The organism is Arthrobacter sp. L77 (assembly GCF_000816565.1).
In the GTDB taxonomy this organism is placed as follows: domain Bacteria; phylum Actinomycetota; class Actinomycetes; order Actinomycetales; family Micrococcaceae; genus Arthrobacter_D; species Arthrobacter_D antioxidans.
On record NZ_JWSU01000001.1, the window covers coordinates 56,517 to 281,671 of the forward strand.

Genomic DNA, 225,155 nt, shown 5'->3' on the forward strand with positions numbered 1-225,155 from the left:
GGTCCTCAACCGCATCGCGGACCGCATGGAGGAGAACCTCGAGATGCTCGCGGTGGCGGAGACCTGGGACAACGGCAAGCCCGTCCGGGAGACCCTCGCCGCGGACATGCCGCTCGCGGTCGACCATTTCCGGTACTTCGCCGCCGCCATCCGCGCCCAGGAGGGCAACCTGTCCCAGCTGGACGAGGACATGACGGCCTACCACTTCCGCGAGCCGCTCGGTGTCGTCGGGCAGATCATCCCCTGGAACTTCCCGATCCTCATGGCGACGTGGAAGCTCGCGCCCGCCATCGCCGCAGGCAACGCCGTCGTGCTCAAGCCCGCGGAGCAGACGCCGTCGTCGATCCTCGTCCTCATGGAACTGATCAGCGACATCCTGCCCGCGGGCGTCATCAACGTCGTGAACGGATTCGGCGTGGAGGCCGGCAAGCCGCTCGCCTCGAGCAAGCGCATCCGCAAGATCGCGTTCACCGGTGAGACGACCACGGGCCGGTTGATCAGCCAGTACGCGAGCCAGAACCTGATCCCGGTCACGCTCGAGCTCGGCGGCAAGAGCCCGAACATCTTCTTCTCGGACGTCGCGGACAGCAACGACGCGTTCTACGACAAGGCACTCGAGGGCTTCGCACTCTTCGCGCTGAACCAGGGCGAGGTCTGCACCTGCCCGTCCCGCGCACTCGTGCAGGGCTCCATCTACGACTCGTTCATGGCCGATGCCATCGCCCGCGTGGAGAAGATGGTGCAGGGCAACCCGCTGGACACCGACACGCAGGTGGGGGCCCAGGCCTCGAACGACCAGCTCGAGAAGATCCTGTCCTACATGGACATCGGCCGGCAGGAGGGCGCCAAGGTCCTCACCGGCGGCGAGCGGAACATCCTCGGCGGCGACCTGGCCGAGGGCTACTACGTGAAGCCCACCGTGTTCGAGGGGACCAACAGCATGCGGGTGTTCCAGGAGGAGATCTTCGGCCCCGTGGTCTCGGTGACCCGGTTCAACGACTACGCGGAGGCCCTCGAGATCGCCAACGACACCCTCTACGGGCTCGGCGCGGGCGTCTGGTCGCGGAACGGCAACGTGGCCTACCGTGCGGGGCGCGAGATCCAGGCGGGGCGCGTCTGGGTGAACAACTACCACGCCTACCCGGCCGGTGCGGCGTTCGGCGGCTACAAGTCCTCGGGCATCGGCCGCGAGAACCATGCCATGATGTTGGATCACTACCAGCAGACCAAGAACCTGCTGGTCAGCTACTCCGAGTCCAAGCTCGGGTTCTTCTAGGAGATGCCATGACCGTCGAGGCCTCGGTGACCATCCCGGGCGACACCGTCTCGCGGGTGGCGCTCACCGACGCCGCCGTCGAACTGCTGGACAAACTGTGGCTCATCCACGGGCCACTGATGTTCCACCAGTCCGGTGGGTGCTGCGACGGCTCGTCGCCGATGTGCTATCCGGCGGGTGAGTTCATCACGGCGGAGGCCGACGTGCTGCTCGGCGTCCTGGACATCTCGGAGGGGTTCCCCGCGGAATCCGGGGGCGGTGAGCCACGGCTCATCGATTTCTGGATGTCACGGGAGCAGTTCGAGTACTGGCGCCATACGCACCTGACGGTCGACGTCGTCCAGGGCCGGGGGAGCGGCTTCTCCGTGGAGGCGCCGGAGGGCAAGAGGTTCCTCATCCGCTCCCGGCTGATGGACTAGGGATCATGGAAGGGCCCGGCGCACGTCATGCGCCGGGCCCTTTCCATGCGCGGCCGAAGCCCTGTGTCAGGGGTGGCCGTGATGGGCGGGGTCCACGGCGAGGACGATGCCGAGGAGGTCCGTGAGGGCGTGCCCGAGCTTCGGGTCCACGAGTTCGTAGCGCGAGCGCCGCCCCTCGGGGACCGACACCACGAGGCCGCACCCCCGCAGGCAGGAGAGGTGGTTGGACAGGCTCTGGCGACTGACGCCGAGCAGTCCCGCCAGTTCGGTGGGGTAGGCCGGCGCATCCCGCAGGGCCACGAGGATCCGCACGCGGGTCGGATCGGACAGGGCCGTGCCCACGCGTTCCAGGACCGACGTCGAGGTCAGGGTCTGCAGCATCAGTGCGTCAGCTCCGTCTCGTGGTGCATGTGGCCCAGCGGCTCGATCTGGAAGGTGCAGTGGTCGATGCTGACGTCGAAGTGCTTGCCGACGCACTCCTGGAGCTGGTCGAGCACGGCGTGCGCCGAGCCGTCCCGGTAGCAGTCGTCGTCCACGACGATGTGCGCGGTGAGGACCGGCAGGCCCGTGGCGATCTGGGTGATGTGCAGGTCGTGGACGTCGCGGACGTGCGGCAGGCGCGCGATGTGGCCGCGGACCTCCTCGAGGTCGATGCCGGCGGGGGTGGATTCGAGCAGGACGTCGATGGTCTCGCGCAGCAGCTTCAGGGTCCGCGGGATGATCAGTGCGCCGATGAGCATGGCCACGACGGCGTCCGCGCGCATCCACCCCGTCAGGGTGATGACCACGGCGGCCGCGATGACGGCCACCGATCCGAGGGCATCGTTGAGCACCTCGAGGAACGCCGCCCTCAGGTTGAAGCTGGCGGTCCGGTGCCTTGCCAGCAGCCCGAGCGCAGCGAGGTTGCCCGCCAGACCGATCACGCCGAAGACGATCATCTCCGGGGCTGCGACGTCGGTCGGCGTGATGAGGCGCCGCACGCCCTCGAACAGGACGTACGCTCCGACGGCGAGCAGGAACGCGGCCTGCAGCAGCGCCGCGATGACCTCCGCCCGGCGGAAGCCCCACGAGCGCCGCGCCGACGCCGGCCGGACCGAGAGCGTGGCGGCCCCGAGCGCCATGGCCAGGCCTGCGGCGTCGGTCAGGACGTGCACGGAGTCGAAGAGAAGGGCGAGGCTCCCGGTCCAGAACGCCCCGATGATCTGGAACACGAAGACCCCGAGGGTGATGGCGAACGCGCCCGCCAGCGGACCGCGCCGGTCGGCGCCCGCCGGTGCGTGGTGGGAACCCATACCCCGATAGTACATCCGTCCGTGAACCCTGGGGGGCCGGACCGGTCACCGGCAGGGCCGGCAGGAATCGGCTACCGGTCCACGCCGGACATGTCCTCGTAGCGGTCGCCGACCGGGGCCGCGACGCCGTCCAGCTGTGCGAGCTGGTCCTCGGAGAGTGTCAGGGCGTCGGCCGCGACGTTCTCCTCCAGGTAGCGCACCTGCTTGGTCCCGGGGATCGGGGCGATGTCCGTGCCCTGCGCGAGGAGCCAGGCGAGGGCCACCTGGCCGGGCGTCGCCCCGAGCTGCCGGGCGACGTCGTCCACCTGCTCCACGATGCGGATGTTGGCCTGCAGGTTCTCGCCTGCGAAGCGCGGGTTGTTGCGGCGGAAGTCGGACTCGTCGAGCTGGTCGACCGAGCGGATGGTCCCGGTCAGGAAGCCGCGGCCGAGCGGCGAGTACGGGACGAAGCCGATCCCGAGCTCGCGGACGAGCGGGAGGATCTCACGCTCCGGATCCCTGCTCCACAGCGAGTACTCGGTCTGGAGCGCCGTCACCGGGTGCACGGCGTGTGCCCTGCGGATCGTGGCGGGCGCCGCCTCGGACAGCCCGATGTGCCGGATCTTGCCCTCCTCCACGAGGGAGGCCAGGGCGCCCATGGTGTCCTCCACCGGCACCGAGGGGTCCATGCGGTGCTGGTAGTAGAGGTCGATGTGGTCGGTGTCCAGCCGCCGCAGCGACCCCTCGACCGCGAGGCGCACGTTCTCCGGGCTGCCGTCGAGCCCCATGGCGTCGCCCGCCGTGTGGCGGATGGTGCCGAACTTCGTGGCCAGCACGACGTCGTCGCGCCTGGTCCGGAACGCCCGGCCGAGCAGTTCCTCATTGGTGTACGGGCCGTACATCTCGGCGGTGTCGAAGAAGGTGACGCCGAGGTCGAGTGCACGGTGCAGCGTGGCCGTCGCGCCGGCGTCGTCCTTCCCGCTGCCGGTGTAGAAGGCCGACATGCCCATGCAGCCGAGGCCGAGCCGGGAGACGTCGAGGCCCGAGCCGCGGGAACCGAGGGTGATGGTCTGCATGGGAGCCGCCTTCGCAGGGAAGAATGGGGGAGGAAGATGATGCCTCGGCCAGAGTACGCCCGGCAGGACCCCGGGGGCAGGGCCGCGCGCCAACACTTTGTTGCACGGTGTGCAAGAATTCGCATACCCTTGGACCGTGCTGGAGACGACCGACAACGCAGTGCCCGTGGGCCGCCGCGAGCAGAACAAGATCGACACCCGGCGGGCGATCGCGGATGCCGCTTTCGACCTCGCGCTGACCGTGGGGCCGGGCTCGTTCACGGTGGACCAGATCGTCGGGCGTGCCGGGGTCTCCCGCCGCACGTTCTTCAACTACTTCCACAGCGCCGAGGACGCCCTGACCGTGCGCACGGACGGATTCCTCGAACTGGCGCTGGAGGTCTTCGGCCGGATGCCGCAGGACGAGCCCCTCTTCGACTCCATCATCCGCGCCTTCACCGAGACCACGCGCATGGAGGGTCTCTCGCAGCACGGTGCGCTCTTCCGCATGGCGGACACCAACCCGGACCTCCTGCGAGCGCAGCTGCACTCGTGGGAACGCGCCGAGGCGCGGATCGTGGAGGGACTGCGCCTGCGCCTCGGGGCGGACGCCTCCGAGCTCTACCTCACCGCCCTCGTGGGGAGCGTGCTGTCCTGCACCAAGGCGGCGATGCGCGACTGGGCGGCCCTGGCCACCGACTCCGCCGGCGACCCCGGGCAGGAGCTCGAGGGGCGCATCCTCGCAGCGCTCACCATGCTCCGCGACGGGTTCTCCCCTCGCGCCGTCGATCCCGTCCCCGTCACCCGGACCTGAATCCCTGCCCTTCCTCCCCTCCCGTCCCCTTCCCGCTAGGACTCCCCCATGGCTTTTCTCCTCTACCGGCTCGGTTCCTTCGCGTTCCGGAGGCGGTGGTGGGTCGTCTCCGCATGGCTCGCCATCATGCTGGCGGTCGGCGCCGCCGCCGTCGCCTTCTCCGGGACGCTCACCAACAACTTCACCATCCCCGGCACCGAGTCGCAGCGGATCTCCGACCGGCTGCGGGAGGAGCTGCCGGAGGCGGTCGGCGGCACCGGCACCGTGGTGTTCACCTCCGACGACGGCGCCGCCTTCTCACCCGAGCAGCGTGAGGGCGTGCAGTCGGCCCTGGCCGACATCGCGGCGCTCGACGGCGTCCGCGGCGTCATCGATCCCTTCGACGTCGCGGACCAGGTGGCGTCCGGCGGTGAGGAGCTCGAGGCCGGCCGTGCGGAACTCGACGCCAGCGAGCAGCAGCTGAGCGCGGGCGAGGACCAGCTCGCGCAGGGCCAGCAGCAGCTCGACCAGCAGCGTGCACAGTTCGAGCAGGCGCGGGAGCAGCTTCCCGCCGCCCAGGCCGCGGCCACCGCGCAGCAGCTCGAGCAGGGCCAGGCCACGCTGGATGCGAGCCGCGCCGAACTGGAGTCCGGGCGGGAGCAGCTCGAGTCCGGGCGTACGGAACTCGAGCTCGCCCAGCGGCAGCTCGAGGCCACCTCCGGGGTGAGGCTGGTGTCCGAGGACGGCTCCACCGGCGTCGCCAGCGTGCAGTTCGACCAGCAGATCAATGCTGTCTCGCCGGAACTGCGCGAAACGGTGCAGGAGACTGCGGCCGAGGCGGAGTCGGCAGGAGTGACGGTCGAGTACAGCAAGGAGATCGTCGAGGACGTCTCCGGGATCGTCGGGGCGACGGAGATCGTCGGGCTGGCTGTCGCCGCCATCGTCCTCGTCCTGATGCTCGGCACCCTCGTCGCCGCCGGGCTGCCGCTGCTCATGGCCATCGTCGGCGTGGGCGTGGGCGTGGGGATCACCTTCGCCCTGTCGGGGATCGTCGAGATGAACAGCATCTCCCCGGTCCTCGCCCTCATGCTCGGACTCGCCGTCGGGATCGACTACTGCCTGTTCATCGTGAACCGGCACCGGACGCAGCTGCTGCACGGCATGGACCTGCAGGAGTCGATCGCACGAGCCACCGGCACCGCAGGCAACGCGGTGCTCTTCGCGGGCATCACCGTGATCGTGGCCCTCGCCGCGCTCGCCGTACCGGGTCTGCCGTTCCTGACCGTCATGGGTCTCTCCGCGGCCGGCACGGTGGCGGTGTCCGTCCTCGTGGCGCTCACCCTCACCCCGGCGCTCCTCGCCCTGATGGGGCGTCGCGTGATCTCGAAGCGCCGCTGGGCCAAGGACGCCGGCCACAGGCACGCCGCCGCCACCTCCCCGGACACCGACGACAGCACGGCCCTTGCCGACCAGCGAGCCGCGAAGGGCGCGGGCTGGGGTGGATTCGTGACACGGAAGCCCGTCCTGACGGTCATCGCCGGAGTGGTCCTGCTCGGCGTCATCGCCATCCCCGCCGCGCAGCTGCGCGTCGGCCTGCCCGACGGCGGCACGGAACCGGCCGATTCCACGGCGTTCCAGGCCTACAGCACCATCGGTGACAAGTTCGGGGCGGGCACCAACGGCCCGCTGATCGTCGTCGGGTCCCTCCCCGAGACCGCCGACGAGGCGGAGCTCACCACGCTCCGGCTGGACGTCAACGACCGCCTGCTGGACGTGCCCGGCGTCGCGGCATCCGTGCCCGCGACGGTGAGCGAGAACGGCCGTACCGCGATCTTCCAGGTCATCCCCGAGGAAGGACCGGCCAGCGAGGGCACCGAGAACCTGGTCCGCGACCTCCGCGCCGCGACCGGCGAGTTCGAGGACCGGACGGGCGTCGCGATCGCCGTGACCGGTCAGACCGCGGCGAACATCGACGTCTCCGCCAAGCTCATGGAGGCGCTGCCGGTGTACCTCGCCATCGTGGTGGGGCTGTCCCTGATCCTGCTCCTGCTGGTGTTCCGTTCCATCCTCGTCCCCGTCATCGCGACCGCAGGGTTCCTGCTCTCGCTGCTCGCCAGCTTCGGCGCGACGGTCGCCATCTACCAGTGGGGCTGGCTCGGCGACGTCTTCGGGGTCACGAACCCGGGCCCGATCCTCAGCTTCCTGCCCATCATCCTGATCGGGGTGCTCTTCGGCCTCGCGATGGACTACCAGATGTTCCTCGTGTCCGGTATGCGGGAGGCGTACGTCCACGGGGACGATCCGAAGGCCGCGGTGCGCATCGGCTTCAGCCATGGTGCACGGGTGGTCACGGCCGCCGCGATCATCATGGTCTCCGTATTCGCGGGATTCGTGTTCTCGCACCTGGCCATGGTGCGCCCCATCGGCTTCGGCCTCGCCTTCGGGGTGCTCCTCGACGCCTTCGTGGTCCGCATGACCCTCGTCCCGGCCGCCATGTACCTGCTGGGCCGGCACGCCTGGTGGCTCCCGGCATGGCTCGAGAGGATCCTCCCCGACGTCGACGTCGAAGGAGCCCGGCTCCTGCGCGACGAGAAGAAGGACAGCGTCCCGGTTCCCGTGTGACATCGGGAGTCGGCGTCGCGCGGACGCGCAGCAGGGAGGAGGCGGGGGCGTGCGCCGTCCCCGCCCGGGGTCCTCAGGCGCCGAGGTAGCGTCCGGGCTTGTGGTTGAGCGCCACGACGAGGTTCAGCACCACGGCGCCGACGGCCGAGAGCAGCACGCTCGCCGGCTCGACGACGGCGAAGGAGGCAAGGATGACGGTCGTGTCGAGAGCCATCTGCACGTACCCGGCACGCCAGCCGAGCCGTTCCTGGAGGATCAGCGCGAGGATGTTGAAGCCGCCGAGGCTCGCGCGGTGGCGGAAGAGGATCAGCAGCCCCACGCCGGCCAGCAGGTTGCCGCCGAGCGCCGCGTAGAGGGGGTGCAGGGTCAGCCCGCCGAGCGCCACCGGGTGCAGGGCGGCCAGGGCCGCGACGAGCGCCACGGCCACCATGGTGCGCAGCGTGAAGTCCCAGCCCTTCTTCCATACGGCGAGCGCGAAGAACGGGACGTTGACCACGAAGAACAGGACTCCGAAGGACAGCCCGCCCGCATAGCTGAGGAGCATGGCGAGGCCTGCTGTCCCGCCGGTGACGGCGCCGCTCGTGGTGAGCAGGAAGAGGCCGAGGGACACCGTGAAGGTACCCGTGACCATCCCCAGGATGTCCTCGGCCACCGAGTGCCTGACGATGACGTCGGCGCCGGCCGGGGCAGGGGCTGTCGTGGTGTCCATGGCGGCAAGCTATCACCGGCCGGTGCTGCCTCATGCACGGGGGGCCGCCGATGTGAACAAGGGCACAGGGACGGCGCCCCCGACGCCGGCTCCGCGGACGCCCCGATCGCTTTCCCACTCGCCCCCGATCTCCGGTACGGTTGAAAAATAAGCTGGCTTACGGACGCGCCCTGATGGATGCGCCCTGCGCCGGATCAGAGGTGCGGCGTCGCCGCGACGAGGAGGTGGACGTGCTCGATTACGTAGGCAGCAGGCTCGAGCAGATCCTGTTCGCCAGCTGGCAGCACTTCTCACTCGTGGTCCAGTGCCTCGTGATCGCGACGATTCTCGCCATCGCCGTCGCGGCGCTCGTCTACCGCAGTCCAGCCCTAACTTCCGTCGCGAACAGCGTCACCGCGATCGGCCTGACCATCCCGTCCTTCGCCCTCATCGGCCTCCTGATCGCCCCGTTCGGCTTCGGGGTCGCGCCGGCCGTGATCGTGGTGGTGTTCTTCGCCGTCCTGCCGATCCTGCGCAACGCCGTCGTCGGCCTGACCAGCGTGGACCGTTCGATCGTCGAATCCGCCCGGGGCGTCGGGCTGAGCCGCTTCCAGACCTTCCGCCGCATCGAGCTGCCCATGGCGTGGCCCGTCATCCTGGCAGGTGTGCGGGTCTCGGCGCAGATGGTCATGGGCATCGCCGCGATCACCGCATACGTCCTCGGGCCCGGCCTCGGCGGGTTCATCTTCACCGGCCTGGCCCGGCTCGGCGGCGCCAACGCCCTCGAATCCGTCGCCACCGGGATCATCGCCGTGGTCATCCTGGCCATGGTGCTCGATCTCCTTCTGGTCGGCCTCGGCCGGCTCACAATCCCGCGAGGTATCCGTGTCTGACAGCATTCCCGCCACCCCTGCGTCCGCGGCCCCCTCGGCCGAGATCACCGGCGCGAGCATCCTGCTGGACAAGGTCAGCAAGCGGTATCCCGGCCAGGCCAAGGCGGCCGTCGACGGACTCACCATGGAGATCCCGGCCGGCAAGATCGTCATGCTGGTGGGTCCCTCGGGCTGCGGCAAGACCACCACCCTGAAGATGATCAACCGCCTGATCGAGCCGTCCGAGGGGCGGATCGTGCTCGACGGCGACGACGTCACGGCGATCGACGGCGACGCCCTGCGCCGCCGCATCGGCTACGTCATCCAGGCGGGCGGCCTGTTCCCGCACATGACCGTCGCGACGAACATCGCGATCGTACCGAAGATGCTCGGCTGGGGCAAGGAACGCGTGGCCGCCCGCGTGGACGAACTCCTGGAACTCGTCTCCCTCGACCCTGAGCAGTACCGCGACAGGTTCCCCCGGGAGCTCTCCGGCGGGCAGCAGCAGCGCGTGGGAGTCGCCCGGGCGCTCGCCGCGGATCCGCCCGTGCTGCTCATGGACGAGCCGTTCGGCGCCGTGGACCCGATCACCCGGGTGCGCCTGCAGGACGAGCTCATCAGCATCCAGAAGGAGCTGCAGAAGACGATCGTCTGCGTCACCCACGACTTCGACGAAGCGGTGAAGCTCGGGGACTGGATCGCCATCTTCACGGAGGGCGCGCAGCTGGTGCAGTACGACACCCCGGCGCGCATCCTGGCCGAGCCCGCCAACGAGTTCGTGGAGAACTTCATCGGCGCAGGTGCCGGGCTCAAGCAGCTGACCCTGACGCGCGTCAACGAGGTGGCCCTGCAGTCCGCCGTGACCGCGTCACCCGGTGATCTCGCCTCCGACGTCCTCTCGCGCCTGGACCAGCAGGGCGACGACCACGCCGTCATCATCGACGGCCGGAACCGGCCGCTGCAGTGGCTGTCGCGGAGGCAGCTCGCCCGGCTGGAGCGGATCGGCGGGGACAGCGATCCGCGTCTCCCGGTCATCGGCGAGCGTGCCACCCTGAACGACGCCCTCGACATCATGCTCGTCTCGAGCGTCGGCGCGGCGCTCGTCACCGGTGGCCGTGACAGCTTCCGCGGCGTCGTCGACGTGGAGACCATCATGGTCGCGATGAGCCAGGCCCACGCCCATGCGCGTACCTCCCACGCCGAGGGCAAGCCGGTCGGCATCAACACCGGCGCGCTCACCACACAGCCGGGAACCGGCGTCGAGCCCGAACCCCTGCACCCGGCCGTCAGGGGTGGCTCAGGTGAGTAGTCGATCGGGCGCTCCCGCCGACGCGGCTGTCCAGGGCCCGACGTCGGGTGCCGGCACCTCCCTCGTCCCGCGCGGGGCCGCCGATCCCCTCACCGTCAGCACGGGCCGCGGCTGGCGCCCGCTGCTCCTGCAGCTCGCAGGCATCCTCCTGGCAGGGGGTGCCCTGGCCCTCTGGCTCACGACGGCGGAGCTCACCGCGACGGAACAGATCACCCTCAACCCGACCTCCCTCCTCATCTACACGCGGGAGCACCTGGCGCTGACGCTGCTGTCCGCCGCGATCGTGCTCGTGCTCGCCGTCCCGCTCGGCATCCTGCTGACCCGGAAGCCGTTCCGGCGGCTGGCCGGGGGCGTCCTCGCGGTCGTCAACATCGGCCAGTCCGCGCCCGCCATCGGACTCGTGGTGCTGCTCGCCGCGTGGCTCGGCTTCGGTTTCCGCGCAGCCGTGACGGCGCTCGTGGTCTACGCGCTCCTCCCGGTCCTCCGGAACACGATGGTCGGCATCGGCCAGGTCGACGACCGGCTGGTCGAGGCCGGCCGGGGGATGGGCATGAGCGCCGCGGCGGTCCTCTTCCGTGTGGAACTGCCCCTCGCGGTGCCCATCATGCTCGCGGGTATCCGCACGGCACTGGTGCTGCTCGTGGGCACGGCCGCGCTCTCCACCTTCATCAACGGCGGAGGGCTCGGCATCCTCATCAGCACCGGTGTCAATCTCAACCTGACGCGCCTCCTCGTGGCCGGCGCCGTGAGCGTCGCCCTTCTCGCACTACTCGTGGACTGGGTGGGGCGCGTCGTCGAACTCCTCGCCCGTCCGAAGGGACTCGCATGAGCCGCCATCCCGGCCTCCGCCGACACCGTCTCCGCACGGGCGTCGCGCTGACCGGTGCCGCCGCCGTCGGCCTCCTCCTGGCCGGGTGCGGACTGCAGCCCGCCACGTCCTACGTCCCCGCCGCCGGCCCCGGCTCCATCCAGCCCATCGAGGGCGCCGACGGCGCACCGCTCACCGTGACGTCCAAGAACTTCACGGAGCAGCTGATCCTCGGGAAGATCTCGGTCCTGGCGGCGCAGGCCGCGGGCTTCGACGTCACGGACCTGACGAATGCGCCAGGGTCGCAGCCGCCCCGCGACCTGATCCTCTCGGGTGAGGCAGACCTGACGTGGGAGTACACCGGGACGGCCTGGCTCGCCTTCCTGGGCGAGGAGGCGGGCATCCCCGACCAGCAGGAGCAGTGGGCAGCGGTCCGTGACGCCGACATCGCCAACGGGCTCGTCTGGGGCGGCCCGGCGCCGCTGAACAACACCTATGCCATGGCCGTGCGGACCGAGGCCATCCCGGAGCTGGGCGGCATCACCACGATGTCAGGGCTCACCCAATTGCCGCCCGAGCAGCGGACGTTCTGCGTGGAGGCGGAGTTCAACTCCCGGGCCGACGGGATGACGCCCATGCTGGAGCACTACGGCCTCGAGCGCGGAGCGGCGACCGGCGTCCCCGACGCGAACATCGGCATCTACGACACGGGGGCCATCTACGGGGCGACCGACACCGGGGCCTGCAACTTCGGTGAGGTCTTCGCCACGGACGGTCGCATCGAGGCCCTGGATTTGACCCTCCTCGAGGACGATCTCGGGTTCTTCCCGGCCTACAACGCCGCGCCCGTGTACTACGCGGAGACCCTCGAGGAGTTCCCCGAACTCCAGGAGGTGTTCGACGCCATCACCCCGACCCTCACGGACGAGGCGCTGCGCGTCATGAACCTGCGCGTCGACGTCGAGGGTGAGGAACCCGCCGACGTCGCCTTCGACTTCATGGTGGACAACGGCTTCATCTCCAGGCCCTAGCGGGCCGGAGCCGGGACCGGCCGTCGCACCGATCAGGGACAGCCAGGCGCGGGCCTCCCCGCTCTCCGTGAAGTAGCGGGTCCGGCTGCGCGACTGGGCGATGAACGCCGCGAGCACCCGGTCCACGGGGTCGCTGCCCGTCAGCCCGATCGGCCCCGCATGATGGTAGGCGACGAGCATCTTGCGCGCGGGCGGGGTGATGTGCCGGACGAGGTTGAGGTGCACGAGCACCGGGGAGGCGTGCCAGCGCGGGAAGTGCGTGATCGTGTTCGCGAGGACGTCGAGTTCTCCCGGCCCGATCCCGATGCCGGGCCGCCAGAGGACCTCCAGGATCCCTTCGTCGTGGATGATCGTGAAGTCCTCCACGGTGGCGCCTCCCTCGGTCGGCGCCCGCCGGTGCAGGCACTGTGCTGTGCAGTCTCCCACCGCGGGGGCATCCTCGCCTAACCGGCGTGCGGGGAGTGGGCGGCAACCCGCCACTCCTCGATCTCCGCCAGCAGCTCCCCGCGCCGTTGCTCCCCGAGGAACGCCGACCGCACCGAGTTCGCCGCGAGCCGCGCGCGGTCGTCGAGGCCCAGCCCGAAGGCGTCCACCACTGCCGCCAGGTTGTCGTCGAGGTAGCCGCCGAAGTACGCCGGATCATCCGAGTGCACCGAGACGTTCAGGCCGCGCACGAGCATGTGCGGCAGGGGATGATCGTCGATGGCGTCGACGGCCCGCAGCCGCACGTTCGAGAGCGGGCATACCGTCAGCGGTACCTGCTCGAGGACGAGCCGTTCAACGAGCGCCTCGTCCTCGAGGCAGCGGATCCCGTGATCGATCCGGTCCACCGCCAGGACGTCGAGCGCCTCCCACAGGTAGGCGGGCGGGCCCTCCTCACCCGCATGCGCGACGCACTTCAGGCCGGCGTCCCGGGCCACGTCGTACACCTCCCGGAAGAGCGACGGCGGGTAGCCAGCCTCCGCCGAGTCCAGGCCGATCCCGATGATCGGGGCGTCCATCGCGAGGAGGTCGCGCAGCACCACGAGCGCCTCCGCCGCGGGACGGTCCCGCAGGAACGCGGCGATCAGGGACGTGCTGATGCCGACGTCGGCCTCGCTCGTGGACAGGGCGGCCGCCACACCGTCGACGCACGTCGCGAGGGAGACGCCGCGGGCCAGGTGCGCCTGCGGATCCATCATGATCTCCGCGTGGCGGACGCCGGCCGCGGCCGCCCGGCGCAGGTACGCCCGGGTCATGTCCGTGAAGTCCTCCTCCGTGCGCAGCACGTCCATGTTCGCGTAGTAGAGGTCAAGGAAGGACTGCAGATCGGTGAACGCGTACCGCGCGGCGAGGTCCGCGGGGTCGGCATAGGGGAGGGTGATCCCGTTGCGCTCCGCGAGCGCGAAGATGAGCTCCGGTTCGAGGGTCCCCTCGATGTGCAGGTGCAGTTCGGCGCAGGGCAGTGGCAGCATGACCCCAGCCTAGGAGGGACGGACGGCGGGCCGCCAGACGGCAGGGTGCTCGGACGGCCGGGGCGATCAGCATGGGTCGGGAGTCGTGGGGGTGCCGCGGTGCCGCAGCTGCCGCGGTCAGCGCCCGGCCGGCTCCCGGACGCTCCAGCTGGCGAGGAAGGGCAGCTTCTGCGCCGTCTCGGAGTCCGGCTGCGCCGTGTAGACGACGAGCACCTGGTCGGAGGCACGGGGCGGCGTGACCGTCTCGATGTCGAAGGAGAGGTCTCCGACGATCGGATGGAGGATCCGCTTGGCCGCGGACGCGTAGTCCTGGACGCGGTGATCGGCCCACCATCGGGCCGCGTCGGCATCCTGGGAGCAGAGCTCGTCGATCAGGGCGACCAGCCGACGGTCATCTGGATGCCGGCCCAGCTCGCCCCGCAGGGCCGCCACGGACGCCGCCGCGAAGTGCTCCCAGTTCACGATGCGCTCACGCGCCAGCGGGTCGAAGAACATGAACCGCGGGAAGGACGACGACGGCCGCAGGCCGGTGAGCACGGAGGTGAGGAGCGTGTTGGTGGCCAGTACGTCACCGCGCCGCCCGAGGACCAGCGCCGGCATGTGGTCCAGCACGGTCATCAGGCGCAGCAGGCCGGGGTCGGCCTGCTGGACCGCGGCGGTCGACGGCTTCGGGCGGTTCGAGGGGGCGGCCAGCGCGAACAGGTGGGCCCGTTCGACGTCGTCGAGCCGGAGCGCCGTCGCGAGGGAGTCGAGGACGCCGCGGGAGATGTTCGCCTGCCGTCCCTGTTCCAGCCTGCTGTAGTAGTCGGGACTCACGCCCGCCAGGACGGCGAGCTCCTCCTTCCGCAGGCCGGGCACGCGCCGCGGCCCGGGAAAGGCGCGCAGTCCGACGTCGGCGGGCGTCAGGCTGTCGCGGCGGGAGCGGAGGAACGCTCCGAGCTGGGTGCGGTCGGCGGGCATCCTCCCACTGTAGGAGGTGGTCCCGCCCGCATCGTGGTCCTGCCGTGCCCCGGTTCGCCGCGGCCTGGTCCCCCCGCCGCCCACCGCGTAGAACTGGGAGCATGACAACCGGACCGGTACCGACCGCCCCGCCCGTGCTCCCCGATGACGGAACCCCGCCGACGGGGCCGGGCTGATGCCCGCGCCCGTGCCCTTCGGGGCGGACAGCACGGCCCTGGAGGTGGTCGAGGGCCTCGACCTCCGCGGCCGCGCCGCCGTCGTCACCGGCGGCTCCTCGGGCATCGGCGTGGAGACCGCGCGGGCGCTGGCCCATGCGGGTGCCGCGGTGACCCTGGCCGTCAGGGATCCCGAGGCCGGCCGGCGCACGGTCGCGGACATCCGCCGCAGCAGTCCCGGCGCCACCGTGGACGTCAGGAGCCTGGATCTCGCGGACCCGGGCTCGGTGGGCCGCTTCACCGACGACTGGAGCGGACCGCTGCACCTGCTCGTCACCAACGCCGGGGTCATGATGACGCCGGAGCTGCGGACGCCCCGGGGGTGGGAGCTGCAGTTCGCCACGAACCACCTGGGGCATTTCGCCCTCGCCACGGGACTCCGTGCCGCACTCGCGGCGGCCGAGGGTGCGCGCATCGTGTCCGTGAGCTCGAGCGGCCACGGGAACTCCGACATCGTCTACGACGACCTGTTCTTCGAGCGCCGCCCGTACGATGCGGGGCTCGCCTACGGGCAGTCGAAGACCGCGAACGTGCTCTTCGCGGTCGAGGCGACGCGGCGCTGGGCGGACGACGGCGTCACCGCGAACGCCGTCATGCCGGGTGGGGTGTGGACCGGGCTCCAGCGGCACTGGGACCCCGCGGCGCTCGCCGCGACGAAGGCGCAGGTCGCGGCGCTCGGCCTCACCGTCAAGACGCCCGCGCAGGGCGCCGCCACCTCGGTGTTCGCCGCGGTGTCGCCGCTGCTCGAGGGAGTCGGCGGGCTCTACCTCGAGGACTGCCGTGCAGCGGAGGTCGTGCCGGCGATCGTCGACGGGCTCCACGGTGTCCGGGACTACGCGCTGGACCCGGTCAGTGCCCGGAGGCTGTGGGAGGTCTCGCTCGGCCTCCTGGCCGGTTCGTGACCCCGGGAACACGAAGGAGGGCGGACCCGTGCGGGTCCGCCCTCCTCGGGTCCTGCCGGAGCGCCTAGTAGAGCGCGGCTTCCGACTCGGTGGCCGGCGTCTCGCCGCTGCCGAGGTTCGCAGCGAGCTTCGCGCCGAGCTCGGCGTCGACGTTGGTCCAGTACTGGACGGCCCGGGCACGGATCTCGTCACTCTGCACGCCGCCCACGGCACCGGTGATGGTCTCGAGGAAGCGCGCACGCTGGGCGTCGTCGAACACCTCGCGGTAGAGCGTCCCGGCCTGGCCGAAGTCGTCGTCCTCGGCGTGCAGCGAGTGCGCCGCGTACACGAGGTCGCCGTCGTTCTCCCAGCCGCCGTGGGCGCCGTACTGCGCCGGATCGGCGGCGGGTCCGCCCACCGAGTTCGGTGCGTAGACCGGGGTGGAGGCCGCGTTGAAGTGGTAGCGCGCCGCGCCGTCCTTCGAGTAGTTGCGGACCTCGTTCTTCGGCATGTTCACGGGCAGCTGCGCGTGGTTGGTGCCCACACGGTAGCGGTGCGCATCCGCGTAGGAGAAGATGCGCGCCTGCAGCATGCGGTCCGGGCTCGCGGCGATGCCGGGCACGAAGTTCGACGGCGCGAACGTGGCCTGCTCGATCTGCGCGAAGTAGTTCTCCGGGTTGCGGTTCAGCGTGAGCCTGCCGACCGGGATCAGCGGGTAATCGGCCTGCGGCCACACCTTCGTGAGGTCGAACGGGTTGAAGCGGTACGTCTTCGCGTCGTCGTACGGCATGATCTGGACCTTCAGGTCCCAGCTCGGGTGGTTGCCCTTCGCGATGTTCTCCGAGAGGTCCCGCAGGTGGTGGTCGGCGTCGGACCCGGCGAGCGCCTCGGCCTCGTCGACCGTCAGCACCTCATGGCCCTGGTTGGACTTGAAGTGGTACTTGACCCAGAACTTCTCGTTGAGCTCGTTGATCCACATGAAGGTGTGCGAGCCGTAGCCGTTCATGGTGCGCCACGAGTTCGGCAGGCCACGATCGCCCATCAGCCAGGTCACCTGGTGCGCGGATTCGGGGCTGAGGGTCCAGAAGTCCCACTGCATGTCGGCGTCGCGGAGGTTGGTGCCGGGCAGGCGCTTCTGCGAGTGGATGAAGTCGGGGAACTTGATGCCGTCGCGGATGAAGAACACCGGGGTGTTGTTGCCCACGAGGTCGTAGTTGCCCTCGGAGGTGTAGAACTTCAGGGCGAAGCCGCGAGGGTCCCGCCAGGTGTCGGGGGAGCCCTGCTCGCCGGCCACGGAGGAGAAGCGCAGGAGCGTCTCCGTCGTCGTGCCCTTCTGGAAGAGCGCGGCGCGCGTGTACATGCTGACGTCCTCGGTGGTCTCGAAGACACCGAACGCTCCGCCGCCCTTGGCGTGGACCACGCGCTCGGGGACGCGCTCGCGGTTGAACTGCGCCAGCTTCTCGATGAGGTAGTGGTCGGTGAGCGGGATGACGCCGTCGCGGCCGAGGGCGGACGAGTTGCTGTCGTCGATGACGGGCGCGCCGGACTGCGTGGTGCTGAAGTTCGCGGACATAGTGCTCCTATTCCTGGTGGTGGGACTGGTGGTGGTGTGGGGCTGCCGGGCGGCAGTCGTCGCAGAGTCCCTGATAGAGGACCTCTGCGACCTGGATGGTCATCCGGGAGGCGCCGGGCGACCACTCGGGGGTGAGGCAGGGCGCATGCCCGACCGCGCAGTCGACGTCCTCGATCCGCCCGCAGCCGGTACAGACGGCGTGGTGGTGGTTGTCGTCCACGCGGGTCTCGTAGCGGGCGGGGGAGTGCGGTGTCTCGATGCGGCGCAGCAGGCCGACGGCGGTGAGATCGGCCAGGATCACGTACACGGACTGCACGGTGATCTGGGGCAGCTCGGCGCGGACCGCACCGGCGGCGTCGTCCGCGGTGGCGTGCGGCGACTGCTCGACGGCGGCGAGGACGGCGAGGCGCTGGCGCGTCACGCGCCGCTGGTGCGCGTGCAGGGCAGCGGACCACCGGGCCTCGCGGGTCGCGCCTCTCGTCTCCATCATTGCTTCAGTGAACCAGTAAATCTGACTTTGTCATAATAGGGTGCCCCGAACTTCTCCACCACGCGGCCCGTGCAGTCGGTATCGTTGATAGGATGAACCTTTTTGTGCGCGGCTGGGCCTGGGCGCTGGACTACGCCTACGTGGGCTTCTGGCAGGCACACGGCTTCCTGCTGCGGGCCGATCCCGCGCGCTACCGGACGCCGCCCGCGGGGGCGCCGGCCGGCAAGGCGCCCATCCTGCTCCTTCCCGGCATCTACGAGACCTGGCAGTTCATGCGGCCCATCGCCCACCACCTGCACCGGGCAGGGCACGCGGTGCACGTGGTGCAGACGCTGGGGTACAACCGCGGCACGGTGGAGGACATGGCGCACCTCGCCGCCGCCCACCTGGAGGAGCACGATCTCACCGACGTCGTCCTCGTCGCGCACAGCAAGGGTGGCCTGATCGGCAAGTTCCTCCTGACGATGTCGAGCGTGGCTCCGCGTGTCGACCGCCTCGTGGCGGTGAACACCCCGTTCTCCGGATCCATCTACGCCGCCTTCTTCCTGCTGCCCAGCATCAGGGCGTTCTCGCCGTACAACCGCACGGTGCGGATGCTCCGGACACACCTCTCCCTGAACGCTCGCATCACCTCGATCTACGGGCGGTTCGATCCGCACATCCCGGGCGGCAGCTTCGTGGAGGGGGCCCGCAACGTGCAGCTCGAGACGATGGGCCACTTCCGGCCCATCGCCGACCGCCGCGTCCTGCGGGAGATCGATCGGGCGATCGCGGCGGGGGCCACCGGCACCGCCTGAGCAATACCTCCTCGACGCGCCGCAACCGTTGCCGGAGCGAATCAATCCGCCGCTAGACTTCACCCGTGCCCAGACTCCTCGCCGACATCACCCCGCTGAAGGAGAGCCCGGCATTCCGGAGGCTCTACATCGGCACGGCGCTCTCGGCGATCGGTACGCAGCTCACCATCGTGGCCGTCAGCCTGCAGATCTACTCCCTCACGCAGTCCACCCTCAGCGTGGGTCTGCTCAGCCTGTTCGCCCTCGTGCCCCTGGTGGTGGCGGGCCTCTACGGCGGTGCGATCGCCGACGCTCAGGACCGCCGCACGGTCGCGCTGCTCTCGGGGCTGGCGCTGTGGGCCACCACGGCGGCCATCGCGCTGCAGGCGTGGATCGGGGTGGACAGCGTGGGGCTGCTCTACGCCCTGATCGCCATCCAGTCCGGTGCCGCGGGCATCAACCAGCCCACGCGGAGCTCCATCATCCCGCGGCTCGTGCGACCGGCGCTGCTGCCCGCGGCCAACGCCCTGAGCATGATCACCTTCGGCCTGGCCTTCACGGTGGGTCCGCTGCTCGCGGGAGTCCTCGTGGCGCAGGTGGGCTACGCCTGGACGTACACGGTCGACGTCGTCACCTTCACCTTCGCGCTGTGGGCCCTCTACCGGCTCCCGTCGCTGCCGCCCGAGGGTCCCACGCGGCGGGCCGGCCTCGCGACCGTGCTCGAGGGGTTCCGCTTCCTCGGTACGCGGCCGAACATCCGCATGACCTTCATCCTCGACCTCATCGCCATGATCACGGCGCAACCGCGGGCGCTGCTGCCGGCCGTCGGCGCGGTGCTCATCGGAGGGGGCGAGCTGACCGTGGGCATCCTGCTGGCCTCCGGCGCTTTCGGCTCGGTGCTCGCCGGGCTGTTCTCCGGCCCGCTCGGGCACATCCACAGGCAGGGTCAGGCGGTCATCTGGTCGATCGTCGGATGGGGTGCGTCCGTGGCCGGCTTCGGGCTCGTCGTCGTCATGGCCACCGCGACCGGTCAGCCCGCGGCGGGCGAGGGCGAGATCTCCGTGTGGGTCCTCCCCGCGGCCGCCTGCCTCGTGCTCGCCGGCATCGCCGATTCCATCAGCAGTGTCTTCCGCAACACGATCCTCCAGTCGGCGACGCCGGACGCGATGCGCGGGCGCCTCCAGGGTGTGTTCATCGTCGTCGTCGCCGGCGGGCCGCGCCTCGGCGACATGGTGGCCGGCGGTCAGGCGGCGTGGCTGGGGGAGGGCTGGACCGCCGTCGCCGGGGGGATCGCGTGTGCCGTCCTGGTGCTCGCCGTCGCCCGCTGGCAGCCCCGCTTCGCGCAGTACGACGCGCGCCATCCCCAGCCCTGACCGCCCGCCTCCTCCCTGCCGGCCCGCAGCGCCGGCCCGTACGATGAACGGAACAGGCCACCCACCACCCGCGTTGTACTGATGTTCGCCCCGGCCCCACAGCGCAAGGAGAGAGCAGTGCACAACCATTTCAACGGTGCCAAGACGGCGTTGCTGTTCGGCGCCCTGATGGGGATCTTCCTCCTCTTCGGTGCGGTCATCGCCGGCGCGACCGGCAGCTCCATGTTCATCTGGCTGTTCGCCCTCCTCGGCGTCGGGTCGGTCGCCTACAGCTACTGGAACAGCGACAAGATCGCCATCCGCAGCATGCGCGCCGTCGAGGTCACGGAGCAGCAGGCGCCGGCCATGTACCGGATCGTCCGGGAGCTCAGCACGCGGGCCGACAAGCCCATGCCGCGGCTCTACGTCTCGCCGACCATGGCGCCCAACGCCTTCGCGACCGGCCGCAACCCGGAGAACGCCGCGGTGTGCTGCACGCAGGGCATCCTGCAGTTGCTGAACGAGCGTGAACTGCGCGGCGTCCTGGGGCACGAGCTCATGCACGTCTACAACCGCGACATCCTCACCGGGTCCATCGCGGCCGCGGTGGCCGGCGTCATCACGTCCGTGGCGCAGATGTTCGCCTTCGCGGGCATCATGGGCGGCAACCGCAACCAGGGCGGCAACCCCATCGGCGCGCTGCTCCTCGCCTTCCTCGCGCCGCTGGCCGCGGGGCTCATCCAGACCGCGATCGGCCGCACCCGCGAGTACGACGCCGACGAGGACGGCGCCGCCCTGACCGACGACCCGCTGGCCCTCGCCTCGGCCCTGCGCAAACTCGAGAGCGGCACGCAGCGGGCCCCGATGCCGCAGGACCAGCGCCTCGTCAACACCTCCCACCTGATGATCGCCAATCCGTTCAAGGGGGCCGGCGTGGGCAGGCTGTTCGCGACCCACCCGCCGATGGACCAGCGCATCGCCCGCCTCGAGGGCATGGCAGGCCGACCGCTCAGCCGGTAGGACCACGACGGACGACGGCGGCCCCACCTTCCGCAGGTGGGGCCGCCGTCGTCGTCGGTGCTGGTCGCGCTCCGGTCAGCGCATGTTCACGAACTGGAGGTCCGCCTCGTCGAAGTTCTTGAGCAGGGCCATGGTGGCCTGCAGGTCATCGCGCGACTTCGAGCTGACGCGCAGCTCGTCGCCCTGGATCTGCGACTTGACGCCCTTGGGGCCCTCGTCGCGGATCAGCTTGTTGATCTTCTTCGCGAGGTCCTGGGCAATGCCCTCCTTGATGGAGGTCTCGAGGCGGTACTCCTTGCCCGAGGGGAACGGCTCGCCGGTGTCGAGGGACTTCAGGGAGATGCCGCGCTTGATCATCTTGGACTGCAGGACGTCGAGCACCGCGAGGACGCGCTCCTCCGAGTTCGCCTTCATGAGGATCTTCTCGCCGCTGAAGTCCACCTCCGCGCCGACCCCCTTGAAGTCGTACCGCTGGGCGATCTCCTTCTGCGCCTGGTTCAGCGCGTTGGCGACCTCCTGCTTGTCCACTTTGCTTACGACGTCGAACGTGGATTCACTCGCCACGATGCCTCCTCGGGGTGGTTGGGTTCCTTGCCCTCAAGCCTATCCGGAACCCCTGCGCTTCACAGCGGGCGCTCAGGTGTCACCGGGTGCAGGCACACGGTCGGCTGGCACCGTGGTGACGAGCAGCCGCACCCAGGGAGGACCGCCATGACAGGGACAACACGCCGCCGCTACCGCGTCCGGCTCCGCCGGGCCGTCGCCGGGTCCTTCCTCGCGGCGGCCTCGGCGGCGTCGCTGACCGGGCTGGGTGCGGCCCCGGCGCTCGCCGTCCCGCCGGCGGTGATCGCCCCCGCAGGCAGCACGGACAGTACGGGCAGCGATGCACCCGATGTCCTCCCGGACGTGGAGTCGGCGTCGGTGGGCTTTCCGTCGGCGGCCGTGGTCGCGGCGACCCCGCAGGAGCGCCTGGCGGGAGTCCGTGCGGACCTCGACAGGGCCGTCCTGCTGCACCTGGTCACGCAGGAGCAGGCCACCGGTTTCTACGCGCAGATCGAGCGCCGGGTGGCCGCGGGCCTGTAGCGTCCCGGGCCGATTCGTCTCCGGGGCGGTTTGTGGGTAAAGTTGTCTTGCCCGCGCTTGCTGCGGGCGGTCTTCCTGTGAAGACGTTCGGCAGATTACCCGAGCGGCCAAAGGGGGCTGACTGTAAATCAGCTGGCAACGCCTACGGGGGTTCGAATCCCTCATCTGCCACAGCAAGGAAGGGCCCGCTCCATCGGAGCGGGCCCTTCGCCGTTAACGGCCAGGGAGCAGGCGCCGCACCCTCTCCCGGGAAGCTCCCAGCACGGATCGGCGGGCAGGGCAATCCCCCCGGGTGGGCCCGACGAATTCCCTGTGCACATGCCTACAGTTGGAGTTCGACGGCGGGGGACCAGGATCAGCAGCACCACACGGACTCGGATCGGATGGCTGGACAGCCTCCGAGGCGTCGCCATCCTCCTCGTCGTCCTGCTCCACGCGGGCGAGGCCCTCAGGATGGCCGTCGGCCCGACGCCCGGGTTCGACCACGTCAATCTCTTCCTCGAACCCTTCCGCATGCCCGTGCTCATGTTCCTCTCGGGCATCCTGCTGCCGCGGTCGGTGGCCAAGCCGGCACGCGCCTACTTCGCCGGCAAGGTCTCCCTGGTCGCGTGGCCGTACCTCCTGTGGTCGCTGATCATCCTGGCCGCGACCGGCGGCCTCGGCGTGCGCGCCGTCGCGCAGATCCTCTATCTCTCGCCGACCTATCTCTGGTACCTGTGGTTCATCCTCGTCTTCTACGCCGCGGCCTACCCCCTGCGCCGCATCCCCCCGGTGGCGGTCGCCGGCGCGAGCCTCGCCGCGTCGGTCGTGATGCCCGACGGCGGTCGTCTCGAGACGATGACGTTCCTCGCGGCGTTCTTCTTCTTCGGCGCCTGGTGCGCCCGCCATGCTGGGATGGTCGAACGGGCCATCGGCAGGCCCTGGGTCCTGGCCCTGGCAGCCGCCGCGGCGGTCACGGTGGGCATCCTCAACCTGGACGGCAGGGACGTGCTCTACCGGGGGGAATTCGCCTGGGGCGTGGTGGGTGCGCTCGGCGTCGTGTGCTGGCTCTTCCCGCGGCTCGGCGACCACCGCGCGACGGCGGCCCTCGAGTTCGTCGGGCGCCACTCGATCGTCTTCTACGTGGTGCATCTCGGGCCCATCATGGGCACCCTCGCCCTCGCGGACGCAGCCGGAGTGGCGGGGACGTGGCTGCTGCCGGTGCTCCTGGTGGTGGGTGTGGGTGCGCCGCTGGGTCTGGCATGGATGTATTCGACGAGGAAGCACGCCTCGGTGAACCTGCTGTTCGAGCTGCCGGCGCTCAAGCGCCGCCCGGTGGCGACGGTGGCCGACGCGCGCCGGTCGGGGGCCTGAGCCCCGCTCCCGACCGGGTCAGGACGGTCGTGAGCAGGAGGTCCTTCGCGGGCCCGGTGACGTCCCACGAGTACCGCACCGTGTCGGGTGACGGCACGGCGAAGTCCACCCGGTACGTGTCCGGGGTGCAGGGGTGCTCGTCGCGTGCATGGCCGCGGCTGAGGTCCAGGCGGCACAGCACCCGCCCGTCCGGGAAGGTGACCACCATCCCGGTGCCGCCGTCGCCGGCGTCGATGCGGTACGAGCGCGAGGCCGGGCCGCGGAAGTGGGGCAAGCTGACCGTGCCCTGCTCGTCCCAGCGCAGGCCGCCGCCGTCGGCCGTGAAGGTCGTGGTGCCGGTGAAGGTGCCCGTGACGCCGCCGGCCCGGTCCAGCAGGGTCCGCTCCGTCGCCCAGGCGCCCATGAGGAAGCCGATCGGATCGTGGACGGGGACCGGCCCGGCGGGCACCGCAGCCGTCGGCGCATCGTGCTGCATGGGTCCTCCTCCGTGTCGGCTCCGACCACGCTAACGCGGCACGGGCGACCCGTGCACCTTGCTCCTGACCCCTCCTGAATGTTAGGCTACCTAACTATGAGCCCCGACACCCCGGATCCGCAGCTGCTGGACCTCGCGCAGTCCTTCCGTACAACGCTGCGCCACACCGTCTTCCTGAGCCGCTCGATGGACATCGACGGAGACCTCACCGCCATGCAGATGAGCACCCTCAGTATGGCGGCGGCGACCCCGCTCCGGGTGAGCCGGATCGCCGCGAATCTCGGCATCCGGGTGCCCTCGGCGACCGAGCAGATCATCAAGCTCGAACAGGCCGGGCTCGTCAGCCGCCGGCCGGACCCGACCGACTCGCGTGCCGTCCTGGTGCAGCTCACCGATCAGGGGCGCGCCACCTGGGAGGAGGCCAGCCGGCGCCGCAACGCGCGCATCGCAGCCCTGCTCGAGCGGCTCGACGACGGGGAGAGGGCCACGCTCGCCGCCGCCCTGCCGATCATCCAGAAGATCAACCACACCCTCGAATAGGCGGGGTCCTACCGCCTCAGCCGGCGAGGATCGAGGCAGTCCCCTCGTCCTCCACGCCGCCGTAGTAGCGGTCCAGCACGGCCTGGAACCACGGTTCCTGGGGCGCGGCCCGGTTGAAAAGCGTCATGGAGGACTGCAGCTTGCGGGCGTCGATCCCGCCGAGCACCGCCACGGGGTCGCTGCCGTCCAGGGTGAGGAGGGCCTGGGTGCTCTCCATCAGCCGGGGTCCGAGCACGGGATGCGACAGGTAGGCCTGTGCCTCGTCGAGCGATGCGATGGCGTACCGGACCGCCGTCGGGCTGCTCCCCAGCCCCGCGATCTGGGGGAAGACGAACCACATCCAGTGGCTCGTCTTGCGGCCCCGGTTCAGCTCGGCCAGGGCATCCGCGTAGGTGCCGTGGGCATCCTGCGCCGCGACGAATCGGGCCAGGTCATGGGGGTCCTCGGTCACTCGTGCCGCCTTCGGTCGGTGGTGGGGTTCTTCATCGGTAGCGAACACACCTGACATGACTGCCGACGGTCGCTAGCGTTGAAGGATGTCGACAATCAATATCACTGAGGCAAGCTTCCCAGAAACCATCGAGGGCAACGACATCGTGTTCGTCGACTTCTGGGCCGAATGGTGTGGCCCGTGCAAGCAGTTCGCACCGGTGTACGACGCCGTGTCGCAGCAGCACGAGGACGTCACCTTCGCGAAGGTGGACACCGAGGCCGAGCAGTCCCTCGCCGCCGCCGCGGGCATCACGTCCATCCCCACGCTCATGGCCTTCCGCGACAAGGTGCTCGTCTTCTCCCAGCCGGGCGCCCTGAACGCGACCCAGTTCGGCGAACTCGTCGACGCCGTGAAGGGCCTCGACATGAAGGCCGTGCACGAGCAGATCGCCCAGCAGCAGGCCGAGGGAACCCCGGCCGCCGACAGCCAGTAGTCGCTCAGGCAACAGAGAAGCCCCGCACTCCTTCGAGTGCGGGGCTTCGTCGTCCGTCGGTTCAGCTGTCTGATCAGGCCCGGTCAGGCCCGGTCCGAGCGCACGACCTCCACCGGCCGGGCCAGCAGGGCGCTCAGGGATTCGCCGAGGTCCTGGATGGCGGGGCCGCGCAGGTGCTGGTCGAGGAGTTCGGTGGACTCCCACTGCTCGGTGAGGACGATACGGTCCTGCTGGGCATCGGTGATCTCGTAACGGATGCACCCGGGCTCCTCCACCACCTGTTCGATGGCGATGCCGAGGGCGAGCTCCACGCGGAAGAACTCGCCGTCGAGCGGGGTGAATACTGCGGTGACGTCTACGGGCTGGCTCATCCTCCAACCCTAGCGGTGGCACGCCTGTCCTCCGCATCGTGGCGTGGCCGTCCTCCGCACACGCCGGCGCCCCGGCCGGCTCCGGGGTCAGCGCCGGCGGTGGTCCTCGGGCGAGAGTCGCGGCCCGAACGTCGGTTTGCGGAACCCGCTGGCATAGAGCGAGCGGACCACGCGCTGGCGCTGGCCCTTCCACGGCTTCAGCAGTTCGATCATGCCGGCGTCGTCGGTGCGCCGGCCGGTGAGCGCGGCGCCCACGTAGGCGGCGAGGTGGTAGTCGCCCACCGAGATGGAATCGGGGCAGCCGTGCGTCCGCTGCACCACTTCGGCCACCGTCCAGACGCCGATCCCCGACACGGACCGGAGTCCCGTACGGACGGCGTCACCGCCGGGCAGCGACGCGAGGCGTTCCAGCCCGGTCGCCACGTGGGCGGCCTTGAGGAGGGTGGACGAGCGCTGGGCGTCGACCCCGGCCTTGTGCCAGTCCCAGGACGGGACCCGGCGCCACTGCTCGGCGGTCGGCGGGAGGCGGAGCGCGGCAGGCCCGACGCCGCCGGACCCGGGAGCGGCGTCCCCGTACCGGACCAGCAGGTAGCGCCAGGCCCGTTTGGCCTCGATGCCGGTCACCCGCTGCTCGAGGACGGCCCGCGCCACGGTGTCGAGCATGCGGCCCGACGACGGCAGCCGCAACCCGGGCGTGAGGTACCGGCCCTTGCGGGCGAGGTCGGGCAGGGTGGCGCGGAACTCCGCTGCGTCGAAGACACTCCAGTCGTCGTCGGCGCCGAGCAGCCGAGGCAGGGATGCGAGCGCGCAGGCAGCCCCGGGCCCCCACGCCGTCGCCTGGACGCGGCTGTCGTTCAGCGACCCGCGCTGGCGCAGGGCCAGTGTGACCGGTCCGTCAGGGGTGCGGAACGCGAGCCAGTGATCGGGGCCCTGCACGATGAACGACGGGTCGTGCGGCCCGCACTGCAGGGTGCCGATCGTCCTGGCCAGGCTGTACGGGCCGTCGGGCACCCACTCCGCGGCCTCGGCGCCCGAGGGTACGGCGACGGGAGCGATGGTCATGGATCAATCGTCCCACGGCGCCCGGCCGGTCCGGCGTCCGGCCGGTCCCGCGGTCGCGGCGCGGTCCGGCGCGCNGTCCGGCGCGCGGCGGCGAGGCGCGTCGGGGACGCCGGGGCTGAACCGGCCGCGGCGTGGACGGCCGGTTCAGCCCGCGACGGTGCGGGCGATCGTGTCGCCGAGCGACGCCGTCGTCCCGGTCCCGCCCAGGTCCCGCGTGAGCGTATCCCCACCCGTGGCGAGCACCGACTCGATCGCGGAGAGGACGCACGCCGCGGCGTCCGCCTCCCCGAGGTGCTCGAGCATCATCGACGCGCTCCAGATCTGGCCCACCGGGTTGGCGATGCCCTGGCCCGCGATGTCGGGGGCGGAGCCGTGCACGGGTTCGAAGAGGCTGGGGAACGTGCGGTCGGGGTTGATGTTGCCGCTGGGGGCCACGCCGATGGTGCCGGTGCAGGCCGGCCCGAGGTCGGAGAGGATGTCGCCGAAGAGGTTGCTGGCCACGACCACGTCGAACCAGTCCGGGTGCAGCACGAAGTTGGCGCACAGGATGTCGATGTGGAACTTGTCCACGCGGACGTCCCCGTAGTCCGCCGCCATCGCCTCCACGCGCTCGTCCCAGTAGGGCATGGTGATCGAGATGCCGTTGCTCTTGGTCGCGGACGTCAGGTGCTTCTTCCCGCGCCGCTGCGCGAGCTCGAACGCGTACCGGAGGATCCGGTCCACGCCCGTGCGGGTCATCACCGTGTCCTGGATGACCGTCTCGCGGTCCGTCCCCTCGAACATCCGGCCGCCCACGCTCGAGTACTCACCCTCGGTGTTCTCGCGGACCACGTAGAAGTCGACGTCGCCCGGCCTCCGTCCGGCGAGGGGGCTGGTGATCCCGGGCAGCAGGCGGACCGGGCGCAGGTTCACGTACTGGTCGAAGTGGCGCCGGAACTGCAGCAGGCTGCCCCACAGGGAGACGTGGTCGGGCACCACGTCGGGCCAGCCGACCGCGCCGAAGAAGATGGCGTCGAAGGTGCGCAGTTCCTCGAACCAGCCGTCGGGGAGCATCTGCCCGTGCGCCACGTAGTACTCGGCGCTGGCGTAGTCGAACTCCACGGCGTCGACCGTGAAGCCGAACCGGTCGGCCGCCGCACGGAGGGCCCTCAGTCCCTCCGGCATGACCTCCTTGCCGATGCCGTCCCCCGCGATGACCGCGATCCTGTACGTCCTGGTCATGTCCGGGTCTCCTTCGTCGGCGCTGTGCTGTCCCTCCCACCCTAGGCTCAGGCGTCGGGCGGCCGGCGCGCCGTGCGGTACGCGGGTGTCGGAACGTCCTGCGGCGTAACGGCGGCGCGGGGGTTGGGGGAGCCAGCCGGTAGCGTTGTGGTCATGAAGTACGCCAATTCCATCGTCGACCTGATCGGCAACACCCCGCTCGTCAGGCTCAACTCCGTCACCGACGGCATCAAAGCAACCGTTCTCGCGAAGGTCGAATACCTCAACCCCGGCGGGTCGGTGAAGGACCGCATCGCGGCGAAGATCATCGACGCCGCGGAGGCCGAGGGCAAGATCAAGCCCGGCGGCACCATCGTCGAACCGACCTCCGGCAACACCGGCGTCGGTCTCGCCCTCGTCGCCCAGCAGCGCGGCTACAAGTGCGTGTTCGTCGTCCCCGACAAGGTGGGCGAGGACAAGCGCAACGTCCTGAAGGCGTACGGCGCGGAGGTGGTGGTCACGCCGACCGCCGTGGCCCCCGACAGCCCGCAGTCCTACTACGGCGTCTCCGACCGCCTGGTCCGCGAGATCCCCGGCGCGTACAAGCCGGACCAGTTCTCCAACCCCAACGGTCCGCTCAGCCACTACGAGACCACCGGGCCCGAGATCTGGAACGACACCGACGGCACCCTGACGCACTTCGTCACCGGCGTCGGCACCGGCGGCACCATCACCGGTACGGGCCGGTACCTCAAGGAGGTCTCCGCCGACCGCGAGGGCGGTCCCGTCCGCATCATCGGTGCGGACCCGGACGGTTCCATCTACTCCGGCGGCACCGGCCGCCCCTACTTCGTCGAGGGGGTCGGCGAGGACATGTGGCCGGACTCCTACGACCCCTCGGTCCCGGACGAGATCCTCGGCGTCACCGACGCCGAGAGCTTCGAGATGACCCGGCGCCTCGCGCGCGAGGAGGGCCTGCTGGTCGGCGGGTCCTGCGGCATGGCGGTGGTCGCTGCGCTGCGTGTCGCGAAGGACCTGTCGGAGGACGACGTCGTGGTGGTCCTCCTGCCCGATGGCGGCCGCGGCTATCTGGGCAAGATCTTCAACGACGACTGGATGAAGTCCTACGGCTTCATGGACAGCGGCGAGGACACGAGCGTCGGGGAGGTGCTGCGCTCCAAGAGCGGCGCCATGCCGGAGCTCGTGCACACGCACCCCGCCGAGACGGTCCGCGATGTCATCTCGATCATGGACGAGTACGGCGTGTCCAGCATCCCTGTGCTGTCCCAGGAGCCTCCGGTGAAGATGGGCGAGGTCCTGGGCTCGATCGACGAGCGGTCCCTGACGGCGAAGATCTTCCACGGCGAGGCGAAGCTGACGGACAAGATCTCGCAGCACATGGAGCCGAAGCTGCCCCTCATCGGGTCCCTCGAATCCGTGGGGACGGCCCGCGAGAGGCTCCAGGACAGCGACACGCTGATGGTGACCTTCGTCGGCGCGCCGGTGGGAATTCTGACGCGCCATGACTTGCTGACATACATGAGCAAGTAACCCCGAACTTCAGGAGCATCGTGACGCACTCTGACGCCCAGGGCTTCAACACCCGGGCCATCCACGCAGGCCAGACCCCCGATCCCACCACCGGAGCGGTGATCCCGCCCCTGTACCAGACCACCACGTTCGCACAGGACGGCATCGGCCAGCTGCGCAACGGCTACGAGTACGGCCGCGGCACCAACCCCACCCGGGACGCGCTGCAGGTGCAGATCGCGGCGCTGGAAGGGGGCAGGCACGCCTTCAGCTTCTCCTCGGGCCTCGCCGCCGAGGACGCCCTGATCCGTGCCGCGCTCCGTCCGGGTGACCACATCGTGCTGGGCAACGACGCGTACGGCGGCACCTACCGCCTGATCGACCGCGTCCTGTCCGAGTGGGGCATCACGAACACCGCCGTGGACATGGCGGACGGCGCTGCCGTCCAGGCCGCGATCGCCGCGAACAACACGAAGATGGTCTGGGTCGAGACGCCGTCGAACCCGATGATGAAGATCACCGACATCGCCGCCACGGCCCAGCTCGCGCACGAGGCCGGCGCCCTGCTCGTCGTCGACAACACGTTCGCCTCGCCGTACCTGCAGCAGCCGCTCGTGTTCGGGGCCGACGTCGTCGTGCATTCGACCACCAAGTACATCGGCGGGCACTCCGACGCCAGTGGCGGGGCCGTCGTGGTGAACGACGACGCGCTCGCCGAGAAGATCGGGTTCGTGCAGTTCGCCGTCGGTGCCGTGTCCGCACCGATGGAGGCCTGGCTGACCACGCGTGGCCTCAAGACCCTCGGCATCCGCATGGACCGCCATTCCTCGAACGCGACGGCGATCGCCCGCTGGCTGCAGGAGCAGGACGAGGTGGAGCGCGTGTTCTACCCCGGGCTGCCGGAGCACCCCGGCCATGACCTCGCCGCGGCCCAGATGAAGGACTTCGGCGGCATGATCTCCGTGACCTTCACGGGTGGGGCGGAGGCCGCGAAGAAGGTGGCCGAGTCCACGCACGTGTTCACGCTCGCGGAGTCCCTGGGCGGGATCGAGTCGCTCATGAACTACCCGAGCGACATGACGCACGCCTCGGTGAAGGGCACCGAACTGGCCGTGCCCGAGAACCTCATCCGGCTGTCGGTCGGCATCGAGGACATCGAGGACCTGCTCGGCGACCTCGAGCAGGCCATCGCAACCCTCCGCTAGCCCGCGCGGACATGCGGAAGGCCCCTTCTCCGGAAGGGGCCTTCCGCATGTCCGGGGTCTGGTCCTGCACGCTCGTCCTGCGGTGCCGCCGGTGTTACGGAGCGGCGTCCTCGGTGGCCCAGGCCTCCACGTAGAAGTCCGCGGAGCGCGAGTCCAGCAGGTCCCCGTAGGGTCCGGGCTCCATGGCCTGCGCCGAACCATCCGGGACGGTCGCGGTGAAGGCGGACACCCCGAGTCCCGCCTGCCGGTCCTTCAGGGTCAGGCCGGCCGCCTCCAGGACGGTCGGGTACAGGTTCAGCTGGTCCACGCCTGGGCGGAGCGCGCCGTCCCCGGCATCGCCCGTGGTGCCCGGTACCCAGATCCGGTTGAAGATGGTGCGGTTGGGATGGTCGTCCAGCTGCTCGTGGAAGTCGTCGCTCGCATTCATGTGCTTGAGGTGGTCGCCCATGATCACCACGGCGGTGTCCTCGAGGTAACCCTTCTCCTCCATGTACTCCACGAACCCAGCCACCTCGGTCATGGAGCAGGCGAACACGGAGGTGAGCTCGTTCTGCGTATCCACCGGGCAGTAGTCGTAGACGTGCACCGGCTCGTGGGTGTCCAGCGTCAGGACGGAGAGGTTGAACGGTTCACCGGTCGCCTCCGCCCCGGCGTGCAGCGCATCGATCTCCTCCCTGGCGCGGGCCAGGAGGCGCTGATCGCTCAGGCCCCAGTCGCTGCGGAAACTCGTCACGGGCTCACCGGCTGCGCGCCAGTGGGCGAGGTCCTTCACCGCGGAGTAGCCGTGGCTGCGGAGGAACGTCTCCTTCGCCGCGAAGGAGGCATTGGCGCCGCCCAGGAAGACGCTCGTGTACCCGTGCTCCTCCAGGACGTCGCCGAGGCAGGTCGCTCCGCCCAGATAGGAGTCGACGTCGTTGCCGAGCTCGTTGGGGGAGCCGCTGCTCCCCGCAGGGCCGCCGCCCTTCAGCGGGAAGCCGCACTGGGTCGAGGCGAGGCCGGCCATGGTCCAGCCTCCACCCCTGTACTGCTGGAGATCGTCGATGCTCCGCCAGCCGTCCGCGGCCTCCGTGGCGTCCTTCAGGGACGCGAAGGCGTCCTTCTCGAAGAGCTGATCGTCGGCGAGGGTGGCTTCGCCCGACTCCAGGTAGATCAGCACCAGGTTGCGCTTCTGCTCATCGCTGGTGACGATCGGGTCCACGTGGTACTCGCCGAGGTCGTACTCGGAATTCGCCGCCTTGATGTACTCACGCATCCCCACCGCGCTGCCGAAGGCGGTGGTGCCGCCGACGACCACCGCGGCGACCAGGACCGTGGAGACGGTGCGCCCGACCCACGAGGAGCGTCGAGGACGGGCGTCGTCACTGCGCAGGTTCTCCTGCCGGCTGCTGCGGCGGGAGTGCTGCCACAGCGCGACGCCGCCGGTGATGAGCAGGGGCAGGACGCCGACCACGAGGATACCGGTCCAGACGAGCGACCCGCCCCCGCCGTCGGTCTCCACGGAGACGAGGTTGAGGAGCATCTGGTTGACGGAGATCTCGCCCCACTGGAAACGGATGCCGACGGCGGCGAAGAGCAGCGCGAGCCCTGCCCAGAGCACGAGGTAGAGCAGGACGCGTGCCACGACGACACCGACCCGTCGGGCCACGTGAAGAATCGGGTCAGACATACGCCACCTCGCGTTCCAGATGCCCGCGTGTTCGCCGTACACCCTTGACATTGCACCCGGTCACGGGTCCAGAAAATCCTAGTATCGATACGCTACCCGTTCAACAGCAGTTCACCTGTAGGTAGCGGACCGTTCACATGGTTTTCCCAGTTTCAACGGGCCGGTGCGGCGTCCTCGCGGGGGGGCCCGTCGTCGTTCCCGGCGAGGAGGCGGCGATGCAGCAGATGCCCGGCGTGTCATCCAGGACACGGGTGCCGAACGGGAGAACCGGGAACCACGGCGGGTGGGCCGTTTGTGGCTAGCGGGACCCCGGCAGCCGGAGGCGCTTCCTGGCCTTGGGCTGCGTCAGCTGGAAGTAGTCGCTGCTCTGCGGCAGCCACATGAGCAGGACGGCGACCAGCATCGCCCCCGCGACCAGCGACAGTCCGGGCGTTCCACGGACCACGATCGGGACGCCCGCGATGATGCCGATGGTGCTCAGCAGCTCGCGGGCGCTCCTCCTGCCCCGGCGCAGCGGGACCAGGAGGAGCAGCTGCAGGACGGCGAGTGCCCCGAACAGTGCGCCGAGGCCGATGAACCCGGCGCGGTCGCCGTCCTGCACCGCGGACGACGTGATGAAGGTGCCCGCAGCGATGAGCAGCAGGACCGCGATCACGAGCCACAGCACGACGGCGGCGCGCAGGGTGAACGGCCGGGGCGGCAGGGGCTTCGCCACGGGACGTCCTAGCCCCGCGGCGCGACGGTGCCGGTGCGGGTCCCGGTGTCGTAGGAGTAGACCTCCGTGCCACCGATCCAGACCTGCAGGGCGCGCTGCATGACGTCGAGCGGGTCGCCGCTCCACAGCACCAGGTCCGCGTCCTTGCCCACGGCGAGCGAGCCGAGACGGTCGGCCAGTCCGAGGACCTTCGCCGGGTTGATCGTGATGGAGCGCAGGGCCGTCTCGCGGTCGAGGCCCTCCTTGATGGCCAGCGTCGCCTGGTGCACGAGGAAGTTGATCGGGATGACCGGGTGGTCGGTGATGATCGAGATCTCCACGCCGGCCTTCGCGAGCTTGCCCGGGTTGGCGATCGAACGCCCGCGCAGTTCCACCTTGGACTTCGTGGTGAAGAGGGGTCCGATCAGCACGGGGGTCCCGCGCTCCGCCAGGATGTCGCCGAGCAGGTGGGCCTCGGTGCCGTGGTCCAGCACGAGGTCGTACCCGAACTCGTCGGCGATCCTGATCGCGGTGGCGATGTCGTCGGCCCTGTGGGCGTGCTGGCGCCATGGGATCTCGCGCCGCAGCACCATGGCGAGCGCCTCGAGGTGCGGGTCGCGTGCGTTCTCGTCGGCCTTGCCCATGTAGTTCTGGGCCTTCATGAACGCCTCGCGGATGACGAGCGCGGTGCCGAGGCGCGTCGACGGCGTCTTGTCCTTGCCGCCGTACACACGCTTGGGGTTCTCGCCCAGCGCCGACTTCAGGCCGCTGGGGGAGCGCAGCACCATCTCCTCGAGGTACCGGCCGTGCGTGTGGAGGGCGACGGCGAGCCCGCCGATCGGGTTGCCGGACCCCGGGTTCACGTTCACGGTGGTCACACCGCCCGCGAGGGCGTCGTCGAACCCCGGGTCGAAGGGGTTGATGGCGTCGATCGCGCGGACGCCGGCGGTGTTCGGGTTGGTCATCTCATTGGTGTCGTCGCCCGCGGAGCCCTCGCCCTCCTCATGCGTCCCCAGGTGCACGTGGGCATCGACGAAGCCGGGCAGCAGCCACTTGCCGGCCGCGTCGACGACGGTCGCGCCGTCGGGCACGGAGACGGACGCGCCGAGGGCCGTGATGCGGCCGCCCTCGACGACGACGGTGCCGTCGAAGGGTTCGCCGTCGATCGGGACGACGTGCGCGTTGGTGATGGCCGTGACGGGGGCGGTGTTTCCGCTGGTGTGCGACATCGGGAGTGAGACCTTTCACAGGGGGTCGGGTGATTTCCACCCTATCGGCACGCGGGCGGCCCGCCGGGGCGTGCCTACACTGGATGAGCCGTTCGTCGGGCTTCCCGGACCGGTCCAGCACCCGATCCCTCGGAGGAGAAGAATGAGCCAGCGCAGTGCTCCAGTGTCGGCGAGGAACCGGGCGCTGGGCCTGGTGGCCGCAGTGGTGGTGTCCGGGGCACTGGCGGCCTGGGCCTTCGCCTGGGCGGACTTCATCGGCCTCGACTTCCGCGTGTACCGCATGGGCGGGCAGTCCGTGGTCGACGCCGACGGGTCGCTGTATTCGCGCTCCTTCGGCGAGGGCGAAGGATCCCTGCTCTTCACGTATCCGCCGTTCGCCGCGCTCGTCTTCACCGTCCTCACGCTGGTGACCGCGGAGACCGGGGCCGTGCTCTTCGTCGCCCTGTCCGTCCTCATCGCGGCCGCGACGTCGCTGCTCATCACCCGCTACCTCGGCGGCTTCAGAGCCGTCCGCGACGTACTCCGCCACCCGACCGCCCTGCCGCTGGCGATCGCCGGGACCGGCCTCGTGTGCCTGCTGGGGCCGTGGCGGGAGACGATGGCGTTCTCGCAGGTCAACATCGTGCTGTTCGCCATGATCGCCGCCGACCTCCTCTCGGGGCCGCACCGCCGCCTGCCGACCGGCCTGCTCACCGGCATCGCGGCCGGCATCAAGCTGACGCCGCTGGTTTTCGGCCTGTACTTCCTCGTCCGCGGCGAATGGAAGCAGCTGTTCACCATGGCGGGCGGCTTCTTCGGGACCATCGCCGTCGGGTTCCTCCTCCTGCCGGGCGAATCCATGACCTACTGGCTGCAGATGCTGCGGGACACCGGGCGCATCGGTGGCGAGGGGTACGTGGACAACCTCTCGGTCCGCGGGACCATCCTCCACTTCCTGGGCCCCGACTTCCCCTCCACCATCCCGTGGCTGATCGTCTCCCTCCTGCTCGTCGCCGCGACCGCGTACGTCATCCGCTCCTCGAGACGCCACGGTGACCGTTTCCTGCCGATCGCGATGACCTCGCTGCTCATGCTCCTCATCTCGCCGATCTCGTGGTCCCACCACTGGGTCTGGATCGTCGTCGTGCTCGCGGTCCTCGCCGGGCAGGCGGCCGGGCTCCCTCCAGCCCTGTCGGCCTACCGGACGACGGCGGCGATCCTCTTCGTCGTGACCCTCCTCGTCTTCATCTACTCGCCGAAGACGATCGGCCTGCTGTTCGGGGCCGAGGACCTCGACTCGCAGCTCACCACGGGCTGGCTCATGGCCTCCAGCGCCGGCGTGGTCTGCGCGCTCGCGATCACGGTCTTCTGGGTCCTCCTGTCCCGCGCCCGGCCGTCCCTGGATGCGTCAGCATCGGGCGGCGGGCGCGGCAGGACCGAGGCCTGGACCGCGCGCGGGGCGGACCACCCCGCACCCCCGGCCGACGACGCCGTCCCGAACCCCACGCACCACTGATGGCACCGGCGGCGCGGCGTACCCTCGCGGCCCCCGTCGGGCGCCCGCGCCTCGTCGCCGCATGCGCCGTCGCGCTGGTCCTGCCCCCGCTGCTCGAGGCGGCCGTGTTCAGGGCGGGCGGTTCCCTGCTCGCGGTCGATGTCCTCTTCCAGCTCGCCTGCGTCATCGCCGTCGCGCTGATCGGCGGCCTCTGGCCGGCCCTCCTGGGCGCGCTGTGGAGCAGCATCATCCTGAACTACACGTCCACCGAGCCGTTCGGATCCCTCGAGATCTCGGACGCCGAGAACCTCGCCACGGTGCTGATCTTCATCGCCGTCGCGGTGACCGTCTCCCTCGTGGTGGGGCTGTCCGCGCAGCGATCCCGCGAGGCGGCGCTGGCCCAGCAGGAAGCGGCGCTGCTCGGGGCACTGGCCCGCGGCGCGCTCGCGGAGGAGGACACGCTGCAGGGCTTCCTGCGGCACGTCCAGACCCAGTTCGACGTCGACGCCGTCGCCCTGTTCGGCCGGGCAGCGGCCCCGACCGACGCCTCCGGGGACCCTGACGCCACGACAAGTCCCGGCATGGAGCGGACGGCGCTGGCGGTCCGCGACGCCCCCGACCCGGAGCCGGACCAGCGCGGCGCCGCGCGGGACGGGCGCGGCGGAGCGGACGCCTGGACACCGGAGGCGGCGACCACCGTCGAGCCGGTGGACGGCGACGTCACGCTGGCCCTCTACGGCCACCAGCTGTCGGCGCGCGAGCGCGGCCTCCTCACCGCGTTCGCCGGGCAGCTGCGGTCCATGCTCCAGCGGCAGGAACTGATCAGGAGTACGCGCACCAACCGGCGGCTGATCGAGGGCAATGTCATGCGCACGGCGATCCTGCGATCGGTGTCCCACGACCTCCGCACGCCCCTGACCGGCATCAAACTGGCGGTCAGCAGCCTCCGGCACTCCGAGCTCAGCTTCACCCGGGAGGAGGAGGACGAGCTGCTCGAGACGATCGAGGACTACTCCGACCGGCTGGACGCACTCGTGAACAACCTCCTCGACATGTCGCGCATCACCGGCGACGCCGTGAACGCGCTGCTGCGCCCGCTCCGGTGGGTCGACGTCGTGGGGCCCGCCCTCGCGGGGGTCCCCGCGGACCGCGTGCACGTCGCCATCCCGCCGAACCTCCCCGCGATCGAGGCGGATCCGGGACTGCTGGAGCGCGTGCTCGCCAACATCGTGGAGAACGCGGTGAAGTACGCTCCGGGGTCGCCCATCGAGGTGACGGCGTCGGTCGGCGGGACCGGCAGGGCGCTCATCAACGGTTTCCCCGCCAGCGAGCTGCGCGTGATCGACCACGGGCGCGGCGTGTCACGGGACGACGTCGCCGCCATGTTCCGTCCGTTCCAGCGCCTCGACGACGCGCCGTCGGGTGCCGGCGTGGGGCTCGGGCTCGCGGTCGCGAAGGGTTTCACCGAGGTGATGGGCGGCGTGCTCGACGCCGAACAGACGCCGGGCGGCGGCCTGACGCTCGTGATCCGCCTGCCCATCTCGACGGGGGCGGCGGAGCTGTGACGCGCGTGCTGGTGGTCGACGACGAACCGCAGCTCCTCCGGGCGCTCGAGATCAACCTCCGCGCCTACGGCTACCAGTGCGTGACGGCCGTCGACGGCGAGACCGCGCTCGCCGCCGCCGCCGAGCACCACCCGGACATCATCGTGCTGGACCTGGGGCTGCCGGACCTCGACGGCGTGGACGTCATCCGGCGGATCCGCGGGTGGTCGCAGGTCCACATCATCGTGCTGTCGGCGCGGCACGGGTCGCAGGACAAGGTGGACGCGCTCGACGCGGGCGCCGACGACTACGTGACGAAGCCCTTCGGCCTCGACGAACTGCTGGCCCGGCTCCGCGTGGCGGCCCGGCGGTCGGCGATCGCGGCGGAGGCCCCGGTCATCGTGACCCCCGACTTCACCCTCGACGCCGGTGCGCGCCGCGTGGTCAGGGACGGCAAGGACGTCCGGCTGACGCCCACCGAGTGGAAGATCGTCGACCGGCTGATCAGTCATCCCGGCCGGCTCGTGTCGCAGCAGCAGCTGCTCCTGGACGTCTGGGGTCCGGCCTACGCGAAGGACGTGCAGTACCTCCGCGTGTACCTGGCGCAGCTGCGCAAGAAGCTCGAGCCGGACCCCGGTACGCCCCGCTACTTCCTGACGGAGAGCGGGATGGGATACCGGTTCGAGCCGTGAGCGCCGTGAGCGCCGTGTCCGCCGGTGGTCCCGGAGTGACCCGGGACGCGACCTAGGATGGTGGCCATGACCTCCGGTACCCTCCTCGCGGTATGCCGCGTCCACGGACTCCTGCCCACGAGGGACTCCACGGGCGTCACCGCGATCGACAAACGGGCCGTCGTCGGGCCCGTGGACGTCCACCCGCTGGGACTCACGGGGGACATCCAGGCCAGCCGCAAGCATCACGGCGGGCCCACGAAGGCCCTCTACGCCTACTCTCAGGAGGACGCCGACTTCTGGGCTGCGCAACTGGGGCGGGACGTCACCCCCGGCCTCTTCGGCGAGAATCTCCGCGTCGCCGGGGTCGACGCCTCCAACGCGGTCATCGGGGAACGCTGGAGCGTGGGGGAGCAGGTGGTCCTCGAGGTCACGATGCCCCGGACGCCGTGCGTGAACTTCGCGCGGTACCTCGGGGAGAAGTCCTGGGTGAAGCGCTTCAGCGAGGCCAACCGCGTGGGGACCTACTTGCGCGTGGTGGTGAAGGGCAGCATCACGGCCGGAGATGCGATCCGGATCGACAGCGTGCCGGACCACGGCGTCACGGCAGCCCAGGTCTACGCCGGCCTCGACGGGACACGCGCCCTGGCGCTCCTCGATGCCGCAGCCGGGGGAACCCTGACGCTCACCCCGCAGGTGCGCAAGGCCGCCCTGCACGCCCTGAAGGTCGCGGCGCCGGCCTGACGTGCCGAACGTCACCCGGCCGCCGTCGCCCTTCTGGCTCGGGGCGACGCGGGTGTGCCGTAGACTGGGAACATCCCCCACACCGGTATTCCCTTTATGTCCGCCCTCTCGGGCCGGATTGGTTGTGTTGGGGCTCGGAGCACAGGCTCGCGAGCAGATTCATCAGGGAGCGCCGGCTAGAAGAAACGTCACACGTCACTGCTGAGAGAGCAGAGAGAACCGTGTGACCGGAGTTCGGCGCCGGGATTGAAACAGTGCCGGATTCCTACGTTCATTCGGCACTGCGGGCTCCATCCTGCCAGGGCCGTCCGGCACCTACCTGGAGGATTATTTCCCGTGCCTGAAAACCTGTCCGAACAGATCACCGACTCCACTCCCGTCACCGACGAGACCGCGACGGCTCCCGCCGCGCCGGCCGAGGACGACGCCGCCGAGGTCCGCTTCACCGACCTGAACCTGGACCACCGCGTCCTCGCCGCCCTGACCGACGTCGGCTACGAGAAGCCCTCACCGATCCAGGCAGCGACCATCCCCGCCCTGCTCGAGGGCCGCGACGTCGTCGGCCTCGCCCAGACCGGCACCGGCAAGACCGCCGCGTTCGCCATCCCCGCGCTGTCGAAGATGGCCGAGCTCGCCGACGTCAACGGCGGCCCGAGCAAGAACACGCAGGTCCTGGTCCTCGCACCGACCCGCGAACTCGCGCTGCAGGTCGCGGAGGCCTTCACCTCCTACGCCAAGCACATGGAGGGCTTCACCGTCCTCCCCGTCTACGGCGGATCGCCCTACGGGCCCCAGCTGGCCGGGCTCCGCCGCGGCGCGCAGGTCGTCGTCGGCACCCCCGGGCGCGTCATCGACCACATCTCCAAGGGCTCGCTCGATCTGTCCAACCTCGAGTACGTGGTGCTCGACGAGGCCGACGAGATGCTGCGCATGGGCTTCGCCGAGGACGTGGAGCAGATCCTCTCCTCCACCCCGGCCGAGAAGCAGGTTGCCCTGTTCTCCGCGACGATGCCCCCGGCCATCCGCCGCATCGCCAAGAAGTACCTGAACGACCCCGCCGAGATCTCGGTCAAGGGCAAGACGACGACGGGCACCAACACGCGTCAGCGCTTCCTGCAGGTCATGGGCCCGCACAAGCTGGACGCGATGACCCGCATCCTCGAGGTGGAGGACTACGACGGCATCATCGCCTTCGTCCGCACCAAGATGGCGACCGAAGACCTGGCGGACAAGTTGCGTTCACGGGGCTTCTCGGCCGCAGCCATCAACGGAGACATCCCCCAGCAGCAGCGTGAGCGCACCGTCGAGGCGCTGCGCGACGGCAAGATCGACATCCTCGTCGCCACGGACGTCGCCGCCCGTGGCCTCGACGTGGAGCGCATCTCGCTCGTCGTGAACTACGACATCCCGCACGACACCGAGTCCTACGTGCACCGCATCGGCCGCACCGGCCGTGCAGGCCGTTCGGGCGACGCGATCCTCTTCATCACCCCCCGTGAGAAGTACCTGCTCCGTTCGATCGAGAAGGCCACGCGCCAGCCGGTCGAGCAGATGCAGCTGCCCTCCACGGAGAAGATCAACGAGCTGCGCCTGAACAAGTTCGCGGAGAAGATCACCACGACGCTGGCCACCGAGGACGTCTCGCTGTTCCGCGACCTGATCGCGAACTACGAGATCGAGCACGACGTGCCTGCCGCCGAGATCGCCGCGGCCCTCGCCATCATGGCGCAGGGCGGCCAGCCCGTCCTGGTCCAGGACATCCCGGTGGCTCCTGCCGGCCAGCGCGAGCGCGCCGACGGCCGCAAGGACGCCTTCGGGTCCCGTGGGCCGACCCGCACGCTCACCGAGGGCAACGCCACCTACCGCATCGCGGTGGGCCGTCGCCAGCGCGTGATGCCGGGCTCGATCGTCGGGGCCATCGCGAACGAGGGCGGCCTGTCCTCCTCGCAGATCGGTGGCATCGACATCCGTGCGGACCACAGCCTCGTGGAACTGCCGGCCGATCTCTCGAAGGACCAGCTGCGGGCGCTCTCCAAGACGCGCATCGGCGGCGAGCTGATCCACCTCGAGCTCGACAAGGGCCGCAAGCCCGCCGGCAACCGTGGTGCGGGCGAGTTCAAGAAGCCCTTCAAGAAGGACTACCCCAAGCGCGACGGGGACACCCGTTTCTCGGGCGACGCCAACCGCAAGCCACGCCAGGCCAAGGGCGCCGGCGCCGGGGCAGGACGCCCCAGCACGCAGTCCGAGCAGTGGTAGGGCCTCGCTGACGGACCCCATCGGACCCGTGCCCGCACGGGTCCGATGCGGAATCCGGTGTCCACCGATCGGGGTGGCCGCCGATTTCGCACCAGCGGCGGGGAACTGGTAAAGTTTCTTGCTGTTGCCCCCCTAGCTCAGTGGTAGAGCGCGTTCTTGGTAAGAACGAGGTCACCGGATCGATTCCGGTGGGGGGCTCGCAAATGAGGGGGCCCGTGACGATCATTTGATCGGTGCGGGCAGACTCATTTAGGGCGGTGTAGCTCAGCTGGTTAGAGCGCACGACTCATAATCGTGAGGTCGTGGGATCGAGTCCCACCACCGCTACAGGAGAAACCACGGAAGGCCCCGGAGCTTCGGCTCCGGGGCCTTCCGTGTGCCTGACCTCGCCGTCGACCTGCCACGTTCTCGACGCGGGCGCCGCGGGTGTCGGCCCGCGACCGGGAGGGAGCGTCCGACCCGCGGCGCCGTGTCAGTCGCCCTTGACGTTGATGATCTGACGGAGCGTGTGGCGCACGTCCACGAGCTCCCTGGCGTCCCGCATGACCACGTCGATGTCCTTGTAGGCGGCCGGGATCTCGTCGAGGAACGCCGGGGTGTCCCGGTACTCGATGCCGCGCATGGCCGCCCGGAGCTGGTCCTGGCTGAACCTCCTGCGGGCCGCGGTGCGCGAATACCCGCGGCCGGCGCCGTGGGGCGCCGAGTCCATGGCCTCCCTGCTGCCCCGGCCCGTCACCACGTAGGAGCGTGTGCCCATCGAGCCCGGAATCAGGCCGGGACGCCCCGGGTCCGCGGCGATAGCACCCTTGCGGGAGAGCCAGACGTCCTTCCCGTAGTGGGTCTCCCGCTGCGTGTAGTTGTGATGGCAGTTGATGCGCTCCCGCTCCTGCACCGGTGTGCCGACCCACTCCGTGAACCGGCGGACCAGGCGATCCATCATCTCCTCGCGGTTGAGCAGGGCGAACCTCTGCGCCCACAGCAGCTCGGCGAGGTAGCGGTCGAATTCCGGCGTGCCCTCCTCCAGGTACGCGAGATCCCGGTGGGGGAGGCTGATGGACCGCCGTGCACAGTAGTCCTGCGCGGCGCGGATGTGGCGCAGCGCGATGCGGTTGCCGACGCCCCGGGACCCGGAGTGGAGGAAGAGCCAGATGTCGTCCTGCTCGTCGAGGGACACCTCGATGAAGTGGTTGCCCGAACCGAGCGTGCCGAGCTGGAGGCGCCAGTCCCTCACGTAGCCCGCCGGGTCGAAGCCCGCGGATCGCGCGTCGTGCTCGAGGTCGTCGATGCGCGGCTGGGCCGAAGCGCCCACCCGTTTGTTGTTGTTGCCCGCCGAGAGGGGCACGGCCCGCTCGATCGCCTCGCGCAGGCGACGGCGGTCCAGGTGGGCGACGTCTCCGGCGGTGAGGTCGGTCCGCACCGCGACCATCCCGCAGCCGATGTCGACGCCGACGGCCGCCGGGATGATCGCCCCGAGTGTCGGCAGGACCGAGCCGACGGCGCAGCCCTTGCCCAGATGGGCATCGGGCATGGAGGCGAAGTGCGGGTACACGAACGGCATGGAACTGGTCATCCTGTTCTGTGCCAGGGTCGCGTCGTCGATGATGCTCGCGAAGTTGACGTAGCTGTCGCTGATCCAGTCCATCCCCCGAGGCTATCGAGGAGTCAGGCGGACCGTCCCGGCAGGTGCCCGCCCGGCCAGGACCTTGCGCCGGCCTCAGCGGACCCGTACCGCCTGGAGGACGGCGTCCCTGATGGTCACGTCACGGCCGTCCGGGGTGCGCTGGGTCCTCGGGCGGGACTCGCAGGCCCGGATGTCCCAGGCGTCGTCGAGCAGGGCGGCGATCTGCTGCGGGGTGTAGAACAGCTCGGCGTGCGGCGGCCGTCCGACTCCGGCGTGCCGGTCCGAGGGGTCGTGGGCGACGATCAGGAGGGTGCCGCCGACGCCCACGAGCGCCGCCAGCTGCTGGAAGATCCGCGAACGGTCCGGATCGGGCAGGTGCATGAACTGGATGGACACGAGGTCCTGCCCGCCCGGGAGCTCCGGCGAGGCCAGCAGGTCCACGTGCCGCCACTCGAGGCGATCGGTGATCGGCTCCCCGAGTGCCTCGGCATGGGTCCTGGCACGGGAGAGGGCCACCTCGGAGACGTCGACGCCGAGGACGGTCCATCCCCGGGAGGCGAGCCAGACGGCGTCGGCTCCCTCCCCGCAGCCGACGTCGAGCGCCCGGCCCGGCGGCAGGTCCTGTGCCGCGGAGACGAGCTGCCGGTTCGGGTCGCCGCTCCAGATCCTCGATGCATGCTGCCGGTAGCGGTCGTCCCAGAACTCCTGCGTGTACTCAACCGACACGGTGTGCCTCTTCCCGACGCTTCGACCCGGCGGGCGCGGAGGCGCCCATGGCCAGACCATCATCCAGCCCGTGGCGCCGGACACCAAGCACGCGCTCCGAGACGCCGGCCTCCGACGACGCCGAGAAGGGTCCGCGGTATCCGTCGAGGGCCCAGGCCGTCTCCTCCGCGACCAGGTCGGCGTTGATCGCCGCACCCGCCATGGTCCCCTCGGCCGCAGCGACGACGACCTGCGCGGAGAGATTCGAGACGTTGCCCGCGACGTACACCCCGGGTACCGCGGTGGAGCCCATCGGGCCGGGGACGATCGAGTGGCCCATGCCGGAGGGATGATCCTGCGGAGCGAGGCCCAGCGGTTCCACCAGGTCACCGCGGGCTTCCATCCGCGTCCCGACGGCGAGGGCATCGAGGGCGAAGACCGAACCGCTCCGCAGCGTCACCCCGGTCAGGGCACCGTCCACCTGGTCGACGGAGGTGACGGCACCGTCCACCACGCGCACCGACCGGGCGGCCAGCGTGTCCCATTCCTCGTCCGTCGGAATCACCGTGTCGTCGAGGAACAGCGTGATGTGCTCCGACCACTGCCGGAACAGGAGCGCCTGGTGGATGGACATCGGGCCGGTCCCGAGGACGCCGATGCGCTGTCCGCGGATCTCGTACCCGTGGCAGTACGGGCAATGCACGACGCCCGCACCCCACTGCTCGCGCAGGCCGGGAATCGCCGGCAGGCCGTCCGCGAGGCCCGTGGCGAGGAGCAGGCGCCGCCCGACGACGACGCCGCGTCCGTCCGCCAGCGCCACGGCGAAGCCGTCGGCGACGCGCCGGACGTGCACGGCCTCGGCGCGGACGATTGTCGCGCCGTACCTCCCGGCATCGGCGCGGCCGGCGTCGAGCAGCGCTGCGGGGCTCATGCCCTCGCGGGCGAGGAAGCCGTGGACGCCCCGGGCGGGTGCGTTGCGCGGCTGCCCGGCATCGAGGACGACGACGGAGCGGAGGGCGCGTCCCAGCGTGACGGCCGCGCTCAGGCCCGCGGGTCCGCCGCCGATGACGACGACGTCGTACCGCTCCTGCAGGGTGTGATCGGTGGGTGGCATGGTGGTTCTCCTTCTGGTGTGCGGATGCCTTCCAGCATCGGACGACTCCCGCGCGGAGTGCAAACTTCTTTGCTGATATGGCAAAATGAGGGCATGACTGCAGATCTCGACGCCGTGCTCGACGCCGTCGGCCCCCGCCTCCGTGCCCTTCGGGCGCACCGCAATCTCACACTCGGGGACGTGTCCTCGGCGTCCGGCATCTCCGTGAGCACGCTGTCGCGGCTCGAATCCGGCCGGCGGCGCCCGAACCTCGAGATCCTCCTGCCCATCGCCCAGGTGTACGGGGTGCCGCTCGACGATCTCGTGGGAGCTCCGCCGACCGGCGACCCCCGCATCCACCTGCGTCCCGTCGAGTACCACGGCGTCACCGCCATCCCCCTCACACGCCGCCCCGGCGGCATGCAGGCGTTCAAGATGGTGCTCGACGGCGATGCGCGCGGCACCGAACCGGATCCGCAGGTCCACGAGGGCTACGAATGGCTGTACATCCTCAACGGCTCCCTCCGCCTCGTCCTCGGCGACAACGACTTCGTGCTGGGAGCGGGCGAGGCCGCCGAGTTCGACACCCGCACCCCCCACTGGTTCGCCAGCGCCGACGGGCAGCCCGTCGAGCTCATCAGCCTCTTCGGTCAGCAGGGCGAGCGGATGCACGTCAGGGCCCGGCCGAAGCGGACCTAGCCCCTGCACGGTGTCCTTCAGGCGGGTCATTACTCAGCTTGCTTATGATCCGGCGTGTTCCTAGGCTGGACGTGGTACGACAGCCACGCTCTACGCAAGGGAGAACAGCATGTCCGAACACGACATTTCCGGCAAGAAGGTCGCATTCCTGCTGACGGACGGGGTGGAGCAGATCGAGCTCACGAGCCCCTGGAACGCGGTCAAGGAGGCGGGCGGAGTCCCCACCCTGGTCTCGCCGAAGACCGGGACCCTCCAGGGCTTCGACGGCATGGACAAGGGTGACACCTTCGAGGTGGACCTCGCCGTGGCCGATGCGCAGGCCGACGACTACGATGCGCTCGTCCTGCCCGGCGGCGTGGTGAACGCGGACTTCCTGCGCGTCGACAAGGACGCCCAGGCGTTCACCCGTGCGTTCTTCGAGCAGCACAAGCCCGTCGCGTCCATCTGCCACGGGCCCTGGCTGCTCATCGAGGCCGGGGTGGTGAGCGGCCGCGACCTGACGTCCTACCACACGCTCGCGACCGACCTGAAGAACGCGGGCGCCAACTGGAGCGACGAGGAGGTCGTGGTGGACCAGGGCCTGGTCACGAGCCGCACCCCGGACGACCTCGAGGCGTTCAACGACAAGCTCCTCGAGGAGATCGAGGAAGGCCCCCACGAGGGCCAGACCCCGTAACGCGGGCACGCACCCGAACACACACTGCAGGGTCCGCCGTCCGGCGGGCCCTGCAGTGTCGTCAGGGGGTCGGGGAGGTCCGGAATCGTGGACGGTCATGGCCAAGTCCTGGCCGATACGACAGGATCGGAGCATGACCGACCTCCCCTTCCCCGTCCGGCCCATGCTCGCCAAGGCCGTCGCTGCCGTCCCCGAGCCGGACAGCGTGCCCGGCGGCCTCGTGTACGAGCCCAAGTGGGACGGCTTCCGGGCGATCGCGAGGATCGCGGACGGCACCTGCGAGATCGGCAGCCGGGGTTCGAAGATGCTCACCCGGTACTTCCCGGAACTCGTCGACGCGCTGCTCGAGAATCTCCCCGAGCGCTGCGTGGTGGACGGCGAGATCGTCGTGCGAAGAGGGGCCCCCGGGGCGGAGCGGCTCGACTGGGACGCCCTGTCGCAGCGGATCCACCCGGCGGAGAGCCGGGTGCGGCTCCTGGCGGAACAGACGCCGTCGTCGTTCATCGCCTTCGACCTCCTCGCCCTGGACGGGGCCGATCTGACGGGCGTCCCCTTCGACGAGCGCCGGAAAGCCCTGGAGGGGGTCGGGGCGTCCTTCGCGGAGCCGGTCCACCTCTCGCAGGTCACGCGCGACGTCGAACTCGCGCGCCGCTGGCTCGTGGAGTTCGAAGGCGCGGGTCTCGACGGCGTCGTCGCGAAGCCGCTGGCCGCCGCATACGAACCGAACAAGCGGCGCATGCTCAAGGTGAAGCACCACCGCAGCGCGGACGCCGTGGTGCTGGGATACCGGATCCACACGTCGGGGCAGGGGGTGGGGTCGCTGCTGCTCGGTCTCCACGACGACGACGGCACGCTGCGGAACGTGGGCGGCATCTCCGCGTTCCCGGCCGCGCGTCGGCTGGAGCTGGTCGACGAGCTGGAGCAGGACGTGATGCGCGACGACGACGGCGCGGCGGAGCTGGGTGCGACCGAGCGGAGCCGGTTCGCCTCCGCGAAGGACGTCTCCTACATCCGGCTCCACCCGCGACGCGTGGTCGAGGTGCGGTACGACCAGATGGAGGGCGACCGCTTCCGCCACACCGTCCAGTTCGAACGGTGGCGGCCGGACCGGGAGGCCCGCTCCTGCACCTTCGACCAGCTCGACCTCCCGGCGGCCTACGACCTCAGCCGCGTCCTGGCGGGCGGGACCGCGTCTCCCGGGTGACCCCGGCAGCTCAGTACCGCTCCGGTTCCTCGCCCAGCTCGAAGTGGCGGCCATGGATGTAGGTGGGCGTGATCTCCACGTAGGTGTACTTCCGTGTCGGGATCCAGGGCTTGAGCGGTAGCGTGTCCGCCTCGTCCACCTCGGACTGCGCCACGATCACCCGGGCCGTGCCCTTGAGCACCACGCTCCAGGCCTCGTCGTCGTTCACCTCGTCCACCTCGAAGGCGACGCGTTCGTTGACCGTGAGTTCAGCCAGCTTCGTCCCCGGATTCGTCCGCATGAACAGTGTTCCGTTGTGCGCCACGAAGTTGAGCGGATAGATGTCCGGCTCGCCCAGCACGCTCACGGCGAGGCGACCGTACTCGGAGCGTTTCAGCATGTCCCATGCTTCGGCTTCGGACAGGACGGTTCCGGGTCGTTCGTCACTTTCCATGGCGTGATCCTCCTGGACGTCGGGGCGTCCGGGCTGGTGGACGCGGGGGTGGTGCGGCACCAGTGTCGCCGACGTCCGCTGCGGGCACCAGAGCCGGTCGGCCCTGATGCTCGGGGGTCGCTCGGCGCCGGAGTCCGCACGTCCCGCCGTCGTTGTCGGCGCCGGCCTCTACGCTGGAGCCGTGGAACCCACCTATCTCTGCAGCGGCGTCACCTGGCACGAGGCCGGTCCGGCCCTGTCGATGCACGAGGTGTCGGCGCTGCCCGGGGACTCCGGTGAGGAGGACGAGGGGCGGCACGAACTGCAGCTCACCCCCGGCACGAGACTGGCCTTCGAGATCACCGCCGAGGGGAAGTACTGCCTCGGCTTCCACCGGGTCCACGGGCGGGACGACCGCACATGGGTGCGGTGTGCCGATCAGGCGCCGTCCGAGCGCGGCTCCCAGTGCGGGCGGTGCTTCGCGCAGGACGACCTCCGTTTCGTGCACGACATCCACCGCTCCGGGATCGCCCCCGCCGGGCTGAAGCGCTACCTCGACCAGCCGCACTGGCTCTACGTGGCGACCTTCGCGGACGGCTCGACGAAGGTCGGGACGGCGTCGAACCTGCGGAAGCGGGCTCGCCTCGTGGAGCAGGGCGCCGTCGTCGCGCAGTACGTCGCACACACCCGGGACGGGCGGATCGTCCGGATCCTCGAGGACGAGGTCACGCGCACGGTCGGCCTGCCGCAGGCCGTGCGATCCGCCACCAAGGCCGCGTCCCTGTGCGCGCCGCTGCCCTCCGTGCAGCTGGAGCACGTCAACGACGGTTTCGCCCTGGCGGCCCGGGGACTGCTGGCCGGGGGTATGGGGATCGAGGGTTTCGTGGTGGTGCACGAGGAGTTCGAGCCTCCGTCGTCGTGGTCCGCCGTCCTCGGCCGGCGAGGACTGCAGCCCTACCCGTCGCCGCTCGGCCAGGGCCGGCACGGCGTCACCGTCCGCGAGGTACTCGGCCCGTCCGCGCTGGTCTCGATCGATGGCTCGGACCTCGTGTTCGTCGCGGATCTGGCCCAGCTCAAGGGTCGGCGGCTCAGGGCCGGGGACTTCAGCACGCCGGTGCCGGCTGTCCAGGAGGCGCTCTTCTGATGACCGACGGCGGGCGGCAGTAGAATCGGGGAATGCTGAATACGCCCTGGGAGACCGGCTCGGACCTGTACCGCAAGCTGGTGGTCTCCGCCCTGGTGACCACGGCGCTCGGCATCCTCATCGCCGTGGTCGGAGCCGTCACGGACCAGCGCACGCTCGTCTCCACGGGCATCCCGATCATCGTGGTCGGCATGGTGTGCCACCTCGCGGGCATGGTGGTGCGTTCGCGCGACACCCGGCGCCGCCTCAGGGACCGGCGCTGAGCCCGCACAGCCCGACGGCCGACGCCGTCCCGTTCCCGCGCCTTCAGCCAGGATCTCCCGCCCGCCCGACGCCGTTTCCATCGGAGGAACCATGACCATCGACCCAGACCTGCAGGGACGCAGCTACCCCGCAGGAGAGACCTACTCCGTGGGCCGTGAGGCGATCCGCGACTTCGCCCGGGCCGTCAAGGCGACGCACCCGGCGCACTACGACGTCGAGGCCGCGGCAGCGCTCGGGCACCGGGACCTCGTGGCCCCGCCCACTTTCGCGATCATCGTCGCCCAGCGTGCCGACGCGCAGCTCATCGCCGACCCGAGCGCGGGGATCGACTTCACCCGTGTGGTCCACGCCGACCAGCGCTTCATCCACCACCGTCCCATCCTCGCCGGCGACCAGCTGGTCGCCGAACTCCACGTGGACCAGGTGCGGGCCATGGGCGGTGGCGCGATGATCACCACGCGAGCGGAGATCTCGACCGTCGACGGCGAGCCGACGGCCACCACGACGTCCTCCCTCCTCGTCCGCGGGGAGGGCCAGTAGCCATGGCAGTATCCATCAGCACACTCGAGGTGGGCCGGCAGATCGGCTCCACCACCGTCGACATCACCCGCCAGGACCTCGTCCGGTACGCAGGAGCCTCGGGAGACCTCAACCCGATCCACTGGAACCAAGCCTTCGCCGAGGGCGTCGGACTCCCCGGCGTGATCGCCCACGGCATGTTCACCATGGGTGCCGTCGTCCAGCTGGTCACCGACTGGGCCGGCGATCCCGCCGCCGTCATCGACTACCAGACGCGCTTCACCAAGCCCGTCGTCGTCGAGGACACGACGGCGCGGCCCGGGGAACCCGGAGCCGTGGTGGAAGTGACGGGCATCGTCGGCGCGATCGACACCGAGCGGTCGACGGCGAGGATCGACCTCACCGTGACGTTCGCCGGGCAGAAGGTGCTCGTGAAGGCGCAGGCCGTGGTGAGACTGCCATGACCGTGCCCCTGACCGGCACGCTGCTGGCCGACCTCACGACGACACGTGTCGGAGGGCCCGCGCGCACCCTCGTGGAGGCCTCGACCGAACAGGAGATCGTGGAGGCCGTCCGGGCCGCCGACGCCGCGGGGGACCCGCTGCTCATCATCAGCGGCGGGTCGAACCTGCTGATCGGCGACGACGGCTTCCCCGGCACCGTCGTCCGCGTCACCTCGAGCGGTTTCACCGTCAACGACGACAACGCCACGTGCGGCGGCGTCATGGTGAAGGTGCAGGCCGGGCACGACTGGGACGACCTCGTGAAGTACACCGTCCTGCACGCGTTCACGGGCCTCGAGGCACTCTCGGGCATCCCCGGCTCCACGGGTGCGACGCCCGTCCAGAATGTCGGAGCCTACGGCTCGGATGTGTCCCACACCATCGCCACGGTGCGGACGTTCGACCGCGAGACGGACAGCATCAGGAGCTTCACCAATTTCGAGCTGCAGTTCGGTTACCGGGACTCCCTGCTCAAGCGCAGCACCGTCGACGGATCGCCGCGCTACGTGGTGCTGACGGTCGAGTTCCAGCTCGGCCTCGGACGCATGAGCACCCCTATCCGGTACGCGGAGCTGGCCCGTGCACTCGGCGTCGAGGTCGGCGCGCGTGCCTATGCCAACGACGTACGCCGTGAGGTGCTCAGGCTGCGCGCGGGGAAGGGCATGGTGCTGGACGCGCCGGACCCGGACACCTGGAGCACGGGATCGTTCTTCACCAACCCGATCGTCCCGCAGGACGCCGCGGAGCGGCTGCCGGCCGACGCCCCCCGGTATCCGTCCGGTGAGGACGGCCGCGTGAAGCTCAGTGCGGCCTGGCTCATCGATCACGCGGGGTTCTCCAAGGGGTTCGGCCTCGCGGACGACGACGGGTTCGCCGTGGCCGGCGGCCGCGCCTCGCTGTCGACGAAGCACACGCTCGCCCTGACCAACCGGGGCGGAGCCTCGGCGTCGGACCTGCTGTCCGTCGCCCGTCTCGTGCGGGACGGCGTGGAGCGCGCCTTCGGGATCCGGCTGGAGCCCGAGCCGTTGCTCATCAACTGCACCCTGTAGCTGGTTGCGGGCGGCGTAGAGGTCGGGTTGCTGCCCGTCGGCTGCGCCGTCTGCGTCCCGCAGCCCGGTAGTCGGTGGCGTCTGCCCGATGGCCGTCGGCACCGGCATGGTCAGGCTCGACGGCCCACCGGACCGGTCGATGGTCCGGCAGGCCGGCCGGCGGCTTATGGGGGCGGAGGTCGGCCCGGTACCCGGTTCGGTAATTCATCCGGCGGCCCGTGGGGCCGGATGCCCGACCGATGGTGCGGCAGGCCTGCCAGCGGCTTATGGGAGCGGAGGTCGGCCCGATGACCGGCCCGGCGACCCGTGGGGACGCCCGGGTGCGGTGCCCTGGCTGGCGGACTGTGGAGCCGGATGCCCGGCGACCCGTCCGGTAGCCGGGGTCGGCCCTCCGGCCTCGTCCGGCCGGCCAATCCACTAGTTCGGTAGGTTCGGCCGCCTGTTCACCGGGTTCCCCCAGCGCGCGGGGGAGCGGCGCGCCTGTTCGGCGGCAGCGCGGGTGAGAACGACGTCGTTCCAGCTGTCCTCGCGCTGAACGAGCTGCCGTGAGCAGACCCACTGGGCCAGGCGTGAGGCGACGCTGATCTGTGCGAGGCGATCGTGGAAGTCGGGAAGGAGCTGAGGTGCTGCGAGGAACTCCGGGAGGGCGTGCAGCACCTGCCGCGCACCCATGACCCGGACGTAGGGGTCCTCGGTGCCGAACTGGCGTTCGAGTGCCAGTAGTTCCTGCTCGGCGTCCGTCAGCCTGGTCACGGCGACGTTTTCGAGGTAGGCGCGGAGGTGGTCCTGGATCCGCTCGTACCGCAGCAGGCTCTCGGGATGCCGCGTATGGCCGCTGGCCGCGAAGAAGCGCCGGAGGACGATATCTGCGTTCACGGGATCCATGCGCCTATCCTTCCTGTGACCTCCGACCTTTTGGCCTGTCCATTTCGGCAGTGGTCGTTCCGGCGGTTCTCGTTTCTGCAACGGTGCCGATGCACAGTCGGCCCCGTGGTGCGCGGAATGTGGATAACTCGTCGTCACTTGTCCTCCACAATCACGACCCGCCCTCGAAAATAGTACGTACGTTCGATAAAATGAGGTATGGCTATAGCACCGCTCGAGAATCCCGGGGAATCGGACGTCTCCCTTGGGGTCGTGTACGCCGCGCTGGTGCAGGTGGCTGACTCGTTGACGGGCCAGGGCCGGATGCTGTCACGGAGCGAGGCGGTGCGGACGCTGGTCGATGTCGAGGACATCTCGCGGGTCGTCGATTTCCTCCAGGTGTTCGCCGCAGGTATGGCGGAGGAGAACGAGCTGGGTTCGGGCGAGCGACCTCACGCGGTCGGTTCGCTCCAGACACGAGCCGAACAGTCCCTCGACAGGCCGGGAACAGCCGGTGCAGCTGGGGTGGGGGCTCCTGGTGGGAGTGTGGCCGATGATGCAAGCGGGAGCCGATTCCGGACCTGCGCGGACTACTTGCGGTCCCGCTTGGGGATCAGCCGTGCCGAGGCGAAGCGCAGACTGGACCTGGCCCACAGCGTGTTGCCCGGTATCGCGCCCTCGGGCGCATTCGTCGAGCCGCAGTCGGCAGCCGTGAGCGCCGCGTTCGCCTCCGGCACGTTGAGCGGGCGGGCAGCGACGGTCATCTGTTCCGCAGTTGATCGCGTCCGCTGTCTTGCGGCCCCCGAGCAGCTGGCATCGATGGAGCATCATCTCACCCGGCAGGCTCTGGAGTCCGACGAGGATGTTCTCCGCGTCGTCGCGCGTCGCTGGGAGACCGTCCTGGACCAGGACGGTCGGGAACCTACCGAGAAGGTTCTGCGGAGTCGTCAGGGCGTGTTTCTCCGGGGCCGGCGCAACGGACTGCGCATTCTCGAGATCGGGGCCACCGACGAACAGTTCGAGCATCTGATCACGGCCATGAGCACCGCCACGAACCCCCGGACTCCCAACTCCGACCGCACCCCGGACGATCCTCAGTGCCTCGGCGGCACTGACGTGATGGCGGACGGCGCTGGTGGTGGTGGCGACGGTGGTGGTGGATCCGTGGCGGCGAACCGGATGGGAGGCCCTACGCGGGCGCAAAGCCTCCTCGACGGACTGGTGGGTGCGTGCCGTATCGCCCTGTCCACCTCCCTCCTGCCGGCGACCGGTGGCCACAGGCCCCAGGTCATGGTCACCATCGACTACCGCGACCTCCTCGGCGACGTCCGTGAGACCACCTGCAACCGCGAAACCAGCAGTCATGGCAGCAGACGGGGGGATACCTCGGGTCATGCCTTCCTCGTCGGCCCGAGGGATGGAAGCGGGACAGGGCGTGCCGTGTTCGCCGAGCAACTCAGTGCCCGCACCATCCGGCGGATCGCCTGCGACGCCGACCTGATCCCCCTCGTGCTCGGGGGCGACGGGCAGATCCTCGACATGGGTCGTGCGGGTAGGCTCTTCCCGCCGCACATGCGTCGCGCTTTGGTCGCCCGGGACCGGGGCTGCGCGTTCCCCGACTGCACTGTTCCGGCCACCTGGTGCGAGGCCCACCACATGACGCCCTGGTCCCGCGGGGGTACCACCAGCATCGACAACGGAGTCCTGCTGTGTGCGCACCACCACCACACCATCCATGACGGCCTCTGGACGGTCGCGTCGCACAACGGTATCCCCTGGTTCACGCCACCGCCACACTTCGGTCGACACGGAACCACCGCTCGACGCAACAGGTACTGGTATGCCCAGCCCGGGGTGGAGCACGGTGCCATCGACACGGTCCCGTCGGGAGACTAGTAGAGCAGAGGCCCGAGCGATCGGTGGAGTGTCATCGCCACCTGGCCGGCCGGACAATCACCGACAGCTCTTGCTGTCCGACATCGGCAGCTTGTCGTCGGTTCCCGGCTGGGGCGCCGTCAAGCCGTCGTCGGTTCCCGGCTGGGGCGCCGTCAAGCCGTCGTCGAATCCCCGTCAGCTCCCGGCCGGCTCCCGGCAGCTCGCCGTCGGACCGGCGTCCAGCTCGCCGTCGGATCTTCGCGAGGGAACCCGTTGATCACCGACGCACGGGAAGTCGCGTCAGAGGTTGCCGGTGGCGATCATCAGCATCCGGCGGAGTGGCTCGGCCGCTCCCCACAGCAGCTGGTCGCCCACCGTGAAGGCGCTGATGTACTCCGGGCCCATCTCGAGCTTCCGGATCCGTCCGACGGGGACCTCCAGCGAGCCGGTCGCCGCGACCGGCGTCAGACCGGCGACCGTGTCGGCCTTCGTGTTCGGGATGACGCGCACCCACTCGTTGTCCGCTGCGATGATCGACTCGATCTCGCTGACCGGCAGGTCCTGCGTCAGCTTCAGGGTCAGCGCCTGCGAGTGCGAGCGCATGGCACCCACCCGGACGCAGAGGCCGTCGAACGGGATGCGCGTCGCGGTGCCGAGGATCTTGTTGGTCTCCGCCCCGGCCTTCCATTCCTCCCGGGACACACCGTTGCCGAGGTCGCTGTCGATCCAGGGGATGACGGACCCGGCCAACGGCACACCGAACTGGCTCGCTTCGAGGCTCGGGTGCCGCTGCTTGGCGAGGATCGCACGGTCGATGTCCAGGATCGCGGAGGCGGGGTCGTCGAGATTGACGGCCACGCTGCCGTGGAGCGCCCCGAACTGGTTGAGCAGCTCCCGCATGTGGCGGGCACCGCCGCCCGAAGCCGCCTGGTAGGTCATCGACGTGCCCCACTCCACGAGACCGTTGCGGAAGAGCCCGCCCAGCCCCATGAGCATGCAGGAGACCGTGCAGTTGCCGCCGATGAAATCGCGGACGCCGCGCGCGAGTCCGGCGTCGATGGCGTCGCGGTTGATCGGGTCGAGCACGATGATGCTGTCCTGCTCCATGCGCAGCGTGGAGGCGGCATCCAGCCACAGGCCCTGCCATCCGGCGTCGCGCAGCTTGGGGTAGACCTCGGCCGTGTAGTCACCGCCCTGGGCGGTGACGATGATCGGCAGCTTGGCGAGCGTCTCGACGTCGTACGCGTCCTGCAGCACACCGGTGCCCTCCGCGAACTGCGGCGCGGCACCCCCGGCGGCCGAGGTCGAGAAGAACACGGGGTTGATCCTGGCGAAGTCGCCCTCGTCCTGGAGACGCTGCATGAGGACGGAGCCCACCATGCCACGCCAGCCCACGAAACCGACGGAGGGCAGGGCAGAGCTCTCGGGTGCTGAAGTCATGCCCTCCAGTTTAGGCGTTGCGGCCTCACCGCCGCCGCTTTGTGACCGACGCCGCTCCTGCCGAGAGGACGTCCCTCGGCGACGTCCTCACCCCGATCTGCCGCGCGACTCCCCCGGCCGGGAGGCTCGTGGGAGGAGCCTCCGTCGGACGACGACACCTGCCGGGATGATCAGCAGCCAGAGGTACATCGCCACCGCGGGCATCAGGAACGCCACCGGGATGCTCACGGCGAACACGAGCGGTACGGGGAGCAGCGCCCGCACCACGTAGCGATAGAGATCGCGGTCCACGGCACGGGCGAGGAGGCCTTCGCGCCACGCGTGGGCCCAGACGAGGTTCAGCATGGAGTAGAGGCCCGCGACCACGATGGCATAGGCCACCACGGGCCAGGGCGACGACGTCCCGCCGTACTCGCTGAGCACGGCGGTGGGCAGGGGGAGCAGCGCGACGAAGAAGAGCAGCACCAGGTTGAGGACCTGCAGCCGAAGGTCGTAGCGGACGATGACGCTGAACTTCCGGTGGTGGTTCAGCCAGGCGCTGCCGATGACGGCGAAACTGAGGGCGAAGGCGAAGAAGTGCGGCAGCTGCTGCACCAGGGCCGCTCCGACGCGGTCCGGGGGCAGGCCGTCGGGAATGTCGAGATCGAGGACGAGGAGCGTCATGGCGATGGCGAACACGGCATCGCTGAAGAAGACGGTCCTGTCGGTCGACCCACCCCTGGTGAGCACCGACCGGTAGCGGGACCTCAGGTCCTTCTGATGTGCTGGATCGGCATCGTCAGCGTGCGGCACCGTTCGAGCCTAGCGTCTCGCCCCTGCCCGGGATAGGCAGGGGAGGACGCCCGACTGCCCTGTGCTCAGGCGGCGTCCGACGGCGCTGCTGCCTCGTGTGCACCCTTCGTCCAGAGGCTGATGCGGTAGCGGGTACCTTTCACGGACTCCAGCCAGCCTGCCTCGGGGGACAGGGCCGTCAACGCCCAGTCCGTCCCCAGCAGGGGAGCCAGCGTGTCGCCCTCCGCCGCTGATTCGACCACGGTGACGAGGGCCGCGTTGGCGCGTTCCATCGCGTCGGCGTACACGCGCCCACCGCCGATGACCCAGATCTGCTCGGCACCGGGACTGGCCTGGGCGGCCTCGAAGGCGGCCTCGAGCGAATCGACGACGACGGCGCCGGGCAGGTCCACGCCGGATCCTGAGACGACGATGTTCGTGCGGTCCGGCAGCGGACGGAAGGTCGAGGGGAAGGATTCCCATGTCCGCCGGCCCATGATCACGGGGTGGCCCGTCGTCGTGGCCTTGAAATGCGCCAGGTCCTCCGGCACGTGCCAGGGGATGCCGCCGTCCTTGCCGATCACGCCGTCCTCGGTCTGCGCCCAGATCATGCCGATCACGGGACGGGACCCGACGGCGTCGGGCACGCTCAGGGTGTGGGGGGAGGGGACCGTGCTCATACGGCCACCGGCGCCTTGATGGTGGGGTGGTGCTGGTAGTCGATCACGTCGAAGTCCTCCAGGGCGTAGTCGAAGATGCTGTCCGGCTTCCGGTTCAGTGCGATGCGCGGGTACGGGTAGGGCTCCCTGGACAGCTGCTCGGCGACCTGCTCCACGTGGTTGTCGTAGACATGGACGTCACCGCCGGTCCAGATGAACTCGCCGGGCTCGAGGCCGGTCTGCTGGGCGACCATCAGGGTCAGCAGGGCGTAGGAGGCGATGTTGAACGGGACCCCGAGGAACGTGTCAGCGGACCGCTGGTACAGCTGGCAGGAGAGCCGGCCGGGACCGCCGTCCACGCCGGGGCTCACGTAGAACTGGAAGAACACGTGGCAGGGCGGCAGCGCCATGTTGTGCAGCTCGGAGACGTTCCAGGCCGAGACCAGGTGGCGGCGGGAGTCCGGGTTCGTCTTCAGCGCCTCGACCACCTGGGCGATCTGGTCGACATGGCCGCCGTCGGGCGTGGGCCATGACCGCCACTGGACGCCGTAGACGGGGCCGAGCTCGCCGGCCTCGTCCGCCCACTCGTTCCAGATGGACACGCCGCGCTCCTGCAGCCAGCGCACGTTGGAATCGCCGCGGAGGAACCAGAGCAGCTCCAGCGCCACGGACTTGAAGTGCACACGCTTGGTGGTGACGAGCGGGAAGGACTCGCTGAGATCGAAGCGCAGCTGCCGGCCGAACACGCTCCGGGTACCGGTACCCGTCCTGTCGCTCTTGGCCGCGCCGTTCGCCATGACGTCGCGCAGCAGGTCCTCGTAGGGGGTGGGGATGGGAGTGCTCACCCGGCCAGTCTAGGACGAACGGGACGTCCCGGTCGGCCGCGTCGTGCGCGGGTAGACTACCCCCGGGCCGTACAGGTGACGGCGTCGCCGCTCACCTGCTGTTCACTTCGTACCGGAAGAATCCAGCCGTGACCATACCTTCGCCCGAGACCCACACCGCCCCTGCCGCCGCGCGGTTCATGGCGTCCGGGCGGGCACCATCACCCCGCACCCTCCTCGACATCCTGCGGGCCACGGCCGCGGAACACCCCAGCGCGTCGGCGCTCGACGACGGCACCGAGGACCTCAGCTACACGGAGCTGGTGACGGCCGCCGACCGGTTCGCCGCCACCCTGCGCGCCGCCGGTGTGGGACGCGGCGACACCGTCGGGGTACGCCTCCCCTCGGGCACCAACGAGCTGTACATCGCGATCCTCGGAGTGCTCTCGGCAGGTGCCGCCTACGTGCCGGTCGATGCCGACGATCCCGACGAGCGCGCCCGCGTCGTGTTCGCGGAAGCGCGTGTCGCCGTCGTCGTCGGGCACGGCCTGTCGGTGGTCCCCGGCCCGGGCGGACACGGGGGGATCTCCGGAGACCCCACACCGGACGACGACGCCTGGATCATCTTCACCTCCGGTTCCACGGGCACGCCGAAGGGCGTCGCCGTCTCGCACCGGTCGGCAGCCGCGTTCGTCGATGCGGAGGCACGCCTGTTCCTGCAGCACGAGCCCCTCGGGCCCGCCGACCGCGTCCTGGCCGGCCTCTCCGTCGCGTTCGACGCCTCCTGCGAGGAGATGTGGCTGGCCTGGAGGCACGGTGCATGCCTCGTGCCGGCACCCCGCGCCCTCGTGCGCACGGGCGTGGACCTCGGTCCCTGGCTGATCGCCCGCGGGATCACCGCCGTGTCCACCGTGCCCACGCTGGCCGCGCTGTGGCCCGCCGACTCCCTCGAGAACGTCCGCCTCCTCATCTTCGGCGGGGAGGCATGCCCTCCGGACCTCGCGCAGCGCCTCGTCGTCCACGACCGCGAGGTCTGGAACACCTACGGCCCCACCGAGGCGACCGTCGTCGCCTGCGCCGCACGACTCGGCGGCGAGGGCCCGGTGCGTATCGGCCTGCCCCTGGACGGCTGGGACCTCGCCGTCGTCGACGAGTCCGGCCTGCCCGTGCCGGAGGGCGGCACCGGCGAGCTCATCATCGGGGGAGTGGGGCTGGCCCGCTACCTGGACCCGGCCAAGGACGCCGAGAAGTACGCACCGATGCCCTCGCTCGGATGGCGGCGCGCCTACCGCTCGGGCGATCTCGTGCAGCTGCAGGCGGCCGGACTGGTCTTCGTGGGCAGGGCCGACGACCAGGTGAAGCTCGGCGGCCGCCGCATCGAACTCGGTGAGGTGGATGCGGCTCTCCAGGCGCTGCCCGGGATCGCCGGCGCCGCCGCCGCCGTCAGGACGACGCCGTCGGGCAACCAGCTCCTCGTCGGCTACCTCGTCCCGGCCGACGGCGAGCCCGATCTCACGGCCCTGCGCGCGCTGCTCGCCGAGGAGCTGCCCGCCGCGCTCGTCCCGCTGCTGACCGTCACCGACGCCCTGCCCACGAAGACCAGCGGCAAGGTGGACCGGAACGCCCTGCCCTGGCCGCTTGCCGGCGTCGGCGACCCGGGCGAGCCCGGCAGCCTGGAGGACCTCGACCCGCGTGTCCGGTGGATCGCGGACCAGTGGGCCGCCGTCCTCGGCACCGTCCCGGCCGACGAGGACGCCGATTTCTTCCTGCACGGCGGCGGGTCCCTCGCGGCCGCCCGGCTCGTGTCGCTGATCCGCACCCGCTACCCGGTCATCACCGTCGCCGACATCTACGCCCATCCGCGGCTCGGCGCACTCGCGTCCTTCGCCGCGGAGACGGGCGACGGCGGAGAGCAGCCGCCCACCCCCGAACGTGCCGTCCGGCGCACCGCACGCAAGTCACAGGTCTTCCAGACCATCATGGGCATCCCGCTGCAGTTCCTCGCGGGCATGCGCTGGCTCACCTACGCGATGATCGCGAGCAACGTCCTCGCCGGGCTCGGAGTCCTGACATCCGCGGCGACCCTGTCCTGGTGGTGGGTGGCGCTGTCCTGGCTCGTGTTCGTCAGCCCGTTCGGGCGCATGGGCCTGTCCGTCCTCGCTGCCCGCCTCCTGCTGGGCGGCGTGGAGCCCGGCGTCTATCCGCGGTCCGGCAGGGTGCACCTGAGGCTCTGGCTCGCCGAGCAGATCTCGGACAGCGTCGGGGCGGTCGGCCTCGCGGGCGCACCCTGGGTGCAGTTCTACGCGCGGGCACTGGGCGCGCGGATCGGGCCCGACGTCGACCTCCATTCCGTCCCGCCCGTCACGGGCCTGCTCACCCTCGGAGCCGGCGCGTCCGTGGAACCGGAGGTGGACCTCTCGGGCTGGTGGATCGACGGCGACCGCATCCATATCGGCGGGATCACCGTGGGCGCCGGCGCCGTGGTCGGGGCCCGCAGCACGCTGATGCCGGGGACACGGATCGGCGCCGGCGCCGAGGTGGCCCCGGGCTCGGCGGTCCAGGGAGCCGTCCGGTCGGGGCAGCTCTTCGCGGGTTCGCCCGCCACCCGGGCGGGCAGGGCGAAGCAGGACTGGCCCGACGCCCCGCCGGCCCACTCGCGCCTGCGCACCCGACTGACCTTCGCGGCGTTCGCCGCGGCCTCGGGTGCGCTCGCGCTCATCCCGTACGCCGCCGCCGTCGTCGCCGCGCTGCCCGTCGTGGCCGCGCTGCGCGGAGCCTCGTCCCTGTCCTCCGCGTGGCCGTCCCTCGTGGGGCCGGTGGCGCTCGCCGCCGTCCTCTGGCTCGTCACCACCGCAGCCCTGGTGCTCGCCACGGTCCGGATCCTGGGCATCGGCCTGCGGGAGGGCCATTACCCCGCGCGCAGCCGCATCGGCTGGCAGATCTGGGCCACGGAGCGCACCCTCGACATGGCGCGGGACCTGCTCTTCCCGCTCTACGCGAGCCTGTTCACGCCCGTGTGGCTGCGGCTCCTCGGGGCGCGGGTGGGCCGGAACGTCGAGGCGTCCACTGTGCTCCTCATCCCGAAGATGACCACGATCGGCGAGGGCGCCTTCCTCGCGGACGACACCATGGTGGCCTCCTACGAGCTCGGCGGCGGGTACCTGCGCATCGCGCCCGCGAAGATCGGCCGGCGCGCCTTCCTCGGCAACTCGGGCATGACCTCGGCGGGCCGGCGCGTACCCAAGAACTCGCTCGTCGCGGTGCTGTCGGCCACGCCGGCGAAGGCCAAGGCCGGCAGCTCCTGGCTGGGCAGTCCACCCTCCCGGCTGCGCCGGCTCGCCGTGACGGGGGACCAGAGCCGCACGTTCCAGCCCCCCGGGCGCCTGAAGGCGGCGCGCGCCTTCTGGGAACTGTGCCGCGTGGTGCCGGTCATCCTCACCGTCACGATCGCCGCCGCGGCCCTCGTCGCCTTCGATGCGCTCGCCCTGTGGGGCGGCTACCTCGTGGCGGCCCTGCTGAGCGGCGTCGTGTTCACGGTGCTGGGGGCCGTCGCCGCCGCGAGCGCCGTCGTCGCGAAGTGGCTGCTGGTCGGGCGGATCACGGCGGGCGAGCACCCGCTGTGGAGCTCCTTCATCTGGCGCAACGAGGTGGTGGACACGTTCATCGAGAGCGTCAGCGCTCCGTGGTTCGCCCGTGCCGCCAGTGGGACGCCGTCGCTGGTCTGGTGGCTGCGGGCCCTGGGGTCGAAGATCGGGCACGGTGTCTGGTGCGAGAGCTACTGGCTGCCCGAAGCGGACCTGGTGACCTTGGGTACCGGGTCCACTGTCAACCGCGGATGCGTCGTGCAGACCCATCTCTTCCATGACAGGATCATGAGCATGGACACCGTCGAGCTCGCCGCAGGCGCAACCCTCGGTCCGCACAGCGTGATCCTGCCCGCCGCCCGGATCGACCAGGGTGGCACCGTGGGTCCGGCGTCCCTGGTGATGCGCGGCGAGACCGTCCCCGCAGGGACCTACTGGATGGGGAACCCGGTCAGCTCCTGGTCGGGTCCGGGAGACGGTGCGTGAGCACCAGTTCCGAGAGCTTTGCGCCCGACCCGTACACCCCGAGCAACGGCAGCACCTCCTATCGTGTCGACCACTACGACCTCGCCCTGGACTACCGGCTCTCGAGTAACCGCCTGTCCGGTCGTGCCGTCCTCACCGTGACCGCGCACCGGGGGCTGCACCACGTCGAACTCGACCTCGAGGGGCTCCGCACCACGAGGGTCACCTCCGACACCGCCCGCATCCGGTCCTTCAAGGACCGCGCCGGCAAGCTCGTCATCGGGTTCCGCGACCCGGTGCCGGCCGGTACCGGGTTCACGCTCGACATCCGGTACGAGGGCAACCCGCGCCCCATCACCGGCATCTGGGGCGAGATCGGGTGGGAGGAACTGACCGACGGCGTCCTCGTGGCCGGGCAGCCCACCGGGGCACCGTCGTGGTTCCCCTGCAACGACCACCCCTCGCAGAAGGCGGCCTACCGGATCGCGGTGACCACCGATGCCGGCTACCGGGCCGTCTGCAACGGCGTCCTCGTCTCCCGCGTCGACCGCGCCAGCAGGACCACCTGGACCTACGAGCAGGCCGAGCCGATGGCCACCTACCTCGCGACGGTGCAGATCGGGCGTTACGCCCTCGTGGCACTGAACGATCCTGCGGGGCCCGCCGTCGGTCTTCCCGCCCCGGGTACGCCGCGAGTGCCGGGCGCCCCCGTCCCGCTGTACGCCGCCGTGCCGCCGTCCCTCGCCCCCGCCGCCAAGGCGTCACTGGTGCGCCAGCATCAGATGATGTCCGTGTTCGAGCAGTGCTTCGGGCCATACCCCTACCCGCAGTACCTCGTGGTGGTCGCCGACGACGACCTCGAGATTCCCCTGGAGGCGCAGACGCTCTCCATCATCGGGCGCAACCACCTCGACCAGGGCTGGGAGGCGCAGCGGCTGATCGCCCATGAGCTCGCCCACCAGTGGTTCGGCAACTCGGTCACAGCGGCGCGCTGGCAGGACATCTGGCTGCACGAGGGCTTCGCCTGCTACGCCGAGTGGATCTGGTCCGAGGCCAGCGGGTCGACGACGGCGGACTCCCACGCGCGGTCCACCCACCAGCGCCTCAGCAAGGCACCCCAGGACCTCGTCCTCGCCGACCCCGGCGCCGTCGACATGTTCGACGACCGCGTCTACAAGCGCGGCGCCCTCACGCTGCATGCGCTCCGGAAGGCCGCCGGAGACGACGCCTTCTTCGCCCTGCTGCGCTCCTGGTCCAGCGAGCACCGCTTCGGGACGGCCACCACTGCGGACTTCATCGCGTTCGCGGTGCACACGCTCCCCGGTGCCGGCGTCGGGGACCTCCTGGTGCCGTGGCTGCTCTCGAAGGCGCTGCCCGCGCTGTGACGCGCGCCGTCCCACAGCCGGACGGCGGCACGCAGTCCTGGTGCTCCGGCCGGGCCTGCCCCTCCCGGGGTCGTCTGCCACGTGGGGTCGACTTGCCCTTCGTGCCCCGGTACGCCGTCCTGTGTGCCCCGACTCGCCGTCCCGGGGGCCGAGCTGCTTACCGTCGGTACACCGTCCTGTGCGAGCGCGCTGTTACCCCCCGTGCACCGTCCTTTGGGGGCGGGCTGTTAGCCCCCGTACGCCTGTCCTGTGGGGGCGCGTTATTAGCCCCCGTACACCTGTCCTGTGGGGGCGCGTTATTAGCCCCCGCGCACCGTCCTGCCGAACAGGTCGCCTCGAAAGCGGATCCGTTCCTCAGGGGTCGATGGCGACGGCGGCCACGAGGCCCAGAGGCTCCAATGCTTCGCCCCCGATCGAGGGGAGGTCGGCGACCCTCCGCTCGCGCAGGACCTCGACCGATTCCGGGCCACGATCGGCGAAGCCGGTGCCGAGAGCCTTGATCAGGGCTTCCTTGCGGGCCCACAGGACTGCGCGGGCCGTCGTCCGGTCGCCGGCCGGGAGTCCGCCGACCATGGCCCGCTCACCAAGAGTCAGGGCAACGTCGTCGAACCCCTCGAAACCCGCTGCGGCGACGGTGGTGAGGTCCACTCCGAGCCCCGGCCGGGCCCACGGGACGGCAGTATGCGATGTCGGCGTCCCGACCGCTTCGTACGCCCCGTGCGCCCCCAGCGGCTCGAGCGTCCCGACCGTCCCCCGCAGCCCGTCGGTCGCCGCCGTCCGGTTCGTCCCCTGCGGCCCCTGCGGCCCCTGTGCCCCGAGCGTCCCCGCCGTCCGCTTCGTCCCGTGCGCCCCGAACGTCGGCGGCGTCTGGGCCGTCCCGTGCAGCGCGAGCGCTCCGAGCAGGACGAACCCTCCCGCCCTGGACAGGCTGAGTGCCAGCGGTACGGGTTCCCCGTGCAGCAGGTAGGCCGGTCGGCCGTGATCGGGTACGCCGTCCGGTCCACAGACAGGGCATTCGAAGCCCGATACGAGAAGGCCCGCCCGGATCCCGAGCAGGTCAGCAGTGAGGGCACGCAGGAGGTATCGGCCCGCGACGAAGGACGCCGCCTGTTCGGCATCGACGGTCCGGGCCGCCCGCGCGCGTTCCACGTCGTCGAGGAGCCGGAGCATGGCGGTGGTGGGAGGGAGGTCGGACCCGGGACCGATCCTCCGCAGGCTCAGGACGGCGCCCGACGACGGGTCCATGGGGCCGGTGAGCGTGGCCGGAGTCCCGGGAAGTGGTGCGCGGGCAGCCGGAGTGCCCGGATCGGCGGCCGTGGCCGGAGTCCCGGTGATCGGGGTACTGGGAGGTGGAGTGCCGGGGAATCGCTTCACTCCACCATCGTCCCCGAGGGTAGGGCGGTGAGGCCATCCGGCCGGGGAATCGGCCGACGAACCGGTGTGGGAGCCGGTGTGGGGGCCGGTCGACCTAGTGGCCGGCGAACAGTTCAGCACACACGTCGTCGCGCAGGACGAACGGTCGCGGACGGTCGGGGTCGGCCGGCCGCCCGTACACGTAGTAGCCGCGGCCCTCGCCCGGGCCGCCGGCGGCGCGGTCGATGGCGTGCATGAGCTTCGGCGTGAGCGGCCCTGCTGGTCCGATCCGGTGGATCTGCTCGATCTCGTGCGGTGCGAGTGCCCGTACGAGGCGTTTCACATCGGCCATGGGAGCGTTCCTGTCGTCGGTACCGGTCGCTGCGTGAGGGTCCGACACTAGGCACTCCGGGTGAACGAGGCGTGAACAGCGGCGATCGATCCGCTGACGCTCGATGAACTGATCAATCCTCGCTGGACGGCTGGACGGCTGGACGGCTGGACGGCTGGACGGCTGGACGGCTGGACGCTGAACGCTGAACGCCGAGGAGGCAGACGGACCGCCAGGAAGTGGCGCACCGGGACCCGGCCCGGCGGCACAGCAGTCGGCCCTGATCTCAGTCGTCGTAGGCGCGGAACTGCTCCATGGACACGATGCGCCCCTGGTTGGCACTGCTCACCTGGCAGATCACTGCTTCGCCCGGCGCGAGGTGCGGGTCCTCGACGGGCAGGAGTTCGTGGAGGTGGCCCGGCATGTGGCCGCGCAGCACCGAGAGGACGAGCGGGAGTACCGGCCGGTGGGTGCAGATCGCCACGGGCCTGCGCTTGTCGAGCAGGCGCTCGATGACGGCCTTGGTGCGCGCCGGCTTCCTCTTGGCATCGTGCTCGGTCAGCGCGTCGAGGAGCTTGAGCTTCGCGCTGCGCTGCTTCACGTAGGGCGAGATCGTCTGGACGCACCGCACCCACGGGCTGCTCACCACCCGCTCGGGGGTCCAGGCCTGGAGCAGGCGGCTCACCGCGGTGGCCTGCCGCCGACCGGTCGCGGCGAGAGGTCTCTCACCCTCGGCCCTGCTCCACGACGAACGCGGCTTGGCCTTCGCATGGCGGACCACGATCAGGGGCCACGTCTGGAGATTCCGTGCCCGGTGCGCTTCGATGAGCGAATCGAGAGGCACGACGTCGGTCGGGTTGCTCAGCACGGTGCGTGCCTCCTCGGGGGACACCCACCGTACGCCGTCCACCTCGGTGCCGTCCGGCACCGGGGTGGCCCGTTCGATTCTCGCCGCCCAGTAGTACACCACTTTGTCGCCGGAGTTCACCGGGTAGTTGATCGTCGCCAGCGGGATGCCGAGCCTCACGCTCAGCCCCACTTCCTCGAAGGTCTCGCGGACGGCGCATTCGGGCGTCGTCTCTCCCGGGTCGAGCTTGCCCTTCGGCCAGGACCAGTCGTGATAGCGGGGGCGGTGGATGATCAGGACCTCGAGTGCGCCCTTCTCGATCCGCCAGCACAGCGTGCCGGCAGCGACGACCGCCGGGCCGCCGGTCGCCGTGGCGGTGGTGGCATCCTCAGTGGGTGGCGCCATCAGCGGCGCGACACTGCCCGCTGGCGGGCTCGGGACGCGAGCAGCGAGGACTGGATGTCCTCGAGCAGCGCGCCGTCGGCGTTCTTGTGGTGCCGGGTCCAGCAGCCGGTCTCGTCGAGGTGCCAGCTGGAGACCGACGGGTCCATGTACCGGTCCATGAGGTTCATCAGGTAGGAGATGTCCTCGGCCGAACTGAGCTGTACGAGTGCCTCGACGCGGCGGTCCAGGTTGCGGTGCATCATGTCCGCCGATCCGATGAACACGGCAGGCTCTCCACCGTTGGCGAAGGCGAAGACCCGCGAGTGCTCGAGGAACCGGCCCAGCACGGAGCGCACGGTGACGTTCTCGCTCAGCCCGGGGACCCCGGGCCGTACGGAGCAGATGCCACGCACGATCACGTCCACCTGGACGCCCGCCTGCGATGCGCGGTAGAGCGAGTCGATGATCGCTTCGTCGACCATGGAGTTCACCTTGATGATCACGCGTGCGGCGAGCCCGGCCTGCTTGTTCGCGATCTCCCGCTCGATGCGGTCGATCAGACCCGAGCGGACGGACCGCGGTGCCACCAGGAGGCGCTTGAAGGTGGACTTCGGGGCGTACCCGGAGAGCTGGTTGAACAGGCGGGACAGGTCCTCGCCCACCTGCTCGTTGGAGGTCAGCAGACCGAGGTCCTCGTAGTACCGGGCCGTACGCGGGTGGTAGTTGCCCGTGCCGATGTGGCAGTAGCGCCGGAGGCCGTCGATCTCCTGCCGCACCACGAGCGAGAGTTTGCAGTGGGTCTTGAGCCCCACGATGCCGTACACCACGTGCACGCCGGCCTGCTCGAGCTTGCGGGCCCAGGAGATGTTGGCCTGCTCGTCGAAGCGTGCCTTGATCTCCACGAGCGCCAGCACCTGCTTGCCCGCCTCGGCGGCGTCGATCAGGGCGTCCACGATGGGGGAGTCGCCCGATGTCCTGTACAGCGTCTGCTTGATGGCCTGGACCTTGGGGTCCGCAGCCGCCTGCTCCAGGAACGCCTGCACGGAGGTGGAGAAGGAGTCGTACGGGTGGTGCAGCAGGATGTCCCGCCGGCGCATCGCCGCGAAGACGTTCGCAGCCTTCGAGGTCTCGCTCTCGTTGAGGTAGCGGCTCGTGTGCGGGACGTGCTTGGGGAAGTGCAGGTCCCCGCGATCGATACCGGCGATCACGCTCAGGCCCCGCAGGTCCAGGGGTGCCGGGAGGTTGTAGACCTCGTCCTCCTCCACACCGAGTTCCCGCGAGAGCAGCGCCCTGATGCTGGGATTGATGTCCGTGGTGACCTCGAGGCGGACGGGCGGCCCGAACCGGCGGCGGAGCAGTTCCTTCTCGAGGGCCTGCAGCAGGTTCTCGGCGTCGTCCTCCTCCACCTCCAGGTCCTCGTTGCGCGTGACCCGGAAGAGGTGGTGCTCGAGCACCTCCATGCCGGGGAAGAGCTGGTCCAGGTGGACGGCGATGACTTCCTCGAGCGGGATGAAGCGGGCGATGCGCCCGGCGACGTTGCCCGCACGCGGCCCGTCCACGGACATGAGGCGCGGCAGCTGGTCGGGCACCTTCACACGGGCGAAGAGTTCCTTCTCGCTGACGGGGTTGCGGACCACGACGGCGAGGTTGAGGGACAGCCCGGAGATGTAGGGGAACGGGTGGGCCGGGTCGACGGCGAGCGGCGTGAGGATCGGGAAGACCTTCTCGGCGAAGATCTTGTGCAGCTCTGCGCGTGCGGCGTCGTCGAGCTCCTCCCACGTCGTGAGGTGGATCTGCTCCTGGGCGAGGGCCGGCCGGATGTGCTCGGCGAAGACGGCTGCGTGGCGCTGCTGGAGCTGGTAGCCGTCCTGCATGATCTTCTCGAGCTGCTCGATCGGGCTGAGCCCCGCAGCGGACGGTACCGCCAGGCCCGTGGCGATCCGGCGCTTGAGGCCGGCGACCCGCACCATGAAGAACTCGTCGAGGTTGGACGCGAAGATCGACAGGAAGCTGACCCGCTCCAGGAGGAACAGCTCCGGGTCCTCTGCGAGTTCGAGGACGCGCGCATTGAAGTCGAGCCAGCTGATCTCGCGGTCGAGGAACCGGTCCGCCCGGATATCGCCGGACGGCAGCAGGCTGGGAGCGAACTCCGGGATGTCGATGCGGTCCTGCGTGGCCCGGGCCGGAGCCGTCTCGGAGGACCCGTACAGTGACGCACCCCGGCGTTTGGTTCCTGAATCCATTACGTCTCCTGCAGCGTGGGCGGTCATGGCGGTGTGGACCCCGCTCCGACAGAGCCGGGGACACCTCGAAAACAACCTTACAAGGTGGGTTGCGCCACCTTGGCCGCATACATCACGTCGACATCCCAGCGCGTGAACCCGAGGGCCCGGTAGAGCGCCACCGCGGCCGTGTTGTCCGCATCGACGTAGAGCATGATGGCCTGCAGCCCCCGGGCGTGGAGGTACTCGATGCCCGCGATCGTCAGGGCCTTGCCGAGGCCCATGCCCTGCGACTCCGGCGTCACCCCGACCACATACACCTCGCCCATCGCCGGGTGGGCCCCCACCGCGGGGTGGACCTTGGTCCAGTGGAAACCGAGGAGTTCGCCGTCGCTCTCGCGCACGGCGAGCAGGAAGCCGTCGGCGTCGAACCAGTCCTCGTCCATCCGCGCGTCGAGGTCCGCGCGCGTCGTGGCGCCCTGCTCGGGATGGTGAGCGAAGGCGGCCGCGTTGGCCGCGAGCCAGGCCTCCTCGTCCTGCCCGCGGACGAAGGCGCGCAGCACGACGCCGTCGGGCAGTCGGAGGGCGGGGACGGATTCCGTGACGGCTGCGCGGGTCAGGCGCATCCTCCACAGTTCCCGCACCGGCGCGTAGTCGAAGCGCGCCGCCAGGTCCGCGGCCGCGGAATGGTTGCCGTGGGACCAGCCGCGGAGGTCGGAGATCCCCTCGGCGAGGACCGCCTGGATCAGTGCCGTCCCTGCCCCCTCCCCGCGACAGTCGGGCCGGACGACGAGCTCGAGCACGGCGCCCTCCTCCGAGCCGAGCGTGACGACGGCGACACCGGCGAGCTCGCTGTCCGGCGCGTCGGAGGTGCGGGCCGTGAAGACGAGCTGGCGCCCCCCGGCGTCGTGGGCGCGGAGGGTGAGGAGGGTCTGCTCGGAGAGCGGCGGGTTGCCGTCGGCTTCGGCGGCGGACGCGGCGAGGCGGCGTACCTCCTCGACGACGTCCGTGGGCGGGGCGCCGGCGATCCTGCCGACGGACCAGGTGGGGGCGTGCTGAGCGGCGGTCATGCGCCCAGCCTAGTCGTGCGCCGCCGACACGGTTTGGTACTCACCCACGGCGTGCTGTAGTGTCGGGAACTGCTCGAGGGGGATGCGCCAGTGGGGCGCCCGCGATACGTTCGACCCGTATGTCCTCCACTTCCACCGGCCCAGCCGGGAACACGAGAAAGCCCCTTCCATCCTCGGGTGGAAGGGGCTTTCTCGTCGGGTCAGGCGTCCTGGTTGACCGAACTGCGGTCCTCGGGCAGGCGGGTCAGCGTGAAGCGGTACCCGACGTTCCGTACGGTGCCGATGAGCTGCTCGTGGTCGGAGCCGAGCTTCGCCCGCAGCCGGCGCACATGGACGTCGACGGTCCGTGTGCCCCCGTAGTAGTCGTAGCCCCACACCTCGTGCAGGAGCTGGTCACGGGTGAACACCCGCCCGGGGTGCTGCGCGAGGTACTTGAGGAGCTCGAACTCCTTGTACGTCAGGTTCAGGGGCTCGCCCCCCACCCGTGCCGTGTAGCTGGCCTCGTCGATCACCACGCCGGACGCGTGGATCTCGGTACTCGTCTCCTCGCTGGCCGCCGTCGAACGCGCGATCACCAGCCGCAGCCGCGCCTCCACCTCCGCCGGGCCCGCCGAGTCGAGGACGACGTCGTCGGCCAGCCAGTTCGCGGCGACCGCCGCCATGCCACCCTCCGTGAGCACGAGCAGGAGGGGCGCGCTGAGGCCGGTGGCCTTGAGGAGCTGGGTGAGGGACCGCGCACCGACGAGGTCCTTGCGCGCATCGACGAGGACGACGTCGCACGGCTCCGTCTCGAGGAGCGCGGTGGGTTCGGCCGCAAGGATGTGCACCTTGTGATTGAGCAGTTCGAGCGCCGGCAGGATGTCGACGGACGAGCTGGTGGTATTGGTGAGCATCAGGATGTGCGGCATGTGTCCTCCACGGGTCGGGAATGCGCATCATCGGGCAACGGCGCCCCCTCCCGGACGGGGAGGATGGGCGGTCGAAATTTGGTCAAGTATAGCCTCCGCCCTGTGATGCACCACACGCACGGCGGCCGCCGGCAGCGCGGCTTTTCCCCGCACCAGCGCGGGTAGGGCAGTATTGCTGGGGTGAAGAGGACGAGTGTGGCCGCAGCGGCCGGAGCCGCGGCCATCGCGACCGGAGCGATCGTCGCGTCCTCCTACATCTCCGGGACGGCGGTCGCCGTTGCCGTCGGAGCCCTCTGCCTCGTGACCGCCCTCGGCTGGCCCTACATCCTGCGCGTACCGGCCAGGAAGAGCCTGTCGACCGCGATCGGACTCGCCGCGCTGCTCGCCGTCGTCCTCGCAGCAACCGTGCCCGGGCCGCTCTTCATGACCTGGTTCCCCGTCTCCGTGGCACTCGGCGTCGGTGCGGTGTTCATGATCCAGCTCCTCCGGGGGACCGGCCAGAGCCTCCGGCTCGAATCGACCCTCGGGGCGAGCGCCGGCGTCGTGGCCGTGGCCATGGGCTCGGGCTGGGTGGCCACGGACCGACTGGCCGTCAACGCCGCCGATTCCGGCATGACACTCGTGACCGGCGTCAGCATCCTCATCGCGATCGCGGTGTGCCTGCTGCCACTGCCGGACCGCCTGGTCGCCCCCGCCGCCGTCGTGCTCGCTGCGCTCGCCGGCCCGCTCGGCGCGCTGCTGTTCACCGATGTGCCGGCCCTCGCCGCCGGGGTCGTGGGACTCGCGTGCGGTGCCGTGATCGCAGGGACGCGGCGGCTGCTCGTCGCCCGGGAGGCGCCGATCGACCACATCGCAGCCATGGCGGCCGGCATGGCCCCCGTGCTCGCGACCGGAGCCGTCGTGTACTTCCTCGACACGCTGTTCCTCGCCTGAACAGGGCCTCTGCGCCCGGGCGCGGTCCGGATCGCCGGGGCCGCCCGCCCGCCGCACGTGTTCCTCCGGTGTCCTGACCGCGCGTTAGGATGAGAGGCATGTCCATCCTTGCCCTTGAAATCTTCTTCATCTCGCTGCTGGTCATTGCCGGTCTCGGCATGGCCGGTTTCGCGGCCCTCGTCATCACGCGCCTGTACAAAGGCCAGAAGTAGCCGACTGACCCCGGAGGCCCTATGTCGATCGACCTGCCCACCGACCTGACCCCCGAGCTCGTCCCGCTGTCGTGGCTCCTCGGAACCTGGGAGGGGACGGGGATGCTCGGCGAAGGGACCGCCGACTCGGAGCGCTTCTCGCAGCGTGTCGTGTTCTCGCAGAACGGCCTGCCGTACCTGCAGTACAGCGCCGAGTCCTGGCTCATCGACGAGCAGGGCGCGCAGCTGCGTCCGCTGTCGGTCGAGACCGGTTTCTGGGCGCTCGACCGCAAACTGAACGACGCCGATGTCGGCCCAGGCCTCAGCCCCGCGGACATCGTCCCGGCGCTCAAGACGGCCGACGAGGTGGAGCAGTTCCGCAATGACTCCGGCGGTTTCGACATCACGGCCACCGTGGTGCACCCCGGCGGCATCGCCGAGCTCTACTACGGGAGCATCAAGGGGCCGCAGATCCAGCTCAGCACCGACCTCGTGATGCGCGGCCAGCACTCCAAGGAGTACGCGGCGGCCACCCGGCTGTTCGGCCTGGTGGACGGCAACCTGTACTGGCGCTGGGATGTCGCGGCCCAGGGCAACTCCCTCGAAGCCCATGCGTCAGCGATCCTCAGGAAGATCTCCTGAAGCGGCTGTAGCCGTCCCGTCGGCGCCACCCCGGAATAGTCCTGCCTGGAAGGCGTTGTTGTATCACATGACCCCACGAAGCCCCCTGCTGAACCGACACGGTGCCGTCGAGGGCGGCGGAGCCGATGCCGGTGTGGCCTCCCACTACGGCGACCCGTTCCGGGAGCAGCGCCTTCTCGCTGCAGGCGAGGCCGTCGTCGACCTGTCGCAGCGCGGCGTCGTCACCGTCTCCGGACCCGACCGCCTGAGCTGGCTGAACACGCTCTCCTCCCAGCTGCTCCTCGACCTCCGGCCCGGCCGGAGCTCCGAGACGCTGCTCCTCACCGTGCAGGGCCGGATCGAGTACGCGGCCCACGTCGTCGACGATGGCACGACCACCTGGCTCATCACCGAGGGAGGGGAGGCTGCGCCGCTGGCTGCCTGGCTGGACCGCATGAAGTTCATGCTCCGCGTCGAGGTCACCGATGCCACGGATGCCTGGGCCGTGCTCGGGGCCACGAAGGCCCTGCCTGCGCAGGGCGAGAACGCCGTCGTATGGGAAGACCCCTGGCCCGCCGTCGTCCCCGGCGGATACTCCTACGCGATCGTCGACGAGCGCGAGCACCCGGGCCGTGAGCGTCCCTGGTTCGAGTACCTCGTGCCGCGCGCAGACCTGGAGGCGGCCGTGGCCGCCACGGGACTCCCGCCGGCCGGCTCGCTGGCCGCCGAGGCGCTGCGCATCGCGGCCTGGCGCCCACGGCCCGGTTTCGAGACCGACGAGAAGACAATCCCGCACGAGCTCGACCTCATGCGCACCGCCGTCCACCTCGCGAAGGGCTGCTACAAGGGTCAGGAGACGATCGCCCGCGTGCACAACCTCGGGCACCCGCCGCGCCGGCTCACCTTCCTGCACCTCGACGGCAGCCAGCACACCCTCCCGGCGGTCGGAAGCCCGGTCCTCAGCGAGGGTCGCACGGTGGGCAGGGTGACGTCCGTCGGCCACCACTACGAGATGGGCCCGATCGCCCTCGCCGTGCTCAAGCGGTCCGTCGACGCGTCCGCTGATCTGCTCGTGCAGGACGGGGACGAGGCCTACGCCGCCGGCCAGGAGGTCATCGTGGCGCCGGATGCCGGGCAGGTCGTCGGCCGCGCCTCGGGGTTCCTGAAGGGTCCGCGATGAGCGCCGACGGAGGGCAGGGCCCCACGGACGATGCCGCGGCCGCCATCGCCCTCGCACACGCCCTGTTCGACGCTGCGCGGGCGGGTGACAGCGCCACACTGGCGCGGTACCTCGACGCCGGGGTGCCCTTCACCCTGACGAACACGGCGGGTGACAGCCTGCTGATGCTGGCCGCGTACAACGGGCATCCGGCGATCGTGCGCGACCTGCTGGGGCGCGGAGCGGAAGCCGACCAGGTCAACGACCGCGGGCAGACGCCCCTCGCCGGTGCCGTCTTCAAGGGGCACAACGACGTCGTTCGACTGCTCGTGGAGGCGGGGGCGGACGCCGATGCCGGCACGCCGTCGGCCCGGGCCGCGGCCGAGATGTTCGGGCGGACCGAACTCCTGGGGCTGCTCGGCTAGTCCCGTCCCGCATCCGGATCTGCCCGGTCTGGATCTGCTGCAGCCCAGTCCCGTACCGGATCCGGGGAGATTGCGGCAGCCCGACCCCGGCCCGTACCGGATTCGGGGACTTTGCCGCCCGTCGTCGCCCTTTAGCGGCGTGTCCCGGGCCGACACGCTGTGGGCGGCGCCGAAGCCCCGGGACACGAACATCGGGGGCGATGCGTGCACCCGAACCGCCGTCCGTGCACGACCGGCTCTCGCCCCAGCCCCGGTCCTAATCCGAACCCTGGCTTCGGCCCCGACCTGGATCCGGCTCTGCCCGGTCTGGATCTGCTGCAGCGCACGACCGGCCCGAACCTGATCCGGGGAGATTGCGGCAAGTTCGGTGCGCTGTGGCGGCGTGTCCCGGTCCGACACACCGTGGGCGGCGCCGAATCCCCCCGGGACAAGAACATCTGTGGCGACGCGCACCCGAACCGCCGGCCGTGCACGACCGGCTCTGGCCCCAGCCCCGGTACTCACCCTGGCTCCGGCCTAGGCCCCTACCTGACCCGGGGACTTTGCGGCAGATCGTCGCCCTATAGCGGCGTGTCCCGAGCCGACACACTGTGGGCGGCGTCGAAGGCCCCGGGACACGAACATCGGTGGCGACGCGCACCCGAACAGCCGTCCGTGCACGACCGGCTCTGGCCCCGGCCCTAACCCCAACCCTGGCTCCGGCTCCGGCTCCGGCCCATATCGGGTCCGCCCGGCTGCCTCCACTGCAGCCCGCCCAGGCCCGTACCGGATCCGGGGACTTTGCGGCAGGTTTGGCGCACTTTAGCGGCGTGTCCCGGGCCGACACGCTGTGGGCGGCGCCGAAGCGCCCGGGACCCGTACGCCAGGCGGCGCTCAGGCGTCCAGGAGCACCGAGGTCTGAGTCCCCGCGAAGGCGAAACCGGCCCTGCGGGCGGTCCGCTGGGACGCCGTGTTGTCCGTCCGTGCGCGCCATTGCGGCACGAGCCCGGCGGCCATGGCGTCCTCGACCGCGACGGCGGCCACCCGCCCTGCATAGCCCTTGCGTCGGTCCTCGGGCGGGGTGATGACCGCGATGTGCGCCAGGATGCCCTGCCAGATGTCGTAACCGGCACCGGCCAGGGGAGTGGGTGGGGCCTCGGAGTCGCCGTCGAGCAGCACGAACGGGTGTTCCACCGCTGCGAGGCCCGCTTCGGCGACGTCGTCGGGCGGGCACCGGCGTTCGAGCTCCCGGACGAGCGAGGCCTCACCGGAGACCACGGCCGGCGGCCCCTCGAACCGCGGCAGCTCGTCACAGAAGTACAGCTGGGCCTCGCCGAGCCCGCGTCCGCCGTGGTCCCGGCTCAGCGTGAGCAGCGTCGAGTGGCTGCGCAACTCCATCCCGGACATCGTGCGTCCCGCCTCCACCGCCCAGCCGGGTCCCCCGAGCACCTCGCGGCCGAACAGGGTCACGAAGGTCAGCACCGAGGCGTCGTCGTCGACCGCGTACAGGCGGTCGGAGCCGCCGGCCAGGGCGTCGTCGTCGAGCCCGAGCAGCCGCGACCAGGCGAGCTGGATGATCGAGACCGTGCCGGGATCGAGTTCCACGGGTCAGCCGAAGAGGATGGAGGCTTCGTCGTACCGGTGCTGCGGTACCCGCTTGAGGTTGCCGAGCGCCGCATCGAAGCCCACGTGGGCGATCTCCGTGCCGTTGAGGGCCACCATGGTGCCCCACAGCTCATCCCGCACCGAGTCCACGGCAGCCATGCCGAGGCGCGTGGCCAGTACGCGGTCGAACGACGTCGGGACTCCACCACGCTGGATGTGGCCGAGGATCGTGGCGCGGGTCTCGATGCCCGTTCGGGCCTCGAGCTCCGGCGCGAGCTGGTCCGCGATCCCGCCGAGCCGCGGACGGCCGAAGGTGTCGAGGCCGCGCTCGGAGTGCGCCTGCTCCATGTGCGAGGGGACGAAGCCCTCGGCGACGACGACGAGGGGCGCACGACCGCGGGCGTTGGCCGTGGACACCCACTCGGCGATCTGCTCCACGCTGGTCTGCTGCTCGGGGATCAGGATGGCGTGGGCACCGGAGGCCATGCCGGCGTGCAGGGCGATCCACCCGACGTGGCGGCCCATGACCTCGGCGATCATGCAGCGGCTGTGGGACTCACCCGTGGTGCGCAGCCGGTCGATGGCCTCGGTGGCGATCTGCACCGCGGTGTCGAAGCCGAAGGTGTAGTCGGTGGCGTCGAGGTCGTTGTCGACCGTCTTGGGGACGCCGACGATCTTCAGGCCGAGGTCCGTGAGCCGCTTCGCCGCAGCGAGCGTGCCCTCACCGCCGATCGCGATCATCGCGTCGATGCCGAGGCGTTCCATGTTCGCCTTGACGACCTCCGCGCCGCCGTTGCCCTCGAAGGGGTTGGTGCGGGAGGTCCCGAGGATCGTGCCGCCCTGCTTGGAGATGCCGCGCACCGCATGCCGGGGGAGGTCGACGATGTTGCCCTCGACGACGCCCCGCCAGCCGTCCCGGAATCCGACGAACTCCTGGTCGTGGACCTTGATGCCCTTGAGGACAGCGCCGCGGATGACCGCGTTGAGTCCGGGGCAGTCGCCGCCGCTGGTGAGGATTCCGATCTTCATATGGCGTGGGGTTCCTTCGAGGAGGGTGTGGTTGTGCATCAGGAGCACGCCGTCGGGCCCGCCTATGATTCTAGACACACACGGGCCAGGCCCTTCACAGGCTGCGGGTGCTGGACTCCCGGCACCCGGCGGGTCGGGGACCACGTAGGCTGGGATCATCCAGCGCACGGGGGCCCGAGCCCCTGGGTGCGCGCCGTCCGTCCGAGGAGGACACCAGCAGTGCCCCAGGCAGGTTTTGCGCCAGCGGCGCTGCGCATGGTCCACATCTCCCGGCCGGTCCTCTGGATCAACACCCTCGGCACGGGCGTCGTCGGAATGTGGCTCACCGGGGCGTTCTGGGAGTGGGAGGCCGTCGCGCTCCTTCTCTGGCTGACCCTGCCGTTCAACCTGCTCATCTACGGCGTGAACGACATCTTCGACCAGGACACCGATGCCCTGAACCCGCGGAAGGGATCGCTCGAGGGTGCCCGGATCAGGGCCTCGGAGGTCCGCGCCATCTGGATCGCCGTGCTCGCCACGAACCTGCCGTTCCTCGCGTGGTTCGCGGCCACCCTCCCGACGGCGGCTCTTCTATGGATCGCGCTGTACGCCCTGGTGTTCGTCTTCTACTCCGCGCCGCCGCTGCGCTTCAAGGCTCGGCCGTACCTCGACTCCCTCAGCAACGCGGCCTACGCGTTCCCGCTCGTCTTCGTCCCCTACGCCCTCGGCGACACGCCGGTCTGGGCCGCCGCGCTCGGCCTGATGGCCTGGAGTGCGGCGAAGCACACCTACGACGCCGTCCAGGACATCGACGAGGACCGCGGGGTAGGCATCACGACGACGGCGGTGCGGCTCGGGCCCCGCGGCGTAGTCGCCTGGAGCGGTGCCTGGTGGGCGGTGTCCACGGCGTGCTTCGCAGTGGTCAACATCCCGGTTGCCGTCGTGAACACCCTGATCGCGGGCTGGCTGCTGCTGGGCCTGTACCGGGATCCCCGCCCGGAGACCGGCCACCGGCTGTACCGCTACTCGATCGCCTTCCCGTATGTCGCCGGGACCGTCGCGGGCGTCCAGCTCGTCGTCGCCCTGACGCTGGGACTCTACAGATGAGCCGGGTCGTCGTCGTCGGTGGCGGTATCGGTGGGCTGACGGCCGCCGCCCTCCTCGGTCGCGCGGGCCACAGCGTGACGCTGGTCGAGGCCTCGGACCACGTGGGCGGCAAGAGCCGCCGCGTCGAGGTCTCGGGACAGCGCATGGACACGGGGCCGTCGCTGGTCACCTTCCCGAGCGTGTGGCAGGAACTCCTGCGTCTCCTCGACGCCGTCGCCCCCGCCGGCGCGTCGCCGGCCGCGGACATCGCCGGCCTCCGCCTCGAACGGCTGCCGGACGTCGGGACCTACTACTACCGCGGCGAGGCGTGCGCCCTGCCCGTGCCGGAGGGCCACCCGTGGCATCCCGCCTGGACGCGTTTCGCGGCAGAGCACGGCGTCCTCGGGGAGGACGTGTCGCGCCTGCTGACCACGGGCCCGCTCGAGAAGGCCTCCTATCCTGCGCTGGCCAGGCTCGGAGCACTGTACGGCCGGAGGCTCACGACGCGGAGCTATCTCGACAGCCTGCCGTGGCTGCCCGACGGGCTCCGCGAGGTCATCGCCATCCACACGCTCAACGCGGGCGTCAGCCCCACCCGGACGCCCGCCCTCTACGCCAGCATGCCCGCCATCATGGCCCAGGACGGCGTCTGGATCCCCGAGGGCGGCGTCTACGAACTCGTGCTGGCGCTCCAGCGCGTCGCCGTGGACGCCGGTGTGGAGATCCGCACGGGCGAGCCCGCGCAGAACATCGGACGACGGCGGGTCACCACGGCCGCAGGCAGTTACCCGGCCGACGCCGTCGTCAGCGGTCTCGACGCGCACCGCCTGGCAGGGCTGCTGGGCGGGCGCACCGCCAGGACGCCGCGGAAGCTCACCTGCTCCGCCATCGGGATCTATGCCGTCCTGGCCAGGCCGCTCCCCGAGGGGACCGCCCGCCACGGCGTGGTCATGCCGGACGATCCGGCCGCGCTCTACGCGAGCCTGGAAGCCGGGGATGAACCCGACCAGACCATGGCCTTCGCGAACTACTATCCGGCGCACGGGGTGTACCCCAACGGGTCCGCGACCCTGGCGCTGCTCCTCACGGCACCCGCCAACGGCAGGACGTACTCGCTCGATGACCCGTTCGTGCGGCGCGAGCTCGACCGGACGACGCGCGTCCTCGGGCTGCCCGAACCCATCGAGGCCTATTTCGGCAGCCACGAGATCCTCGACCCGGGCTACTTCGGCGAGCGCGGATCGGCCGGCGGGGCGCTCTACGGGGCCGTACGTCCGGCGTGGATGAGCGGACCGTTCCACCTCCCGCCCTATTCAAATCCGCTGCGCCCGTGGCTGTGGCGCGTCGGGGCCTCCGTCCACCCCGGTGGCGGGCTGCCTGCGGTCCTCGGCGGCGCGATGATGTCCACGCAGAAACTGCTGGCCCGCCTGGGGCCCACCGCCTGACGGCTCGCGTCCGCCCGCGTCCGGTTGACGGCCTGGTTGCCGGACGGCCTGAGTGCCGGCCGCCTTAAGCCCGGGCCGCTGACGGCTGGACGTCCTGCACGGCGCCCCGCCTGATTACCGGACGGCCTGAGTGCCGGCCACCTGAAGCCCGGGCCGCCCTGGTTTCGCGGCGCTGTGGCTTCGCGGCGCCCGATGTTCCGGGTCGCCCACCGGTCCGCCTGTGGTCGCCCCGGTTGCGGAGGGCGGAGGGGTCAGGCCTGCTGTGCGGCGTCCACGGTCGTGCCGCCCGCGGCAGGCGCGGACGCCACGGCGGCGCGCGTGAGCTGCAGCCGTCGACGCGCCACGAGGACGATCAGGGCGACGGCGAGCAGCGCCGGGAACACGAGTCCCGAGAAGACGCAGACGCCGAGCCACAGGAACATGGAGACGAGCAGGCTGTCGAGCAGGCCCGGGCGGAGCGGGAGGTCGGTCAGGCGCCGCCCGCCGATCCAGGTCACCAGGGCGGAGGCGACGAGCCCGGAGATCAGCCAGCCTCCGTAGTTCGAGAGCGGGACCCCGTAGTAGGGGCCACCGCCGGGCCAGATCCAGAAGCCGAGGGACACGGCTCCGGGATCGAGGACGCCGTCGATGACCACGAGCAGCAGCCCACCGAGGAGGATCCTCCGCAGCGCGGACCCACCCCCCGAGACGACGGCCACGGCTCCGATCACCAGCGGTACGTAGGAGAGGGGCAGCAGGTACGGGACGAGGCCGAGGATCGTGGGGCCCAGCGGTTCGCCGTAGTAGAACTCGCCGTAGGGCAGGTGTGTGGCGACGCCGAAGCCCTCGATCAGGTAGCCGAAGACGGACACGGCCGCGAGGGCGGCGACGCCCCGGGCAGCACCGAGCTGGTGCACGAGCGCGATGAATGCCGGCAGGGCGATCAGGAGATTGAAGCCGTAGGACGCGTAGCTCGCACCTTCGACGTCCGGGAACCGCACCACGAAATAGCCGGAGACGAACAGGAAGGCGCAGGATGCGATGAGCAGGCGGGGGAAGCTGCGGGCAGCGGGAGTCTTCGGCACGTCATCCATCCTTGCAGGTCAGGCAGCATCAAGGGGCACCCGCCGTGAAGCGGGTGCCCCTTGATGCCGGTCCTGTCCTAGCCTCCGGCGAGGAGCCGCTCGAGGGCGATGGTGCCCTCCGTCGTGGGCAGCAGGAGCCACAGGACGAGGTAGAGCGGGAGGCCGATGAAGGGGAGCAGGAAGCTCAGCAGGATAGCGATGCGGACGTAGGTCACGCGCCACCCGTACTGCAGTGCGATGCCTGCGGCGATGCCGCCGAGGAGGCCCCCGGGAGCGCGTCTGATGGGCGAGGAGCGGAGGATGCGGTAGAAGGACTGCATGGCGTGCCTTTCGGTTCTCGGGCGTGCGGGTTCGTCGGGTTGGGTGTCCGGCTGCATTCAGTATCCCGACAGGGGGTCGTCGTGGTCCTCCCGGCCGTTCTCGGTTTGCCTGGATCGCAGGGACAGGATGCCGCCGACGACGAGCGCCAGCCCGACGCCGACGAGCAGGCCCAGTGCCACGATCACCGGGTCGACGGACAGCTCGACGACCTGGCTGACGAGGAGGAGGGAGGCGATGGCGAGGATCACCGACCCCCAGACGATGGTCGGGAGGCGGGGGTGGCGTTTCGTTCCGTTCAGCGCGGTGTTCATGGTGTGTCTCCGGTCGGGGTGGGACTGCTGTTCGAGGGGGCGTCGGTGGTCCCGGGCACGGTGACGATGCTGACGTCGCTCATCGCGCCGCGCACGTCGAGGATGATGGCGGATCCGGTGGCGTCGGGGTTCAGCGTCCCGTTCTGCAGCTGCAGCACGCCGCCCTCGCTCCGGGGTTCCGCGGACGAGCCGTCGGGCCCCTCCAGGGTCCCGCGGGTCCCGGAACTGCCGAGCGCCATCCGTGTGCGGACCTCGACCGGGACGTCGTCGGGCACCACCACGGTGACGGCGCTGGCGAGCGAGTTCACGGGGACCACGACGTCCCGGGACAGCGGGGGCAGGCTGGTGAGATCGATGGTGGACTGCGAGGCCAGGACGCTGTAGCCGCCGGCTGCGGCCGGCAGCGACACCGGGGTGGTCCTCTGCTCCTGGGCGACGATCCAGGCTCCGCCGCCGATCGTGAAGGACGCGATGAGTGCGCCGAGGACCGCCAGCGTCGCGGAGAATCCGACGAATCCGGACGTGCGCCCCCGTGCCCCCAGCCCGATCACGCCGAGGGCCAGGACGATCGAGGCCGCCGCGAGGGCGACGACGACCGGATCGGCGAGGTCCAGGGTGCCGACGTAATCGAGGGCGAGGAGGGTTGCCCCGACGACGACGGCCCCGCCCACCAGCAGCGCCGTGACGGGCCCGGGAGGCCGCGGCGGCCGGTACTTGGTGACCGGCGGTGGGCCGGCAGGGGGCCCCGTGTAGACCCCCGGATAGCCGGACCCGGACCAGGACGCGGAGCCGGGCTCGTAGGGCAGCGGCCGCGTCTGCTGCGTCCACGGATCCGCCGTCGAGTAGGCGCGGGGTTGGTACGGCAGGGGGACGGTGCGGTGGACGTCGTCGGGCGCGATGCGCTCAGTAGGATCGTCCGTGCCGTCGTCCGTGCCGTCGTCCGTGCCGTCGTCCGTGCCGTCGTCCGCTCCGTTGTCCATCCCTTCATCCGAAGCGCCGTCCGTTCCTCCGTAGCGGTCCGTGTCGGAGCCGACGGGGGAGCTGGAGCCGATGGGGGAGCCGGGGACGCCGTCATCGGGTGAGCGCTCGCCGGGACCCGCTGCGGGTCCTGCCGTGGGTCCAGCCGCAGGTCCTGCGCTGTCCGTCGGGGACTGTCCGGTGGGGCCAGGACGCCCCGGGGTACCCGGATCCGGCACCGGACCGAACGGCGGCACGGGTCCGCTGCCCGGCCCGCCGGGAGCGGACGGCCCTCCGGGATCGGAGGGCCCGCCGGGTGCGGATGGCCGGCCCGGGTCGGGTGGCCCGCCCGGGATGTCCCGTCGGGCCTGCCCGCCGGCGGAACGGTTGATGATCCAGTACACGAAGAGCGCCACGGCACCGATCCAGAACAGGGTCCACAGCAGGCCGCCCGTGCCGCCACCGCCGAGGAAGGGCAGGTTCGGGCGCCAGAGGCCGATCGCCACGAGCGCCGCGGCTCCGGTCAGACCCGAGGTCCAGGAGCCCCGGCCTGCCTGCTCCACGTGGATACGCCCGTCCGGTTCCGGGAGCAGGGCCCAGGCGAGCCCGTACAGCAGGACGCCGATGCCACCGAAGACCGCGAGGATCACGATCAGTCCGCGGACGAGGGCGATGTCCAGGCCCGTGCGGCGGGCCACGCCACCGGTGACTCCGCCGACCCAGCGGTCGGGGGACCGGGTGATGTCGAGGCCCCGCAACCAGCGGAAGAACGACGACGAGGCGGGAGGTCCCGCGGGGTGCGATGCGGCCGGTTCTTGCTGCCAGGACGGCCCGCCTGGCGGTGGTGCTGAGGTCATGTCCCCATCCTGCCGCCACACCTGCGGCGGGCACATCGGGGCCTACCCTGATTGAACCCTGAGTGTGCCCTGAATCTGCTCCGGGACCGTCCCCGAGCGGCCCTCGGCATGCTTTGATGAGGGCATGAGACCCCCGCTGCTCCGCACCTCCGACGGCGTGATCGCCGGCGTGTGCGCGGGCCTCGCGGCGCATCTGGGCATCCCCCGGTCCTGGGTCCGGGTCGGCATGGCTGTCCTGACCCTCGCCTCCGGCGCGGGAGTGTTCCTGTACGCCTGGCTCTGGATCTTCGTCCCGACGGCGTCGGACCGGGCTGCGGCGACCGGACGCCGGAGCGGCCCAGCGGCCTTCATGCACGACGTCGGCGCGACGGGTCCGCGGGACGGCATCGGGGGAGGGACGGACCGGACCGCCGGTTCCCTCGCCGGGGTGCCCGGCGGGGGGCCGGGGCCCTCCGGAGCACCTCCGTCAGGCGCGGCTCATGCGGCAGCACGGTCCGACGCCGCCGTCCCGTTCGCCGCGGAGTCCTGGCGCGACCGGACGGAGCGCGCCGGGCACCGGGAGATCCTGTTCGGCACCGCCCTGCTGGTCGCCGCGGCCGTCCTCGTGGTGCAGCTGCTCGGCGTCCCGGTGAACTGGGGTTTCCTCGTCCCGATCGCGGTCGTCGCGACGGGTGCTGCGCTCGCCTGGTCACAGCTCGACGACGTGCGGAGGGCGCGGGTGATGAACCGGGCCGGCGCCGAACGGGCGGGCGGCGCCCTGCGCCTGTTCGCCGGCATGGTCCTCGTCATCGCCGGGGTCCTCGTCGCGCTCTCCAGCAGCGGTTCGTGGACCCTGACCATGGCCACCCTCGTCGCAGTCCTCGCCGTCCTGGCGGGCGTGGGGCTGGTCCTCGCCCCCTGGGGCCTCAAGTTCTGGCGGGATCTGGAGAGCGAGCAGGCAGCCCGCGTGCGCGAGACGGAACGTGCCGAGATCGCCGCCCACCTCCACGATTCGGTGCTGCAGACCCTGGCGCTCATCCAGAACCGGGCGGACTCGGAGACGGATGTGCTGCGCCTCGCCCGGGCCCAGGAGCGTGAGCTGCGCCAGTGGCTGTTCGCCGATCCCGGGCGGGACCCCGTGAGCCTCGCCGAGCGGCTCCGGGGCATGGCCGGGGAGATCGAGGACCTCTACGGGCACCCGGTCACCGTCGTCGCCGTGGGTGACGCCCCCCTGGGACCCGCCGAGGACGCCCTCGCCCAGGCGGCACGGGAAGCCATGCTGAACGCGGCGAAGCACGCCGGCGTCGCCGTGTCGGTGTACCTCGAGGCCGGACCGGAAGCCATGGAGGTCTTCGTACGGGACCGCGGCCCGGGCTTCGATCCGGCGGCGGTACCGGCGGACCGCCTGGGCATCCGGGAATCGATCCACAGCAGGATGCAGCGCCACGGCGGGACGGCGGAACTCCGCAGCGACGCCGACGGCACCGAGGTACGGCTCCGCCTGCCGCGTTCCACCGGGATTCCCGCGTGAGGCCGCTGCCCCGCGCCGGCGCCTCCGGGCCGGCCGGCGCGGTGACGGGCGGCAGCCGCGCACGACGACGACAGGACGGACGGCCGGGGGCCGGAGGGGAGACACATGGGCAGCGTGGATGAGCCGGTGCCGGGAACCGCCTCGGTGGTGATCGTCGACGACCACGGGATCTTCCGTGCAGGGCTCCGTGCGGCCCTCGGACCCGTGATCCGGGTGCTCGGCGAGGCGGCGACGGTCGAGGAGGCGGAAGCCGTGATCGCCGCCGCACGGCCCGACGTGGTCCTCCTCGACGTGCACCTGCCGGGCGGCCGCGGCGGGGGCGGCGCCGAAGTCATCCACCGGTGTTCCCGGCTCGGCGTCCCGTCCCGCTTCCTGGCCCTCAGCGTGTCCGACTCGGCGGAGGACGTCGTGGCCGTCATCCGTGCCGGGGCCCGCGGGTACGTCACGAAGACCATCTCCGGTCCGGAGATCACCGATGCCGTGCAGCGCATCGCCTCGGGCGACGCCGTCTTCTCGCCTCGGCTCGCCGGCTTCGTCCTCGATGCGTTCGGGACGGCGTCGGTCGCCGTCGACGACGAGCTCGATCGCCTGTCCGCACGCGAACTGGAGGTCATGAGGCTGATCGCCCGCGGCTACAGCTACAAGGAGACGGCGAAGGAGCTGTTCATCTCCGTCAAGACCGTCGAGACCCATGTGTCCGCGGTCCTCCGGAAGCTGCAGCTGTCCTCCCGCCACGAGCTGACACGCTGGGCCACGGAGCGCCGCCTGCTCTGATCAGCCCACGCTCCGTGCGCCGGGGCAGGACAGCTAGCGGACCGAGCCGAGGAACTCCTGCAGCCGGTGTACGCCCGTCGCGAGGTCCTCGTCACCGAGGGCGTAGGACAACCGCAGGAAACCGCTGGGGCCGAAGGCCTCGCCGGGGACGACGGCGACCTCCACCTTCTCGAGGATCAGCGCGGCGAGCTCGGCCGACGTCGCGGGCGTGGCACCGTCGAAGCTCCTGCCGAGGAGGGCGCGGACATCCGCGTAGGCGTAGAAGGCACCGTGCGGCGTGGGGCAGTCGACGCCCTCGATGGCGTTGAGCCCCGAGACCATGGCACGGCGCCGCCGGTCGAACGCGACCTTCATCTCCTCGACCGCCGTCAGCGGTCCCGAGACGGCGGCGAGGGCGGCCATCTGGGGCACGTTGGAGACGTTCGAGGTGGCATGGGACTGCAGGTTGGTCGCCGCCTTCACGAGGTCCTTCGGCCCGATCATCCAGCCCACGCGCCACCCGGTCATCGCGTACGTCTTCGCGACGCCGTTGAGCACCACCACCCTGTCGCCGAGGGCGGGGGCCGCCGTCGCGATCGAGGTGAACGGGACGTCGTCGTACGTCAGGTGCTCGTAGATCTCGTCGGTGACGACCCACAGTCCGCGGGCCGCCGCCCACTCGCCGATCTCCCGCACGGCGTCCGGACCGTACACCGCGCCGGTGGGGTTGGACGGCGAGACGAAGAGGAGCACCTTGGTGCGCGGCGTCAGGGCCGCCGCCAGCTGGTCCACCGTCACCAGGTAGCCCTGCTCGGGGCCGGCGAAGACCTCGACGGGCACGCCGCCGGCGAGGCGGATGGCCTCGGGGTAGGTGGTCCAGTACGGGGTGGGGACGAGGACCTCGTCCCCGGGATCGAGGAGCGCGGCGAAGGATTCGTACACGGCCTGCTTGCCGCCGTTCGTCACCAGCACCTGGGAGGGATCGACGCTGTACCCGGAGTCCCGCAGGGTCTTGACGGCGATCGCCTGCTTCAGTTCCGGCAGGCCACCGGCGGGGGAGTAGCGGTGGAACCGCGGCTGGCGGGCCGCCTCGATCGCCGCTTCGACGATGTAGCCCGGCGTGGGGAAGTCCGGCTCGCCCGCGCCGAAACCGATCACGGGGCGTCCGGCCGCCTTCAGGGCCTTGGCCTTGGCGTCCACGGCGAGTGTCGCGGATTCCGCGATCGAGCCGATCCGCCGGGAGACCCGGGGGAGTGCTGCGCGGGCGGAGTCGTCGGTCGTCGCGTTCATCGGGTCCCGTTCCCTGGGGGGCAAGTGTCCTTTCCAGCTTAGGCGCTGGCCCCTCCCCGGGCCCGAACGGGGGCGCGGAGGCGCCGTAACGGGGACGCTCACGCCCGGCCCGGACAGGGGCGCGGCGGCGCCGTGACGGGGACGCTCACGCGTGCCCCGGCGGTGCCCGGACGACGCGGGACGGGACGGCGTCGAGGGGCCGGTTCGACGATCCGGCGGGGAATGCGTAGACTTGTCCCTCGGTGTTGAAACACCATGATGGTTCGTGCCCTCCCCGGGCCGTCCGGAGTGGAGCTGTACCGGTTCAAGACCAAAGGGTAGTGGCGCAATTGGTAGCGCAGCGGTCTCCAAAACCGCAGGTTGCAGGTTCGAGTCCTGTCTGCCCTGCGCGTGGCCTTCGCGGAACGACGGCGAAGGCACGGCAGAAACAGATCACGAAGTCCCGACGCAGGCATCGGTTCCGCGCGGCGGTAAACATGATCAGCTGGACGCGCCACTGGTGGTCCGGCTGGAACACCACACAGATTGATGAGGTTGACGGTGACCGATACGGCTGCGAGCAGCTCCAAGGGAAGCCCCTCCGAGAAGAAGGCTCCCGAGCGCGGGTTCTTCGGACGCATCATGCTGTTCATCCGCCAGGTCTTCGCGGAGCTCGGGAAGGTCGTCACGCCGACCCGCCGGGAACTGGTCCGATTCACCATCACCGTCCTCGTCTTCGTGATCATCATGATGCTCATCGTGACCGGACTGGACCTCGTGTTCGGGGCCGGCGCACTGTGGGTGTTCGGCGGCAGCTGACGCTGTCCCGGCACCCGCCGACGCACCGCAGTCGAAGCGTCGGATCGAGTGCAGGCAAGCAGAACAACCTTCGAAGAATGTCAGAAAGCAGGCGGCTAGGTGTCCGAGCAAGAACTCGAACGGCAGATCACTCCCGAAGATGGTCTGGAGTACGGGACGGAGGCGGAGGTGGACTCCACCGACATCGACGTACCTGCTGACGGCTCCGACGCGGTCGACGGCTCCGCCGGGACCGACTCCGACATCGAGGCCACGGCCGTCGACGCCGTCGACGAGGCTGCCGCCTCCGACGCCGATACGGCCGCCTCCGACGCCGATACGGCCGTCGACGACGACGACACGGCTGCCGACGACGACGCTGACACTGCCGCCGACGACACTGTCGACGTCGCCGCTTCCGGTGATGTCGAGGGTGACGCTGCCGAGGCGACCGACGAGGCCGCCGAGGAAGCTCCCGCCGAGGACCCCGTGGTCGCATTCAAGGCGAAACTGCGCCGCCAGGAGGGCGACTGGTTCGTCATCCACTCCTACGCCGGCTACGAGAACCGTGTGAAGGCGAACCTCGAGACCCGCATCCAGACGCTGGACATGGAAGATTACATCTTCGAGATCCAGGTCCCGATGGAAGAGGTCGTTGAGATCAAAAACACCACGCGGAAGATCGTCAACCGCGTGCGCATCCCCGGCTACGTGCTGGTCCGCATGGAACTGACCGACGAGTCCTGGGGCGCCGTGCGGCACACCCCGGGCGTCACAGGCTTCGTGGGCAACGCCCACAACCCGGTCCCGCTGAGCCTCTCCGAGGTCTTCTCGATGCTCGAGCACACGATCGTCCACACGGATGCCGTGTCCGGCAAGCCCGTCCAGCCGCAGTTCACCCCGGCCACGGTCAACTTCGAGGTCGGCGAGTCCGTCACCGTCAACGAGGGCCCCTTCGAGACCCTCCCTGCGACGATCTCCGAGATCAAGCACGAGTCGCAGCAACTCGTCGTGCTCGTCTCGATCTTCGAGCGCGAGACCCCGGTCACGCTCTCCTACAACCAGGTCACCAAGATCCAGTAAAGCTTCGGTGCCCCCGGCGTGCTTGGCCGGGAGCACCGTGAAGGCCGTCACGCCATGATGGCCACCACCCCGCAGGACGCTCCTGTCCCGCGGGATCGCAATGCAAGAGAAGGACCCTTTCATGGCCCCCAAGAAAAAGGTCACCGGCCTCATCAAGCTGCAGATCAATGCAGGCGCCGCCAACCCGGCTCCTCCCATCGGTCCTGCGCTTGGCCAGCACGGTGTCAACATCATGGAATTCTGCAAGGCGTACAACGCCGCCACGGAGTCCCAGCGCGGCAACGTCATCCCCGTGGAGATCACGGTGTACGAGGACCGCTCGTTCACCTTCGTCACGAAGACCCCGCCGGCAGCCGAACTGATCAAGAAGGCAGCCGGGGTCGCCAAGGGCTCCGGAACGCCCCACACGGTCAAGGTCGCGAAGCTGACCAACGCCCAGGTCGAAGAGATCGCCACCATGAAGATGGAAGACCTCAACGCCAACGACGTCCAGGCAGCCGCGAAGATCATCGCCGGTACCGCCCGCTCCATGGGCATCACGGTCGAGGGCTGACCACCCCCACCCCCGCCCGGTCCGGCTTCGACGGACAAGGCACACCACCATTTCACGGCACGACGGCGACGCTCCCGCGGACGACGTCGTGAGTGGCAGGGCCCAGCGCGGTCCGCAGACCACGACTGCATAAGGAGAACAAGCAGATGGCACAGCGCAGCAAAGCATACAAGGGAGCTGCCGCGAAGATCGAGGCGGACAAGCAGTACGCCCCCCTCGAAGCGGTAGTCCTGGCGAAGGAGACCAACCCCTCCACGTTCGACGCCACGGTCGAGGTGGCCTTCCGTCTCGGAGTGGACCCCCGCAAGGCGGACCAGATGGTCCGCGGCACCGTGAACCTCCCCCACGGCACCGGCAAGACCGCCCGTGTCCTGGTCTTCGCGACCGGCGAGAAGGCAGAGGCGGCCATCGCGGCTGGCGCTGACTTCGTCGGCTCCGACGACATGATCGAGAAGGTCTCCGGCGGCTGGACCGACTTCGATGCGGCCGTGGCGACCCCCGACCTCATGGGCAAGGTGGGACGCCTCGGAAAGATCCTCGGCCCCCGCAACCTGATGCCGAACCCGAAGACCGGAACGGTCACGGCCGACGTCGCGAAGGCCGTCACCGACATCAAGGGTGGCAAGATCGACTTCCGCGTGGACAAGCACTCGAACCTCCACTTCATCATCGGCAAGGTGTCCTTCGACGAGCAGAAGCTGGGCGAGAACTACGCCGCGGCGCTCGAGGAGATCCTCCGCCTCAAGCCCTCCGCCTCGAAGGGCCGCTACATCCAGAAGGCGACCGTCTCGACCACCTTCGGTCCCGGCATCTCCGTCGACCCGAACGTCACCAAGGTCTTCGCCGTCTGAGGTGTTGTTCCCCAGGAAGCCCCGCGGCATCAGCCGCGGGGCTTCTTCGTGTCCGGGGGCAATAGTGATTGAGAAGTACCAATCGCAGAGCTATGCTGGGCCGGTGAGGACAGCAACCATCGAGCAGTTGCCGATTCCCGCCACGCTCGACGCCGAGGGCGGCGACGGGTTCCGGCGGTACGCGGCCGTGAGCAACGCGGTGGAGCGCGCCGTGTGGGGGCACGACGATTTCTGCACGGCGGCGGACGAGCGACTGGTCATGCTGCAGCCGGGTCCCGATCGCGAGTACGTCCTCGGTGTCGCGCGGGACGACGGTGCCATCGTGGCCGACGCGCGCCTCGGGTTCCCGGTCAGGGACAACCTGCAGTCGGCGTTCCTGCAGATCGAGGTGCTGCCGGCGTACCGGCGGCGGGGGCTGGGTGCCGCGTTGCTCGCCTTTGCAGAGCGGGAGGTGCGGCTCAGGGGGCGCACGACGATCATGTCCTGGAGCGACGCGGCAGTCCGTGACGATCAGGAGGCCGGGGCGGTCCTCGTCCCGCCGACCGGCGCGGGGTCCTTCCCCGCCGGTGATGCGTCCGCGATCCTCGCCCTCCGTTCGGGTTTCGAGCTCGTGCAGGTGGATCGCATGAGCGTCCTGCACCTCGACCGGCTGGAGGGGGTGCAGCAGCTTGAGCGGGACGCAGGCCGGGTGGGCGCGCCCGACTACGAGGTGGTGGCCTGGGGTGGGCGCTGCCCGGACGGGTTGCTCGCGGACTACTCCCTGCTGCGGCAGAAGATGAGCACGGATCCGCCGCTCGGCGGATTCGCCCAGGAGGAGGAGCGGTGGGACGCGGGCCGCATCCGTCGGGAGGAGGAGAAGTCCTCGGAGGGCGGGACGTCGATGCTCGTCTGCGCGGCGAGGCACCGGGCCACCGGGCAGCTCGTGGGGCACACCATCCTCGAGCGCTTCGGGTCCCGGCCCTCCGTCGTCTACCAGGAGGACACACTGGTCCTCGAGGAGCACAGGGGCCACCGGCTCGGCCTGTGGCTCAAGGCGGCCAACCTCCGGCGTGTGCTCACGGAGTGGCGCGGCGCGGAGCGCATCTACACCTGGAACGCCGAGGAGAACACCTTCATGCTCGACGTGAACGTGGCACTCGGGTTCCGTCCTGCGGGCCGGACGGCGGGCTGGCAGAAGGTGCTGCCCCAGATCCGATTTGGAGAGGCCTCCGGCGTCACGTAGGCTTGGGGTACCAAAGACCGTCGGTCGGTCCGCGTCCACTTCCCCGCTGCCCACTCGTGAGCTGCGGGGAAGAAGGATCAGGATCCGAAAGTTCCCGTCAGGGACGGCCTACGCAGGTGAACGAAGCTCCTCTCCACAGCCCCTGGCCCGTGTCGAGCAAAGCCCCGTGCATCTGCGCGGGGCGTTTTTTATGGGAGCTGGAAAGCCGGCGCATATTCCCCCGGAAGGAGGGTTATGGCAACGCCAACAAAGGTTTCCGCAGTGGATGAGATCGCCACCGATTTCAAGGAATTCACCGCCGCTGTCCTGACCGAATACCGCGGGCTCACTGTTGCTCAGCTGAAGAACCTGCGTCGTGCCCTCGGCACCGACAACAAGTTCTCCGTCGTCAAGAACACCCTGACCGGCATCGCGGCGAAGGAAGCAGGCATCGACGCATTCGATGGCCAGCTCTCCGGACCCACCGCGATCGCCTTCATCAAGGGCGACGCCGTTGCTGCGGCCAAGAGCCTCACGGATTTCGCGAAAGCCAACCCGAAGCTCGTCATCAAGACCGGAATCTTCGAGGGCAAGGCACTCAACGCCTCCGAGGTCATCGCCCTGGCGGCCCTCGAGTCCCGTGAACTCCAGCTCGCCCGGGTGGCAGGTGTCCTCAAGGCACCGATGTCCTCCCTGGCACGCACTGTCGATGCCCTGCGCATCAAGCTCGAGGAGGGAAGCGACGCTGCACCTGCAGCCGATGCCGACGCTCCCGCTGCACCCGAGGAAGCCGCTGCCCCCGCAGAAGCTCCCGCCGAGGAAGCCGCAGCACCCGAAGCGAACTAGTTTCCCTTCGCCCCACACATTCCGGTGCACCGCACCACTAAAGGAAGGACGCCTCCCATGGCGAAACTGACCAACGAAGAGCTCATCGAGGCCTTCAAGGAACTGTCCATCATTGAACTCTCGGACTTCGTGAAGCTGTTCGAGGAGACCTTCGATGTCACCGCTGCTGCTGTTGCAGTCGCCGGCCCCGCCGGTGGCGGCGCCGAAGCAGTCGAAGAGGAGCAGACCGCGTTCGACGTCGTCCTCGAGGCTGCAGGCGACAAGAAGATCGCAGTGATCAAGGAAGTCCGCGCGCTCACCTCGCTGGGCCTGAAGGAAGCCAAGGACGTCGTCGACAGCGCGCCCAAGGCCGTCCTCGAAGGCGCCACCAAGGAAGCAGCAGAGAAGGCCAAGGAGGCCCTCGAGGCCGCCGGCGCCACCGTTACCCTCAAGTAACGCCTCCGGCCGGCACGTGCCGGCCGACTGCACCACGGAAAAGCCCCGCTTCTCGCGAAGCGGGGCTTTTCTCGTCTGACCGGATCCGGGACGCGTCAGCGCCAGAGGAGGAGGGCCTCGCCCTGGCCGCCGCCGCCGCAGAGGCTCACGGCCGACTTCCCGGTGCCGCGGCGGGCGAGCTCCATGGCCGCGTGCAGGGCCAGCCGGGCGCCCGAGGCCCCGATGGGGTGGCCAAGCGCGATCGCCCCGCCATGGATGTTGCACTGCTCGAGCGGGTACGCGAGGTCCTTGAGCGACTGCACGGCCACCGAGCCGAACGCCTCGTTGATCTCGATGAAGTCGAGGTCGGCCGCGGACCAGCCCGCGCGGTCGAGGGCCTGGCTGATGGCGGCCGAGGGCTGGGAATGGAGCGAGTTGTCGGGCCCCGCCACCTGGCCGGGACGGCCGACGACGGCGAGCACCGTGAGTCCGAGCTCTTCGGCGTAGGCGCGGGTGGTGACGACGAGCGCTGCCGCGCCGTCGGACAGCGGGGAGGAGTTGCCGGCCGTGATCGCGCCGTCCGGGTTGAAGGCCGGCCGCAGCTTCGCGAGCGACTCCACGCTCGTCGTCGGGCGGATGCCCTCGTCGGCCGTGAGGACGACGTCGTCGCCCTTGCGCTGCCTGACCGTCACCGGGACGATCTCCTCCGCGAGGACCCCGCTGTCCGTCGCCGCAGCGGCGCGCCGGTGCGAGGCCGCGGCGACCGCGTCCTGGGCCGTACGGTCGATCTCGAGCCGCACGTTGCCGCGTTCGGTCGAGGCGCCCATCGATTCGTCGTCGAACGCATCGGTCAGCCCGTCGTGGGCCACGGAGTCGAGGGCTTGGAGGGATCCGTAGGTCCAGCCCTGGCGGGAGCCCGGGAGCAGGTGCGGGCCGCGCGTCATGGACTCCTGCCCGCCGGCGACGACGACGCGCGCCTCGCCGCTGCGGATCAGTCGGGCGGCGTCGATCACGGCCGTGAGGCCGGAGAGGCACACCTTGTTGAGGGTGACCGCCGGGACGTTCCAGGGGATACCCGCCTTGACGGCCGACTGCCGCGCGGGGTTCTGGCCGCATCCGGACTGCACCACGTGGCCCATGATGACGGCGTCCACGGCGGAGGGATCCACCCCCGCCCGTTCCAGCGCTCCCGCGATGGCCAGGGCGCCGAGCTCGACGGCGGTGAAGGAGGCGAGCTGTCCGTTGAGGCGCCCGAGGGGTGTGCGGGCTCCGCCGACGAGCACGACGTCGTCGGGGGTTGGCGTGGGTGTCGCCATGGCGAAACTCTCTTTCGTCGTTGAAATGGTGCCGCTACCAGATTAGGGCCTGGCCCCTCCGCCCCCGACCGACCGGGTCAGTCGCGTCGGTGCGGCCCCGGTCCGTCCGCGCCCTGCGGGTAGAGCAGGGGCAGCTGCAGGGTCAGCCAGGGGCTGAACGCCCACGGGGTGGCCGTGACCGCACGCACCAGGCTCCGGGCGTCCACCCACTGGTGGTCCATGACCTCCTCGGGCAGGGGGGCCACCTCGCTGTCGGCGACGGCGGTGTAGACGGGGCAGATCTCGTTCTCCACGATCCCGCCGGCATCCACGGCCCGGTAGCGGAAGTCGGGCAGCGCGGCCCGGACGTCCCGGACGGTGAAGCCGAGTTCCTGGGCGGCGCGCCGGTGCACCGCGTCCTCGAAGTCCTCGCCCGGGGCGGGGTGCCCGCAGAAGGAGTTGGTCCACACACCGGGCCAGGCCTTCTTGCCGAGCGCACGCCGCGTCACGAGGATGCGCCCCTCGGCGTCGAACACGTGCGTGGAGAAGGCCAGGTGGAGCGGCGTGTCGAGGGTGTGGACGGTCGCCTTCTCCTGCGTCCCGAGCGGCGTGCCGTCCTCGGCGAGCAGCACGACGAGCTCGGCGTCCCGATGCGTGCCGCCGCCTCCGGCCGCCCCCTGCTGGATGGTTCCTGTCTCGCTCGCCATGGTGGCTCTCTTTTCGCTGGTTGTCCGCGCGTCCCGCCGGGCCCGGCGTCACCGCATGCCCGGCCCGCCGTCATCCGCCCCCGTGTGTCGTCAAGGGCGCACTTTCCGTTGTTTACTTTACCTATGGACATGGACACTCTGCTGGTCGAGCCCGCCGGGCTGGAACAGGTCGAGGATGCCCTCGGGCGGTTCTTCGAGGAGTCCAAGATCCGCGCCGCGAAGATCGGTCCCGGTTACCACGCCCTGTGGGAGACCCTGGAGCGGTGCACCGCGGGCGGCAAGCGCTTCCGGCCCCGCCTGGTGATGTCCGCCTACCAGATGCTCGGCGGTCGGGACCTCGACAGCGCGGCCGAACTCGGGGCGGCGTTCGAACTCCTCCACACGGCCCTGATCGTGCACGACGACGTGATCGACCGCGACTTCGTCCGTCGGGGCATCCCGAACGTGTCGGGCCGCTACCGCAGTATGGCCGAGGCTGCGGGACTGTCCCCGGACGGAGCACGCCACGTCGGCCTCTCCGCGGGGGTCATCGCCGGCGACCTCGCCCTGTCCAACGCCTACCGCCTGCTCGACCGCGTCTCCGCCGCACCCGCCACGCGACGCCGGCTGGGGGGCATCCTCGACGAAGCGGTGTTCGCCTCCGCGGCCGGGGAGTTCCTCGACGTCGAGACCTCCCTCAGCGCCGACGTGCCCCCGCTCGAGGACATCGTCCACATGGCACGCCTCAAGACCTCGGTGTACTCCTTCGAGGGACCGCTCCAGGCCGGCGCCGTCCTCGCGGGCGCCGAGGAGGAAGTGGTGGAACGGCTCGGTGACTTCGGGCGCGACGCCGGGATCGCCTACCAGATCGCCGACGACCTCCTCGGTGTGTTCGGCAGCGAGACCCGCACCGGGAAGACGAACTGGGGGGACCTGCGCGAGGGCAAGCGCACGGCGCTGCTGTCCTATGTGTCCGCACGCCCCGAATGGGAGAGCATCTCCTCGCTCGTCGGCAGCCCCGGCATGTCGGCGTCGGACGCCGACTTCGTCCGGCGGATCCTCGTCGACAGCGGGGCGAAGGACTACTCCGCCGATCTCGCCGCCCAGTACGCCTCGCGGGCCCGCACGCACCTCGAGTCCGCCGCGGTGCCGACCGCCCTGCGGTCCGCGCTCGAACCGGTCGTGACGGCCGTCGTGGACAGGGTGCACTGAGTGGGCGTCGACGATTCGCTCGCGCGCTACACCGATGCCGCGCTGAAGACCTCCGCCGAGGTCATCCGCTGCTACTCGACGTCCTTCGGCCTGGCCTCGCGGATCCTCGACCGCACCACGCGCAGCTCCATCGAGGCCGTGTACGCCCTCGTACGCGTGGCGGACGAGATCGTCGACGGCGCCGCTGCCGGGGCCGGTCTCTCCGATGCGGACGTGGAGCGCCTGCTCGACGACCTCGAGCGGGACACCGAGACGGCGATGGCCACGGGTTACAGCGCCAACCTCGTGGTGCACGCCTTCGCGGTCACGGCGAGGAGCACCGGGATCGGTGTCGAGCTCACCCGGCCCTTCTTCGCCTCGATGCGCGCCGACATCACCCAGCACGAACACACCCAGGAGTCCTTCGACCTGTACGTGTACGGCTCGGCGGAGGTCGTGGGGCTCATGTGCCTGAAGGCGTTCCTGGTGGGCCGGCCCGTCACACCCGAGGAGGACGCCGTGCTGGTGGACGGCGCGCGGCACCTGGGCGCGGCCTTCCAGAAGATCAACTTCCTGCGCGACCTCGCCGAGGACTTCACGACCCTCGGGCGCAGCTACTTCCCCGGCGTCCGGCCCGGCAACTTCACGGAGGCGGACAAGAACCGCCTCCTGGACGACATCGACGAGGACCTGCGGATCTCGGCCGCCGCGCTCCCGGGGCTGCCCCCGACGCCGCGCCGCGCCGTCGCCCTCGCGCAGGGCCTGTTCACCGATCTCGCGGCGCGCCTCCGGCGCACCCCCGCCGAGGAACTCCTGCGGGCGCGGATCCGGGTTCCCAACCCGGTGAAGTTCCGCATCATGGCGCAAGCCTTCACCGGTCGCGCGGTACCGGAACCTGCCGCGCAGGAGAGGACGGCATGACCGCACAGCAGAGCAGGCGCGCACGCGTGGGGGCGAAGGACGTCGTCGTGATCGGAGCCGGGATCGGGGGACTCGCGACGTCGGCCCTCCTGGCGCGGGAAGGCCACCGCGTCACCCTCCTGGAGAAGCGGGACGAGGTCGGCGGCCGGGCGGGCTCCTGGGAGCAGGACGGCTTCCGCTTCGACACCGGCCCGTCCTGGTACCTGATGCCCGAGGTGATCGACCACTTCTTCAAGCTGATGGGCACGAGCGCCGCCGAGCAGCTCGAGCTGGTGAAGCTCGATCCCGGCTATCGCGTCATCTTCGAGGAGGGTGGAGCCGTCGACGTCCCCGCCGACCGTGAGGCCGTCACCAAGCTCTTCGAGTCCCTGGAGGAGGGGGCCGGCGAGCAGCTCTCCCGGTACCTGGACTCCGCCGAGGACGCCTACGAGATCGCGAAGAAGCGCTTCCTCTACTCGACGTTCCAGTCCTTCCTCCCGTTCCTCCGGCCGGACGTCCTGAAGCGGCTGCCCCGCATCGGCCTGCTCCTCCTGCAGCCGCTGCAGCGGTTCGTCGAGAAGCGGTTCAAGGATCCCCGCATCCAGCAGATCCTCGGGTACCCGGCCGTGTTCCTCGGCAGCTCGCCCTTCGACGCCCCGAGCATGTACCACCTGATGAGCCACCTCGACCTCGACGACGGCGTGCTGTACCCGATGGGCGGCTTCACGACGCTCATCGACGCGATGCGCCGCGTCGCGGAGGCCGCGGGCGTCGAGATCCGCACCGGCGCCGACGTCGTCTCGATCGACACGGACGCGCGCACCCCCGGCCGGTCGCCGCTGGACCGCCAGGCGGCGACGGTGCGTGCGGTCACCTACCGCACGCCAGGCACGACGACGTCGGTCGCCGCCGACGTCGTCGTCTCGGCAGCGGACCTCCACCACACCGAGACCACCCTCCTGCCGGCGGATCTCCAGACCTACCCCGATAAGTACTGGCAGAAGCGCGTCCCCGGACCGAGCGCACTGCTGCTGTACCTGGGCGTGCGCGGCCCCCTCCCGCAGCTCGAACACCACACGCTGCTGTTCAGCACGGACTGGCGGGACAACTTCGGGCGGATCTTCGGCAAGGAGACCTCGGTGCCCTCCCCGGCGTCGCTCTATGTCTGCCGTCCCAGCGCCACGGACGACTCCGTGGCGCCCGAGGGCCACGAGAACGTGTTCGTCCTCGTGCCCATCCCGGCTGACGTGGGGATCGGCAAGGGCGGGCTGGAGCGCGGGGGAGACCAGCGGGTCGAGGACCTCGCCGACGCGGTCATCGGCCAGATCTCCGAATGGGCCGGCATCCCCGACCTCGCCGAGCGCGTCGTCGTCCGGCGCAGCTACGGTCCGCAGGACTTCGCGGACGACCTCAACGCCTGGCGAGGGACGTCCCTCGGGCCGGCGCACATCCTGAAGCAGAGTGCGTTCTTCCGCGGCTCGAACCGCAGCGCCAGGGTGGAGAACCTGTTCTATGCGGGCAGCTCCACCGTGCCGGGCATCGGGATCCCGATGTGCATGATCAGTGCCGAACTGATCGTCAAGCGGCTGCGCGGCGACGTCAGCACGGGGCCCCTGCCGGAGCCCGCCGCCGGGTAGCGGTCCAGCCGGGGGACGGAGGCCACCCCGCGCACGCCTCCCAGACGGCTTCACCACTCCATCACCACTCCATCACCACTCCGTCACCACGGCGGGCGCGGCGGGCTTGACGGAGAAGGGGGACAGGAGCTATTGGACTTTCCCCTGCCCTTCCCGTAACGTAGGTCTTTGCGTCTTCCCTCTAACCTCAGCCTTCATATAGCGGTGGGCTTTGCTCTGCTCTCGTCGTCTGACCTGGCCACATGGTTGGGACGGACGTGGGCAGACTCCGGTGAGCACTGAGATCCCCGCAGCATCCTGCGGTGGCGGTGCAGAGGCGAAAGCGCTGACAAGCCTTACGGTCTGTGGAAGGATCCCTCTTGGTCGCCCCGAGCACCTCTAATAATGCAACCGCTACCAGCCAGGTCGACGCCGACGGCGCCGCACCCAGGCTCTCATTCGCAAAGATTCACGAACCGCTTGACGTTCCCAATCTCCTCGCACTCCAGACGGACAGTTTCGACTGGCTCGTCGGCAACGAGCGCTGGAAGGCCCGCGTAGAGGAAGCGCTGGAGAAGGGGCTGCAGGGCTTCGCCACCACGTCCGGCCTCGCGGACATCTTCGAGGAGATCTCCCCGATCGAGGACTTCCAGGGCACCATGTCCCTGAGCTTCTCCGAGCCCGAGTTCGCCGACCCCAAGTACACGATGGCCGAGTGCAAGGATCGCGACGCGACCTACTCCGCCCCGCTGTACGTCAAGGCCGAGTTCATGAACAACAACACGGGCGAGATCAAGCAGCAGACCGTGTTCATGGGTGACTTCCCCCTCATGACCGACAAGGGCACCTTCGTCATCAACGGCACCGAGCGTGTCGTCGTGTCGCAGCTCGTCCGTTCGCCGGGCGCCTACTTCGAGCGCACCGCGGACAAGACCAGCGACAAGGACATCTTCAGCGCGAAGATCATCCCGTCGCGTGGTGCCTGGTTCGAGCTCGAGATCGACAAGCGCGACCAGGTCGGCGTCCGCCTCGACCGCAAGCGCAAGCAGTCCGTCACCGTGCTCCTCAAGGCGCTCGGCTGGACCGAGGGCCAGATCCTCGAGGAGTTCGGCCAGTACGACTCCATCCGCGCCACCATGGAGAAGGACGCCACGGAGACCCGCGAGGACGCCCTCCTGGACATCTACCGCAAGCTGCGCCCGGGGGAGCCCCCCACGGTCGAGGCTGCCCAGACCCTCCTGGACAACCTGTACTTCAACCCCAAGCGCTACGACCTCGCCAAGGTCGGCCGGTACAAGATCAACCGCAAGCTCGGCATCGACAAGGACCTCACGGATTCCGACGCATCGGTGCTGAACATCGACGACATCGTCGCGATGATCAAGTTCCTGGTCGCGCTGCACGCCGGCGAGAAGACCCTCGGCGGCAAGCGTGACGGCGGCGACGTCGAGCTGCGCGTCGAGGTCGACGACATCGACCACTTCGGCAACCGTCGTATCCGTGCGGTGGGCGAGCTCATCGAGAACCAGGTCCGCACGGGCCTGTCCCGCATGGAGCGCGTCGTCCGTGAGCGGATGACCACCCAGGACGTCGAGGCGATCACGCCGCAGACCCTGATCAACATCCGCCCCGTCGTCGCCGCGATCAAGGAGTTCTTCGGAACCTCCCAGCTCTCGCAGTTCATGGACCAGAACAACCCCCTCGCCGGACTGACACACAAGCGTCGCCTGTCCGCGCTGGGCCCCGGTGGTCTGTCCCGTGACCGTGCAGGCATGGAAGTCCGAGACGTCCACCCCTCGCACTACGGACGCATGTGCCCCATCGAGACCCCTGAAGGCCCGAACATCGGCCTCATCGGTTCGCTCGCCTCGTACGGCCGGATCAACGCGTTCGGCTTCATCGAGACCCCGTACCGCAAGGTCGTCGACGGCATCGTCACCGACCAGATCGACTACCTGACCGCGGACGACGAGGTGGAGCGCCTCATCGCCCAGGCGAACGCCCCCCTCGCCGCGGACAACACGTTCGTCGAGGACATGGTCCTCGTACGGACCCGCGGTGGTTCCGGCGAGCCCGTGCTCGTCGTGCCGGGCGAGGTCGAGTACATGGACGTCTCCCCGCGCCAGATGGTGTCCGTCGCGACCGCGATGATCCCGTTCCTTGAGCACGACGACGCCAACCGCGCCCTCATGGGTGCGAACATGCAGCGCCAGGCCGTGCCCCTGCTCCGTTCCGAGCGTCCCCTCGTGGGCACCGGCATGGAGAAGAACGCCGCCGTCGACGCCGGTGACGCCGTCACCGCGACGAAGGCCGGCGTCGTCAAGGAGGTGTCGGCGGACCTCGTCGGCATCCTCAACGACGACGGCACCGAGACGAACTACCCGATCATGAAGTTCGCCCGCTCCAACCAGGGCAACGCGTACAACCAGCGCGTCCTGGTCGCCGAGGGTGACCGCGTCGAGTACAACACGATCATCGCCGACGGTCCCTCCACGGATCAGGGCGAGCTCGCGCTCGGCAAGAACATGCTCGTCGCGTTCATGTCCTGGGAGGGTCACAACTTCGAGGACGCGATTATCCTGTCGCAGCGCATCGTCTCCGACGACGTCCTGACGTCCATCCACATCGAGGAGCACGAAGTCGATGCCCGCGACACCAAGCTCGGTGCCGAGGAGATCACGCGTGACATCCCCAACGTCTCCGAAGAAGTCCTCGGAGCCCTCGACGAGCGCGGCATCATCCACATCGGTGCCGAGGTCGAGGCCGGAGACATCCTCGTGGGCCGTGTCACCCCCAAGGGCGAGACGGAACTGACCCCCGAGGAGCGCCTGCTCCGCGCGATCTTCGGTGAGAAGAGCCGCGAAGTCCGCGACACCTCGCTGAAGGTCCCCCACGGCGAGTCCGGAACGGTCATCGGCGTGCGCATCTTCGACCGCGACAACGATGACGAGCTGCCCCCGGGCGTCAACCAGCTGGTCCGCGTGTACGTGGCCCAGAAGCGCAAGATCACCGACGGCGACAAGCTCGCAGGCCGCCACGGCAACAAGGGCGTCATCTCCAAGATCCTCCCGATCGAGGACATGCCGTTCCTGGAGGACGGCACGCCCGTCGACATCGTCCTGAACCCGCTGGGTGTCCCGGGCCGCATGAACGTGGGACAGGTCCTCGAGATCCACCTCGGCTGGGCAGCCAAGCAGGGCTGGAAGATCGAGGGCGAGCCCGAGTGGCTCAAGAACCTCCCGAACCTTCCCCGGGAGATCTCCACGACCACCGTCGCGACCCCCGTGTTCGACGGCGCCACCGAGGACGAGATCGTGGGCCTGCTCGGCTCCACGAACGTCACCCGTGACGGACAGCGCCTCATCGGCGAGTCCGGCAAGGCGCGACTGTTCGACGGCCGCTCCGGCGAGCCGTTCCCGGACCCGATCTCGGTCGGCTACATGTACATCCTGAAGCTCCACCACCTGGTGGACGACAAGATCCACGCGCGCTCCACCGGCCCGTACTCGATGATCACGCAGCAGCCGCTGGGTGGTAAGGCACAGTTCGGCGGCCAGCGCTTCGGTGAGATGGAAGTCTGGGCCCTCGAGGCCTACGGCGCGGCATACACGCTGCAGGAACTCCTGACCATCAAGTCGGACGACATCCACGGACGCGTCAAGGTGTACGAGGCCATCGTCAAGGGCGAGAACATCCCCGAGCCGGGCGTTCCCGAGTCCTTCAAGGTCCTGATCAAGGAAATGCAGTCGCTCTGCCTGAACGTGGAAGTCCTCTCCACCGACGGTACGACGATCGAGATGCGTGACTCGGATGAAGAAGTCTTCCGGGCCGCGGAGGAACTGGGCATCGACCTCTCACGGGCCGAGCCGAGTTCTGTCGAGGAAGTCTAGGTTGCACGACGCCGTACCGGCGTTCGAACGGGGCCAACGAAATTTCTGCGGCCGCGGGCGGCCTTGAAATATTAAAGGCCCCTTCCTCGAACACCGGTACGGCGTTCACCTGGCTTTCCGCCGCACCCCATAAGACTTCAAGAATTTAGAGAACAAAGAGAGAACAGGGACCCTATGTCCAGCGAATCCTCCTTCGGCCTCATGCGAATCGGACTTGCCACCGCGGACGAAATCCGCGGCTGGTCCTACGGCGAGGTCAAGAAGCCGGAAACCATCAACTACCGCACGCTCAAGCCCGAGAAGGACGGCCTCTTCTGCGAGAAGATCTTCGGCCCTTCCCGCGATTGGGAGTGCTACTGCGGCAAGTACAAGCGCGTGCGCTTCAAGGGCATCATCTGTGAGCGCTGCGGCGTCGAGGTGACGCGTGCCAAGGTGCGCCGTGAGCGCATGGGGCACATCGAGCTCGCCGCTCCCGTCACGCACATCTGGTACTTCAAGGGCGTGCCCTCGCGTCTGGGCTACCTCCTCGACCTGGCCCCGAAGGACCTCGAGAAGGTCATCTACTTCGCCGCCTACATGATCACCTCGGTCGACGAGGAGAACCGCCACGCCGAACTGCCGAACCTCCAGGCCGAGCACGACCTCGAGAAGAAGCAGATGACGGACCAGCGCGACTCCGACATCGCCGCGATCGCCAAGGACCTCGAGGACGAGCTCGCCCGCCTCGAGGGAGAGGGCGCCAAGGCTGCCGACAAGAAGAAGGCCCGCGACTCGGCCGACCGCCAGATGGCGAACGTCCGCAAGCGCGCCGACGCCGACATCGAGCGCCTCGTCCAGGTCTGGGAGCGTTTCAAGACCCTGAAGGTCGCCGACCTCGAGGGTGACGAAGGCCTGTACCGCGAGCTGCGCGACCGCTACGGCCTGTACTTCGAGGGCTCCATGGGCGCCGAGGCCATCAAGAAGCGCCTCGAGAACTTCGACATGCCGGCCGAGGCCGAGATGCTGCGCGACATCATCCAGAACGGCAAGGGACAGCGCAAGACGCGCGCCCTGAAGCGCCTCAAGGTGGTCAACGCGTTCCTGACGACGACGAACAGCCCGCTGGGCATGGTCCTCGACGCCGTCCCGGTGATCCCGCCGGAACTGCGCCCGATGGTGCAGCTCGACGGCGGCCGTTTCGCGACGTCCGACCTCAACGACCTGTACCGCCGCGTCATCAACCGCAACAACCGCCTGAAGCGCCTGCTGGACCTCGGGGCTCCCGAGATCATCGTGAACAACGAGAAGCGCATGCTCCAGGAAGCCGTCGACTCCCTGTTCGACAACGGTCGTCGCGGCCGCCCGGTCACCGGACCGGGCAACCGCCCCCTGAAGTCCCTCTCGGACATGCTCAAGGGCAAGCAGGGTCGTTTCCGCCAGAACCTCCTCGGCAAGCGCGTCGACTACTCGGGCCGTTCGGTCATCGTCGTCGGCCCGCAGCTGAAGCTGCACCAGTGTGGTCTGCCCAAGCAGATGGCCCTGGAGCTCTTCAAGCCGTTCGTGATGAAGCGCCTGGTGGACCTCAACCACGCGCAGAACATCAAGAGTGCCAAGCGCATGGTCGAGCGGTACCGCCCCCAGGTCTGGGACGTCCTCGAAGAGATCATCACCGAGCACCCCGTGCTGCTGAACCGTGCACCCACCCTGCACCGGCTCGGCATCCAGGCGTTCGAGCCGCAGCTCGTCGAAGGCAAGGCGCTCCAGCTGCACCCGCTGGTCTGCGGTGCGTTCAACGCCGACTTCGACGGCGACCAGATGGCAGTCCACCTGCCGCTGAGCCCCGAGGCCCAGGCCGAGGCGCGCATCCTGATGCTCTCCTCGAACAACATCCTGAAGCCGTCCGACGGCCGTCCGGTCACCCTGCCCTCGCAGGACATGATCATCGGTCTGCACCACCTCACCACCAAGCGTGAGGGAAGCGCCGGCGAAGGCCGCGTCTTCACGAGCATGGCCGAGGCCGTCATGGCGTTCGACATGGGGTCGCTCCACCTCAACTCGGTGGTCCGCATCCGCGTCGACAACTTCGTGCCCAGCGCGGACATCGCCGCTCCCGAGGGCTGGGAGCCCGGCACGCCGGCCCTGATCGAGACGTCCCTCGGCCAGGTTCTGTTCAACGAGACGCTTCCCCTGGATTACCCCTGGGTGGAGAAGGTCGCCGACAAGGGCCAGCTCTCGACGATCGTCAACGATCTCGCGGAGCGGTACCCGAAGGTGGTCACGGCGGCGACGCTGGACAACCTGAAAGACGCCGGTTTCTACTGGGCCACCCGCTCGGGCGTCACCGTCGCCATCTCGGACATCTCCGCGCCGATCAACAAGGCCGGCATCATGGAGGGCTACGAGACGCAGGCCGCCAAGGTCCAGTCGCAGTTCGACAAGGGCCTCATCGCCGACGAGGAGCGCCGCCAGGAGCTCATCGACATCTGGAACAAGGCCACCAACGAGGTCGCCGCGTCCATGCGCGCCGCCATGCCGAAGGACAACACCATCAACCGCATGGTGTCCTCCGGTGCACGAGGCAACTGGCTGCAGGTCCGCCAGATCGCGGGTATCCGTGGCCTCGTGGCCAACCCCAAGGGCGAGATCATCCCGCGTCCGATCAAGTCCTCGTACCGCGAGGGCCTGTCGGTCCTGGAGTACTTCATCGCCACGCACGGTGCCCGTAAGGGCCTCGCCGACACCGCCCTGCGTACCGCCAACTCGGGGTACCTGACGCGTCGCCTCGTCGACGTGTCGCAGGACGTCATCGTCCGCGAGGACGACTGCGGCACCGAGCGCGGGCTCAAGGTCACCATCGCCGTACCGAACGCCGACGGCGAACTGGTGCTGCACGAGGAGGTCGAGAACTCGGCGTACGCACGTACGCTGGCCACCGACGTCGTCGACTCCAAGGGCAAGGTGCTCGCTGCCGCGGGCTCCGACGTCGGAGACGTGGTCATCGGTGAACTGTTCGAGGCCGGTATCGCCGATATCAAGGTCCGTTCCGTACTCACCTGTGAGTCCAGTGTCGGCACCTGTGCCCTCTGCTACGGCCGTTCGCTCGCGACCGGCAAGACCGTGGACATCGGAGAGGCCGTCGGCATCATCGCCGCGCAGTCGATCGGTGAGCCCGGCACGCAGCTGACGATGCGTACCTTCCACACCGGTGGTGTGGCGTCGGCCGAGGACATCACCCAGGGTCTGCCCCGTATCCAGGAGCTCTTCGAGGCGCGTACCCCCAAGGGTGTCGCCCCGATCTCCGAGGTCGCCGGGCGGGTCACCATCGAGGATGCCGAGAAGCAGCTTCGCCTGGTGGTCACCCCCGACGACGGTTCCGAGGAGATCGCGTACCCGGTCCTGCGCCGTGCACGCCTCCTGGTGACCGACGGCGAGCACGTCGAGGTCGGGCAGCAGCTCGTCTTCGGTGCGGTCGACCCGAAGCAGATCCTCCGGATCCTCGGCCCCCGCAAGGCCCAGGAGTTCCTGGTGGACGAGGTCCAGCGCGTGTACCGCAGCCAGGGTGTGGGCATCCACGACAAGCACGTCGAGGTCATCGTCCGGCAGATGCTGCGCCGCGTCACCGTGATCGAGTCCGGCGAGTCGGACCTGCTCCCCGGTGAGCTGGCCGAGCGTCGCCGCTTCGAGGACGAGAACCGCCGCGTGGTGTCCGAGGGCAAGAAGCCGGCCTCGGGCCGTCCCGAGCTCATGGGTATCACCAAGGCGTCGCTCGCCACCGAGTCGTGGCTGTCGGCCGCTTCCTTCCAGGAGACCACGCGTGTCCTCACGCAGGCCGCCATGGAAGGCAAGAGCGATCCGCTGCTCGGCCTCAAGGAGAACGTCATCATCGGTAAGCTCATCCCGGCCGGTACCGGCCTGGACCGTTACACGAAGGTCACGGTCGAGCCCACCGAGGAGGCGAAGGCGAACCTCTTCACCGGTCCGAGCGCGTTCAGCGACTTCGACTACGCCGGTGTCGAGGGCGGCCTGAGCCCCGAGTTCCACGCGATCCCGCTGGACGACTACGACATGGGCAACAGCGACTTCCGCTGAGTCGACCAGCCCTGAGGAAGGCCCCGGACCCTGCGGTCCGGGGCCTTCCCGCGTCTCCGGCGCACCACCCCTACCACGCGGCGGAGGCCCTCCCGTCCAGGGGCGCGCGTGATCTCTGGTAGACTTGGGACCAATTGTTTGTGTGGCAGTGGATCGGCGTTGAGAAACGTATCTCCGTGTTGTACGTAAGTTGTACAGCGAATGCCACATTTTCGCACGCCTACAGTCGTTCTGCGGCAGCATATCCGTCGGTGGTGCGCCAAACGACCGATCATCCCGACCTCTGGACGGTGCGGCCCGAAAGGCCGTCGCAACCGCTGGGTAGGGCGTCACAGATCTCATCTTCAGACATTACGGAGAACACGAAAGTGCCTACGATTAACCAGCTGGTCCGTAAGGGCCGGACACCTAAGGTCTCCAAGACCAAGGCGCCCGCACTGAAGGGCAGCCCCATGAAGCGCGGCGTCTGCACCCGCGTCTACACCACCACCCCGAAGAAGCCGAACTCGGCTCTCCGCAAGGTCGCCCGTGTGCGCCTCAACGGTGGCATCGAAGTCACCGCCTACATCCCCGGTGTCGGTCACAACCTTCAGGAACACTCCATCGTGCTCGTGCGCGGCGGTCGTGTGAAGGACCTCCCGGGTGTCCGCTACAAGATCGTCCGTGGCGCACTGGACACCCAGGGCGTGAAGAACCGCAAGCAGGCTCGCAGCCGCTACGGCGCGAAGATGGAGAAGAAGTAATATGCCTCGTAAGGGCCCGGCCCCGAAGCGGCCGCTCGTTGTAGATCCCGTCTACGGTTCACCCCTGGTCACCCAGCTGATCAACAAGGTGCTCGTCGACGGCAAGAAGTCCACCGCAGAGCGCATCGTGTACGGCGCACTCGAGGGTGCTCGTGCGAAGTCCGGCGGCGACCCCGTCGCAGCGCTGAAGAAGGCCATGGACAACGTCAAGCCGACCCTCGAGGTCCGCTCACGCCGTGTCGGTGGCGCCACCTACCAGGTCCCCGTCGAGGTCAAGCCCGGTCGTTCGACCGCGCTGGCCCTCCGCTGGCTCGTGGGCTACTCCAAGGCCCGCCGCGAGAAGACGATGACCGAGCGCCTGCAGAACGAGATCCTGGACGCGTCCAACGGTCTCGGAGCAGCAGTCAAGCGCCGCGAGGACACGCACAAGATGGCCGAGTCGAACAAGGCCTTCGCACACTACCGCTGGTAGCAGCTCTGCCGGCCGGGTCCACACCCCGTCAGGGGCGGACCGGCCGGCGGCCCAGCAGAACTCCATTTTCGTATTAAGGGAGACACCGTGGCACAGGACGTGCTTACCGACCTCAACAAGGTCCGCAACATCGGCATCATGGCCCACATCGATGCCGGCAAGACCACTACTACCGAGCGCATCCTGTTCTACACGGGTGTCAACCACAAGATCGGTGAGACGCACGACGGCGCCTCCACCACCGACTGGATGGAACAGGAGAAGGAGCGCGGCATCACCATCACGTCCGCCGCTGTCACCTGCTTCTGGGAGAACAACCAGATCAACATCATCGACACCCCCGGGCACGTCGACTTCACCGTCGAGGTGGAGCGCTCCCTGCGCGTCCTCGACGGCGCCGTCGCCGTGTTCGACGGCAAGGAGGGCGTCGAGCCCCAGTCGGAGACCGTCTGGCGCCAGGCCGACAAGTACGAAGTGCCCCGCATCTGCTTCGTCAACAAGATGGACAAGCTGGGCGCCGACTTCTACTTCACGGTCGACACCATCATCAGCCGCCTGGGCGCCAAGCCCCTCGTGCTGCAGCTCCCCATCGGCGCCGAGAACGACTTCATCGGCGTCGTGGACCTGCTCTACATGCGTGCCCTCGTCTGGCCCGGCGACTCCAAGGGTGACGTCACCATGGGTGCGAAGTACGAGATCCAGGAGATCCCGGCCGACCTCAAGGAGAAGGCCGAGGAGTACCGCGCGGCCCTCGTCGAGACCGTCGCCGAGTCCTCCGACGAACTCATGAACAAGTACCTCGAAGGCGAAGAGATCTCCGTCGACGAGCTCAAGGCCGGCATCCGCAAGATGACGATCAACTCCGAGCTCTACCCGATCCTCTGCGGCTCCGCGTTCAAGAACCGCGGCGTGCAGCCGATGCTCGACGCCGTCATCGACTACCTGCCCTCGCCCCTCGACGTCCCCCCGATGATCGGTCACGATCCCCGGAACGAAGAGGTCGAGCTGACGCGCAAGCCGAGCACCGAGGAGCCCTTCTCGGCCCTCGCGTTCAAGGTCGCGACGCACCCGTTCTTCGGCCAGCTGACGTTCATCCGCGTGTACTCCGGGCACGTGACGGCCGGTACCCAGCTGGTGAACTCGACGAAGAGCAAGAAGGAGCGCATCGGGAAGCTGTTCCAGATGCACGCCAACAAGGAAATCCCCGTCGAGGAAGCCTCGGCAGGACACATCTACGCCGCGATCGGCCTGAAGGACACCACCACCGGTGACACCCTCTCCGACTCGGCGAACCAGATCGTGCTCGAGTCCATGAGCTTCCCGGCACCCGTGATCTCCGTGGCCATCGAGCCCAAGACCAAGGGTGACCAGGAGAAGCTGTCCACGGCCATCCAGAAGCTCTCCGCCGAGGACCCCACGTTCCAGGTCTCCCTGAACGAGGACACCGGACAGACGATCATCGCCGGCATGGGCGAGCTCCACCTGGACATCCTGGTGGACCGCATGCGCCGCGAGTTCCGTGTCGAGGCGAACGTGGGCAAGCCCCAGGTCGCCTACCGCGAGACCATCCGCAGCAAGGTCGCCAAGCACGACTACACCCACAAGAAGCAGACGGGTGGCTCCGGCCAGTTCGCGAAGATCCAGATCGCGATCGAGCCGATGGAGGTCGAGGAGGGCGTCCTGTACGCCTTCGACAACAAGGTGACCGGTGGCCGCGTGCCCCGCGAGTACATCCCGAGCGTCGACGCCGGCATCCAGGATGCGCTGAACGACGGCGTGCTCGCCGGTTACCCGGTGGTCGGCATCAAGGCGACCCTGCTCGACGGCGCCTACCACGACGTCGACTCCTCGGAGATGGCGTTCAAGATCGCCGGGCGGATGGCTTTCAAGGAAGCCGCACGCATGGCCAAGCCCGTGCTGCTCGAGCCCCTGATGGAGGTGGAGGTCCGCACCCCCGAGGAATACATGGGTGAGGTGATCGGTGACCTCAACTCCCGTCGTGGTCAGATGCAGTCCATGGAGGACGCCAGCGGCGTGAAGGTCATCACGGCCCACGTGCCCCTCTCGGGCATGTTCGGCTACATCGGTGACCTCCGGTCGAAGACCCAGGGCCGCGCCGTGTACTCCATGAAGTTCGACAGCTACTCCGAGGTCCCGAAGGCAGTCGCCGACGAGATCATCCAGAAGACGCGCGGCGAGTAGCCCCTTCCCGGCAACGGGATCTCCGGGGGAGCGGAGGCGGCACGGCCCCTGGGTCGGCCGCCCCGCCCCCTCTGCCGCCGGACCGGCTGGTCCGGCGGTGCAGAGCAATTTCATCAAAACCAAAAGCCCCCAGTAGACTTGCATGAGTTTCAGCCGCGACAAGCGTGGCTGGGAAGCAATTCTTCTCAAACGTTCTAGGAGGAACCCGTGGCGAAGGCAAAGTTCGAGCGGACTAAGCCGCACGTTAACATCGGCACCATTGGTCACGTTGACCATGGAAAGACCACGTTGACGGCTGCCATTTCCAAGGTGCTGTACGACAAGTACCCCACTCTCAACGAGCAGCGTGACTTCGCGTCGATCGACTCGGCTCCCGAGGAGAAGCAGCGCGGCATCACGATCAACATCTCGCACGTCGAGTACCAGACCGAGAAGCGCCACTACGCACACGTAGACGCCCCCGGTCACGCTGACTACATCAAGAACATGATCACCGGTGCGGCCCAGATGGACGGGGCTATCCTCGTCGTCGCAGCCACCGATGGTCCGATGGCCCAGACCCGCGAGCACGTTCTGCTCGCCCGCCAGGTCGGCGTCCCCTACCTGCTGGTCGCGCTGAACAAGTCCGACATGGTCGACGACGAAGAGCTTCTCGACCTCGTCGAGATGGAGGTTCGTGAGCTGCTCAGCTCGCAGGGCTTCGACGGCGACGAGGCTCCCGTAGTCCGCGTCTCCGGCCTCAAGGCCCTCGAAGGCGACCCCGAGTGGGTCAAGTCCGTCGAGGACCTCATGGAAGCTGTCGACAACAACGTCCCGGACCCCATCCGCGACAAGGACAAGCCGTTCCTCATGCCCGTCGAGGACGTCTTCACGATCACCGGTCGTGGAACCGTCGTCACGGGTCGCGCCGAGCGCGGCACCCTCGCCATCAACTCCGAGGTCGAGATCGTCGGTATCCGTCCGGTCCAGAAGACCACGGTCACCGGCATCGAGATGTTCCACAAGCAGCTCGACGAGGCCTGGGCCGGCGAGAACTGTGGTCTGCTGCTCCGCGGCATCAAGCGCGAAGACGTAGAGCGTGGACAGGTCATCGTGAAGCCGGGTTCGATCACCCCTCACACCGACTTCGAGGCCAACGTCTACATCCTGGCCAAGGACGAGGGCGGGCGTCACAACCCGTTCTACTCGAACTACCGCCCGCAGTTCTACTTCCGCACCACGGACGTGACCGGCGTCATCACCCTCCCCGAGGGCACCGAGATGGTCATGCCCGGCGACAACACCGAGATGACCGTTGCGCTCATCCAGCCCATCGCCATGGAGGACGGCCTCGGCTTCGCGATCCGCGAAGGCGGCCGCACCGTCGGCTCGGGACGTGTCACCAAGATCCTGAAGTAGTCCTTCGGATCGTCCGGCATCGCCGGAACATTGAGGAACCCCTGCCGTCCGCGGCAGGGGTTCCTTCGTTAACGACCTCCGACCGGAGCGCGGGAGGTTCTCCACAGAGGGTCCGCCGGCCACGGGGCGTCCTGCCTATACTGTCCCGGGGGCGGGTGTCCGCCCCGAACATGGGGGAGTGGCATTGGGTCTGATTCTGACGATTCTTCTGGCGTTCGTGCTGAGCATCTTCGGCGCCGGGTATCTGACCGGACGGGCCGTCACCCGACGCCGCGCCACGCGCGACCAGCGGACCGGCGGATCGCTGGCCGCGGCGTACGACCAGGGGTACCGCCGTGGTGCGTCCGACGCCGCGTTGCCGACGGGCACCGTACCGGTCCCGGACCACGAGCCGTCGGCCCACGCCGTCGCGACGCCACACCCCCCGGGCCCGCACCCCTCCGACGCTCCCGGCCGTACCACGCGTCCGCCGGCCTGGAGCGCGGGAGCCATGGCCTCTCCCGCCGCAACGCGTCCCGCGACGAGCGCGGACGGACGCGCCGTCCCGCCCGACCACGCCCCGGGTACACACATCCCCGTTGCTCCGACAGCGGAGGAACGCGCCGTCCCGCCCGACCACGCCCCGGGCACACACATCCCCGTTGCTCCGACAGCGGAGGAACGCGCCGCACAGCGGGCCGCCCGCGACCTCCGCACCATCAATATCGCGTTGTACTCCGCCAGTCTGCTGCTGGTCGCCGCCGGCGGTCTGTTCATCGGCGCGGCCGTGCCGGGCGCTGCCAGGGCCGCGACGATCGTCGTCGTCGTCGCCCTCTTCTACGTCAGCGGCCTCGTCCTGTACACGCGGCTGCCGCGCCTCCAGCCGGCGGCGGTGGCCTTCACCGGCACCGGACTCGCCCTGCTGCCGGTAGCCGGGCTGCTCTTCGGGTTCCTCACCGGCCAGGGTGCCCTCGCCTGGTTCGCCACGGCGCTCATCGGCACCGCCGCCTACCTCGTCGCCGCCGTCCGGCTGCAGAGCCGCGTGGTCGCCTTCCTCACGCTGCCGTTCTTCCTCTCGATCGCCCTGTCCTCGGTATCACTGCTCGGTGGCGCCCTCGTCTGGTACTTCACGTGTTCGATCGGCGTGGCAGCACTCCTGGCAGGGCTGCTGCGCCTCGCTCCACGATGGCTGCCCGACGTCGTCTCCCGGGCCGTGGTGGACACGCACCGGTTCCTGGCACCGGCGGCCCTCGTGGCCTCCCTGCTGCTCGGTGATCTGCTGGGCGAGGCGGACCGTGCCCAGCTGTGGATCGTCGCCACCGCCTACTACGCGGCGCTGGTAGCGTTCTTCGACGTTCGCAGGATCCAGCACTTCTACGCCCTGCGGCTCGTCCTGAGCATCGCCACCGTGCTCACCGCGTGGGCCGCGGGCAGTTCGGCCGGGTGGGGATCCTTCCTCCTCGCCGGGTGCCTCGCGCTCCAGATCGCCGGTCTCCTCGCCGTCCCGGACAGGGCCCGGATGTTCCTCGACGGCCCGCGCCCACCCGCGGCCGACGGCCCGGGCGTGATTCCGCGCCGCACCTCCCTCTACTCCCTCGACATCCTCGCGACCTTCGCGATGGTGTCGCTGGCCGCTGGGGCAACCGTGCTCACCTCCATCCGCCCGAGCGCCACCGTCTCGGGGACGGAGCCGGACGCCCTCCTGCCGATGCTCCTCGTGCTGGTCACGGGCATGGCCATCTCCGTGCGGTGCGGCGGAGTGCTCGAGCTGCTCGTTCTCCCGGGCGTGCTCCTCGGCGCGATGACCCGCTGGGAGGACCCCTGGCGGACGGAGACGGTCCTCGCACTGACTATCGGCTACCTGCTCGCGCGGGCGGTGCGCTCGACCGGTGGGCGGCGGGAACGCTTCGTGCTGGCCGCGCGGGGAGCCGTGACCGCCCTGGCGCCGATCGCCGTGCTCGTCCACCTGCAGCCGCCGCTGGTGCTGCCCGGGCAGGTCGGGGAGTTCGCCGGACTCGCCCTCTTGGTGGCGCTCGTGGTGAATCAGCTCGTCGAGGTCCTCCGATGGCGTCGACGGTCCTCGAGCGTCTACAGCACCTGGGTGGTCTGCGGGGCGAGCGGGCTATCGCTCGCGTCGGCCGTGGTTCTGGCCTCCGGCGCGGAGACCTCCACCATCGCGGCGGTGGGTCTGTGGATCTGCGTCGTGGCGGGCTGCACGACGTCCGTGGTGCTGCCCCTCGCGGAGGCGATCCCGCGCGTCCCGCCCGCCGCGGGGACGCATGACCCCGCGGGCCCCGCCGCGACGNGGCGGACGCAGCGCATGGCGGTCGCCTCCGACCGGCCGCGTCGGGTGGGGTGCACAGGGCGGGTGCGCCGGCCGTGCCGGGTGCCCTGATCGAGGCGATCGGCCCCGCCTCGCTCGCGGTGGCAGCGGTAGCGGGGCTCGGCGCCGGTTTCGGTTTCCGCTCCTACGAGGTGCTGCTGGTGGTCGCCGTCGCGTACGGCGCCCTCATGGCGCGGCGGGCACACGACAGCCTGCGCCGCGGCGCGTACCTCCTGGCCGTCCAGCTGTCCGTCACCACACTCACCGCGACGGTCTCCGCGGACCTCGACCTGTCGGTGCACGCGGTGTTCGCGGTGATGGGCGTGAGCGTCGCGCTGCAGGAACTCGTGCGGGTGGTCCTGCGCTCGAGGTTCCGCCGGGTGGGGCTGCAGGGATCGTCGGCCTGGCTGAGCATCGGCCTGCTCGCCACCCTGCCCCTGGCCTACCTGGTGTTCGGTGACCCCGGCGTGCAGCTCGACGTGATCGCCCTGCACCTGGTCCTGCTCGGCGTCGTGTCCGCCGTCCTGTTCCTGGTCCAGCACAAGGACGGCACCGCCTACCCGGCGCTGTACGCGGGCGCAGCGCTCATCGCGGTCCTCTCGGCGGACCTCGGATTCGGACGGGGAGGGTACCTGCCCGTGGCGCCCCTGTCCGAGCCGGTCGCCGCACTCATCGCCGTGGCCTGCGCGGTCGCGCTCGTGGTGGTGCGCGCCCGCTCCTCGGCCGCTCGTCTCCGGATGCCGAGCCTGGTCGGGGTCGGCCTGTTCGGCGTCGAGTCGATCCTCTTCGCCTTCGCGGACGGGTCCGGCTGGGACCGCGTGGTGGTCACCGCGGCGGTCGCCGCAATCTGCTTCACCCTGGCGCAGCGCGAGGCGGTCGCAGGGCTGGACGCCGGGGGAGCGGTGGCCGTCATCGTCGCCGCGACAGCCTTCGTCGACCAGGTGGACCGGGTCACCGGTGCGGCGCTCGGGCCTGATGCGATACGTCTCCTGGGCGGGGCGGTGCTGGCCGCCGCGATCCTCCACCTCGCCAGGGTGTTCCTGCCGGGCGAGGACGAGGACGAACTGCGGTACCGGATCCTGGGCGGGATGGCACTCGGCTGGACGGCGGTAGCCGCCGTCCTCGCGATGCCCGCGGACGGTTCCGCCGTCGCCGGTTCGGCGGTCCTCGCGGCCGTGGCGGTCCTCGGGGCGTGGGAGGTCCCGGCCCGCATCCGGCCCCTGTACTGCGAGGCGGCCTTCCTCGTCGTCGTCGCTTCCGCGCAGCGCGTCGCCTGGCTCGTCCTCGACGGGATCGCGGTCTTCTGGGCCGCGCAGTGGTGGGTCATCGCCCTGGCCCTGCTCTCCGCCTGGTCCTTCACGCGGGGTGCGCCGCGCCGGGGTCCCCGCTGGCTCGCAGCGTCCGCGGCCGTCCTCTCGGCGACCGGACTCATGACCGTGGCAGGCGGCACCACGGGGGCTCAGGTCTGGGCCCTCTGCGGCCATGTGGCACTCCTTGCAGCGGGCGTCGCCCTGTCACGACGCCTGTTCAGCCTCTGGGGCGCCGTCGGCATCGCACTTGCACTGCTCTGGTTCCTGCGGGGCTTCACGTTCCTGCTGCTGACGGTCGCGGCGCTGCTGCTGCTGGCCTTCGCGGTCTGGAAGCTCAACCGCCAGGGGCAGGGTCCGGCGACCGGTGCGCACGCCGGTCCCGGCACTCCCGACGGTGTGCCCGACGGGCCCCGGAAACCGGTGTTCGTCGGGGACACCGATCCGGACAGTGCCCGCCCGCCCCTTTCCGGCTCGCACCTGCCGGCCGGCGCGGGCGCCGGGCATACGCTGCAGCAGGCAGCCCCGGATCCGGAGACCGAGGCGCCGGACGGTCCGGGTGCCGCACCGCGACCCCGGCAGTGAAGTCCGTCGGTCGGTGGTGCTGCCCGCGGGGACGGATCCGGCGGGAGCCACGGTCGATCAGTGGTGCGGAACGGTCGCTCCCGACGACCGGCCGGCAGGAGGGCCTGACGCCGCGGCGTCAGGACTCCCGTGCGTCAGGCCACGGGCTGGTGCAGGCAGAGGATGTTCCCCTCCGTATCGGTGAACCACGCCGCCCGCATGTGGTCGTCCTCCGCGATGTGGTCCACGGTCCTCAACCCGGGGAGGTCGTAGTCCTCGAAGGTGACGCCGTTCCGTTCGAGCGCTGCGATCTCGGCGGTGAGGTCCTCGACCTCGAAGCTGAGTTCGGTGTTGCCCGAGGGACTGCCGTCCGGCTTCAGCATCAGCTCGATGCCGTTGTGCCCGTCCTCGCTGAACAGGAAGCTCCCCTCGTGCCACGCCTTGTCGGCATGGAGGCCGAGGGTGTTCTCGTAGAAACTCCTGGCTCGATCGAGATCCCGCACGGGCAGGATGGTCGTGGTCCTGTTGGCGCTGATCATGGCAGCTCTCCTTCGTCGTGATGGGGCCAACAGTTTAAGCTCCCCGCGCCCGGTTTGACCGGGCCCGTCGCGGATTTCCCGCACACCGACCGCCGACGGCGGGAGGGCGCTCGTGGTCGGGCGTGATCAGCAGGAGTCACGCGGATCACGCCTCAGAAGCCCGGACCGGTTCGCAATCGCGCAGGGGATCTGCGACACTAGATAAGTTGTTCAAGCGCCAGCGCGCGCGGTCTGAGACTTCATCCCGGTCGGGATAATGCCCGATGCAGGGATCAGGTCCGCCGATACGCATGGCCCAAATGAAGTCCACCCCGTCCGGCTCGTCCGGAATCAGCGGAGCGTGTGTGTCCAGACTGCGTTTTATTTTTACACAGCGCGACACGCCCGAGCGCGGGGGTCGGAGCCCGGCAGGGTGAGGAACCCGGATCCATCCGGATTCAGTCTGTTCGGGAGGCGTCGCACAACGGACGCAGGAAATGTACGTACGTACCGGAACTGCCCAGGCAGTTATGTAGAGAGAGAGTCGAGACGCCATGGCGGGACAAAAAATCCGCATCCGGCTGAAGTCATATGACCACGAGGTCATCGATGTTTCAGCCCGGAAGATCGTTGAGACGGTGACGCGCGCAGGCGCAACGGTAGTGGGCCCTGTGCCCCTGCCCACGGAGAAGAACGTTTTCGTTGTCATCCGGTCCCCGCACAAGTACAAGGACAGCCGTGAGCACTTCGAAATGCGTACTCACAAGCGTCTTATCGACATCATTGATCCCACGCCCAAGGCCGTCGATTCGCTGATGCGTCTCGACCTGCCTGCGGACGTGAACATCGAAATCAAGCTGTAAGGGAGAGCGGATACATATGTCTACTTCACTTACGCGCCAGGTCAAGGGACTGCTGGGCATCAAGCTCGGCATGACCCAGGTCTGGGATGAGAACAACATCCTCATCCCCGTCACCGTCGTCCAGGCAGACTCGAACGTCATCACGCAACTCCTCAGCGAGGACAAGGACGGCTACACCGCCGTGCAGATCGGCTTCGGCCAGATCGATCCCCGCAAGGTCACCAAGCCGCTCGCCGGTCACTTCGACAAGGCCGGCGTCACGCCGCGCCGGCACGTCGTCGAACTGCGTACCTCCGACGCCGACTCCTACTCGCTCGGCCAGGAACTCTCCGTCGAGATGTTCGAAGCCGGCCAGACGGTCGACGTCATCGGCACCACCAAGGGCAAGGGCTTCGCCGGCGTCATGAAGCGCCACGGTTTCCACGGTGTGGGAGCCTCGCACGGTGCCCACAAGAACCACCGCAAGCCCGGTTCCATCGGTGGAGCATCCACCCCCAGCCGCGTCTTCCGTGGAATGAAAATGGCAGGCCGCATGGGCGCCGTTCGTCAGACCACGCTGAACCTCCGGGTTCACGCTGTCGACGCCGAGAAGTCGCTGCTGCTGATCAAGGGTGCCGTCCCCGGCGCCCGCGGCCAGGTCGTCCTCGTACGCACCGCCGTGAAGGGAGCATAGCCAAATGGCTGCCAACACTGTAAAGGTCGATCTCCCCGCGGAGATCTTCGACGCGCAGACCAACGTGCCGTTGCTGCACCAGGTCGTCGTCGCCCAGCTTGCTGCCGCCCGCCAGGGTACGCACAAGACCAAGACCCGCGCCGAGGTCAGTGGCGCAGGCCGCAAGCCGTTCAAGCAGAAGGGAACCGGTCGTGCCCGCCAGGGTTCGATCCGCGCCCCCCACATGACCGGTGGTGGCGTCGTCCACGGGCCCACGCCCCGCGACTACAGCCAGCGCACCCCCAAGAAGATGAAGGCCGCCGCCCTGCGCGGAGCCCTCTCGGACCGGGCACGCAACGGCCGTATCCACGTCCTCGAGTCCCTGGTCGCTGGCGGCAAGCCGTCGACCAAGGGTGCGATCGACACCCTGCGCGCGATCTCCGAGCGGCCCCGCCTGCTCGTGATCATCGAGCGTGCCAACGACGTCGCAGCACTCTCGGTGCGCAACGTGCCCGAGGTACACGTCCTCTATGTGGACCAGCTCAACACGTACGACGTGCTGGTCTCCGACGACGTGATCTTCACCAAGGCCGCCTACGACCAGTTCGTCGGCACGGCTGATGTCATCACCGAGGAGGATGCCAAGTGAGCGGCACCATCGCAAAGGATCCGCGCGACGTCGTCATTGCACCCGTCGTCTCGGAGAAGAGCTACGGACTGATCGACGAAGGCAAGTACACCTTCCTGGTCGACCCGCGCTCGAACAAGGAAGAAATCAAGCTGGCGGTCGAGAAGATCTTCTCCGTGAAGGTCGACTCCATCAACACCATCAACCGGGTTGGCAAGCGCAAGCGCACCAAGTTCGGCTGGGGCCAGCGCAAGGGCACCAAGCGTGCCATCGTGTCCCTCAAAGAGGGCTCGATCGACATCTTCGGCGGTCCGCTCTCCTAGAGCGGAGACCACTTTAACGAGGAATTGAGTTATGGGAATCCGTAAATACAAGCCGACAACCCCGGGCCGTCGTGGCTCGAGCGTTGCCGACTTCGCTGAAATCACACGGTCGACGCCGGAAAAGTCGTTGGTCCGCCCCCTTCCCAAGAAGGGTGGACGTAACAACACCGGTAAGATCACGACCCGCCACAAGGGCGGTGGACACAAGCGTCAGTACCGCCTGATCGACTTCCGCCGCCACGACAAGGACGGCGTCGACGCCCGCGTTGCCGAGATCGAATACGATCCCAACCGCACCGCGCGCATCGCCCTCCTGCACTACGTCGACGGCACCAAGCGCTACATCATCGCGCCGAACAAGCTCAAGCAGGGCGACTTCGTCGAGGCAGGCGCCGGGGCAGACATCAAGCCCGGTAACAACCTGCCGCTGCGCAACATCCCCGTGGGTACCGTCCTCCACGCCGTCGAGCTCCGCCCAGGCGGCGGCGCGAAGATGGCACGCTCCGCCGGTGCGTCGGTCCAGCTCGTCGCCAAGGAAGGCCGCTTCGCCCAGCTGCGACTGCCCTCCGGTGAGATCCGCAACGTCGACGTCCGCTGCCGCGCGACGGTCGGCGAGGTCGGCAACGCCGAGCAGTCGAACATCAACTGGGGCAAGGCCGGCCGCAGCCGCTGGAAGGGCATCCGCCCGACCGTCCGTGGTGTCGCCATGAACCCGGTCGACCACCCGCACGGTGGTGGCGAGGGCAAGACCTCCGGTGGACGCCACCCGGTCAACCCCAACGGCAAGGCCGAAGGCCGCACCCGTCGCCCCAACAAAGAGAGCGACTCACTCATCGTGCGTCGCCGTCGTTCCGGCAAGAACAAGCGATAGGAGCCTGGAGACATGCCACGCAGCCTGAAGAAAGGCCCCTTCGTCGATCAGCACCTTTACGTAAAGGTCGCTCGCGAGAACGAATCGGGCACGAAGAACGTCATCAAGACGTGGTCCCGCCGCTCCATGATCGTCCCCGACATGCTCGGGCACACGATCGCGGTGCACGACGGGCGCAAGCACATCCCGGTGTTTGTCACCGAGTCGATGGTCGGGCACAAGCTCGGCGAATTCGCTCCCACGCGGACCTTCCGCGGCCATGTTAAGGACGACCGCAAGGGCAAGCGCCGCTAGGCGCTGCTCTTACGGCTAAGACGAGAGAAGGAAAGCAATGGAAGCCAAGGCTATTGCGCGTCATATCCGCGTAACGCCTATGAAGGCCCGGCGCGTCGTCAACCTTGTTCGTGGTAAGCAGGCGAATGAGGCTCTGGCTATTCTGAAGTTTGCCCCACAGGTTGCTTCGGAGCCGGTTTTCAAGGTGGTTCAGTCAGCGATGGCCAACGCCCGCGTTCGCGCGGACCGTGACGGCGTCGCGTTCGACGAGGACAACCTCATCATCAGCGAAGCATTCGTTGATGAAGGCCCCACGATGAAGCGGTTCCGTCCGCGAGCCCAGGGCCGCGCGTTCCGCATCAACAAGCGGACCAGCCACATCACGGTTGTCGTCGCTACCCCTGAGAAAGTGGAGGTCCGCTAAGTGGGACAGAAAGTAAACCCGCACGGGTTCCGACTCGGTATCACCACCGACCACCGGTCACACTGGTTCGCCGACAGCAACAAGCCCGGCCAGCGCTACCGTGACTTCGTCCGCGAGGACATCAAGATCCGCCAGCTGATGTCGACCGGCATGGACCGCGCCGGCATCGCCAAGGTCGAGATCGAGCGCACCAGGGACCGTGTCCGCGTGGACATCCACACGGCACGCCCCGGCATCGTCATCGGTCGTCGCGGAGCAGAAGCGGACCGCATCCGCGGCGAGCTCGAGAAGCTCACGGGCAAGCAGGTCCAGCTGAACATCCTCGAGGTCAAGAACCCCGAGATCGAGGCACAGCTTGTAGCCCAGGGCATCGCCGAGCAGCTCTCCTCCCGCGTGGCATTCCGCCGCGCCATGAAGAAGGCCATGCAGTCCGCACAGCGTGCCGGCGCCAAGGGCATCCGTGTCCAGTGCTCCGGTCGCCTGGGTGGCGCCGAAATGAGCCGCTCGGAGTTCTACCGCGAGGGACGCGTTCCCCTGCACACGCTCCGCGCCAACATCGACTACGGCTTCTTCGAAGCGAAGACCACCTTCGGCCGCATCGGCGTGAAGGTCTGGATCTACAAGGGTGACGTCACGGCGAAGGAACTCGCAGCCCAGGCTGCCGCAGCTCCCTCCCGTGGCCGCGGTGGAGACCGTCCGGGCCGCGGCCCCGCCGGTGCCGACCGTGGAGGCGACCGTCGTCGTCGCGCGCCTGAGCGCTCCGAGGGCCAGGGTGCGTCAGCACCCGCCGAGACCGCCGCAGCCCCCGCTGCGACTGAAGGAGGACAGGCCTAAATGCTTATCCCACGTCGAGTCAGGTTCCGTAAGCAGCACCACCCGGGTCGCTCGGGCGCTGCTACGGGCGGTACCGAGGTCAGCTTCGGCGAGTGGGGTATCCAGGCTCTGAGCCCGGCATACGTCACCAACCGGCAGATCGAGTCCGCTCGTATCGCCATGACCCGCCACATCAAGCGTGGCGGCAAGGTCTGGATCAACATCTATCCGGACCGCCCGTTGACCAAGAAGCCCGCCGAGACCCGCATGGGTTCCGGTAAGGGTTCGCCCGAGTGGTGGGTGGCCAACGTCAAGCCGGGACGGGTTCTCTTCGAACTGTCCGGCGTTTCCGAAGAGGTAGCCCGCGAAGCCCTGCGCCTCGCGATCCACAAGCTGCCGTTGAAGGCACGCATCGTGCGTCGTGAGGGTGGTGAATAGTTATGGCTCTGGGTTCAAAGGAACTGGCAACAGACCAGCTGGACGGCTTCGATAAGGACCGTCTGGTGGAAGAACTGCGCAAGGCCAAGGAGGAGCTGTTCAACCTCCGTTTCCAGTCGGCCACCGGCCAGCTCGAAAGCCACGGTCGTCTTCGTTCGGTCAAGCGCGACATCGCACGCATCTACACGGTGCTGCGTGAGCGTGAACTGGGGCTCCGTCCCGAGGTCGTCGCTCCCGTCGAGGAAGCGAAGCCCGCGAAGGCGGACAAGCCCAAGAAAGCCAAGAAGGCCTCCGCGAAGGACGCACCTTCCGCGGACACCGAGGCTTCTGAGGAGGACGCCAAATGAGTGAGCAGCAGAGCGAAACGACCGTAGGAACCGAGAAGGCCGTCCATGACGCCAACTCGCGCGGCTACCGCAAGGTACGCCGTGGCTACGTCGTCTCCGACAAGATGGAAAAGACGATCGTCGTCGAGGTCGAGGACCGCGTGAAGCACGCCCTGTACGGCAAGGTGCTTCGCCGCAGCTCCAAGGTCAAGGTGCACGACGAGCAGAACAGCGCCGGCATCGGCGACATGGTCCTGATCAGCGAGACCCGTCCGCTGTCCGCCACCAAGCGGTGGCGCCTGGTGGAGATCATCGAGAAGGCCAAGTAACACCCGCAACACACAGGGGCCGGCCTGGCCGGCCCCGCCCTGGATGCCCCGGACGCGATTTCGTGTCCGGGGCATCTTCGCGATACGATAAGAATCTTGTCTGTCTGGTGGGCTGGCGCATGCCCTCACGAGGTTTCCTCACGGTTTCCCGGGGGGTTGCCTTCACACCGGGCAAATAGGCAAAAGCCCGATAATCTTGTTCGCCACGATCCACCGTGCCGGAGATCCGGCACGGCCGCGCCCCCTGGGCGCGCACACGGCGAGTACCAGTATTACGGGGCCCACCCATATCCGTTCCGCAAGGCTCGATGAGAGAACCGGCGCGACGACAGGAGTAATCAGTGATTCAGCAGGAGTCGCGGCTAAAGATCGCCGACAACACGGGGGCCAAGGAAATCTTGACCATCCGCGTTCTCGGTGGATCCGGGCGCCGCTACGCAGGCATCGGCGACGTCATCGTCGCCACCGTCAAGGACGCGATCCCCGGCGGCAACGTCAAGAAGGGCGACGTCGTCAAGGCGGTCATCGTCCGCACCAAGAAGGAACGCCGCCGCGCGGACGGTTCCTACATCAAGTTTGATGAGAACGCAGCAGTGATCCTGAAGAACGACGGCGACCCCCGCGGTACCCGTATCTTCGGCCCTGTCGGTCGCGAGCTCCGCGACAAGCGTTTCATGAAGATCATTTCGCTGGCGCCGGAGGTGCTGTAGTCCATGGCACAGAAGATTAAGCTCAAGATCAAGAAGGGTGACCTCGTCCAGGTCATCACCGGGGGCAAGCAGGAGCGCGGCGGAGACCGCGGCAAGCAGGGCAAGGTCCTCAAGGTGTTCCCGGAGTCCAACCGCGTCCTCGTGGAAGGCATCAACCGGATCACCAAGCACACCAAGGTCGGGCAGTCGCAGCGCGGCACCACGACCGGTGGCATCGAAGTCGTCGAGGCACCCGTGCACATCAGCAACGTGGCCGTCGTCGATCCCGAGACCAAGAAGCCGACCCGCGTCGGATACCGCACCGAGACCGTCGAGCGTGACGGCCGCGAACGCGTGGTCCGCATCCGTGTCGCCAAGTCATCAGGGAAGGATCTGTAATGACTGTCGAAACCACAGAAGCCAAGGTTCTTCCCCGCCTGAAGGCGCGCTACGCGTCCGAGATCAAGGGTGCCCTGCAGGAAGAGTTCAGCTACGCCAACGTCAACCAGGTCCCGCGCCTGGTGAAGGTCGTCGTGAACATGGGTGTCGGTGACGCCGCCAAGGACTCCAAGCTGATCGACGGGGCCGTCAAGGACCTCACCGCGATCACGGGGCAGAAGCCCCAGGTCACGAAGGCCCGCAAGTCCATCGCGCAGTTCAAGCTGCGCGAAGGGATGCCCATCGGCGCCCACGCCACCCTCCGTGGCGACCGCATGTGGGAATTCACGGACCGTCTGGTCTCCCTCGCCCTGCCCCGTATCCGCGACTTCCGCGGCCTCAACGGCAAGCAGTTCGACGGCAACGGCAACTACACCTTCGGTCTCACGGAGCAGTCCATGTTCCACGAGATCGACCAGGACCGGATCGACCGTGTCCGCGGTATGGACATCACCGTCGTCACCACCGCCAAGACCGACGCCGAGGGCCGCGCGCTCCTCAAGGCGCTTGGCTTCCCGTTCAAATCCGAAGATTAATCTAACTACGTTGCAGGTCCGCTCCCGTAGGCACCCCGTGTGCCGACCGGAGTCCGGAAACCGTTTCGAGGAAGGGCAAGAGCCCACATGACAATGACAGATCCTGTCGCAGACATGCTCACGCGTCTGCGCAATGCAAACTCGGCTTACCACGACTCCGTGTCCATGCCGTACAGCAAGTTGAAGGCCCGCGTCGCGGACATCCTGAAGGCCGAGGGCTACATCGCCGGCTGGAAGGAAGAGGAAGCGGAGGTCGGCAAGAAGCTGACCATCGACCTCAAGTTCGGCCCGGACCGCCAGCGTTCCATCGCCGGCATCCGCCGTATCTCCAAGCCGGGCCTGCGCGTGTACGCGAAGTCCACGAACCTGCCCCACGTGCTTGGCGGCCTCGGCATCGCCATCCTGTCCACGTCCTCCGGTCTGCTCACGGACCGCCAGGCATCCAAGAAGGGTGTAGGTGGGGAAGTCCTCGCCTACGTCTGGTAACGGGAAAGGGAAAGAAACATGTCACGTATTGGACGTCTCCCCATCACCGTTCCTGCTGGTGTCGAGGTCAATGTCAGCGGTCAAGAGGTCTCCGTCAAGGGACCGAAGGGCGAACTGAGCCACACGGTGCCCAACCCCATCGAGGTCTCCCTCGCTGAGGGAACCCTCACCGTCGGCCGCCCGAACGACGAGCGCGAATCGCGTTCGCTGCACGGCCTGACCCGCACCCTCGTCTCCAACATGATCGTCGGAGTCACCGAGGGCTACAAGAAGAACCTCGAGATCGTGGGTACGGGTTACCGTGTCCAGGCCAAGGGCAACGACCTGGAGTTCGCTCTGGGCTACAGCCACCCGGTCGCCGTCAAGGCTCCCGAGGGCATCACGCTCACCGTCGACAGCCCCACCAAGCTCTCGGTCGCAGGCATCAACAAGCAGCAGGTCGGCGAGGTCGCTGCAACCATCCGCAAGCTGCGCAAGCCCGACCCGTACAAGGGCAAGGGCATCCGCTACGCAGGCGAGATCATCCGCCGCAAGGTCGGAAAGGCTGGTAAGTAACCATGGGTCTGAGCATCAACAAGAAGCGCAGCTCGAAGAGCAAGGCCGCCTCGCGCGGACGCCGCCACCTCCGTGTACGCAAGCGCGTCTCGGGCACGGCTGTCCGTCCCCGCCTGGTCGTCAACCGTTCGGCCCGCCACGTATTCGTGCAGGTCGTCGACGACACCAAAGGCGTGACCGTCGCATCAGCCTCCACCCTCGAAGCGGACCTCCGTGCATTCGACGGTGACAAGACCGCCAAGGCCAAGCGCGTCGGCGAGCTCGTCGCAGAGCGTGCCATGGCCGTCGGCGTCGAGGCAGTCGTCTTCGACCGCGGTGGCAACAAGTACCACGGTCGCGTTGCAGCAATCGCAGACGGCGCACGTGAAGGTGGGCTGGCACTGTGACCGAGGAGAACAAGGCAAAGGAAGCCCCATTGAATACGGCTACAGAGCAGCCCGCGGCCGAAGCTCCGGCCGCAGCCGCAACGGAGACCGCGTCGGCTGACGCCAACCGCGGCAACGCGCGAGGCAACGCCCGCGGCGGCGAGCGTGGCGGTAACAGCCGCGGCGGCGAGCGTGGCGGCCGAGGTGGCCGTGACGGTCGCGACGGCGGCCGGAACGACGACAAGGACAAGTTCATCGAACGCGTCGTCACCATCAACCGTGTCGCCAAGGTCGTCAAGGGCGGCCGCCGCTTCAGCTTCACCGCCCTCGTGGTGGTCGGCGACGGCAACGGCATGGTCGGTGTCGGCTACGGAAAGGCGAAGGAAGTTCCTTCGGCGATCCAGAAGGCCGTCGAGGAAGCCAAGAAGACGATGTTCCGCGTTCCGCGCATCGGTGGCACCGTCCCGCACCTGGTGCAGGGTGAGGCAGCCGCAGGCGTCGTCCTTCTTCGTCCCGCCTCCCCGGGTACCGGCGTCATCGCCGGCGGTCCGGTGCGTGCGGTCCTGGAGTGCGTCGGCATCCACGACGTCCTCTCCAAGTCGCTCGGTTCCGCGAACGCCATCAACATCGTCCACGCGACCGTTGACGCGCTGAAGCGCCTCGAAGAGCCCCAGGCAGTCGCGGCACGCCGCGGCCTGCCCCTCGACGAGGTCGCATCCCACCAGATGCTGCGCGCGATCGCAGCTCAGAAGGCAGGTGCGTGATGACCGCGATCACCCCGAAGAAGGTGCGCGTGAGCTCCGCGAAGCTCTCGATCACCCAGATCAAGTCCGCTATCGGCGGCAAGCAGAACCAGCGCGACACGCTGCGGTCGCTCGGTCTGAAGCGGATCGGCCACACCGTGGTCCGTGAAGCAGATGCCGTCACCGTTGGCATGATCAACACGGTTCCGCACCTCTTGAAGGTTGAGGAGGCCAACTAATGGCAGACAAGAACATCGCGGCTCCGGACGCGACCGAGGCAAAAGCAGAGCGTGTCCACGCCCTGAAGGTCCACCACCTGCGTCCCGCACCCGGAGCCAAGACGGCGAAGACCCGTGTCGGCCGTGGTGAGGGTTCGAAGGGTAAGACCGCGGGCCGTGGTACCAAGGGAACCGCAGCGCGCTACCAGGTGAAGGCAGGATTTGCCGGCGGCCAGCTGCCGCTGCACATGCGCCTTCCCAAGCTGCGCGGCTTCAAGAACCCGTTCCGCGTCGAGTTCCAGGTCGTGAACCTGGACAAGCTCTCCGAGCTCTACCCCGATGGCGGCGACGTCACGGTGGAGAGCCTGGTGGCCAACGGCGCCGTCCGCAAGAACCAGCCCGTCAAGGTGCTGGGGACCGGCGACATCACGGTGACCGTGAACGTGTCGGCTGACGCCTTCTCCGCATCCGCTGCAGAGAAGATCGCCGCCGCAGGCGGAACCGTCACCGAACTGTAGGTCGTCCGCCGACCCCTCCTCCGGCTCCGCCGGGGAGGGGTCGGCTGTGATCTACGGCATCAAGGAACTAGACTTCTGGTGGGCAGGGCTGGATCAGCCCACCAGGAGTCTTTTTTCGGCTTACGCCACCCACCACCCGCGGGACGTCCCGCATCCATGACCAACCGTTAGACTCGGTTGTTGTGCGGTCCGCGACAGGACCAACAGACCTTCAGGAGGACGCTTGCTAAGCGCTATTGGCCGGGCATTCCGGACGCCAGACTTGCGGCGCAAGCTGTTGTTCACGCTGGGAATCATCACCATCTTCCGCCTCGGGGCGTTCATCCCCGCTCCAGGCGTCGACTACGGCAACGTCCAGGAATGCCTGGCCCTCGGGAACACCGAGGGTGGTCTGTACCAGTTCGTGAACCTCTTCAGTGGGGGAGCGCTGCTCCAGGTCTCGATCTTCGCCCTGGGCATCATGCCGTACATCACCGCGAGCATCATCACGCAGCTCCTGCGCGTGGTCATCCCCCGCTTCCAGGAGCTGCACCAGGAAGGCGCGCAGGGCCAGTCACAGCTGACCCAGTACACGCGCTACCTGACGATCGCCCTGGGCCTGCTCAACGCGACCACCCTCGTGTCCCTCGCCCGGTCCGGTGCGCTGCTCGGCAACTGCCCGGTGCCCATCATCCCGGACGACTCCCTGATCACCATCCTGCTGCTGATCATCACGCTGACCGCTGGGACCGGCCTCATCATGTGGATGGGCGAGCTCATCACCGAGCGCGGCGTCGGCAACGGCATGTCGCTGCTCATCTTCACCGCGATCGCCGCCGGCTTCCCCACCTCGCTCGGCGAGATCTTCCGCACCCAGGGCGCCATGGTCTTCGCCTTCGTCCTGCTGATGGGCGTCGTCGTCGTCGCCCTCGTGATCTTCGTGGAGCAGTCGCAGCGCCGTATCCCGGTCCAGTACGCCAAGCGCATGGTCGGGCGCCGCACCCTCGGCGGCAGCAGCACCTACATCCCGATCAAGGTCAACATGGCCGGCGTCATCCCCGTGATCTTCGCGTCCTCGATGCTGTACCTGCCCAGCCTGATCGCGCAGTTCAACACCCCTCAGGACGGCAGCGCGCCGGCCGGGTGGGTCAACTGGATCTCCACCTACCTGACCAGCGGCGACCACCCGCTGTACATGGCGATGTACTTCCTGCTGATCGTGTTCTTCACCTACTTCTACGTCGCGATCACCTTCAACCCGGACGAGGTGTCCGAGAACATGAAGAAGTACGGCGGCTTCATCCCGGGCATCCGGGCTGGACGGCCCACCGCGGAGTACCTGCAGTACGTGCTCTCGCGCATCACGCTCCCGGGCGCCATCTACCTCGGGCTCGTGGCACTGATCCCGCTGATCGCCCTCGTGGCCATCGGCGCCAACCAGAACTTCCCGTTCGGCGGCACCTCGATCCTGATCATGGTGGGCGTGGGCCTCGAGACGGTGAAGCAGATCGACGCTCAGCTCCAGCAGCGTCACTACGAAGGGTTGTTGCGTTGACGAGAATGCTGATCATCGGTCCCCCCGGGTCCGGTAAAGGAACCCAGGCCGCACGAATCTCCGAGCGCCTCGGGGTGGTGGCCATTTCGACGGGTGACATCTTCCGTGACAACGTCAAGCGCGAGACGCCGCTCGGCGTCGAGGCGAAGACGTTCATGGACGCCGGCGACTTCGTCCCCGACAGCGTCACGAACAGCATGGTGCGCGACCGGCTCGCCGCCGACGACGTCCAGGAGGGGTTCCTCCTCGACGGCTACCCGCGCACGGCGCCGCAGGTCGCCGAACTCGACGACATCCTGCGTGAGAACGACCTGGCGCTCGATGTGGTGCTCCAGCTCACCGCCGACGACGAGGAGCTCGTGAAGCGCCTGCTCGGCCGGGCCGAGCTGGACGGCCGGTCGGACGACAACGAGCAGGTCATCCGCCACCGCCTCGGCCTCTACCACGACCAGACCGCTGCGGTCGTGTCCCGGTACGACGAGCGCGGGATCGTCACCCGGGTGGACGGCATCGGGACCATCGACGAGGTCACCGACCGCGTCATGACAGCGCTCAAAGTCGCAAGCTAGGACGTCCGGATGTTCCGCCAGCCCAAGGTCGAGTACAAGACCACCGAGCAGATGCTCGTCATGCGCGACGCCGGACGGGTGCTGGCGAAGGCCCTCGACCGTACGGTTGCCGCCGCCGCCGTCGGAGTGACGACCGCCCAGCTGAACGCGGTGTTCGAGGAGGTCCTCCGCGAGGAGGGTGCAACGTCGAACTTCCTCGGCTACCACGGCTTCCCCGCGAGCATCTGCACCTCGGTCAACGCGGAAGTGGTCCACGGCATCCCCGGGAACTACGCCCTGCAGGACGGCGACATCCTCTCGATCGACGGCGGCGCCGTCGTCCGTGGATGGCACTCGGACTCGGCCCGGACCGTCATCGTCGGCACACCCCGCCCGGCTGACGTGCGTCTCTCCGAAGTGACGGAGGAGGCGATGTGGCGGGGCATCGCAGCCTTGGCCACCGCGCGGTTCGTCGGGGACATCGGCGCGGCGATCGACGACTACGTCTCGTCCGTCCCCGGCCCGGCACTCGGGATCCTCGAGGACTACGTGGGACACGGCATCGGCACGCAGATGCACCAGGCGCCGGACGTGCTCAACTTCCGCAGCACCAACCGGGGCCCGAAGGTCCGCCCGGGGTTGTGCCTCGCGATCGAGCCGATGCTCGTGCAGGGTTCCCTCGAGACCGCGGTCCTGGACGACGACTGGACGGTCGTCACGACGGACGGCAAGCGCGCATCCCAGTGGGAGCACAGTGTGGCCGTCCACGACGGCGGCATCTGGGTGCTCTCCTCGCCCGACGGGGGAGCGTCCCGGCTCGAGCCGCTCGGAGTGACGCCGGCGCCACTCGCCGGATGACGGTGACCACCACGTGGTCCCCGGCAGGAACACCGAAGGTCCCGCACACGTGTGCGGGACCTTCGTCCGTTCCGTCGCCCGCCCGCGCCGATTTAACTATCGCAGGACGGTAGCGTATCGTGGTCTGTTGGTTGTCTCTGTTTTTCATGCCCAAGGGGCTGTGGAGACCTGCCCGTCTGCGGAGCCTCGGCTCTCGTGGGTCAGACAATCAAAACCCTAAACCCGCTCGCCACGCAAGTGGTGGGCACAGACGTTAGCGGAGGATATGGCCAAGAAAGACGGTGTCATTGAGATTGAAGGCACTGTGAACGAGGCGCTGCCCAACGCGATGTTCCGCGTTGAGTTGGCCAACGGTCACATTGTTCTCGCCCACATCTCGGGAAAGATGCGCCAGCACTACATTCGAATCCTTCCTGAGGACCGGGTCGTAGTGGAACTCAGCCCGTACGACCTCACCCGGGGCCGTATTGTCTACCGCTACAAATAAGAATCAACTCGAAGGAAAACCATGAAGGTCAACCCGAGCGTGAAGCGGATCTGCGAGAAGTGCCAGGTGGTTCGCCGCAAGGGCAACGTTCTCGTCATCTGCGAGAACCCGCGCCACAAGCAGCGCCAGGGCTAAGAGCCTCTCCCGAGGCTCTTCCCCACGCGTAGAAGTACATTCAACGGCAGAACAGCACCCATACAGGGTGTACACCCCCGGCTCGGAGGCCGGGGACCGGAGCATCGGTTCCGGGGACGTTCTGCTCCACACCTCCGGTAACACCAAAGGAGCACCGCCACTATGGCACGTCTCGCTGGCGTAGACATCCCCCGCGAAAAGCGGGTAGTCATTGCGCTCACCTATATCTACGGCGTGGGCAAGACCCGTGCAGAGAAGACGATCGTGGACACGGGGATCTCCCCGAACACGCGCGTCAAGGACCTCTCCGACGTCGAGCTGGTCCAGCTCCGCGACTACATCGAAGGCAACTTCAAGGTCGAGGGCGACCTCCGTCGCGAGGTCGCAGCCGATATCCGCCGCAAGGTCGAGATCGGCAGCTACGAAGGCATTCGGCACCGCCGCGGCCTTCCCGTACGTGGACAGCGTACGAAGACGAACGCCCGTACCCGCAAGGGTCCGAAGCGTACGGTCGCAGGCAAGAAGAAGGTCGGACGCTAGTCCCTAATGGCACCCTAACCGGACTCGCTAGCGCTCGCCCGGCCAGGGAACCCCGCCATCAGGGGCCCATCCGCTCGGTGATTGTCCAAATCACCGGAGAACTTCCGAACAGTCGATCAATGCTTTACCCAATACCTTCGTAGGAGAAGTAATGCCCCCCAAGACTCGTGGAGCGGTGCGTAAGCCGCGTCGCAAGGACAAGAAGAACATCACCCTCGGCCAGGCGCACATCAAGAGCACCTTCAACAACACGATCGTGTCCATCACGGACCCCAGCGGAGCAGTCATCTCCTGGGCCTCCGCCGGTGAGGTCGGGTTCAAGGGTTCACGCAAGTCGACGCCGTTCGCGGCGCAGATGGCTGCCGAAGCGGCTGCCAAGCGTGCGCAGGAGCACGGCGTCAAGAAGGTCGACGTCTTCGTGAAGGGCCCCGGATCGGGCCGCGAGACCGCGATCCGCTCGCTGCAGGCCACCGGCCTCGAGGTGGGCTCCATCTCGGACGTCACCCCGAGCGCGCACAACGGCTGCCGTCCGCCCAAGCGCCGCCGCGTCTAATCAGCTTCCCGGTCACCGTGCCGCCTTGCAGGAACCCAGGTTCCGGCAGGGCGGTTCGGTGCCGTTCCAGCTGCTATTGAGCCGGCCGACCAGCAGTCCCGCCCATTTGGAAGCGTCATATAGCGGATGCTTCCCGAAAGGAAATGTAAGTGCTTATCGCACAGCGCCCCACCCTGACTGAAGAAGTAGTCGCCGACAACCGCTCGCGGTTCGTCATCGAGCCGCTCGAGCCCGGCTTCGGCTACACCCTCGGCAACTCGCTCCGCCGCACGCTCCTGTCCTCGATCCCCGGTGCCGCAGTCACCAGCATCCGCATCGACGGCGTCCTGCACGAATTCACCACGGTTCCCGGGGTGAAGGAGGATGTCACCGAGATCATCCTGAACATCAAGAACCTCGCCGTCTCCTCGGAGCACGACGAGCCCGTCGTCGCCTACCTGCGCAAGCAGGGACCCGGCGTCGTCACCGCTGCGGACATCGCGCCCCCCGCCGGCGTCGAGTTCCACAACCCGGACCTCCACATCGCGACCCTCAACTCGAAGGGTAAGTTCGAACTCGAGCTGACCATCGAGCGTGGGCGCGGGTACGTCTCGGCCTCGCAGAACAAGTCCGGCGACTCGGAGATCGGCCGCATCCCGGTCGACTCCATCTACTCGCCGGTGCTCAAGGTGACGTTCCGTGTGGAAGCCACCCGTGTGGAGCAGCGCACCGACTTCGACAAGCTCATCGTCGACGTCGAGACGAAGGACGCCATCGCCCCGCGCGACGCCGTCGCTTCCGCCGGCACCACCCTGGTGGAGCTGTTCGGCCTCGCCCGCGAGCTGAACACCGCCGCCGAGGGCATCGAGATCGGCCCGTCGCCGACGGACGCGGCGCTTGCTGCGGACATGGCGCTGCCGATCGAGGATCTCGAACTGACGGTCCGCTCGTACAACTGCCTCAAGCGCGAGGGCATCCACTCCGTGGGTGAACTCGTTGCACGCTCCGAGGCCGATCTCATGGACATCCGCAACTTCGGTGCGAAGTCCATCGACGAGGTCAAGGCGAAGCTCGTGGAGCTCGGTCTGTCCCTGAAGGATTCCCCTCCAGGGTTCGACCTCGCCGCCCGCGCCGCAGCCATCGAAGAGGACGACGCCCCCTTCGGCGACGAAGAGGTCTAACACGCTATCTGTCCGCCCGTCGCTCGCCCGAGCGGCGGGACGGACACCTAATGAGGAGAAAGAATCATGCCCACACCTACAAAGGGCCCACGCCTTGGAGGCGGTCCGGCGCACGAACGCCTGATGCTCGCCAACCTGGCCGCCTCACTGTTCGAGCACAAGCGGATCACCACCACGGTGACCAAGGCCAAGCGCCTCCGCCCCTACGCCGAGCGTCTCATCACGTTCGCGAAGAAGGGCGACCTCGCGTCGCGTCGTCGCGTCCTCGGTGTCATCAGCAGCAAGAGCATCGTCCACGAGCTGTTCACGGACATCGCCCCTGCTGTCGCCAACCGCGAGGGTGGCTACACCCGCATCACGAAGATCGGCAACCGCAAGGGCGACAACGCCCCCATGGCTGTCATCGAACTCGTGCTGGAGCCCATGTCGGCGAAGCAGTCCGTCGTCGCCGAGGCCGAGCAGGCCACGTCGGTCCCCGCGGCAGCAGCGCCCGTCGAGTCGCCCGAGTCCGTGGATTCCGTGGATTCGCCCGAGTCCGCTGACTCCGTCGATTCGGCCGAGTCTGCCGAGTCGGCAGCATCCGCCGAAGAGGTCGCCGCCGAGGACACCACGATCGATGCCGAGGCCGGCACCGACGAGGTCGTCGTCGTCGAAGGCGTCGTGGAGGACGAGAAGAAGTAATTCTTCCCGCCCGACGCACGCCATGACTACGCAAGAGCCCGCCGCCCCCTCGAGGGACGGCGGGCTCTTGCGTGTCCGGCTCGACCTCGCCTACGACGGTGCCCTGTTCTCCGGCTGGGCACTCCAACCCGGGCTCACCACCGTTCAGGGCGTGCTCGAGGACGCCCTCTTCACGCTCCTGCGCCGCCAGGCCCGCCTCACCGTGGGCGGACGGACCGACGCCGGGGTCCACGCCCGGGGTCAGGTGGCGCACGTGGACCTCACCCGGGCCGAATGGGAGTCCATGGCCCGCGGCCGGGACATGGAGCCGTCGGAGGCCTTCCTGCGGCGCCTCACCGGCACGGTCAACCGCGTGCTCACCGAGGGAATCACGGGGCGCGGCCGGTCCGTCAGGAACTCGGTGCCCGCCGTCGTCGTCCGGTCGGCCACCCGGGCACCCGAGGGGTTCGACGCACGGTTCTCCGCGCTCTGGCGCCGTTACAGCTACGCCATCGCGGACGCGGCGACCGGTCAGGACCCGCTGCGCCGCCACACCACGCTCTGGTACCCCGCCTCCCTCGACGTCGCGCTGCTCAACGAAGGGGCCGCCCACCTCCTGGGGATGCAGGACTTCGCCGCGTTCTGCAAGCCCCGCGAGGGCGCCACGACGATCCGCGAACTGCAGCGGTACGAGTTCGTCCGCGGGCACGACGGCGTCATCACGGCGACCGTGCAGGCGGACGCGTTCTGCCACAACATGGTGCGCGCCCTGATCGGATCGACGCTGCGCGTCGGGTCCGGCGAGATGCCTCCGGTGTGGCTGGCCGAACGGCTGGCCGCCCGCCTCAAGGACGCCCGGTCCATCCTGGCCGCGCCGCACCCCCTCGTGCTGGAGGAGATCGCCTACCCGGGCGGCGACGAGCTCGCGGAGCGGGCCGGGCTCACCCGCGCGCGGCGGAACGCCGGACACCTCGTCCGGCCCGGGACACCGCGGGCCGACGCCGTGATCGTCGACGACGCCCCGCCCGATTAGGCGACGACGCGCCGCCGGTCAGGGGAGGCGTACGCCGCCGGTCAGGCGAGGAGGACGAAGCTCGCGAACGCGGCGACCAGCATGCCGGGGCCGAAGGGGAAGGTCGAACCGCGTGAGCCGCGGCGGATCAGCAGCACCCCGAGCCCGGCCAGCCCCCCGAGCAGGAACCCGCCGAGGAGCGTACCCAGCCAGGCGGAGGCCCCGGCCCAGCCCCCGAAGAGACCCAGCACGGCGGCGAGCTTCACGTCCCCCATCCCCATGCCCGCAGGATTGACGAGTGCGAGGACGAAGTAGACCGCGAACAGCGCCGCCGCTCCTGCCGCTGCGCCGAGCAGGCCGCCCCAGTGGCCGCCCGCGGCCGCCGCGAGGAGCAGCAGGAGGAGGGCCACTGCCGTGAAGCGTACGAGGACGGCGTTCGGCAGCAGCTTGGAGCGGGCGTCGATCGCGCCGAGGAGCACGCCGAAGGCTGCGAGGCATCCCACGAGCGGGAGCGTCCACCAGTCGGCCGTGACGGCGCTGCCCGCGCCCGCGAGGACGCCTGCGAGCAGCGTGAGCGGCAGCCGTGCCCGCTCCGGCAGGACGGTGCGCGGATCCGTGCCGGCAAGGGCGAACAGCGCATACGCCAGCGCGGCGGTGAGCAGCGCGGTGACCAGGACGGCGACCACCTAGACGGAGTCCTCCAGGGCGTCGTGCGGAGCCCGGCCCACGTCGCCGTTGACCGGCAGCGTCACCGTGAAACGGCTTCCCTTCCCTGGGGAGCTGACGCAGTGGATGGACCCGCCGTGGCTCTCGACGATCGACTTGGTGATGGCCAGGCCGAGCCCCGCGCCGTCGATGTCCGCCCGGCGGGCAGCGGGCGTCCGGTAGAAGCGTGAGAAGACCTGGCCGGCCTCCTGCTCGGTCATGCCCATGCCGCGGTCGTCGACGTGGAGGTTGATCTCGGATTCGGTCTCCTCCGCGCGGACGATCACGAGGCCGCCCTCGGGGGAGTACTTGATGGCATTGGACAGCAGGTTGTCGAGCACCTGGGAGATCCGCAGCGGATCGATGAGCGTCCAGAGCGGGCTGTGGGTGTCGGTCCGGAGCCGCACACCGTTCTTCTGCGCACGGAGCCGGTTGGAGCGGACGCTCATCTCGATCACGGCCGCCAGATCCACGGGGCGCGGATGCACCCTGACGCGGTCGCCCGCGGTGGACAGCAGATCGGCGACCAGGTGGAGCACGCGCTCGGCGTTGCGGCCCGCGACGTCGACATAGCCCGCGAGGTGCGCGGGCAGCGGGTGGTCGTCCTCCAGGACGAGCTCGAGGTAGCCCAGCACCGAGGTCAGCGGGGCATGGAACTCGTGGGAGATGTTCGAGATGAACGTGTCCTTGGCCGTCACCGCCTCGACCAGCTCGGTGACGTCGCTGCACGCGACCAGGGCGCCGGTGATGCCGCCGTCGGCGTTCTTGATGGGCCGGGCCGCCGTCGAGAGCGCGCGCTGCGCGTCCCCGTCGCCGACCCAGACCAGCTGGTCCGCGAACGTCTCACCCGTGAGGGCCCGATGCACGGGCCGCCGGTCCGGTGGCAGGGGGGTGACGCGGTCCGGGCCGAAGACGAGGGTGTCGTGCTCGTCGTCTCCGGCCGAGAGCCGGTTGAACAGCTCCTGCTGCCGGTTCGTCAGCGTGGTGCTGCCATGGGCGTCCACGGCGGTGAGGCCGACGTCGACCGTGTTGAGGATCGCGGTGAGCACCCGCTCGCGATCGATGGCGGCGTTCAGGAGGTCGGTGAGCTCGCGGTCCTTGCGTTCGAGCTCGGCTTCGCGGGCGTCGGCACCGGCGCTCATGACACGGATGGTGACGCCGATGCAGAGCATCAGGACCGGCAGCAGCAGGGCGCCGGCGTACGAGGACAGGAGCGTCGGATCGAAGGAGCCCAGGAAGGGCCACGCGGTGATGAGCAGGGAACCGCCCACGGAGCAGGCGAGGGCCACCCAGGTGGGCAGCGCGGAGCGCATGAGCCAGAGGACGGGGAAGACGGCCAGCACCCCGAGCGCCGGCTGGACGTCCATCGCACCGGTCCGGAGCAGGGCGATCGCGACGAAGTCGAGGACGGGGATCACGAGTACGGTGCCGCGCGGCAGCTCGTTCCACGGGACGACGACGCACAGGGCCAGCAGGATCAGGATCAGCCAGAAGCCCAGCTCGTAGGTCGGGTCGGCCATCAGGCCGGGCCGGAGGACCGGCGCCGTGAGGGACAGCACGACGACGATCAGCGTGAGCGGGACCTGGCAGAGGATCCCCGCGCGGCCGATGGACATCCTCGACGCCGCGCTCGACCATGACGTGCTGGAGCCGCTAGCCATGCACGAGCCAGGGGACGGGAGAACTCCACATGCTGAATGACTTTCCGACGCTGAGACCTACGTACTGCCCTCATTATGTCGCCATCCCCGCGATTTGCACGCGCATCGGGCACATTTCGCCCGTCCGGACGGCAGAATGGTTGCCATGACGAATCGGCTGGGCTTCACCGCAGGTCGGATGGGGGTTGGAACAGAATGAGCGATCCGGGAGTGGCAGTCGTCATCGAGGACGATGCCGATGTGCGGAATCTGGTAGGGGCTGTGCTTCGACAGTCGGGCTTCGACGTCCATGTGGCGCCGAACGGACGGGCCGGCGTGGACCTGGTGCGCCTGCACGCCGCCACGGTGGTTACGGTCGACGTCGGGCTGCCCGACATCGACGGGTACGAGGTGTTGCGGCGCATCCGCGGGTTCACCAACTGCTACGTGGTGATGCTGACCTCGCGGGGCGACGAACTGGACACCCTCACCGCGCTGCAGTCGGGTGCCGACGACTATCTCACGAAGCCGTTCCGCCCGCGGGAGCTGCGCGCGCGGATCGCGGCGATGCTGAGACGCCCGCGCGCAGCCCCGGAGCCGGCCGTCGAGGGTCCCGGCCCGACGACATCGGCACTGTCCGAGGCGCCGGCGCCGGCGCCGGCCGGCGGGGCGTCGCCGGTCTTCGAGCACAACGGACTGGCCCTGAACGCCTCGGCGCGCACCGTGGTGGTCGACGGACGTGATCTCCCGCTGACGCGCAGCGAGTTCGACCTGCTCAGCGAGATGCTGAAGAGCAGCGGCGCCGTGAGGACGAAGGCCGATCTGGTGCGGGTTGTCCGGGGCGACTACTACGGCGAGGACACCTACATCAGCGACTCGGACGAGCGGGCGATCGAGGTGCACATCGGCAACCTCCGGCGGAAGCTCGAGGAGGATCCGAAGAACCCTCGCTGGCTGCAGACCGTGCGCGGCGTCGGCTACCGGCTGACCCCGGTGCGTGCCTGACGGGTTGCGCGCTCCTCAGGCAGGGTCGAGATAGCGGGTCTCGAGTTCACGGATCGTGTCCAGCCCGCAGCGTTCGATGCCGGGAAGGGCGCGGCGCGCGGCGTCGAGGTCGCCCGAGGAGATGGCTGCCTCGAAGGTCGCGGTGAGGGCTACGAGCCGCTCGGCACCGAGCATGAGGGAGGAGTTGCGGAGGCTCAGCGCGGCCTCGAGGGCCGCGGGCAGGTCCTGGTCGGCGAGAGAGCGCGTGAGCCGCAGGCAGCGGTCCCCGAAGCCCGCGATGTAGTCGCGGGCGAAGGCCCGAGCCGGTCCGGCGTCGTTGAATTGCTGCTCGAGGTGGGCGAGGACCGTGAGGTCCACGAGCGGTGGATTGGGGTGGGCGGCATTCGGAAGCACCGTACAAGCCTACGGTGGGGCCCTGACGATCAGCCGGGAGCCCCCTTACTGCCCGGCGAACGTGTCCATGACGTTGATGGCGGCGGGTCCGAGGAGCGCGATGAAAAGAACGGGCATGATGCACACCATGAGCGGGAAGAGGACCTTCACGGGAATCTTCATCGCCTTCTCCTCGGCGCGCTGCCGACGCTTGATGCGCATCTCGCCGGCCTGCGTCCTGAGTACGGCAGAGATGGAGATGCCGTACTTGTCGGCCTGCAGGATGGCATTGACGAACCTGCGGAGGTCAGGAGTTCCCGTCCGCTCCGCCAGGGCTGCATAGGCTTCCCGCCGCGACATCCCCAGCTGCATGTCCTGCAGGGTCCGCACGAGTTCTCGCGCGAGGGGGCCCTTGCCGTTCTGCCCCGTGCGGGACATCGCTGCATCGAAGCCGAGGCCGGCTTCCACCGCGATGGTCATCTGGTCCAGCGTGTCCGGCAGTTCGAGGGAGATCGCTGCCTGTCGCTCGGTAGCCCGGCTGCGGATCAGCAGATCGGGCACGAAATAGGCGACGACGACGACCCCACCGGCAAGCAGCATCGTCTTGGCGGTAGGAGAGCCGCCGACCAGCAGGAGTCCGAAGCCGACGGCTATGGCCGCGAGGGCCAGCTTGGCAGCCACCAGCCGTCGTAGCGGCCAGGCGGCAGGACGGCCGGCCAGCGCGAGCTGGTGGTCCAGATTGATCACGAGCCGTCGTGGCGTGAAGCGACTCGCCAGTGCTTCGAACGCCTTGCCGTTACTCGAGGAGCGTTTGGACTGCCGTGCGAGTCCTCGGCTCAGGTTCGCCTGGATGTCGCTCTTGCCGGCGACACGTGATCCGAGCGCCGACCAGCAAGCGAGCAGGAAAGCGACGACGAGCGATGCGAGAGCGGCGGCGGCGACGGGTTCCATGGACTGTGTCCTCCTTCGATGCGGAGTGGCTGGTAGGGGAGAGGGGTGTCAGAAGCGGAAACTGACGACCTTGCGGAGCCATACGCCGCCGATGACGAGCAGTACGACCGACACCGCGATCATGGCCAGGCCAACGGGATGCTGGACGAGCGGATCCATGTAACCGGGGCTGATCACAACGAGGATCCCCCCGAGCGCGAACGGCAACACCATGAGCACCAGTGCCGAGATGCGCCCTTCGGCACTGAGCGACCGCACCTGCCCACGGATCTGGTTGCGCTCGCGGATGGTGTGGCCCACCTGATCGAGCACATCGGCGAGGTTACCTCCGACTTCCCGGTGGATTGCGATCGCCTGAGCCACCCAGGAGAAGTCCAGGGAGCGCATCCGAATAGCGGCGTCATCGAGCGCCTCGCCGATATCCCGTCCGAGCCTCGTCTCATTGATGATGCGCGCGAACTCCTCCGAGGTCGGGGCCTCGGATTCCTCGGCGGCCGCGTCGATCGCACGGAGTAGGCTGTGGCCGGCCCGGAGACCTCCGGCGAGGAGCTGGAGTGTTTCATCGAGCTGGTCGGCAAAGGCGGTGCGTCGGCGGGAGGCGAGGAACCGGAGGACCAGGCGTGCGATGAAAGGGCCTGCAAGCAGGGCTGCCAATGCGAGGAGCAGTCCGCCGGCAGAGCTGGCGAGACCAGCAAGAAGGATCGTACCGACGCCGGCGAAGACCACGAACTCCGCCGCACTCATCGTCAGGCCGGCCTGCTCGATCGCCCTCGAGAGGGCTCCGCTGTAATTCCTCTGCCTCAGGACCTTTTCGAGGCGCGCGGTGAAGCGTAGGGCAATGCTGCCCGGCCCGTCTTCGGGACGGCTGGAGGCGCCCTTACTCAGCAGGGTGCGGGGGCGCGCCGGGAGGAGGACGAAGACCACGGTTACCGTCGCCGCATAGCAGAGCAGCAGTCCGAACAGCAGGGTCATCGGCCCGCACCCCGCACTGGTGCAGGAGCAAATACGGAAGGTGACAGGGTGATGCCGAGTTCAGTGAATCGATCGGTGAAGCGGGGCCGTACGCCGGTCGGAACCGGCTTCCCGAGGAAGCGACCGTCGGAGTCGAGCCCGGCACTGTAATCGAAGACGAAAGCGTCCTGAAGGGTGACGATCTCGCCCTCCATGCCCTGGACCTCCGTGACGTGCGTTACACGCCTGGTGCCGTCCCGCAGGCGGGTGAGCTGCACGATGACGTCCACGGCCGAGGCGATCTGCTCGCGGACAGCGCGGAGTGGCAGGTCCATCCCCGCCATCAGCACGAGGGTCTCGAGTCGGGAGACCGCGTCACGCGGCGAATTCGAGTGGACCGTCGAGAGGGAGCCGTCGTGGCCCGTGTTCATGGCCTGCAGCATGTCCAATGTCTCCCCGCCGCGGACCTCGCCCACGACGATCCGGTCGGGACGCATTCGCAGTGAGTTGCGCACGAGGTCGCGGATGGTGATCTCACCCTTGCCCTCGATATTGCTCGGACGGCTCTCGAGGCGCACGACGTGGTCCTGCTGCAACTGCAGTTCAGCGGCGTCCTCGATGGTGACGATCCGCTCGTCCTCCGGGATGAAGGATGACAGCACATTGAGGAGAGTGGTTTTGCCTGTACCCGTGCCGCCGGACACGATGACATTGAGGCGAGCCTTCACGCAAGCGTCAAGCAGTTCGGCCATTTCCACCGAGAGCGTGCCGAACCCGATGAGGTCGTGGACCTGGAACGGGTCCGTCGCGAACTTCCTGATGGTGAGCGAGGATCCGTTGATGGCAAGGGGCGGCACGACGGCGTTGACCCGCGATCCATCGGCGAGCCGCGCGTCGACGAGGGGCGACGACTCGTCGATCCGCCGTCCTACCTTTGCGACGATCCGTTCGATGACCTTGCGGAGGTGCGCCTCCGAGGCGAAACGCACGCCACTTCGTACGAGCTTGCCGTGCTGCTCCACGTAGATCATGTTGGGGCCGTTGACCATGATCTCGGTGATGCTTTCATCGTCGAGGAGGTGTTGGAGTGGGCCATAGCCGAGGACGTCGTCACTGACTCCCTTGATAAGTCGTAGACGCTCCTCCTTGGTGAGTGGCACCTCCTCGGCCTCCACGACCTCCGTCAGTTCCTGCTGGACCAGGGAATAGAGCTGCTCCTCCGTGAGCGCGGCGTCGATGAGGCGGGTGCCCAGCCGCTCGAAGAGGATCGTGCCGGCGCGGTCCTTCAGCTTCGCCAGCGCATCGCGGGCCGGCGGCTCCTCGAAGGAAGCCGACTTCCCCTGCCGGACCGCGGGGGTGCGGGCCATCGGTGGGGCGGGGGTCGAGGAGGCGGTACGCGCGGGTCGTAGGGGAACCGGGGCGGGATCGGCGTCGGGCGATGCCGACCCCGGACCGCCGCTCGACCCCGCGTTGCGGGCGGCTTCCAGCCGCTGGGCGAGATTCACGGGGCGCCGACCCTGTGCCGCGCGGTCCCCTTGCGCGTTGACGGCGTTGATGCGGCCGGCGCCGTGAAGCGCGCCACCAGTGCGCGCATTGCTTTGGACGCCCGGTCCCGGCCCGTGCGTTGCGTCAGGGGGATGCCTTGGTTCGTCGCTAGGCGGACGGCACGCGATGCTGGGATGATGACGTCCACCTCCACGCCGAGTGCGGCCTCGACGTCCTGGCGCGATACGCCACCCCTGGCATCGGCGGCATTCAGCACCAGGTGTCGTTTGAGGGGGTACATGCCCAGTTCGGAGAGGATGTCGAGTTCCTTGCGCATCCCGCGGACGCTCGGGACGTCCGTCCCGGTGACGAAGACGAAGTCGGAGGCCTTGTCCAGCGCGGCGAGTGTGTGGTCGGACAGTCCGGGCGCCGTGTCGACGACCACGTAGCGGTACTGGCTCGCCAGTTGCTCGAGCAGGTGGGTGACGTCGTCGGCCGTCACCTGCTCGGCCGTGTCAGGGGACGATGGTGCACAGAGCGCGTAGAGCCCGGTGGGGTGCGCGCTGAGGAAGGATTTCAGGACCATCGTGTCCCTGCGGGCGGGGCCGTGCACCGCGTCCGAGACGGAATGCTCGGGGGAGATGGCCAGGGCGCTGGCGACGTCGCCGAACTGGAGATCGAGGTCCACGAGGACCGTGCCATGGGGTGCGCTTGAGGCGAGACCGATGGCGAGGCTGCTCGCAATCGTCGTCTTGCCTGCACCGCCCTTGGGCGAGATCACCGCGATCACCCTTCCGGTGGTGCCCCCGGTTCCGGTCTCACCTCCGGTGTCGAGGCTACGGCGGCGAATAGCCGCACTGCGGACCGCGCGGTGCAGCAGCACGCTGATGGCGTCCGGGTCGGCATCAGGTTCGACGACGTCGCGGATGCCCGCGCGCATGGCCGCCAGGACGACGTCGGGGGTAGGGGGTGCGACCAGGAGCACCGCCACTTCGGGGCGCTGCACCTCGAAGGCGGTGGCAAGGTGCAGCGCCCGCTCGAGCGGAACGCCGGGGCCGAGCACCAGGACGTCGAGGAAGACGGGATGGGTCAGTTGGGCCAGGACCTCCTGCGGCTCGGCGGGGAATGATGCTCCCTGCCAGGCATGCACCTCGCCTGCGAGGACACCGGTGGCGGCAGCCTGGAATCGCTGCAGGATGTCGGGATGCGTGCTGATGACGGCGTAACGGCTCATCGATAGATCCCCTCCTGGGTCAGCTCGCGCGTGCCGTCCTCGGTGGCTTCGGATGGTTCCTTGGAGAGCCAGAGAGTGCCGAACTCCTGCGCGAAGACGAGCTTCTCCACATCCGGTGCCGTCCTCGCGAGGGTGACGATGAGGCTGCCTGCAGGTACGCCTGACGCGTCGTCGGCTACCTCACCTTCGACCTCCGCCGGAAGTCCCTGGATCGCGGTGACGAGCACTTTGTGCATCGTCAGATGTGTGACCGGAGCCGGGGGTTGCAGTGTTCCGGCTCCGAGGGAGATGAATACCCCGACGGTGTCGCCGGGGCTGAGTCGACCTCCAGCCATGCGCTGTGGCTCGAGGAGGACGGACACCTCCTGCATTCCTTCGGGGACCTCGATCTCGGTGGGGCCTGCCGCATCCGCCGGGTCGATGAAGCGGGACACGAGGAGCTGCTCGCCTGGTACGAGGTCCACGGTGGTGACGAGTCCGGCGATCTGGGCTGGATCGGTCACGACACCCTCGGCGATCGCCTTGGCCGGCATGGCTTCGGTGGTCGTGCTGAGCAGCGCGTCCTCGGCAGGCGTCCCCGCGGGCACGGTGGCGCTGAGCACCAGCACGTTTTCCGTCTGCGTGCCGGCGAAGGCCCGCTGCTCGGCGCCGTCGACGTAGCCCACCAGCAGGACAGTGCCGAGGAGGGCGAGGAGCCCAGCGGCCACTGCTCCGATGATTCTGTTCTTCACTGGCAGAACTCCTACTTGCTGAGGGCGACGAATGATGCGTTGAAGGAGGCGCCGCCCAGTTCTTCGACGCCGAAGGACTGAAGGTCCTCGAGCGATACGAGCTTGATGAAGCGGCCCTTGATGCCGGCGCAACGGTTGCAGCCGGGTTCATTTTGAAGCTCGCTTGGCCAGCTGTGGGCGGTCACGCGAAAGGCCGCGAAGCCATCCACTTTGTAGCTGACGTTGTTGCCGTTGCCCGATTCGCTGACGTAGACGGGAAGCAGGATCGTCGTGCCGTCGAGGTCGTCGCAGTTTTGCGGTGCACTCTTGCCGGGGTCGCCGCCGATTACCTGATTGACGTCGACCGACGCGCGGCAGCTTTTCTTGTCCGTCTCATCAAGCCAGCCGAAGGCACCGGGAAGCCTGGTTCCGTTGGCGCCTATACAGGTCGAGTCCTTCGTGATCCAGACCTCCTCGGTCGAGTCGCCGGACGACGCCGCATCGAACATGCACTTCGGGGCAGTGAAAGGGAAGACAGTCGCTTTTGAGGGGCTGCCCCAGGAAGCTTTCGCCACGGCCGTCACCGCTGTGGAGTCAATCCCGAGGACGGGAGCGAACCAGTGCCGGATGGCAGTGCCGCCGTCCACCGTAAGGGTGCTGGTCCGCACGGTCACCGAGTTGCCGGTGACGACGGGTGCTGCGGAGGAGACGCCGTCGTTCGAATTGCCACGTGCGAGTTCGTCGGCGGTGGCAGCGGGATTCCTGCAGTTCCCGAGCGCGCAGTCCTGGGCAATAGCAAGAGCTGCCGCGTCCGCGCCGTTCTGGAGCTGCGCCCGTTCGGCGTACACCATTCCGACATCGACCACCAGGGCCGTGATACCGAGCAGGACCACCATGAGGAGAGCCACCATCACGGCGACGGCGCCGTCCTCATTGCGCCTCACCCGCCGCATCGCATGACCGCCTGACCGGTGAGCGGAACAGCATCCGCGAAAAGCCCGGACAGCAGGCTGACCGAGTAGCTGATGGTGACCGTTACATCCGTTGTGGAGGAACACGAGGACGGGCTCACCTGCACGTTCGCGGCGGTGAGCGCCGGGGCGAGGCCTGGGGCGGCGGCAAGAGCCGCGTTCCTGGCCGTATCGGGTTGCTTCTGGATGGCCATGACCCGCACTGACTCGCGCGCCGCAGCGGTGAGCTGGAGTTGGGTGTTGAAGACGCGGCCGAACTCGATCACGCCGATCAGGAGGACCAGCAGGAGCGGCACGACGAGTGCGAACTCGACGGCCGTGGCTCCCTGTTCGGAACGCAATCGTCGCATGTCTTCTACTTCCGAGCTTGGGCATCGTTACGTGGATTGGTCAGCAGCGGCTCTTGACTGCCGCTGCTGACCAATGTGATTCCGACGGAGCTATCTGGTCAGTTCCCTGCGGGATCCGACTAGCCGGCGGTGGTTGTAGGGGTCTTCCAGCCGGTGGGAATCAGGTTTTTGAACATGTCCTGCAGGTCCTTGCCGAAGAGATTCACGCCGACGATGAGCAGGACGGCAATGAGACCCGTGAGCATCGCGTACTCGACGGCGGTGGCGCCGGTCTCTTCGCGGCTGAGGCGGGATTGGACGGTGAATCCGAGGGTGTGCAGGCTTGCTGCGAGATGAGCGAACATGAGGGTACTCCTGAGGGGGGGACAGCGGCTGACCCAGCGCCAGCGCTGCCAGAAAGCTAGCAACGGGAAGCCGCAAGAAACCGGGTCTGCCCTGATCCTGAGCAAGAACTCACGAACCTGCACCGGCTCTGCAGCCACCCTGCGTAGAACCTGCGCCGACGCTGCTCCCTGTCCGAGCACCTCCCGGGAGGCTCCGGTCGCGCCGGCCCGATCGAGGGAGGAACTGCAGGCCGCCCGAGTCCCCCTCCCGAAGGCCCCTGGGAGGGTCCGAGCTTCCTTTTGACCCGCCCTAGTGCGGCAGGCTATCCTTGGGAGTCGTTGTGCGTGTCCCTTCTCGATACGTCTGCGCCCTTCGGAGCGGTTCAGTTGCAGAACCACCTGGCCCGGGGGCGGAGCCGAGATTCACGGGATGACTGGTCGTATTTCAGCCCTCACCTGAAGTTCCGGTAACGCATGAATAAGCTGAGCCCGCGGGTACGGACGCTTCCGTAGTCACGGGCGACACCGAAATAGAAACGAAGGCCATAACCGTGCGTACGTACACCCCGAAGCCAGGCGACATCAACCGCCAGTGGCACGTAATCGATGCAACCGACGTCGTCCTCGGCCGTCTTGCCAGCCAGACCGCAATCCTGCTCCGCGGAAAGCACAAGCCGACCTTCGCTCCCCACATGGACATGGGCGATTTCGTCATCATCATCAACGCTGAAAAGGTAGCCCTCACCGGCTCCAAGCTCGAGCAGAAGCGCGCCTACCGCCACTCCGGTTACCCGGGCGGCCTGAAGTCCACCACCTACGTGGAACTCCTGGACAAGAACCCGGAGCGCGCAGTCGAGAAGGCCATCCGTGGCATGCTCCCCAAGAACTCGCTGGCTGCACAGCAGATCGGCAAGCTGAAGGTCTACCGCGGCGCCGAGCACCCCCACGCCGCGCAGCAGCCCAAGACATACGAAATCACTCAGGTCGCCCAGTAGCCCTGGCCACCAGTACTAAGAAATCACTTCAAGGAGAACCGTGGCTGAGAACACTGAAGAGCTGAATGAACCGACTGAGGAGCTCACGAGCTACACCTCAGAGTCCACCGAAGGCGGCGAGACCGCCGTCAAGGAGCGTCCCGCGCTGACCGTCGGCGGCGGAGCCGTCGGACGCCGCAAGGAAGCTGTCGCCCGCGTGCGCCTCGTCCCCGGCACCGGCAAGTGGATCGTCAACGGGCGCGAGCTCGCCGACTACTTCCCGAACAAGCTGCACCAGCAGGAAGTCAACGACCCCTTCAAGCTCCTCGAGCTCGACGGCGCCTATGACGTCATTGCCCGCATCCACGGCGGTGGACCCTCCGGCCAGGCCGGTGCACTCCGCCTCGGTGTTGCGCGCACGCTGAACGAGATCGACCGTGAGAACAACCGCCCCGCCCTCAAGAAGGCAGGCTTCCTGACTCGTGACGCCCGCGTCATCGAGCGCAAGAAGGCGGGTCTCAAGAAGGCACGCAAGGCGCCTCAGTACTCCAAGCGCTGATCCTTCCAGGACACGCGCAGATGCCCGTCCGGGCTTCCGGACGGGCATCGTGCTTTAACCTGTTCGAGGACCTGCCCTAGCGGTCCACTGTTCTGCACTTAGGATGATCACGATGAGCAAGTTATTCGGAACCGATGGCGTCCGCGGTCTGGCCAATGGCCTGATCACGGCAGAACTGTCCCTCCAGCTGGCCCAGGCGGCCGCCGTGGTCCTCGGCCACAACGCCTCGGACGGACGCCGCCCCACCGCGGTGATCGCCCGCGACCCCCGCATCAGCGGTGAGTTCATCGCGGCCGCCGTCGAGGCCGGGCTCGCCAGCTCGGGCGTGGACGTGTACGACGCCGGGGTCCTGCCGACGCCGGCGGCTGCGTTCCTCGTGGCCGACCTCGGCGCCGACTTCGGCGTCATGATCTCCGCCTCGCACAACGCGGCTCCCGACAACGGCATCAAGTTCCTCGCCCGGGGCGGCAACAAGCTCAGCGACGCGCTCGAGGACGCCATCGAGGAGGAGATGGCGAGGCCTCGCCTGCGTCCCGTGGCGGGCGATGTGGGCCGTATCCAGCGCTTCGCCGACGCCGAGGACCGCTACGTGGTCCATCTCCTCAAGACCCTCCCGCACCGCCTCGAAGGGCTCAAGGTGGTCATCGACTGCGCCCATGGCGCGGCGAGCGGCTGCTCACCCGAGGTCTTCCGGGACGCCGGCGCGGACATCGTCGTCATCGGCGCGGACCCCGACGGCATCAACATCAATGACGGCTACGGCTCCACGCACCTCGAGAAGCTGCAGGCCACCGTCCTTGAGCACGGTGCCGACCTCGGCATCGCGCACGACGGCGACGCCGATCGCTGCCTGGCCGTCGACCACGAGGGGACCATCGTGGACGGCGACCAGATCATGGCCGTCATGGCGCTGGCGATGAAGGATGCCGGGAAGCTCAAGGACAACACCCTCGTGGCCACCGTGATGAGCAACCTGGGGCTGAAGATCGCCCTGCGCGAAGCGGGCGTCACCATCATGGAGACCGGCGTGGGGGACCGCTACGTCCTCGAGGGCATGCGCGACGGCGGCTACAGCCTCGGCGGCGAGCAGTCCGGCCACGTCATCTTCGCCGAATACGCCACCACGGGCGACGGCGTCCTCACCGGGCTTCAGCTGGCCTCGCGCATGGCCGGGACCGGCAAGAGCCTCAAGGAGCTCGCCGCCGTCATGACGAAGCTTCCCCAGGTGCTCATCAACGTCAAGGGCGTGGACCGCGGTGCCGCCAACTCGGACGCGGGCGTGCAGGACGCCGTCCGCGAGGCCGAGGCGGTCCTCGGCGAGACCGGACGCGTGCTGCTGCGCCCCTCGGGCACGGAGCCGGTGGTCCGCGTCATGGTCGAGGCTGCCGATCTCGCGACCGCCCAGCGCATCGCGGAGGACCTCGCAGCGACGGTGCAGGAGCGCCTGTCCCTCGAACCGGTCGCCTGACGCGGCGCCTCCGCACGCCTGACCCGGCGCCTCCGCACGCCGGCATACGCTACCCGGCAGCGCCGCGCCCTGTCCTCGGCACGACGACGAGCTGCGACTCGGCCGGGAGCTCGGCACCCCCGGGCGTCCGGAAGGCGACCGGCAGTCCCCGGGCGCTCGGCCAGTCCGTGCTGTCCGTGACCTGGACGTGGACGTGCGGCTGCGTGCTGTTCCCCGAGTTCCCGCACTCACCGATCAGCTGACCCGCCTGCACGCGTGTCCCCACGCGGACGCTGAGCGAGGACCGGCGCAGGTGGGCGACCAGCACGAAGGGTCCGTCGGCGCCCAGCGCGATGACCACGTGGTTGCCGGCGATGGCGCCCCGCCCGTGCCGGAGGCGCTGCGCCTGCCCGGCCATGTACGGCACGAGCGCCAGCTGCGACCGTCGCGCCGCGTGGTCGTCCTCGCCGTCGTGGGCGATGACGACGACGCCGGCGGCCGGTGCCAGTACAGGTGCGCCGAAGCCGATGAAATCCTCCGCCGGCTCCGTGGCGACCAGGCTACGCCAGGTCCTCGGCGCCGGACGGCCGTCGTCATCCACGGGGACGAGGTCGATCGCATAGGTGGTGCCCATGAGGTCGGTGCCGTGACTCGGGACGCGACGCGCGGGGCTGTTGCGTGCGCGGAACCGCCCCTCCAGCGGATAGTGCAGCAGCACCGGACCGCCGTCCGCAGCAGGATCTCCCATGCGCTCCATTGTCGTCCTCCCGCCGGCCGGGAGCGAGGCCCACGCGGCCGGGGGCGAGGCCCACGCGGCCGGGGGCGAGGCCCACGCAGGAACGCCGTCAGTCCACGCGGGCTGCACCGCTTCGGACGCACGCCGAGACCTGCGCCCGGCACGGCCGGTCGCAACCCGCAGAGCCGGCCGGAGACCCGACAAGCAGGCGCGCGACGGCGTCGTCGTACCGCGACAGGGCGATCTCCGCGATCAGCGGGCTCGGGAGCAGGGGCGCACTCACCACATCGGCGCCGGCCTTCGCCAGCTGGTCGTGGAAGTAGCCGGGGGCCAGCAGGTAGGACGCGACCGCGACCCGCTGCCCCGACTCCGCCCGCCGGGCCGCGACGGCGTCGGGGACGGACGGGGCGGCCTTCGATCCGAAGCCCGCCCGCACCCGGCCCGTCCGGAGCTCCGCGAGGACGGCCTGCACCTCGGCGACGTCCTCCGCGGCACAGGCGTCGGAGGACCCCGCGGCGGCCAGCACCACGGCGTCGGCGTCATCCACCCCGGCCTCGGTGAGCCGCTGCTGCAGCACCCGGGCGAGCCGCGGATCCGGGCCCAGCGGGAGAGCCGATACCGTTCCGGGCCGGCTCGCGGCCGCCCGGGCGATGTCCACCTTGACGTGGTAGCCGACGGAGAGCAGCAGCGGCACGATGACGGCCGGCCGGCCCGCAGGAAGGGCCGCCACCACGTCCACGAGGTCCGGCTCCTGGACGTCGACGTACGCCTCGCGGACCTCGACCTCCGGGCGGAGTGCCATGATCCCGGCGCGCACGGCATCGATCTCGCGCCTGCCCTGGGCGTTGTCGGTGCCGTGGGAGCAGGCGATGAGGACGGGCGGGCTGTCCGGTGACGGATTCACGGTCATGGCTGCCATTGAAGCACCGCCCATGGCTCAGGCGGCAACGTGGACCTCGATCATGCCGTCCCTACACCGCACGGGATAGGCACGAAGCCCCTCGCCGCCGGACAGGCAGGCCCCGCCGGCCAGATCGTAGACCTCCTTGTGGAGGGGCGACGCGATAGTGGGTTCCGTCCCCCGTGATCCGATGATCCCCCGCGCCATGACGGCGGCCCGGGTCCGTGGATCGATGTTGCCGACGGCGTACACCCGGTCGCCGGGCAGCCGGAACAGGGCGATCTGTTCGTGGCCGACCAGCGCCGCCTCGCCCCAGCACTCCTCGAGGTCGTCGACGCGGCAGACGGCGACCCAGGTGGTGCCCGAGGGGGCAGGACGCTGCAGGATGAGCTCGGTCATGGCGTTCTCCTCGGTGACGGATGCGTTCCCGCAACGCTAGGCGACGGACGTGTCATCGAGGTCCCGGCGCTGTTGCGCGGCGGTAACGTGCGCCTCACGGCGGGGACTCCTGCCGGTGAGCCCGAAGTTAACGCTGCGACACATCGCCGACACATCGGAGAAATTGCCTGTTCGTACCGTGGAGGGAGCAGCGGGAGCGCCCCGGTCCGGACGGAAGGCAGCACATGAGCGAGACCCGATCATCCCGGCCCGCCGGGGCGGCCGCCGTGCCGCAGGAACGGCGCGTCGTCGTCGTGGGCGGTGGGCCCGCCGCCCACCGGTTCGTCGAGGCGCTGTGGCGGCGCGGGATGGACGGGCTGCACCTCACGGTCCTGGCCGAGGAGGCCCACGCACCGTACGACCGCGTGGCCCTGAGCAGCGCATTGACCGGCGACGTGGACCTCGGACTCGGGGAGCCGCTCATGTGGCGGGAGCCGGCGATCCGGCTCGTGACGGGGGAGCGGGCGGTCCGCCTGGACCCCGCGGCGCGGTACGTCGAGGGCGCCTCCGGCGAGAGGTACGCGTACGACGACGTCGTGCTGGCAACCGGCTCCGACGCCGTGCGCCTGCCGCTGCCGGGCGCGGAACACGCCGCGGTCTACCGCACCCTCGCCGACGTGCAGTGGCTGCGGTCCGAGACGGCCCGGCTCACCGCCGCCCTCGGCCGGCAGCCCCGCGCCGTCGTCATCGGGGGCGGGCTGCTCGGCCTCGAAGCCGCCGGTGGACTCCAGCAGCTCGGCGCCTCGTCCACCGTGGTCAACCGCGCCGGCTGGCTGATGAACGCGCAGCTCGACCAGGGCGGCGGCCAGGCGCTCGGCCGGCTCATCAGCGCCAGGGGGCTGGGCATCCACTGCGGAGGAGCGCCCGTCGCCATCGGGACGGACGACGCCGGCAGCGTCACGGGCGTGGCCCTGAGCGACGGCGCCGTGCTCCCGGCCGACCTCGTGGTGTTCGCCGTCGGCATCCGGCCGCGCGACGAGCTCGCCCGGGACGCAGGGCTCGACGTGGCACCCCGCGGCGGCGTGGTGATCAGCGCGGCCTGCGGGACCGGGATGCCCGGCGTCTGGGCGATCGGCGAAGTGGCGAACTACGAGGGCGTCAGCATGGGGCTGGTGGCTCCCGCGAACGCGATGGCTGAGGTCTGCGCCGACGGCATCCTCGGAGGCCACGCGAGCTTCCCCGGCTTCGACACCGCCACCAAGCTCAAGCTCTCGGGCGTCGAGGTCGCGAGCTTCGGGGACGCCCTCGCCGAGACGGACGGCAGCCTCGAGATCGTCTACGCCGACCCCGCCCGGGGGCTCTACCAGAAGCTCGTGGTCACCGATGACGCGAAGACGCTCCTCGGCGGGATCTTCGTCGGCGACGCCGCACCGTATTCCGCGCTGAGACCGCTGCTGGGACGCGAGCTGCCCGCCGAGCCCGGCGCCTACCTCTCCTCGGCAGGGGGAGGCGATGCCCCGCCGTCGGACCTGCCCGACGACGTCATCCTCTGCTCCTGCAACAACGTGACGGCCGGGGCCTGCCGGTCCGCGGTCCACGGATCAGGTCCGGACGGGGCGGCCGCGGAGCCCGCGCTCGACCTGCCGTCCCTCAAGGCATGCTCGCGTGCCGGGACCCAGTGCGGCTCCTGCGTCCCCATGCTGAAGAAACTGCTCGACGCCGAACTCACGAAGGCGGGTCGCACCGTCGCGAAGGGCATCTGCGAGCACTTCGCCATGTCACGGCCCGAACTCTTCGAAGCCATCCAGGCCCTCGACCTCGCGTCCTTCCAGGAGATCATCCACCGCTTCGGGGCCTCCGAGGAGGCGAGGACCGGCCACGGCTGCGACATCTGCAAGCCGGCCATCGGCTCCATCCTCGCCACGCAGCGCGGGGAATACGTGCTCGACGGCGGACGCGGGACCCTGCAGGACACCAACGACCGCGCCCTCGCGAACATGCAGCGCAACGGCACCTACTCCGTGGTGCCCCGCATCCCCGGCGGGGAGATCACGCCGCAGAAGCTCGCGGTCATCGCGCAGGTCGCCGAGCAGTTCGGCCTGTACGTGAAGCTCACCGGGGCGCTGCGGATCGATCTCTTCGGGGCCCGGCTGGAGCAGCTGCCGGAGATCTGGAAGATCCTCGTCGAGGCCGGGTTCGAATCCGGTCAGGCCTACGGCAAGGCGCTGCGGAACGTGAAGTCCTGCGTGGGGTCCACCTGGTGCCGGTTCGGCGTGCAGGACTCCGTGGCGATGGCCATCGACCTGGAGCTGCGGTACCGCGGGCTGCGGGCACCGCACAAGTTCAAGATGGGCGTGTCGGGGTGTGCCCGCGAGTGTGCGGAGGCCCGGAGCAAGGACGTCGGCGTGATCGCCACCGACCAGGGGTGGAACCTCTACGTGGGGGGCAACGGCGGCTTCCAGCCCGCACATGCGCAGCTCCTCGCCCAGGACCTCGACGGCGAGACCCTCATCCGGTACATCGACCGCTACCTCATGTACTACATCCGCACCGCCGACCGCATGCAGCGCACTGCGCGATGGATGGACGATCTCGACGGGGGCCTCGACCACGTGCGCGACGTCGTCGTCGGGGACTCCCTCGGCATCGCCGCGGACCTCGAGGCCGCGATGGCCCGCCACGTGGAGCACTACGAGGACGAGTGGGCCGCCACCCTCAGGGACCCGGACAGGCTCCGCCGGTTCAGGTCCTTCGTCAACGCGCCCGACGCCGCCGACCAGTCGATCGTCCTCGTCGAGGAACGCGGCCAGCGCCGCCCCGCCACGCAGGCGGAGATCGACGCCGGAGCCGCCCGGGTGGGTCTGGGCGCCGTGATCCCCGTCCGCGTCCCGACGGGACCTGCTGCAGAGAACCTGGAGGGCTGAGCCGTGCACCTGGACATCGATCTGACCGGACGCCGCGTGGTGGTCGTCGGAGTCGCGCGGGGGGCGCGGAGGATCGTCGCCCGGTACCGCGCCGCCGGGGCCGACGTCGACCGGTTCGACACGGTCGCGTCGGCCGTCGACGGGCTCGACGGCGCCACCCTCGTGGTCCTGGTGGAGGGTGCGCGTGCCGCCCCACCGTGTGCATCCGCGCAGGACGACGTCCTGCGGCAGCGGTGTCGGGACACCGGCGCGCTCCTGACCCGGGAGACGGCCGCCTCCGACACCGGGCACGTGAGCCTGGTGGGCGGCGGCCCCGGAGCCCGCGGACTCCTGACCCTCGATGCGGCCGCCGCGCTCAGGGACGCCGACGTGGTCCTCTACGACCGGCTCGGGCCGACGGAGGCCCTGGCCGAGCTGGCACCCTCGGCGGAACTCGTCGACGTCGGGAAACTGCCCGGCCACCACCGCGTGCCGCAGGCCGGCATCAACGCCCTCCTGGTGCAGCACGCCCTCGCCGGACGGCATGTGGTGCGGCTGAAGGGCGGCGACCCCTTCGTGTTCGGACGCGGGAGCGAGGAGCTCGCCGCGTGCCTCGACGCGCGGGTGCCCTGCACCGTGCTGCCGGGCATCAGCTCGTCGATCGCCGTCCCGGCGGCCGCGGGCATCCCCGTGACGCACCGCGGCATCAGCCACCTCTTCACGGTGGTCTCCGGGCACGCGCCGCTGACCGACGAGGAACACCTCCACCTCGCGGGCCTGGGCGGGACCATCGTGGTCCTCATGGGCGTCTCGACACTGCCCCAGCTCGTCGCGGGCCTCGGCCGGGCGGGGATGCGCCCGGACATGCCGGTGGCCGTCGTCGAGCGCGGGTACAGCGCATCCCAGCGGACGACGTCGGGGATGCTGTCGACGATCGTCACGGCCGCGGGTGCCGCACGCTGCCAGTCGCCCGCGGTGCTGGTCATCGGCGAGGTGGTGCGTGTGGGGCTCCAGTTGCAGGGCAGCGCCGCGCACCTCGCTCGCCTCACCGAGTCGCTGGCGTCATGACCGACGCCATCCGCTCCGACGGCTCGGCCGGCCAGTTGGCCGGATTCCGCATCGGTGTGACGTCGGACCGCCGGTCGAGTGACCTGATCGACGCGCTCGAGCGGCGGGGCGCCTCCGTGCTCCACGCGCCGGCGCTGAAAATCGCCCCGATCGCGGAGGATGTGGCGCTCCTCGCCGACACGGCCGCAGTGGTGTCCGCCCGCCCGGACCTCTTCATCATCACGACCGCCTACGGGATGCGCCGCTGGTTCGAGGCCGCCGACGCTGCCGGGCTGGGCGACGACCTGCTCGACGTGCTCGGGAACGGCCGCATCCACGTGCGGGGTCCGAAGGCCAGGGGAGCGGTGCGTGCGGCCGGGCTGGACGACGTCGGCATCAGCTCCGACGAGACGACGGCGACCCTCGTGGACCAGCTGCTGCGGGAGGATCTCGCGGGCCTCACGATCGGCGTCCAGCTGCACGCCTACGCCGACGAGCACCAGCTCGAACGGCTCAGGGACGCGGGCGCCACGCTGCTCACCGTCACGCCCTACCGGTGGATCAAGCCGGAAGGCTCCGAACGGCTGCCCCGACTCATCGAGGCCGTGTGCGGCGGTCAGCTCGACTGCGTCACCTTCACGAGCGCACCCGCGGTCGACGCCCTCTTCAGCACCGCGGCCGAGCAGGGCATGCAGGAGGACCTCGTGCACCGGTTCCGGCACGGCGTCCTCGCCGCCGCCGTCGGGCCGGTGACGGCGCAGCCCCTGCTCGACGCCGGGATCACGCCCATCGTCCCCGAACGGTTCCGCATGGGTGCGCTGATCCGGCTGGTCTGCGACCAGCTGGCCGAGCACCACGTGGAGCAGCTCTCCACGCGCTCCGGCCATGTCGTGGTGCGGGGCCGGTCCGTGCGCGTGGACGACGTCCCGGTGGATCTCGCCCCCGCCCAGCTGGCGCTCTTCAAGGCGCTGCTCTCGGCCCGCGGCGCGGTGCTCAGCCGGGAGGCCCTGACGAACCTCCTCACGCCCGCCGGTGCGGCCCACGCACTCGACATGAGCGTCAACCGCCTGCGGAAATCCCTGCCGGACCCGACCCTGGTCGAGACCGTCGTCAAGCGCGGGTACCGGCTGCACGTCTGACCGCGACCGCGGCGCGACGTCGCATCAGGACACGACCGCCGCGGCGAAGTGCTGTTCGATGACGGTCCGGATGTCGTCGCGGCACCCGCCGCACCCCGTCCCCGCGCGTGTGGCCGTGGAGACGTCCTCGACGGAGGCGCTGCCGGCGGCCACGGACTCCTGCACCGCGCCGCGGGTGACTCCCGCGCACCGGCACAGCGTGGTGGCCGGTCCGGGAGGTGATGCGGCCGGCAGTCCTTCCGCGCTGTCGGGCCGCAGCAGGCTGGAGCGATCCGCCGGGAGTTCGCTGCCGCGCTCGAACAGCAAGACCAGTTCGGCACCCGTGCGCGGCATCCCCACGCAGACGAGGCCGGTGAGGACGCCGTTGCGCGTGATCATCTTCGCGTAGCGTCCGTGCCCCGGGTCGGCCCACTCCGCCACGGCGAGGCCCGGCTCCACCGTCCAGGGATCCGCATCCGTCTCGCCCGCGACCACGGCGTCGACGCCGCGGGCCTTCAGCACGACGACGGCGTCCCGCAGCCCGGCAGCGCCGACGACGGACCGCCCGTCGGATCCGGAGCCGTAGGAGCCGTCGCGCTGCCCGGGGCCGTCCCCGGACAGCTCCGCCGCGAAGGCCCGCCCGAGGTGGTCCGCCTGCTGCCAGCCCGGGCCGATGAGCCCCTGGGGCGCGGTGATGCCCACGCACGCCTCGCAGGAGAGACGGAGGCAGCACACCTCCGCGCAGTCCCCGATGGCCCAGATGTCATCCGTGCCGACCGCACGCAGCGAATGGTCCACGAGGATGCCGTCCGTGACCGCCAGGTCGCAGCCCTCGGCGAGCTCCGTGCGCGGACGCACGCCGCACGCGAGGACGAGCGCGCCGCCGTCGATCCGGGTACCGCCCTCCAGGCCGACGCCCGCGAAACGCCCGTCCTCCAGCTCGACCCCCGTGGACGTCCCGGCCACCACGTCGATGCCGGCGTGCCGCAGTGCCGTCGCGAGCACCCGCGCACCGTCCCCGAGCAGCCGTTCCATGGGGGAGCGGCCGTGGTGGACGAGCGTGATGCGCCCGCCCTCCTCGGCCGCGGCGAGGGCGGCCTCGATCCCGAGGATGCCGCCGCCCAGCACGACGATCCGCTGCTGTGCGGCGAGCGCGGCGGCTACCGCCCGGGCGTCGGAGAGATCGCGGAGGAAGCTGACTCCCGGTGGGAGCCCTCCGGCGTCGTGCCCCTCCAGCCCCTTCAGCCGCGGACGGACGGGGCGGGACCCGGTCGCGAGGACCAGGCGGTCGTAGTCGACGGCCTCGCCGCCGGTCAGCAGCACGCGCCGGAAGGGACGGTCGATGCGCGCCACGCGGGCGCCGAGTCGCACGTCGACACCGGAGGCACGGAGCGCGTCGGCGTCCGCGAGGCGGATGGCGGCTTCGCGGGTACGGCCGACGGCGACATCGGCGACGAGCACCCGGTTGTAGGCGGCGTCGGCCTCCTGCCCGATCACGGTCAGGGCGACCAGCCCCGCCGCGACGAGGGGTTCGAGGTGTTCGACGAGCCGAGCCGCGACGGGGCCGAACCCGACGACGACGACGCGGCACGGGACGGAGGGTTGCCGGGGTATCACGCGACGACCTCCAGTCCGTCGGCGCGGACGCCGTCGTCCGCGGATACCGGGCGCGCCACGCTGACGGGTGTCGTCTTGAACTCCGGCATTCCCGAGACCGGGTCGGTGCTGCCGCCCGTCAGGAGGTTCGCGGACCCGGCGTCCGCGAAGTGGAAGGCCAGGAAGACCGTGTCCTGGCGGATATCGGGGGTGAGATCCGCCAGCGCCCGGGCCTCGCCGTAGGGACTCGTCACGACCACGCGATCGCCCTGCCCGATGCCGAGGTCCTGTGCGGTCGAGGGGTGGAGCTGGAGCCGTGGGGCCGGCTGCGCCGCGAGCAGCGCGGGGACGCGCCGGGTCTGGGTTCCCGACTGGTAGTGCTCGAGGAGCCGGCCCGTGGCCAGGAGGAGGGGGTCGGGCCGGCGCGCCGCGGACGCAGCGGTCCGCGGGACGACGGGCACCAGGACGGCACGCCCGTCGGCGTGCGCGAAGGCGTCCAGGAACAGCCGCGGTGTCCCGGTGCTGCCCGCCGGGTACGGCCAGTACGCGGGGGCGTCGCCGTCGAGCACGCCGTAGTCGAGTCCCGAGTAGTCGGCCAGGCCGCCGGCACTGGCGCGGGCGAGCTCGTCGAACATGGTCGATGGCTCCTCGCTGAACAGGGAGGGCGCGCCCAGCCGGTGGGCGAGCTCCCGCATGATCCACAGCTCGCTCCGGGCACCGGAGGGTGGTTCGACGGCCCGGCGTCGGCGCAGGATCCTGCCCTCCAGGTTCGTCACCGTGCCCTCCTCCTCGGCCCACTGCAGGACCGGCAGCACGACGTCCGCGAGCGCCGCGGTCTCCGACAGGAAGAAATCCGACACGACGAGCAGGTCGAGGGAGCGCAGGCCCTCGATGACCGTGGCGGAGTCGGGCGCGGAGACGGCGACGTTCGCGCCGTGCACGAAGAGGCAGCGCGTGCCGCCCGGCTGCCCGAGCGAGGCGAGGAGCTCGACGGCGGGCAGTCCCGGCCCGGGGATCAGCTCCTCCGGGACACCCCAGACGGCGGCGACATGGGCTCGCGCCGCCGGATCGGTGATCTTCCGGTACCCCGGGAGCTGATCGGCCTTCTGCCCGTGCTCCCGACCGCCCTGGCCGTTGCCCTGGCCCGTGAGCGTCCCGTACCCGCTGTGCACTGTGCCCGGGAGTCCGAGGAGCAGCGCCAGGTTGATCGCGGCAGTGGTGGTGTCGGTGCCGTCGGCGTGCTGCTCGATGCCCCGGCCGGTCAGGATGTAGGCGCCCCGGCCGCCGTCCGCGCCGCGTCGGGCGCCCGCTGCGAGGAGCCGCGCAACGGCACGCAGGGACGCCGCGGGGACACCCGTGATGCCCTGTACGCGTTCGGGCCACCACTGTGCGAGGCCGCGGGCGACGGCGTCGTACCCGCCGGTCCGTGCCTCGAGGAAGCGGCCGTCCGCCAGGCCTTCCGCCACCACGACGTGCGCCAGGCCCAGGAGCAGGACGAGGTCCGTGCCGGGGGCGGGTTGCAGGTGGATCCCCCGGCCCTGCTCGGTGAGGCGGGCGGTCGCAGAACGCCGGGGGTCGACGACGACCAGGCCGCCCGCGGCCTGCGCGCCCCGCAGGTGCTGGACGAAGGGGGGCATGGTGTCGGCGGCGTTCGAGCCGAGGAGCAGGACCACGGACGCGCCATCGAGGTCCTCGAGGGGGAAGGGCAGGCCGCGGTCGACGCCGAACGCCCGGTTGCCCGCGGCGGCCGCGGAGGACATGCAGAACCGGCCGTTGTAGTCGATGCGGGAGGTGCGCAGCGCGAGGCGGGCGAACTTGCCGAGCGTGTACGCCTTCTCGTTGGTGAGTCCGCCGCCGCCGAAGACCGCGACGGCGTCCCGGCCGTGCCCGGCCTGGATGCTGAGGACGCGGTCGCCGATGAGGTCCAGGACGGCGTCCCAGGCGGCTTCCCGGAGGACCCCGTCGGCGTCGCGGACCAGCGGCACGGTGAGGCGGTCGGGGTGATCGAGCAGCTCCGCCGCGGACCAGCCCTTCCGGCACAGCCCGCCCCGGTTGGTGGGGAACTCGCGGCCGTCGACGCGGGCCCCGCCGTCGTGGGTCCCGGACGCGGTGACCGTCATGGCGCACTGGAGGGCGCAGTAGGGGCAGTGGGTGGGCTGTCCGGTCCCTGCCTGCTGCATCGCCTCAGACCTTGCCGAGGGTGGAGGAGCGGCGGAGGTAGAAGAACCAGGTGACGGCGAGCATCAGGACGTACCCTCCGACGAAGCCGTAGAACGCGCCGTCGTAGCTGCCCGAGGCGCCCTTCGAGGCGTTGAGGACCTGCGGGATGAGGAAGCCTCCGTAGGCGCCGACCGCCGAGATGAGCCCGAGGGCCGCGGCCGACTTGCGGGCGGTGCTCACCGATTCCCGGAGTTCTGCCCCTGCTGCCGCTCCCCTGCGGGCGAAGATGACGGGGATCATGCGGTAGGTCGCCCCGTTGCCCGCGCCGGCGGCCGCGAAGAGGACGAGGAAGAGGCCGAGGAAGAGCCAGAAGTCGGCCAGGGGGAGCGTCCAGACGACGGCCAGGGAGATCGCCGCCATGACCGCGAAGGCGCACACCGTGATCACTGCTCCGCCGAACCGGTCGGCGAGCCGTCCGCCGAAGGGCCGGGCGAGGGAGCCGACCAGGGGGCCGAGGAACGCGAGGGACAGTGTCGCCGGGCCCATGGCGATCGTGGAGAAGGCGGGGAAGGAATCGACGATCAGTTTCGGGAAGACCCCGGCGAAGCCGATGAACGAGCCGAACGTCCCGATGTAGAGCAGCGCCATGACCCACAGGTGCGGTTCACGGACGGCCGCGAGCGAGCCGGCGAGATCGCTCCGGGCGCTGGAGAGGTTGTCCATGAACTTCCAGGCACCGAAGGCGGCGGCGAGGATCAGGGGCACCCAGATCCAGCCGGCGAGGGGCAGGTCCAGGGTGGCGGCGGCGCCGAGGGCGACGACGATGGGAACCACCAGTTGCGCGACGGCGGCGCCGAGGTTGCCGCCCGCCGCATTCAGGCCGAGTGCCCACCCCTTCTCCCGGGCGGGGAAGAAGAAGGTGATGTTCGCCATCGAGCTCGCGAAGTTCCCTCCGCCGAAGCCCGCGAGCGCCGCCACGGCGAGCATCACGCCGAACGGGGTGTCGGGGTTCGAGACGCATAGTCCGAGCCCGATGGTCGGGATCAGCAGGAGCAGGGCGGAGATGACGGTCCAGTTCCTGCCGCCCAGCCTCGGCACCATGAACGTGTACGGGATGCGCAGCGTCGCCCCGACGAGGGACGGCATGGAGATCAGCCAGAAGATCTGCGACGTCGTGAAGGTGAAGCCCGCCGCGGGCAGGTACACGACGACGATCGACCACAGCTGCCAGACCACGAAGCCGAGGAACTCGCACGCGATCGACCACTGCAGGTTGCGCCGGGCGATGGACTTGCCGCCACCGCTCCACTGGGCGGTGTCCTCGGCGTCCCAGTGGTCGATCCAGCGGCCGGGACGGTGGACCAGCGGGGGCGCGCTCGCCGCCGGTGCGGGAGCCGGCGCGGGAGATGCTGCTTCGTCGATGCTCACGGAAGTCCTCCAGGGGCTGATGTGGCTGATTCCCCCGACGCTAGTGAGCGTGCGTTTCCGTCCCCTGCGTGCTGCGTAAACGCCCCGTGACGTTCACCTATCCGTGCCGGGTCGGTACCGTGAGGTCCTGAGTACCCGCTGCGCGCAGCGGACGCCCGATCCCAGGAAGGGGACGATCATGAGGGTGCTGGTCACCGGGTCGGTCGAAGGCCTCGGCCGGGCAGCGGCCGAAGAGCTCCTGCGGGAGGGGCACGACGTCGTCGTGCATGCCCGCACCGAGGACCGTGCGGGCGCTCTCGCCCCCCTCACAGGACAGGGGGCCGGGCTCGTGGTGGGGGATCTCGAGGACCGGCGGGCGGTCCTGCGGATCGCGGCCGAGCTGACCGCGGGCGAGGCCCTCGACGCCGTGATCCACAACGCGGGCGTCTGGAGCGGCTCCGCCGTCATGCCCGTCAACGTGATCGCCCCGTACCTCCTGACCGCCCTGCTCGAGGGCCCGCGGCGCCACGTGTACCTGAGCAGCGGGTCGCACTACAGCGGGCGTCCGTCCCTGGACGGCGTGGACTGGCGGGGCAGGTCACCGGGCCACTACGGGGACAGCAAGCTCTTCCTCACCACCTTCTCCGCCGCGCTGGCCCGCCTCCGCCCGGACGTCCTGAGCAACGCGGTGGATCCGGGATGGGTCCCCACACGGATGGGCGGCCCCGACGCGCCGGACGATCTCGACCTCGCCCACCGGACCCAGGTGTGGCTCGCCACGGGGGAGGACCCCGAGGCGCTCGTCACCGGCGGGTACTGGTTCCACCGCCGGCGGCGGCAGCCGCACGACGCCGTGCTGGACCCCGGGTTCCAGGACCGGCTCCTCGGCGTGCTGGCCGGGGAGACGGGTGTAACCCTGCCGGGGAGCCGCTGAGGCGGCGGGCCGGGCTCAGTACGACGGCGCCGGGGGAAGGCCGAAGTGCTCCTCCAGGGTCTGTGTCCCGGCCTCCTTCATGGCCAGGGAGACGTCCCTGCCCACGTAGCGGAAGTGCCAGGATTCCGCCGAGAAGCCTGTGATCTCGTGGAACCCGAACGGGTAGCGGAGGATGAACCCGAAGTCGGCCGCGTGGGCCGCCGTCCACTGCCCGGCGGGCGTGTCCTGGAAGCAGCGCACCAGGGTGCAGGCGCCGTCGGCCTGCGCGACGTCGAAGGCGAGGCCCGTCTGGTGCTCCGAGTAGCCGGGCCGGGCCGACACGGTGTCCGCGCCCGCCGCGCCGCCGTACTGGCCCACCCAGTACGCGTAGGTCGATTCCTGGTCCGAGAAGGAACGGTATCCGCTGACCATGGCCAGGCCCACGCCGTCGGCCGCGGCCGCGGCGAACATCTCCTCCACGGCCGTGGCAGCGTCGGGGCGCAGGAGGTCGAAGCCTGTCGGCGTGGCGACGGCGGGTCGGCGCAGGTCGGCGGGCGCGTAGTCCAGCGGGGTCAGGGGCCTGCGCTTGTTCACGACGACGTCGACGGCGCCGGGATCGGTGTGCGCCGTCGCGCCGGGAGCAGGGGGTGCGGGCGATGCCGTCGCCGGGGCCGCCGTCGCCGGACCGCTCGCGGCGGGAACGGGAGTGCGCTGGGGCGGGGCCGGGAGATCCGTGGCCTTCCCGGTGGGCTCGGCGCGGTCCGATGCCGGCACCGATGAGGTCGTGGTGTCCGATGACGCCGTGGTTCCCGAGGAGGCGGTGGCGCCCGACGCCGCGCCGGAGGGGGCCTCGGGGGCGGGGCCCGGCCCGGAACACGCGGAGAGCGTCACCGCGAGGACCGCCAGCGCCACCGACGGCAGGACGCGCACGGTCAGGTCTTCCGCAGGAGCATGCGGCGGACGGAGTGGTCGGCGTCCTTGGTGAGCACCAGCTGCGCCCGTCCGCGCGTGGGCAGGACGTTCGCCACGAGGTTCGGCTCGTTGATGCGCTCCCAGATGCTGGTCGCCGTCCGGCGGGCCTCCTCGTCGCTGAGGTCGGCGTACCGGTGGAAGTAGGACTCCGGCTTGGCGAACGCGCTGGAGCGCAGCGACTGGAAGCGGTGGACGTACCACTCCTTGATGTGGGCGGTCTTCGCGTCGACGTAGATGGAGAAGTCGAAGAAGTCGCTCAGGGCGAGTCCCGTGATGCCGTCCGGCCGCGGGCGCGCCGGGGCCAGGACGTTGAGGCCCTCGACGATGAGGACGTCGGGTCGGCGGACCACCACCTCGCGGCCCGGCACGATGTCGTAGGTGAGGTGCGAGTACGAGGGGGCGCGCACCTCGGCGGCACCGCTCTTGACCTCGCTGACGAAGCGCAGCAGCCGCCGGCGGTCGTAGGACTCGGGGAAGCCCTTGCGCTGCATGAGGCCACGCCGCTCGAGCTCCGCGTTCGGGTACAGGAAGCCGTCCGTGGTGATCAGCGCCACATCGGGGGTGTCCGGCCAGCGGCGCAGGAGCTCGCGCAGCACCCTCGCCGTCGTCGACTTGCCCACCGCCACGGAGCCCGCGACGCCGATCACGAAGGGCGTGCGCGTGGTGCTCTCCCCGAGGAACGTGTTGGTGGCCGCGTGGAGCTGGCCGGCTGCCGCCGTGTAGAGGTTCAGCAGGCGGGAGAGGGGGAGGTAGACCTCGCGCACCTCGTCGAGGTTCAGGGCGTCACCCAGGCCGCGCAGTCGCTGGACGTCCTCGAAGTTCAGGGGACTCCTGATCTCGTGGGACAGGCGCGACCACATCTGGCGGTCGAGTTCGACGAAGGGGGTGAAGGATTCGGCACTGGTGGCCTGCTGCGTCCCCGTGCCTCTGTCATTCACCTGACGATTCTGCCCGGTGGCCTGCGCATTAACCAACACGGCCACCGGTACGCTAGGTGTCATGTGTGGAATTGTGGGATATGTAGGCCGGGACCGCGGCCAGGGAACATCGGCGCTCGACTCTGTCGCCCCGGCGTTCGATCAGGAATCGTCCGAAGCGCAGCACGGCGCGCTCGACGTCGTCATGGAGGGCCTCAGGCGCCTCGAGTACCGCGGGTACGATTCCGCCGGGGTGGCAGTGATCACCTCCGACGGCATCGAGTCCCGCAAGAAGGCGGGCAAGCTGACGAACCTCGTCGGGGAGCTGGCGGCGGACCCGCTGCCGCGCTCGCTGACCGGGATCGGGCACACCCGGTGGGCCACCCACGGCGGGCCGACCGACCAGAATGCGCACCCGCACCTCGCCGACGGCGACCGGCTCGCGCTGATCCACAACGGCATCATCGAGAACTACGCCGAGCTCAAGGCCGAGCTGACCGGTGAGGGCCTGACCTTCATCTCGGACACCGACACCGAGGTCGCTGCCGGGCTCGTGGGCCACCTGTACCGCGGGCTCGTCGAGAGCGGCGCCGAGGGCGACCTCCTGACCCTCGCCCTGCAGCAGGCGTGCCAGCGCCTCGAAGGGGCGTTCACGCTCCTCGCCATCCACCAGGACCAGCCCGGCGTCGTCGCCGCCGGCCGCCGCAACTCACCGCTCGTGGTGGGGCTCGGCGACGGGGAGAACTTCCTCGGGTCCGACGTCTCCGGCTTCATCGACTTCACGCGCCGCGCCGTCGAGCTCGGCCAGGACCAGATCGTCACCATCACGCCCGACGACGTCACCATCACCGACTTCTTCGGCGCCCCCGCCGAGGGCACCGAGTTCCACGTCAGCTGGGACGCCGCCGCCGCCGAGAAGGGCGGCTTCGACTCCTTCATGGAGAAGGAGATCCACGACCAGCCCGACGCCGTCGGCCAGACCCTCCTCGGCCGTTCCGACGTCGGCGGCAACCTGATGCTCGACGAGCTGCGCATCGACGAGACGATCCTGCGCTCGGTCGACAAGATCGTGGTCCTCGCCTGCGGCACATCAGCCTACGCGGGCCAGGTGGCCAAGTACGCCATCGAGCACTGGTGCCGCATCCCCACCGAGGTGGAGCTGTCCCACGAGTTCCGGTACCGCGACCCGATCGTGAACGAGAAGACCCTCGTGGTCGCGATCTCCCAGTCCGGCGAGACCATGGACACCCTCATGGCGGTCCGCTATGCCCGGGAGCAGGGCGCCAAGGTCGTGGCGATCTGCAACACCAACGGCTCCACCATCCCGCGGGAGTCGGACGCCGTGCTGTACACGCACGCCGGCCCGGAGATCGCCGTCGCCTCGACGAAGGCCTTCCTCGCGCAGATCACCGCCGCGTACCTGCTGGGCCTGTACCTCGCCCAGCTGCGCGGCAACAAGTACCGCGACGAGATCGCCGACGTCCTCACGGACCTCTCGACCATCCCGGCCAAGATCCAGTCCATCCTCGACGACGCCGACAAGATCAAGCAGCTCGGTGCGGACATGGCCAATGCCAAGTCCGTGCTGTTCCTCGGCCGCCACGTGGGCTTCCCCGTGGCGATGGAGGGGGCCCTGAAGCTCAAGGAACTGGCCTACATCCACGCGGAGGGCTTCGCCGCGGGCGAGCTCAAGCACGGCCCGATCGCCCTGATCGAGGAGGGCCAGCCGGTCGTCGTGGTGATGCCGTCCCCGAACGGCCGCGACTCCCTGCACGCCAAGGTGGTGTCCAACGTCCAGGAGATCCGCGCACGCGGCGCCGTGACGATCGTCATCGCGGAGGAGGGCGACACCTCGGTCGAGGCGTACTCGGAGCACGTGTTCTACGTGCCGGAGTCCCCGACGCTGCTCGCCCCGCTGCTGACCACGGTGCCGCTGCAGATCTTCGCGCTGGCCCTCGCCAGTGCCAAGGGCTACGACGTCGACCAGCCCCGCAACCTGGCGAAGTCGGTCACGGTTGAGTAGTCCCCTCCCGGTGCCGCTACGGAGCTCCGCGGCGGCACCCGGCGGGGTGCGGGCGTGATCGTCGGCATCGGCGTCGACGTCGTGGACGTCGAACGCTTCCGGCAGCAGCTCGAACGCACCCCGGCGCTCCTCGAGCGGCTGTTCGTGCCCGCAGAGCGCCACCTGAACACCCGGTCCCTCGCCGCGCGCTTCGCGGCCAAGGAGGCCGTCGCGAAGGCGGTCGGTGCGCCGGTGGGCATGAACTGGCAGCACTGCACCATCGCGGTCGACGAGACCGGCGCGCCGTCCGTGGTCGTCGACGGGACCGTGGCCGACGCCGCGCGCGCCCGGGGCGTCCGGACGTGGCATCTGTCCATCAGCCACGACGGCGGCCTCGCCACCGCCATGGTGGTGGCCGAGGGCGTCCCGGCGGCAGGTCAACAATAGTAACCTTGCTGATTATCGCCCGGCTTACCGCTAAGCTCGACCATATGCTCGAAGCATTCTCCTCCGGTGACATCCGCTCCGCGGAGGCACCACTCCTCGACGCCGGCCACGGTGACGCCCTGATGCAGCGGGCTGCCCACGGCCTGTTCGGCGTGGTCCTCGGTCTCCTGCGCGACGCCGGCCGCGGCACCTACGGCGCCACCGCCGTCGTGCTGGCCGGGAGCGGGAACAACGGCGCGGACGCGCTGTACGCGGGGGAGCGGCTCCTGCGCCGCGGCGTCGGGGCCACGGCGGTCCTCATGGCGGACCGCGTCCACGACGCGGCGCTGGAGGCCTTCACGCGCGCCGGCGGGACGAGCGTCCGGCTGGCCGACGCCCCGGACATCGTCGCACTGGCCGCCCACGCGGCCGCCGCGGACATCCTCCTCGACGGGATCCTCGGCACCGGTGCCCGCGGCGGCCTGCGCGGGACCTCCGCGGACTTCGTCCGGGCCTTCGACGCCGCGGCCGGTCCGCGCGCCGCCCGGTCCACGATCGTCGTCGCCTGCGACGTGCCGAGCGGCATCGGCGTGGACACCGGCCGTGTGGACGGGCCCGTCCTCTCCGCGGATGCGACCGTCACCTTCGGGGCCGCGAAGCCCGGCCTCCTGATCGGCGCCGGCGCCGTGGCGGCCGGCGAGCTGAACGTGGTCGCCATCGGCCTCGACCTCTCCGGCTTCACGCCGGCCGCACGCAGCCTCCAGGGCTCCGACGCCGCAGCCCTCCTCCGCCTGCCCGGCGCGCACGACCAGAAGTACTCCCGCGGGGTGCTCGGCGTCGCCGCGGGTTCCGCGCTCTACCCGGGAGCGGCCGCCCTCGCCGTCGGGGCAGCGCTGTCCACCGGCGTCGGGATGGTGCGCTACCTCGGGCCCGAGGCCGTGGCAGCGCTGGTCCACCAGCGGAACCCCGAGGTGGTGGCGTCGACGGGTTCGATCGCCGAGGCGCAATCGCAGGCCTGGCTCGTGGGCCCCGGCGCCGTGGACGACGACGACCAGCGCCGGCGGGCCATCGACGCCATGGCGGCGGGGCTGCCCGTCGTCGTGGACGCGGGAGCGCTCGCCGCGGTGCCCGACCGCGTGGGACCGCAGGTCATCCTCACGCCGCACGCGGGGGAGCTGCGCGAGCTGCTCGCGACCCGCGGTGTCGATGTCGAGCGGTCCGACATCGAGGCCGAGCCCGCGCACTTCGCGCTGCGTGCCGCCGAGAGCACGGGCGCCACGGTGCTGCTCAAGGGCTACACGACCGTCGTCGCCGCACCCTCCGGCGCCCTGTTCGTCCAGGCCGACGCGACGCCGTGGCTCTCCACCGCAGGGTCCGGGGACACGCTCGCCGGCATCATCGGCGCGCTCACGGCGACGCTCGCCGAGGACGACGGCGCGGCGGACCGCGTCGGCGTGGCACCCACAGACCTCTGGGCGGCGATCGCCGCGGCCGGAGCCCTGATCCACGGACGGGCCGGGCAGCTCGCTGCCCGCTCCGGACCCGTGGTGGTCTCCGGCCTGCCCGGACCCATCCGCGCAGTGGTCGCGGACCTCGTGGAGGAGCGTCGCCTAGCCGCAACTACGTAAGGCGACCGACGCAGTCAACCGCGCGGACATCCGAATGCGCTATGCATGAAGCAAGCACGCGGGGCACCCCCCCGACGCCTGCGAGCAACACCGTGACCGCCCATGGAGGCGGCCACGGCAGAAGATACAAGGAGAACTCATGGAACTATGGCCCGGCGACGCTTACCCCCTGGGAGCCACCTACGATGGCACCGGAACGAACTTCGCGCTCTACAGTGAGGTCGCCGACCTCGTTGTCCTCTGCCTCTTCGACGACGACGGCACCGAGACGCGCATCGAGCTCAAGGAGGTCGACGGCTACGTCTGGCACGGGTACCTCCCGCACGTCTCCCCGGGGCAGAAGTACGGCTACCGGGTCCACGGCCCGCACAACCCGGCCGAGGGACACCGCTGCAACCCGAACAAGCTCCTCCTCGACCCCTACGCGAAGGCCATCTCCGGCGATCTCGACTGGGACCAGGCGCTGTTCGGCTACAACTTCGGCGACGAGCACTCCGTCAACAACGAGGACTCCGCGGCGCACATGATGCTCGGCGTCGTGGTCAACCCTTTCTTCAACTGGGACGGCGACCGCATGCCGCGGACGCCCTACCACCAGTCCGTCATCTACGAGGCTCACGTCAAGGGCCTCACGCAGCTGCACCCGGACATCCCCGAGGAGCAGCGCGGCACGTACGCCGGCATCGCCCACCCCTCGGTGATCGCCCACCTGCAGAAGCTCGGCGTCACGGCCATCGAGCTCATGCCCGTGCACCAGTTCGTCAACGACAGCACGCTCCAGGAGAAGGGCCTCTCGAACTACTGGGGCTACAACACCATCGGCTTCTTCGCGCCGCACAACAAGTACAACTCCTCCGGCGACCAGGGCGAGCAGGTCCAGGAGTTCAAGGCCATGGTGCGCGAACTGCACCTGGCGGGCATCGAGGTCATCCTCGACGTGGTGTACAACCACACCGCCGAAGGAAACCACATGGGCCCCACCATCTCCATGCGCGGCATCGACAACGCGTCCTACTACCGCCTGGTGGAGGACGACAAGCAGTACTACATGGACACCACGGGCACCGGCAACTCCCTCAACGTCGGGAACCCGCACTCCCTGCAGCTGCTCATGGACTCCCTGCGCTACTGGGTCACCGAGATGCACGTCGACGGCTTCCGCTTCGACCTGGCCTCCGCCCTGGCCCGCGAGTTCTACGAGGTGGACCGTCTGTCGGCCTTCTTCGAACTCGTGCAGCAGGACCCGGTGGTCTCACAGGTCAAGCTCATCGCCGAGCCCTGGGACGTCGGACCCGGCGGCTACCAGGTGGGCAACTTCCCGCCGCAGTGGACGGAGTGGAACGGCAAGTACCGCGACACGGTCCGTGACTTCTGGCGCGGCGAGCCCTCCAGCATCGGCGAGTTCGCCTCCCGCCTGACGGGCTCCGCGGACCTCTACGAGCACAGCATGCGCCGCCCCGTCGCGTCGATCAACTTCGTCACGGCCCACGACGGCTTCACGCTGCGCGACCTCGTGTCCTACAACGAGAAGCACAACGAGGCCAACGGCGAGGACAACAACGACGGCGAATCGCACAACAGGTCGTGGAACGGCGGGGCCGAAGGCCCCACGGACGACCCCGAGGTCCTCGCGATCCGCGCCCGCCAGCAGCGGAACTACATCGCGACGCTCCTGCTCTCGCAGGGCGTGCCGATGCTGCTGCACGGCGACGAGCTCGGCCGGACGCAGGACGGCAACAACAACACCTACTGCCAGGACTCCGAGATCAGCTGGGTGCACTGGGACAAGATGGACCAGCCACTGCTCGAGTTCACGGCGGCCGTCAACCGTCTCCGCTCCGAGCACCCCACCTTCCGCCGTCGCCGGTTCTTCGACGGGCGCCCCGTGCGCCGCGGCGAGGGCGAGGTGCTGCCGGACATCGTGTGGCTCGACACCACGGGCGAGCTCATGGCCCCCGAGGACTGGGACAGTGGCTTCGGCCGCTCGATCGGGGTCTTCCTCAACGGCCACGGCATCCAGGGGCGTGACGCCCGCGGCCAGCGGATCGTCGACGCCAACTTCCTGATGTACTTCAACGCGCACGACGAGGCCGTGGACTTCACCATCCCGTCCGACGAGTACGGCACCTCGTGGGACGAAGTCATCGACACGGCCGGCAAGTACGCCGACACCGCGTCCATCCCGGCCGGCGCCACGGTCTCGGTCGAAGCGAAGTCCATGGTGGTCCTGCGGGTCCACACGCAGGTCGAGGACCTCGACCACTCGGTCGCGGCGTCCCTGGCGATCCTCGCCAACGAGGTCACCGCCAAGACCGGCACCCCCTAGTACGACCCCGACAGGTACACCCAACCCCACCGTCCCAGGAGGACCCCCCACGTGTTGACACCGAAATCGACCTACCGGCTGCAGATCCGGAGCGAGTTCGACCTGCATCGGGCCGCGGCCCTGGTGCCGTACCTGCACGACCTGGGGGTGGACTGGGTGTACCTGTCGCCGATCCTGACGGCGGAGAAGGGGTCCGGGCACGGCTACGACGTCACGGACCCCACCACCGTGGACCCCGACCGCGGCGGTCCGGACGGCCTCGCTGCCCTCAGTGAGGCCGCCCGGGCGGCGGGGCTGGGTGTGCTCGTCGACATCGTGCCCAACCACATGGGCATCGAGACCCCCGCCGACAACGCATGGTGGTGGCAGCTCCTGGCGGAGGGCCGCCGCTCGCGCATGGCGGAGGCGTTCGACGTCGACTGGGACGCCAACGGCGGGCGCATCCGCGTCCCGGTCCTCGGCGACGGCGACGACGAGCTGGACCAGCTCGCGGTCGTCGACGGCGAGCTGCGCTACTACGACAACCGGTTCCCCATCGCGGAGGGCACGGCCCACCCCGGTGACACGGGGGCGGAGGTCCACGCCCGCCAGCACTACGAACTGGTGAACTGGCGTCGCGCCGATACGGAGCTCAACTACCGGCGGTTCTTCGGCGTGAACACCCTCGCGGGCCTGCGCGTCGAGGTGCCGTGGGTGTTCCAGGAGAGCCACAGCGAGGTGAAGCGGTGGTTCGACGAGGGGGTGGTCGACGGTCTGCGCATCGACCACCCCGACGGTCTCGCCGACCCGAAGGGCTACCTCGAGGACCTCCGCACCCTGACCGGCGGTGCCTACGTGCTCGTGGAGAAGATCCTCGAGCCGGGGGAGAAGCTCCCCACCGACTGGGCGACCGAGGGAACCACCGGGTACGACGCCCTCGCGGACATCGACCGGCTGTTCACCGACCCGGCGGGGGAGCACGAGCTCACGCAGTCCGTGCCCGTGGCACCGTTCCACGAGATGATCCACGGGACCAAGCGCGGCATCACCGACGGCATCCTCCGCTCCGAGGTGCTGCGGCTCGCGCGGCTCGTCCCCGCGTCTGCGGGCCTGGACGCCGACACCGCAGCCGACGCGATCGCCGAACTCCTGACCTGCTTCCCCGTGTACCGCAGCTACCTCCCCGGCGGTGCCGAGTACCTCGCGGACGCCGTGCGGGACGCCCAGGTGCGCCGCCCCGATCTCGCGGACACCCTCGCCGCGCTCCACCCGCTCCTGAACCCGTTCCTCGACGGTCCGGGGGAGCTCACCGAACTGGCCCGGCGCTTCCAGCAGACCTCCGGCATGGTGATGGCCAAGGGCGTGGAGGACACCGCGTTCTACCGGTACTCCCGGCTCGTCTCGCTGAACGAGGTCGGGGCCGACCCGTCCATCTTCTCCATCGATCCGCTGGAACTGCACCGCCGCCTGCTCGAACGGCAGGCCGAGAGCCCGCTGGCCATGACGACCCTCAGTACGCACGACACCAAGCGCAGCGAGGACACGCGGTCACGCATCTCGGTCCTGTCGGAGCTCGCGGGCGAGTGGACGGGCCTCCTCGGCCGGCTCGAGGAGCTCGCCCCCATCAAGGACCCGACGTTCGCGCCCCTGCTGTGGCAGTCGCTCATCGGGGCCTGGCCGCTCAGCAGGGAACGGGCCCACGCCTACGCCGAGAAGGCATCGCGCGAGGCCGACTCCAGCACCCACTGGACCGCGCCGGACGAAGGGTTCGAACGCGGCATGCACGACGCCGTCGACGCCGCCTTCGACGACGCCGCCGTGGTGTCGCTGATCTCGGGTCTCGTCGACCGGATCCGGCAGGCCGGCTGGTCCAACTCGATCGGCCTGAAGCTGCTCCAGCTCACCATGCCGGGGGTGCCGGACGTCTACCAGGGGACCGAGTTCTGGGACACGTCCCTCGTGGACCCGGACAACCGCCGCGAGGTGGACTACGACGCGCGCCGGCAGGTACTGACGGACATCGACTTCGGTGCGCTGCCCCCGGTGGGTGAGGACGCCCACGCGAAGCTGCTCGTTGTCACCCGCGCCCTCAAGCTGCGCCGCGACCGCCCCGAGCTGTTCACCGGCTACACGGCGATCACGTCCTCGGGTGAGGCAGCCGACCACGTCTTCGCGTTCGACCGCGGAGGGGCCGTCACCCTGATCACGCGCCTGCCCTACACGCTCGCACAGGGCGAGGGCTGGGGCGACACCACGCTCGAGCTCCCCGAGGGCCACTACACCTGCGCCCTCACGGGCGCCTCGGTGACCGGCGGGACCGTCAGGGCGGCCGACCTCTTCTCCACCTTCCCCGCAGCACTACTGGTCCAGGAGGACGCAGCATGAGTTCGCCATTCGAGGTCTGGGCGCCCCGCGCCGCGTCCCTCACCCTCGTCGCGGACGGCGACCGCTACCCGATGACGCAGGGTGGAGGCGGGTGGTGGCATGCCCCGGAGGCGACCGCCACCGGGGACGTCTCCTACGGCTACCTCGTCGACGGCTCCGAGACGCCCGTGCCCGACCCACGCTCGCGGCGCCAGCCCGACGGCGTGCACGGACTCTCGCGGACGTTCGACCCGGCAGCACACCAGTGGCAGGACGGCTCGTGGCGGTCCCCGGGGATGAACGGCGGCGTCATCTACGAGATGCACCTCGGCACGTTCACCCCCGAGGGAACCCTCGACGCCGCCATCGGCAAGCTCGGCCACCTGGTGGACCTCGGCGTCCAGTACGTGGAACTGCTGCCCGTCAACGCGTTCAACGGCACGCACAACTGGGGCTACGACGGCGTCCTTTGGTATGCGGTGCAGGAGACGTACGGCGGGCCCGCCGCCTACCAGCGCTTCGTCGACGCCGCACACCAGCTGGGACTGGGCGTCATCCAGGACGTCGTCCACAACCACCTCGGCCCCAGCGGCAACTACCTCGGGCTCTTCGGCCCCTACCTCACCGAGGGCCTGTCCAACTCGTGGGGCGACTCCCTGAACCTCGACGGCCCGCAGTCGGACGAGGTCCGGAACTACGTCGTCGAGAACCTGCTCATGTGGTTCAGGGACTACCACGTGGACGGACTGCGCCTCGATGCCGTGCATGCGCTCCACGACGAGCGTGCGGTGCACATCCTCGAGGAATTCGCGGCCCGCACGGACGAGTGCGCGGCGGAGCTCGGCAAGCCCCTGTTCCTCATCGCCGAATCGGACCTCAACGACCCGCGCCTGATCCAGGCCCGCGACGTCGGCGGCTACGGTCTCGCCGGGCAGTGGAGCGACGACTTCCACCACGCGGTGCACGTCAACCTGACGCGGGAGACCGAAGGCTACTACCTCGACTTCGACTCGGTGGGCGCGCTCGCCAAGGTCCTCGAGAAGGGCTTCTTCCACAACGGGACCTACTCGTCCTTCAGGGAACGCCACCACGGCCGCGAGATCGACCCGGCCCGGGTCAGCCCCCTGCAGCTCGTCGTCGCGACCCAGAACCACGACCAGATCGGCAACAGGGCCGCCGGCGACCGCATCAGCGCCACGCTGAACCCGGCGCAGCTCGCCCAGGCCGCCGTGCTGAACATCCTCGGCCCGTTCACGCCGATGCTGTTCATGGGCGAGGAGTACGGGGCATCGACGCCGTGGCCTTTCTTCACCTCCCACCCCGAGCCGGAGCTCGGCAAGGCCACCGCGGAGGGGCGGCTCAGGGAGTTCGAGCGCATGGGCTGGCGCCCGGAGGACGTCCCCAACCCACAGGACCCGGCGACCTTCGCCTCGGCCAAGCTGGACTGGACGGAAGCAGGGCAGGGACACCACGCCGAACTGCTGTCCACCTATCGTGAGCTCATCCGCCTGCGCCGGTCACGACCGGAACTGCGCGACCCCGACTTCGGCAGCATCTCCGTGGACTACGACGAGGACAGCCGCTGGATCGTCCTGCACCGGGGCAGCACCGCCGTCATGCTCAACCTGAGCGACACGATGGTGACCGTCCCGGTGGGCGGCAGCACCGCGGAGGTCCTGCTGTCCACGGTCGACGGCGTCGGGCTGCTGGCCGACACCGTGCAGCTGCCGGCCCACGCCTCCCTGGTCGTCGACCTGGGCTGAGCCTGGATCAGGACTCTGCAAGGGTTTCGACAGGAGTGGGGGTCCACCGGCCGAAGGGTCGGTGGACTCCGGCATACTGGCTGGAGATTCTTCCACACGGGAGGCGAACCTGAGCGTCCGGAGACGGGACCGGGAAGAACGAGGCGGCAGGAACACCATGACCCTGGACATCACCACACTGCGGGTTGCCTTCGGCGCCGTCGCGATCACCCTGCTGGTGCTGTTCTACACCGTGGCGTTCCGCCAGACCCGCTCCGCTTACAGTGCGTGGTGGTGTGCAGCGATCCTGTTCTTCTGCATCGGGTCCTCCATCCACCTGCTCGACGGCACCCACCACCAGGTCTGGGCCAATCCCGCGGCCAACACCCTGTCGGTCATGGGAACGGTCAGCGTGTGGGCCGGGGCGCGGACCCTGCGGACCGGCAGACCCCGCCGGCTGCAACTCGCGGCGGCACCGCTGCTGACGCTGCTGGCCTCGGTGGTCGACAGCCCGGCGACGAACTCGTGGTCCGGCGGAGCGGTGTTCCTCGGCATGATGGCCCTGACGATCGGGCTCGCCTCGTGGGAGCTGTGGCACCTGCCCAGCAGCTACAGCAGGGTGCAGGCGCCGCTCGCGGCCGCCTCCGGGGCCGTCGCGGTGCTGTATCTGGCCCGGTGCATCGCGTTCGTCGCGGGAGGCTCGGACGGCTACGTGTTCACCACCTTCTTCGACTCGAGCATCACGGCGCTGGTCACCCTGGTCCTCCTCGTCATCGTGTCCTTCAGCGCGGCCGCGCTCAGCGCCGAGCAGATCGCGGCCGACCTGCGGACGCGCGCCGACCGGGATGCCCTGACCGGACTGCTCAACCGCGCCGGCTTCCTCGACCTCGCGCACCTGCACGTGGACCGGCTGGCGCGCACGGAACGGCCCGGGGCGCTCATCCTCGCCGACCTCGACTTCTTCAAGGCGATCAACGACACCCACGGCCATGCCGCGGGTGACAGCGTGCTGAAGGCGTTCGCGCAGGCGTGTTCGGAGACCGTCCGGGTCACGGACCTCGTGGGACGTTACGGAGGCGAGGAGTTCATCTTCCTGCTGCCCGGCGCCTCGGTCTCCAGGACCGAGGACATCACCCGCGACGTGAGTCTGGCGCTGCGCGTGCAACCCACCCCGGGTGGCTTCGTGATGCCGACGGTGAGTTACGGCATCTCCTCCATCGAAGCGTCCGGCTACGACCTCGAGGCGGCGATCGCCGCGGCCGACCGGGCGCTGTACACGGCGAAGGCCGGGGGGCGGGACAGATCCGTCCAGGCCGTCGGCTCGGCGGACCGCCGGCACGGGACCTCCCCGGAATCTCCCGACGACACCGTCAGGGTCTGACCCGGGCCTCCGGAGGACGATCCCGCGCCCGGGTGTCGGTGCGCAGGCACGAGCACTACAGTGAGCACAGCGTGGCCTGTGCCGGTCGTGGTCCCACGGCTGGAGGGTGTCGATGATGAGTGAGGATTCCATGGTGGACCGGGGCATGCCGTCGTCCCATTACGACGGCGGTGAGCGGGTGCGTGATCTCGCCACGGAACTGGCCGAGTTGGCCCGGTCGCTGCAGCGCGAACCGGATTCGGACGCGATCCTGAGCGGGTTCGTGCACGCGGCCATCGACCTGATCCCGGGGGTCGACGAGGGCTCCGTCAGTGTCGTCCTGGGACGCAGGGACGTCGGGTCCCGGGGCGCGTCGGGGGACCTGCCCGCGCGCATCGACGCGCTGCAGGTGGAGACCGGCCAGGGACCGTGCCTGGAGGCGGCGTACGAGCACCGGACGGTGCGGGTCTCGGACATGGCGCACGAGCAGCGGTGGCCGCTGTTCGCCCAGCGGGCCACCGAGGCCGGCGCCAAGGGGATGCTGTCCATCCAGCTGTGGGTGCAGGGCGATGACCTGGGCGCCCTGAACCTGTACTCGTACGAGGCCGACGCGTTCACGGACGAGTCGGAGAACGTGGGCCTGCTGGTCGCCTCCCATGCGGCGGTGGCGTTCGCCGAGGCCGAGAAGACCCGGCAGCTGCACGAGGCGGTGGATTCCCGGGACGTCATCGGCCAGGCCAAGGGCATCCTCATGGAACGCCACAAGATCACCGGCGAGCAGGCGTTCATCGTGCTGTCCATGGCCAGCCAGCGCACCCACCTGAAACTCTGGAGCGTCGCGGACCACCTCATCAGCAGCGGCGACCTCCCCGGCCGGAAGAACGCTCGATAGCAGTTCGTTCCTCCTCCACCCTTTCCGCCCGGTACGGCGTGTGGAAACGGCCTGTCGCGTGGCAGATCCGCTTCGCGCCGTGTGTGTCCTAGGGTGGACGGGACCAGTGAGGGGGAGTCCGCATGGCCTGCAACGGCTGCACGACATCATCGAAGCTCGACTTCGAATTCAGCATGGCCTTCCAGCCGATCTACGACGCCGTCGACGATCGCGTCTGGGGCTACGAGGCACTGGTGAGAGGCCTGGCAGGCGAGGGTGCCGTCGAGGTCCTGTCGAGGATCTCGCCCGAGCAGAAGTACCGCTTCGACCAGGACTGCCGCATCAAGGCGATCGAGCTGGCGTCACGCCTGTTCCCGGCGGACGAAGAGTTGAAACTGTCGATCAACTTCATGCCCAACGCGGTCTACGAACCGGCCGCCTGCCTCCGTGCGACACTGCTCGCCGCCAGGCGCTGCAGTTTCCCGACGTCGTCCATCATGTTCGAGTTCACGGAGAACGAGGAGGTCGCGGACACCGCCCACCTCACGAACATCATCACCGAGTACCGCAAGCACGGTTTCACCACCGCCATCGACGATTTCGGTGCCGGCCATGCAGGACTGGGGCTCCTGGTCGAGTTCCAGCCCGACCTGATCAAGATCGACATGCTGCTCGTCCGGGGGATCGACAGCAGCCCGGCCCGCCAGGCCGTCGTCGCCGGCATCGTGGGCATCGCCGAGGACCTCGGCATCACGGTGCTCGCAGAGGGGATCGAGACCGAAGCGGAGTTCGTGTTCCTGAAGGAAAGGGGCATCCGCCTGTTCCAGGGCTACTGGTTCGCGAAGCCGGCCTTCGAGGAACTCCCGCGGGTGCGCATCGGATCCGCCCCGACGATCAGCGCCGTCGCCTAGCCGTACTCCGCAGCGACCGTGGGGCGCCGAGGATCCCCGCCGCGGGATGGCGGCGACGCCACGTGCCCCTGCGCCGTGCGGGAGGACTCACCTAGGATGAGGCGATGACCTATCACCCTGCCGAGAGCCGCTATGAATCGATGCCGTACCGCCGGGTGGGGGTGAGCGGGCTGCAGCTGCCCGCGGTGTCCCTGGGGTTGTGGCACAACTTCGGGGACGACAAGGCGTTCGGGACGCAGCGGGACATCCTGCGGCGGGCGTTCGACCTCGGCGTGACCCATTTCGACCTGGCGAACAACTACGGCCCGCCGTACGGGAGCGCGGAGACGAACTTCGGCCGGCACCTGAAGGATGATCTCCGGCCGTTCCGGGACGAGCTCGTGATCTCCACGAAGGCCGGCTACGACATGTGGCCGGGCCCCTACGGCAATTTCGGGTCGCGGAAGTACCTGCTGGCGAGCCTGGACCAGTCGCTGGAACGGATGGGCCTGGAGTACGTGGACATCTTCTACAGTCACCGCCCCGATCCGGACACCCCGCTGGAGGAGACGATGGGGGCGCTGGACACGGCGGTGCGCTCGGGACGGGCCCTGTATGCGGGGATCTCCTCGTACTCGCCGGAGCGGACCCTGGAGGCCGCGGCGATCCTGCGGGATCTGGGCACGCCGCTGCTGATCCACCAGCCGTCGTATTCGATGCTGAACCGGTGGACGGAGAACGGGACACCGAATCTGTTCGAGGCCCTGGAGCAGGTCGGGGCGGGCTCGATCGCGTTCTCCCCGCTGGCGCAGGGCCTGCTGACCAGCCGGTACCTGGACGGGGTGCCCGAGGACTCCCGGGCCGCGGCGGGGAAGTCGCTGGATCAGGGCCAGCTCAGTGCGGAGAACCTGGACCGGATCCGGGGCCTGAACCGCATCGCGGAGGGTCGTGGGCAGTCGCTGGCGCAGCTGGCCATCGCCTGGATCCTGCGGGATCAGTCCAAGGGCATCCCGGTGACGTCCGCGCTGATCGGGGCCTCCAGCGTCCGCCAGCTCGAGGACAGCCTCGCCGCGGTCGACCGCCTGGACTTCACGGCCGAGGAGCTTCGCGCCATCGACGAGTACGCCGTCGAGTCCGACATCAACCTCTGGGCCAACGCCCTCAAGGCCTGATGCTGCAGTTCCGGGTGGCCGGCCCGGAGGACTGGCCGGCCATCTGGGACATCCTGCGACCGGTCGCCAGGGCCGGGGAGACGTACTGCTGGGTCCCTTCGATGGACGAGGCGGCGGGGCGGCGCGAATGGCTGCCGGGGCCCTCCGGGGCCGACCGGACGCTCACGGTCTTCGTCGCAGTGGACGGTGACTCCGACCGGGTGGTCGGCACCGCCCAGCTCCACGCCAACCGGGGCGGGAACGGCGCCCACGTCGCGAACGCCTCCTTCCTGGTCGCGGCCGACGCCGGAGGGCGGGGTGTGGGCCGGGCCCTGGCCGGTCACGTGCTCGGGGAAGCGCGGGCGGCGGGCTACACGGCGATGCAGTTCAATGCCGTCGTCCAGACGAACGAACGGGCCGTCGCCCTCTGGGTCTCGCTGGGCTTCGCGATCGTCGGCACCGTCCCGGGCGCCTTCCTCCATCCCACGGCCGGACCGACGGGCCTCCACATCATGCACCGCTTCCTGTAGGGACGGGGCGGAGCGGGACACAATGGGGCCATGACCAATGCATCAACCGTCCGCGATCCACTCCTCGGCGCCTGGGCGACGCTCGGGGAGCCCCGCCTGACCACCGAACTGGCGCGGTCGGGCGTGGGCTGGGTGGCCCTCGACCTGCAGCACGGGCACTTCGACGACCGGTCGCTCAGGGACGCCCTCGGGCGCCGGGCGGCGGACACCGCCCCCATGCTCGTCCGGGTCGCGGCCAACGACGCCGCACTGATCGGCCGCGCGCTGGACGCCGGAGCGGACGGCGTCGTCGTCCCCCTCGTCAACGGCGTCGCCGACGCCGAGGCCGCCGTGGCGGCCAGCCACTACCCGCCACGGGGCGCCCGCAGCTGGGGGCCCCTGCCGGGCAGCCGTGCCGTCCACGGCCCGGGGTCCGACGACGCACCCCACGCCGTGCCGCTCTGCGCCGTCATGATCGAGACCATGGCCGCGCTCGAGGCCGTCGAGGCGATCGCCGCCGTCCCCGGCGTGGACATGATCTTCGTCGGGCCGTTCGACCTCTCGCTCGCCCTCGGGCTGGACGTCGACGAACTCCTGTCCTCCACGGAGGACGACGCACCGCTCCGCCGGATCACCCGCACCTGCAGGCAGGCCGGGATCCTGGCCGGTGCGTATGCGGGTTCGTCCGGGCGGGCGGCGCTGCTGGCCGCGGCCGGCTTCGACTGGATCGCCGCGGCGACGGACACGGGCCTGCTCGCCCTGGGCGTCCAGGCCCTGCGCGCGCAGGCGCGGACCGGTCGGCCGGATCAGTCCGACCAGGACGCCTTCAGCGCGGGGAACGCCTCCTCGTAACCCACGAGCACGCGGGTGGCGGCATGGAAGGAGTCCACGAGGGGATGCCCCGCGAAGGCCCGCAGGGCGGCATCGCGATCCCGATGGACGGCGGCACGGACCGTGTCCTGCTCGACGGCCTTCACCGCCGCCATGAGCCCCAGCTGGTGGGCTGACAGCGGGGCCGCCGGCAGCGGGCGCGCGCCGTCGGCGTCCACCACGGACGGGACCTCGACGACGGCGTCCGCGGGCAGCGCGCCGAAGGTCGCACCGTTGCGGACGTTGAGGATCAGCTCCGCACGGCGTCCGGTGAGCAGCGAGCGCATGACCTGCAGGGCCACGCGCTCGTAGCCGCCTCCCGCGAGGTCCGCCTCGTCGCGCTCCTCCTCCGCCGTCCGGGCCTCGGCCAGGTAACCGGACTCCCGCTCGCGCCGGGCGGCTTCCCAGACCGCGAGCGGGTCCTCGGCCGCGACGAGTCGGGGGAAGAGGTCCGCCTGCTGGTCCCGGAGCGTCTCGCCGCGCGTCCTGTCCGCGGCGCCGATGGAGCGCAGGGCCTCGCGATGGAAGTAGTAGTAGAAGAGGTACTCGTTGGGCAGTGCGCCGAGGACCCGGGGGAGGTCCGGACCGAAGAGGCGTCCCTCCTCGAAGCCCGCCAGGCGCGGGGCGTCGGCGAGCAGCCCGGGGAGTCGGTCCGCGCCACCGTCGTCGAGCCGGCGGAGCCAGCCCAGGTGGTTGAGGCCCACGTAGTCCACCCCGGCCAGGGACCCGCGCAGGTCCACGCCCGCGGCGCGGGCCGCCCGGGTGACGAGACCCGACGCCGAGTCGCAGATGCCGATCACCCGATGACCCAGCACCGCCGAGAGCGCCTCGGTCACCATGCCGGCCGGATTGGTGAAGTTGATCAGCCAGGCGTCGGGGGCGAGGTCGCGCATGAGCGTGGCCACGCACATCATGTCCGGGATGGACCGGAGGGCATAGGAGATGCCGCCGGCACCCACGGTCTCCTGGCCGAGCAGTCCGGAGGCCAGGGCGACACGCTCGTCGAGGACGCGCCCGTCCGCCCCGCCGCTGCGCACGGCGGCGAACACGAGGTCGGCGCCCGGCAGCGCCTCCTCCAGCCGGGCCGCCACGCGGACCGACGGCGCAGGCACCGCCCCCGACGGCAGTGCCCCGAGCACCCGGGCGATGGCGTGGGCGCGGTCCGGCAGGCTGTCCACCAGGACGACGCGGGACACGAGTCCCGCGAACGGTGCCTGGGACAGCGCCCGGTACACCAGCGGCACGCGGAAGCCCCCGCCGCCGACGATGACGAGGGTCGCGCCGGTGCTCATCGGCCGCCGCGGAACAGGGCGCCCCGCAGCGCGTACACCTGCGCGCCGGCAAGGGCGAGGCCGATGACGACGCACGCCACGACCGGCACCGACGTCGTGTACGCGAGGACGAAGCCGAGCGAGACGGCGAAGACCACGGCCGCCACGCCGATCAGGAGGCGGGCTCCCAGGGGCAGCAGGGGTGCCGCTCCCCGTGGGGGCCGGGGGATGTCCGCGCCCCTGTCCGCATCCGTGGGCCCGTCCGGGGTCATGGTGTCCCTGTCATGCCTCCAGCGTACGGAAGAAGGCCCGGAACCTCGCCCCTCGGGGTGATTTCGCACGGCAGTCGCTCCGGCGGACGGCCGGCCTCCCGCCGGACCAGTAAGGTGCCGTACATGGCCCAACAGCACCGCTTCGATCCACTGGCAGCCACGAGGGGTCCTGACGGGCCCGAGTTCGACCTGCTGCTCACCGGCCAGGTGTTCTTCGACATCGTCTTCACGGGGCTGGAGCAGCTCCCGGCGCCGGGCACCGAGGTCTGGACCGACGGCATGGGCTCCGGTCCGGGCGGGATCGCGAACCAGGCGATCGCCGCGAGCCGTCTCGGGCTGCGCACCACGCTCGCCGCCGCGTTCGGCGACGACGGCTACGGGCAGTTCAACTGGGACGTGCTGCAGGACCAGGAACACGTGGACCTGTCCAGGTCGCGCGTCTTCGGGCAGTGGCACTCCCCGGTCACGGTGTCCCTCTCCCTGCAGCAGGACCGGTCCATGGTGACGCACGGCCACGCGGCGCCGCTGCGCGCCACCGAGCTCATCGGAGCGCCGCCGTCGTGCCGTGCCGCCGTCGTGGGCGTGGAGCAGGACATCGAACCGTGGGCGGAGACCGCAGCGGCCCGCGGCACGAAACTCTTCGGCGACGTGGGGTGGGATCCGGACGGGGAGTGGGCGCCCGAGACGCTCACCTCCCTCGACCACTTCTACTCGTTCATGCCGAACGCCGTCGAGGCCATGGCGTACACGCGCACCGACGATCCGTGGAAGGCGCTGTACTCCCTGGCCGACCGCGTGCCGGTCGCCGTCGTCACGGTGGGGCAGCACGGCGCGATCGCCATCGACTCGGTCACGGGGGAGGAGGAGTGGGTCCCAGCCCTCCCGGTGGCCGCCCACGACCCCACGGGGGCGGGCGACTGCTTCACGGCCGCCTTCGTCATGGCCGATCTGGCGGGATTCCCGCTCGCCGACCGGTTGGCGTTCGCCAATCTGTGCGCCTCGCTGTCCGTACAGCACGTGGGCGGCTCGCTGGCCGCGCCCGGCTGGGGCGACATCGCGGACTGGTGGCACCGGGTCAGCGCGGGGCGCGACGGCATGCAGAAGCAGTGGCTGCGCCGCTACGCCTTCCTCGAGGACCTCGTGTCCGACGTCCCGGGCCAGGCATCGCGCAGGGCGACGGCGACGATCGCGCGGCATTCCGACGCCTCGCCGTCGGTCCGCCCCTGCGAGGGGAACCGGGACGTGCCCCGCGCCCCGTGACCGGACCTCACACGCGGCCCGCCGTCGCCAGGAGTGGCGCCGGCCGGGGAGGCACAGCGTCCCCGGGGCGTGTCGCGCGTGCTGCGAGCCAGATCGCGAGGGCGCCGAGGAGCGCACCGGCGGCGACGTCGACGACGTAGTGCCAGCCGAAGTAGACGGTGGCGAGGGCGGTGAGCAGCGTGTAGGCCCAGAGCGCGGCCCTGATCACGCGCGGCAGGCCGAGCAGGTGTGCCATGACGGCGGCCGTGAAGACGACGGAGACGTGCAGGGAGGCGAAGGCCGCGATGCCGTGCACCGACTGGGTGGCGTGGGGGTCGGCCAGAACCCGCACCCGGTTCCGGTAGAGGGACTCCTGGAGCGCGGTGACGGCCGTGTCCGGCAGGTCCGCGAAGTGTTTCGGCTCGACGTAGATCGGGCCCAGGGAGGGCAGGGCGTAGTAGCTGAGCGCCCCGAGGATCCAGTTGAAGGACAGCGCGGTGACATACCAGGCGCCCTGCGAGAGCTTGCGCGACCAGACGAGCGCCGCGGCCACGGACACGGGGACGAAGACGAGGTAGGACACGTAGACGGCGGACAGGATGTGGGCGCTCGCCCCGGTGCCGAGGATCTGCTGGAGCACGTCACCGGGGTGGTCGCCGCCGAGGAGCCAGCGGTCGCTGGCCTGCAGGAGCGGGTCCGTCACCCGGTCACGGACGAACGGCAGGAAGCTCTTCATGTTGCGGTACGCGACGTACGCCAGGTAGAAGGTCAGCAGGCCCAGCGACGTCGCCAGCAGTCGGGGCACCGGCCAGCGCCGACGGATCTCGGCGGCCGCCGCGCGCAGCACGTCGCCCCGGGCGGGTCGACTGCGCACCATGGACGGGATCATGTCCACCAGGATCAGCGCCACCAGGAGCAGGGGCAGGCGGACGTAGCTCGGGCCGAGGAAACCGCCGGGATCGCGCAGCGGCAAGCCGAAGGCCACGGCCACGAAGGCTGTGAGCACGGCGAAGGCAGCCGCCACCGCGAAGGAGATGCGGAAGAGTCTGTAGGGGGCATGCCCCGTCATCAAGGGCGCGGACTTCATCAAACAGTTCTAATGCATTAAGGTGCCCTTCATCGAACCGGCACCCCGTTCATCCGGTGTTTGCTTTTCGGAGCAGGGCCGCTCAGCCGCGCCGCGCCGCGGCCTCTCCCAGCCATCGGGCGTACCGCGCCCACGGGTCCCCGATCCCCGCAGCGAGGCCGTGGACATGCTCCTCGAGGTCCTGGGACGCGGCGAACCACTCCGACCGGCCGAGGCGTGAGGCGGCGAACTCCTGGTGGCGGCGGTGCTCCACGAGCCGGTCCCCCTGCTCGAACGCCAGCACCTCGTCATGCCACAGGCGGGCCAGCCGCTGCCGCGGATTCGCCGTCGTGCCGATCTTGATGCGGTCCCCGAACCGGAGGTAGTACACGATGTCCACGCGCGGCGGCGGCAGGCCGTCGTCGAGGACGTCGCCGACCCGCCACTCGCAGGCCGCGCACACCCAGGCGGAGGGGTACCGCACACCGAGGCGCGAGCCGCAGGCACGGCATGCGCCGGGCAGGACGTCGGTCACGCCGTACTCGGCGGCCACCCAGTCGCCGATCACCGCGGCATGCGCGCGGCACACCGCGACGGGGGCTCCGCCCACGGCCCCACCGCAGGGCTGTCCGTCCTCGCGGCGGAGTTCACAGGTGCGCCCGTCCCGCTCCGAATCGAACATGTCTTCGATCCTTCCGGTCGGTGTCGCCGGGCGCAAGCCCACCGCCCGCGCACCCGTCCGACGGCGGACGTGCAGGCGCAACTGGCAGAATGGGCCGGGTGACTTTCCCCGAACGCGCCGCAGAGATCGACCTCGATGCGCTGCGGCACAACATCCGCCACCTCCGCGACGTGGCGCACCCCGCGCGCGTGATGGCCGTCGTGAAGGCCGACGCCTACGGTCACGGAGCGCTCCCGGTGGCCCGCGCCGCGCTCGAGGCGGGCGCCGCGTGGCTCGGCGTGGCCCACGTCAGTGAGGGCGTCGCCCTGAGGAAGGCCGGCATCGAGGCACCCATCCTCGCCTGGCTGCACACCGTGCGGACCGACTTCACCGCCGGCGTGGAGCACGGACTGGACCTGGGGATCTCCGGCTGGGAACTGGAGCACGTGGTCGCCGCCGCGCGCGAGCTCGAACGCCCCGCCATCGTGCACCTGAAGATCGACACCGGGCTGGGCCGCAACGGCTGCCCGCCGGAGCAGTGGGAGGCCCTGCTCGGCCGCGCCGTCGCCCACCAGGAGGAAGGCCTGATCCGTGTGGTCGGGATCTTCTCGCACCTGGCCGTCGCCGACGAGCCCGCCCGGCCCGAGACCGACCTGCAGGTGCAGGCCTTCCGCGACGCCGTCGCCGTCGCCGAGAACGCAGGGATCGACGTCGAGGTGCGGCACCTCGCGAACACACCCGCCACCTTCTCGCGGCCCGACTGCCACTTCGACCTGGTGCGCGTGGGCCTGGGCATCTACGGGCTCTCGCCCTTCGCCGACCAGGGGTCCGAGGACCTGGGGCTGCGGCCCGTCATGACGTTCAGCACCACGGTCGCGAACTGCAAGGAGGTGCCCGCGGGCCAGGGCGTCTCCTACGGGTACGCGTACCGCACCCGCAAGCCCACCACGCTGGGGCTCATCCCCGTCGGCTACGCGGACGGCGTCCCCCGTATCGCCACCGGGGCGCCGGTCCTGGTGGGCGGGCGCGTGTACCCCGTGGTGGGGCGGATCGCGATGGACCAGCTCGTCATCGACTTCGGCACCCCCGGCCTGGTGGACACCCCCGCGAGCCCGCTGGGCGAACGCGCCGTCCTGTTCGGCGGCCGGGACTCGCCGCCCGTCGAGGACTGGGCCGCCGCCGCGCAGACCATCAACTACGAGGTGGTCACCCGCATCAGCGACCGGGTGGAACGGGTGTACCTCGACGCATCCCGGGAGGGCAGCGATGAGTCCGGCTCCTGACTGGTCGGTGTCCTACGACGTCGGGTCGCCCGCCGCGCTGCAGGCGCTCGCCGTCGGCCTCGCGCAGCACCTGCGGGCGGGGGACCTGCTGGTCCTCTCGGGTGAGCTGGGCGCGGGCAAGACCACGTTCACCCAGGGGCTCGGGCGCGGCCTCGCCGTCGAGGGCCGCATCATCTCGCCCACCTTCGTGCTCGTCCGCCAGCACCGGTCCCGCAGCGGCCTGCCGGGCCTCGTCCATGTGGACGCCTACCGCCTCGAGAGCGCGGCCGCCGTCGACGACCTCGACCTCGAGGCCACCCTCGACGCCAACGTCACGGTCATCGAGTGGGGTGCCGGACGCGTGGAGCACCTGGCCGGCAGCTGGCTCCGCGTGGACATCACCCGGCCGCTCGGCGGCACCGGTCCGGGCGGGCCCGGCGCAGGCCCGGTCACGGACTTCGACGACGACGGCGAGGACGAGGTGCGCACCGTCACGCTCTCGGGCGCCGGTCCACGCTGGCGCGGCGGACCGCCGGCGCTGGCGCTCGACTAGGCTTGTCGGGTGCTTCTCCTCGCCCTCGACACCTCCGCCGCGGCCACCGTGGCGCTCCTGCACGACGACACCGTCGTCGGCCGGTTCGCCAGCGCCGACACGCGCTCGCACGCGGAGGTCCTCGCGCCCGCGGTGCACCGGATCCTGTCCGAGGCCGGGGTGGCGGGGACCGAGCTCGACGCCGTCGTCGCCGGCGTCGGCCCGGGTCCGTTCACCGGACTGCGTGCCGGTCTCGTCACCGCCCGGACCCTCGGCTTCGTGTGGGACGTACCGCTGCACGGGGTGATGAGCCTGGACGCCCTGGCCTTCGACGCCGCCGCGGGCGGTGCGGTGCCGGCCGGCAGCGCGTTCCTCGCGGGCACGGACGCGCGCCGCGGCGAGGTGTACTGGGCGGCATACCGGGCGCCGTCGCAGTCCGGAGCCCTGCCCGAACTCCTCGACGGTCCCCACGTCGGGACCGCTTCCACCCTCCCCGCGGGGCAGCCGCTCGTCGGCCGCGCCGCAGGCCTGTACCCCGACGACGTCGACGGTGTGCCCGCCTTCGCGGCGTCGGACCCGGACGCCGCCTCCCTGGCCCGCGTGGCCCGCCTGCGGCTGCTCGCCGGCGCACCCCTGCGGGACACCTCGCCGCTCTACCTCCGGGAGTCGGACGCGCAGGTGCCCGGGCCGAGGAAGCGGGCGACGGCGTGAGCTTCCTCCTGCGGGACCTGACCTTCGAGGACATCGAGACGATCGGCCGGCTCGAGAACGAGCTGTTCCCCACCGACGCCTGGCCGCTGGAGATGTTCTACACCGAGTTCTTCCAGCCGGACACACGGCGCTACCTCGTGGCCGAGGTGGACGGTGAGGCCGTCGGGTACGCGGGCCTCATGGTGATCCACACGACGGCGGACATCCAGACCATCGGCGTCCTGGCGCGCTTCGAGGGCCGGGGCATCGGACGGGCGCTGCTGACCGAGCTGCTCGAGGAGGCCCGCCGGCGCGGCGCCGACAACGTGATGCTGGAGGTCCGGGCGGACAACCCCCGCGCCCAGGCCCTGTACGTCCGGTTCGGTTTCCGCAAGATCCACACCCGGAAGAAGTACTACCGCGACGGCGTGGACGCCTGGGTGATGCGGCTGGTCCTGACCGCGGACGACGGAGGAGCACCATGACCACCGCACCCCTGGTCCTCGGCATCGAGTCCTCCTGCGACGAGACCGGCATCGGCATCGTCCGCGGCACCGAGCTGCTGACCAACACCGTCTCCTCCTCGATGGACGAGCACGTCCGCTTCGGCGGCGTCATCCCGGAGATCGCCTCGCGCGCGCACCTCGAGGCCTTCGTCCCGACCCTCCGCGCGGCGCTCGACGACGCCGGCGTGACGCTCGACGAGCTCGATGCCATCGCCGTCACCGCCGGTCCCGGGCTCTCCGGCGCCCTCATGGTCGGCGTCTCCGCGGCGAAGGCGCTCGCCGTCGCCACCGGCAAGCCGCTCTACGCGATCAACCACCTCGTGGCGCACGTCGGGGTCGGACTGGTGGGCGGCACGTTCAGCGACGGCCTGCCGCCGAACCTCGGTGCGCTGCTCGTCTCGGGGGGCCATACGGAGATCCTCCGGGTGGCCAACATCGCGCACGACGTCGAACTGCTCGGGTCCACGATCGACGACGCGGCGGGCGAAGCCTACGACAAGACGGCGCGGATCCTGGGCCTCGGATATCCCGGGGGCCCGGCCATCGACCGGCTGGCACGGCTGGGCGACCCGAAGGCCATCCGCTTCCCGCGCGGCCTCTCGCAGCCCAAGTACATGGGCAGCGCGGAGGAGCCCGGGCCCCACCGCTACGACTGGTCCTTCAGCGGTCTCAAGACCGCCGTCGCCCGCTCGGTGGAGCAGTACGAGGCCGCAGGGCTGGAGGTGCCGGTGGCGGACATCGCGGCGTCCTTCCAGGAGGCCGTGGTGGACATCATCACGTCCAAGGCCGTCCTCGCCTGCCGCGAGCACGGGATCACCCATCTGCTGCTGGGCGGGGGAGTGGCCGCCAACCGACGGCTCCGCGAGCTGACCGGTGAGCGGTGCGCTGCCGCCGGCATCGCCCTGACGGTGCCCGCGCCGTCCCTGTGCACGGACAACGGCGCGATGGTCGCGGCGCTCGGAGCGCAGATCGTGATGGACGGAGGCAGCCCGAGCGGGATCGCGTTCGGGACCGATCCGTCCCTCCCCGTCACGAGCATCATGCTCGCCGAGGGCTAGCAGTCCGGGCGGACCGCTGATGATGAGCCTGCTTATTACTAGATAAACTAGCTTTACATCGACCTAACGGACAGCTAGATTAGAGGAAGGTCAAGAAAACGGCCTGCTCCTTTCTGACCTGAAGGTCAATGCCATGACACCCGTAGCCCGGACTTCCTCCACCTCCGCCCGCCTCGATGACGATGCAACCCCCGCACTCCCCACCGGTGACGACACCGCGTACGACGCGTGGCCCGGAATGGCCACCGGCCGGCTCGCTGCGGTCCAGCAGCCGATCGAACCGCTGGTCCTGCCCCACGAGTTCACCGGTACCACCACGCGCGAGCTCCGCCGCTGGATCAACCAGATGTACAAGGTGCTCGACGCCGACTTCCCGCCGTACGGCGCCCAGGAGGACTACGACCGCCTCGCCGACGAGCTGGATCGGCGCGCCGCCGACGCACGAGAGGGCTCGGGAGCAGCGGAGCGCCCCGGCGCCTTCCGCGACAACCCGATGAACCATCGCTTCGAGCTCTTCCAGGACGGGATGCTCGCGGGCTATCTCAGCTACTCCCTGCGGGCGGGCACCCTGCGGCTCCACCGCACCGTCGTCGCCGCGGCCTTCGAGGGGGCCGGGCTGGAGGGTGTCCTCATCCAGAAGGTCCTGCTCGATGCCCACAAGCGTCGCCTGGCCGCCCTGCCGTACTGCGACCAGGTCCAGGCCTTCCTCGCGGACAATCCCCAGTACCGCAGCCTCGTCGCCGGCTAGGTCGGTCGCAGGCCGCCCCTGGAGTACCGTGCGGCGCGTGAACGGCCGGCCACGATGCGGCTGCCGTTCTTCCAGTGCGCGCACGGACCGTGCCGAGGCACTCAGGAGGGGAGATCACCGATGCTGGTGTATCTCCGCCGCCAGTCGGGGCCTTCCTCGCCGCCGTACAGGGTCCAGTACTCCCGGCCCGAGGTGATCACGCCGTCGGACACGGTCCAGATGGACACGACGCGGAAGATGCCGACGTCCTCCTGGGGCACCTGCACTTCGGACACCACCACCTCGCCGGCGTCGTGGACCTCGAGCACGTCGATGCTCCAGCCGTTCGGGCGCTCGGAGTTCACCGCGACCATGTTGTCCCTGCCGCGGATGACCTCCCGTGTGACGGGCCAGAACACCATCACGTCCTGGGCGAGCGTCCGCCCGACCGCGGCCCAGTCCCTGCTCCACACCGACGACCAGTACCGCCGGACGATCTCGGAAGATTCCATAGGCCGATGCTACCGGCGGATGCCCGTTCCCAGGTGCGCGGCGACGTGGTCGTCGAAGCTCCCGATCGTCCGCGCCACGACCTCTGCACGCGCGGTGTCCCAGATGTCCTGGTTGAAGATCTCCACCTCGACGTCGCCCGCATAGCCGGCGGCCTGGACCGCCGCGGTGATGGCTTCGAAGTCGATGACCCCGGCCCCGGGGTAGTGGCGCGAGAGCAGGACGTCCGCGGCGAGCGGCGTGGCCCAGTCACAGACCTGGTAGCTCGCGATCCGTCCTTCCGCTCCGGCCCTGGCGATCTGTGCCGGGAGATCGGGATCCCACCACACATGGAACGTGTCGATGACGACGCCGACGGCGGCGCGGGAGAAGGGGGAGGCGAGATCCAGCGCCTGCTTCAGCGTCGAGATGACGGCGCGATCCGAGGCATACATGGGGTGCAGGGGTTCGAGGGCGAGGGTCACCCCGGAGGCCAGGGCTTCCGGGGCCAGTTCGGCCAGGGCGTCCTGCACCCTGGCGCGGGCGCCCGCGAGGTCCTTCGAACCCTGCGGGAGGCCACCGGCCACCATCACGAGCACCGGGGTGGAGCCTGCTGCACCGGCGGCCGCGAGGGTCGAGGCCTCCTCGATGGCCCTCCGGTTGTCGTCCATGGCCGCTCGGCGGGAGGCGCCTTCCGGGACGGTGAAGAAACCGCCGCGGCAGAGGCTCGAGAGGCGCAGGCCCGAAGCCGCGAGGAGCCGTGCCGCCTCGGGTAGGGACTGGGCGTGCACCGCGTCGCGCCACAGGCCGATGCTCGTGATGCCGGCGCCGGCCGTGGCGTCCAGCGCCTCGGGGAGCGTCGCGTACTTGAGGGTGGCCTGGTTGACGGAGAGGCGGCCGTGGGGTGTCGTCATGCCGGCACCCCGCCGACCCGCAGCATCGTATGCCAGCGCTCCCTGGCGAGCTCCGGGTGCTCCAGGGCCCCGCACGCGTTGGCGAGGCGCACGATCTCCGACAGGTGCGGCAGGCTGCGGGCGGCGTGCAGCCCGCCCACCATGCCGACGCCGGGCTGGTGGCCGTTGAGCCAGCTGAGGAAGGCCACGCCCGCCTTGTAGTAGTAGGTCGGCGACGCGAAGACCTGACGGGACAGGGCCTCGGTGGGTCCGAGGATCCGCGCGTAGGCGTCGTGGTCGTCGGCGTCGAGGGCCTGGACCGCCGCCGAGGCGTGCGGACCGAGCGCGGCGAACGCTCCGAGCAGGGCATCCGAGTGGCCCGAGGAGTCCCCGCCGATGAGGGACACGTAGTTGAAGTCGTCCCCGGTGAACATGCGGATGGGAGCCGGGAGCTGTGCGCGCACGGCGCGTTCGGCGTCCGCGTCGAGCAGGCTCATCTTGACCCCCGCCACCCTGTCCGGAGCGTTGGCGATGATCTTGAGCAGGGTCGACGCCGCCACCTCCGTGTCCGAGGAGCCGAAGTAGCTGCCGAGTGCCGGATCGAAGGCGCTGCCGAGCCAGTGCAGGATCACCGGGGCGCCTGCCGAGGCGAGGACCTCTGCGTAGGCGCGCTCGTAGTCCTCGGCGGATCCCGCCGCCCGCGCGAGATGGCGGCTGGCCATGAGGACCACCGAGGCACCCGCGTCCTCGGCGAAGTGCAGCTGCTCCTTGTAGGCGTCGACGACCGCACCGAGGGGGATGACGGCGTCGTCGACGTGGTCCGTGGTGACGCCGACCACCAGGCCGCCGCCCACCGTTTCCGCCTCTGCCGCACTGCGGCGGATCAGCTCGCGGGTCGCCGCGGCGTCGAGCCCCATGTTCCGCTGGGCCGTATCCATGGCGTCCGCGACGCCGAGTCCCCATGACCACAGGTGATGGCGGAAGGCGAGCGTCGCGTCCCAGTCGAGGTCCGCCGGCGCGCCGGGAACGTTGTCCGCCGTGGTCCTCGGGACCACGTGCGCGGCGGCATACACGGTCCTGCTCAGGAGGGGGCTTGCCGGCCTGGCGAACACCGGCGCGGGGTTCAGTTCGACGGCGGAGGTGTGTCCGGCCGCATCGACGAGGGTGATCATGCCAGCGGGACCGCTTCCTGGCGGGCTACGGCGGTGCTGCGGACGTCCTGCAGGTCGACGCGGCGCCCCGAGCGCGAACTCTCGAGGCCCTGCTCGGCGAGGTACATGCCACGGGCGCCGGCGAGGAAATCGTACGGGTGGGGTGCGTCCTCGAGGACGTGCCGGAGGAAGTCCTCCCACTGCGTCTTGAACCCGTTCTCGAACACCTCGTTGGTGGGTACGTCGAGCCAGTCGGCGTCGTAGTCGTGGGTGTCCTCGAGATCGGGGTTCCAGACGGGCTTGGGCGTGGCGTTGCGTGGCTGGATCTTGCAGCCGAACAGCCCGACGACGGCGGAGCCGTGGGTGCCGTCCACCTGGAACTGCACGAGTTCGTCGCGGTTCACACGGACCGTCCAGCTCGAATTGAGCTGTGCGACGATGCCGCCCTCCAGCTCGAAGACGGCATAGGCGGCGTCGTCGGCGCTGGCGCGGTAGCGGCGGCCCTGCTCGTCGACGCGTTCGTCGATGTGGGTCACGGCCCGCGCGTACACGGATTCGACCGTGCCGAACAGGTTCTCCAGCACGTAGCTCCAGTGCGGGAACATGTCGACGACGATTCCGCCGCCGTCCTCCGCCCGGTAGTTCCAGCTGGGACGCTGCGCGTCCTGCCAGCCGCCTTCGAAGACCCAGTACCCGAACTCCCCGCGTACCGAGAGGATCCGGCCGAAGAAGCCGGAGTCGATGAGGCGTTTGAGCTTCTGCATGCCCGGCAGGTACAGCTTGTCGTGGACGACGCCGTTCTTGATCCCGGCTGCCTCCGCCAGGTCGGCGAGTTCGAGGGCGTCGGCCGCCGTCTCGGCCGTGGGCTTCTCCGTGTAGACGGCCTTGCCGGCGGCGATGGCCTTGCGGATGGCCGCCGAGCGGGCCTTCGTCACGAGGAAGTCCGCGTAGATCTCCCAGGTGGGGTCGGCCAGGACGCTGTCGAGGTCGGTCGAGTAGTGCTCGATGCCGTGCCGGGCGGCGAGTTCGGCGAGCTTCGCCTCGTTCCGGCCCACGAGCATCGGCTCGACCTGGACGCGCGTGCCGTCGGAGAGGAGCACGCCCCCCTGGTCACGGATCGCGAGGATCGACCGGATCAGGTGCTGCCGATAGCCCATGCGCCCGGAGACGCCGTTCATGATGATCCCGATTGTCCTCGTTGACATTCCTACTCCTTCGTCCGGCGGAACCGCCGTATGGGAAAACGCTTACCGCGAGTGTAGGGGAAGAACGAGGGACGGGCAATGACCGACCACGCGGGTCGAGTCGGGGGGGTGGGGTTCGGTCAGCCCGGGGTGCCGGAGCGGCCCGGTATGGACCGCCGCGTGCACTGCTCGGGACGTACCCATGCGCTCCGGGCGATGGAGAATTCGACCCACTGCGCGAGGACCGCGGAGCTGGTCCACGCCATCGCGAATCCGCGGACGGTCTGCCGTGAGCCGTTCGGATACTCGAGGTCCACCCAGAGTGCGGGTGCGGGGGAGACGGACTCGGTGATGCCGTGGGTCGGTGGCTCCAGCTGGAGCGGGGGCACGAACCGGTGGGTCGTCGGCGGGAGTCCGTGCCACCCGGCCGACTCAGCCACGCATGCCTGCCCGAGGGGCGGAATGCGGCGCAAGCTGGTCCATGGCACCACTCTACGAGGATGCCGCCGGAGGACGGCAGGGGCCTGCCCTGTCCGGCCGGCGTCAGGACGGGTGCGTCGCGTGCGGTTCCAGGGTCCGACGCCGGCAGCGCGCGGCGTCCACCCACGCCTCGCGTGCGCGGGAGTACTCGATCCACTGCGCCCGGACGGTGGTGCCCGTCCACGCCATCGCGAATCCCTTCATGATGCGGCGGGTCCCGTCGGGATAATCCAGCTCCACCCACAGGGCGGGGGAGCGGGCCGGCTCGGTGATGCTGCCGGTCGGCGCCTCGAGCTGGAGCGGAGGGACGTACCGGTCCGCGCTGGGTGGGATGCCATGCCACCCCGGTCTTTCTGCCATGCGAGGAGGGTACGCCGGGGGTCCGACACCGTGGGTCCGGAAGCCGTCGGGGAAGACGGGTCATCGGCGGTGCGAAGGCCCATTCCGCACCATGGTGCGAGTGGTTAGGATGGTCGCGACGATGGCACCATCACCGCACCTGCGCAGCACCTGCGCGGGCGTGGGACGCCGGCGTCACGCCGCCCGACCACGATGCGAGGTGTCCAGCTGCCATGACGAAGGACCGTTTGCTGAAGATCCGTGTTGCTGCCGCCGACAAGGAGGACGTCCAGTTCGAGCTCGACCGCGCCGAGTTGGTCCTGCAGGAAGCGGTGGCCGAGGCGATCAGCCAGGGGGAGGACATCGCGATCGTGGCCGAGGTGGCGGAGCTCCCCGTGGATGACGTCGCGAAGCTCGCTGCCCACGACACCGGTCCCGGGGCCTCCCGGTCCTCCTGAGGGATGGGTCGGCGCGGAGGCGCCCGCACGGTGCTACCGGCGGGGAGTGCTCCCCCGGATGACCGTCTCCGTCCTGATGGCCGCAGTCCTTCCGGGCGCAGGCGCTGATCCGGCGTCGTCGTGCGCTGAACCCGTCGCGAGCTGGAGGGCTTGCCGGCCCACGTCCTCGAGGGGAATCCTGACCGTGGTCAGGGCGGGCGTGATGTCCCGCACGGTCGGGATGTCGTCGTACCCCGCCACGCCGATCCCCGCGCCGGGAACGATTCCCGCCTCCCGGAGTGCCGAGACGACGCCCACGGCCATGACGTCGTTGACGGCGAACACGAGGTCCACCGCAGCGCCCGACGCCAGGAGTTCCCTGGCGCCGCGATAGCCGCCGTCACGGGTGAAGTCGGCGTGGATGATGCGTTCCGGCGGCAGGGGGATGCCGCGCTCCGCCAGCCCCGCCGTGAAGCCTTCGAGCCGCTCCTCGGCCGTCCTGATCTCCGGGGGTCCGGTGATGACCGCGAAGTCGCGGTAGCCGAGCGAGGCGAGTGCGACGGCGAGGTCGCGGGCCCCGCCCCGGTTGTCGAGGAGCACGGTGGCGAAGGGCGCCGCGTCCTGGCTGATGAAGGCCACCTTCCCGCCGGTGTCCTCGAAGGAGGCCAGCTCCCCGCGCAGCTGCTCCTCGAACGCCGAGCCGGTGGTCCGGGATCCTGCGAGGATCATGACGCGGGGGCGCTGCCCGCGCAGCGCCCGCACGGTGTCGAGTTCCCGCTGGGCGTTGCGCCCGGTCACGGCGATGGTCACCACGAGTCCCTCCTCGTTCGCGGCATCGATGACCCCGGCCGCGATGCTGGAGAAGTAGGGGTCCGCGATGTCGGCCACGAGCAGCGCCACCGTGGTGGTGCTTCCCTTGGCCACCGCCTGCGCGAAGAGGTTCGTGGTGTAACCCAGCCGCTGGGCGGCCTCGACGACCCGCTGCCGATAGGCCTCGTTGACCTTGCGGGTGCTCCCGTTCAGTGACCGCGACGCCGTGGCGAGCGAGACGCCCGCTTCCCGGGCCACGTCGTGCAGTGTCGCGGGGCTCTTGCTGACCGGTGCCGACATTGCTTCCACTCCTGAGGTCCGGGCGGTGGGCGCTACGGCGACCGCCCCGCGCGTTCCACGGAAAGGGCCATTGTTGCATGGCCCGGTGCGGGGCGGGACCCGGTCGAGCCCATTCGGTAAGCGCTTTCTCTGTTAGGGTTTCCCGAACCGTGATCCCCGTCCAGCCTGGAGGAACCGTGCCCCTGCCGAGTCCCGCGGAGAACCTCTCCGCCGAGCGACGCGCCGCCCCTGTCCACGGGACCGTCCCCGTGCTCCGCGCAGCGATCCTCGGGACCGGGGGAGTGGCGCAGCTCCACGCCGCGGCCCTGGGAGACCTGCCGGGAGTGGCCCTTGTCGCAGCCGCGGATCCTTCCTCCGCGCACCTCGCCGCGTTCGCCGAGGCGCACGCGGTCCCGTTCCGCTACTCCTCCCTCGAGGAGATGCTCGCCGCCCAGGCGGTCGACGTCCTCCACGTCTGCACACCACCCGGCGGGCACGCCGCGCAGGCGATCGGGGCCTTCGCTGCGGGAGCGCACGTGGTCGTCGAGAAGCCCGCCGCGCTCAGCCTCGCCGAGCTCGACACGATGACCCGGGCCGCGGACGCCGCCGGACGCGGCCTCGCCGTCGTCTTCCAGCAGCGCTCCGGCACCGCCGCGGCCCATGTGAAGGCACTGCTCGATTCCGGTGCGCTCGGCCGCCCGCTGTCGGCCCTGTGCCAGACGCACTGGTACCGGACGGCAGAATACTTCGCCGTGCCGTGGCGCGGCACGTGGGCCACCGAGGGCGGCGGTACCACGCTCAGCCATGGGAGCCACCAGATCGACCTCCTGGCCTACCTGCTCGGTGAATGGTCCGCGGTACGCGCCACGATGTGGCGACAGCAGCACGACGTCGAGACCGAGGACCTCTCCCACGCGTCCCTGGTCTTCGCCTCGGGTGCCGTGGCGTCCGTGGTCACGACGGTTCTCGCCCCGCGGCAGTCGAGCCTGCTCCGCATCGACACGGAGCGAGCGACGATCGAACTGGAGCACCTCTACGGCCACGGGCATGCGCACTGGCGGATCACCCCGGCGCCCGGCGTCGACGAGGAGACCTCGGCGTCCTGGAACCTGCCCGCCCAGGAGATCCCGAGCGGGCACGACGCCCTGTTCGCGGAGATCTATCCCTCGCTCGTCGAGGGCCGGGGCATGCCCGGCCTCGTCGCCGATCCTGCCCGCGCTCTCGAGATCGTCACCGGCATGTACGTGTCGGCCCGGGAGGACCGCTGGGTGTCCCGGGCCGATCTCGCGGATCCGTCCCTCCGGGGACCCCTGGCCGCGCCGGTCACCGATGGGCGTCCGGGGGCTCCGGCCGGAGCCCCCGCGGCATGAGCGGCGGGGATTCCCTCTCCACGCGCGCGGGCCGCGTGGTCGGCATGCTGCACGAGGGCCGCGACGAGCCGGCCCTGCATGCGCCGCGGCCCTTCCTCCACCCCGTCCTGACCCCGGGCGGACGGACCGTCAGCGACTACGCGCCGGCCGATCATCCATGGCACCGGGGACTCGGCATCGTGGTGTCGGCCGTCGACGTCCCCGGCCAGGAGGACCCCGTGAACCTGTGGGGAGGCCCGACCTACAGCGGCGCGCGGGGCTACGTCCAGCTCCCGAACAACGGCTCGCAGCGTGTTCTCGCCCGGCGGTGCGCGGATGATGCTGTGGTGCAGCGGATCGGCTGGTGCGCTGCTGACGGCAGCGGATTCCTCGAGGAGGAGCGGGCCTGGAGCGCGGACACGCTCCGGCTGGGCGGGGTCGAATGGTCGCGCACCACGGTGCGGAGCACCTGGGTGAATGTCAGTGGCGGTCCGCTGGCCTTCGGCAGCCCGACGACGGCGGGCCGCCCGAACGCCGGCTACGGCGGGTTCTTCCTGCGCCTCGCGCCGTTCTTCGACGGCGGCAGGATCATCGCCCCGTCCGCCGGCGGCGCCGGTCCGGTCGGGGAGGACGACGTCATGGGGACGACGCATGCCTGGCTCGGCCTGCAGTCCGCCGGCGCGTCGGTCCTCATGATCCCGTCGGCGGACAATCCGGGAGGGCCGTCTCCCTGGTTCGTCCGCACCAGCGGCACACCGATGCTGTGCGCGGCCCCCTTCTTCCACGAGGAGATGCACCTCGACCGCGACGCCGTCCTCCGTTGGGAGTGGTCGATGCTGGTCGCGGACGGTGAAGTGCAGGAGAGTGCGTTCCCGGCCGCGGGGACCCGGATCGGGGTCCCCGCGTAGGAACGGGCCGAACGGGCGCCCTACAGGCCGAGGGACTCGAGCACGGGCAGTTCGGCGCGGACCCGGGCCTTCGCCTCGGCGGCTGTCGGCGAGGCCACTGCGATGCCGGCGATGCGCTGCGCGTCGGCCAGCGTGACGCTGTTCAGCACGGCGCCCACGCCGGCGAGGGCCCGCGGGGTCATGGACAGCGTCGAGATGCCCAGTCCCACCAGCACGACGGCGAGTGCGGGATCCGCCGCGGCCTCCCCGCAGACCCCCACCGGCTTCGCGTTGCCTTCGGCGGCCGAACCCTCCACGGTCAGTTCCACCATGCGGAGGACGGCGGGCTGCCAGGAGTTGTTGAGGGCGGCGAGGGAACCGAGCTGCCGGTCCGCGGCCATCGTGTACTGCGTGAGGTCGTTGGTCCCGAGGCTGGCGAAGGACACCTGGCCGAGGATGGACTCGGCCATGACAGCCGCCGAGGGGACCTCGACCATGACGCCGGGCGTCTGGAGGCCGGCGTTGCTGCACAGCTTGGCGAAGTCCGCGGCCTCCTCCGCCGTCGAGATCATCGGTGCCATGACCCAGACGTCCGCGCTCGCCTGGGCGGCGGCGTCCGCGATGGCCCGGAGCTGCCGTTCCAGGACGCCCGGGGACGTCAGGTCGGTGCGGTAGCCGCGGACGCCGAGGGCGGGATTGGGTTCGGAGGTGTCCGTGAGGAAGGGCAGCGGCTTGTCGGCTCCGGCGTCCAGCGTGCGGACCACCACCTTCCTGCCGGGGAAGGCATCGAAGACGCCCTTGTACGCCTCGATCTGCTCTTCCGCCGTCGGCTCGGTGTCGCGTCCGAGGAAGCAGAACTCCGTCCGGAGCAGGCCCACGCCCTGGGCCTTCGCCTCGGCGGCCTTGACGGCGTCGGCCGCGCCGCCCACATTGGCCAGCAGCGGCACCTCGTGCCCGTCCGCGGTGACGCCCACGCCGTCGAACACGGCCAGCGCCGCCGCGGCCGCAGCATAGGCCTCGGCCGCCGCTTCCTCCTCGGCACCCGGCTCGAGCGTGAGGGTTCCTGCCGCTCCGTCCACGAAGGCGAGGGTGCCCTCGTCGATGGCGTCCACGCCGTGGGCGGCCACGACCGCGGGCAGTCCGAGGGCGCGGGCGATGATCGCCGTGTGGGACTGCGGGCCGCCGCCGGAGGTGACGAGGGCGAGGACCAGCGCCGGGTCCAGGGTGGCGGTGTCCGCCGGAGCGAGGTCCTCCGCGACCAGGATGAAGGGCGTGTCCGACGCCGGGATGCCCGGTGCGGGGAGTCCACGCAGTTCCGCGACGATGCGCGAGCGGACATCGAGCACGTCGGCCGTGCGTTCGGCCATGTAGCCGCCGAGATTGTGCAGCATCTCTGCCACGGAGGCGCCGGCTTCCCAGACCGCCCGGGCCGGCGAGGTACCGGTGTTGATGAGCTTCGTCGCGGACTTCAGAAGCAGGGGGTCCGTCGCCATCAGCGAGGTGGCCTGCAGCACGGCCTTGGCGTCGCCCTTCGCGATACCGGCCCTGCGCTTGAGCTCCTCCTGCACGGTCTTCGCAGCGGCCTTGAGGGCGGCGACGGCCTGATCCGGAGCATCGGGGGTGTCGTGGCGTTCACCGGCGGGCGGTTCCCCGACCGACGGCGGCATATGCCGGACCGGGCCGATCACTCGTCCGGGGCTGACCCCGACACCTGCGAAATTCTCCATTGAACGTCCTCATTTCCTTGCGGGTGGATCTCGGTCTAGCACCATTGTGTCGCGTGAAGCAACCGGAGATGTGACCCAGTTCATATAACGTTGCTATAGCTGTTACGCTAGCAGGCATGAAAAAAGGAGGCGAACCAGCGCCGAAGGTCAGGCTCCTGCGGGCAGCCGCGGCCCTGCTCGCGGAGTCCAACGGGGAGCCGGTCTCCACCCGCCAGATCACCGAGGCCGCCCGGGTGACCGCTCCCACCCTGTACCACCACTTCGGTGACAAGGAGGGACTCTTCGACGCCGTCGTCGCCGAGGGTTTCTCCGAGTACCTGGAGGCCGAGAGGAGCATCCCGACGTCGGGCCAGCCGATCGAGGACCTCCGCATGCACTGGGACAACCACGTGCGGTTCGGCCTCGACCACCCGCACCTCTACCTGGTGATGTTCGGCAATATCCGGCCCGAGCGTCGGCCCTCGATGGTCGCCAGCGCGGAGGCGTTCCTCGAGGAGGTCCTGGCGCGGGCGGCCGCGGCGGCCCGCCTGGTGGTCTCACCGCACGAAGCCGCGCGCAGCATGCTGGCCGCCAACATCGGCGTCACCCTCATGCTGATCGCGGAGCCCGCGGCGAAGCGCAACCTCGAGCTCTCGGCGATGACCCGCGAGGCGGTCATCTCGGCGGTGGCCACGGATTCCGAAGCGGACCCCGTGACCGACACCGAGGGGACGCCGTCCGTGGTGGTGGCGGCCATCGCCCTCAACGCAGCACTGCAGTCCTCGCACCCCGATCAGCTCTCCAGTTCGGAGCTGAAGCTCTTCCTCGAATGGCTCCAGAGAATATCCAGCCGATCCGGAGGCTGACGCTTCCCGATCAACGCCATCCCTCCGCAGTGTTGCGGGGCCAACGGTTAGGAATGAATGTGGCAACACAAGTAGAAGCGAGGTCCGGGACGAGCGCCCGGGTCCGTGTCCAGAAGTTCGGGACGTTCCTGTCCGGGATGATCATGCCCAACATCGGCGCCTTCATCGCCTGGGGGATCGTCACGGCACTCTTCATCGAGAAGGGCTGGCTGCCCGTACCGCAGCTCGGCGGCTTCGGCGAGACCGACGGCGTCGCGAACGTCGGCCTCGTCGGGCCGATGATCACCTACCTCCTGCCCCTCCTGATCGCCTACACCGGCGGCCGGATGGTGTACGACGTCCGCGGCGGCGTGGTCGGCTCGATCGCGACGATGGGCGTGATCGTCGGCGCCGGCATCCCGATGTTCATCGGTGCCATGATCATGGGCCCGCTCGGTGCCTGGACCATGAAGAGGATCGACGCGATCTGGGAGGGCCGGATCAAGCCGGGCTTCGAGATGCTCGTCAACAACTTCTCGGCCGGCATCTGGGGCGCGATCCTGGCGCTGATCGGTTTCTACGGCGTCTCGCCGCTTGTCCTCGCCTTCAGCACGGGGGCGGGCAACGTGGTCCAGTGGCTCGTCGACAACGGGCTGCTGCCGCTGACGAGCATCTTCATCGAGCCGGCGAAGGTCCTGTTCCTCAACAACGCCATCAACCACGGCGTGCTGACGCCGCTCGGTGTGCAGCAGTCGCTGGAGCAGGGGAAGTCCATCCTGTTCCTGCTCGAGGCCAACCCCGGTCCGGGCCTCGGCATCCTGCTCGCGTACTCGTTCTTCGGTCGCGGCATCGCCAAGGCCTCCGCCCCCGGCGCCGCCATCATCCAGTTCTTCGGCGGTATCCATGAGATCTACTTCCCCTACGTCCTGATGCGCCCGCTGCTGATCCTCGCCGCGATCGCCGGCGGCATGACCGGCATCGCGACGCTGAGCATCACGAACGCCGGTCTGGTGGCCCCGGCGGCCCCCGGGTCGATCATCGCGGTGCTCGCGCAGACGGCACGGGACAGCTACTTCGGTGTCACCCTGTCGGTCGTGCTGGCCACGGCGGTGTCCTTCCTCGTCGCATCGGTCATCCTCAAGACCGGCAAGGACCAGGAGGAGGACCTCGCCGCCGCAGCCGCCAGGATGGAGAGCCTCAAGGGCAAGAAGAGCTCCGTGGCCGGGAACTTCCGGTCGGAGTCGGCCACGGACGGCCCCATCCGCAGCATCGTGTTCGCCTGCGACGCGGGCATGGGCTCCTCGGCGATGGGTGCCTCGGTGCTCCGCAACAAGATCCGGGCTGCCGGGTTCCCGGATGTGAAGGTCACCAACCTCGCCATCTCCAGCCTGAAGGACGACTACGACGTCGTCGTCACGCACCAGGATCTCGCCGCCCGCGCCGAGCCCCTGACGCAGGGCGCCACGCACGTCGCCGTCGACAACTTCATGAACAGCCCCCGCTACGACGAGATCGTCGACCTCATCCGCGCCGGTGCGGCGGCCGAAGGCGGCGTCGACCCGAAGGATCCGACTCCCGCCGCGGTCGCCTCCGCCGCAGTCACGACCGACGACGGCGACATGACCGACGCCGGTGACGTCCTGGCGGAGGAGAGCATCGTGCTGAACGGCACCGCCACCACGCAGGAGGACGCCATCGACGAGGCCGGCCGCCTGCTGGTCGCCCGCGGGGCCGTCGACTCCACCTACGTCGAGGCGATGCACGAGCGCGAACGGTCCGTCCCCACCTACATGGGGAACTTCCTCGCCATCCCGCACGGCACCAACGCGGCGAAGGACCTGATCAAGCGCTCGGCCGTGTCGATCGTGCGCTACCCCGAGGGCATCGACTGGAACGGCAAGCAGGTGAAGTTCGTGGTCGGCGTCGCTGGCGTCAACAACGAGCACCTGTCCATCCTGTCCGCGATCGCCCGCGTCTTCTCGGACAAGGCCCAGGTGGCCAGGCTCGACGAGGCGGCGTCGGTGGACGAGGTCCTCGCCCTCTTCGGAAAGGTCAACGCTTCGTGAAGGCAGTACATTTCGGTGCCGGCAACATCGGCCGCGGCTTCGTGGGGCTCCTGCTCCACGAGGCCGGGTACGAGCTGGTCTTCGCCGACGTCGCGGACGCCCTGATCGACCAGCTGGCCTCGACCCCCGGCTACGACGTCCACGAGGTCGGCGACGAGCCGGCGGTGAAGACGGTGGACAACTACCGTGCGTTGAATTCTCGCTCGCAGGAGGAGGACGTCATCGCGGAGATCGCGACGGCGGACATCGTCACCACGGCCGTGGGCCCGAATGTCCTGCGCTTCCTCGCGCCGGTCATCGCCCGGGCGATCGCACGCCGCAGTGAGGACCAGGCACCGCTGCAGGTCATGGCGTGCGAGAACGCCATCAATGCCACGGACATCCTGCGCGGCGAGATCGAGCAGGCCTACGACGGCGCGGCATCGGACCTCGCGACGCGGGCGGTCTTCGCCAATACCGCGGTGGACCGCATCGTCCCGAACCAGGCCGCCGGCCAGGGCCTCGATGTCACGGTCGAGACCTTCTTCGAGTGGGTCATCGACCGCACCCCGTTCGGGGGCCATCCGCCGGAGATCCCCGGGGCCACGTACGTCGACGATCTCGAGCCGTACATCGAGCGCAAGCTGTTCACCGTCAACACGGGCCATGCGGCGGCGGCCTACTTCGGTTCCGAGGCCGGAGTGGAGAAGATCGCCGACGCCATGGCCGACGACGCCGTCGCGGCCAGGGTGAGGGCCGTGCTCGAGGAGACGAAGCAGCTGCTGGTGGCGAAGCACGGGTTCGACCCGGCGGAGCAGGAGGCCTACGTGCAGAAGATCCTGCGGCGGTTCACGAACCAGCACCTGCCCGACACCGTGGTCCGCGTGGGCAGGGCGCCGCTGCGGAAGCTGAGCCGCAGGGAACGCTTCGTGGGACCGGCCGCCGAGCTGGCTGAGCGCGGCACGCATCCCGCCGCGCTGCTCGAGGCGATGCGGGCCGCGCTGTCCTTCTCGGCCCCGGATGATCCCGAGGTCGCCGCACTGGCGGAGATCCTGGCCTCCCAGGACCCCGACACCGCGACGGCGTCGATCACCGGGCTCGGGGCGGAGCACCCGCTGTTCGGAGCGGTGCGCGACCTCATCGCCGGGCACGTCGCGGGGTCCCGCGCGGGATAGTAGGACGTCGACCGCGGCACAGGAAGGGAGCAGCCTCGGCTGCTCCCTTTCTCGTGTGCGCTCTTGACGCCGGAAGCCCGGACTCCTAGCGTGAAACGGAAAGCGTTTTCCAACCGAAGGATCCAACGATGAGTTCGATCATGAGAACAGTCTCGGCGGGCGTCGCGCTGGCGACCGGCGTGAGCCTCGCGCTGGCAGGAGTCTCCGTCCCCGCCATGGCCCGGGGGCCCGTCCCCTGCGCGGCCGCCCCCCTCGGGGGCGTGCAGCTCGAGCACCTCGACCGGGGGCTCGTGGCAGCGGCGACACCCGAGGGCGTCTTCCTCAGCTGGCGGCTGACCGCGACCGAAGCGACGGGCGCCACGGCGGACGGCCTCACGGGCACCGACTTCACGGTCTATCGCGACGGCGAGCCGATCGCCACCGTCACGGACAGCACCAACTTCCTCGACACCGCGGTCACCACGGAGGAGACTGCCGCCGCCGCACGGTACGCCGTCGCCGCCGTCGTGGACGGAACCGAGGTGGAACGGAGCGCCGACGTGGCGCCCTGGACCCAGGCCTACACGGACCTGCCGCTCACCAGGCCTGCGGACGGCGTGACGCCCGCAGGGGAGGCGTACACCTACTCGGCGAACGACATGAGTGTCGGCGACGTCGACGGCGACGGCTCGTACGAGTACTTCGTCAAGTGGTATCCCTCGAACGCCAAGGACGTGTCCCAGGTGGGATACACGGGCAACACCTACATCGACACCTACGCGGCCGACGGGCGCCTGCTGAGCCGGATCGACCTCGGCGTCAACATCCGCTCGGGCGCCCACTACACCCAGTTCATGGTCTCGGACTTCGACGGCGACGGCCGCTCGGAGATGATGCTCAAGACCGCACCCGGGACCAGGACGACGACCTACACGGCAGGGGGAGAGGTCGCGTCGGAGAGCTTCGTGACGCTCCCGGAAGCGGATCTCGATGCCGGCGTCACCACCGCGGACGACTACCGGCTGGATGCCGACGCGTACTACGACCACGTCGTCGGGATGTTCCAGGGCTGGCAGGACCACCCCGAGGTGGTGGCGGGGAACTGGCCCGCGACGCTCGAGGAGGCCTTCGGCATCCCCCAGCGCTACGACTACCCGCTGTCCGACGCCGATGCCCGGGCGCTCGCCGACTACTTCATGGACGACTACGCACCCTCGCGCAGTGCGCGGAACAACCTCCGCGCCTTCGAGGGCTTCGTGGTCGACGGCCCCGAGTACCTGAGCGTCTTCGAGGGCGCTACCGGCGCCGAACTCGAGACGATCCCCTACGAGCCGGGTCGCGGCGACGACGGCCTCCTGTGGGGCGACTACGCCATGGCGCGCATCGAGCCGGGCAATCGCGTCGACCGCTTCCTGGCAGGTGTCGCCTACCTCGACGGCGAGCATCCCTCGGCGGTGTTCGCCCGCGGCTACTACACGCGGGCGACCGTCGTCGCCTACACCTGGGACGGGGAACGGCTGACCCAGGACTGGAACGTGGACTCGGGCCACGTACCCATGGACAATCCGTTCGATGCCTCACCGCACGGCGGTGTCGGCTCGGACGACGAGTACGGCACACTGGCCGGTCAGGGCTTCCACTCGCTGAGCGCCGCCGACGTGGACGACGACGGCCGACAGGAGATCGTCTACGGCAGCGCGACCATCGATGACGACGGATCACTGCTCTACAGCTCTGCCGACACCCTCCCCGCAGGCAGCGCCGCTCCCGGCACGGAGGCGAAGCTCGGGCACGGGGACGCCATCCACGTCGGCGATCTGGACCCGGACCGCCCCGGCCGGGAGGTCTTCACGGTGCACGAGGGGGCCACGGGCGCACCGTACGGCTGGTCCATGCGGGACGCGGCCACCGGGGAGGTCCTCTTCGGCGGCTACACGGGCAAGGACACCGGGCGCGGGATGGTCGGCGACACGGATCCGACCGTCCGAGGGCTGGAGAACTGGGCAGTCGGCCTCCGGTCGGCGTCCGGGGAGCTGCTGCCCGGCCGTGCCCCGGGGACGAACATGAGCATCCGATGGGCGGCCGACGGCACCACGCAGCTGGTCAACGGGACGGGCGACCAGGACACCACCATCGACGACGCGCGGCGGGGCCGCCTGCTCACCGCGACGGGCACGCGGACGAACAACGGCACCAAGGGCAACCCCGCGCTCGTGGCCGACGTCCTCGGGGACTGGCGGGAGGAGCTGCTGGTGCGCACCGCCGACAGCTCGGCGATCCGGATCTTCACCAGCACCGAGGTCACCGACCGGAAGCTGTACACGCTGATGCACGATCCGCAGTACCGCGCGGAGATCGCCCGCCAGAACACCGCGTACAACCAGCCCGCCTACACGGGGTTCTACCTGGCGTCCGACACCGACTTCTCCGAGGTGTCCGTACCCGAGGCCTTCCTGCCCGGTGCGCTTCCCGCCCTGCGGCGGCAGCTCGAGCACCTCATCGACACGGGCGGCGTCTCCGGACCCGCGGCGCAGCAGCTGCGCGCGTCGCTCGACCAGGCGCAACGGGCCATCGAGCGGGACCAGGCGGGCAATGCGGCGCGGGCGGTGGAGAAGTTCCTCGACCGGCTCGGCCGGCAGGAGCCCGGCACCGTGACGGACTCCGCCCGGGACCGGCTCGGCCACGCGGGATCGGCGATCCTCGCCATGCTGACCTAGCGGCGGCGGATCAGGGCTCCCGGCAGGCCCGCACACGGACGGGTGCGCGGTCCTGCCGGTCCGGTGCGGTGCGGTGCGGTGCGGTGCGGTGCGGTCGGCTCGCAGCAGGCCGGCAGCGCAGGCACCGGCTCGGCTTCCGGGACGGGGTCGCGGTGTGGCGTGGTCGTCACCGGTGCCGGAGAGCGGCGGCTCAGGGATGCACGAGGACATCCTGTTCCGCGAGCAGTTCGCGCACGAACGCCAGGTGTTCGACGTCCTGGAAGGCGCCGCCCTGCTCGTGCCCGTTGTAGGGGTAGACCTTCATGCGCTTGGGCCCCGCGTAGTGGTTGTGGGCCGCGAAGACGCACGACGGCGGGCAGACGTCGTCGAGCAGTCCCACGGAGAACAGTGCGGGGACGGTGCTGCGCGCCGCGAAGTTGACGCCGTCGAAGTAGCTCAGGGTCCGGAAGGCGCCCTCGACGTCGTTCCGGCGCGTGCCCAGGTAGGTCACGATCTCGGAGTAGGGCGCGGTGTCGACGATCTCCGTGGCATGCCGCATGTGCGCCAGGAACGGGACGTCGACGATGGCACCGACGGGCGGGATGTCGTTCACCCGCTGGGCGAGGGCGGCGGTTGCGAGGGTGATCCCGCCACCCTGGCTGCCGCCCGAGACCACCACGCGGGCGGGGTCGACGGCGGGATGCGCCTGGGCGGCCTCCACGGCGTGGACGGCGTCGACGAAGAGCCGCCGGTAGTAGTACGTGTCGGGGCTCTCGATGCCGAGGGTCATGAAGCCGCCGGCGTGGGGTCCCGTGAAGGCGCCGTCGGCCGTGTCCCCGGGGCGATGGCCGGAGCCCTGGCCGCGGAGGTCCATGACGAAGTGCGCGAAGCCGGCACTCGGCAGCGCGGTCCATTCGCCGAGCAGCCCTCGCCCGCCGCCGTAGCCGATGTAGGTGACGACCGTCGGGAGCGGGCCGGCGAGGTGCCGCGGCCGCAGCAGCCAGGCCCTCACGGGCTCTCCGCCATAGCCGGCGAACGTGACGTCCTCGGTGACCAGCTGGGAGTACCCCGCCCGGACCTCCTCGAACAGGGGAGGCGCCACATGCCGGCGCTGCTCCGACAGCGTGCGGTCCCAGAAGGCGTCGTAGTCCTCAGGCTCGTCGCGCTCGGGCAGATAGCTCCGCAGCTCGGACAGGGGGCGGTCGAAATGGGGCATGGGGTGCATCCTTTCACGGGTGGATGAGCGAGGATAGAGCGCGGACACGCCTGCCTGTGGGGCACTGTTGACCATTGATACGATTCAATCTACGCTGTCGGATAACGCTTTCCCAAGGGCGTCCCACGATGGCTGACAACGAAGTTTTCCAGGAGGACAACGATGTTCCGCACACTCTCCCGACGCACGCTGACAGGCGTCGCAGCGCTCGCCGCCTCCGGGCTGGTCCTCACCGGCTGTGGCGGCGGTGGGGGCGAGCCCGCAGCCCTCGACGCCGACGAGCAGATCACGCTCAACTACACGTTCTGGGGCAACGACGATCGTGCGGCCCGGTACGATGCGGCGATCGCGGCGTTCGAGGAGGAGTTCCCGAACATCACGATCAACGACACCTTCACGGACTTCCCCTCCTACTGGGAGAAGCGGCAGACCGAAGCGGCGGGTGGCGGACTCCCCGACGTCATGCAGTTCGACTACACCTATCTGCGCCAGTACGGCGACAACGGACTCCTGCTGAACCTCGAGGACTACTTCGGGAACGGCATCACCACCGACGCCATCGACGAGGGCCTGCTGTCCACCGGCACGCTCGACGACGGCACCTTCGCCATCCCGACCGGCTACAGCGCCTGGTCCGTGTTCCAGAACCCGGCCCTGCTGGCCGAGGCCGGTGTCGAGCCCTACGAGGGCGGCACGAGCTGGGACGAGTACGACGCCCACATGGCCTCCGTGACGGAAGCCGGCGGCGGCACCGTGTACGGCGGAACGGACACCACCCAGCGCATCCAGGACCTGGAGCTCAAACTGCGCCAGGAGGGCCGGCAACTCTTCACGGACGAGGGGGAACTCGGCTTCACCCAGGAGGAGCTCGCCGAGCACTGGAAGGAAGGCCAGGAGAACCGCGACAACGTCACGGTGCCGCAGAGCAAGCTGGAGGAGATCAGCCCGGTGTCCGGCTTCGGCGGCACCCTGACCACCAGCGAGATGAGCTGGAGCAACTTCCTCGGAAGCTACCTCGGTGACTCCGGGGCCGAGGAGATCACGATCGTCGCCCCGCCGACCAGCAGCCCCGGCGAGAAGGATCTCTACCAGAAGGTGGGCCTCATGCAGGCGGCATCCTCCTCGACCGAGCACCCCGAGGCCGCGGCCGCGTTCGTCGACTTCCTCATCAACAGCCCCGAGGTCGGCGAGATCTTCGGCGCGACGCTCGGTATCCCCGCCTCCGAGACGCAGCTCGAGGGCGCCAATCTCGAAGGACCGGACAAGGCCGTGAAGGACTACCTCGACTCCATCGAGGACCGCATGGGCGAGGCCCCGGCAGCGCCCGTCGCCGGGTTCGGCGCCATCGAGCAGACCTTCTGGGACCTGGGCAAGTCGATCGGCCTCGGCACCGTGACCCCCGACGACGCCGCGAAGCAGTTCTTCGACGAAGCCGCCGTCACGCTCGGCAACTAGCAGGACATCCGGTATCCAGCAGGACAAAGGAGTTCCATCGTGAGCACGGACTCGGCGCATGCGCCAGCTTCAGCCCGCACCGCCGAATCCGGTGCCCGTCCGGTGAACAGCCGCCGGACGGGCACGCCCCGGCCCCGTCGCCGCAACCGCGATTCCCTGGCCGGGTACGTGTTCCTCTCACCCTGGCTCCTCGGGTTCGTGGGCCTCACGCTCGGACCCATGCTGGCCTCGCTCTACCTCGCCTTCACGGACTACAACCTCTTCACCGCCCCCGAGTGGACCGGACTCGAGAACCTCCGCCGCATGGCCGAGGACGAGAAGTTCTGGGCGTCGGTGCGGATCACCCTCATCTACGTGCTGGTGGGCACGCCCATCAAACTCGCCGCAGCGCTCGCCGTCGCGATGCTCCTGAACTACCGGGCGAAGGGCACCGGCTTCTTCCGCTCCGCCTTCTACGCCCCGAGCCTGATCGGCGCGAGCGTCAGCATCGCGATCGTCTGGCGGGCCATGTTCTCCACCGACGGCCCGGTGGACGGCGCGCTGAACCTGTTCGGCATCAACCTCGGCGGCTGGATCGGGAACCCCTCGCTGATCATGCCGATGATGATCCTGCTCGCCGTCTGGCAGTTCGGCGCCCCCATGGTCATCTTCCTCGCCGGGCTGAAGGGCGTCCCGGCCGAACTCTACGAGGCGGCCTCCGTGGACGGCGCGAGCCCCCTGCGCAAATTCCTCAGCGTCACGGTGCCGATGCTCTCGCCCGTCATCTTCTTCAACCTGCTGCTCGAGATGATCAACGCCTTCCAGGTCTTCGCCTCGGCCTACATCATCGGATCGGGAACGGGCGGCCCCGGCGGGGCCACGAACTTCTACACCGTGTACCTCTACACGCGGGCATTCGCCAACAACCAGATGGGCTACGCCTCGGCGATGGCCTGGGTGTTGCTGCTCGCCGTGGGCGTCCTCGCCCTCATCCTCTTCCGCACCTCCAGGAGCTGGGTCCACTACGCAGGAGACTCCAAGTGACCACCATCGAATCGAACCCTGCCGTCCCCGTCCCGCGGGGCGAGGACACCGGCCCGCAGTCCCGGCCACGCCGTCGGCCCATGCGCCGGCATCTCCCGACGGCGCTCTGGATCGTGGGGATCGTCGCCCTCACGGCGATCGTGCTCTATCCGCTCCTGTGGATGTTCTCGGCATCCCTGAAACCGAGCTCCGAGTTCGGCAGCAACCAGGGCTTCTTCCCCGAGAACCCCACGTTCGACAACTTCGTCAAGGTGATGCAGGGCATCGCCGGCATCCCCACCTGGAAGTTCTTCCTCAACTCGACCCTGCTGGGCATCGGCGCGGTGATCGGCACCGTCATCTCCTCGTCGATGGCCGCGTACGCCTTCTCGAGGATCTCCTTCCGGGGGAGCAAGATCCTCTTCGCGGCGATGATCGGCACCCTGCTCCTGCCGTTCCACGTGCTGATCATCCCGCAGTACGTGATCTTCAGGAACCTCGGGCTGATCGACACCTTCTGGCCCCTCCTGGCCGGCAAGTTCCTGGCCACGGAGGCGTTCTTCGTCTTCCTCATGGTGCAGTTCATCCGCAACCTGCCGCGGGAGCTCGACGAGGCGGCTCGCATCGACGGCTGCGGGCACGGGCGGATCTTCTTCTCGATCACGCTGCCGCTGATCAAGCCCGCCCTCATCACGTCGTCGATCTTCGCGTTCATCTGGAGCTGGAACGACTTCCTCGGACCGCTGCTGTACCTGAACTCGCCGGACAAGTACCCGTTGCCGCTGGCACTGCGCATCTTCAACGACCAGACGAGCACCTCGGACTACGGTGCGACCATCGCGATCTCCGTCCTCGCGCTGCTGCCGGTGATGCTGTTCTTCATCATCTTCCAGCGCTTCCTCGTCGACGGCGTCGCGACGCAGGGCCTGAAGGGATGAGCCGGCGCCGGCGCGACGTCGCCGATCACGGGCGGCAGTCCGCCGTCCGCGACGGCAGTACGCTGCGCTGGCCCGGCGCCACAGCGAGGTTCGCGCTGTTCGGGGAGGTCCTCTGGGTCGGCGTGCTGTGCTGCGTGGCGGGCCTCGGAATCCTCACCATCCCGGCGTCCCTCGCCGCCGGCTCCGCACACCTGCATCGCTTCCTGCGGGCCGAGGACTCGACCGTCCGGCAGTTCGCGGCGGACTTCACGGCCGCACTGCGGACGGGCTGGCTCGTCGGCCTCGGGCTGACCGTCGCCGCGGTCCTCCTCCTGCTGGACATCGTGGTCGCCGGCTCGCGGTCGCTGCCGGGCTGGCAGATCGTCCTGGCCGCCGGGATCGTCCTGCTGCTGGGACTGCTGGCGGGACTGACGGGCGTGACGGCCCGCTGGCCGGCCACCAGGTCCTGGCGGGCGGCGGGCCACGGGTGGCTCCGGGAGGCGCGGGAGGACCCCGCGGGCGTCCTCTGGCTCGTCGCCGCCGTCGTGCTCACCGCGATGGTGGCCTGGCAGCTGCCGCCGCTGATCATCCCCGGGATCGGCTGCCTGGTGTTCGCCGCCCTCGCGACGTCGGTGCGTGAGCGCCGTCCCCGCTCCTGACCATCCGATCCTCCGACCCATCCAGGAGACCCCCTTGCACTACGGCGCCGACTACAACCCGGAACAGTGGCCCGAGGAGGTGTGGCCCGAGGACGTGGCCCGCATGCGCCAGGCCGGCGTGACGATGGTCAGCCTCGGGATCTTCTCCTGGGCACGGATCCAGCCCTCCGAGCACGAGTTCGACTTCGACTGGCTGGACCGGGTCATCGACCTCCTGCACGAGGGCGGGATCGCCGTGGATCTCGCGACGGCGACGGCGTCGCCCCCACCGTGGGCGACGGTCGCCTACCCGGAGATGCTGGCCGCCGACGAGCACGGCAGCCCCTACTGGCACGGCAGCCGGCAGCACTACGCACCGTCGTCGCCCGCCTACCGGTCACTGGCAGCGGCCCTCGTGCGGAGGATCGCCGAGCGCTATGCCGGGCATCCCGCAGTCGTCCTCTGGCACGTGAACAACGAGTACGGGTGCCATCTCGATGTGGACTACTCCGACGCCGCCCGGGACGCCTTCCGGACCTGGCTGACCGACCGCTACGGGTCCATCGACGCCGTGAACGCCGCCTGGGGCACGATGTTCTGGTCGCAGCGCTACGGGTCCTTCGCCGAGATCTTCCCGCCCCGGCACGCCCCCTACAGCCACAACCCGGGGCAGCTGCTCGACTACCGGCGCTTCACCTCGGACATGCTCCTGGAGTGCTACAGGATGGAGCGGGACATCATCCGGGCGGCCGGTGCCGTCCAGCCCATCACCACCAACTTCATGGGCGCGTTCAAACCCGTCGACTACGCCGGGTGGGCCGCGGAACTGGACGTGATCAGCGACGACCTCTACCCGGACCCCAACGATCCGGAGGGTTTCCGGGAGGGCGCGTTCCACGGGGACCTGATGCGCTCCCTCAAGCCCGGGACCCCGTGGCTGCTCATGGAGCAGGCCACCAACGCGGTGAACTGGCGGCCCACCAACGCCCCGAAGGCCCCGGGCCAGCTCGCCGCGCAGAGCATGCAGGCCGTGGCGCGGGGCGCCGACGGCATCCTGTTCTTCCAGTGGCGGCAATCCAGGGCAGGAGCGGAGAAGTTCCACTCCGCCATGCTCCCGCACGCCGGCACGGAGACCCGCATCTGGCGCGAGGTGGTGTCCCTCGGCAGCGACCTCGGCCGGTTGCCGGACCTGCCGGTCGACGACGCCGCGGCGCGGGTCGCGCTCCTGTTCGACTGGGAGAACTGGTGGGCCATCGAGAACCCGGACCACCCCACCTCGCTCGACTACCAGTCCCTGGTGCGGGGCTGGTACGACGCCGTCCACCGCCTGCACGTGCAGGTGGACATCCTCCCGCCGACGGCCGACCTGTCGCGCTACGCCGCGGTCGTGGCCCCGCACCTGTACCTCCTCACCGCGCCGGCCGCTGCGAACCTTGCAGGTTTCGTGGAGCAGGGCGGGCACCTGCTCGTCACGGCGTTCAGCGATGTGGTCGACGAGTACGACCGCTTCCGCCCGGGCGGGTTCGGCACGCAACTCAGGGACCTGCTCGGTGTCGTCGTCGAGGACTTCGGGGCGCTGGTGGGCGCCGGCTCGGAGGGGCCCGGCGAGCAGCGGGCGCTGGTCTCCGGCCCGGGCTTCGCGTTCGCCGGGTCGATCCTCGCCGAGGAGGCCCACGCCGTCGACGCCCGCGTCCTGGCACGGTTCGAGGACGGCCGCCAGGACGGGCGGCCGGCCCTGACGGCGCGGCCCCACGGCGCGGGATCGGCCTACTACCTCGCCACCGTGCCCGACGACGACGGCGCGTGGCAGGTCCTCGAGCACCTGTTCGCGGCGGCCGGGGTGGAGCCTGTGCATCCGGGCCTGCCTCCGATGGTGGAGGCGATCCGTCGCGGGCCGCTGCTGACGCTCATCAACCACGACCGCGAGCCGGTCCGCATCGATGTACAGGGGGAGGACGCGCTCGGTGGTGGCGACGTCCGGGGCATCGAACTGCAGCCGTTCGGCTACGCCCTGGTGCTCACCGACTCCCGAGCGGTTCCGGCGCCGGCGCAGCGGTGACGGAGCAGGACGTCGCGACGTGCCGCCCTCGCCTTTAGGGACGCCGCTTGGTGACAGGAGTCTTGTGCGGACGCGTTTCGAAGCCCCAGGTGAGCTGGTCCAGACCGTTTCGGAGCTGTTGTGCTGGTTCTTCGAGCTGATTCAGGGGGTGGACGCTGCCAGTAGGCATCGATACGGAGTGAATCACCGTCGAAACGCGGGAACACATGAAGGTGGCAATGAAAGACCTCCTGGAACGCGGCCTCGCCGTCCGCGAGGAACATGGCGTTGCCGGCGCGATGCTACTTTTGGTCGCAGTGACACTCCTATTCTCTCTGTGATCCAGAGTCCCTCCAGCGGTTCCCGTTCGCTTCCGTCGGAAGTGGTGATCCTGTGCGCCCTCGAAGGGGAACTCGCCCGCGAGCTCCCCGCGCACCGGCCTCCCACCGAACTCATCCAGAGAAGACCACATACCCGCCATGCAGAAGAACTCCGTCAGCCCTTCCTCGCCTGCTCCTGACCGCGAATCCTTGCGACCCGACTGCAGCAACTGCTTCGCGCTCTGCTGCACCGCCCTCGGCTTCTCGCGCACCGCCGACTTCCCCATCGACAAACCACCGGGGACACCCTGCCAGAATCTGGCGTCCGACTTCTCGTGCACCATTCACGACAGTCTGCGACCGCGAGGCTTCCGAGGATGCACCGTCTTCGACTGCTTCGGCGCCGGCCAGAGCGTCTCCCAGAACCTCTTCCATGGCGTCAGCTGGCGAACGAGGCCCGAAACCGCGAAAGACATGTTCACGGCGTTCAAGATCGTCCGGCAACTGCACGAGATGCTCTGGTACCTGACGGAAGCAGCTGCCAGAACGTTCGACCCTGACACCTCACACCAGGTCGACGAGCTCAGAACGACGATCGAGAACGCGCTGAAAGATCCACAACAGGTTCTCGCCTTGGACCTCGACGCGTTGCATGCCCGCGTCCGGTCACACCTGATGGACATCAGCGAGGAAGTGAGAGCCTCCTTCCTCGCAACCGGGAACGACCACCTGGACACTGCGCTCGTCCCGGGAGCGGACCTCATGGGCAAGAAGCTCAGGTCGCGGTCGCTGGGCGGAGCCGACCTCCGAGGCGCCTGCCTCATTGCCGCCGACCTGCGTGCCTGCGACCTATCGGGCGCGGACCTCCTCGGAGCGGACCTCCGAGATGCCCGCCTGGAAGGGGCAGATCTCTCCGAAGCCCTGTTTCTGACACAGGCTCAGGTCAGCGCCGCCACAGGCGATCGGAGCACGCGCCTACCGACCGATCTCAGTAGACCTGCTCATTGGTCCGACAACGGATAGGACCCGGCTGGGTTACTGGCCGGTGGGCGACTGCATGTAACGGGCGCCTGCCGGTCACCATCCGACGTCATCCCTGGATGTGTCCCTTGCGTGTCCCCGACGAGTGGGCTGGTCCCATCCATAGGGTCCTTGCGCGGATTCCCACTTACGGGCGGCGGTAGCGGCTGATCATGGGGCAATCGAAGGGGTCCCGGGCAGACAGGCCAACGTCGTTGAGGTGAGAGATCACCGCCCTGTAGGACGCGAGGACGCGGACTTGTGTGTAGGGAATGCCGAGTCGTCTGCAATGGTCTTTGACGATGAGGCTTGCTCGGCGCAGGTTTGGTCGGGGCATGTTCGGGAACAGGTGGTGTTCGATCTGGAAGTTCAGGCCACCGAATGCGGAATCGATGAACGATCCGCCTGTGACGTTGCGGGAGGTGCGCACCTGGCGGTTGAGAAAGTCCGCGGTGGTGTCGTTGGCCAGGATCGGCATCCCTTTGTGGTTCGGGGCGAAGGAAGCGCCCATGTAGACACCGAAAACCGCCAGTTGCACGCCCAGGAACGCGCACGCCATCCCTGGCGGCAGGAACCAGAACAGGACGCCGAGATAGCCGCCGAAACGCACGCCGATCAGGGCCAGCTCCACCCAGCGGCCCGACACCGGTTTCCGCTCGAACAAGGTCCTGAACGACTGAACATGCAGGTTGAGGCCTTCAAGGGTCAGCAGCGGGAAGAACAGATAGCCCTGCCGGCGCGTGAACCAAGCGCTGAAGCCGGTCTTGACGGCTGCGTCTTCCGCTCGGAACGAAAGGGTGCCCATGGCGATGTCGGGGTCTTTCCCGACCGTGTTCGGAGTGTTGTGGTGTCGTGTGTGTTTGGTGATCCACCAGGCGTAGCTGATGCCGACGAAACCGGCGGCGAGGATCCTGCCTGCCCATTCATTGGTCCTACGGGAGGCGAAGATCTGATGATGGGAGGCTTCGTGGCCGAGAAACGCGAGTTGCGTGAGAATAACTGCCAGGGTGGCGGCGATGAGCAGTTGAGCCCAATGGACGCCGATCAGCACGAATCCGATTCCCGTCGCGGTCAGGGCGACCATGAGCAGGAGAAACACGCCGATATAGAACGGCCGGCGCCTCTCGAGCAGTCCATCGGCCCGGACCTGCTTCAGGAGCGTGGCATATGAAGCAACGACCTCATTGGCCGCGGCGATTCGCACCGTGCGCGTCAACCGCGGAGCGCGTTCGGTGCCGGGTGGCACCTGATTCGAGGAGGCCCCCGGTTCAGGGTCCGCGACGCCGGACAACGCATCATTCACAGGGTTCATCTGCCAGGCCCCTTCTGCCTCGGCCTCACGGCGCCGGTGTAACGGCGAATGGTTCGCTGGCAGGGTCCGGGGCAGCACCATCAGCATACGTCTGCCCACAATCACCGGTACGACCCGGAAGACGTTGGTGTTCGGCATGCGAATTCCGGCGGCCTGATCTACTATCCGGCGCGTGATCCAGGTATGCCTGTGTCAAGGCCACCCGGCCTCATGCCGGCAATGCCACTCCAACCTGACAGAGCCGACAGCCGGAGATCACGAAGGACGCCGCTCGGATTCCCGCGCCCCGCCCATGGCTCAGTTCCTAGGGCCAGCCGTACGCCCACGAAGCACCGCAGGAGCTACGCCCCTGGACGGTCCGGACGCGGGTACCGCGAAGAGGATGAGCTGCGACCGTCCGTCGTCGTCTGTCCCTGACCGGGACGCTCTCCGTTTCTCCGGCTCAGAGATGCTTACGTGTCGGTGGGCTTGGTGGGCGGTCTGCGGACGCGTTGGGGTGAGCTCTTGGGGACTCGTTCGACGAGTCCTCGGGCTTCGAGATCGACCTTGGTGTAGCGGACGTAGTTGGAGAGCCGGCCGTTGGGGAAGGCCGGGTGGGACCCGAGCCTGGTTTGCGCTTCGTTGACGATCACCTTCAGCGGCACGGTGCCGTCGTCGGCGGCGAAGGCATCGATCGTGGTCAGGATGACATCGACGAGCAGTTCGTACTGTTCGAGCGCGATGGTCCAGCCGTCCAGGCCGTCGGGCCGGGTTGCGTTGAACATCTGGACGCGTCCGCGTTTCCGGGCGAGTTCGTCTTCGGCCCATGCCCGTGGGGTGACGGCCGCCGAATGCGGGTCAGCGGACATGCGTAGCCTCTACGAGGTCCTTGAGTTGCTGCAGGTCCTTCACGTGCAGCGGCCGGATCGAGCGTCGCAGCCACCTGTTCGCCAGGGGTTTCATGATGCGGGGCACGGGAGGGTCGACGTCGAAGGCAAGTGACACCCGGGTCTGCGTCGGTGTCACAGGATCGACATGGAAGTCGACGTTCGGGCTCACCCAGCGACCGCGGGGGCCCCGATTGCGCATCGTGTTCCGGACGATGCCGGGGTCGGCCGAGACCAGGGTCTGGCGGCCCTGTTCGACGCCCTTCTGGTCGGTGAAGACGATCTGCGACCCGGGACTCATCCCGTCGCCGTCGACCCGGCAGGTGAATCCGGTGGCTTCGGGCCACGCAGACCATCGCATCAGGGTGTGCTGATCACGAACGGCCTGATACACGATGTCCCTGGGTGCTTCGATGGTGATGGTCTCGGTCCACTGCATGGCACGCCTCCGAAAAGTCGTCAATGAATTTGACTGTAATATACTCGAGCAAATGGACTTTGACACTCAGCATCCTTTGCTTCTGGCCTGCAGGGAACTCGCGGCGGCCTTCGACGCGCATGACGCGCTGGTGGCCGAGCACTTGGGGACATCACGCACCGAACTTCGGCTCCTCAACCGGCTGGAGGGAGGGTCGAGCTCGCAGGTCGACCTCGCTCATCACCTGCACGTCACCCGCGCGGCGGTGACCACGATCGTCGACCGACTGGCTGCCGCGGGTCTGGTCGTTCGCGCGCCGTCACCGGTGGATCGCAGGGTGAAACTGGTGACACTGACGCCGAAGGTATGGCAGGTACTGGGTCAGCACTACCGACCTGCCGGCCAGCGTGTCCTCGCACTCACCGACACGATGTCGGCCACCGACACGGATCGCCTGACCGGGCACCTCAAGGCAATCACAGCTGCACTCGGCGCCGGTTCCTGATCACGCACCCGCTGTCCGCGATCCGATCGACCGGGCGGCCGTGCCTGTCTGCCGATCAGGACCGCAAGTGACCGCGCACCTACGGCCTGGCCACGAGTCGTGGTCGACGGTGACGACGTGTTGGCCTTCATCATGGGCAACTTCGATCCCGACCACGAACTCGAAGCATTCCGTGGGGTTTGCCGTCGTGTGCTGTCACTCCCAGATGGGATCATGCGTATCGATCTTCTCAATGACCGACTGGATCGAGGCCAATTGCGCATCACTGCGTCCATGCCCCGGTAGTACCTGCGCCCAGCCGTCAACTGCCACATCGCCGAAGTTGTGCCCGTGGCTGGGCGGGACTGCCTCGCTGACCAGCATGTCGGTGGTCAGGTGCAGGAATGTCACTGCCGGGATCCAGCGCATCGAATCACTGACGTCGGCGCCTCGTCCCCCGGAGCCGGCCGGTCCGGCCAGCCACTCCGGGCGCTGGTAGATGAGCGCTGGATCCAGCCAGGTGATGGGATCGGTGGCGTGTTGCAAATAACCCAGCCGTGGCTGTTCCCACGTGCCGCCCAACTCCACAAAGTCTCCGGGCTTGGATTGCCAGCGCACCTCACGGCCCTCCTGGTAGATCGGCTGCCAGATGGGGCTCCCGGCGTCACGGTCGTCCTGCAGTGTGCGCCACGGCTGGGAATTCGACGGCGGCCCGGTGAACAGCGCAGCATCGGTGCGTGCCAGCAGGTCGTCAAGGTTCTCGAAGCTGCCCTGCATGCCCTTCGCTCCGAGGCTCAGCCCATAGACAGCCAATTGCGGACGCCGCTGAGCGGGCAATTCCTCCCAGCGCGTGTATACCGCGTCGAAGAGCGCTTCGCTGGATTCCGCCGCCAGTTTCGGGCTGAACAGGAAAGAGACCCAACTCGGCTGAAACGAATACTGCATTGCCGCCGTTGCGGTGTCACCTCCGTAAAGATACTCCAGAGCCGCGATGGCCTGCGGTTCGAGCCACCCGGAGCCTGTGGGCGTGGCAACGAGCAGCACGTCACGCTCGAACCCACCGGTGCGCTCGAGTTCCCGGACGACAAGTTCCGCCCGTGCCGTGGCATCGTGGCCTGAGGAAAGGCCGGCGTAGACGCGAACCGGTTCCATGGCAGGACCTCCGGTGACCCGGCCGATGGTGCCCGCGCTTGGTCCGCCACCGGCGAAGGCGCGCCCCTGGCGGCCCAGCTGGTCCCACTCCATGGCAGATTCAGCCGAGCCCGACCTGGTCGCAACAACTGGCTGCACGCTCCCTGCGAGGGTATCGGCATCACGGGCCGCGTAGATCGCGCCGACCGCAGCCAACCCTGCACCGGCGAGTCCGCCGACCAGGATGACTGTGGACACCAGTCCGGTAGCCAGGGAGGCCCGACGCGTCGCGCTCACCGATCCACCGGCCGCAAGGACGCGTTTGGCAACCCTGTTCCGCAGAGCCCCGATTCCCCGGGAGACCCCATAGAGCACTCCCATAGTGGCAAGCATGCTCACAAGGAACGCGGTGTGCCCCACACCATCGATCGGTGGCATTTCCACCAGTTCACGGACGCGGTTCTGCCAGGAGACAACCAGCATGCCGTAGCCGATGACATAGGCCGGCAATGCCAGGCCGACGATGAGCGGAGCAAGTGCCCTCCTGCGGTGCTGAGCGTCCCGGCGCTCGGTCTCCGGCTGTGTCCGTGCGAACGCTGCAGCCATCCTTCGCCACGGCACGCGGAGTGCGAAGCCGGCCTGGAAGCCGACCATGAACCAGAGCCCGGCCAGGAACCCCTGGAACACCGTGGGCCGTGGCACCAGTGAGGGGGTCAACGCCAAGGACGCCAGCGCACATGCGCAGAGCAGATTGACAAGGTGTGCCTGGAGGAAGTCTGTGCTGCTTCTGAAGATCGCCACGTTGCTCATCATTTCCCCGTGTGAGGGCTCATCATAGGCGAGAACGTCGGAAGTCCGGTGTGAGGTCGGGGCATCGGTGGCCGAAACAGGATCGAGGCGGTCCTGACGGTGGGAGTCCTTGCGGATCGAATCCGGAAGACCACGACGTGCCTGACGCCACCGTCGACTCCGCGCTGAAGTACTTCTCCCGTCCCGGCGGAGGTAGGGGCCGGTGAGTCAGCGCGGGGGAGTGGATGACCGGTTCTCCGACGGGCCACCGAACGAACACGGGCACAGGGCGATCCTTGGGATAGGTTTCTCTCATCCGGGCGGCGCCCGGGCACGGAGGGGGACCCTTGCAGACATCGAACCGGGTCCCGGTCAAGGGTCAGTGGGGCAGCGGCTCGGGTCCATGCCTGCCGCAGATCTCGACGCCGCGATACACGCTGCACCCTGGCTGGTCCTGCTGTCGGGGCTGGTCTACGCATCCCAATGGCGGCCGTGCCCACGCATCGACGGCTCCGGGTTCGAGGTGATCAACGGTTTGCGCAGTCACCTTCGAGAGTCGTCCGTTCAGCATGCTTCCGAGCAACGACCGCATCATCAGCGGACCGGGGACGCAGACTGGACGTGACGCCATCGTCGCCGCCTGGAAGGACGCCCGAGGCGCCGGATTCATTTCCTCACGTGAGGTTGTCTCCACCTGGAACGCGCTCGCGGTCGTCGTCGGACTGCTCGCAATTCTCTCGGTGATGGTTGCAGCCCTGGTGTAGCTGCCGACCTGCCGATGGTCGAGTCCGTTGCTGCTGTCAGGAGCATGGAGAAGCGAGTGATGCGGGAATTCCTTACCGGTACATCTCGCTGAAGCGAAACTACACTCACCGGATGAAGCCGTTCGAGGTCACCGTTGAAGGTGAGCTGTTCCGAATCAGTGAGAGAAGACAGCCGAGCGGAGCCCTCAGCTACGACATCGCGTGGCTCAATGGGCCGGCGGAGAGGACCTACGTGTTCACCGTCGGTAAGTTCACGGTCGGCTCGGGAGGGCACACTTCTGACGCCGAAGCTCGCATGACCGACGAGGAGTTGCTCGGCGAGGTACGAGGGTTCGTGCTGTCCGGGCGTGTGGGGGAAAGCGGCGGAGCGTAGAGCGCTTCTGCCGTGTTCCTTCGGTGGAGGGCGCATCGACCGCCCGAATGAATCTTTTCTGCTGTCCGGTATGAGAATGGGGCGTGACCAAAAGTGGAGAATTGGAGCCGGGCCCGGACATCATCGTGCGACGGATCCAGGGTGACGGCGTCTGGGCGCGTGTCAGTTCCGTCGGGGAGATCGGGGAGAGGCCGTTCCTCCTCGTCGCGGGCATCGGGGTCTCCTCGCACTACTTCGAGCAGCTCGCCCCGCACCTCGTGCAGTTCGGCCCCGTGCATGCCCTCGACCTGCCCGGCTTCGGTGGCGTGCCGCACGCGCGCCATGCCCTGTCGATCAGCCAGTTCGCGGAGATGGTCGGCAAGACCATCGACGACCTCGGGCTCGAGGATCCCGTGATCGTGGGGCACTCGATGGGCACGCAGATCTGCACCGAACTCGCCGCCGCACGGCCCGAACTCACCACCCTCGTACTCATCAGCCCGGTCATCGACGCCTCGGCCCGCATCGTGCCGGTACAGGCCCTGCGGTTCCTGCGCGCCGGCCTCCAGGAGCCCTTCCGCGTGCAGCTCCTCGCCGTCGTCGCCTACCTGACGTGCGGATTCGGGTGGTTCTTCAAGATCCTGCCACGCATGATGTCCTATCCGATCGAACGGACGGCGGCCGGCGTGCGCGCGTCGACGCTCGTCATCCGCGGTGAGCACGACGCCGTGTGCCCGCGCCCGTGGGTAGCGCAGCTGAGCGGTGCGTTCTCCCGTGCCGTCGACGTCGTCGAGGTCGAAGGGGCGGCGCACTCGGTGATGCACGCCCACGCCCGGGAGGTTGCTGGTCTCTGCGTCCGGCATGCGAGCGGCGCACCGGCGGAGGGCGACGACGAAGGGGCGGTTCGCGGCAACGCCGAGGGTAGCGATCATGGGGGCATCGCCGTCGTCCGGGAGTTGCCGAAGCAGAAGGCTTCGCTGAGCCCGACAGAGGCAGCGAAGGCCGTCGTCGACGAGGTGGAGGGCGCCGCCATCGAGTTCAAGGGCAACAAGACCGATGACGACCGCCTGGTCGAGCTCGGTCGCGAGCAGCAGGCCGAGGCGCGGGCGAGAGGACTCAACCGCGAGTAGGCGCTGTGAACCACCACCCGATGCTGCAGTTCGCCGGGGATCCTCGGCGGCAATCGGGGTCCCAGACCCTGTACAGCGGAGCAAGAACCGCGGCAATGCGCCCATAGTTCCTTTCCGGAACGGACGGCTTCAGGTCATCGTTCCATGGTTCTCCGTACATGCATTTCCGTCATCGTTGGCCTGGGAAGTCATCCTCTCGAACGCCCAGGAAGACTCCCTGGGTCGTATGCCATCGGCTTGCGGGCGTCCTGCAGCTGTGGACAGGCGCCTGGCTAGGGTGATGGGTATGAGTTCTACTCAACTTGCCTGGCTGATCGTGGGGTTCTCCGCGCTTCCGCTCGGTGTACTCGTGATCGGCTTCGTCCTGCTGTGGCGTAGATCTTCGCTGGGGATATGGCGCGGGTATGCGTGGCTGCTGGGCACGGCGGTTGTTGCCTGGTGCGCTCTTGCCGTTGTCCAGAGCAATCTCGGCTCGTCCGAGGGTTCCGATGCCGAGGAGGTCATGTTCGCGGTCGCCTATTACCTGTGGCCCTCACTCAGTCTCGGTGTCATCGTGGTCGGAGGCAGCTTCTGGCTGTTGATCGGTCGTCAGGCCGCGCACGAGCGAATGTCACTGCCTGAAAGGCATGGGCACGCGTAGGCGGGTGACGACGAGCACTGATGTCTCCCGGTGACTGTGACAGGTTCGAGTGGCCCGTCCTGCTGGGGCCACTACAACCTGCCACAGTCAGACCTCACCAATTCGGTCGGCGCTACCGTCTCACGTCGCTGAACAACAGCGGATTCCGGGGCCTTCAACACCCCGGTGAACTGGCCGGCATCCTCATCCTGGGTGAGGTCCTGGAGCCGCACTCCTTGGTCAGCCCCCCGGGTTCGCTGGCTGCCGAGGGCAGACACCCGCGAGCCATTCGGGGCGGAGAACATCCAAGAAACGACGATCAGGGGCGCCGGGCCACGTAGTGGGTCCGTCCGGTCGATGAATTCGGGCCCGTGCGGCACGTTTCGGGGGTGTTTTGATGGAACCATTCGCTGTGAGCCGGACATGATGGGGTATGGGCGGGATTTCAGGACCGGATGATGACGCGTTGTGGCGGCAGGTGGTCGCCGGCGACGGTGATGCGTTCACGCTGATCTTCGACCGGCATCGTGATGCGGTGTTCCGGCACGCGGGTCGGAAGTTCCAGCTCTCCCACGTCGCTGAGGACATCACGGCGATGGTGTTCTACGAAGCCTGGCGGAAGCGGGTGTTCGTCCGGGTCGTCGACGGGTCGGTCCTTCCCTGGCTGCTGGTGACGACGAACTACGTGGCACGGAATCAGGCGCGCCATGAACGCCGGCATCGGAGCCTCCTCGCACGCCTGCCCGCACCGGAACCGGTCGACGATATCGCTGACGTCTTCGTCCACGACGACACGAGGGAGCGTCGCGCTGCGGACGTCCGCCGGGCACTGGCGACGCTGCGCCCCCTCGACCGGGACATCCTGACCCTGTGCGTGCTCGAGGAGATGACGGCCCGACAGGCCGCGGCCGTCCTGGACGTGCCCGAAGGGACGATCAAATCCCGACTCTCCCGTGCCAAGACCCGTCTCGGCGTCCTGCTGCCGGTCCTGGGACCAGTCGGTGCGCGGCCGGCGACTGAAGGAACTCACTGATGACCACCACCTTCGACCCCGCCCGCAGCGCAGCCCTGCGCCGGCAGCTCGGCACCCTCCCGGCCTCCGACCTGCAACCCACCACAGTCCTGCCTCAGCACCAGGACCATGCCACGGACCAGCCGGAACAGCCGGACCAGCCGGACCAGCCGGGCCGGCCTGCGACCGGCAGGCATCGGCATGCCCCCTGGATCATCGGCGGGGCCGGCCTGGCAGCGACCGCGGGGCTCCTGGCCTCGGGGCCCTTCCAGCCCGCGAGCACCACGGGCGCCGACTTCATCCCCGCCATGGCACGACCCCAACAGCCCCAGGACCTGCTGCCCGAAGACCTGCGTCAGGGCGATATGGATGGCCCTCCAGGACTGGTCGTCAGCACGTCCCGTCTCGTCGGGACCGAGCGCGGCTACAACTACTACGCCGCCGAGAGCAACGACGGCATGATGTGCCTGGTCATCGCGTACCCGCCCGAACCACCCGACCCGGCAGCAGCCATGTCCCCGTGGGAAGTCGCCTGTACCCCCCTGGCCAACTTCGACAGCTCGCCCCTGCAGATCACCTCGGCGTCGACGAACACGAGGATCTGGCTCGTCAGCGCCAACATCGAGCCCACCGAAGAACAACTCACCCGGCAGACACGCCTGTCCCCGAACCTGTACATCGAGTACACCGACGGCATACCCCTCTCACCGGCGCAGGAGGCAGGCCATGACCTGTGACACCGCCGAGCTGACAACCTGCACTCCACCACCCAGGCAGCACACCTAGCAGGAGGTAGATCCCTTGGCTTTTGTAGCCGTCATCGCCGTGTTCTTCCTTCTACCCGGGGTGCTGTACGCCCTGTCCCACCAACTGAAGAACTGGCGGACCATCACAGCAACCGAGCAAACGCTCGGAGTCCTGACACTCATCGGCTTGATCACCGCCGTCATGGCCTTCGTCGGCCTGGCAGCCTTCGGCTAACCAGCAACAGCACCAGGAGAATCAGCCCCGGTGATGATCCCTGGGCGGGCAGTTCCATCGGGAGAAGTGCGGGGTCCGGCATAATCATCGCCATGGACCGGGCGCGTAGTGGTGCAGGCGTGGTCGTGCTGGAAACGGATCGGTTGGTGCTTCGGCGTTGGCGCGTGTCGGATGCCGGGCTGCAGCGCACGCTCTGGACGGAGCGCGATCCTCGCGTCAGCTGATACGCGGCGTCGCTACCCAGCGATCCACCCTGATCGATCTCGAGGAACGATTTCCGCGCTCGTGACGGCCGAGGCTGCCGATAGAGTCGGTGAAAGCATGGATTCGGTGGAATGCACCCGACAACAGCCAGGCGAAGCGCCTGAACAGGAGCCATCGAACGCCATAGCTCAAGGCTTCACAGGCGGTTCATCCGCATTCTCGATCGGCTTGCACGCGAGCAGATGGCAGTCACAGACAAGGACGGCAGATGAAGGACCCAAGGCCCACCGGGAATCCGGCGAGCAGGGAACGCCGACTGAGATCCAGGCGGTGGTGGAACATCGGTGCACTCTTCATGTTCGTCGCGTTCCTTTTCCTGGTGTCGAGCCCCTATTTGGATACGCTTGCCGTCGAAACGGTGCGGTGTGAGATTGTGTCAGCGGAGCCCAGAACGGCGTCTGGTGGGTCCCGGGGTTCGGTGTCGACCTCCGAGGTCCTGGTTCAAACCTCCGACTGTGGCCCGGTCATCATCGATCAGGGGGTGAGCTCCGACAATCAGGAGGAAATTGCTTCCTCGTTCGCGGTCGGTTCCGAGTACGAGTTCGACATCGGCTGGTATTCGCGAGTCGTGATGAAGAATATGCGCGGCAACCTACCGTCCGCGCAGGACTATCGGCCGGTGGAATGATCCGTCAGCCATGACGCGTGCGTGCGGCTCTTCACCCGCGACGACAACGCATACAAAGCGTTGCGGGTGGACCCGGAGATTCCGTGCCTAATCGCCGATGGATCCGTCCAGCAGCTCACGCAGGATATCCAGGTGGCCGCAGTGCCTCCCCGTTTCCTCGATCATGTGCACCAGAACCCACCGCACACTCTGCCCGCCGTCGCCACCGCGGCAACGCTCCTCCATGCCATACCGCTCCAGCACGTCGCGGGACTGACGGCAGGCGGCCTCGTAGTTCTCGATGATGCCCGCCAGGCTGTCCTGTTCACTCACCCGGAACTCGCCGTCGGGATCCTCGGCGGACCATCGGGTCGGCACGCCTTGCCGCCCGTCGATGCGGTCCTGGAACCAGAACCGCTCGACATCTGTCAGGTGTTGTACCAACCCGGACACCGTTGTCAGCGAGGGCACGAGCCGCTTGGCGCCGTCGGCATCGCCGAGGCCGCTGGCCTTCATCACTACGGTGGCCCGGAAGTAATCCAGGAAGCCTGTCAGTGTCTCCCGCTCTCCGGCAGCCGCAGGTGGTTCCGTCCGGCTGTCATTCTCCATCCGCCCAACCTAGTCAGGGGAGTCGATGCACCGCGCAGGCGCGCCGACCATGGCACCCCGGAACTTGCAGAACGTCTCGACGAAGAGCCCCATGCGCCGATCGACTGGGGTGCGACCCAGTGCTGGCGTCACCCCGACATGGCGTCGGTCTGTGCTGCCGGCGTCATGGGTAGTACGGTTCCCCGGCGCACGCCGCCGATAGGCTGCTCTCGCCGATCGTGCGCGGATCACCCTGATCGTGCTGGCGGTGATCATCCTGGTGCGGTCGCTGCCGCTTCGGCCCTGTCCGCGTGGCACATGATCGGGCTGGCGGCCGGCACCAACATTGACAGCCCGGATTGCGCTGACTAAATTCTACATGTTGGTATTTATTTTCCGCATAATGAGAAAGTAAGAGGGTGGGCAGTATGCCGAAGTACGTGGAGACCAACGGGCTCAGTGTCGCCGAGGAGCTCTATGCCTTCGTCCGGGACGAAGCCCTACCCGGTACGAGGCTTGAGGCCGAGGCGTTCTGGACGGGCGCCGCCGCCCTCATCACGGAGTTCTCGCCACGGGTGCAGGAACTGCTGGCCACCCGGGACCGGATGCAGCAGCAGATCGACGAGTACCACCGCTCGGCCGGCGCCACACCCCTGGATCAGGACGCCTACGAGGAATTCCTGCGCTCGATCGGCTATCTGGTCGACGAGCCCGGGGACTTCAGCATCGCGACCGATCGCGTCGACCCGGAGATCGCGACGGTCTCGGGCCCCCAGCTGGTGGTCCCGCTACTGAACGCCCGGTTCGCCGCCAATGCCGCGAACGCCCGATGGGGCTCGCTCTACGATGCGCTGTACGGCACCGACGCTATCGACGAGGACGAGGGCCGCGAGAAGACGCGCGGCTACAACCCCGTCCGGGGTGCCGCCGTCGTCGCACGCGGCCGGGAGTTCCTGGATCAGCACTTCCCACTGATGGGTGGGTCCCACGCCGATGTCACCGCCTACCGGATAGCCGACCGGGCTCTGGTCGCGGAGACGCCGGGCGGTCCGACGGCGCTGGCCGAGCCGGGGCAGTTCACCGGCCACCGGGGAGCACCGGACGCGCCCGAGTCGGTGCTGCTCGTGCACCACGGATTGCACGTGGAGATCCAGATCGACCGTGGCCACACCATCGGCTCCGGTGACCCTGCCGGGGTGAAGGACATCGTGCTGGAGTCCGCGATCACCACCATCATGGACCTCGAGGACTCCGTGGCAGCTGTCGACGCCGAAGACAAGGTGTCGGGTTATCGCAACTGGCTGCAGCTGATGCAGGGGACACTGACCGCTCAGATCGCCACGGGTACGGGCAGCTACACCCGGCGGCTCAACCCCGACCGCCTCTACACGGCGACCGACGGTTCCGAAATGACCCTTCCGGGCCGTTCGCTGCTTCTCATCCGCCAGGTGGGCCACCTGATGACCAGTGACGCCGTGCTCGATGCTGCCGGCGATCCGGTGCCCGAGGAAATCCTCGATGCCCTCTTCACCGGCCTCGGCTCCGTGCACGACCTGCGGGGCGCACATGCCGGGCACAACTCACGGGCGGGATCGGTATACATCGTGAAGCCCAAGATGCACGGGCCGGCCGAGGTCGCCGTCGCTTGCGCCCTGTTGGCAGGGACCGAGGACGTGCTGGGTCTTGAACCGCTCACCCTGAAGATCGGCATCATGGACGAGGAGCGCCGCACCTCCGCCAACCTGAAGGCATGCATCTGGGAGGCCAGGGACCGCGTCGCGTTCATCAACACCGGATTCCTGGACCGTACCGGCGATGAGATCCACACCTCGATGCTTGCCGGCCCCATGGTCCGCAAGGCCGAAATGCGCAATTCCAGCTGGATCAAGGCCTACGAGGACGCCAACGTCGACATCGGGCTCGAGTGCGGACTCAAAGGGCGGGCCCAGATCGGGAAGGGCATGTGGGCGGCTCCGGACAACATGGCCGACATGCTGGTGCAGAAGGTCGGCCATCCTCTCGCCGGAGCGGACTGCGCCTGGGTCCCCTCGCCCACGGCTGCGACCCTGCACGTGATGCACTACCACCAGATCGATGTGGACGCCCGGCAGGCGGAGCTGGCAGGGGAGCGCCGCTCGACGCTGCGGCAACTCCTCACTATCCCGGTCGGTGATCCGGGAAGCTGGAGCGCGGAGGACCGCCGCAACGAGCTGGACAACAACATCCAGAGCACGC

The 225,155-nt window shown here is 69.5% G+C and carries 219 protein-coding genes and 4 tRNA genes (2 of these 223 cut by a window edge); 143 read left to right on the forward strand and 80 right to left on the reverse strand.

Annotation, left to right across the window (positions count from 1 at the left end):
- Positions 1-1,276: the 3' portion of an acetaldehyde dehydrogenase ExaC gene (exaC, locus tag RY94_RS00275; protein ID WP_043440419.1), read on the forward strand. Its footprint begins 248 nt before the window's first position; the window shows 1,276 of its 1,524 coding nt (coding positions 249-1,524); the start codon falls outside the window, past its left edge; its stop codon occupies positions 1,274-1,276.
- Between the two features lie 8 nt (positions 1,277-1,284).
- Positions 1,285-1,695: a DUF779 domain-containing protein gene (locus RY94_RS00280; RefSeq protein WP_043440421.1), complete on the forward strand. Its 411-nt coding sequence runs from the start codon at positions 1,285-1,287 to the stop codon at positions 1,693-1,695.
- A 66-nt stretch (positions 1,696-1,761) separates the two neighbouring features.
- On the opposite strand, the gene RY94_RS00285 is transcribed toward RY94_RS00280, so the two are convergent.
- The 3 genes from RY94_RS00285 to RY94_RS00295 all read right to left on the reverse strand — a co-directional run bounded on the left by RY94_RS00285 (position 1,762) and on the right by RY94_RS00295 (position 4,042).
- Positions 1,762-2,073 (reverse strand): ArsR/SmtB family transcription factor, encoded by a 312-nt coding sequence (locus RY94_RS00285; protein WP_043441193.1) that lies wholly within the window; start codon positions 2,071-2,073, stop codon positions 1,762-1,764.
- A 2-nt stretch (positions 2,074-2,075) separates the two neighbouring features.
- Positions 2,076-2,987, reverse strand: coding sequence for a cation diffusion facilitator family transporter (locus tag RY94_RS00290; protein ID WP_043440423.1), 912 nt, complete (start codon positions 2,985-2,987; stop codon positions 2,076-2,078).
- Between the two features lie 71 nt (positions 2,988-3,058).
- Positions 3,059-4,042 (reverse strand): aldo/keto reductase, encoded by a 984-nt coding sequence (locus RY94_RS00295; RefSeq protein ID WP_043440425.1) that lies wholly within the window; start codon positions 4,040-4,042, stop codon positions 3,059-3,061.
- Positions 4,043-4,178: 136 nt separating this feature from the next.
- On the opposite strand from RY94_RS00295, the gene RY94_RS00300 reads away from it, so the two are divergent.
- Both RY94_RS00300 and RY94_RS00305 read left to right on the forward strand, forming a co-directional pair.
- On the forward strand, positions 4,179-4,835 hold the full coding sequence (locus RY94_RS00300; protein ID WP_052273766.1) for a TetR/AcrR family transcriptional regulator: 657 nt from the start codon (positions 4,179-4,181) through the stop codon (positions 4,833-4,835).
- Positions 4,836-4,883: 48 nt separating this feature from the next.
- On the forward strand, positions 4,884-7,436 hold the full coding sequence (locus tag RY94_RS00305; RefSeq protein WP_043440427.1) for an MMPL family transporter: 2,553 nt from the start codon (positions 4,884-4,886) through the stop codon (positions 7,434-7,436).
- A 73-nt stretch (positions 7,437-7,509) separates the two neighbouring features.
- Here the strand turns inward: RY94_RS00305 and RY94_RS00310 are convergent, their stop codons facing one another.
- Entirely contained in the window at positions 7,510-8,145 is a 636-nt protein-coding gene (locus RY94_RS00310; protein WP_043440428.1) for a YitT family protein, read from the reverse strand.
- A gap of 230 nt (positions 8,146-8,375) precedes the next feature.
- On the opposite strand from RY94_RS00310, the gene RY94_RS00315 reads away from it, so the two are divergent.
- The 4 genes from RY94_RS00315 to RY94_RS00330 all read left to right on the forward strand — a co-directional run bounded on the left by RY94_RS00315 (position 8,376) and on the right by RY94_RS00330 (position 12,144).
- The gene (locus RY94_RS00315; RefSeq protein WP_043441197.1) at positions 8,376-9,017 is read left to right on the forward strand and encodes an ABC transporter permease; all 642 of its coding nucleotides are present in this window, start codon (positions 8,376-8,378) and stop codon (positions 9,015-9,017) included.
- Positions 9,010-10,305 (forward strand): ABC transporter ATP-binding protein, encoded by a 1,296-nt coding sequence (locus RY94_RS00320; RefSeq protein ID WP_043440430.1) that lies wholly within the window; start codon positions 9,010-9,012, stop codon positions 10,303-10,305. Before RY94_RS00315 ends, RY94_RS00320 begins: the two co-directional genes overlap by 8 nt.
- Before the next feature lie 121 nt (positions 10,306-10,426).
- Positions 10,427-11,134 carry an ABC transporter permease gene (locus tag RY94_RS00325; RefSeq protein ID WP_043441200.1) on the forward strand — a complete coding sequence of 236 codons (708 nt, stop codon included), beginning with the start codon at positions 10,427-10,429 and terminating at the stop codon, positions 11,132-11,134.
- Positions 11,131-12,144 (forward strand): glycine betaine ABC transporter substrate-binding protein, encoded by a 1,014-nt coding sequence (locus tag RY94_RS00330; RefSeq protein WP_043440433.1) that lies wholly within the window; start codon positions 11,131-11,133, stop codon positions 12,142-12,144. The genes RY94_RS00325 and RY94_RS00330 overlap by 4 nt, the downstream gene beginning before the upstream one ends.
- Before the next feature lie 443 nt (positions 12,145-12,587).
- Here the strand turns inward: RY94_RS00330 and RY94_RS00335 are convergent, their stop codons facing one another.
- Together RY94_RS00335 and RY94_RS00340 are read right to left on the reverse strand one after the other, a co-directional pair.
- Complete coding sequence (locus tag RY94_RS00335) at positions 12,588-13,598, reverse strand: adenosine deaminase (protein ID WP_043440436.1); 1,011 nt, start codon at positions 13,596-13,598, stop codon at positions 12,588-12,590.
- Between the two features lie 117 nt (positions 13,599-13,715).
- Positions 13,716-14,558 (reverse strand): helix-turn-helix transcriptional regulator, encoded by an 843-nt coding sequence (locus RY94_RS00340; RefSeq protein WP_043440438.1) that lies wholly within the window; start codon positions 14,556-14,558, stop codon positions 13,716-13,718.
- Positions 14,559-14,733: 175 nt separating this feature from the next.
- Here RY94_RS00340 and RY94_RS00345 point away from each other — a divergent pair, with 175 nt between their 5' ends.
- The gene (locus tag RY94_RS00345) at positions 14,734-15,675 is read left to right on the forward strand and encodes an SDR family NAD(P)-dependent oxidoreductase (protein WP_043440441.1); all 942 of its coding nucleotides are present in this window, start codon (positions 14,734-14,736) and stop codon (positions 15,673-15,675) included.
- A 64-nt stretch (positions 15,676-15,739) separates the two neighbouring features.
- Here the strand turns inward: RY94_RS00345 and RY94_RS00350 are convergent, their stop codons facing one another.
- Together RY94_RS00350 and RY94_RS00355 are read right to left on the reverse strand one after the other, a co-directional pair.
- A complete protein-coding gene (locus RY94_RS00350; protein WP_043440445.1) occupies positions 15,740-17,227 on the reverse strand; it encodes a catalase in 1,488 nt (495 codons plus the stop codon).
- 7 nt (positions 17,228-17,234) lie between these two features.
- Positions 17,235-17,717, reverse strand: a complete 483-nt coding sequence (locus RY94_RS00355) for a Fur family transcriptional regulator (RefSeq protein WP_231554355.1) — start codon at positions 17,715-17,717, stop codon at positions 17,235-17,237.
- Between the two features lie 92 nt (positions 17,718-17,809).
- On the opposite strand from RY94_RS00355, the gene RY94_RS00360 reads away from it, so the two are divergent.
- The 3 genes from RY94_RS00360 (at position 17,810) to htpX (ending at position 20,865) form a co-directional block, all read left to right on the forward strand.
- Positions 17,810-18,514, forward strand: coding sequence for an esterase/lipase family protein (locus RY94_RS00360; RefSeq protein ID WP_043440448.1), 705 nt, complete (start codon positions 17,810-17,812; stop codon positions 18,512-18,514).
- A 65-nt stretch (positions 18,515-18,579) separates the two neighbouring features.
- A complete protein-coding gene (locus RY94_RS00365) occupies positions 18,580-19,866 on the forward strand; it encodes an MFS transporter (protein WP_043440451.1) in 1,287 nt (428 codons plus the stop codon).
- 117 nt (positions 19,867-19,983) lie between these two features.
- A complete protein-coding gene (gene htpX / locus RY94_RS00370; protein WP_043440453.1) occupies positions 19,984-20,865 on the forward strand; it encodes a zinc metalloprotease HtpX in 882 nt (293 codons plus the stop codon).
- 75 nt (positions 20,866-20,940) lie between these two features.
- On the opposite strand, the gene RY94_RS00375 is transcribed toward htpX, so the two are convergent.
- Entirely contained in the window at positions 20,941-21,429 is a 489-nt protein-coding gene (locus RY94_RS00375; RefSeq protein ID WP_043440455.1) for a YajQ family cyclic di-GMP-binding protein, read from the reverse strand.
- 147 nt (positions 21,430-21,576) lie between these two features.
- On the opposite strand from RY94_RS00375, the gene RY94_RS00380 reads away from it, so the two are divergent.
- The 3 genes from RY94_RS00380 to RY94_RS00390 all read left to right on the forward strand — a co-directional run bounded on the left by RY94_RS00380 (position 21,577) and on the right by RY94_RS00390 (position 23,301).
- Positions 21,577-21,948: a hypothetical protein gene (locus tag RY94_RS00380; RefSeq protein WP_043440457.1), complete on the forward strand. Its 372-nt coding sequence runs from the start codon at positions 21,577-21,579 to the stop codon at positions 21,946-21,948.
- A gap of 89 nt (positions 21,949-22,037) precedes the next feature.
- A tRNA-Tyr gene (locus RY94_RS00385) sits at positions 22,038-22,119 on the forward strand.
- A 147-nt stretch (positions 22,120-22,266) separates the two neighbouring features.
- Positions 22,267-23,301: an acyltransferase family protein gene (locus RY94_RS00390; protein WP_156134957.1), complete on the forward strand. Its 1,035-nt coding sequence runs from the start codon at positions 22,267-22,269 to the stop codon at positions 23,299-23,301.
- Here the strand turns inward: RY94_RS00390 and RY94_RS00395 are convergent.
- On the reverse strand, positions 23,249-23,776 hold the full coding sequence (locus tag RY94_RS00395) for a DUF6314 family protein (protein ID WP_052273768.1): 528 nt from the start codon (positions 23,774-23,776) through the stop codon (positions 23,249-23,251). The genes RY94_RS00390 and RY94_RS00395 overlap by 53 nt on opposite strands.
- A 96-nt stretch (positions 23,777-23,872) precedes the next feature.
- Between RY94_RS00395 and RY94_RS00400 the strand changes: the two genes are divergently transcribed.
- Positions 23,873-24,316, forward strand: coding sequence for a MarR family winged helix-turn-helix transcriptional regulator (locus RY94_RS00400; protein ID WP_043440459.1), 444 nt, complete (start codon positions 23,873-23,875; stop codon positions 24,314-24,316).
- Between the two features lie 16 nt (positions 24,317-24,332).
- Here RY94_RS00400 and RY94_RS00405 read toward each other — a convergent pair whose 3' ends face one another.
- Positions 24,333-24,767, reverse strand: a complete 435-nt coding sequence (locus RY94_RS00405) for a DUF1810 domain-containing protein (protein ID WP_043440462.1) — start codon at positions 24,765-24,767, stop codon at positions 24,333-24,335.
- Between the two features lie 85 nt (positions 24,768-24,852).
- On the opposite strand from RY94_RS00405, the gene trxA reads away from it, so the two are divergent.
- Entirely contained in the window at positions 24,853-25,242 is a 390-nt protein-coding gene (gene trxA, locus RY94_RS00410) for a thioredoxin (RefSeq protein WP_043440465.1), read from the forward strand.
- An 83-nt stretch (positions 25,243-25,325) separates the two neighbouring features.
- Here the strand turns inward: trxA and RY94_RS00415 are convergent, their stop codons facing one another.
- From RY94_RS00415 to RY94_RS00425, 3 genes are all read right to left on the reverse strand, one after another.
- Positions 25,326-25,613, reverse strand: coding sequence for a putative quinol monooxygenase (locus RY94_RS00415; protein WP_043440467.1), 288 nt, complete (start codon positions 25,611-25,613; stop codon positions 25,326-25,328).
- A gap of 87 nt (positions 25,614-25,700) precedes the next feature.
- The gene (locus RY94_RS00420; RefSeq protein ID WP_043440469.1) at positions 25,701-26,675 is read right to left on the reverse strand and encodes a DNA-3-methyladenine glycosylase family protein; all 975 of its coding nucleotides are present in this window, start codon (positions 26,673-26,675) and stop codon (positions 25,701-25,703) included.
- A 144-nt stretch (positions 26,676-26,819) separates the two neighbouring features.
- Positions 26,820-27,896, reverse strand: coding sequence for a tartrate dehydrogenase (locus tag RY94_RS00425; RefSeq protein ID WP_043440472.1), 1,077 nt, complete (start codon positions 27,894-27,896; stop codon positions 26,820-26,822).
- A 153-nt stretch (positions 27,897-28,049) separates the two neighbouring features.
- Between RY94_RS00425 and RY94_RS00430 the strand changes: the two genes are divergently transcribed.
- Together RY94_RS00430 and RY94_RS00435 are read left to right on the forward strand one after the other, a co-directional pair.
- On the forward strand, positions 28,050-29,426 hold the full coding sequence (locus RY94_RS00430) for a cystathionine beta-synthase (protein ID WP_043441207.1): 1,377 nt from the start codon (positions 28,050-28,052) through the stop codon (positions 29,424-29,426).
- A 20-nt stretch (positions 29,427-29,446) separates the two neighbouring features.
- Positions 29,447-30,610, forward strand: coding sequence for a cystathionine gamma-synthase (locus RY94_RS00435; RefSeq protein ID WP_043440474.1), 1,164 nt, complete (start codon positions 29,447-29,449; stop codon positions 30,608-30,610).
- Positions 30,611-30,704: 94 nt separating this feature from the next.
- Here RY94_RS00435 and RY94_RS00440 read toward each other — a convergent pair whose 3' ends face one another.
- The 3 genes from RY94_RS00440 to RY94_RS00450 form a co-directional block, all read right to left on the reverse strand.
- Positions 30,705-32,276, reverse strand: a complete 1,572-nt coding sequence (locus RY94_RS00440) for an LTA synthase family protein (RefSeq protein ID WP_043441209.1) — start codon at positions 32,274-32,276, stop codon at positions 30,705-30,707.
- A gap of 298 nt (positions 32,277-32,574) precedes the next feature.
- Positions 32,575-32,991 carry a hypothetical protein gene (locus tag RY94_RS00445; RefSeq protein ID WP_043440477.1) on the reverse strand — a complete coding sequence of 139 codons (417 nt, stop codon included), beginning with the start codon at positions 32,989-32,991 and terminating at the stop codon, positions 32,575-32,577.
- Positions 32,992-32,999: 8 nt separating this feature from the next.
- Positions 33,000-34,199, reverse strand: a complete 1,200-nt coding sequence (locus RY94_RS00450) for an amidohydrolase (RefSeq protein WP_043440480.1) — start codon at positions 34,197-34,199, stop codon at positions 33,000-33,002.
- A gap of 142 nt (positions 34,200-34,341) precedes the next feature.
- Here RY94_RS00450 and RY94_RS00455 point away from each other — a divergent pair, with 142 nt between their 5' ends.
- The 7 genes from RY94_RS00455 to RY94_RS00485 all read left to right on the forward strand — a co-directional run bounded on the left by RY94_RS00455 (position 34,342) and on the right by RY94_RS00485 (position 41,215).
- Positions 34,342-35,694 (forward strand): glycosyltransferase 87 family protein, encoded by a 1,353-nt coding sequence (locus tag RY94_RS00455; protein WP_197060556.1) that lies wholly within the window; start codon positions 34,342-34,344, stop codon positions 35,692-35,694.
- Complete coding sequence (locus tag RY94_RS00460; RefSeq protein ID WP_052273770.1) at positions 35,694-37,238, forward strand: ATP-binding protein; 1,545 nt, start codon at positions 35,694-35,696, stop codon at positions 37,236-37,238. Before RY94_RS00455 ends, RY94_RS00460 begins: the two co-directional genes overlap by 1 nt.
- On the forward strand, positions 37,235-37,909 hold the full coding sequence (locus RY94_RS00465) for a response regulator (RefSeq protein WP_043440482.1): 675 nt from the start codon (positions 37,235-37,237) through the stop codon (positions 37,907-37,909). Before RY94_RS00460 ends, RY94_RS00465 begins: the two co-directional genes overlap by 4 nt.
- Before the next feature lie 66 nt (positions 37,910-37,975).
- Entirely contained in the window at positions 37,976-38,632 is a 657-nt protein-coding gene (locus RY94_RS00470) for an MOSC domain-containing protein (protein WP_043440483.1), read from the forward strand.
- 336 nt (positions 38,633-38,968) lie between these two features.
- On the forward strand, positions 38,969-40,888 hold the full coding sequence (locus RY94_RS00475; RefSeq protein WP_043440486.1) for a DEAD/DEAH box helicase: 1,920 nt from the start codon (positions 38,969-38,971) through the stop codon (positions 40,886-40,888).
- Between the two features lie 126 nt (positions 40,889-41,014).
- Positions 41,015-41,086 (forward strand) — tRNA-Thr (locus RY94_RS00480).
- Positions 41,087-41,141: 55 nt separating this feature from the next.
- A tRNA-Met gene (locus RY94_RS00485) sits at positions 41,142-41,215 on the forward strand.
- Between the two features lie 145 nt (positions 41,216-41,360).
- Here RY94_RS00485 and RY94_RS00490 read toward each other — a convergent pair.
- The 3 genes from RY94_RS00490 to RY94_RS00500 all read right to left on the reverse strand — a co-directional run bounded on the left by RY94_RS00490 (position 41,361) and on the right by RY94_RS00500 (position 44,328).
- The gene (locus RY94_RS00490; RefSeq protein WP_043440489.1) at positions 41,361-42,530 is read right to left on the reverse strand and encodes an RtcB family protein; all 1,170 of its coding nucleotides are present in this window, start codon (positions 42,528-42,530) and stop codon (positions 41,361-41,363) included.
- Between the two features lie 72 nt (positions 42,531-42,602).
- Entirely contained in the window at positions 42,603-43,235 is a 633-nt protein-coding gene (locus RY94_RS00495; RefSeq protein ID WP_043440492.1) for a class I SAM-dependent methyltransferase, read from the reverse strand.
- Positions 43,225-44,328, reverse strand: a complete 1,104-nt coding sequence (locus RY94_RS00500; protein WP_082045954.1) for an NAD(P)/FAD-dependent oxidoreductase — start codon at positions 44,326-44,328, stop codon at positions 43,225-43,227. Before RY94_RS00500 ends, RY94_RS00495 begins: the two co-directional genes overlap by 11 nt.
- A gap of 93 nt (positions 44,329-44,421) precedes the next feature.
- Here RY94_RS00500 and RY94_RS00505 point away from each other — a divergent pair, with 93 nt between their 5' ends.
- The 3 genes from RY94_RS00505 (at position 44,422) to RY94_RS00515 (ending at position 46,886) form a co-directional block, all read left to right on the forward strand.
- The gene (locus tag RY94_RS00505) at positions 44,422-45,006 is read left to right on the forward strand and encodes a helix-turn-helix domain-containing protein (RefSeq protein ID WP_043440494.1); all 585 of its coding nucleotides are present in this window, start codon (positions 44,422-44,424) and stop codon (positions 45,004-45,006) included.
- A gap of 109 nt (positions 45,007-45,115) precedes the next feature.
- The gene (locus RY94_RS00510; RefSeq protein ID WP_043440497.1) at positions 45,116-45,682 is read left to right on the forward strand and encodes a type 1 glutamine amidotransferase domain-containing protein; all 567 of its coding nucleotides are present in this window, start codon (positions 45,116-45,118) and stop codon (positions 45,680-45,682) included.
- Between the two features lie 133 nt (positions 45,683-45,815).
- Positions 45,816-46,886, forward strand: a complete 1,071-nt coding sequence (locus RY94_RS00515) for an ATP-dependent DNA ligase (protein WP_043440499.1) — start codon at positions 45,816-45,818, stop codon at positions 46,884-46,886.
- A 10-nt stretch (positions 46,887-46,896) separates the two neighbouring features.
- On the opposite strand, the gene RY94_RS00520 is transcribed toward RY94_RS00515, so the two are convergent.
- Positions 46,897-47,319 (reverse strand): pyridoxamine 5'-phosphate oxidase family protein, encoded by a 423-nt coding sequence (locus RY94_RS00520; protein WP_043440502.1) that lies wholly within the window; start codon positions 47,317-47,319, stop codon positions 46,897-46,899.
- Positions 47,320-47,500: 181 nt separating this feature from the next.
- On the opposite strand from RY94_RS00520, the gene RY94_RS00525 reads away from it, so the two are divergent.
- From RY94_RS00525 to RY94_RS00545, 5 genes are all read left to right on the forward strand, one after another.
- Entirely contained in the window at positions 47,501-48,442 is a 942-nt protein-coding gene (locus RY94_RS00525) for a DUF2797 domain-containing protein (protein WP_043440505.1), read from the forward strand.
- A gap of 32 nt (positions 48,443-48,474) precedes the next feature.
- Positions 48,475-48,705, forward strand: a complete 231-nt coding sequence (locus tag RY94_RS00530) for a hypothetical protein (protein ID WP_043440508.1) — start codon at positions 48,475-48,477, stop codon at positions 48,703-48,705.
- A 91-nt stretch (positions 48,706-48,796) separates the two neighbouring features.
- On the forward strand, positions 48,797-49,246 hold the full coding sequence (locus tag RY94_RS00535) for a MaoC family dehydratase N-terminal domain-containing protein (protein ID WP_043440511.1): 450 nt from the start codon (positions 48,797-48,799) through the stop codon (positions 49,244-49,246).
- 2 nt (positions 49,247-49,248) lie between these two features.
- A complete protein-coding gene (locus tag RY94_RS00540; protein ID WP_043440514.1) occupies positions 49,249-49,689 on the forward strand; it encodes a MaoC family dehydratase in 441 nt (146 codons plus the stop codon).
- Positions 49,686-50,777, forward strand: coding sequence for a UDP-N-acetylmuramate dehydrogenase (locus RY94_RS00545; RefSeq protein ID WP_442853428.1), 1,092 nt, complete (start codon positions 49,686-49,688; stop codon positions 50,775-50,777). Before RY94_RS00540 ends, RY94_RS00545 begins: the two co-directional genes overlap by 4 nt.
- A gap of 417 nt (positions 50,778-51,194) precedes the next feature.
- Here RY94_RS00545 and RY94_RS00550 read toward each other — a convergent pair whose 3' ends face one another.
- The gene (locus RY94_RS00550; RefSeq protein ID WP_043440517.1) at positions 51,195-51,662 is read right to left on the reverse strand and encodes a hypothetical protein; all 468 of its coding nucleotides are present in this window, start codon (positions 51,660-51,662) and stop codon (positions 51,195-51,197) included.
- Positions 51,663-51,860: 198 nt separating this feature from the next.
- On the opposite strand from RY94_RS00550, the gene RY94_RS00555 reads away from it, so the two are divergent.
- Entirely contained in the window at positions 51,861-53,537 is a 1,677-nt protein-coding gene (locus RY94_RS00555) for an HNH endonuclease signature motif containing protein (RefSeq protein ID WP_052273771.1), read from the forward strand.
- Between the two features lie 279 nt (positions 53,538-53,816).
- On the opposite strand, the gene asd is transcribed toward RY94_RS00555, so the two are convergent.
- From asd to RY94_RS00575, 4 genes are all read right to left on the reverse strand, one after another.
- Positions 53,817-54,956 carry an aspartate-semialdehyde dehydrogenase gene (gene asd, locus RY94_RS00560; protein WP_043440519.1) on the reverse strand — a complete coding sequence of 380 codons (1,140 nt, stop codon included), beginning with the start codon at positions 54,954-54,956 and terminating at the stop codon, positions 53,817-53,819.
- Positions 54,957-55,043: 87 nt separating this feature from the next.
- A complete protein-coding gene (locus tag RY94_RS00565) occupies positions 55,044-55,748 on the reverse strand; it encodes a TMEM175 family protein (protein WP_231554356.1) in 705 nt (234 codons plus the stop codon).
- A gap of 65 nt (positions 55,749-55,813) precedes the next feature.
- On the reverse strand, positions 55,814-56,407 hold the full coding sequence (locus RY94_RS00570) for a dihydrofolate reductase (protein WP_052273772.1): 594 nt from the start codon (positions 56,405-56,407) through the stop codon (positions 55,814-55,816).
- Positions 56,404-57,183 (reverse strand): thymidylate synthase, encoded by a 780-nt coding sequence (locus tag RY94_RS00575; protein ID WP_052273852.1) that lies wholly within the window; start codon positions 57,181-57,183, stop codon positions 56,404-56,406. Before RY94_RS00575 ends, RY94_RS00570 begins: the two co-directional genes overlap by 4 nt.
- A gap of 227 nt (positions 57,184-57,410) precedes the next feature.
- Here RY94_RS00575 and RY94_RS00580 point away from each other — a divergent pair, with 227 nt between their 5' ends.
- A complete protein-coding gene (locus tag RY94_RS00580) occupies positions 57,411-61,280 on the forward strand; it encodes a Pls/PosA family non-ribosomal peptide synthetase (protein ID WP_043441225.1) in 3,870 nt (1,289 codons plus the stop codon).
- Positions 61,277-62,644: a M1 family metallopeptidase gene (locus RY94_RS00585; RefSeq protein ID WP_043440524.1), complete on the forward strand. Its 1,368-nt coding sequence runs from the start codon at positions 61,277-61,279 to the stop codon at positions 62,642-62,644. Before RY94_RS00580 ends, RY94_RS00585 begins: the two co-directional genes overlap by 4 nt.
- Positions 62,645-62,998: 354 nt before the next feature.
- On the opposite strand, the gene RY94_RS18240 is transcribed toward RY94_RS00585, so the two are convergent.
- The 6 genes from RY94_RS18240 to RY94_RS00620 form a co-directional block, all read right to left on the reverse strand.
- Positions 62,999-64,018, reverse strand: coding sequence for a 4'-phosphopantetheinyl transferase family protein (locus RY94_RS18240; protein ID WP_231554357.1), 1,020 nt, complete (start codon positions 64,016-64,018; stop codon positions 62,999-63,001).
- 94 nt (positions 64,019-64,112) lie between these two features.
- On the reverse strand, positions 64,113-64,349 hold the full coding sequence (locus tag RY94_RS00600) for a hypothetical protein (RefSeq protein ID WP_043440527.1): 237 nt from the start codon (positions 64,347-64,349) through the stop codon (positions 64,113-64,115).
- A gap of 265 nt (positions 64,350-64,614) precedes the next feature.
- On the reverse strand, positions 64,615-65,580 hold the full coding sequence (locus tag RY94_RS00605; protein ID WP_043440530.1) for an NUDIX hydrolase: 966 nt from the start codon (positions 65,578-65,580) through the stop codon (positions 64,615-64,617).
- Complete coding sequence (locus tag RY94_RS00610) at positions 65,580-67,802, reverse strand: RNA degradosome polyphosphate kinase (protein WP_043440532.1); 2,223 nt, start codon at positions 67,800-67,802, stop codon at positions 65,580-65,582. Before RY94_RS00610 ends, RY94_RS00605 begins: the two co-directional genes overlap by 1 nt.
- A gap of 77 nt (positions 67,803-67,879) precedes the next feature.
- Positions 67,880-68,851 (reverse strand): mycothiol synthase, encoded by a 972-nt coding sequence (mshD, locus tag RY94_RS00615; RefSeq protein ID WP_043440535.1) that lies wholly within the window; start codon positions 68,849-68,851, stop codon positions 67,880-67,882.
- Between the two features lie 200 nt (positions 68,852-69,051).
- Positions 69,052-69,759 carry a winged helix-turn-helix transcriptional regulator gene (locus RY94_RS00620; RefSeq protein ID WP_043440538.1) on the reverse strand — a complete coding sequence of 236 codons (708 nt, stop codon included), beginning with the start codon at positions 69,757-69,759 and terminating at the stop codon, positions 69,052-69,054.
- A 180-nt stretch (positions 69,760-69,939) separates the two neighbouring features.
- Here RY94_RS00620 and RY94_RS00625 point away from each other — a divergent pair, with 180 nt between their 5' ends.
- The 4 genes from RY94_RS00625 (at position 69,940) to RY94_RS00640 (ending at position 73,088) form a co-directional block, all read left to right on the forward strand.
- Positions 69,940-70,692, forward strand: coding sequence for a hypothetical protein (locus RY94_RS00625; protein ID WP_231554358.1), 753 nt, complete (start codon positions 69,940-69,942; stop codon positions 70,690-70,692).
- A 233-nt stretch (positions 70,693-70,925) separates the two neighbouring features.
- The gene (locus RY94_RS00630; protein ID WP_043440544.1) at positions 70,926-71,525 is read left to right on the forward strand and encodes an FABP family protein; all 600 of its coding nucleotides are present in this window, start codon (positions 70,926-70,928) and stop codon (positions 71,523-71,525) included.
- A gap of 67 nt (positions 71,526-71,592) precedes the next feature.
- The gene (ygfZ, locus tag RY94_RS00635) at positions 71,593-72,684 is read left to right on the forward strand and encodes a CAF17-like 4Fe-4S cluster assembly/insertion protein YgfZ (protein ID WP_043440546.1); all 1,092 of its coding nucleotides are present in this window, start codon (positions 71,593-71,595) and stop codon (positions 72,682-72,684) included.
- Entirely contained in the window at positions 72,681-73,088 is a 408-nt protein-coding gene (locus RY94_RS00640) for an ankyrin repeat domain-containing protein (protein ID WP_043440548.1), read from the forward strand. The genes ygfZ and RY94_RS00640 overlap by 4 nt, the downstream gene beginning before the upstream one ends.
- Before the next feature lie 873 nt (positions 73,089-73,961).
- Here the strand turns inward: RY94_RS00640 and RY94_RS00645 are convergent.
- Positions 73,962-74,672, reverse strand: coding sequence for a GNAT family N-acetyltransferase (locus RY94_RS00645; RefSeq protein ID WP_043440551.1), 711 nt, complete (start codon positions 74,670-74,672; stop codon positions 73,962-73,964).
- A gap of 3 nt (positions 74,673-74,675) precedes the next feature.
- Positions 74,676-75,701 (reverse strand): 6-phosphofructokinase, encoded by a 1,026-nt coding sequence (locus RY94_RS00650; RefSeq protein WP_043440553.1) that lies wholly within the window; start codon positions 75,699-75,701, stop codon positions 74,676-74,678.
- Positions 75,702-75,920: 219 nt separating this feature from the next.
- On the opposite strand from RY94_RS00650, the gene RY94_RS00655 reads away from it, so the two are divergent.
- Both RY94_RS00655 and RY94_RS00660 read left to right on the forward strand, forming a co-directional pair.
- Positions 75,921-76,787, forward strand: a complete 867-nt coding sequence (locus tag RY94_RS00655) for a UbiA family prenyltransferase (RefSeq protein WP_043440555.1) — start codon at positions 75,921-75,923, stop codon at positions 76,785-76,787.
- Entirely contained in the window at positions 76,784-78,211 is a 1,428-nt protein-coding gene (locus RY94_RS00660; protein ID WP_043440558.1) for a phytoene desaturase family protein, read from the forward strand. Before RY94_RS00655 ends, RY94_RS00660 begins: the two co-directional genes overlap by 4 nt.
- A gap of 251 nt (positions 78,212-78,462) precedes the next feature.
- Here the strand turns inward: RY94_RS00660 and RY94_RS16525 are convergent, their stop codons facing one another.
- The 4 genes from RY94_RS16525 to RY94_RS18535 all read right to left on the reverse strand — a co-directional run bounded on the left by RY94_RS16525 (position 78,463) and on the right by RY94_RS18535 (position 81,721).
- Entirely contained in the window at positions 78,463-79,275 is an 813-nt protein-coding gene (locus tag RY94_RS16525) for a carotenoid biosynthesis protein (protein WP_052273777.1), read from the reverse strand.
- A gap of 77 nt (positions 79,276-79,352) precedes the next feature.
- A complete protein-coding gene (locus RY94_RS00670; protein WP_043440561.1) occupies positions 79,353-79,595 on the reverse strand; it encodes a PspC domain-containing protein in 243 nt (80 codons plus the stop codon).
- A gap of 57 nt (positions 79,596-79,652) precedes the next feature.
- Entirely contained in the window at positions 79,653-79,907 is a 255-nt protein-coding gene (locus RY94_RS00675) for a hypothetical protein (protein ID WP_043440563.1), read from the reverse strand.
- Entirely contained in the window at positions 79,904-81,721 is a 1,818-nt protein-coding gene (locus tag RY94_RS18535; RefSeq protein ID WP_269429718.1) for a PspC domain-containing protein, read from the reverse strand. Before RY94_RS18535 ends, RY94_RS00675 begins: the two co-directional genes overlap by 4 nt.
- Before the next feature lie 124 nt (positions 81,722-81,845).
- Here RY94_RS18535 and RY94_RS00685 point away from each other — a divergent pair, with 124 nt between their 5' ends.
- Together RY94_RS00685 and RY94_RS00690 are read left to right on the forward strand one after the other, a co-directional pair.
- Positions 81,846-83,231: an ATP-binding protein gene (locus RY94_RS00685; RefSeq protein ID WP_043440566.1), complete on the forward strand. Its 1,386-nt coding sequence runs from the start codon at positions 81,846-81,848 to the stop codon at positions 83,229-83,231.
- 105 nt (positions 83,232-83,336) lie between these two features.
- Positions 83,337-84,005: a LuxR C-terminal-related transcriptional regulator gene (locus RY94_RS00690; protein WP_043440568.1), complete on the forward strand. Its 669-nt coding sequence runs from the start codon at positions 83,337-83,339 to the stop codon at positions 84,003-84,005.
- Positions 84,006-84,038: 33 nt separating this feature from the next.
- Here the strand turns inward: RY94_RS00690 and RY94_RS00695 are convergent, their stop codons facing one another.
- Positions 84,039-85,274 (reverse strand): pyridoxal phosphate-dependent aminotransferase, encoded by a 1,236-nt coding sequence (locus RY94_RS00695; RefSeq protein ID WP_052273779.1) that lies wholly within the window; start codon positions 85,272-85,274, stop codon positions 84,039-84,041.
- Between the two features lie 314 nt (positions 85,275-85,588).
- Between RY94_RS00695 and RY94_RS00700 the strand changes: the two genes are divergently transcribed.
- The 8 genes from RY94_RS00700 (at position 85,589) to rplL (ending at position 91,020) form a co-directional block, all read left to right on the forward strand.
- A tRNA-Trp gene (locus RY94_RS00700) sits at positions 85,589-85,661 on the forward strand.
- A gap of 153 nt (positions 85,662-85,814) precedes the next feature.
- A complete protein-coding gene (gene secE / locus RY94_RS00705; protein WP_231554359.1) occupies positions 85,815-86,072 on the forward strand; it encodes a preprotein translocase subunit SecE in 258 nt (85 codons plus the stop codon).
- 99 nt (positions 86,073-86,171) lie between these two features.
- Entirely contained in the window at positions 86,172-87,134 is a 963-nt protein-coding gene (gene nusG, locus RY94_RS00710; RefSeq protein WP_231554360.1) for a transcription termination/antitermination protein NusG, read from the forward strand.
- A 121-nt stretch (positions 87,135-87,255) separates the two neighbouring features.
- Entirely contained in the window at positions 87,256-87,687 is a 432-nt protein-coding gene (gene rplK / locus RY94_RS00715; RefSeq protein WP_043440576.1) for a 50S ribosomal protein L11, read from the forward strand.
- 146 nt (positions 87,688-87,833) lie between these two features.
- The gene (gene rplA / locus RY94_RS00720; RefSeq protein WP_043440578.1) at positions 87,834-88,538 is read left to right on the forward strand and encodes a 50S ribosomal protein L1; all 705 of its coding nucleotides are present in this window, start codon (positions 87,834-87,836) and stop codon (positions 88,536-88,538) included.
- A gap of 103 nt (positions 88,539-88,641) precedes the next feature.
- The gene (locus RY94_RS00725) at positions 88,642-89,760 is read left to right on the forward strand and encodes a GNAT family N-acetyltransferase (RefSeq protein WP_156134959.1); all 1,119 of its coding nucleotides are present in this window, start codon (positions 88,642-88,644) and stop codon (positions 89,758-89,760) included.
- 234 nt (positions 89,761-89,994) lie between these two features.
- Positions 89,995-90,585 (forward strand): 50S ribosomal protein L10, encoded by a 591-nt coding sequence (gene rplJ / locus RY94_RS00730; RefSeq protein WP_043440580.1) that lies wholly within the window; start codon positions 89,995-89,997, stop codon positions 90,583-90,585.
- A 57-nt stretch (positions 90,586-90,642) separates the two neighbouring features.
- Positions 90,643-91,020 carry a 50S ribosomal protein L7/L12 gene (gene rplL, locus RY94_RS00735; RefSeq protein WP_043440582.1) on the forward strand — a complete coding sequence of 126 codons (378 nt, stop codon included), beginning with the start codon at positions 90,643-90,645 and terminating at the stop codon, positions 91,018-91,020.
- 95 nt (positions 91,021-91,115) lie between these two features.
- On the opposite strand, the gene RY94_RS00740 is transcribed toward rplL, so the two are convergent.
- Both RY94_RS00740 and idi read right to left on the reverse strand, forming a co-directional pair.
- Positions 91,116-92,315: an acetyl-CoA C-acetyltransferase gene (locus RY94_RS00740; RefSeq protein ID WP_043440584.1), complete on the reverse strand. Its 1,200-nt coding sequence runs from the start codon at positions 92,313-92,315 to the stop codon at positions 91,116-91,118.
- Between the two features lie 77 nt (positions 92,316-92,392).
- Complete coding sequence (gene idi / locus RY94_RS00745) at positions 92,393-93,001, reverse strand: isopentenyl-diphosphate Delta-isomerase (RefSeq protein WP_082045957.1); 609 nt, start codon at positions 92,999-93,001, stop codon at positions 92,393-92,395.
- A gap of 129 nt (positions 93,002-93,130) precedes the next feature.
- Between idi and RY94_RS00750 the strand changes: the two genes are divergently transcribed.
- From RY94_RS00750 to RY94_RS00800, 10 genes are all read left to right on the forward strand, one after another.
- Positions 93,131-94,192, forward strand: coding sequence for a polyprenyl synthetase family protein (locus RY94_RS00750; RefSeq protein WP_052273781.1), 1,062 nt, complete (start codon positions 93,131-93,133; stop codon positions 94,190-94,192).
- Positions 94,193-95,092, forward strand: coding sequence for a phytoene/squalene synthase family protein (locus RY94_RS00755; RefSeq protein WP_043440587.1), 900 nt, complete (start codon positions 94,193-94,195; stop codon positions 95,090-95,092).
- The gene (gene crtI / locus RY94_RS00760) at positions 95,089-96,708 is read left to right on the forward strand and encodes a phytoene desaturase family protein (protein ID WP_052273782.1); all 1,620 of its coding nucleotides are present in this window, start codon (positions 95,089-95,091) and stop codon (positions 96,706-96,708) included. Before RY94_RS00755 ends, crtI begins: the two co-directional genes overlap by 4 nt.
- 359 nt (positions 96,709-97,067) lie before the next feature.
- The gene (rpoB, locus tag RY94_RS00765; protein ID WP_043440589.1) at positions 97,068-100,577 is read left to right on the forward strand and encodes a DNA-directed RNA polymerase subunit beta; all 3,510 of its coding nucleotides are present in this window, start codon (positions 97,068-97,070) and stop codon (positions 100,575-100,577) included.
- 174 nt (positions 100,578-100,751) lie between these two features.
- Positions 100,752-104,645 carry a DNA-directed RNA polymerase subunit beta' gene (locus RY94_RS00770; RefSeq protein WP_043440591.1) on the forward strand — a complete coding sequence of 1,298 codons (3,894 nt, stop codon included), beginning with the start codon at positions 100,752-100,754 and terminating at the stop codon, positions 104,643-104,645.
- A gap of 368 nt (positions 104,646-105,013) precedes the next feature.
- A complete protein-coding gene (gene rpsL / locus RY94_RS00775) occupies positions 105,014-105,388 on the forward strand; it encodes a 30S ribosomal protein S12 (RefSeq protein WP_043440593.1) in 375 nt (124 codons plus the stop codon).
- A 1-nt stretch (position 105,389) separates the two neighbouring features.
- Positions 105,390-105,860, forward strand: coding sequence for a 30S ribosomal protein S7 (gene rpsG / locus RY94_RS00780; RefSeq protein ID WP_043440595.1), 471 nt, complete (start codon positions 105,390-105,392; stop codon positions 105,858-105,860).
- An 87-nt stretch (positions 105,861-105,947) separates the two neighbouring features.
- A complete protein-coding gene (gene fusA / locus RY94_RS00785) occupies positions 105,948-108,062 on the forward strand; it encodes an elongation factor G (protein WP_043440598.1) in 2,115 nt (704 codons plus the stop codon).
- 207 nt (positions 108,063-108,269) lie between these two features.
- The gene (gene tuf / locus RY94_RS00790) at positions 108,270-109,460 is read left to right on the forward strand and encodes an elongation factor Tu (RefSeq protein WP_043440601.1); all 1,191 of its coding nucleotides are present in this window, start codon (positions 108,270-108,272) and stop codon (positions 109,458-109,460) included.
- Positions 109,461-111,818: 2,358 nt separating this feature from the next.
- On the forward strand, positions 111,819-113,654 hold the full coding sequence (locus RY94_RS00800; protein ID WP_156134960.1) for a hypothetical protein: 1,836 nt from the start codon (positions 111,819-111,821) through the stop codon (positions 113,652-113,654).
- A 134-nt stretch (positions 113,655-113,788) separates the two neighbouring features.
- On the opposite strand, the gene RY94_RS00805 is transcribed toward RY94_RS00800, so the two are convergent.
- Positions 113,789-114,172: a VOC family protein gene (locus RY94_RS00805; RefSeq protein ID WP_043440607.1), complete on the reverse strand. Its 384-nt coding sequence runs from the start codon at positions 114,170-114,172 to the stop codon at positions 113,789-113,791.
- A gap of 533 nt (positions 114,173-114,705) precedes the next feature.
- Here RY94_RS00805 and rpsJ point away from each other — a divergent pair.
- The 30 genes from rpsJ (at position 114,706) to RY94_RS00955 (ending at position 132,147) form a co-directional block, all read left to right on the forward strand.
- A complete protein-coding gene (gene rpsJ, locus RY94_RS00810) occupies positions 114,706-115,014 on the forward strand; it encodes a 30S ribosomal protein S10 (RefSeq protein ID WP_026531952.1) in 309 nt (102 codons plus the stop codon).
- Positions 115,015-115,030: 16 nt separating this feature from the next.
- Positions 115,031-115,687 (forward strand): 50S ribosomal protein L3, encoded by a 657-nt coding sequence (gene rplC / locus RY94_RS00815; RefSeq protein WP_043440609.1) that lies wholly within the window; start codon positions 115,031-115,033, stop codon positions 115,685-115,687.
- Positions 115,688-115,691: 4 nt separating this feature from the next.
- Positions 115,692-116,315 carry a 50S ribosomal protein L4 gene (gene rplD, locus RY94_RS00820; protein WP_043440612.1) on the forward strand — a complete coding sequence of 208 codons (624 nt, stop codon included), beginning with the start codon at positions 115,692-115,694 and terminating at the stop codon, positions 116,313-116,315.
- A complete protein-coding gene (rplW, locus tag RY94_RS00825; RefSeq protein ID WP_026531955.1) occupies positions 116,312-116,617 on the forward strand; it encodes a 50S ribosomal protein L23 in 306 nt (101 codons plus the stop codon). Before rplD ends, rplW begins: the two co-directional genes overlap by 4 nt.
- Before the next feature lie 31 nt (positions 116,618-116,648).
- Positions 116,649-117,488 (forward strand): 50S ribosomal protein L2, encoded by an 840-nt coding sequence (gene rplB / locus RY94_RS00830; RefSeq protein ID WP_043440614.1) that lies wholly within the window; start codon positions 116,649-116,651, stop codon positions 117,486-117,488.
- 12 nt (positions 117,489-117,500) lie between these two features.
- Positions 117,501-117,782, forward strand: a complete 282-nt coding sequence (gene rpsS / locus RY94_RS00835; protein ID WP_026549122.1) for a 30S ribosomal protein S19 — start codon at positions 117,501-117,503, stop codon at positions 117,780-117,782.
- 37 nt (positions 117,783-117,819) lie between these two features.
- A complete protein-coding gene (gene rplV, locus RY94_RS00840) occupies positions 117,820-118,185 on the forward strand; it encodes a 50S ribosomal protein L22 (RefSeq protein WP_043440620.1) in 366 nt (121 codons plus the stop codon).
- Entirely contained in the window at positions 118,186-119,019 is an 834-nt protein-coding gene (gene rpsC / locus RY94_RS00845) for a 30S ribosomal protein S3 (protein ID WP_043440623.1), read from the forward strand.
- Positions 119,020-119,436 carry a 50S ribosomal protein L16 gene (gene rplP, locus RY94_RS00850; RefSeq protein WP_043440626.1) on the forward strand — a complete coding sequence of 139 codons (417 nt, stop codon included), beginning with the start codon at positions 119,020-119,022 and terminating at the stop codon, positions 119,434-119,436.
- Between the two features lie 2 nt (positions 119,437-119,438).
- On the forward strand, positions 119,439-119,783 hold the full coding sequence (gene rpmC / locus RY94_RS00855; RefSeq protein WP_043440628.1) for a 50S ribosomal protein L29: 345 nt from the start codon (positions 119,439-119,441) through the stop codon (positions 119,781-119,783).
- The gene (rpsQ, locus tag RY94_RS00860) at positions 119,780-120,091 is read left to right on the forward strand and encodes a 30S ribosomal protein S17 (RefSeq protein ID WP_043440630.1); all 312 of its coding nucleotides are present in this window, start codon (positions 119,780-119,782) and stop codon (positions 120,089-120,091) included. Before rpmC ends, rpsQ begins: the two co-directional genes overlap by 4 nt.
- A 341-nt stretch (positions 120,092-120,432) precedes the next feature.
- Positions 120,433-120,801: a 50S ribosomal protein L14 gene (rplN, locus tag RY94_RS00865; protein WP_026549116.1), complete on the forward strand. Its 369-nt coding sequence runs from the start codon at positions 120,433-120,435 to the stop codon at positions 120,799-120,801.
- 3 nt (positions 120,802-120,804) lie between these two features.
- Entirely contained in the window at positions 120,805-121,179 is a 375-nt protein-coding gene (gene rplX / locus RY94_RS00870) for a 50S ribosomal protein L24 (protein WP_043440633.1), read from the forward strand.
- Positions 121,179-121,754 (forward strand): 50S ribosomal protein L5, encoded by a 576-nt coding sequence (rplE, locus tag RY94_RS00875; protein ID WP_043440635.1) that lies wholly within the window; start codon positions 121,179-121,181, stop codon positions 121,752-121,754. The genes rplX and rplE overlap by 1 nt, the downstream gene beginning before the upstream one ends.
- 87 nt (positions 121,755-121,841) lie before the next feature.
- The gene (gene rpsH / locus RY94_RS00880) at positions 121,842-122,240 is read left to right on the forward strand and encodes a 30S ribosomal protein S8 (RefSeq protein ID WP_043440638.1); all 399 of its coding nucleotides are present in this window, start codon (positions 121,842-121,844) and stop codon (positions 122,238-122,240) included.
- Positions 122,241-122,258: 18 nt separating this feature from the next.
- The gene (rplF, locus tag RY94_RS00885) at positions 122,259-122,795 is read left to right on the forward strand and encodes a 50S ribosomal protein L6 (RefSeq protein WP_043440640.1); all 537 of its coding nucleotides are present in this window, start codon (positions 122,259-122,261) and stop codon (positions 122,793-122,795) included.
- Between the two features lie 2 nt (positions 122,796-122,797).
- Positions 122,798-123,181 carry a 50S ribosomal protein L18 gene (gene rplR, locus RY94_RS00890; RefSeq protein ID WP_043440642.1) on the forward strand — a complete coding sequence of 128 codons (384 nt, stop codon included), beginning with the start codon at positions 122,798-122,800 and terminating at the stop codon, positions 123,179-123,181.
- Positions 123,182-123,210: 29 nt separating this feature from the next.
- Positions 123,211-123,924, forward strand: coding sequence for a 30S ribosomal protein S5 (gene rpsE / locus RY94_RS00895; RefSeq protein WP_156134961.1), 714 nt, complete (start codon positions 123,211-123,213; stop codon positions 123,922-123,924).
- A complete protein-coding gene (rpmD, locus tag RY94_RS00900; RefSeq protein ID WP_043440646.1) occupies positions 123,924-124,142 on the forward strand; it encodes a 50S ribosomal protein L30 in 219 nt (72 codons plus the stop codon). The genes rpsE and rpmD overlap by 1 nt, the downstream gene beginning before the upstream one ends.
- Positions 124,142-124,639: a 50S ribosomal protein L15 gene (gene rplO / locus RY94_RS00905; protein ID WP_052273783.1), complete on the forward strand. Its 498-nt coding sequence runs from the start codon at positions 124,142-124,144 to the stop codon at positions 124,637-124,639. Before rpmD ends, rplO begins: the two co-directional genes overlap by 1 nt.
- Positions 124,640-124,862: 223 nt before the next feature.
- On the forward strand, positions 124,863-126,173 hold the full coding sequence (secY, locus tag RY94_RS00910; protein WP_043440648.1) for a preprotein translocase subunit SecY: 1,311 nt from the start codon (positions 124,863-124,865) through the stop codon (positions 126,171-126,173).
- A gap of 5 nt (positions 126,174-126,178) precedes the next feature.
- Complete coding sequence (locus tag RY94_RS00915) at positions 126,179-126,742, forward strand: adenylate kinase (protein WP_043440652.1); 564 nt, start codon at positions 126,179-126,181, stop codon at positions 126,740-126,742.
- A 9-nt stretch (positions 126,743-126,751) separates the two neighbouring features.
- Positions 126,752-127,579 carry a type I methionyl aminopeptidase gene (gene map, locus RY94_RS00920; protein ID WP_043440654.1) on the forward strand — a complete coding sequence of 276 codons (828 nt, stop codon included), beginning with the start codon at positions 126,752-126,754 and terminating at the stop codon, positions 127,577-127,579.
- A gap of 265 nt (positions 127,580-127,844) precedes the next feature.
- Positions 127,845-128,066, forward strand: coding sequence for a translation initiation factor IF-1 (infA, locus tag RY94_RS00925; protein ID WP_019481515.1), 222 nt, complete (start codon positions 127,845-127,847; stop codon positions 128,064-128,066).
- Positions 128,067-128,087: 21 nt separating this feature from the next.
- Positions 128,088-128,201, forward strand: a complete 114-nt coding sequence (rpmJ, locus tag RY94_RS00930) for a 50S ribosomal protein L36 (protein ID WP_043440658.1) — start codon at positions 128,088-128,090, stop codon at positions 128,199-128,201.
- A 162-nt stretch (positions 128,202-128,363) separates the two neighbouring features.
- Complete coding sequence (gene rpsM / locus RY94_RS00935; RefSeq protein ID WP_043440660.1) at positions 128,364-128,741, forward strand: 30S ribosomal protein S13; 378 nt, start codon at positions 128,364-128,366, stop codon at positions 128,739-128,741.
- A 151-nt stretch (positions 128,742-128,892) separates the two neighbouring features.
- Positions 128,893-129,294, forward strand: coding sequence for a 30S ribosomal protein S11 (gene rpsK / locus RY94_RS00940; RefSeq protein WP_043440662.1), 402 nt, complete (start codon positions 128,893-128,895; stop codon positions 129,292-129,294).
- Positions 129,295-129,443: 149 nt separating this feature from the next.
- Positions 129,444-130,454, forward strand: a complete 1,011-nt coding sequence (locus RY94_RS00945) for a DNA-directed RNA polymerase subunit alpha (RefSeq protein WP_043440664.1) — start codon at positions 129,444-129,446, stop codon at positions 130,452-130,454.
- A 66-nt stretch (positions 130,455-130,520) separates the two neighbouring features.
- On the forward strand, positions 130,521-131,135 hold the full coding sequence (gene rplQ, locus RY94_RS00950; RefSeq protein ID WP_043440666.1) for a 50S ribosomal protein L17: 615 nt from the start codon (positions 130,521-130,523) through the stop codon (positions 131,133-131,135).
- Positions 131,136-131,157: 22 nt separating this feature from the next.
- Positions 131,158-132,147: a tRNA pseudouridine synthase A gene (locus tag RY94_RS00955; RefSeq protein WP_082045959.1), complete on the forward strand. Its 990-nt coding sequence runs from the start codon at positions 131,158-131,160 to the stop codon at positions 132,145-132,147.
- A gap of 41 nt (positions 132,148-132,188) precedes the next feature.
- On the opposite strand, the gene RY94_RS00960 is transcribed toward RY94_RS00955, so the two are convergent.
- Entirely contained in the window at positions 132,189-132,812 is a 624-nt protein-coding gene (locus tag RY94_RS00960) for a prepilin peptidase (protein ID WP_052273784.1), read from the reverse strand.
- Complete coding sequence (locus RY94_RS00965) at positions 132,813-134,492, reverse strand: sensor histidine kinase (RefSeq protein ID WP_082045960.1); 1,680 nt, start codon at positions 134,490-134,492, stop codon at positions 132,813-132,815.
- Between the two features lie 195 nt (positions 134,493-134,687).
- Between RY94_RS00965 and RY94_RS00970 the strand changes: the two genes are divergently transcribed.
- On the forward strand, positions 134,688-135,476 hold the full coding sequence (locus tag RY94_RS00970) for a response regulator transcription factor (protein ID WP_043440672.1): 789 nt from the start codon (positions 134,688-134,690) through the stop codon (positions 135,474-135,476).
- A 15-nt stretch (positions 135,477-135,491) separates the two neighbouring features.
- Here RY94_RS00970 and RY94_RS00975 read toward each other — a convergent pair whose 3' ends face one another.
- The 9 genes from RY94_RS00975 to RY94_RS01015 form a co-directional block, all read right to left on the reverse strand.
- A complete protein-coding gene (locus tag RY94_RS00975) occupies positions 135,492-135,869 on the reverse strand; it encodes an Hpt domain-containing protein (RefSeq protein ID WP_156134962.1) in 378 nt (125 codons plus the stop codon).
- Between the two features lie 45 nt (positions 135,870-135,914).
- Positions 135,915-136,799 carry a type II secretion system F family protein gene (locus tag RY94_RS00980; RefSeq protein ID WP_043440674.1) on the reverse strand — a complete coding sequence of 295 codons (885 nt, stop codon included), beginning with the start codon at positions 136,797-136,799 and terminating at the stop codon, positions 135,915-135,917.
- Positions 136,800-136,847: 48 nt separating this feature from the next.
- Positions 136,848-137,771, reverse strand: a complete 924-nt coding sequence (locus tag RY94_RS00985; RefSeq protein WP_043440676.1) for a type II secretion system F family protein — start codon at positions 137,769-137,771, stop codon at positions 136,848-136,850.
- Entirely contained in the window at positions 137,768-139,255 is a 1,488-nt protein-coding gene (locus RY94_RS00990; RefSeq protein ID WP_043440678.1) for a CpaF family protein, read from the reverse strand. The genes RY94_RS00985 and RY94_RS00990 overlap by 4 nt, the downstream gene beginning before the upstream one ends.
- Complete coding sequence (locus RY94_RS00995) at positions 139,252-140,469, reverse strand: AAA family ATPase (protein ID WP_043440681.1); 1,218 nt, start codon at positions 140,467-140,469, stop codon at positions 139,252-139,254. The genes RY94_RS00990 and RY94_RS00995 overlap by 4 nt, the downstream gene beginning before the upstream one ends.
- Positions 140,466-141,200: a Flp pilus assembly protein CpaB gene (gene cpaB / locus RY94_RS01000; RefSeq protein ID WP_043440683.1), complete on the reverse strand. Its 735-nt coding sequence runs from the start codon at positions 141,198-141,200 to the stop codon at positions 140,466-140,468. The genes RY94_RS00995 and cpaB overlap by 4 nt, the downstream gene beginning before the upstream one ends.
- Positions 141,201-141,211: 11 nt before the next feature.
- On the reverse strand, positions 141,212-142,123 hold the full coding sequence (locus RY94_RS01005; protein WP_197060557.1) for a pilus assembly protein TadG-related protein: 912 nt from the start codon (positions 142,121-142,123) through the stop codon (positions 141,212-141,214).
- Positions 142,120-142,500: a TadE/TadG family type IV pilus assembly protein gene (locus RY94_RS01010; protein WP_043440685.1), complete on the reverse strand. Its 381-nt coding sequence runs from the start codon at positions 142,498-142,500 to the stop codon at positions 142,120-142,122. The genes RY94_RS01005 and RY94_RS01010 overlap by 4 nt, the downstream gene beginning before the upstream one ends.
- A 119-nt stretch (positions 142,501-142,619) precedes the next feature.
- The gene (locus RY94_RS01015; protein WP_043440687.1) at positions 142,620-142,844 is read right to left on the reverse strand and encodes a Flp family type IVb pilin; all 225 of its coding nucleotides are present in this window, start codon (positions 142,842-142,844) and stop codon (positions 142,620-142,622) included.
- A gap of 530 nt (positions 142,845-143,374) precedes the next feature.
- Between RY94_RS01015 and rplM the strand changes: the two genes are divergently transcribed.
- From rplM to glmM, 3 genes are all read left to right on the forward strand, one after another.
- Positions 143,375-143,818: a 50S ribosomal protein L13 gene (gene rplM, locus RY94_RS01020; RefSeq protein ID WP_043440690.1), complete on the forward strand. Its 444-nt coding sequence runs from the start codon at positions 143,375-143,377 to the stop codon at positions 143,816-143,818.
- Between the two features lie 40 nt (positions 143,819-143,858).
- Positions 143,859-144,356, forward strand: coding sequence for a 30S ribosomal protein S9 (gene rpsI, locus RY94_RS01025; RefSeq protein ID WP_043440692.1), 498 nt, complete (start codon positions 143,859-143,861; stop codon positions 144,354-144,356).
- A 112-nt stretch (positions 144,357-144,468) separates the two neighbouring features.
- Positions 144,469-145,824, forward strand: a complete 1,356-nt coding sequence (glmM, locus tag RY94_RS01030) for a phosphoglucosamine mutase (protein WP_043441264.1) — start codon at positions 144,469-144,471, stop codon at positions 145,822-145,824.
- Between the two features lie 49 nt (positions 145,825-145,873).
- Here glmM and RY94_RS01035 read toward each other — a convergent pair whose 3' ends face one another.
- From RY94_RS01035 to nirD, 3 genes are all read right to left on the reverse strand, one after another.
- Positions 145,874-146,551 carry a M23 family metallopeptidase gene (locus RY94_RS01035; RefSeq protein WP_052273855.1) on the reverse strand — a complete coding sequence of 226 codons (678 nt, stop codon included), beginning with the start codon at positions 146,549-146,551 and terminating at the stop codon, positions 145,874-145,876.
- Between the two features lie 97 nt (positions 146,552-146,648).
- Positions 146,649-147,458 (reverse strand): CbiX/SirB N-terminal domain-containing protein, encoded by an 810-nt coding sequence (locus RY94_RS01040; protein WP_043440694.1) that lies wholly within the window; start codon positions 147,456-147,458, stop codon positions 146,649-146,651.
- 18 nt (positions 147,459-147,476) lie between these two features.
- Positions 147,477-147,839, reverse strand: coding sequence for a nitrite reductase small subunit NirD (nirD, locus tag RY94_RS01045; RefSeq protein WP_043440697.1), 363 nt, complete (start codon positions 147,837-147,839; stop codon positions 147,477-147,479).
- 224 nt (positions 147,840-148,063) lie between these two features.
- On the opposite strand from nirD, the gene nirB reads away from it, so the two are divergent.
- From nirB to RY94_RS01060, 3 genes are read left to right on the forward strand one after another with little or no spacing between them, the layout of a single operon-like run.
- A complete protein-coding gene (gene nirB, locus RY94_RS01050) occupies positions 148,064-150,742 on the forward strand; it encodes a nitrite reductase large subunit NirB (RefSeq protein ID WP_052273787.1) in 2,679 nt (892 codons plus the stop codon).
- 3 nt (positions 150,743-150,745) lie between these two features.
- Entirely contained in the window at positions 150,746-151,789 is a 1,044-nt protein-coding gene (cobA, locus tag RY94_RS01055; protein WP_043440700.1) for a uroporphyrinogen-III C-methyltransferase, read from the forward strand.
- A complete protein-coding gene (locus RY94_RS01060) occupies positions 151,786-152,907 on the forward strand; it encodes a uroporphyrinogen-III synthase (protein ID WP_043440702.1) in 1,122 nt (373 codons plus the stop codon). The genes cobA and RY94_RS01060 overlap by 4 nt, the downstream gene beginning before the upstream one ends.
- Positions 152,908-152,931: 24 nt before the next feature.
- Here the strand turns inward: RY94_RS01060 and RY94_RS01065 are convergent, their stop codons facing one another.
- The 3 genes from RY94_RS01065 to RY94_RS01075 are packed head-to-tail and all read right to left on the reverse strand — an operon-like array spanning position 152,932 to position 158,070.
- Positions 152,932-154,503 carry an FAD-dependent oxidoreductase gene (locus tag RY94_RS01065; RefSeq protein WP_231554361.1) on the reverse strand — a complete coding sequence of 524 codons (1,572 nt, stop codon included), beginning with the start codon at positions 154,501-154,503 and terminating at the stop codon, positions 152,932-152,934.
- Positions 154,500-156,662, reverse strand: coding sequence for a molybdopterin oxidoreductase family protein (locus tag RY94_RS01070; protein WP_043440704.1), 2,163 nt, complete (start codon positions 156,660-156,662; stop codon positions 154,500-154,502). Before RY94_RS01070 ends, RY94_RS01065 begins: the two co-directional genes overlap by 4 nt.
- 4 nt (positions 156,663-156,666) lie before the next feature.
- A complete protein-coding gene (locus tag RY94_RS01075) occupies positions 156,667-158,070 on the reverse strand; it encodes an MFS transporter (RefSeq protein WP_052273788.1) in 1,404 nt (467 codons plus the stop codon).
- Between the two features lie 178 nt (positions 158,071-158,248).
- Here RY94_RS01075 and RY94_RS01080 point away from each other — a divergent pair, with 178 nt between their 5' ends.
- Complete coding sequence (locus RY94_RS01080; RefSeq protein WP_331374387.1) at positions 158,249-158,983, forward strand: SDR family NAD(P)-dependent oxidoreductase; 735 nt, start codon at positions 158,249-158,251, stop codon at positions 158,981-158,983.
- 15 nt (positions 158,984-158,998) lie between these two features.
- Here the strand turns inward: RY94_RS01080 and RY94_RS01085 are convergent, their stop codons facing one another.
- Positions 158,999-159,892, reverse strand: a complete 894-nt coding sequence (locus RY94_RS01085; protein ID WP_052273789.1) for a M15 family metallopeptidase — start codon at positions 159,890-159,892, stop codon at positions 158,999-159,001.
- Positions 159,893-159,894: 2 nt separating this feature from the next.
- Positions 159,895-160,872: a type I pantothenate kinase gene (gene coaA, locus RY94_RS01090; protein ID WP_052273790.1), complete on the reverse strand. Its 978-nt coding sequence runs from the start codon at positions 160,870-160,872 to the stop codon at positions 159,895-159,897.
- 61 nt (positions 160,873-160,933) lie between these two features.
- Here coaA and glmS point away from each other — a divergent pair, with 61 nt between their 5' ends.
- The 12 genes from glmS (at position 160,934) to RY94_RS01150 (ending at position 176,951) form a co-directional block, all read left to right on the forward strand.
- Positions 160,934-162,874 (forward strand): glutamine--fructose-6-phosphate transaminase (isomerizing), encoded by a 1,941-nt coding sequence (glmS, locus tag RY94_RS01095; protein WP_082045963.1) that lies wholly within the window; start codon positions 160,934-160,936, stop codon positions 162,872-162,874.
- 54 nt (positions 162,875-162,928) lie between these two features.
- Positions 162,929-163,300, forward strand: a complete 372-nt coding sequence (locus RY94_RS01100; protein ID WP_043440710.1) for a holo-ACP synthase — start codon at positions 162,929-162,931, stop codon at positions 163,298-163,300.
- A gap of 44 nt (positions 163,301-163,344) precedes the next feature.
- Positions 163,345-164,907, forward strand: coding sequence for a bifunctional ADP-dependent NAD(P)H-hydrate dehydratase/NAD(P)H-hydrate epimerase (locus RY94_RS01105; RefSeq protein WP_043440712.1), 1,563 nt, complete (start codon positions 163,345-163,347; stop codon positions 164,905-164,907).
- A 139-nt stretch (positions 164,908-165,046) separates the two neighbouring features.
- Positions 165,047-167,233 carry a glycogen debranching protein GlgX gene (glgX, locus tag RY94_RS01110; protein WP_043440714.1) on the forward strand — a complete coding sequence of 729 codons (2,187 nt, stop codon included), beginning with the start codon at positions 165,047-165,049 and terminating at the stop codon, positions 167,231-167,233.
- 51 nt (positions 167,234-167,284) lie between these two features.
- The gene (gene treY / locus RY94_RS01115; protein WP_043440717.1) at positions 167,285-169,597 is read left to right on the forward strand and encodes a malto-oligosyltrehalose synthase; all 2,313 of its coding nucleotides are present in this window, start codon (positions 167,285-167,287) and stop codon (positions 169,595-169,597) included.
- A complete protein-coding gene (gene treZ / locus RY94_RS01120) occupies positions 169,594-171,339 on the forward strand; it encodes a malto-oligosyltrehalose trehalohydrolase (RefSeq protein ID WP_043440719.1) in 1,746 nt (581 codons plus the stop codon). Before treY ends, treZ begins: the two co-directional genes overlap by 4 nt.
- 157 nt (positions 171,340-171,496) lie before the next feature.
- Complete coding sequence (locus RY94_RS01125) at positions 171,497-172,699, forward strand: GGDEF domain-containing protein (protein ID WP_052273791.1); 1,203 nt, start codon at positions 171,497-171,499, stop codon at positions 172,697-172,699.
- Positions 172,700-172,811: 112 nt separating this feature from the next.
- On the forward strand, positions 172,812-173,570 hold the full coding sequence (locus RY94_RS01130; protein ID WP_231554362.1) for a GAF and ANTAR domain-containing protein: 759 nt from the start codon (positions 172,812-172,814) through the stop codon (positions 173,568-173,570).
- Positions 173,571-173,692: 122 nt separating this feature from the next.
- The gene (locus tag RY94_RS01135) at positions 173,693-174,460 is read left to right on the forward strand and encodes an EAL domain-containing protein (protein ID WP_043440721.1); all 768 of its coding nucleotides are present in this window, start codon (positions 173,693-173,695) and stop codon (positions 174,458-174,460) included.
- Between the two features lie 104 nt (positions 174,461-174,564).
- Positions 174,565-175,611: an L-glyceraldehyde 3-phosphate reductase gene (gene mgrA / locus RY94_RS01140; protein WP_043440724.1), complete on the forward strand. Its 1,047-nt coding sequence runs from the start codon at positions 174,565-174,567 to the stop codon at positions 175,609-175,611.
- Positions 175,611-176,120: a GNAT family N-acetyltransferase gene (locus RY94_RS01145; RefSeq protein ID WP_043440727.1), complete on the forward strand. Its 510-nt coding sequence runs from the start codon at positions 175,611-175,613 to the stop codon at positions 176,118-176,120. The genes mgrA and RY94_RS01145 overlap by 1 nt, the downstream gene beginning before the upstream one ends.
- Positions 176,121-176,150: 30 nt before the next feature.
- Entirely contained in the window at positions 176,151-176,951 is an 801-nt protein-coding gene (locus tag RY94_RS01150) for an HpcH/HpaI aldolase family protein (protein ID WP_052273792.1), read from the forward strand.
- Here RY94_RS01150 and RY94_RS01155 read toward each other — a convergent pair.
- Positions 176,906-178,261, reverse strand: coding sequence for a family 4 glycosyl hydrolase (locus RY94_RS01155; RefSeq protein ID WP_043440729.1), 1,356 nt, complete (start codon positions 178,259-178,261; stop codon positions 176,906-176,908). The genes RY94_RS01150 and RY94_RS01155 overlap by 46 nt on opposite strands.
- Positions 178,258-178,512 (reverse strand): hypothetical protein, encoded by a 255-nt coding sequence (locus tag RY94_RS01160; RefSeq protein WP_043440731.1) that lies wholly within the window; start codon positions 178,510-178,512, stop codon positions 178,258-178,260. Before RY94_RS01160 ends, RY94_RS01155 begins: the two co-directional genes overlap by 4 nt.
- Before the next feature lie 123 nt (positions 178,513-178,635).
- Here RY94_RS01160 and RY94_RS01165 point away from each other — a divergent pair, with 123 nt between their 5' ends.
- Positions 178,636-179,772, forward strand: a complete 1,137-nt coding sequence (locus RY94_RS01165; protein ID WP_052273793.1) for a PfkB family carbohydrate kinase — start codon at positions 178,636-178,638, stop codon at positions 179,770-179,772.
- Positions 179,773-179,779: 7 nt separating this feature from the next.
- Here RY94_RS01165 and RY94_RS01170 read toward each other — a convergent pair whose 3' ends face one another.
- Both RY94_RS01170 and RY94_RS01175 read right to left on the reverse strand, forming a co-directional pair.
- A complete protein-coding gene (locus RY94_RS01170) occupies positions 179,780-180,838 on the reverse strand; it encodes a phosphatase PAP2 family protein (protein ID WP_082045964.1) in 1,059 nt (352 codons plus the stop codon).
- 82 nt (positions 180,839-180,920) lie between these two features.
- A complete protein-coding gene (locus tag RY94_RS01175) occupies positions 180,921-181,499 on the reverse strand; it encodes a GIY-YIG nuclease family protein (protein ID WP_231554363.1) in 579 nt (192 codons plus the stop codon).
- Positions 181,500-181,588: 89 nt separating this feature from the next.
- Between RY94_RS01175 and alr the strand changes: the two genes are divergently transcribed.
- From alr to RY94_RS16535, 6 genes are all read left to right on the forward strand, one after another.
- Positions 181,589-182,761 carry an alanine racemase gene (gene alr / locus RY94_RS01180; protein ID WP_043440734.1) on the forward strand — a complete coding sequence of 391 codons (1,173 nt, stop codon included), beginning with the start codon at positions 181,589-181,591 and terminating at the stop codon, positions 182,759-182,761.
- Positions 182,745-183,293, forward strand: a complete 549-nt coding sequence (gene tsaE, locus RY94_RS01185) for a tRNA (adenosine(37)-N6)-threonylcarbamoyltransferase complex ATPase subunit type 1 TsaE (RefSeq protein ID WP_043440736.1) — start codon at positions 182,745-182,747, stop codon at positions 183,291-183,293. Before alr ends, tsaE begins: the two co-directional genes overlap by 17 nt.
- 9 nt (positions 183,294-183,302) lie before the next feature.
- Positions 183,303-183,983, forward strand: coding sequence for a tRNA (adenosine(37)-N6)-threonylcarbamoyltransferase complex dimerization subunit type 1 TsaB (gene tsaB / locus RY94_RS01190; RefSeq protein WP_043440737.1), 681 nt, complete (start codon positions 183,303-183,305; stop codon positions 183,981-183,983).
- Positions 183,980-184,447 (forward strand): ribosomal protein S18-alanine N-acetyltransferase, encoded by a 468-nt coding sequence (gene rimI / locus RY94_RS01195; protein WP_043440739.1) that lies wholly within the window; start codon positions 183,980-183,982, stop codon positions 184,445-184,447. The genes tsaB and rimI overlap by 4 nt, the downstream gene beginning before the upstream one ends.
- Positions 184,444-185,526, forward strand: a complete 1,083-nt coding sequence (gene tsaD, locus RY94_RS01200) for a tRNA (adenosine(37)-N6)-threonylcarbamoyltransferase complex transferase subunit TsaD (protein WP_043440741.1) — start codon at positions 184,444-184,446, stop codon at positions 185,524-185,526. The genes rimI and tsaD overlap by 4 nt, the downstream gene beginning before the upstream one ends.
- A 133-nt stretch (positions 185,527-185,659) precedes the next feature.
- The gene (locus RY94_RS16535) at positions 185,660-186,274 is read left to right on the forward strand and encodes a GNAT family N-acetyltransferase (RefSeq protein WP_052273795.1); all 615 of its coding nucleotides are present in this window, start codon (positions 185,660-185,662) and stop codon (positions 186,272-186,274) included.
- 101 nt (positions 186,275-186,375) lie between these two features.
- On the opposite strand, the gene RY94_RS01210 is transcribed toward RY94_RS16535, so the two are convergent.
- The 6 genes from RY94_RS01210 to RY94_RS01235 form a co-directional block, all read right to left on the reverse strand.
- A complete protein-coding gene (locus RY94_RS01210; protein ID WP_043440743.1) occupies positions 186,376-186,765 on the reverse strand; it encodes a nuclear transport factor 2 family protein in 390 nt (129 codons plus the stop codon).
- A gap of 9 nt (positions 186,766-186,774) precedes the next feature.
- On the reverse strand, positions 186,775-187,656 hold the full coding sequence (locus RY94_RS01215; RefSeq protein WP_043440744.1) for a sugar phosphate isomerase/epimerase family protein: 882 nt from the start codon (positions 187,654-187,656) through the stop codon (positions 186,775-186,777).
- The gene (locus tag RY94_RS01220) at positions 187,653-188,807 is read right to left on the reverse strand and encodes a DUF993 family protein (RefSeq protein WP_043440747.1); all 1,155 of its coding nucleotides are present in this window, start codon (positions 188,805-188,807) and stop codon (positions 187,653-187,655) included. The genes RY94_RS01215 and RY94_RS01220 overlap by 4 nt, the downstream gene beginning before the upstream one ends.
- A complete protein-coding gene (locus tag RY94_RS01225) occupies positions 188,804-189,991 on the reverse strand; it encodes a Gfo/Idh/MocA family protein (protein ID WP_043440750.1) in 1,188 nt (395 codons plus the stop codon). The genes RY94_RS01220 and RY94_RS01225 overlap by 4 nt, the downstream gene beginning before the upstream one ends.
- A 119-nt stretch (positions 189,992-190,110) precedes the next feature.
- Entirely contained in the window at positions 190,111-190,410 is a 300-nt protein-coding gene (locus RY94_RS01230) for a hypothetical protein (RefSeq protein ID WP_156134964.1), read from the reverse strand.
- 103 nt (positions 190,411-190,513) lie between these two features.
- Positions 190,514-190,810 carry a hypothetical protein gene (locus RY94_RS01235; protein WP_043440754.1) on the reverse strand — a complete coding sequence of 99 codons (297 nt, stop codon included), beginning with the start codon at positions 190,808-190,810 and terminating at the stop codon, positions 190,514-190,516.
- 212 nt (positions 190,811-191,022) lie between these two features.
- Here RY94_RS01235 and RY94_RS01240 point away from each other — a divergent pair, with 212 nt between their 5' ends.
- Entirely contained in the window at positions 191,023-191,247 is a 225-nt protein-coding gene (locus RY94_RS01240; RefSeq protein ID WP_156134965.1) for a hypothetical protein, read from the forward strand.
- Positions 191,248-191,280: 33 nt separating this feature from the next.
- Here RY94_RS01240 and RY94_RS01245 read toward each other — a convergent pair whose 3' ends face one another.
- On the reverse strand, positions 191,281-192,336 hold the full coding sequence (locus RY94_RS01245) for a LacI family DNA-binding transcriptional regulator (RefSeq protein ID WP_043440757.1): 1,056 nt from the start codon (positions 192,334-192,336) through the stop codon (positions 191,281-191,283).
- 176 nt (positions 192,337-192,512) lie between these two features.
- On the opposite strand from RY94_RS01245, the gene RY94_RS01250 reads away from it, so the two are divergent.
- Together RY94_RS01250 and RY94_RS01255 are read left to right on the forward strand one after the other, a co-directional pair.
- Positions 192,513-193,685, forward strand: coding sequence for a Gfo/Idh/MocA family protein (locus RY94_RS01250; RefSeq protein ID WP_231554364.1), 1,173 nt, complete (start codon positions 192,513-192,515; stop codon positions 193,683-193,685).
- Positions 193,682-194,572 (forward strand): DUF6807 family protein, encoded by an 891-nt coding sequence (locus RY94_RS01255; RefSeq protein ID WP_052273796.1) that lies wholly within the window; start codon positions 193,682-193,684, stop codon positions 194,570-194,572. The genes RY94_RS01250 and RY94_RS01255 overlap by 4 nt, the downstream gene beginning before the upstream one ends.
- A 20-nt stretch (positions 194,573-194,592) precedes the next feature.
- On the opposite strand, the gene ptsP is transcribed toward RY94_RS01255, so the two are convergent.
- Positions 194,593-196,278: a phosphoenolpyruvate--protein phosphotransferase gene (gene ptsP / locus RY94_RS01260; RefSeq protein ID WP_043440759.1), complete on the reverse strand. Its 1,686-nt coding sequence runs from the start codon at positions 196,276-196,278 to the stop codon at positions 194,593-194,595.
- Positions 196,279-196,394: 116 nt separating this feature from the next.
- Here ptsP and RY94_RS01265 point away from each other — a divergent pair, with 116 nt between their 5' ends.
- The 4 genes from RY94_RS01265 to RY94_RS01280 all read left to right on the forward strand — a co-directional run bounded on the left by RY94_RS01265 (position 196,395) and on the right by RY94_RS01280 (position 203,018).
- Positions 196,395-197,123 (forward strand): TetR/AcrR family transcriptional regulator, encoded by a 729-nt coding sequence (locus RY94_RS01265; protein WP_043440761.1) that lies wholly within the window; start codon positions 196,395-196,397, stop codon positions 197,121-197,123.
- Between the two features lie 59 nt (positions 197,124-197,182).
- Positions 197,183-199,168, forward strand: a complete 1,986-nt coding sequence (locus RY94_RS01270; protein ID WP_043440763.1) for a PTS mannitol transporter subunit IICBA — start codon at positions 197,183-197,185, stop codon at positions 199,166-199,168.
- A complete protein-coding gene (locus tag RY94_RS01275; protein ID WP_043440764.1) occupies positions 199,165-200,322 on the forward strand; it encodes a mannitol-1-phosphate 5-dehydrogenase in 1,158 nt (385 codons plus the stop codon). The genes RY94_RS01270 and RY94_RS01275 overlap by 4 nt, the downstream gene beginning before the upstream one ends.
- A 128-nt stretch (positions 200,323-200,450) precedes the next feature.
- Positions 200,451-203,018 (forward strand): rhamnogalacturonan lyase, encoded by a 2,568-nt coding sequence (locus RY94_RS01280; RefSeq protein WP_043440766.1) that lies wholly within the window; start codon positions 200,451-200,453, stop codon positions 203,016-203,018.
- A 190-nt stretch (positions 203,019-203,208) separates the two neighbouring features.
- Here the strand turns inward: RY94_RS01280 and RY94_RS01290 are convergent, their stop codons facing one another.
- Positions 203,209-204,213, reverse strand: a complete 1,005-nt coding sequence (locus RY94_RS01290) for an acetylxylan esterase (RefSeq protein ID WP_043440769.1) — start codon at positions 204,211-204,213, stop codon at positions 203,209-203,211.
- 162 nt (positions 204,214-204,375) lie between these two features.
- On the opposite strand from RY94_RS01290, the gene RY94_RS01295 reads away from it, so the two are divergent.
- Genes RY94_RS01295 through RY94_RS01315 form a run of 5 tightly spaced genes read left to right on the forward strand, consistent with a single transcriptional unit; the run spans position 204,376 to position 210,284 of the window.
- Positions 204,376-205,668, forward strand: coding sequence for an ABC transporter substrate-binding protein (locus tag RY94_RS01295; protein ID WP_043440771.1), 1,293 nt, complete (start codon positions 204,376-204,378; stop codon positions 205,666-205,668).
- Between the two features lie 39 nt (positions 205,669-205,707).
- Entirely contained in the window at positions 205,708-206,691 is a 984-nt protein-coding gene (locus tag RY94_RS01300) for a carbohydrate ABC transporter permease (protein WP_082045966.1), read from the forward strand.
- A complete protein-coding gene (locus tag RY94_RS01305) occupies positions 206,688-207,608 on the forward strand; it encodes a carbohydrate ABC transporter permease (RefSeq protein ID WP_043440773.1) in 921 nt (306 codons plus the stop codon). The genes RY94_RS01300 and RY94_RS01305 overlap by 4 nt, the downstream gene beginning before the upstream one ends.
- Positions 207,605-208,246 carry a hypothetical protein gene (locus tag RY94_RS01310; protein WP_052273797.1) on the forward strand — a complete coding sequence of 214 codons (642 nt, stop codon included), beginning with the start codon at positions 207,605-207,607 and terminating at the stop codon, positions 208,244-208,246. Before RY94_RS01305 ends, RY94_RS01310 begins: the two co-directional genes overlap by 4 nt.
- Before the next feature lie 34 nt (positions 208,247-208,280).
- Complete coding sequence (locus RY94_RS01315) at positions 208,281-210,284, forward strand: beta-galactosidase (protein WP_052273798.1); 2,004 nt, start codon at positions 208,281-208,283, stop codon at positions 210,282-210,284.
- On the opposite strand, the gene RY94_RS18645 is transcribed toward RY94_RS01315, so the two are convergent.
- A complete protein-coding gene (locus tag RY94_RS18645) occupies positions 210,230-210,547 on the reverse strand; it encodes an HIT family protein (RefSeq protein WP_442853429.1) in 318 nt (105 codons plus the stop codon). The genes RY94_RS01315 and RY94_RS18645 overlap by 55 nt on opposite strands.
- Positions 210,548-210,742: 195 nt before the next feature.
- Here RY94_RS18645 and RY94_RS17050 point away from each other — a divergent pair, with 195 nt between their 5' ends.
- Positions 210,743-211,606 (forward strand): pentapeptide repeat-containing protein, encoded by an 864-nt coding sequence (locus RY94_RS17050; RefSeq protein WP_082045967.1) that lies wholly within the window; start codon positions 210,743-210,745, stop codon positions 211,604-211,606.
- Between the two features lie 145 nt (positions 211,607-211,751).
- On the opposite strand, the gene RY94_RS01325 is transcribed toward RY94_RS17050, so the two are convergent.
- The 3 genes from RY94_RS01325 to RY94_RS01335 all read right to left on the reverse strand — a co-directional run bounded on the left by RY94_RS01325 (position 211,752) and on the right by RY94_RS01335 (position 214,220).
- The gene (locus tag RY94_RS01325) at positions 211,752-213,053 is read right to left on the reverse strand and encodes a fatty acid desaturase family protein (protein ID WP_231554365.1); all 1,302 of its coding nucleotides are present in this window, start codon (positions 213,051-213,053) and stop codon (positions 211,752-211,754) included.
- A gap of 314 nt (positions 213,054-213,367) precedes the next feature.
- Entirely contained in the window at positions 213,368-213,763 is a 396-nt protein-coding gene (locus tag RY94_RS01330; protein ID WP_043440775.1) for a DUF6958 family protein, read from the reverse strand.
- Positions 213,753-214,220: an SRPBCC family protein gene (locus RY94_RS01335; RefSeq protein ID WP_043440777.1), complete on the reverse strand. Its 468-nt coding sequence runs from the start codon at positions 214,218-214,220 to the stop codon at positions 213,753-213,755. The genes RY94_RS01330 and RY94_RS01335 overlap by 11 nt, the downstream gene beginning before the upstream one ends.
- Before the next feature lie 52 nt (positions 214,221-214,272).
- Between RY94_RS01335 and RY94_RS16540 the strand changes: the two genes are divergently transcribed.
- Positions 214,273-214,704, forward strand: coding sequence for a MarR family winged helix-turn-helix transcriptional regulator (locus RY94_RS16540; RefSeq protein WP_197060559.1), 432 nt, complete (start codon positions 214,273-214,275; stop codon positions 214,702-214,704).
- Positions 214,705-214,899: 195 nt separating this feature from the next.
- On the opposite strand, the gene RY94_RS01345 is transcribed toward RY94_RS16540, so the two are convergent.
- Entirely contained in the window at positions 214,900-216,627 is a 1,728-nt protein-coding gene (locus RY94_RS01345) for an alpha/beta hydrolase (protein WP_052273802.1), read from the reverse strand.
- 545 nt (positions 216,628-217,172) lie between these two features.
- Between RY94_RS01345 and RY94_RS01350 the strand changes: the two genes are divergently transcribed.
- The 8 genes from RY94_RS01350 (at position 217,173) to RY94_RS01385 (ending at position 222,353) form a co-directional block, all read left to right on the forward strand.
- The gene (locus RY94_RS01350; RefSeq protein ID WP_043440779.1) at positions 217,173-217,367 is read left to right on the forward strand and encodes a hypothetical protein; all 195 of its coding nucleotides are present in this window, start codon (positions 217,173-217,175) and stop codon (positions 217,365-217,367) included.
- A gap of 112 nt (positions 217,368-217,479) precedes the next feature.
- Positions 217,480-217,740 (forward strand): hypothetical protein, encoded by a 261-nt coding sequence (locus RY94_RS01355; protein WP_043440782.1) that lies wholly within the window; start codon positions 217,480-217,482, stop codon positions 217,738-217,740.
- An 83-nt stretch (positions 217,741-217,823) separates the two neighbouring features.
- Positions 217,824-218,849 (forward strand): alpha/beta fold hydrolase, encoded by a 1,026-nt coding sequence (locus RY94_RS01360; RefSeq protein ID WP_082045968.1) that lies wholly within the window; start codon positions 217,824-217,826, stop codon positions 218,847-218,849.
- 286 nt (positions 218,850-219,135) lie between these two features.
- Positions 219,136-219,489: a hypothetical protein gene (locus tag RY94_RS01365; protein WP_156134966.1), complete on the forward strand. Its 354-nt coding sequence runs from the start codon at positions 219,136-219,138 to the stop codon at positions 219,487-219,489.
- 412 nt (positions 219,490-219,901) lie between these two features.
- The gene (locus tag RY94_RS01370) at positions 219,902-220,501 is read left to right on the forward strand and encodes an RNA polymerase sigma factor (protein WP_052273804.1); all 600 of its coding nucleotides are present in this window, start codon (positions 219,902-219,904) and stop codon (positions 220,499-220,501) included.
- On the forward strand, positions 220,501-221,217 hold the full coding sequence (locus tag RY94_RS01375) for a hypothetical protein (RefSeq protein ID WP_043440787.1): 717 nt from the start codon (positions 220,501-220,503) through the stop codon (positions 221,215-221,217). The genes RY94_RS01370 and RY94_RS01375 overlap by 1 nt, the downstream gene beginning before the upstream one ends.
- 64 nt (positions 221,218-221,281) lie before the next feature.
- Positions 221,282-221,461 carry a hypothetical protein gene (locus RY94_RS01380; protein ID WP_043440789.1) on the forward strand — a complete coding sequence of 60 codons (180 nt, stop codon included), beginning with the start codon at positions 221,282-221,284 and terminating at the stop codon, positions 221,459-221,461.
- A 559-nt stretch (positions 221,462-222,020) separates the two neighbouring features.
- Positions 222,021-222,353 (forward strand): hypothetical protein, encoded by a 333-nt coding sequence (locus tag RY94_RS01385; RefSeq protein WP_043440791.1) that lies wholly within the window; start codon positions 222,021-222,023, stop codon positions 222,351-222,353.
- An 87-nt stretch (positions 222,354-222,440) separates the two neighbouring features.
- Here the strand turns inward: RY94_RS01385 and RY94_RS01390 are convergent, their stop codons facing one another.
- Positions 222,441-222,941 carry a DinB family protein gene (locus RY94_RS01390; RefSeq protein ID WP_043440794.1) on the reverse strand — a complete coding sequence of 167 codons (501 nt, stop codon included), beginning with the start codon at positions 222,939-222,941 and terminating at the stop codon, positions 222,441-222,443.
- A 407-nt stretch (positions 222,942-223,348) separates the two neighbouring features.
- Here RY94_RS01390 and RY94_RS01395 point away from each other — a divergent pair, with 407 nt between their 5' ends.
- On the forward strand, positions 223,349-225,155 hold the 5' portion of the coding sequence (locus RY94_RS01395) for a malate synthase G (RefSeq protein WP_043440796.1). 380 nt of this gene lie beyond the right edge of the window; 1,807 of the gene's 2,187 nt are visible here — the first part of the coding sequence; the start codon lies at positions 223,349-223,351; the stop codon falls past the right edge of the window.

What these genes read in the sequence shown, in the direction of transcription:
- RY94_RS00280 (WP_043440421.1), top strand. Translation starts at nt 1,285, where the DNA reads ATGACCGTCGAGGCCTCGGTGACCATCCCGGGCGACACCGTCTCGCGG.
- RY94_RS00290 (WP_043440423.1), bottom strand. Translation starts at nt 2,987, where the DNA reads ATGGGTTCCCACCACGCACCGGCGGGCGCCGACCGGCGCGGTCCGCTG.
- RY94_RS00295 (WP_043440425.1), bottom strand. Translation starts at nt 4,042, where the DNA reads ATGCAGACCATCACCCTCGGTTCCCGCGGCTCGGGCCTCGACGTCTCC.
- RY94_RS00305 (WP_043440427.1), top strand. Translation starts at nt 4,884, where the DNA reads ATGGCTTTTCTCCTCTACCGGCTCGGTTCCTTCGCGTTCCGGAGGCGG.
- RY94_RS00310 (WP_043440428.1), bottom strand. Translation starts at nt 8,145, where the DNA reads ATGGACACCACGACAGCCCCTGCCCCGGCCGGCGCCGACGTCATCGTC.
- RY94_RS00330 (WP_043440433.1), top strand. Translation starts at nt 11,131, where the DNA reads ATGAGCCGCCATCCCGGCCTCCGCCGACACCGTCTCCGCACGGGCGTC.
- RY94_RS00335 (WP_043440436.1), bottom strand. Translation starts at nt 13,598, where the DNA reads ATGCTGCCACTGCCCTGCGCCGAACTGCACCTGCACATCGAGGGGACC.
- RY94_RS00340 (WP_043440438.1), bottom strand. Translation starts at nt 14,558, where the DNA reads ATGCCCGCCGACCGCACCCAGCTCGGAGCGTTCCTCCGCTCCCGCCGC.
- RY94_RS00345 (WP_043440441.1), top strand. Translation starts at nt 14,734, where the DNA reads ATGCCCGCGCCCGTGCCCTTCGGGGCGGACAGCACGGCCCTGGAGGTG.
- RY94_RS00350 (WP_043440445.1), bottom strand. Translation starts at nt 17,227, where the DNA reads ATGTCCGCGAACTTCAGCACCACGCAGTCCGGCGCGCCCGTCATCGAC.
- RY94_RS00355 (WP_231554355.1), bottom strand. Translation starts at nt 17,717, where the DNA reads ATGATGGAGACGAGAGGCGCGACCCGCGAGGCCCGGTGGTCCGCTGCC.
- RY94_RS00360 (WP_043440448.1), top strand. Translation starts at nt 17,810, where the DNA reads ATGAACCTTTTTGTGCGCGGCTGGGCCTGGGCGCTGGACTACGCCTAC.
- RY94_RS00380 (WP_043440457.1), top strand. Translation starts at nt 21,577, where the DNA reads ATGACAGGGACAACACGCCGCCGCTACCGCGTCCGGCTCCGCCGGGCC.
- RY94_RS00390 (WP_156134957.1), top strand. Translation starts at nt 22,267, where the DNA reads ATGCCTACAGTTGGAGTTCGACGGCGGGGGACCAGGATCAGCAGCACC.
- RY94_RS00395 (WP_052273768.1), bottom strand. Translation starts at nt 23,776, where the DNA reads ATGCAGCACGATGCGCCGACGGCTGCGGTGCCCGCCGGGCCGGTCCCC.
- RY94_RS00400 (WP_043440459.1), top strand. Translation starts at nt 23,873, where the DNA reads ATGAGCCCCGACACCCCGGATCCGCAGCTGCTGGACCTCGCGCAGTCC.
- trxA (WP_043440465.1), top strand. Translation starts at nt 24,853, where the DNA reads ATGTCGACAATCAATATCACTGAGGCAAGCTTCCCAGAAACCATCGAG.
- RY94_RS00415 (WP_043440467.1), bottom strand. Translation starts at nt 25,613, where the DNA reads ATGAGCCAGCCCGTAGACGTCACCGCAGTATTCACCCCGCTCGACGGC.
- RY94_RS00420 (WP_043440469.1), bottom strand. Translation starts at nt 26,675, where the DNA reads ATGACCATCGCTCCCGTCGCCGTACCCTCGGGCGCCGAGGCCGCGGAG.
- RY94_RS00425 (WP_043440472.1), bottom strand. Translation starts at nt 27,896, where the DNA reads ATGACCAGGACGTACAGGATCGCGGTCATCGCGGGGGACGGCATCGGC.
- RY94_RS00430 (WP_043441207.1), top strand. Translation starts at nt 28,050, where the DNA reads ATGAAGTACGCCAATTCCATCGTCGACCTGATCGGCAACACCCCGCTC.
- RY94_RS00440 (WP_043441209.1), bottom strand. Translation starts at nt 32,276, where the DNA reads ATGTCTGACCCGATTCTTCACGTGGCCCGACGGGTCGGTGTCGTCGTG.
- RY94_RS00450 (WP_043440480.1), bottom strand. Translation starts at nt 34,199, where the DNA reads ATGTCGCACACCAGCGGAAACACCGCCCCCGTCACGGCCATCACCAAC.
- RY94_RS00455 (WP_197060556.1), top strand. Translation starts at nt 34,342, where the DNA reads ATGAGCCAGCGCAGTGCTCCAGTGTCGGCGAGGAACCGGGCGCTGGGC.
- RY94_RS00460 (WP_052273770.1), top strand. Translation starts at nt 35,694, where the DNA reads ATGGCACCGGCGGCGCGGCGTACCCTCGCGGCCCCCGTCGGGCGCCCG.
- RY94_RS00470 (WP_043440483.1), top strand. Translation starts at nt 37,976, where the DNA reads ATGACCTCCGGTACCCTCCTCGCGGTATGCCGCGTCCACGGACTCCTG.
- RY94_RS00490 (WP_043440489.1), bottom strand. Translation starts at nt 42,530, where the DNA reads ATGGACTGGATCAGCGACAGCTACGTCAACTTCGCGAGCATCATCGAC.
- RY94_RS00500 (WP_082045954.1), bottom strand. Translation starts at nt 44,328, where the DNA reads ATGCCACCCACCGATCACACCCTGCAGGAGCGGTACGACGTCGTCGTC.
- RY94_RS00505 (WP_043440494.1), top strand. Translation starts at nt 44,422, where the DNA reads ATGACTGCAGATCTCGACGCCGTGCTCGACGCCGTCGGCCCCCGCCTC.
- RY94_RS00510 (WP_043440497.1), top strand. Translation starts at nt 45,116, where the DNA reads ATGTCCGAACACGACATTTCCGGCAAGAAGGTCGCATTCCTGCTGACG.
- RY94_RS00515 (WP_043440499.1), top strand. Translation starts at nt 45,816, where the DNA reads ATGACCGACCTCCCCTTCCCCGTCCGGCCCATGCTCGCCAAGGCCGTC.
- RY94_RS00520 (WP_043440502.1), bottom strand. Translation starts at nt 47,319, where the DNA reads ATGGAAAGTGACGAACGACCCGGAACCGTCCTGTCCGAAGCCGAAGCA.
- RY94_RS00530 (WP_043440508.1), top strand. Translation starts at nt 48,475, where the DNA reads ATGCTGAATACGCCCTGGGAGACCGGCTCGGACCTGTACCGCAAGCTG.
- RY94_RS00535 (WP_043440511.1), top strand. Translation starts at nt 48,797, where the DNA reads ATGACCATCGACCCAGACCTGCAGGGACGCAGCTACCCCGCAGGAGAG.
- RY94_RS00540 (WP_043440514.1), top strand. Translation starts at nt 49,249, where the DNA reads ATGGCAGTATCCATCAGCACACTCGAGGTGGGCCGGCAGATCGGCTCC.
- RY94_RS00545 (WP_442853428.1), top strand. Translation starts at nt 49,686, where the DNA reads ATGACCGTGCCCCTGACCGGCACGCTGCTGGCCGACCTCACGACGACA.
- RY94_RS00550 (WP_043440517.1), bottom strand. Translation starts at nt 51,662, where the DNA reads ATGGATCCCGTGAACGCAGATATCGTCCTCCGGCGCTTCTTCGCGGCC.
- RY94_RS00555 (WP_052273771.1), top strand. Translation starts at nt 51,861, where the DNA reads ATGGCTATAGCACCGCTCGAGAATCCCGGGGAATCGGACGTCTCCCTT.
- asd (WP_043440519.1), bottom strand. Translation starts at nt 54,956, where the DNA reads ATGACTTCAGCACCCGAGAGCTCTGCCCTGCCCTCCGTCGGTTTCGTG.
- RY94_RS00570 (WP_052273772.1), bottom strand. Translation starts at nt 56,407, where the DNA reads ATGAGCACGGTCCCCTCCCCCCACACCCTGAGCGTGCCCGACGCCGTC.
- RY94_RS00575 (WP_052273852.1), bottom strand. Translation starts at nt 57,183, where the DNA reads ATGGCGAACGGCGCGGCCAAGAGCGACAGGACGGGTACCGGTACCCGG.
- RY94_RS00580 (WP_043441225.1), top strand. Translation starts at nt 57,411, where the DNA reads ATGGCGTCCGGGCGGGCACCATCACCCCGCACCCTCCTCGACATCCTG.
- RY94_RS00600 (WP_043440527.1), bottom strand. Translation starts at nt 64,349, where the DNA reads ATGGCCGATGTGAAACGCCTCGTACGGGCACTCGCACCGCACGAGATC.
- RY94_RS00605 (WP_043440530.1), bottom strand. Translation starts at nt 65,580, where the DNA reads ATGGCGCCACCCACTGAGGATGCCACCACCGCCACGGCGACCGGCGGC.
- RY94_RS00610 (WP_043440532.1), bottom strand. Translation starts at nt 67,802, where the DNA reads ATGGATTCAGGAACCAAACGCCGGGGTGCGTCACTGTACGGGTCCTCC.
- mshD (WP_043440535.1), bottom strand. Translation starts at nt 68,851, where the DNA reads ATGACCGCCGCTCAGCACGCCCCCACCTGGTCCGTCGGCAGGATCGCC.
- RY94_RS00620 (WP_043440538.1), bottom strand. Translation starts at nt 69,759, where the DNA reads ATGCCGCACATCCTGATGCTCACCAATACCACCAGCTCGTCCGTCGAC.
- RY94_RS00630 (WP_043440544.1), top strand. Translation starts at nt 70,926, where the DNA reads ATGTCGATCGACCTGCCCACCGACCTGACCCCCGAGCTCGTCCCGCTG.
- ygfZ (WP_043440546.1), top strand. Translation starts at nt 71,593, where the DNA reads ATGACCCCACGAAGCCCCCTGCTGAACCGACACGGTGCCGTCGAGGGC.
- RY94_RS00640 (WP_043440548.1), top strand. Translation starts at nt 72,681, where the DNA reads ATGAGCGCCGACGGAGGGCAGGGCCCCACGGACGATGCCGCGGCCGCC.
- RY94_RS00650 (WP_043440553.1), bottom strand. Translation starts at nt 75,701, where the DNA reads ATGAAGATCGGAATCCTCACCAGCGGCGGCGACTGCCCCGGACTCAAC.
- RY94_RS00660 (WP_043440558.1), top strand. Translation starts at nt 76,784, where the DNA reads ATGAGCCGGGTCGTCGTCGTCGGTGGCGGTATCGGTGGGCTGACGGCC.
- RY94_RS00670 (WP_043440561.1), bottom strand. Translation starts at nt 79,595, where the DNA reads ATGCAGTCCTTCTACCGCATCCTCCGCTCCTCGCCCATCAGACGCGCT.
- RY94_RS00675 (WP_043440563.1), bottom strand. Translation starts at nt 79,907, where the DNA reads ATGAACACCGCGCTGAACGGAACGAAACGCCACCCCCGCCTCCCGACC.
- RY94_RS18535 (WP_269429718.1), bottom strand. Translation starts at nt 81,721, where the DNA reads ATGACCTCAGCACCACCGCCAGGCGGGCCGTCCTGGCAGCAAGAACCG.
- RY94_RS00685 (WP_043440566.1), top strand. Translation starts at nt 81,846, where the DNA reads ATGAGACCCCCGCTGCTCCGCACCTCCGACGGCGTGATCGCCGGCGTG.
- RY94_RS00690 (WP_043440568.1), top strand. Translation starts at nt 83,337, where the DNA reads ATGGGCAGCGTGGATGAGCCGGTGCCGGGAACCGCCTCGGTGGTGATC.
- RY94_RS00695 (WP_052273779.1), bottom strand. Translation starts at nt 85,274, where the DNA reads ATGAACGCGACGACCGACGACTCCGCCCGCGCAGCACTCCCCCGGGTC.
- rplK (WP_043440576.1), top strand. Translation starts at nt 87,256, where the DNA reads ATGGCCCCCAAGAAAAAGGTCACCGGCCTCATCAAGCTGCAGATCAAT.
- rplA (WP_043440578.1), top strand. Translation starts at nt 87,834, where the DNA reads ATGGCACAGCGCAGCAAAGCATACAAGGGAGCTGCCGCGAAGATCGAG.
- rplJ (WP_043440580.1), top strand. Translation starts at nt 89,995, where the DNA reads ATGGCAACGCCAACAAAGGTTTCCGCAGTGGATGAGATCGCCACCGAT.
- rplL (WP_043440582.1), top strand. Translation starts at nt 90,643, where the DNA reads ATGGCGAAACTGACCAACGAAGAGCTCATCGAGGCCTTCAAGGAACTG.
- RY94_RS00740 (WP_043440584.1), bottom strand. Translation starts at nt 92,315, where the DNA reads ATGGCGACACCCACGCCAACCCCCGACGACGTCGTGCTCGTCGGCGGA.
- idi (WP_082045957.1), bottom strand. Translation starts at nt 93,001, where the DNA reads ATGGCGAGCGAGACAGGAACCATCCAGCAGGGGGCGGCCGGAGGCGGC.
- RY94_RS00750 (WP_052273781.1), top strand. Translation starts at nt 93,131, where the DNA reads ATGGACACTCTGCTGGTCGAGCCCGCCGGGCTGGAACAGGTCGAGGAT.
- crtI (WP_052273782.1), top strand. Translation starts at nt 95,089, where the DNA reads ATGACCGCACAGCAGAGCAGGCGCGCACGCGTGGGGGCGAAGGACGTC.
- RY94_RS00770 (WP_043440591.1), top strand. Translation starts at nt 100,752, where the DNA reads ATGTCCAGCGAATCCTCCTTCGGCCTCATGCGAATCGGACTTGCCACC.
- rpsG (WP_043440595.1), top strand. Translation starts at nt 105,390, where the DNA reads ATGCCTCGTAAGGGCCCGGCCCCGAAGCGGCCGCTCGTTGTAGATCCC.
- RY94_RS00805 (WP_043440607.1), bottom strand. Translation starts at nt 114,172, where the DNA reads ATGATCAGCGCCAACAGGACCACGACCATCCTGCCCGTGCGGGATCTC.
- rpsJ (WP_026531952.1), top strand. Translation starts at nt 114,706, where the DNA reads ATGGCGGGACAAAAAATCCGCATCCGGCTGAAGTCATATGACCACGAG.
- rplC (WP_043440609.1), top strand. Translation starts at nt 115,031, where the DNA reads ATGTCTACTTCACTTACGCGCCAGGTCAAGGGACTGCTGGGCATCAAG.
- rplD (WP_043440612.1), top strand. Translation starts at nt 115,692, where the DNA reads ATGGCTGCCAACACTGTAAAGGTCGATCTCCCCGCGGAGATCTTCGAC.
- rplB (WP_043440614.1), top strand. Translation starts at nt 116,649, where the DNA reads ATGGGAATCCGTAAATACAAGCCGACAACCCCGGGCCGTCGTGGCTCG.
- rpsS (WP_026549122.1), top strand. Translation starts at nt 117,501, where the DNA reads ATGCCACGCAGCCTGAAGAAAGGCCCCTTCGTCGATCAGCACCTTTAC.
- rplV (WP_043440620.1), top strand. Translation starts at nt 117,820, where the DNA reads ATGGAAGCCAAGGCTATTGCGCGTCATATCCGCGTAACGCCTATGAAG.
- rplP (WP_043440626.1), top strand. Translation starts at nt 119,020, where the DNA reads ATGCTTATCCCACGTCGAGTCAGGTTCCGTAAGCAGCACCACCCGGGT.
- rpmC (WP_043440628.1), top strand. Translation starts at nt 119,439, where the DNA reads ATGGCTCTGGGTTCAAAGGAACTGGCAACAGACCAGCTGGACGGCTTC.
- rpsQ (WP_043440630.1), top strand. Translation starts at nt 119,780, where the DNA reads ATGAGTGAGCAGCAGAGCGAAACGACCGTAGGAACCGAGAAGGCCGTC.
- rplX (WP_043440633.1), top strand. Translation starts at nt 120,805, where the DNA reads ATGGCACAGAAGATTAAGCTCAAGATCAAGAAGGGTGACCTCGTCCAG.
- rplE (WP_043440635.1), top strand. Translation starts at nt 121,179, where the DNA reads ATGACTGTCGAAACCACAGAAGCCAAGGTTCTTCCCCGCCTGAAGGCG.
- rpsH (WP_043440638.1), top strand. Translation starts at nt 121,842, where the DNA reads ATGACAATGACAGATCCTGTCGCAGACATGCTCACGCGTCTGCGCAAT.
- rplF (WP_043440640.1), top strand. Translation starts at nt 122,259, where the DNA reads ATGTCACGTATTGGACGTCTCCCCATCACCGTTCCTGCTGGTGTCGAG.
- rplR (WP_043440642.1), top strand. Translation starts at nt 122,798, where the DNA reads ATGGGTCTGAGCATCAACAAGAAGCGCAGCTCGAAGAGCAAGGCCGCC.
- rpmD (WP_043440646.1), top strand. Translation starts at nt 123,924, where the DNA reads ATGACCGCGATCACCCCGAAGAAGGTGCGCGTGAGCTCCGCGAAGCTC.
- rplO (WP_052273783.1), top strand. Translation starts at nt 124,142, where the DNA reads ATGGCAGACAAGAACATCGCGGCTCCGGACGCGACCGAGGCAAAAGCA.
- RY94_RS00915 (WP_043440652.1), top strand. Translation starts at nt 126,179, where the DNA reads ATGCTGATCATCGGTCCCCCCGGGTCCGGTAAAGGAACCCAGGCCGCA.
- map (WP_043440654.1), top strand. Translation starts at nt 126,752, where the DNA reads ATGTTCCGCCAGCCCAAGGTCGAGTACAAGACCACCGAGCAGATGCTC.
- infA (WP_019481515.1), top strand. Translation starts at nt 127,845, where the DNA reads ATGGCCAAGAAAGACGGTGTCATTGAGATTGAAGGCACTGTGAACGAG.
- rpmJ (WP_043440658.1), top strand. Translation starts at nt 128,088, where the DNA reads ATGAAGGTCAACCCGAGCGTGAAGCGGATCTGCGAGAAGTGCCAGGTG.
- rpsM (WP_043440660.1), top strand. Translation starts at nt 128,364, where the DNA reads ATGGCACGTCTCGCTGGCGTAGACATCCCCCGCGAAAAGCGGGTAGTC.
- rpsK (WP_043440662.1), top strand. Translation starts at nt 128,893, where the DNA reads ATGCCCCCCAAGACTCGTGGAGCGGTGCGTAAGCCGCGTCGCAAGGAC.
- rplQ (WP_043440666.1), top strand. Translation starts at nt 130,521, where the DNA reads ATGCCCACACCTACAAAGGGCCCACGCCTTGGAGGCGGTCCGGCGCAC.
- RY94_RS00955 (WP_082045959.1), top strand. Translation starts at nt 131,158, where the DNA reads ATGACTACGCAAGAGCCCGCCGCCCCCTCGAGGGACGGCGGGCTCTTG.
- RY94_RS00965 (WP_082045960.1), bottom strand. Translation starts at nt 134,492, where the DNA reads ATGGCTAGCGGCTCCAGCACGTCATGGTCGAGCGCGGCGTCGAGGATG.
- RY94_RS00970 (WP_043440672.1), top strand. Translation starts at nt 134,688, where the DNA reads ATGAGCGATCCGGGAGTGGCAGTCGTCATCGAGGACGATGCCGATGTG.
- RY94_RS00980 (WP_043440674.1), bottom strand. Translation starts at nt 136,799, where the DNA reads ATGGAACCCGTCGCCGCCGCCGCTCTCGCATCGCTCGTCGTCGCTTTC.
- RY94_RS00985 (WP_043440676.1), bottom strand. Translation starts at nt 137,771, where the DNA reads ATGACCCTGCTGTTCGGACTGCTGCTCTGCTATGCGGCGACGGTAACC.
- RY94_RS00995 (WP_043440681.1), bottom strand. Translation starts at nt 140,469, where the DNA reads ATGAGCCGTTACGCCGTCATCAGCACGCATCCCGACATCCTGCAGCGA.
- RY94_RS01010 (WP_043440685.1), bottom strand. Translation starts at nt 142,500, where the DNA reads ATGCGACGATTGCGTTCCGAACAGGGAGCCACGGCCGTCGAGTTCGCA.
- RY94_RS01015 (WP_043440687.1), bottom strand. Translation starts at nt 142,844, where the DNA reads ATGTTCGCTCATCTCGCAGCAAGCCTGCACACCCTCGGATTCACCGTC.
- glmM (WP_043441264.1), top strand. Translation starts at nt 144,469, where the DNA reads ATGAGCAAGTTATTCGGAACCGATGGCGTCCGCGGTCTGGCCAATGGC.
- RY94_RS01035 (WP_052273855.1), bottom strand. Translation starts at nt 146,551, where the DNA reads ATGGGAGATCCTGCTGCGGACGGCGGTCCGGTGCTGCTGCACTATCCG.
- RY94_RS01040 (WP_043440694.1), bottom strand. Translation starts at nt 147,458, where the DNA reads ATGGCAGCCATGACCGTGAATCCGTCACCGGACAGCCCGCCCGTCCTC.
- nirD (WP_043440697.1), bottom strand. Translation starts at nt 147,839, where the DNA reads ATGACCGAGCTCATCCTGCAGCGTCCTGCCCCCTCGGGCACCACCTGG.
- nirB (WP_052273787.1), top strand. Translation starts at nt 148,064, where the DNA reads ATGAGCGAGACCCGATCATCCCGGCCCGCCGGGGCGGCCGCCGTGCCG.
- RY94_RS01060 (WP_043440702.1), top strand. Translation starts at nt 151,786, where the DNA reads ATGACCGACGCCATCCGCTCCGACGGCTCGGCCGGCCAGTTGGCCGGA.
- RY94_RS01070 (WP_043440704.1), bottom strand. Translation starts at nt 156,662, where the DNA reads ATGCAGCAGGCAGGGACCGGACAGCCCACCCACTGCCCCTACTGCGCC.
- RY94_RS01080 (WP_331374387.1), top strand. Translation starts at nt 158,249, where the DNA reads ATGAGGGTGCTGGTCACCGGGTCGGTCGAAGGCCTCGGCCGGGCAGCG.
- glmS (WP_082045963.1), top strand. Translation starts at nt 160,934, where the DNA reads ATGTGTGGAATTGTGGGATATGTAGGCCGGGACCGCGGCCAGGGAACA.
- RY94_RS01105 (WP_043440712.1), top strand. Translation starts at nt 163,345, where the DNA reads ATGCTCGAAGCATTCTCCTCCGGTGACATCCGCTCCGCGGAGGCACCA.
- glgX (WP_043440714.1), top strand. Translation starts at nt 165,047, where the DNA reads ATGGAACTATGGCCCGGCGACGCTTACCCCCTGGGAGCCACCTACGAT.
- treZ (WP_043440719.1), top strand. Translation starts at nt 169,594, where the DNA reads ATGAGTTCGCCATTCGAGGTCTGGGCGCCCCGCGCCGCGTCCCTCACC.
- RY94_RS01125 (WP_052273791.1), top strand. Translation starts at nt 171,497, where the DNA reads ATGACCCTGGACATCACCACACTGCGGGTTGCCTTCGGCGCCGTCGCG.
- RY94_RS01130 (WP_231554362.1), top strand. Translation starts at nt 172,812, where the DNA reads ATGATGAGTGAGGATTCCATGGTGGACCGGGGCATGCCGTCGTCCCAT.
- RY94_RS01135 (WP_043440721.1), top strand. Translation starts at nt 173,693, where the DNA reads ATGGCCTGCAACGGCTGCACGACATCATCGAAGCTCGACTTCGAATTC.
- mgrA (WP_043440724.1), top strand. Translation starts at nt 174,565, where the DNA reads ATGACCTATCACCCTGCCGAGAGCCGCTATGAATCGATGCCGTACCGC.
- RY94_RS01145 (WP_043440727.1), top strand. Translation starts at nt 175,611, where the DNA reads ATGCTGCAGTTCCGGGTGGCCGGCCCGGAGGACTGGCCGGCCATCTGG.
- RY94_RS01150 (WP_052273792.1), top strand. Translation starts at nt 176,151, where the DNA reads ATGACCAATGCATCAACCGTCCGCGATCCACTCCTCGGCGCCTGGGCG.
- RY94_RS01155 (WP_043440729.1), bottom strand. Translation starts at nt 178,261, where the DNA reads ATGAGCACCGGCGCGACCCTCGTCATCGTCGGCGGCGGGGGCTTCCGC.
- RY94_RS01160 (WP_043440731.1), bottom strand. Translation starts at nt 178,512, where the DNA reads ATGACCCCGGACGGGCCCACGGATGCGGACAGGGGCGCGGACATCCCC.
- RY94_RS01165 (WP_052273793.1), top strand. Translation starts at nt 178,636, where the DNA reads ATGGCCCAACAGCACCGCTTCGATCCACTGGCAGCCACGAGGGGTCCT.
- RY94_RS01170 (WP_082045964.1), bottom strand. Translation starts at nt 180,838, where the DNA reads ATGAAGTCCGCGCCCTTGATGACGGGGCATGCCCCCTACAGACTCTTC.
- RY94_RS01175 (WP_231554363.1), bottom strand. Translation starts at nt 181,499, where the DNA reads ATGTTCGATTCGGAGCGGGACGGGCGCACCTGTGAACTCCGCCGCGAG.
- alr (WP_043440734.1), top strand. Translation starts at nt 181,589, where the DNA reads ATGGGCCGGGTGACTTTCCCCGAACGCGCCGCAGAGATCGACCTCGAT.
- tsaE (WP_043440736.1), top strand. Translation starts at nt 182,745, where the DNA reads ATGAGTCCGGCTCCTGACTGGTCGGTGTCCTACGACGTCGGGTCGCCC.
- tsaD (WP_043440741.1), top strand. Translation starts at nt 184,444, where the DNA reads ATGACCACCGCACCCCTGGTCCTCGGCATCGAGTCCTCCTGCGACGAG.
- RY94_RS16535 (WP_052273795.1), top strand. Translation starts at nt 185,660, where the DNA reads ATGACACCCGTAGCCCGGACTTCCTCCACCTCCGCCCGCCTCGATGAC.
- RY94_RS01210 (WP_043440743.1), bottom strand. Translation starts at nt 186,765, where the DNA reads ATGGAATCTTCCGAGATCGTCCGGCGGTACTGGTCGTCGGTGTGGAGC.
- RY94_RS01215 (WP_043440744.1), bottom strand. Translation starts at nt 187,656, where the DNA reads ATGACGACACCCCACGGCCGCCTCTCCGTCAACCAGGCCACCCTCAAG.
- RY94_RS01220 (WP_043440747.1), bottom strand. Translation starts at nt 188,807, where the DNA reads ATGATCACCCTCGTCGATGCGGCCGGACACACCTCCGCCGTCGAACTG.
- RY94_RS01225 (WP_043440750.1), bottom strand. Translation starts at nt 189,991, where the DNA reads ATGTCAACGAGGACAATCGGGATCATCATGAACGGCGTCTCCGGGCGC.
- RY94_RS01235 (WP_043440754.1), bottom strand. Translation starts at nt 190,810, where the DNA reads ATGGCAGAAAGACCGGGGTGGCATGGCATCCCACCCAGCGCGGACCGG.
- RY94_RS01240 (WP_156134965.1), top strand. Translation starts at nt 191,023, where the DNA reads ATGACGAAGGACCGTTTGCTGAAGATCCGTGTTGCTGCCGCCGACAAG.
- RY94_RS01245 (WP_043440757.1), bottom strand. Translation starts at nt 192,336, where the DNA reads ATGTCGGCACCGGTCAGCAAGAGCCCCGCGACACTGCACGACGTGGCC.
- RY94_RS01255 (WP_052273796.1), top strand. Translation starts at nt 193,682, where the DNA reads ATGAGCGGCGGGGATTCCCTCTCCACGCGCGCGGGCCGCGTGGTCGGC.
- ptsP (WP_043440759.1), bottom strand. Translation starts at nt 196,278, where the DNA reads ATGGAGAATTTCGCAGGTGTCGGGGTCAGCCCCGGACGAGTGATCGGC.
- RY94_RS01265 (WP_043440761.1), top strand. Translation starts at nt 196,395, where the DNA reads ATGAAAAAAGGAGGCGAACCAGCGCCGAAGGTCAGGCTCCTGCGGGCA.
- RY94_RS01280 (WP_043440766.1), top strand. Translation starts at nt 200,451, where the DNA reads ATGAGTTCGATCATGAGAACAGTCTCGGCGGGCGTCGCGCTGGCGACC.
- RY94_RS01290 (WP_043440769.1), bottom strand. Translation starts at nt 204,213, where the DNA reads ATGCCCCATTTCGACCGCCCCCTGTCCGAGCTGCGGAGCTATCTGCCC.
- RY94_RS01295 (WP_043440771.1), top strand. Translation starts at nt 204,376, where the DNA reads ATGTTCCGCACACTCTCCCGACGCACGCTGACAGGCGTCGCAGCGCTC.
- RY94_RS01310 (WP_052273797.1), top strand. Translation starts at nt 207,605, where the DNA reads ATGAGCCGGCGCCGGCGCGACGTCGCCGATCACGGGCGGCAGTCCGCC.
- RY94_RS18645 (WP_442853429.1), bottom strand. Translation starts at nt 210,547, where the DNA reads ATGTTCCTCGCGGACGGCGAGGCCGCGTTCCAGGAGGTCTTTCATTGC.
- RY94_RS17050 (WP_082045967.1), top strand. Translation starts at nt 210,743, where the DNA reads ATGCAGAAGAACTCCGTCAGCCCTTCCTCGCCTGCTCCTGACCGCGAA.
- RY94_RS01325 (WP_231554365.1), bottom strand. Translation starts at nt 213,053, where the DNA reads ATGCCGAACACCAACGTCTTCCGGGTCGTACCGGTGATTGTGGGCAGA.
- RY94_RS01330 (WP_043440775.1), bottom strand. Translation starts at nt 213,763, where the DNA reads ATGTCCGCTGACCCGCATTCGGCGGCCGTCACCCCACGGGCATGGGCC.
- RY94_RS01335 (WP_043440777.1), bottom strand. Translation starts at nt 214,220, where the DNA reads ATGCAGTGGACCGAGACCATCACCATCGAAGCACCCAGGGACATCGTG.
- RY94_RS16540 (WP_197060559.1), top strand. Translation starts at nt 214,273, where the DNA reads ATGGACTTTGACACTCAGCATCCTTTGCTTCTGGCCTGCAGGGAACTC.
- RY94_RS01345 (WP_052273802.1), bottom strand. Translation starts at nt 216,627, where the DNA reads ATGATGAGCAACGTGGCGATCTTCAGAAGCAGCACAGACTTCCTCCAG.
- RY94_RS01350 (WP_043440779.1), top strand. Translation starts at nt 217,173, where the DNA reads ATGCTTCCGAGCAACGACCGCATCATCAGCGGACCGGGGACGCAGACT.
- RY94_RS01355 (WP_043440782.1), top strand. Translation starts at nt 217,480, where the DNA reads ATGAAGCCGTTCGAGGTCACCGTTGAAGGTGAGCTGTTCCGAATCAGT.
- RY94_RS01365 (WP_156134966.1), top strand. Translation starts at nt 219,136, where the DNA reads ATGAGTTCTACTCAACTTGCCTGGCTGATCGTGGGGTTCTCCGCGCTT.
- RY94_RS01370 (WP_052273804.1), top strand. Translation starts at nt 219,902, where the DNA reads ATGGGCGGGATTTCAGGACCGGATGATGACGCGTTGTGGCGGCAGGTG.
- RY94_RS01375 (WP_043440787.1), top strand. Translation starts at nt 220,501, where the DNA reads ATGACCACCACCTTCGACCCCGCCCGCAGCGCAGCCCTGCGCCGGCAG.
- RY94_RS01385 (WP_043440791.1), top strand. Translation starts at nt 222,021, where the DNA reads ATGTTCGTCGCGTTCCTTTTCCTGGTGTCGAGCCCCTATTTGGATACG.
- RY94_RS01390 (WP_043440794.1), bottom strand. Translation starts at nt 222,941, where the DNA reads ATGGAGAATGACAGCCGGACGGAACCACCTGCGGCTGCCGGAGAGCGG.